Raw genomic sequence first — 230,686 nt, 5'->3', positions numbered from 1 at the left:
AAGTCGACTTCGATGGCACGCAACAAATGAGACAGCGCCCAGGCCTGGCCGCGCGCCTCATAGAACACGTTGTCGATCTGCATCCATGGGGTTTCCACCACTTCTTCATCGACCTGCGGTACTTCACCCGGTGCCAGGGCTTCGGTTTTCAGTGCGGTGTTGAGCTTGACCCGGCCGACGCTGGCCGACAGCCGTTGCGACAACGACCCCAGGCGAGTGGCAACATCGCCGAGCCAGTTATTCAGGTTGTCGGCGCGGGCATAGAACAGCGCGCCTTTCTGATTAGGGTCCGACAACCGTGCTTCATAGCGGCTCAGGGAGTTGATGCCATCCTGGTATTCCGATTCGCTGGACGGCAGCACCCAACTCCTGTTGTCGAAGTTGAAGCGCGGCTCAGCCTTGGCCAAGTCCGCATCTTCCGCCGACTGCGACTGGGACCGGGCGAAGTCCTTGCGCAGGGCGCGGGTCAGGTCACGGACCTGGACCAGCACGCCATATTCCCAACTCGGCGTGTTGTCCATCCACAGGCCCGGCGGGAATCGGTCATTGGAGATATAGCCGCCCGGTTTGTTGAGCAACGTGCCAACGACGGTCTTGAGGGTTTCGACGGTGGTGAAGCCCAACACCATTTGCTTGCCGTCTTTCTCGGCGGCAATCTGGGCGTTCTGCTGGACCGGAAACAAGGCCGGCTCCTGGCTCCAATACCAGCCCAGGCCACCGCTGACCAGCAGGTAAAGGGCCACAAGGGAGAGCAAGGCGCGGCTCATCAGCAGGCCACGCAAATAGCTGCGGGGAGCTGACTTGGGCGCAGGGCTTGGGCCCGGTGCGCTGCCTGCACGGTTTTTCCAGTCCAGCATGGCGATATCCTTTCAATCACTTGAGTTCATGCACTTGAGTCGATGGCGTGCGTTCAATAGCTACGACCACAACCCTACCCCATCGTGCCAGTCTGTGCGGTGCTTTTAAATCAAGGTGGCATTTGGGCGGCGCTCAACTATAAAGGATGGGCGCTTTTGCGCCTATGCGCCTATGCGCCTATCTGTCCCTGCGACCCTGCGGTCAGTAAATGAATAAGCATGACCTTGCAGTTAATTGACGTATGACACTCGTGCGAATGGAAAGAGATGATAGCATGGAGCCATCAGTCGACCTCAGCATGCACCCTTACTAGTAGTCAGGATATGACCGAGCCAGAAGACCCCAGCCGTGAGCGCCTCAAGCACCATTTTGCCCAGCGGGTAATTCATCAGGCGCGTCAAATCCTTGAGATCTGGCAGCGCCTGCAACGCAGCGAATGGTCGAGCGCCGATTTATCCGAACTCAGCGAAGCCAACCTGCGCCTGCTGCGTTTCGCCGAGCGCTTCGAACAGCCGGAACACGGCCAACTGGCGCGGCACATCATCGAATCACTCAAAGCTGTAGACGATAATCGCGGCCGCTTGAGCAGCAACCTGATCACCGAACTCAACCGCTTGATGCAGCGCCTGTCTCGCACCGGCTTGCGCCAGGGCGACCAGTTGGAACAAACCTCGCTGCCCCCGATGCGCAAACCGATCTACGTGATGCTGGCCGATCACGACCGCGCCGAGCGCCTGGCCAAGCAGCTGGAGTTCTTCGGCTTGAGCGCAAAATCCCTGGACAGCGTGGCGGCATTTCGCTCATCCATGGCCGAGCGCTTGCCGGCGGCGATTGTGATCGACGTGGACTTCTGCGGTACAGGCCTGGGCCTGCTATTGGCGGCCGAAGCCCAGGAAGGCCTGGAGCAGAAACTGCCGCTGCTGTTTTTCAGCCTGCACGAAACCGACACCCCGACTCGCCTGGCCGCCGTGCGCGCCGGGGGCCAGGAGTTTCTGACCGGCACGCTGGAAGCATCGAGTCTGCTGGAAAAAATCGAGGTGCTGACCTGCGTCGCCCAGTACGAGCCCTATAAAGTGCTGATCATCGACGACTCCCGCGCCCAGGCCATGCACACCGAGCGCCTGCTCAACAGTGCCGGCATCGTCACCCGCACCCTGATCGAGCCGATCCAGGCCATGGCCGAGCTGGCGGATTTCCAGCCTGACCTGATCATCCTCGACATGTACATGCCCACCTGTACCGGCACCGAACTGGCCAAGGTCATTCGCCACAACGACCGCTATGTCAGCGTGCCGATTATTTACCTGTCGGCCGAAGACGACCTGGACAAGCAACTGGACGCCATGAGTGAAGGCGGCGATGACTTCCTCACCAAACCGATCAAGCCACGGCACCTGATCACCACCGTACGCAACCGCGCAGCAAGGGCCCGGCATCTCAAGGCGCGAATGGTGCGCGACAGCCTGACCGGGCTGTACAACCACACCCATATCCTGCAACTGCTGGAAGACTGCAGCTTCCGCGCCCGTCGCGAGGACAAGCCGTTGAGTTTTGCCATGCTCGACATCGACCACTTCAAGCGGGTCAACGACAGCCACGGCCATCCCATGGGCGACCGCGTGATCAAGAGTCTGGCGCTATTTCTCAAGCAGCGACTGCGCAAGACCGACTTTATCGGCCGCTATGGTGGCGAAGAGTTCGCCATCGTCATGCCCGACACCGACATGGACTCGGCCTGCAAAGTACTCGATGAAATTCGTGGGCGCTTTGCTGAAATCCATTACCCGGCCCAACCCCAGGACCTGTGGTGCACCTTCAGCGCCGGGGTAGTTGAGCTGTGCGATGGCTCCGACAGCCTGATGATGGCCGCCCAGGCCGATGAAGCGCTGTACCGCGCCAAGCATGCCGGGCGCAATCGTGTGCAGGCCGCCGCACCATCACGGCAAAGTGCCACCTTTTCATCGGATTCTACTCAGTCCGTCATAACGCTGTAACGAAAGCGCAATAACTTCAGGCACTTATCCTTCTGCCGTTGGTTGAAACCACGCATGCGCCTGAAGCTGCTGACGAATCTGAACACCCTTTTGCTGGTCGCCGTTTGCCTGGCCCTGGGCGCTACGCTCTGGTGGTCGCAACGGGCGCTGGAGCGCCCTTACCTATTGATGGAACGCTATCTGGGCCTGTCTCAGACCTTCCAGAATCAGGCCGCACGCAATATCGACGACTACCTGGCCAGCGGCGATGCACTGCGCCTGAGCAGCGCCAGCCAGAGCCTGGAAAACCTGCTGCTGCACCTCGACGATTTGCCTCCTGACCTCGCCCACAACCTTCGCCCCAGCCTTGCCGATCTGGATGGTTTCAGCAAGACCGAGCTGCTGGCCGCCGGCAAGCTGGCGGGCGATCCGCAAGCCCTGCTGCTGCAAGCCGAGCGGGAGCTGGGGGCTAACCTGGAGCAACTGAGTCAGTACGCCGCAGGCGTCAATACCCCTGAGGCGGCACGTTATCTACCGCCCTTGCTGGTGGCATCCCAACACTTGACCAAACTGTCCCTGGCCAGAAACAAGCTGGTCAGCAGTGGACGCAGTGAACTGGCGGACGATGTCGAGCGGGAAGTGGCCAGTATCCGCAGCCAGGCTGACGTGCTGGAACAACTGCCATTGCTGGGCGTGACGGGCAACAGCGAGTCCAATAGCGACGACTTCTCGGCGATGATGGGTTTGCAAAGCAGCGAAAAAACCGTGGCCCAGGACACCGGCGTCGACCTCAAGCGCGAGCTCAACAGCCTGCTGACCCGCTATCCGGCAGAGCTGAAACGTACCCGCGAGCAAATCCGCCAACGGGGTGAACTGGCCGCTGCCACTCACCTGAAAATCGACGCAGTGCAACAAGCCATCGCCGCACTGGAGCCCGTGGTGCGGGCCCAGCATGGGCAAATCCAGGGTGAAGTGCGGGTAATACAGGGTGTGATGATTGGCTTGATCCTGTTGATCGCCCTGCTGATCGACACCTTGCAGCGGCGCCTGGCGCGGGTGCTGACCAATCTGGCGCCGGCGTTGTCGAACTGGGCCGAAGGTGATTTCAGCCAGGCGATCGTATTGGGCGCGACCAACCGCGAACTGCACGATATCGAGGCATCTCTCAATCGTTTACGGGTTTATCTGGTGAACCTGGTGGGCACCATTCGCGAAAACGCCGAACAAGTAGCCGGCAGCAGCCGGGCCCTCGCCGAACTGAGCGGTGGCCTGCATGACGGTGCCGAGCGCCAGGCCGGTGATACCGCGCAGATTCGTGATTCCCTTGGGGAGCTGGAAGCCACCATTCAACAAGTGGCAGGCGATGCCAGCCAGGCCGCCGGGGCCAGCCGTAGTGCCGGCCAAGCCGTGGAGCAAGGCCAACGGGTGATTGGCTTGAGCCTGACCGGACTGTACGCGCTGGTCGGGGAGGTCCAGGAGAACGCGCAGATGATCGAAAAGCTGGCCGAAGAATCCGCCACCATTGGCGGTGTATTGACGGTGATCCGCTCGATTGCCGACCAGACCAACCTGCTGGCCCTCAACGCTGCGATCGAAGCGGCCCGTGCCGGTGAGGCCGGTCGCGGGTTTGCCGTGGTCGCTGACGAAGTCCGATCACTGGCCCAGCGCACAGCGGCTGCCACTGCACAAATCCAGACCCTGATTGCCAACTTGCAAACCGCCGCCCGGCAATCGGTGGAAGGCATGCGCGCCCAGGTCGAACACGCCGAAGCCACCGCCCAGCAAGCCCAGGCCGCCGACGGTGCGCTGGATGAAATCGTCGGCGCGATCCAGACCATTTCCGACACTGCTGTACGCATTGCTGATGTCACCGCCCAGCAAAGCGGCGCAGTCAGTGAGATCCGGGATAACAGTGAGCGGATTCATCAGTTAGGTGAGGATAACTTGCTGCGTATTGGCCAGGGTCGCAGCCAGGGCGAGCATTTGCTGGTGCTCGGAGGGCAACTCAATACCGCCGTGCAGGCCTTTCGCGTCTAACTCGATTGCAGGAGCGACCTACTCCCTGCAAATGACCGGATACGACACTCCAGTCACATATTTTGCGTAATCCTCGCTAATCGTGCTGCCTATTGCAGGGAACTGGACAGTCACAAAGGCTTTGCGGCATAGTCGCCGGGTTCTGCCGCACCCACACCAATAACAAGGAACAGCCGATGGCGACCTTACTGGTTCTGCACGGACCCAACCTGAACCTGCTCGGCACCCGTGAACCGGGCGTCTACGGTGCAGTGACCCTCGAACAGATCAACCTCGATCTGGAGCGACGGGCTCGTGATGCCGGCCACCATTTGCTCTACCTGCAAAGCAATGCCGAGTATGAATTGATTGATCGCATTCACGCCGCGCGCAGCGAAGGCGTGGATTTCATCCTGATCAACCCCGCCGCTTTTACGCACACAAGCGTTGCATTACGTGACGCGCTGCTGGCGGTGAGCATCCCATTCATCGAAGTGCATTTATCGAACGTGCACAAACGCGAACCTTTCCGCCATCACTCTTACTTCTCCGACGTTGCGGTAGGAGTGATCTGCGGCCTTGGCGCCAGCGGTTACCGACTGGCCCTGGAGGCCGCCCTGGAACAGCTTGAAGAACAGGCCAAGCGCCCCTGACCGACCCTTGGGAGTTGACGATTCATGGATATCCGTAAAGTTAAGAAACTGATCGAACTGCTGGAAGAATCCGGTATCGACGAGCTGGAAATCAAGGAAGGCGAGGAATCCGTACGGATCAGCCGTCACAGCAAGACCCCGGCCCAACAGTTCTACGCACCACAGATGCAAGCACCGGCACCCGCCCCAGTGGCCGCTACTCCGGTTGCTACTGTCGCTGAAGCCCCAGCAGCACCGAAACTGAACGGTTTCGTGGTCAAGTCGCCAATGGTCGGTACGTTCTACCGCACCCCGGCACCGACCTCGCCAGCCTTTGCTGAAATCGGCCAGACCGTCAAAGTGGGCGACACCATCTGCATCGTTGAAGCGATGAAGATGATGAACCACATCCAGGCTGAAAAAGCCGGTGTGATCGAATCCATCCTGGTAGAAAACGGTCAGCCGGTTGAATTCGACCAACCGCTGTTCACCATCGTTTGAACCGCGGAGAACCAACGATGTTGAAACCTGCGAAGCTGGAAAAAGTCCTGATCGCCAACCGCGGCGAAATCGCCCTGCGAATCTTGCGCGCTTGCAAGGAAATGGGTATCAAGACCGTCGCGGTGTACTCGACTGCCGACAAAGAGCTGATGCACCTGGGCCTGGCGGACGAGACGGTTTGCATAGGCCCTGCGCCTGCCAGCCTGTCTTACCTGCACATCCCGGCGATCATCGCAGCGGCTGAAGTGACCGGCGCTACCGCCATTCACCCAGGCTACGGTTTCCTTGCGGAAAACGCCGATTTCGCCGAACAGGTGGAAAAATCCGGTTTTGCTTTCATCGGCCCGAAAGCTGACACCATTCGCCTGATGGGCGACAAGGTTTCGGCCAAGCACGCCATGATCGCTGCCGGCGTGCCGACCGTTCCAGGCTCTGACGGCCCGTTGCCGGAAGACCCGGAAACTGCCCTGCGCATTGGTCGCGAAGTCGGTTACCCAGTGATCATCAAGGCCGCTGGCGGCGGCGGTGGTCGCGGCATGCGTGTGGTGCATCGCGAGGAAGACCTGATTGAAGCAGCCAAGCAGACCCGCGAAGAAGCAGGCGCCTGGTTCAGCAACCCGATGGTCTACCTCGAAAAATACCTGACCAACCCACGTCACGTGGAAGTTCAGGTGCTTTCCGACGGCCAGGGCCACGCCATTCACCTGGGCGACCGCGATTGCTCGCTGCAGCGCCGTCACCAGAAGGTTCTGGAAGAAGCACCGGCACCAGGCCTGGATGAAACCGCCCGTGCAGAAGTTCTGGCGCGCTGCGTCAAGGCGTGCATCGACATCAACTACCGTGGCGCTGGTACCTTCGAGTTCCTCTACGAGAACGGCAGTTTCTACTTCATCGAGATGAACACTCGCGTGCAGGTAGAGCATCCAGTATCGGAAATGGTCACTGGCATCGACATCGTCAAGGAGATGCTCAGCATCGCCGCTGGTAACGCGCTGTCGTTTACCCAGGATGACGTGAAGATCCACGGCCACTCGCTGGAGTGCCGGATCAACGCCGAAGACCCGAAAACCTTTATGCCGAGCCCTGGCATGGTCAAGCACTTCCATGCACCAGGTGGCAACGGCGTTCGCGTCGATTCGCACCTGTACAGCGGCTACAAGGTCCCGTCGAACTACGACTCCCTGATCGGCAAGCTGATCACCTGGGGCTCGACTCGCGACGAAGCCATGGCACGCATGCGCAATGCCCTGGACGAAATCGTGGTTGACGGCATCAAGACCAACATCCCGTTGCATCGGGATTTGGTTCGCGATGAAGGCTTCTGCGAAGGTGGTGTGAACATTCACTACCTGGAACACAAGCTGGCTAATCAGTAAGCGAAGTGATCCACCCAACAAGGCCGCCTTCGGGCGGCTTTGTTGTCTCTGAGGTATCAGGAACAACGCATGATCAATGTGGGAGCAGGGCTTACCCATCTCACACATTGATCTGCGTGCGTCCAGCGGTGTCGTCTTCTGCCCCCACCTCGCGTAAACTGGCGCGCTTCCCGCAGCCCCACCCCGCTGCACACTCATTTTTTCAAAGGTGCCCGCCATGCCTTGGCTGCAAGTCCGTCTCGCCATCAGCCCAGAACAAGCCGAAACCTACGAAGACGCGTTCCTTGAAGTGGGCGCGGTGTCGGTGACCTTCATGGACGCCGAAGATCAACCCATCTTCGAACCCGAACTGAACACCACCCCGCTATGGTCCCACACCCATCTGTTGGCGCTGTTCGAAGACGGCACCGAGGCCGCCAGCGTGCTGGCCCATATGGCGCTATTGACCGGCAGCCCGCTGCCCGAGCACCACAGCGAAATCATCGAAGACCAGGACTGGGAACGCAGTTGGATGGACAATTTCCATCCCATGCGTTTCGGCCAGCGCCTGTGGATCGTGCCAAGCTGGCACGCCGCCCCCGAGCCTGACGCGGTGAATCTGCTGCTGGACCCTGGCCTGGCATTTGGCACCGGCACCCACCCGACCACCGCCCTGTGCCTGGAATGGCTCGATGGCCAGGATTTGCAGGACTGCAACGTACTGGACTTCGGCTGCGGCTCGGGAATCCTGGCCATCGCTGCCCTGCTGCTGGGCGCGAAGGAAGCGGTCGGTACCGACATCGACGTGCAAGCCCTGGAAGCCTCCCGCGATAACGCCGGGCGTAATAACATCGCCGAAGATAAATTCCCCCTGTACCTGCCGGAGCAACTGCCACAGGTACAGGCCGACGTGCTGGTGGCCAACATTCTGGCCGGCCCACTGGTGTCGCTGGCCCCGCAGCTGTCCAGCCTGGTCAAGCCGGGTGGCCGCCTGGCGCTGTCAGGCATCCTCGCCGAGCAGGGCGAAGACGTCGCCGCCGCTTACGCCCAGAATTTCGAGCTGGACCCGATCGCCAACCGTGACGGCTGGGTACGCATCAGTGGTCGTCGGCGCTAGAATGAGCGCCTGCATGAATCGGATGGCCGCATGACCGACAGTTTCGTCACCCAGTGCCCGCATTGCCACGCCCGCTTTCGCGTAAGCCACGCACAACTGAGCGTGGCCCGTGGTGTGGTTCGTTGTGGCTCTTGCCTGCAAGTGTTCAATGCCGCCCGGCAATTGCTGGAGCAGCGCGCCAGCGCGTCTGAGCCTCAAGCTGCGGCAACGGCAGAAGCAGCACCGCGCGCCGTCAGCCAGAAACAATGGACCGCTGAAGAGCTGGACCTGGACAACCTGGACCTGGACGAAGAACTCGCCAAGCTGGAGCGTCGCGAGATTCAGCACACCCAGCCTCTGGGTGCAGACCGCCGGCAACCAGGCTCCGACCGTCGGCAAAATGAAGAGCCCCTCAGCGCCAGCCGCGATACAGCCAAGACTGAAGAAGAACAATGGGCTGCCAGCCTGTTCAGTGATCCGGCTGATGAGCGGACTCCAGCGCCACAAGCGGCGGACAATGAACCTGAACCGGCAAAGGCTGTAGCAGGAAAACCCAAGCGAACCGAACCCTCGATGTCGTTCGACACCCTGGAGGCAGACGATGAGCCAACGCTGCATACCAGAAAAGCCGATGACGACCTCGACCCGCCCGAGCCACCGGTAACCGACGAGCCTCAAGAACAGCCGCAGTCACGCCGCAAGCGACCCCATCCCGCCACAAGCGCTCACGATGAAATGCTGCAGGAGCTGGAAGACGACCCCCTGCACCTCTACACCCAGAAGCGCCCTTCCGGCTGGGGCCGTCGCCTGCTCTGGATTCTGCTGGTGCTGCTGGCCGCTGCGGCCCTGGCCGGCCAATATATTGCCTACCAGTTCGACGACCTGGCGCGCCAGGATAAATACCGGCCCTGGTTCCAAGAGCTGTGCCCGAAACTGGGCTGCACCGTGCCTTCCAGGGTCGATATCGCCCACATCAAGAGCAGTAACCTGGTGGTACGCAGCCACCCGGAGTTCGCCGGCGCCCTGGTGGTCGACGCAATCATCTATAACCGTGCGACGTTCTCCCAACCATTTCCGCTGCTGGAGCTACGCTTTGCTGACCTTAACGGGCAGATGATCGCCAGCCGACGCTTCAAACCCGCCGAATACCTCAGCGGCGAGCTGGCGGGCGTGACCGAGATGCCATCCCAGACTCCGATTCACATCGCCCTGGACATCCTCGATCCCGGCAACAAGGCCGTGAATTACAGCCTGAGCTTCCACTCTCCCGAATGAATCGGTTCAGGCACCAGGGTTTGACGGCAGATTATTGACTACGCCGTTCGCTGCCAAACCGGCAGCGATAAGAAAATAACTGTTCAGATTTTATCCAATTCAGCCTTTATCCAGTCATCGAGAGCGGGTATCATGCCAACCCTTTTTCGAACTCTAATGATCCGGCCCCACAACAGGGAAGTCCTATGTCGGCGGTACGCATCGGCCCATACACATTGCACAACGGCTTGATTCTCGCCCCTATGGCGGGCGTCACCGACCAGCCCTTTCGTCAGCTGTGCAAACGACTGGGTGCAGGACTTGTAGTCTCGGAAATGGTCACCAGCGACATGAGTTTGTGGAATACCCGCAAGTCGCGGATGCGCATGATCCACGAAGGTGATCCCGAGCCCCGCTCGGTACAGATCGCCGGTGGTGATGCGCAAATGCTGGCAGATGCCGCCCGGGCCAATGTTGAACTGGGGGCGCAGATTATTGATATCAACATGGGCTGCCCGGCAAAAAAAGTCTGCAACAAAGCTGCCGGTTCTGCTTTGCTCAAGGATGAAGCATTGGTGCGCGAGATCCTGCAGGCCGTTGTCGCTGCAGTGGATGTGCCGGTCACCCTGAAGATTCGCACCGGGTGGGACCGGGAGAACAAGAACGGCCTGACGGTGGCGAAGATTGCCGAACAGGCCGGCATTACAGCGCTGGCGGTACATGGCCGCACCCGCGCCGACCTTTATACCGGTGAAGCCGAATACGACACCATTGCCGCGATCAAGCAGGCAGTGTCGATTCCGGTCTTTGCCAACGGCGACATCGACTCGGCCGAGAAAGCCCGGCGCGTGCTGCACGCGACCGGGGCCGACGGTCTGTTGATTGGCCGGGCTGCCCAAGGGCGGCCATGGATTTTTCGTGAAATCGATCATTTTCTGCGTACCGGCGAAATTTTGCCGGCACCGGAGTTGATCGAGGTGGAACGTATTCTGCTAGAGCATCTGGCCGCCCTGCACGCCTTCTACGGAGACGTGATGGGAGTACGCATTGCTCGCAAGCATGTCGGCTGGTATCTCGCAACCTTGCCGGGCGCCAGGGAGTTTCGCGCCCACTTCAATCGTTTGGATGATACGCAAGCACAGGTCGCCAACGTTCGTGAGTTTTTCGCCGAACGTTACAAGAGCCTGGTGACAGGGGACGGAGAAGGGGTGGCCGCATGACGACGATGACCGAGACTTTAGTGAGTGGAACAACACCCGTGAGCGACAACGTCAATTTGAAACAGCACCTCAACACGCCGAGCGAAGAAGGCCAGACCCTTCGCGGGAGTGTCGAGAAGGCGCTGCACAATTATTTCGCCCACCTTGAGGGCGCTGCCGTCACGGACGTGTACAACCTGGTGCTCTCCGAAGTCGAGGCGCCCTTGCTCGAAAGCGTGATGAACTACGTCAAGGGCAACCAGACCAAGGCCAGCGAGCTGCTCGGTCTCAACCGTGGCACGCTGCGCAAGAAGCTCAAGCAGTACGATTTGCTGTAAGCATTCAATCAAACCAGAAAGGCGCCCGCGTAAAAACGGTCGCCTTTTTTGCTGACTCCTTTGCTTTTGATGGAAATTGAAATGACCGACCAGACTACCCGCCTGCCGATCCGCCGTGCCTTGATCAGCGTCTCCGACAAGACCGGCATCCTCGAATTTGCCCGGGGGCTGGAAGCCCTGGGCGTGGAGATTCTCTCCACCGGCGGGACCTTCAAACTGCTGCAGGACAACGGCGTGGCCGCAGTGGAAGTGGCGGACTACACCGGTTTCGCAGAAATGATGGACGGTCGGGTCAAGACCCTGCACCCGAAAATCCACGGCGGTATCCTCGGTCGTCGCGGTATCGACGATGCCATCATGACCGAACACGGCATCAAGCCGATCGACCTGGTGGCCGTTAACCTCTACCCGTTCCAAGCCACCATCAACAAGCCAGGTTGCGACCTGCCGACCGCCATCGAGAACATCGATATCGGCGGCCCGACCATGGTTCGCTCGGCAGCCAAGAATCACAAGGACGTGGCCATCGTGGTCAACGCCAGCGATTACGGCCAAGTCCTGGAAAGCCTCAAGGCCGGCGGCCTGACCTACGCTCAGCGCTTCGACCTGATGCTCAAGGCCTTCGAACACACCGCTGCCTACGACGGCATGATCGCCAACTACATGGGCACCGTGAACCAGGCCGCCGAAACCCTCTCGACCTCCGATCGCAGCCAATTCCCGCGCACTTTCAACAGCCAGTTCATCAAGACCCAGGAAATGCGCTACGGCGAGAACCCGCACCAGAGCGCGGCGTTCTACGTGGAAGCGACGCCTGCCGAAGTCGGCATCGCCACCGCGACCCAACTGCAAGGCAAGGAGCTGTCCTACAACAACGTAGCCGACACCGACGCCGCGCTGGAATGTGTGAAAAGCTTCGTCAAACCAGCCTGCGTGATCGTCAAGCATGCCAACCCGTGCGGCGTGGCCGTGAGCCCGGACGCTGAAGGCGGTATCCGCCAGGCCTATGAATTGGCCTACGCCACCGACACCGAGTCGGCGTTCGGCGGCATCATCGCCTTCAACCGTGAGTTGGATGCCGAAACGGCCAAGGCCATCGTCGAGCGTCAGTTTGTTGAAGTGATCATCGCGCCTTCCGTTAGCGAAGAAGCCCGCGCCATCGTTGCCGCCAAGGCCAACGTGCGCCTGCTGACCTGCGGCGAGTGGTCGACGGACCGTGCCGCTGCCTGGGACTACAAGCGCGTCAACGGCGGCTTGCTGGTACAGAGCCGCGACATCGGCATGATCGGCAGCGAAGACCTCAAGGTAGTGACCAAACGCGCCCCGACCGAGCAGGAAATCAACGACCTGATTTTCGCCTGGAAAGTGGCCAAGTACGTTAAGTCCAACGCCATCGTCTACGCCAAGAACCGCCAGACCATCGGCGTCGGCGCAGGCCAGATGAGCCGCGTGAACTCGGCGCGCATTGCCGCGATCAAGGCTGAACATGCAGGCTTGCAGGTACAGGGTTCGGTCATGGCATCGGATGCGTTCTTCCCGTTCCGTGATGGCCTGGACAATGCCGCCAAAGCGGGCGTCACTGCGGTGATCCAGCCGGGCGGCTCGATGCGTGATAACGAAGTGATTGCTGCCGCTGATGAAGCTGGTATCGCCATGGTCTTCACCGGCATGCGCCACTTCCGTCACTAACAGCACTGCTTTCACCTGTAGGAGCGAGCTTGCTCGCGAAGAACGATAACGCGCCGCGCTGTTTCAGAGACCCCGCGTTATCGTTAGCCACCATCGCGAGCAAGCTCGCGCCTACAGAAAATCACTGTGTTTCCCAGATTTGCGTCATCCGAGGTTTTTGAAATGAATGTTTTGATCATTGGCAGCGGTGGCCGTGAACACGCCCTGGCCTGGAAAGTTGCCCAGGACCCGCGTATCCAGAAAGTTTTCGTCGCGCCCGGCAACGCCGGTACCGCCATTGAAGCCAAGTGCGAAAACGTTGCCATCGACGTATTGGCCATTGAGCAGTTGGCCGATTTCGCCGAGAAAAACGTCTCCCTGACCATCGTCGGTCCGGAAGTCCCCTTGGTAGCCGGCGTCGTGGACCTGTTCCGCGCCCGCGGCCTGGATTGCTTCGGCCCTACCGCCGGCGCCGCCCAGCTGGAAGGTTCGAAAGCCTTCGCCAAGGACTTCCTGGCCCGCCACAAGATCCCGACCGCCGACTACCAGAACTTCACCGAGATCGAGCCAGCCCTGGCTTATCTGCGTGAAAAAGGCGCGCCAATCGTGATCAAGGCCGACGGCCTGGCCGCCGGTAAAGGCGTGATCGTCGCCATGACCCTGACCGAAGCCGAAGACGCTGTGCGCGACATGCTCGCCGGCAACGCCTTTGGTGAGGCCGGTTCGCGTGTGGTGATCGAGGAATTCCTCGACGGCGAAGAAGCCAGCTTTATCGTCATGGTCGACGGCAAGAACGTCCTGCCGATGGCCACCAGCCAAGACCACAAACGCGTCGGCGACGGCGACACTGGCCCGAACACGGGAGGCATGGGCGCATACTCCCCTGCCCCGGTGGTCACCGCCGAGGTTCACAAGCGTGTGATGGACCTGGTGATCTGGCCGACCGTGCGCGGCATGGCTGACGAAGGCAACGTCTACACCGGCTTCCTGTACGCCGGCTTGATGATCGACAAGGCCGGCAACCCGAAGGTTATCGAGTTCAACTGCCGCTTCGGTGATCCGGAAACCCAACCGGTGATGCTGCGCCTGCAATCGAGCCTGGTGCTGCTGGTGGAGGCTGCCCTCGCCCAAGCCCTGGACAAGGTTGAAGCCCAGTGGGACCCACGCCCCAGCGTTGGTATTGTGCTGGCGGCCGGCGGTTATCCTGCCGATTACGCCAAGGGCGATGTGATTCAAGGCCTGGACGCAGCTGCTTCTCTGGAAGGTAAAGTGTTCCACGCCGGCACCGCGCTCAAGGATGGCAACGTGGTGACCGCAGGCGGACGCGTATTGTGCGCCACCGCAATGGGCGCCAGTGTCGATGCTGCCCAGCAGCAGGCTTACAAATTGGCAGCTAAAATCAACTGGCAGGGCTGCTTCTACCGCAAGGACATTGGCTATCGCGCCATTGCCCGTGAGCGTGGCGAAGATCAGTAACCAGCTAGCCGTTCGGTTAGGCAGGGGCCCTTGGCCCTTGCCGTACTATTGCGGCCCCGCGCATAGTTAAACCCGTGTATCAACCTACGAAGGGATTTCGCCGTGCGCTGGCTCAGGATCGCCATAGGTTTCACTGTCAGTCTGCTGACCCTGCTCTGCATGCTCTCGGCCCAGGCCGCCACGCAAGGCAGTGGCTGGGCCGTATTGCTTGATGAACAGGCCGATCTGCAACTGAGCGACATTCGCTCCCCCCGCTACACCAATCAATTCAGCCCCATCGAACTGGGCCTGATCACCGCAGCCGAGCCCAACAGTGCGTTGTGGATACGTTTCAAGCTGCAACCCGGCAAGCACGAGCAAGTGCTGCGGGTCTTCGCGCCGGACCTGGCGCACCTGAACCTGTACGTGCTGGACGGCGATACGCTGGTGGAGCAACTGAACTCCGGCACCCGCCAACCCCAGGCCGAACGCCCGCTACCCAGCAGCGACTTCATGCTGCCCCTGCCGCAAATCCAGAAGCCTCTGGACGTCTACGTGCGCCTGGTCTCGGAACATGAACTGCGCCCTTACATCACCCTGGAACCGGCGGTCATTGCTGCCGCCAACCAGAACCAGACGCTGGTATATGGACTGCTCTTCGGCTGCCTGGTGATGCTGATCCTGCACAACCTGACCCGCTACGCCTACCATCGCTCACGCAGCAGCCTGTGGCTGGCGGCGTGCGAAGGGTTGTTGTTGCTCAGCCTGATGCTGTTGCTCAACCTGCTCGGCCCGTGGCTGCCGAACTGGCACGCGATTCAAACCCCCGGCGCCTACCTGGCCTTGCTGCTGACCGCACCGTGCGGGCTGATGTTCGCCTATCGCTTCTTCGCGCCGCTGGGCCCCCATCCGCTGAACAAGCTGCTGATGGGGGATATCCTGCTGATCATCCTCTGCGGGTTGTTGCTGCTGTTCGTCAACACCCTGCCGCTGAACATCATTACCTACGCGCTGGTGGCGCTGGCCGGCCTGAGCATGTTGTTCGTCTCGGCGTATCACTGGCAGAAAGGCTACCGGCCGGCGCGGCTGTTCATGCTTGCCATGGTGATTTTCAATATCGGCACGCTGATTATCCTGCCAGCATTGCTGGGCCTGACACTGGTGGCGCCGCAAGGGTTGATCGTCACCCTGCTCGGTTTTATCTGTATCAGCGGCCTATTGATGAGCCTGGCCCTGGGCGAGCGCCAACGCAGCATCATCGAAGACCGCTTCAGCCTCAGTCGCGACCTGGCCGCCAGCAACGCGGAAATCGCCGCCAAGGCCGAGTTCCTGGCGAAAATCAGCCACGAAATTCGCACCCCCATGAACGGCGTGCTGGGCATGACCGAGCTGCTGCTGGGCACCCCCTTGTCGGTCAAGCAGCGCGACTATGTGCAGACCATCCACACCGCCGGCAACGAGCTGCTGACCCTGATCAACGAGATTCTCGACATCTCCAAGCTCGAATCCGGGCAAATCGAACTGGATGACGTGCAGTTCGACCTCAACGCGCTGATCGAAGATTGCCTGAGTATCTTCCGCGCCAAGGCCGAACAGCAGAACGTCGAGCTGATCAGTTTTATCCAGCCTCAGGTACCTCGGGTCGTCAGCGGCGATCCGACACGCCTGCGCCAGGCGTTGTTGAGCCTGCTGGAAAACGCCCTGCACAAGACCGATGAAGGTGAAGTACTGATTGTCGTCGCCCTGGATGAGCGCAGCAGCAAACCGCGCCTGCGCATTGCCGTACAGGACAGCGGCCTGCCGATGGAGCCCGCCGAACGCGACGCCCTGCTGCACAGCGAACTGCACAGCAAGAATTTCCTCTCTGCCACGCGCTTGAGCGGCCACCTGGGCCTGGTTATCGCCCGTCAGTTGATCCTGTTGATGCACGGCGAGTTCGGTATCAAGAGTGGCAGCCAACAGGGCAGCACCTTGTGGCTGACCTTGCCGCTGGACCCGGAACGCCTGGAACACCCGACCTCGGACCTCGACGGCCCGCTCCAGGGCGCACGGGTACTGGTGGTAGACGACAACGACACCTGCCGCAAGGTGCTGGTGCAGCAATGCACGGCCTGGGGCCTGAATGTCAGCGCCGTACCGTCGGGCAAGGAAGCCCTGGCCCTGCTGCGCACCAAGGCGCACCTGCGGGACTACTTCGACGTGGTCCTGCTGGACCAGAACATGCCCGGCATGACCGGCATGCAGTTGGCGGCGAAGATCAAGGAAGACCCAAGCCTGAATCACGACATCCTGCTGATCATGCTCACCGGCATCAGCAATGCGCCGAGCAAGATCATCGCGCGCAACTGCGGGATCAAACGCATCCTGGCCAAGCCAGTGGCCGGCTATACCCTCAAGACCACCCTGGCCGACGAACTGACCCAGCGCAGCAAAGGCATCACCCAACCGCGCCAGGCGGCCCCGAGCGCACCGGCAGCGGTGACGGTGCCCAGCGACTTCCGCATCCTGGTGGCCGAAGACAACAGCATCTCCACCAAGGTGATTCGCGGCATGCTCGGCAAGCTCAACCTGCAGCCGGACACGGCCAGCAACGGCGAAGAAGCGTTGCAAGCGATGAAGGCCCAGCGTTATGACCTGGTGCTGATGGACTGTGAGATGCCGATCCTCGACGGTTTCTCCGCCACCCAGCAATTGCGAGTCTGGGAAGTCAGCAACCAGCGCATCCGCACGCCGGTGGTGGCGCTCACGGCGCACATCCTTTCGGAACACAAGGAACGCGCACGCCAGGCCGGGATGGACGGGCACATGGCCAAGCCGGTGGAGCTGTCGCAACTGCGCGAGCTGGTGGAGTACTGGGTGGCACAGCGCGCACAACGGCCTGAGCACGTCCCTACTTCCTGACGCCATTGGCCTGGCGAGTTTGTTTTTGTGGCGAGCGGGCTTGTCAGATCGCCACAGGACAAGCAGCCTTCATCGCGGGTAAACTCACGCTCGCCCTCCTTCGTTGTGAGCTCCCACCATGCTCCACGTGTTGTTCAGTGTTTATTTGAAGATGCTGGTGCTGTACAGCCCCTTCTTCGTACTGTCCTGCTTTATCAGCCTGACCCGTGGTTATTCCAGCAAGGAGCGCCGGCGCCTGGCCTGGAAGGTGGGACTGGCGACCCTGGTGTCGAGTGTCCTGCTCTATCTGTTCGGGCGGGTGATTTTCAGCGTGTTCGGCATCACCGTGGATGCCTTTCGTATCGGCGCCGGCAGCGTGCTGTTCATCTCGGCCCTGGGCATGGCCCAGGGTAAATCAGCAGTGCAGACCGACAACGTGCAGCAGGACGTGACCATCGTCCCGCTGACCATCCCACTGACAGTCGGCCCCGGCACTATCGGTGCGTTGCTGGTGATGGGCGTCAGCCAACCCCATTGGGATGACAAGATCATAGCAATCCTCAGCATTGCCCTGGCCAGCCTCACTGTGGGCGTGGTGCTTTACCTGTCCAACCGTATCGAAAGCATCCTCGGCGATCAGGGCTTGCAGATTGTCAGCCGGCTGATGGGTTTGTTTGTATGCGCGCTGGCGGCGCAGATCATCTTTACCGGCGTGCGCGGTTATCTGGTGCCCTAGGGCACCCCGTCAGATTCTGTATTTGGCGATGGGCATCAGTACTTTGCCTCCCGCACGCTCACGCAGCCGTTTGATCGTGGCTTCGTTGGCCACAGATGTATTCAGCACCAGGCATGCTTGCACTTCAGCGGCCCCATTGCGGGGCCGCCGTTGTTTCAGGAGAGCGGTTTTTCGCCATACCAGCGCGGCGTGTACACCCATTCGCCGCCACCCGCCCGAGGGAACGTGCACGTAGTGGACGAGCCAATCAGCACCATGGTGCGCATGTCCACCTGGTCCGGCGTCAGTTGCCCAAGGGTGGTGGTGCGCAGGGTCTGGCCCGGACGACCAATGTCGCGGCCCAGCACCACAGGCGTCTCGGCCGTACGATGCTGCGCGACGATCTCCAGGGCGCGACCCAACTGCCAAGGCCGGGCACGGGAGATCGGGTTGTAGAACGCCAGGGCCAGGTCGGCCTGGGCTGCCAGGTCCAGGCGTCTCTCGATGATCGACCAAGGCTTGAGGTTGTCCGACAGCGACATCACGCAGAAGTCATGCCCCAGCGGCGCACCCGCCTGAGCGGCCGTGGCCAGCGAGGCCGAAACGCCCGGAAGGATCTCCAGGTCGACACGCTGCCATGCCGGATCGCTGGATTCGTGCAAGGCTTCCAGCACCGCAGCGGCCATGGCAAACACGCCGGGGTCGCCGGACGACACCACCACCACCGAACGCCCCTGGGCCGCCAGTTCAAAGGCATGCCGCGCGCGCTGCATTTCTTCACGGTTGTCGGTGCAGTGCTGGATCTGGTCGGCCCGAAACGGCCCGGCCATGCGCACGTAGGTTTCGTAGCCCAGCACATCGGTGCAGCGGGCCAGCTCGGCCTTGACCGCTGGCACCATCAGCTCGGCAGCGCCGGGGCCCAGGCCGATCACCGCCAGACGGCCACGGGGACGGCCAATGAGCGACAGGTCCAAAGGTTCGTCGGCCACCGTGATGACGATGTCGGCGTTCGTCACCACGTCGGCGAAGCGCAGTGGCACGGCAAGTTCCATCGCCGCTTCATGCAGTTCGGGATTGGCCATGTCGCTGTCACTGGCCAGCAGGCACGCCAGGGAATGCACGGCAATCCTGGCCTCTTGCAAGGCAACACGAATACGCGAAGCCAACCCCGTTCCCGGACGGCACGTTACCCACACACTCTTCGGGTAGATCAGCAGCTCATTGGCCGCCGGCGTGCGCTCGGCACTGCCCACATGAATCGCCAGGCGCGCCTGCTGATCCTGCGCCAGGTTGGCCTGGTCCAGCCAGGGCGCCACGCCTTCGATGCGTACGCTTTCACCGGCCAGCAGATCAGAGACAAAACGCTTGCCCAACTCGAGATCAGCGAGCTGATAGCCGCTGGGCGGATTGAGCAGGCACGTACCAAAACGCAGTTCACCACTGGTAGTGATCGCAGCGGCAACACCCAATGCCGCAGCGATTTCCCGCGCCAGCCCATTCACCCCGCCCAGGCCGCCGAGCAGCGGCACGACGGCGCTGCCATCCTCGGCCACGGCCAGCACCGCCGGTTCCTCGCCTTTTTCCAGCAACAACGGCGCCAGGGTGCGGATGACAATCCCGGCGGCGCACAGGGCGATAATGGGCGTGCCCCGCTGGTAGAGCTGGCGCAGCGTAGCGCCGAATTCGCTGTACAACCGGTCGGCGCCATCAACCCGCTCGGCCAGGCCGTGGATCAACGCGTCGGGGTACAACTTCTGAATGTTGCGAGCAGTGGCGAGGCTGCCATTGCCCAGAATGACAATCGCGGGCGCGGGACGAGTCATCAGCCTTGCCACCTTTCACCGGGAACGATGATCAACGAGAAGTACGGCGAAGACATCGGCTCGACCTGATCCAGGGCGACGATTTTCTGGTTGGCCATGGTTGCACGCTCGACATACAGCGCCCGCCCGGCCAGACCCAACTCTTCCAGCACCTGACGCACCTTGGTGAAGTTGCGCCCCAGCTTCATGATCACCGCCGCATCGGCATCCGCCAGGCGACGCTTGAGTTCGTCATGGGGCAATACGCCAGAGAGCACCGACAGGCTCTGATTGCGATACACCAGCGGTGCGCCGAGCACCGACGCACCACCGAGCATCGAGCACACTCCCGGGACAACCTGGGCGTCGTAGCGCTCGGCAAGGCGGTCGTGCAAATACATGTAGGAGCCGTAGAAGAACGGGTCCCCTTCACAGATCACCGCCACGTCGCGCCCCGCATCCAGATGCGCGGCCACCTTAACGCTGGCGTCGTCATAGAAGTCGCTGATCACTTGCTCGTAGGAAAACGGTGCTGGCAAGGCTTCGGTGGTCACGGGATAAACCAGCGGCATCAGGGTCTGCTCAGACACCAGGTGCTCTTCGATAATGCCGAAGGCGTTGCCCTTTTTGCCCTTGGCGACGAAGTACGCCACCACCGGCGATTCGCGCAACAGGCGCAGGGCCTTGAGGGTAATCAGCTCCGGATCACCGGGGCCAACGCCCAGGCCAATCAAACGTCCGCGTGCCTGCATTATTCGATCTCCGTGGCCAGGGCGTTGACGGCAGCAGCAGCCATGGCGCTGCCGCCCAGACGGCCTTGCATGATCACAAACGGCACGCCACGGCTGTCAGCGGCAAGCATGGCTTTGGACTCGGCGGCGCCGACAAATCCCACCGGAAAACCGAGGATCAGCGCAGGCTTTGGCGCACCCGCGTCGAGCATTTCCAGCAGGTAGAACAAGGCGGTGGGCGCATTGCCAATCACCACCACGCTGCCTTCCAGGTGCGGGCGCCACAGTTCAAGGGCGGCGGCGGAGCGGGTGTTGCCCAGTTCCTGCGCCAGGGCCGGCACGCTGTCATCACGCAGGGTGCAGATCACCTGGTTGTTGGCCGGCAGGCGGGTACGGGTCACGCCTTCGGACACCATCCGCGCATCACACAAGATCGGCGCACCCGCGGCCAGGGCTTCGCGGCCAGCCTTGCCGGCACCTTCGGAGAACTGCAAACCGTCGATGGACTCGACCATGCCGCAGGCATGAATCACCCGCACGGCCAGTTTTTCCAGGTCGGCCGGGATGCGATCCAACTTGGCCTCTGCGCGAATGATCGCAAAGGAGTTGCGATAGATCTCCTGACCGTCGCGGATGTAATCAATCATCGGTGTTGCTCCGTGGGCGGGCGCGCAGCAGGGCGCCCGTCGCTTCAATAGAAAGAGTGCGCGCGTGCAGACGGCCGAAACCCGGCTGGCCTGCTTCGCGAAAATAGAGGTCGTAGTGACCGGGGCTTACCGCCAGCAACGTGACCGGCGCGGTATGGGCAGCAGCGCAGGAGCGTGGGCAGCCTGACAAGTGAACATTCAACGCGTGACCACTGGCTTGCAGCAGCGTCGCCAGGTACAGGGCGTCGGCCTTGGTGTCGGCCAGTCCTTTGCCGCAGCCGCTGGAGCCGGTACAGGCGATCATCCGCGCCAGGGCCTGGTCTGCCGAGCAGAGGAAGCCCAGTTGCGCCAGGCTCTCGCTGACAACATCAGCATCTTGTGCCCGCAGATTGGGCAGCAGCACGCCTTGCCACGGGGTGAGACGCAGGCTGCCATCGCCATAGGCAGCGGCCAGCTGCGCGGCGCCCTGGAGCATATTCGAATCCAGGCGCCCCAAAGGTGCGACGGCGACGACATGGACCCGGTTTTTTTGACGCTGTGGATAAGTTCCCACGTGCAGCGCTGCCTGGCCGAGGCGGCGGGAAAAGCCGTCGACAGCCCGCAAAGGCACACTCAAACGCGCCGCCAGTTGCCCCATGAAGTTATCCACAGGCGTTTCGGCCAGCAGGTGACGCATGCGGATCTGTTCAGGGCGGGCCAGGTCGAGAAATAGCTCCAACACCGCCACCACCAGTGCATGCCCTTGGGCCAGCGGTACGGCGGCCAGTGGCGCATCGTGACCAGGGCAGCCGGCCAGACCGAAGGCCAGCAGCGTCTGACCGTCAACGTCCCAGGCCGACAACCACAGGTCATGGTGGTGTTCGAGCATTGCCAACACTTCGCCGCCATCCAGTTGCACGGCGAACTTGGCCGACAGCTCATGGAAACGCGGGTGGGTTTGCAGGGTAGCGAGTATCTGGTCCGCCAAGGGCCGGGTGTCGAACAGCATGTCCCGGTCGATGCCAGCGCTGGGGCTGAGCATCACGTTGCGCACATCATCACCGGCGGCGGTGGTCGGTCCCAGGCCGACAGCCAGCAGACAGGCGATCAGCGCGTCGTGTTCGGCGCCGATCCCGCGAATCTGCAAGTTGGCGCGGTTGGTTGCCTCGATCACTCCACCGGCATAGGTCCGGGCCGCGTCCGCCACGGCTACCGCCTGTTCGGCGCGAATAGAACCGCCCGCCAACTTGATCCGGCAGATCCCGCCATCCAGTGCCTGGACAATACGCAGCAGCCCCGGACAAGCCGAGGGGCGTAGGGTGCTGGACAGTGGGAATGGCTTCACGGGGCTACTCAACGGGCTACCGGTTCACAGGTAAAGGCGCGGTATTATGCCTGCTTTGTCCGACGGCATGAAAAGCCTGCCCGTCGGATGTCGTTCAAGGAATCAATATGTCGCCCTGGCTGACGGTAGTAGGCATCGGTGAAGACGGTTTCAAAGGCCTGGGCAGGAATGCCCGGCACGCTCTGCTGCACGCCTCCAGGATCATTGGCGGCCAGCGCCAACTGGACTTGTTACCGGTGTGCATTCGCGGTGACCGGGAGCTGTGGCCCAGCCCGTTTTCCCTCGAACCGCTGTTGGCCGGGCGTGGTGAACCGGTGTGTGTGCTGGCCAGCGGTGATCCAATGTTCTACGGCGTCGGCGCCAGTCTGGCACGGCAAGTGGCGGCCAATGAGCTGCTGATCCTGCCGGCGCCCTCCTCTGTTTCGCTGGCGGCGGCGCGCCTGGGTTGGCCATTACAGGATGTGCTGACGTTGTCGGTGGTCGCCCGCCCGTTGGCTACGCTCAATGCCCACCTGTCCAGCGGAGTGCGCGTACTGGTGCTGAGCAACGACGGCCAGAGCCCGGCGGCCATCGCTGCCTTGTTGTGTTCAAGTGGTTTCGGCCCGAGTCGTTTAAGTGTGTTCGAGCACCTGGGTGGCGCGGCTGAACGTCGCATCGACGGCGTTGCCGAGGATTGGCAAGACTCGCCGTTTGCCGCGTTGAACCTGGTAGCCATCGACTGCCTGGCTGCACCGGGTACGGCACGTCTGTCACGGTTGGCTGGGTTGCCAGACGCCGCTTTCAGGCACGACGGCCAACTGACCAAGCGCGACGTGCGCGCCATGACCCTGGCCCGTCTCGCGCCCACTCCCGGCGAACTGTTGTGGGACGTCGGCGCCGGCAGCGGCTCCATCGGCATCGAATGGATGCGCGCGCACCCCAGCTGTCGGGCGCTGGCTATCGAAGCGGACGAAGGCCGTCAGCTTTTGATCGAACATAACCGCGATGCCCTCGGCGTGCCGGGCCTGCAATTGATACGCGGCAGCGCGCCTCAAGCCCTCGATGGCCTTGAAGCTCCCGACGCCATCTTCATCGGCGGCGGCGTGACCCGCGCCGGCGTGCTGGACACCTGCTGGCAACACCTACGCCCCGGTGGCCGGCTTGTCGCCAACGCCGTCACCCTGCAAAGCGAAATGACCCTGATGGCCTGGCGCGAACAACACGGCGGTGAGCTGACCCGCATCCATGTTGCCCAGGCCCAGCCTTTGGGTGACTTCGACACCTGGCGCCAGGCACTGCCGATCACCTTGCTGGAAGTGATCAAACCACAATGAAGCGCATCCTCCTGCTGGGCGGCGTCACTGAAGCCCTGGCCATCGCCCGCACCCTCGGCCCGCAGCATATCTACAGCCTGGCCGGCATCGGCCGGGTGCCCACCGACCTCACCTGCCAGGTTCGCGTCGGCGGCTACGGTGGCACTGAAGGCCTGGCGCAATTTATCCGCGACCAAGGCATCGACCTGCTGCTGGACGCAACCCATCCCTACGCCGCGCAGATCAGCCAGAACGCTGCTCGTGCGGCGCAACTGTGTGCCATTCCCTGCTGGGCCTTGCGCCGCCCGGCGTGGCAGCCGCAGACCGGTGATGACTGGAGGGAAGTCGGCGACTGGGCCGAGCTGATCGTCGCGCTGAAGCCCTTCAAGCGCCCGCTGTTCACCCTGGGCCGCGAACCGCTGCAACACCTCGACGAAATCCCCGCCGAGCAGTTCTGGACCTTGCGGGCGCTGGATAGGTATCCCGGCAACAAACGCTGCGAAGTGATCGGCGCACGGGGGCCGTTTTTGATCGAGGCTGAACGGGCCTTGTTCGAACGCAGGCAGATTGATGTGCTGATCAGCAAGAACAGCGGCAGCAGTGCGACCGAACCGAAGCTGGAAGTGGCGCGCGAGCGTGGGGTGCCGGTGTTGGTGTTGAAGCGGCCAGTGTTGGCGGGGGTGGATCGGGAGTTTTTGTCGCTGGAAGAAACACTCGCTGCGTTGGAAAACTTCGCCCGATAAGTCAGGATCATTCGCTTGCTTGAACAGTAACCTATTTGTTACCTTCAGGGTCGCCAATGATCGAGATCGAAGAATACCAACGTGAAAACCAGATCAGCCCGTTCGGTCAATGGTTCTCTTCCTTGAGTGTGCAGGCGGCACTTAAGGTTTCAAACGCATTGGTTCGGCTTGAAATGGGCAATACCAGCAATATCAAATGGTTCGATGGGCTCGGTGAATACCGCATTAACTGGGGGCCGGGTTACCGGATTTATCTGATACAGGAAGGCCATCGGCTGATCATCCTGTTTGGCGGTGGCGACAAGTCCAGCCAAAAAAGAGATGTCAAAGCAGCAAAGTCGCTGATCAACGAGTATCAGCGTTGCAAAAAATCGGAACACCAGAGGTAGCCGACATGGCGCTCACCCGCAGTTATAAACACACCATTGCCGAACGCGCGCAGCGTGATCCTGAATTTGCCCAAGCTCTTCTGGATGAGGCTGCTACGCTATTTCTCAACGGCGAACCAGAAATCTCGCGCGTGATCCTGCGTGATTTGGTCAATGCCACAGTTGGCTTCGAAGGCTTGGCGAAAGAGACAGCAAAACCCAGTAAAAGCCTTCATCGCATGCTTTCAGCCAAAGGCAATCCAAGCATGGACAATCTGGCTGCGATATTCGCAGTGGTCAGGAAGGCGCTAGGCGTCGATATGCAAGTTCATGGAGTGCCTGCGGCCTAGCCTGATAGCACTGCGACACCAAACCGCACACCCGGTTTTTACTTATCCACCCCGATCAGGCTAAATACCCATCTGATCGTTTAAACCCTACGGATTGTCCGCCATGGCCCGTCAACGCTTTGCATTTGCCTGGATCGCCTGTTTTGCAGTGCTGTTCAATGCGTTTGCCATGCCGATGGCCGGGGCGATGCAGCAGGCCAAGAGCCCTGGCGAACAATTGCTGTGGGGCAGCTTCTGCTCCTCAAGCGGTACCAAGCTGGTGGCGATTTCCCTGGGAACGCTGGAGCAAGAGGAGCCGCAGCAGGACGAGCACTCCACCATGCAGCATTGCTGGTGCTGTTCGGGCTCGGCGCCGTTGGTGGCGCTGCCGGGGCATGTGCCGCAGTTGTATGTCACTCGATTCGACGCCGCGCAGAGCCTGCCGCTGCCGTCACTGCAATCCCCCACGCCGCGCCAGCAATGGCCGAGCCTTAATCCCCGCGCCTCTCCGACGGTCTGATCACTTCGCAATTGACCTGCGTTTTGAACCATTCTGGAGAACTGCCATGCTTAAATCTTCCCTGCTCCTGGCTGCGTTGTTGCTGCCGGTGTGTGCCGCCAATGCCGATGACTACAAGGCCGGCGACCTTCTGGTAAGCGATCCCTGGTCACAGGAACTGCCCCCCAACGCGCCGACCGTCGCGGCGTATTTTGTGATTCATAACCAGGGCGACAAACCTGATCGCCTGCTCAGCGTCGACACGCCAGTGGCGGCCAAGGCCGAACTGCATGAGCATGTGATGCAGGGCGACTTGATGAAGATGCAACTGGTACCCAGCGTCGCCGTTCCGGCTGGCGGGGACCTGAAGTTCGCCCCCATGGCCTACCACGTGATGCTGCTGGGCCTGAAGGACCGCAGTGTCTTGCAAGACGGCAAGCATTTCCCGCTGACCCTGCACTTCGAAAACGCAGGGCCGGTAAACGTACAAGTGTCGGTGCAAAAAGTGCCGCCAATGGTCACCCACGAGCACATGCACGCTCAGTAACCACCCAAGACCGGCCCCATCATGGGCGCTCCGGACAACAGGTTATCCACCAAGCCCGTAAGCCTTGCTCGCGGCAGTTGGATCAGCCTGTTTGCCATGCTGATGATCTTTATCGGACCGCTGATTTCCCAAGCGATGCCGATGGATCATCACGCCGGCATGTCCATGCCGATGAGCATGGACGCCAGTTGCCATGGCGAACGTCAACACCCGCCCGAACACGGCAAGCCTCCCACTGCCGACCCTGTGCTGTGGGAAAAGTGCGGCTATTGCAGCCTGTTGTTCAGTTGCCCGGCGCTGCCTGGCAGCGTGTCGTTCGTCGCCCTCAGCGCCCCGTCACCCGCTAACGCCATCACCCCTTCCCCGCGCCTGGGCCATGCCCGGCAGAGCATTTTCCCCGGCGCCCGCAGCCGAGCACCGCCCATCGCTTCGTAAACACCCACACCCTGAAACCACGCCCGGCCGACTTTAGACAGACAGCCACAGGCTGCTGGCCGTGTTGTTTACGATTGATAGATGGAATTTTTCATGTCCAGGTTTTCTGCTGACACCCGTATGGGATGTACCCCCGTTCTTGCCGTTCTGTGTGGCGCACTACTGGCGCCACAGGCTCACGCCGACGACCACGCCGAGCACAACAATGAGCTGAGCCCTACGGTAATCACCGCCATCGCCCCCAGTTCGCCGCTGACGATCATCACCAACCCCAAGGACCCTCGCCAGCCGGTGCCGGCCAGTGATGGCGGCGATTACCTCAAGACCATCCCCGGCTTCGCCCTGGTGCGCAACGGCGGTACCAACGGCGACCCGGTGCTGCGGGGCATGTTCGGCTCGCGCCTGAACATCCTCACCAACGGCAGCATGATGCTCGGCGCCTGCCCTGGGCGAATGGACGCACCAACCTCCTACATCTCCCCGGAAACCTACGACAAGCTGACGGTGATCAAAGGCCCGCAAACCGTACTCTGGGGCCCTGGCGCCTCGGCGGGCACGGTGCTGTTCGACCGCGAGCCGGAGCAGTTCGGCGAGTTGGGCACGCGGGTCAACGCCAGTGTGCTGGCCGGCTCCAACGGGCGTTTCGATAAAGTCATCGACGCTGCCGCCGGCGGTTCTTTGGGCTATGTCCGGGTGATTGGTAACCAGGCCCACGCCGACGACTACAAGGACGGCAACAACGACACCGTCGCCTCGCGCTACGACAAGTGGAACGGTGACGTCGCCCTCGGCTGGACCCCGGACGCCGACACCCTGCTGGAGTTGACCGCCGGCCGTGGCGATGGCGAGGCTCGCTACGCCGGGCGCGGCATGGACGGCTCGCAATTCCTGCGCGAAAGCCTGGGCCTGCGCTTCGAGAAATCCAACATCGGCGAGGTGTTGGACAAGGTCGAGGCCCAGGTCTACTACAACTACGCCGACCATGTGATGGACAACTACAGCCTGCGCACCCCGTCGGGCACCGGGATGATGGCAGGTCCCATGGCTTCCAACGTCGACCGCCGCACCCTCGGCGCGCGGATCAAAGCCACCTGGCGCTGGGCTGATGTGCAACTGATCAGCGGCATCGACGCGCAGACCAACGAGCATCGCCAGCGCAGCGGCATGGGTATCGATACCTACAAGGACGTGCCGCGCAACAAGGACGCCGACTTCCACAACTACGGCGTGTTCGGCGAGCTGACCTGGTACGCCGCCGACAATGACCGCGTGATCACCGGCGCCCGCCTGGACCGCGCCTCGGCCAAGGATTTTCGCCAGCGCACCGGCTCCGGGATGATGGCTCGGGCCAACCCCACCGCCAACAACACCCGCGCCGACACGCTGCCTTCCGGCTTCGTGCGTTATGAACACGACCTGTCCGACAGCCCCACCACGCTGTACGCAGGCCTCGGCCACGCTGAACGATTCCCCGATTACTGGGAGTTATTTTCCCCAAAATCAGGGCCGTCGGGCTCGGTGAATGCCTTCGACGCGGTCAAACCGGAAAAAACCACCCAGCTGGACTTCGGCCTGCAATACAAAACCGCTGACCTGGAGGCCTGGGCTTCGGGCTACGTCGGCCAGGTGCGCGACTATATTTTGTTCAATTACACCCCAGGGATGATGGGCACGACTTCCCAGGCACAGAACATCGATGCACGAATCATGGGCGGCGAATTGGGCGCGGCGTACAAACTCACCTCCAACTGGAAAGCCGACGCCACTCTCGCCTATGCCTGGGGTAAAAACAGCAGCGACGGCAAGGCCCTGCCGCAAATGCCACCGCTGGATGCTCGCTTCGGCCTGACCTACAGCGAGGACAACTGGAGCGCCGGCGCTCTGTGGCGAGTGGTCGCGGAGCAAAACCGCATCGACCAGAACAAAGGCAACGTGGTTGGCAAAGACTTCGACAAGAGTTCGGGCTTTGGCGTGTTCTCCCTGAACGCGGCGTATCGCATCAATAAAAACTTCAAGGTCAGCACCGGCGTCGACAACCTGTTCGGCAAAGCCTACGCCGAGCACCTGAACCTCGCCGGCAACGCCGGGTTCGGCTACCCAGCCAATGACCCGCAAGCCATCAACGAACCGGGGCGCACGCTCTGGACCAAGGTTGATATGAGTTTCTGACAGCGAACACCATTGTTGTGGCGAGCCTGCTTGCCACAACAAATAATTTGATCGGCCAGATAAATAACAAGCCTTGCGGAGCAACCCCGATGAACCCTCCAAAGATTTCCTTCTACAACCTGGCCTGGCGCTGGCACTTCTACGCCGGGTTGTTTGTCGCCCCCTTCATGGTGCTGCTGGCTGTAACCGGCATCATCTACCTGTTCAAACCCCAGCTCGACCCACTGATGTATGGCGACTTGCTCAAGGTGCAAAGCGCCGAGTATGTACTGAGCGCCGATGAACAACTGCAACGAGCCAAGGCGGCCTATCCCCTGGGCACCATCAGCAAATACCTGCCGCCGGTGGACGCCACCAGCAGCGCGCAATTTGTCGTGCTCAACGAAGGTCACGAGGTGACGGTATTCGTCGACCCTTATCGCGGGACAGTGCTGGGCGAGCAGGACGCGAAAAATAACCTGCAAGCCATCGCCCGCGCGCTTCACGGCGAGCTGATGATCGGCACCGTGGGCGACCGCCTGGTAGAGCTGGCGGCCGGTTGGGGCGTGATGCTGGTGGTCTCTGGCCTGTACCTGTGGTGGCCGCGCGGCAAGTCGCCGGCCGGGATCTTGTGGCCACGTTTGGGCAGTCGCGGACGGCTGTTCTGGCGCGACTTGCATGCAGTCACCGGTTTCTGGGGCGCAGCGTTTTTGCTGGTGATGATCCTTAGCGGCATGACCTGGACTGGCTTCTGGGGCAAGCAATACGCCGACCTGTGGAACCGCTTCCCGGCGGCGATGTGGAACAACGTGCCGCAGTCCGACCAACAAGCGCGCGTCCTCAATACCGCCACACAACAGACCGTGCCCTGGGCCATGGAAAACACGCCGATGCCGATGTCCGGCGATCATGCCGAACACATGAACCACGCTGGCATGAGCACCGGCCCGGCAGCGCCAACCCTGCGCCTGCAACAGCTCGTGGACCTGGCCACCGCCCGCAAGGTTGAACCGGGCTACAGCATCACCTTCCCCACCACCGCCGAGGGCGTATTCACCATCGCGGTGTTCGCCAACGACCCGCGCAACGACGCCACCCTGCATGTCGACCAATACACCGGCAAGGTCCTGGCCGATGTGCGCTGGGAACACTACAACACCGTAGCTCGGGCCACTGAAACCGGAGTGATGCTCCACGAAGGCAAGATGTTCGGCGTGGTCAATCAGATCCTGGTGCTGCTGATCTGCCTGATGATTCTGCTGAGCGCGGTCAGCGGCGTAGTGATCTGGTGGAAGCGCCGGCCACAAGGCGGCCTCGGGGTTCCGCCGTTGCGCCATGACCTGCCGAAGTGGAAAGCCGCCATGGTGATCATGCTGGGCCTGGCGATTGTCTTTCCCCTGGTGGGGGCGTCTCTGATCGTGGTCTGGGTGTTGGATCGCCTGGTGCTGGCGCGTTTTTTTGGCCAGCGTAAATCTGCTTCACCTTCGCTATGAAGCAGTCGAGACGCCCTGCATAGAAGCACTGTGTAGCCTTACGCAGGCTTTCGCCCCCTACGCAACAAGTGTTAACTTGTAACACTTGCTGCGTGATCTCCGCTCGCCAAAAAAATCTGTCTTGAATGTGTACAACCGATAGGAAACCAATGACCTCACTCAACCTCACCCAACTCGCCTGGACCCCATTGGGTCACGGCCACTGTCATCACCAGTTCCAATTGCGTGACGCCAGTTTGCAGGTGGGTGCCGGGGAGTTTGTCGGGTTGATCGGCCCCAATGGCAGCGGCAAGACCAGCTTGTTGCGCTGCGCCTATCGGTTCAGCAAACCAGAAAGCGGCGAGGTACTGCTCGACCACCAGAACGTCTGGAAGCAATCCTCGCGCTGGTGCGCCCAGCGCATCGCCGTGGTGCTTCAGGAGTTTCCCGATGCCTTCGGTTTGCGGGTGGACGAGGTGGTCGCCATGGGCCGCACACCCCATAAGGGATTGTTCGACAGCAACACCATTGAAGACCAAAAACTGATTCAACAGGCCCTCGAATCCGTTGGCCTGCTGGGCTTTGAAGACCATGCCTTTGCCACCCTCTCCGGCGGCGAAAAGCAACGGGTTATTCTCGCCCGGGCCCTGGCCCAACAACCGCAACTGCTGATCCTCGACGAACCGACCAACCACCTCGACCCGCGCTACCAGCTTGAGCTTTTGAAGCTGGTCAAACGCCTGAAGATCGGTACCCTGGCCAGCATTCACGACCTGAACCTGGCCGCCGCGTTTTGTGATCGCCTGTATGTGATCAACCACGGGCGCATCGTCGCCAGCGGCACGCCTCACGAAGTGCTGACCGTCGAACTGTTGCGCGAGGTATTCGGCGTCGAGGCGCTGATCGACACTCATCCCCTGTCCGGCTACCCCCGAATCACCTGGATAACCCAACCATGATCCTGCGCTCCCTGCTGTCCATCGCTTTGTTGTTCAGCGCTTCCCAGACCTTCGCCGAATCGACCCTTTACCCGCTGAAAATCCAGAGTTGCAACCGCGAAGTGACCTTCAAGGAAGCCCCCAAACATGCGGTCAGCCACGACATCAACATGACCCAGATGATGCTCGCCCTGGGCCTCAAGCCACATATGGCCGGCTACAGCGGCGTCACCGGCTGGAAGTCGGTAACCCCACAAATGGCGCAGATCCTCGACGGCCTGCCGGAGCTGGCGAGCAAGTATCCGTCAGTGGAAACCCTGCTCAACGCCAACGTCGATTTCTTCTTCGCTGGCTGGGACTACGGTATGCGCGTGGGCGGTGACCTCACCCCGCAAACCCTGCAACCCTTGGGCATCAACGTCTATGAGCTGACCGAATCCTGCGCATTTGTCATGAAGCGCCCGGCGGCCACTCTTGAAGACACCTACAACGACCTGCGCAACCTGGGCAAGATTTTCGACGTGCAAGACCGCGCCAACACGCTAATCGCACAGATGCAGGAGCAAGTCGCCGAGGTGCAAAAAAGCCTGCCCGCTGACAAACCTCGCGTCTTCCTTTACGACAGCGGCGAAGACCGCGCCATGACCTCCGGGCGCCTGGGCATGCCGCAAGCACTGATCGATGCGGCCGGTGGGCGCAATATCCTCGATGACGTCGAAGCCAGCTGGACCCGCATCAACTGGGAAACCGTGGTGGAGCGCAATCCGCAGGTCATCGTGATCGTCGACTACAGCGAAACCACCGCCGAGCAGAAAGAGCAATTCCTGCTGAACAATCCGGCTCTGCAATCGGTGGACGCCATCAAGAACCAGCGCTTTATCGTCATCCCTTACGTGCAAGCCACGCCAGGAATCGACAACGTGCTGGCGGTTGAAACCCTGGCCAAGGGATTCCACGGCGAATGATCAACCGTCGCTACGCCTTGTTGCTCAGTGCCCTTGGTGCGTTGTTGCTGGTCTCCTGCGTGGTCTCGCTGGGGTTCGGCTCGGCGCGGGTACCGGTGGACGTGGTGTGGCGGATTTTGCTGCACAAGGCCTTCGGTATCGGTGAGATGAACTGGAGCGTCGGCCAGGAACATATCGTCTGGCTGATCCGGGTGCCGCGCATGTTGCTCGGTGCGCTGGTGGGCGCCGGCCTGGCGTTGATCGGCGCGGTGTTGCAGGCGGTAACGCGCAACCCCCTGGCCGACCCGCACCTGCTGGGCGTGACCTCCGGCGCCACCCTCGGCGCGGTGATCGTGGTGCTGCATGTCGGTGAAATTGTCGGCCTGCTGACCCTGCCCATCGCCGCCTTTATCGGCGCGCTGCTAAGCATGATCGTGGTGCTGGCAGTGGCCAGCCGCAACGGTCGCCTGGAAAGCGATCGCCTGCTGCTGTGCGGCGTGGCGGTGTCGTTCGTGATGATGGCGGTGGCCAACCTGCTGCTGTTCATGGGCGATCACCGCGCGGCGTCGGCGGTGATGTTCTGGATGCTCGGCGGCCTGGGGCTGGCGCGCTGGGAGTTGCTGGCGGTTCCCTTCGCCACCGTACTGTTGGGGCTGGTGCTGCTGCTGGGGATGGCTCGCCCGCTGAATGCCCTGATGGCCGGCGAACAGACTGCCGTGACCCTGGGCTTGAACGCACGCAATGTGCGGCTCAAGGTGTTCCTGATCGCCTCGCTGATGACCGGCGTGCTGGTGTCCATCAGCGGTTCCATCGGTTTTGTCGGGCTGATGGTGCCGCACATTGCCCGGCGTCTTGTAGGCGCCGAGCATCGGCGCTTGCTGCCGGTGTGCGTGCTTCTGGGCAGCATCTTCCTGGTGTGGGTCGATGTCGCGGCACGCACAATGATTGCCCCGGAGGACTTGCCCATTGGCGTGGCCACCGCGGCCATCGGCGGGCTGTTTTTCATAGGGTTGATGCGCAAGCGCTGACACCCGGCAGCTACCGCCCCGTTGTAGCGCACGCTTGCGCACCAACACTCCTCCCCTGCCTGCTCATGGTGCGCAGCTGCCGGCCGCCACTGTGCAAAACCGACTATTTCCTGCCTTTTGCCGACTAGGCACACCCCTTGCAACTACCCACTCAATGCCCGTATCTGCCCCCACATAACAACGTTGAGTCATGGAGATTGCACAATGAAGCGTCGCAGCTTGATCAAGGCTTTCACTCTGTCGGCATCCATAGCCGCCATGGGCATGACCTGGACTGTCCAGGCCGCCGAGACCATCAAGATCGGTATCCTGCACTCGCTGTCCGGGACCATGGCCATCTCCGAAACGTCCCTCAAGGACATGGCGTTGATGACCATCGACGAGATCAACGCCAAGGGTGGCGTGAACGGCAAGATGCTGGAAGCGGTGGTGGTGGACCCGGCATCGAACTGGCCGCTGTTCGCCGAGAAAGGCCGGCAGTTGCTGACCCAGGACAAGGTCGCGGTGGTGTTTGGTTGCTGGACTTCGGTGTCGCGCAAATCGGTACTGCCGGTGTTCGAAGAACTCAACGGCCTGCTGTTCTACCCAGTGCAATACGAAGGCGAAGAAATGTCGCCCAACGTGTTCTACACCGGTGCCGCGCCTAACCAGCAGGCGATCCCGGCGGTGGAATACCTGATGAGCGAAGAAGGTGGCAGCGCCAAGCGCTTCTTCCTGCTGGGCACTGACTATGTGTACCCACGCACCACCAATAAAATCCTGCGTTCGTTCCTGCATTCCAAAGGCGTGGCCGACAAGGACATCGAAGAGGTCTACACCCCGTTCGGTCATGCCGATTACCAGACCATCGTCGCCAACATCAAGAAGTTCTCCGCCGGCGGCAAGACTGCGGTGATCTCCACCGTGAATGGCGACTCCAACGTTCCGTTCTATAAAGAACTGGCCAACCAGGGCCTGAAAGCCACCGACGTTCCAGTGGTGGCCTTCTCTGTGGGTGAAGAAGAACTGCGCGGCATCGACACCAAGCCGTTGGTGGGCAACCTCGCGGCGTGGAACTACTTCCAGTCGGTGGAAAACCCGGTGAACAAGAAATTCGTGGCTGACTGGAAAGCCTACGCCAAGGCTCACAACCTGCCGGGCGCGGACAAAGCCGTGACCAACGACCCGATGGAAGCCACCTACGTCGGCATCCATATGTGGGCCCAGGCTGCTGAAAAAGCCAAATCCACCGACGTCGACAAGGTCCGCGAAGCCCTCGCCGGCCAGACCTTCGCCGCACCATCGGGTTTCACTCTGACCATGGACAAGACCAACCACCACCTGCACAAGCCGGTGATGATCGGCGAGATCCAGGCTGACGGTCAGTTCTCTGTGGTGTGGCAGACCAGCGAGCCAGTCCGTGCCCAGCCGTGGAGCCCGTACATTCAGGGCAATGACAAGAAGCCTGACTATGCCGTGAAGAGCAACTGAGCCAAGAAGACTGGCCAATAACCTGTGGCGAGGGCACTTGCTCCCTCGCCACAACAGCCCGGCTCCCACATTGTCCGCGCAAGGCCCACTGATATGCCTACTGCCCTCTACCGCTTCATCCTGGCCGTCCTGCTTGTGCTGCCCGTGGCCGCACACGCAGGCGATGCCGACGATTTCCTGGCCGCCAACCCGACCCAACAAGCCAAGCTGCTGCAAGACTGGGCCGCCCAGCCCGATCTGGCCCGCATCGAGTTGGTCAACGCCCTGCAACAAGGCCAACTCACGGTCAATGGCGAAACCAAAACCGTACGCCTGAACAACCGCCTGCGCGGCCTGATCGACAACGTGCAAGCTAGCCAGCAACTGCTCGCCGCCGATCCCAGGATTCGCCAGGCAGCAGCGCAAACCCTACAAAAAAGCGCCCAACCTGCGCAGCTGAAATTCCTCGACCAGCAACTCGCCGCTGAGACCAACGACGACGTCCACGCCGCCCTGAGCCTGGCCTTGGCCAGCCTGCAACTGGTGGACACCGACCCGGCCGTACGCCTGGCCGCCGTGCGCCTACTCGGCAACACCGGCGACCCGCTGGCCCGCACCCGCCTGGAAAGCCTGCTGGCCCCAGGCGTGGAAACCGACGCTGCCGTGCACACCGCCGCCGAAACCAGCCTGGCCCAGGTCAAGCGCAAACTGCTGGTGGGCGAGATCCTCGGCCAGGCCTTCAGTGGCATGTCCCTGGGTTCGATCCTGCTGCTGGCGGCTCTCGGTTTGGCGATCACCTTCGGCTTGCTCGGGGTGATCAACATGGCCCACGGCGAGATGCTGATGCTCGGCGCTTACTCCACCTATGTGGTGCAGTTGCTGATGCAGCGCTACGCGCCCCAGGCCATCGAGTTCTATCCGCTGATCGCGCTGCCGGTGGCGTTTTTTGTCACCGCCGCCATCGGCATGGTCCTGGAGCGCACAGTGATTCGTCACCTCTACGGCCGGCCCTTGGAAACACTGCTCGCCACCTGGGGCATCAGCCTGATGCTGATCCAACTGGTGCGCCTGGTGTTCGGTGCGCAGAACGTTGAAGTGGCCAACCCGGCCTGGTTGTCGGGCGGGATTCAAGTGCTGCCCAACCTGGTGCTGCCGTACAACCGCATCGTCATCATCGCCTTCGCCCTGTGTGTGGTGGTGCTGACCTGGCTGCTGCTGAACAAAACCCGCCTGGGCCTCAATGTGCGAGCGGTGACCCAGAACCGCAACATGGCCGCCTGCTGCGGCGTGCCCACCGGGCGCGTCGACATGCTCGCCTTTGGCCTCGGTTCCGGCATCGCAGGCTTGGGTGGCGTGGCCTTGAGTCAAATTGGCAACGTCGGCCCGGACCTGGGCCAGAGCTACATCATCGACTCGTTCCTGGTGGTGGTGCTCGGCGGCGTCGGCCAGTTGGCCGGCAGCGTCATGGCCGCTTTCGGTTTGGGCATCGCCAACAAGATTCTTGAGCCGCAGATCGGCGCCGTGCTCGGCAAGATCCTGATCCTCGCGCTGATCATTCTGTTTATCCAGAAACGCCCGCAAGGACTCTTCGCACTGAAAGGACGGGTGATCGACTGATGAACCAGCCATTGATGCTGACTGCCGCGCAAAAGGCCGGGCCCAAGGTGACGATTGCCGTCGGTGTGGTGATCCTGATCCTGCTGCTGGCCTTGCCGCTGTGCTCCCTGCTGTCGCCGGAAAACCCGCTGCACGTCTCGGCTTATACCCTGACGCTGGTGGGCAAGATCCTCTGCTACGCCATCGTCGCGCTGGCCCTGGACCTGGTCTGGGGTTACGCCGGGATGTTGTCCCTGGGCCACGGTTTGTTCTTTGCCCTCGGTGGTTACGCCATGGGCATGTACCTGATGCGTCAGGCCTCTGGTGATGAATTGCCGGCGTTCATGACCTTCCTGTCATGGACTGAGTTGCCGTGGTATTGGGTCGGTACCAATCACTTCCTCTGGGCGATGTGCCTGGTGGTGTTGGCGCCGGGGTTGTTGGCGCTGGTGTTCGGTTTCTTCGCCTTCCGCTCGCGGATCAAGGGCGTATATTTTTCGATCATGACCCAGGCTTTGACCTTCGCCGGAATGCTGCTGTTCTTTCGCAACGAGACCGGATTTGGCGGCAATAACGGCTTTACCAATTTTCGCAGCATCCTTGGCTTTGGCATCACCGAACCGGGAACGCGGGCAGTGCTGTTTTTCGCCACCGTGCTGTTGCTGGTAGCGAGCCTGTACATCGGCTGGCGCCTGGCGCAAAGCAAGTTCGGCCGGGTACTGACGGCACTGCGCGATGCCGAGAACCGCCTGATGTTCTGTGGCTACGACCCGCGCGGATTCAAGTTGTTTGTCTGGGTCTTGAGTGCGGTGCTGTGTGGCCTGGCGGGTGCGTTGTATGTGCCGCAAGTGGGGATCATCAACCCCAGCGAAATGTCACCGACCAACTCCATTGAAGCCGCCGTGTGGGTGGCACTGGGCGGGCGCGGCACGCTGATCGGTCCGCTGCTGGGCGCAGGTGTGGTCAACGGCATGAAGAGCTGGTTTACCGTGGCCTTCCCCGAGTACTGGCTGTTCTTCCTTGGAGCGCTGTTCATCATCGTGACCCTGTACTTGCCCAAGGGTGTAATCGGTCTGCTGAAGAAGAGGGGCGAATCATGAGAGTCACTGCAACGGCTGAATTCATGCTCGAACCGATCCTGGAACCCAACAAGGACCAAGGCACCAGCCGCGACGCCATCGGCCTCGGCCAGGCGGCTGGCAAGGGCCTCAATACCCGCCACGGCACCATCCTGACCCTGGAAGATATCAGCGTCAGCTTCGACGGATTCAAGGCCCTCAACGACCTGAACCTGTACATCGGCGTCGGTGAACTGCGCTGCATTATCGGCCCCAATGGCGCGGGCAAGACCACGCTAATGGACGTGATCACCGGCAAGACCCGACCCAGCCACGGCAAGGCCTGGTTCGGCGAAACCCTGGACCTGACGGCGCTGAGCGAAGTGCAGATCGCCCAGGCCGGGATCGGTCGCAAGTTCCAAAAGCCTACGGTGTTCGAAGCCCTGAGCGTGTTCGAAAACCTGGAGCTGGCGCAGAAGACCGACAAGTCGGTATGGGCCAGCCTGCGGGCGCGCCTGAGTGGTGAACAGAAGGATCGCATCGACGAAGTGCTGGACACCATTCGCCTCACCGCCTCGGTCCATCGCCCGGCCGGCTTGCTGTCCCACGGTCAGAAGCAGTTCCTGGAAATCGGCATGTTGCTGATGCAAGACCCGCAACTGTTGCTGCTGGACGAACCGGTGGCGGGCATGACCGACGCCGAAACCGAATTCACCGCAGAACTGTTCAAGCGCCTGGCGGACAAGCATTCGTTGATGGTGGTGGAACACGACATGGGCTTTGTCGGCTCGATTGCCGACCACGTCACCGTATTGCACCAAGGCAGCGTGTTGGCCGAAGGGTCGCTTGCACAGGTGCAGGAAAATGAGCGGGTGATCGAGGTGTATCTCGGTCGCTGACCGGCGCTGTTTGTGGCGAGCGGGCTTGCCACAATAGGCTCTGGAATTAAGGAGGTTTTGAACATGCTGCAAGTCGACAAGCTGCACCAATACTACGGCGGTAGCCATATCCTACGGGGCCTTTCGTTTGACGTGAACGTCGGCGAAGTCACCTGCCTACTGGGCCGCAACGGCGTGGGCAAGACCACGTTGCTCAAATGCCTGATGGGCCTGCTGCCGGCAAAAGAGGGCGCAGTGAACTGGGAAGGCAAGACCATCACCGGCTTCAAGCCGCACCAGCGGGTGCACGCGGGGATCGCCTACGTACCCCAGGGCCGGGAGATTTTCGGGCGACTGACCGTGGAAGAAAACCTGTTGATGGGCCTGTCCCGCTTCCCTGGCGCCGAAGCCAAGGAAGTCCCGGCTTTTATCTACGAATTGTTCCCGGTGCTGCTGCAAATGAAACAACGCCGGGGCGGCGACTTGTCTGGGGGCCAGCAACAGCAACTGGCGATTGGCCGAGCGCTGGCCAGTCGTCCGCGCCTGTTGATTCTGGATGAGCCCACCGAAGGCATCCAACCGTCGGTGATCAAGGAAATCGGCGTGGTGATCAAAAAGCTCGCCGCCCGTGGCGACATGGCGATCCTGCTGGTGGAGCAGTTCTACGATTTTGCCGCCGAACTGGCTGATCAGTACCTGGTGATGTCACGGGGTGAAATCGTCCAGCAGGGCCGTGGAGAAAATATGGAAGCCGACGGTGTACGCGGCCTGGTTACCATCTAACCTGTAGCGTCCTGACGATAAGCACTGACCATGAACCAGCCTGTCTCCCCCGCCCTGTTCACCCCCAACTGGCATGCCGAGCTTACACTGGCCTACGCGCGCTTTGGCGACACTACGCGCCCGGTCCTGCGCCGCCACAAGGGCCCGCTGCGGGTGCAAAAGCACCTGTACGCCGAAGGCCCCGAGGTGTGCCAGCACATTATCGTCCACCCGCCGGGCGGAATTGCCGGGGGTGACCGGCTGGACATCAGCGTCCATGTCGGCGAAGGCGCCTGGGCGCAACTGACCAGCCCCGGGGCCGCCAAGTGGTACCGCGCTGGCGGCCCGGCCTATCAACAGCTGGAATTGTCGGTCGAAGCCGGCGCTACCCTGGAATGGCTACCCCAGGAAACTATCGTGTTCAGCGCCGCCCAGGCCGAACTCACCACGCGCATTGCCCTGCAAGGCGACGCCCGGCTGTTCTACTGGGACGTGGTGGCGCTGGGACGACCGGCCAGCGGCGAGCGCTTCGACCTTGGGCACTTCCAGTCCCACCTGGATATCCGCCGCGACGGCCAGTTGCTCTGGCACGAACGCCAGCGCATTGTGGGCGGCGACGGTTTGCTCGACTCGCCGATTGGCCTGGATGGGAAATCGGTGTTTGCCACGTTATTGGTGACCGGTGAAATTGACAGTGACTTATTGGAACAGTGTCGCTCGCTGCCCCATGCAGTGCGCGGCGACCTGACGCAATTGCCCGGCTTGCTGGTGGCACGCTGCCTGGCCAGCGAAGCATTGCTGGCGCGGGGCTGGCTGATTGAGTTGTGGCGCTTGCTACGCCCGGCATTGCTTGGGCATGAGGCGTTGGAGCCGAGGATCTGGAACACATGAACAACACGCATCCTTTAAATTGCCCAAAAACGGACTTCGAACGATGGACCTGACCCCTCGGGAAAAAGACAAACTGCTGATCTTCACCGCAGGCCTGGTGGCCGAGCGGCGATTGGCGCGCGGTGTGAAGCTCAACTACCCGGAAGCCATGGCGTATATCTCGGCAGCACTGCTGGAAGGCGCCCGCGATGGCCGGACCGTGGCCGACTTGATGTATTTCGGCACCACCCTGCTCAGCCGTGAGCAAGTGATGGAAGGTATCCCGGAAATGATCCCGGATATCCAGGTAGAAGCCACCTTCCCCGACGGCACCAAACTGGTGACCGTCCACCAGCCCATCGCCTGAGACCCGGCCATGTCTATGCTGATTCGTGATGCAGTACACAGCGACCTCCCGGCAATCCGCGATATCTACAACGATGCAGTGCTCAACACCATGGCGATCTGGAACGAGCAACTGGTGGACCTGAGCAATCGCCAGGCCTGGTTCAGTGCGCGCCAGGCGCAGTTCTACCCGATTCTGGTGGCGGTCGAAGACAATCAGGTGCTCGGCTACGCTTCATTCGGCGATTGGCGGCCCTTCGAGGGATTTCGCCACACCGTCGAGCACTCGGTGTACGTGCGCAACGACCAGCGCGGCAAGGGCCTCGGTCCACGCCTGATGGAAACCCTGATCGAGCGGGCGAAAACCTGCGACAAACACGTAATGGTCGCCGCCATCGAAAGCGGCAACCAGGCGTCGATCCGCCTGCATGAGCGCCAGGGCTTCACCATCACCGGGCAGATGCCGCAAGTGGGCACCAAGTTCGGCCGCTGGCTGGACCTGACCTTTATGCAACTGACGCTTAACCCCGGCGCGGAGCCGCCTGCCGTAAACAAGGAGTAACAACCGATGAACGCCGCCCACCTGCGTCTCGTCAATGCTGAAAGTTTTGCCCATTACCGCCAGGGCTTGATTGAGCTGTTGCTGGACGCCGTGCAGCACGGCGCATCGGTCGGCTTCATGGCCGACCTCGACGAAGCCCAGGCCCGCAGCTATTTCAATAGCGTGCAGGCCGGCATCGAAGACGGCAGCCTGTTGCTGTGGGCGGTGGTTCGCGATGAACAGGTACTGGCCAGCGTGCAACTGGCGCTGTGCCAGAAAGCCAACGGCCTGAACCGCGCCGAGGTGCAAAAGTTGCTGGTACTCAACGAGGCACAACGCCGTGGCCTGGGCCAACAATTGATGAATGCGCTGGAGCGAAGCGCTCGCCAGTACAAGCGCGGCCTGCTGTACCTGGACACCGAAGTCGGCTCACCGGCTGAAGCGTTCTACCAGTCTCAGGCCTACATCAAGATCGGGGAACTGCCCAACTACTGCCAAAGCCCGGACGGACGCTACAGCTCGACCGCCATCTACTTCAAGACCCTGGGAAAACCTGAATGATTCCTGGCGAATACCGAATCCGGCCTGGCGACATTGAACTCAATGTCGGCCGCCGCACCCTCAGCCTGAATGTGGCCAACAGCGGCGACCGGCCGATCCAGGTTGGCTCGCATTACCATTTTTTCGAGACCAACGACGCGCTGACATTTGATCGTGCGGCCAGCCGTGGCATGCGCCTGAACATAGCGGCGGGCACGGCGGTGCGGTTTGAGCCGGGGCAGAGTCGCGAGGTGGAGCTGGTGGACTTGAGTGGCTTGCGCCGGGTGTACGGCTTTGCCGGACGGATCATGGGCGACCTGGATTGAACAGATTTGTTTTGCCTAGCGGGCTTGTGTGGCAAGCCCGTTCGCCACACAAGCCGGTTTGCCAGAATAAATCAGTGTAGAACCTCATCTATGCGCAAGGATTTCCAATGAAAATCTCCCGCCAAGCTTATGCAGACATGTTCGGCCCCACCGTCGGTGACAAGGTCCGCCTGGCCGACACCGAGCTGTGGGTGGAAGTGGAAAAAGACTTCACCACCTACGGCGAGGAAGTGAAATTCGGCGGCGGCAAAGTGATCCGCGATGGCATGGGCCAAAGCCAACTGCTGGCCGCTGAAGTGGTCGACACCCTAATCACCAACGCGCTGATCATCGACCACTGGGGCATCGTCAAGGCCGACGTTGGCCTGAAAAACGGCCGCATCGCCGCCATCGGCAAGGCCGGCAACCCGGATATCCAGCCCGGCGTGACCATCTGCGTCGGCGCCAGCACCGAGGTGATTGCTGGCGAAGGCATGATCCTTACCGCCGGCGGTATCGACACCCACGTGCACTTCATCTGCCCACAGCAAATCGAGGAAGCGCTGACCAGCGGCGTCACCACGATGATCGGCGGCGGCACCGGCCCAGCCACCGGTACCAATGCCACCACCTGCACCTCGGGCCCGTGGCACCTGGCGCGGATGCTCCAGGCATCGGATTCGTTCCCGATGAACATCGGTTTTACCGGCAAGGGCAACGCCAGCCTGCCGCAGCCATTGATCGAACAGGTCAAGGCCGGCGCCATTGGCTTGAAGCTGCACGAAGACTGGGGCACGACGCCGGCGAGTATCGACAACTGCCTGACGGTCGCTGACCAGTACGACGTGCAAGTGGCGATCCACAGCGACACCCTCAACGAATCCGGCTTCGTCGAAACCACCCTCGCCGCCTTCAAGGGCCGCACCATTCACACCTACCACACCGAAGGCGCCGGGGGCGGCCATGCGCCGGACATTATCAAGGCCTGTGGCTTGCCCAACGTGCTGCCCAGCTCTACCAACCCGACTCGGCCGTTCACCCGCAACACCATCGACGAACACCTGGACATGTTGATGGTCTGCCATCACCTGGACCCGAGCATTGCCGAAGACGTGGCCTTCGCCGAAAGCCGCATCCGCCGCGAAACCATCGCCGCCGAAGACATCCTCCACGACCTCGGCGCGTTCTCGATGATCAGCTCCGACAGCCAGGCCATGGGCCGCGTCGGCGAGGTCATCACCCGAACCTGGCAGACCGCCGACAAGATGAAAAAGCAGCGCGGCCCGCTGCCGGGCGACGGTGAGGGCAACGACAACTTCCGCGCCAAGCGCTACATCGCCAAGTACACCATCAACCCGGCGATCACCCACGGTATCAGCCATGAAGTGGGCTCCATCGAAGTGGGCAAGTGGGCCGATCTTGTGCTGTGGCGCCCGGCGTTCTTTGGCGTCAAACCAACCCTGATCCTCAAGGGCGGAGCGATTGCCACAAGCCTCATGGGCGACGCCAACGCCTCGATCCCCACGCCACAACCGGTTCACTACCGGCCGATGTTCGCCAGCTTTGGCAGCTCGCTGCACGCTACCAGCCTGACCTTTATCAGCCAGGCGGCACTGGCGGACGGCTTGCCACAAGCACTGGGATTGAAGAAGCAGATCGCGGTGGTCAAAGGCTGCCGGGACGTGCAGAAAACCGACCTGATCCACAACGACTACCTGCCAGACATCGAAGTCGACCCGCAGACCTATCAGGTCAAGGCCGACGGGGTACTGCTGTGGTGTGAACCGGCGGATGTGTTGCCGATGGCCCAGCGGTATTTTCTGTTCTGACCGGTCATCGGCAGGCGTGAGCCGCGTCAGGGGTTTTGCACCAACCGCCCCAACCGCTGCTTGAGCATCTGGTTCTCGGACCGCAGTTGCTGGACCTCTTCGAGCAGGTCCAGCGCCAGGGCGACGCCTTCCCACTCCAGTTCCAGATCCTTGCGCAACGCCGACGCTCGCTTGGCCACGGCCAACTCGTAATCGGTAAAACGCCAGGACTCGGGACTCGCCCCCTCCGGTTCAAGGATGCCGTGTTCGACGATCTCGATCACGTAGGCCACCGACAAATCGGTGGCCTCACAAAACTCGGTCATGTTCACTTGAACCACGTGGGGACTGCTCATCGTTAGCTACTCCATGATTCTCTCGGATCGAAAGCGGCCTTGTTCGCCAGTTCCTGCCACAACGCCTTGACCTCGTCGTCGGCGCTTTTGGGCATGACCGCCTTGAGTTGCACAAACAGATAACCGCGCTGCCCGGCCTTGTTCAGCAAACCGTGGCCCTTGGCGCGCATGCGCTGGCCGTTCTGGCTGCCGGCCGGCACTTTCAGGTTGATCTTGCCGGTGAGGGTCGGTACCGCGACTTCCGTGCCCAGTGCCAACTCCCACGGAGCCAGCGGCAGGGTGATGATCAGGTTTTCACCTTCCACATCGAATTTCGGATGAGGCGCAAACTTGATGATCAAGTACAGATCGCCATTGGCACCGCCGCCAATGCCCGGCGCGCCCTGGCCCTTGAGGCGGATGCGTTCGCCGTCGGCCACACCGGCCGGGATCTTCACGTTCAGGCTTTTGGTGGTGTTGCTGACGTGCTGGCCCGCCGCGTTGTACTGCGGCACCTGGAAGTTGATCGGCTTGGACTCGTTGGACAGGGTCTCTTCCAGGAAAATCGGCAACTCCATTTCCACATCTTGTCCTCGACGCCCGGCACTATGGCCCTGGGCACCACCAAAACCATTGCCACGCGAGCCAAAGATCGAGCTGAAGAAATCCGAAAAATCGCCGGTGTCTTGACTGCCGCCATAGCCGCCACGGCTCTGCCAGCCTGGCGGGCCCTGGAACGGCTGGCCATGCTGACCGTATTTGCGCAAATCGTCGTATTCGGCGCGCTTGTCGGCGCTTTTCAGCGCTTCATAGGCTTCGGACGCGTCCTTGAACTTGGCTTCGGCATCCTTTTCCTTGCTGACGTCGGGATGATATTTACGTGCCAGCTTGCGATAGGCCGCCTTGATCGCCTTGTCGTCCGCTGTCGGCTCTACGCCGAGAATCTTGTAATAGTCTTTGAAGTCCATCGGGGGCATCACCATCCGTTATCGATATCGCACTGCCAGCGGCACAGCATGCGCCTGTTTGCGGCGTTTGGATTGGCCGATCTCAATCTTGTGACCGAGGGGTGCGTCAGAAGTTTATCGGCGGCGTGACGAGCAATCTTGATAAATGCGTCAGCCACCAACCGTATGGAGGGGATTTGGGGGCAAACGCTGACCTTTCAAGGTAACAAGTCCGTTGTATTTAGCGGATAGTCGGCCTACGCATCTGAACGTGGGTGACATACACTGCGCGGCCGTTTTTCAACCGGAACCCGAAAGACATGAAAAACCTATCCCCAGCCCGTGCCTGTGGCATCGACTTTGGCACGTCCAACTCCACTGTCGGCTGGATCCGCCCCGGCATGGAAACGCTTATCGCGCTGGAGGACGACAAAATCACCCTGCCTTCGGTGGTGTTCTTCAACTTCGAAGAGCGCCGCCCTGTCTACGGCCGCCTTGCGCTGCACGAGTACCTGGAAGGTTACGAAGGCCGCCTGATGCGCTCGCTCAAGAGCCTGCTGGGTTCCAAGCTGATCAAACACGACACCAGCATTTTGGGCACGGCCATGCCGTTCAAGGACCTGTTGGCGCTGTTTATCGGCCAGTTGAAGCAGCGCGCCGAAAGCACCGCCGGGCGTGAGTTCGAAGAAGTGGTGCTGGGCCGCCCGGTGTTTTTTGTTGACGACGACCCGATGGCCGACAAGGAAGCCGAAGACACCTTGGTGGACGTCGCCCGCAAGATCGGCTTCAAGGAAGTCTCCTTCCAGTACGAGCCGATTGCCGCTGCGTTTGACTATGAGTCGACCATCGAAAAAGAAGAGCTTGTCCTGATTGTCGATATCGGCGGCGGTACCTCTGACTTCTCCCTGGTGCGCCTGTCGCCTGAGCGGCGCGACCTGGACAACCGCCACGACGATATTCTCGCCACCGGCGGCGTGCACATCGGCGGTACCGACTTTGACAAGCAACTGAGCCTGCAGGGCATGATGCCGCTGTTCGGCTACGGCAGCCGCATGAAAAGCGGCGCCTACATGCCCACCAGCCATCACATGAACCTGGCGACCTGGCACACCATCAACTCGGTGTACTCGCAAAAGACCCAGTTGGCCCTGGGCAGCATGCGCTACGACATCGAGGACACCGGCGGCATCGACCGCCTGTTCAAGTTGATCGAGCAACGTGCAGGACACTGGCTGGCGATGGAAGTGGAAGAAACCAAGATCCAACTGACCCGCGACGAGAGCCGCCATGTGCTGCTCGACCGGGTCGAGCCGGGCCTGAGCGTTGAATTGAGCCGGGCGTTGTTCGAGTCGGCCATCGATAACCTGCTCGAACGCATCCGCAACAGCGTCACCCAATTGCTGGACGATGCCTCGGTGGATGTGGCCCAAGTGGACACGGTGTTCTTTACCGGCGGTTCCAGCGGCATTCCGGCGCTGCGCCACAGCGTGTCGGCGATGCTGCCGAACGCGCGGCATGTGGAAGGTAATATCTTTGGCAGTATTGGCAGTGGTCTTGCGATTGAGGCGAGCAAGCGCTACGGGTACTGACTAGAAGCAAGCGTCAAGCTGTAGGAGCTAGCTTGCTCGCGAAGGTGGTGAACGCTAACGCGGGCTTGCTGGTTAACCGCGGCGCTCTCGAGTTTTTCGCGAGCAAGCTCGCTCCTACAGCTTGCCGCTGCTCCTAAACCATCCCCCCAAGCTTCAACTCACTCTTCAAGTACGCATAGTAAATCGGCCCCGCCACCACCCCCGGCAGGCCGAAGGCTGCTTCGAACACCAGCATCGCCAACAGCAACTCCCAGGATTTGGCACTGATCTGCCCGCCGACGATGCGTGCGTTGAGAAAGTATTCCACCTTGTGGATCACGATCAGGTAACCCAGCGCCGCCACGGCAACCCAAATCGACAGCGACAGCGCGACGATGGTGATCAGGGTGTTGGACATCAGGTTGCCAATCACTGGCAGCAAGCCCAGCAGGAAGGTCAGCACGATCAAGGTTTTGGTCAGCGGCAGGTGAATCCCGCACAGCGGCAGGACCACGGCCAGGAACACGGCGGTGAATACCGTGTTGAGCGCGGCGATCTTGATCTGGGCGAAGACGATGTTGCGAAAGGCCTGGACCAGCAAATGCAGGCGATCGAACAAGGCCGCCGCCAGGGGTTTGCGCTTGGTCAGATCCGGCACGCGCTGCAAGGCCATGATCGCCCCCAGGACCATGCCGATCAGCAGCGTCACAAACATGTGCGCCGCGTCCTTGCCCACCAGTTGCAAGTCGCTCAGGTGCTTACTGACCCATTCGCCGATGGCGATGCGAAATTCAGCGGCGCTGGCGGGCAGGTAGGCATCGAGGAACGGCGGCAGTTGCCCACGCGCCTGGTCTACCACACCCATGAATTTATCCAGGGACGCCCCGGGATTTTCCGCTTCGTGCAGCAGGAAACTGATGGCGCCGGCAAAAACCAGCGCCAGCACGCTGACGATCAAGGTGCCCAGCAATGCCACCGCCAGCCAGCGCGCGCGCCGACCTTCGATCAACCGCTGCAACTGCGGGGTGAGCATATTGACCAGTTCAAAGACCAACAGGCCGGCCAAGAGGCTGGGCAGCAGCTTCAACGGCAGTACCAGCAATAACCCGCCGAAAATGATGATGTAGCTGGCCAGTAACAACACATGACGCTGAGAAAACGTTGGCATACAGCCTCAAAACGAACGGCATTAAAGGATGCTGTAGGAGCGAGCTTGCTCGCGATGAGCGTTAACGATAACGCGCTCATTCTGAATAAACGCACTGATCTTACGTTCATCGCGAGCAAGCTCGCGCCTACAGAGGGCTGTGTGCGAGTGTCGCAGCCTTCTATGGCACGAGGCTATTATTTCTTCAGGCAGGTGCTCATAAAGGTCTTGCGCGCATCACCTGCCAGGGCTTTGGTCTTGGCGGTGGCATTGCAGTCTTTCATCTTCTGCTGCTGGGGAGTCAATGTCTTGGCATCGTTGGCAGCCGGAGCGGCCTTGAGGCAGGTGCTCATGTAGGCTTTGCGCTCATCACCCTTGAGCGTCTTGGTGGTGGCTTCGGCGTTGCAGGTGGTCATTTTGTTTTGCTGGGCAGTTGCAGCAAAACCCTGGGAACAGATCAGCAAGCCCATCATCAACAACGGAATACGCAACATCTTCATGGAGTTTTCTCCCTGTTACCGTGCCGAGGAGCACGGCCTCCCCTGCAGTGTAGACAAAGCCTGTTACACCTTCACCTGCTACGTATATTCGTCCGTCGATAGTGCTCCGGCGTGCAGCCGGCCTGACGCTGAAACATGGCGATAAAGGCCGACGCGGTGCTGTAGCCCAAGTCAAAAGCCACTTCCTGGACGCTGCGGGTGCTATCCAGTAATTCGATGGCCGCCAGGAAACGCAGGCGCTGGCGCCACTCGCCGAAACTCATGCCCAGTTCGCGAACAAATTGCCGGGCCAGGGTGCGCTCACTGACATGCACCTGGACCGCCCACTGCGCCAACGGCCGGTTGTCGCCAGGCGCAGCCTGCATCCCTTCCAGCACGCTGAGCAGGCCGGGGTTGCTGGCGTAAGGCAGGAAACAATCATGCACCGGCGCCTGCTTGAGTTGGTCCACCAAAACCTGGGCCAGGCGCACGTCGGCATCGTTCTGAGGGATGTTCACGTCGCGCTCGGCGAAATCACTGAGGATCGCCTTGAGGATGTCGCTGATGGTCAGGGTGCACGGCGCTTTGGGCAGTTGTTCGCAGAGTTCCGGCGCGAGATACACCGAGCGGTAGACAATTGCCTGGGCGTTGTAGGAACTATGCTGGGTGTTCGGCGGAATCCACACTGCGTATTGCGGCGGCGACATGAAGCGGCTGCCGGCCACTTCAAAGCGCATCACGCCACGGGCCGAGTAATCCAGGGAGCCCCAGGCGTGCTGGTGGGCACTGGCGTGGGTGTCGGCCTCGAATTCGGAGTAGCGGAAGTACACCGGGGCCGGCAGCGCGGCGAAATCGGGAAGGTTGATGTACTTCTTGCGCATATTGTCTGGATTCAAAGGTCGGATGGCCGTATCGAAGTATAGGCTTCGATCCAGACAAAGGATAATCATCGCTCACTAACGTTTCTGGTTCCTTTCGATGCAATACGCTTATCCGTTACTGGCCATTTTTATCTGGGCTGGCAATACCGTGATCAACAAGCTCGCGGTGGGTTCGATCTTCCCCGCCGAGATCGGCTTTTACCGCTGGCTGCTGGCGGGAATTCTGTTCACCCCATTCATGCTCAAGCCGGTCATTGCCAACTGGCCGTTGATTCGCCCCAACCTCGGCAAGATTTTCATCCTCGGTGTGCTGGGCATGGCGGTGTATCAGAGCCTCGCGTATTACGCCGCAACCCTGACCACGGCCACCAACATGGGCATCATCCTGTCGCTGATGCCGCTGATGACCCTCGCCGCCGCCATCATCAGCCTCGGCCAGCGCCTGACATTGGGTGCATTGACCGGTGCCGTGCTGTCGTTCGCCGGGGTGCTGGTGGTGGTTTCGTCCGGCAGCCTTGGCGCACTACTGCAACACGGGCTGAACCTGGGTGACGGCATGATGCTGGTGGCCACACTGGCCTACGCGATCTACAGCACGCTGCTGAAAAAATGGCAGTTGCGCCTGCCACCGCTGGTGTTGCTGTATTTGCAGGTGCTGGTGGCGGTGGTGGTGCTGTTTCCGCTATTCCTCGTATCCGAAAAAACCGGACTGGGCTGGTCGAATATCCCGCTGGTGCTGTACGCCTGCCTGCTGGCCTCGATGATCGCGCCCTTGGCCTGGATGCATTCGGTCAAGACCCTGGGGCCAAGCCGCACCACATTGTTTTTCAATCTACTGCCATTGATTACCGCGCTGATTGCGGCGGTGGTGCTGAAGGAGCAGTTGGCGCTGTATCACCTGGTGGGCGGAGTGCTGACCTTGGGTGGGGTGATTTTGTCGGAGCGTTGGACCACGCCGATTGGGGGCAAGGTCAGGGTTGCTGGCTAAATCCCGGCAGCCTTCAACCGCTGGGCATGCTCGGTAAACAACCGGATCGGTTCCGCGCCCTTACCCACCAGCCCCAGTGACTGGTTGACGATATCGAAGTGGTCCAGCGGGTAGTTATCGCCGATCACCGTTCCCAGGTGCGAACTGTAGCGCCCGACCATGCCGTCGCACTGGCCTTTCTCCCGGACAAATGTGCGGGCAAACAACCGGCAACTGCGGTTCGTGCCGTCCAGCAGGTTGCGCCCGCGATCGGTCTTGCCCGGCTGCAAGGTGCCGGACCAGGAGTAGTAACGCACCCCGTTGACCTCCCCGGCGCCCTGCCCGCCCCAGGTATCCGGCAGCCCCTGGGGATACTGGCGATTGAACAGGGCCACGCCTTCACTGGTCAGCGACTGATGAGAGGCGTGGATATCCGCCGCAAAACGCGGACCGCGGTAACCGGTTTCCAGCAGGCTCATCACGGCACCGATCAGCCGTAGCACCACACTCATGATTCGGCCCTTGGCGCTGTTGGCCGGGTAATGCCTATGGATGTGATCCGCCAGTTCCGAGCCATGATTGGGGCCGGCCACCGATGTCACCGACGCCACCCACTCCGGACGCTTTGCCGCCGCATAACGCGCCGTCAGCGAGCCCTGGCTATGGCCGATCAAGTTGACCTTATCGGCACCGGTTTCCCGGCGAATCGTCTCGATCTGCGCCAGCAACTGCTCGCCACGCACCTCGCTGGAGTTGAGCGGCGCCACCTGCACCGCAACGACCTGCGCGCCGCCCGCGCGCAACGCCGGGACAATACCGTACCAGTACGGGTACACCACCAGGCGCACAAACCCGAGCATGCCCGGCACCAGCACCAGGGGATAACGTGTTGCCAATGACTGTGGCATGGGGCGAACGTCCTTGAAAGTGAGCCGATGAGCGCCATCCTAGACGAACCGCCGGCAAACCAATATGACGAATTAACGACCAACTCATGACATTACTTGAGCCCCACCACTGCGACGGTGATCAGTAGAAAAGTTCAGGCCTCCTCAGAACGCCCGCGCCAACACGCGCAACTGGCGCTCGGCTTCATCACTGGAGCGGCGGAACGCCTCTGCGACGGACTCTTCACCTTCGGCGGCAATCACAGTGATGTCGTCGATGCCAACAAAGCCCAGGGCTGTGCGCAGGTGTGGATCAGCGTGATTCATCGCTTCGTTCTCGCCCCCCGGACCAAACCCACTGCCGCCGCGACTGGTGATGATCAGCGCCTTCTTGCCCAGCAGCAAACGCTGGTATTGGGCAATGCCCTGGATGTCCTGAGTGACGTTGAAGGTCAGACCCATGCGCACAATGTGGTCGATCCAGGCCTTGAGCCCGCTGGGCAGGCCGAAGTTGTACATCGGTGTGGAAATCACCAACAGGTCGTGACCGATCAACTCGCCCACCAGTTCATCGCTCAATTGCAGGTCTGCCTGCATGGCCAGGGGGCGCGCATGGGGTTCGGGGTAGAAGTTCGCCGCGACGAAAGCTTCGCTGACATGGGGGATAAAGGCCCGACCGACTTCGCGGCGGGTCAGCCGCGCATCAGGGTTGGCGGTTTGCCAGGTGTCGAGAAACACTTCCGCCAGGCGCCGGGAGTGGGAGCGCTCGCCACGGGGGCTGGCATGGATCGCAAGCATTCTATTCATCTGTAAGACCTTCACGGGATAGACTCAGGCGACCTGAATGGTCGACTTTCTTACCAGCAAACTAGTGCTGTCGAGTCCACCCAACAAATGAGCAATAGTTACGCCGGATGAAATAAAATCATCCATGGAGCCCGCCATGTTTGCCTCGCTGCCCCTCACCGCCCTGCGCGCCTTTGAATCCGCATCGCGCCTGCTCAGCTTCAAGGCGGCAGCCCTGGAACTGTCAGTGACGCCGACGGCGGTGTCCCATCAGATCCGCTCCCTGGAAACCTGGCTGGGGGTGGCGCTGTTCGAACGCCTGCCGCGCAAGGTAAGGCTGACCGAATGTGGCGAGCGGTTGTTCCACAGCCTGCACGGCGCGCTGCTGGAGGTAGCGCAAAGCGTCGACACCCTGCGCCCGCAACGCAGCGTCGGCAACCTCACGCTTTCCACGACACCGGCCTTCGCCGCCCTGTGGCTGGTGCCACGGCTGGGGCGTTTTTATGCCGCTCATCCGGGGATCAACCTGCGCCTGGACACCCACTGCGACGTGGTGGATTTGCAACAAGACGCCAGTATCGACCTGGTGATTCGCTACAGTCTCGACAATTACCTCAACCTGTACAGCCTGTGCCTGTTCGATGAGTGTTTCGCGGTCTATGGCTCACCCGAACAAGTGGCATTGGCAAGCACTCAGGCCCCGACGCTGATCAGCGTGCGCTGGCACAACTCCAAGCTCTACGCCTTGGGCTGGCAAGCCTGGTGTGACAAGGCCGGCGAGCATTGGCTGCAGCAAGCCAGGCCGATACGCGAATACGACGAAGAGCACTACGCCCTTCAAGCGGCGATTGCCGGCCAGGGCCTGGTGTTGGCCAGTAACATCCTGGTTTCACAAAGCGTGGCCAGCGGTTTGCTGGTGCCTTATAGGCCCCAGGTCAGCGTCGACGGCGCGGGTTACAGCGCGCTATGCGTACCTGGACGCGAGCGGCACCCACCGGTCAGGGCGTTTTTCCAGTGGTTACAGGAGGAGGCGCGGCTGTCCGGGCACGCGCAGTGACATCCGATAAAACTTTTTGTGTGACGCGGCACTCACAACTTGGAGCGATCACGCCGTCAGAGCGTGGCGCAAACCGGATATCGCCCTGAGGAGAATGAGATGACTGACTCACATTTGTCTGACGTAGCCACATTGCGAGCGCGCGCGCGCAAGAACGTCGAGAACGGCGCCGTAACCGAAGGCTACGACGCCAACCGCCAGGAAATCCTGCGCCTGCTTAACGAGTCGCTGGCCACGGAACTGGTCTGCGTGCTGCGCTACAAGCGTCATTACTTTATGGCCAACGGCATTAAAGCCCATGTCGCCGCCGAGGAGTTCCTGGAGCATGCCAAGCAGGAAGCTGAGCACGCCGACAAGCTGGCTGAGCGCATCGTGCAGTTGGGCGGCGAGCCGGAATTCAACCCGGACCTGCTGTCGAAGAATTCCCACGCGCAATACGTTGCGGGCAATACCTTGAAGGAAATGGTCTACGAAGACCTGGTGGCCGAGCGGATCGCGGTGGACAGCTACCGCGAGATCATCCAGTACATCGGCGATAAAGATCCGACCACCCGGCGGATCTTCGAAGACATCCTGGCCCAGGAAGAAGAACACGCCGATGACATGGCGGATATTCTGCAGGACCTGTAAACCTTTCCCACGATCATTCCCACGCGGAGCGTGGGAGTGATCACCACCGCTTCAGCCTTTCACCGTCTTCGGGGCCTTGCCTTCCTTCATCTGTTGCAGCAACGGTGCACACTGGTTGGGCTCATCGCCACTTGGCGCCACCAGCGCCAGCAAGCCAGCAGCAGGACCTGCGATCACACCCAGCGCGACCATCCCCGCCCCCCGCAACATCAACGGCACCGCTTTCACCCCGGCATTGGGCTTGATAAATGGCCCGTCGACGTACAGCGGTGAACGCAGGGAAAACAGCCGAAAGCCTTTGGACTCGGGTGTAATGGTCAGATCCAGTTGTTCGCTGGCCATATTCGCCGTGCCATCAACGTAGATGATGGCGTTCTCGGTATCGAACACAAACAGCCGAGTGGTGGCCAGGCCGGTCTTGATGCCGAAGTCCGCCGCCGCGCAGTTGATCTTCACTTCCTTGTCGCCAAATAGGCGGCCGACCACGTAGTTACCCACGTTGAGCCCGGCGATTTCCATCAGGCTGCGGCTGATGGCGCCGTCGTTGATCAACATCTTCAGATCGCCATTGGCACTACCCAGCAGCGCCGCCACGGAGTTCCCGCGCCCGGCGATATCGGCATCGCCATTGAGTTCACCGAAGCTGGTTTTCATCGGCTCGAAAGTGGGAAACAGCTGCTTGAGCTTGAAGTTGCGCGCCGTCAGCTTTGCCCGGCCGTCCATAGGCGTGACGCGGCCATTGAGGCGAATCTGCGCGTCGAGCTTGCCTCCGGCCACGCCAAAACGCAGGGGTTCCAGGCTCAATTCGCCATCATTGAGCACCAGGTGCGTGTAGAGATCGGTGAACGGCAAGTCGGCGCTGTGGACGATGCGTTTGCCGGTGAGTTCAACATCGGCGTCCATGTCGCGCCAGCGCTCGGTGCGGAACTCTTCCACCGGCAGCACCTTGGTCGCCGGCTGCTTGCTCATCCCGCCCCGGGCTTTTTGCTTGGCGTTGGAGTCGGCGCCGATCAAGGGCGCAAGGTCAGCCAGCAGCAGTTGATTGGACACCAGCGCACCGCTGAGCTTGGGCCGCGGCTGGCTGGCGACGTACGCCAGGTTGCCGTGGATATCACTGCTGCCGATCTTGCCGTTGAAGTTCTCGTAGCGGAACGACGCACCGCCCGCCTCATGCAGCTTGGCGATCAGGTGGCCGTCGGTGGAATAGGCCGGCGAATCCGGCAGGGTGACGCCCGTCAGCGGGTACAGGTTGCCCAGGCTGCTGCCGGACAGTTTCAGGCGTAGATCCAGGGCGCCGAGGTTCCGCGGGTCGGTCAGGGTGCCGGCCAAGGCAATGCTCGTGTCGGCGATCTTCACCTGGGCTTGCAGCGGGAACGGCTTGGTCGCGTCCTGCAAGGCCAGCAGGCCACCGATCTTGCCAGTGCCGGCTAGTTTCTGACCGTGGTATTGGCCTTTGACCTTGAGGCCGAAGGCGTAATCCTGTGGCACCGAGCCCTTCTCCTGGGCTTTTTTGGTGTCGCTATCACCGACTATTTCACTGAAGGGAATCGGTTTGCCCAGCAGGTCGATCAACACATCGAGCTGGGTCTTGAGGGTTTGGTCGTCGAGGGTGACGTGGCCCTTGTCGAAACCAATGGCGCCGATGTCTACCACCCAGTTGGACGGCTCTGCATTGGGGTCCTTGGGGTCAAACTGGAAGGCCCAGTTGGCACGGCCGTCGGCCAGGCGCTGCAACTCGGCGCTCGGTTCGGTGAGGTCAATACGCGGAATGACCACGCGCTGGGCGAGCAATGGCAACGGCGCGATGCGTAACTCCACACGTTTCAACGTGACCATCTGCGGCTTTTTCGACCACTCGGGGTTGCCCAGGGTCAGGTCCTCGGCCACTACGTGGGGCCAGGGAATCCAGGCGCGCCAGCCACCTTCGTCAGGCTCGCGCTGCCAGACCACGGCCAGGTTGCCATTAATGGCAAAGGGGCGATGCAGCTCTTCGGAGACCTTGGCGTTGAGGGGGGGCTTGATCCGGTTCCAATCGAAGAACACCAGGATCAATACCACGACGGCAATTAACAGAGCGAAGCTGGCGCAGCTCCAGGCGAGAATTTTACGAGTGCGCGTCATTGCACAGGGCTCCTGAATACGGCTGAGCGTGCGCGTTGCGGCGCACCTTAGGACTACAGCTTATATGGCTACGACTGACAAACGGCCTGGGGGTTTAACCCAAGCGCCAATTAAGCTGAAAAAACCGCTTTTCCTGACCAATCGGACGGTCTCAACCATCGACGGCGCACCGTTGTTACCCACGATCGTGTCGAAAATACCCAGCACGGTGCAAAAGCCCGTGCTTGAGAGGCCGGATCTAGAGCCTTTGCCGAGAACAATCAATTCTGTTGATTATTACCATTGTCTTTATGAACTTTTATATCAACTTATCGAGAGTAGCATTAGCCCTGTACCCAATTTATCGCCCTCCCAAGGAGCAACCTCTCATGAAACGCCAACTACTGCTTAGCTTCGCACTGTCCGTCCTGGCTACCAGCGCATTTGCCCTGCCAGCCGCTGAACAGGTCACCCCACAAATCAAGACTGACGCCGCACACATCAGCCAGACCCTGGCCGAAGGTGGTCGTGATCGCCTGGAACAGAAAGGTCTGGTTGAAGGCGGCGCCGAACAAGCCAACAAACGTGCTTACACCGAAGGCGTTGCCGAAGGTGGCCGTGATCGCCTGGAAGAGAAAGGCCTGGTTGAAGGCGGCGCTGATCGCCTGTTGGAACGTAACGCTGTTGCCGAAGGCGGCCGTGATCGCCTGGAACAGAAAGGTCTGGTTGAAGGCGGTGCTGATCGCCTGATGGAACGTAACGCTGTTGCCGAAGGCGGTGCTGACCGTCTGCAAGAACTGCATCAAGCAGCGAGTTAAGCCCGTGCTGGCCCTGGAAAAAAGCCCGATCTCTGGATCGGGCTTTGACTTTGTGTGATCCGCAACACCTTTGCCCCGCCTCAAGTTCGACGCCAGTAAAGTTGTTTTGCTAGAGTGCGACGCTGTCCTTGTCCACAAAGCCTGCCTGCCAATGCTGCCCCGCGCCGAACAGAAGCAACAGACCCGCCTCGCCCTGATGGACGCAGCCCGCCATTTGATGGAGTGTGGCCGTGGGTTCGGCAGCCTGAGCCTGCGAGAAGTGGCCAAGACCGCTGGCATCGTGCCCACCGGTTTCTACCGCCACTTTGCCGATATGGATCAATTGGGCCTGGTATTGGTCAACGAAGTCGGCCAAACCTTTCGCGCAACGATTCGCCTGGTGCGTCATAACGAGTTCGTCATGGGCGGCATCATCGATGCCTCGGTGCGAATTTTTCTCGACGTCGTAGCCGCTAACCGCTCGCAATTCCTGTTCCTGGCCCGAGAACAATACGGTGGCTGCCTGGCAGTACGCCAAGCTATCGGTGCCTTGCGTGAAGACATCACCTCGGACCTTGCGGCCGACCTGACCTTGATGCCCAAGCTGCAACACCTGGATGCCGAGGGTTTGCACGTCATGGCCGACCTGATCGTCAAAAGCGTGTTTGCCACCCTGCCCGACATCATCGACCCGCCCGCCGAAGCCCTGCCGGCGCACCTGACGCCACAGGCCAAAATCACCCAGCAGTTGCGCTTTATCTTTATCGGCCTCAAGCACTGGCAAGGACTGGGCAGCACCGAATAACTCAGCGCACGGCGTAAAAACGCTTGGCCGTGGTGAAGTTCTTCTTCCAATAGCTGTTGGCCAGTGAATCTATCCGAATACTCTTTCCGGTTCGAGGCGAGTGAATGAACTTGCCCTCACCTATATAAAGGCCTACATGGCTGACTTGGCCGCGACCATTACCCCTGAAAAACACCGCATCACCCGGTTGCAGCGAATCGCGCTTGACCGTGGCCGCCGCTGAACGGTGCATCGCCACAGTAGTGCGAGGCAGATGAATATTGGCTTCGGTCTTGAACAAATAGACCAGGAAGCTGCTGCAATCGAAGCCCTGGGACACCGATGCGCCGCCCATTTTATAGGGCGTGCCCAGCAGTTCGTGGGCGCGATCGATCACGTTGTCGATGGAAGGCGACGAACCGAGTGAGGCTGGCCGCTGGAGATTGGCCGAGACCGATGAAATGGCGATCGAGAGGCTGACAATAATCAAACAAAAAAATGATTTGAACATGGTGGAGACCGCTAAGGATTAAATACGGAGCGGAATCCTAATGAAACAGCGCGTAACTCAACGAACACCTAATCCTGCAAGTCCGTGGGATAAATCTGAAACTGCCCACCTTCCCGAAAGATGAAAGAAGTTTCATGCGCAGCGCAGTGTAATTCAACGCCGAACGCTCGAATCCGGTGCTATAAATCCACGCGCGCACCAAAATGAAACATCCTGGAACAGCCCCCTGCTTCATCAGGTGGCACAAGGTGCCTGCCTACAGGGAATTCCCACTCCTGGCGTGATTGGCAAGCCCCTTGCTCTAGCTTGCTTATCGCTCATAGCTGGAAGCTTTCTGATGCTGGTGATCCACCGCCGAATCGCCCCCCAAACCCTCTGGGCCGCCCAACTGCTGCTGAATTTCGAGGCGCGCAGCAAAAGCCGCCTACGCTGTTTCAGTGCCGACGGTGAAGACGTCGGCCTGTTTCTGGAGCGCGGTCAGCCGCCCCTTCACGATGGCGAATGCCTGCAGGCTGAAGACGGACGTGTCGTACGTGTCTGCGCGCGGCCTGAACAACTGCTGCATGTCACCTGCAGCAATGCCTTCGAACTGACGCGCGCTGCCTACCACCTGGGTAACCGCCACGTCGCCCTGCAAGTGGGCGACGGCTGGCTGCGCCTGCTCGATGACTACGTGCTCAAGGCCATGCTCGACCAGCTAGGGGCCACCACTGAAACCATCGAGGCACCGTTTCAACCGGAGCACGGCGCCTATGGCGGCGGCCATCATCATTCGCGCCACGGCGACGAAGACTTCAACTATCCGCCCAAATTGCATCAGTTCGGCGTGCGCCCATGAACCCAGCCTGGGCGCTGCTGCGCCTGGCCAGTCCGCAATTGCCGATTGGCGGCTACAGCTATTCCCAGGGCCTGGAGATGGCCGTGGAGCAAGCCCGCGTGTGCGACCCTGCCAGTGCCCGGCGCTGGATCAGCGACCAATTGCTGCTCAACCTCGCCCGCTTCGAAGCGCCGCTGCTGCTCGCCCATTGCCAAGCCGCCGCCGAGCAGGACTGGCCGCGACTGCTGCAACTGTGTGAAGAACACCGCGCCAGTCGCGAAACCCGCGAGCTGTTTCAGGAGAGCCGGCAGATGGGCTATTCCTTGCAACAGTTGCTTAACGGCTTGCCGGAGCTGGATGACGCGGCCCGCGAGTTTCTCGGCCAACTGGGCGAACCGCACCTGGCCCTGGGTTGGGCCTTGGCCGCACGTGCCTGGGGCATCAACCCGGACGACGCACTCGCGGCCTGGCTATGGAGCTGGCTGGAAAACCAACTGGCCGTGCTGATGAAAACCTTGCCCCTGGGCCAACAAGCCGCCCAGCGCCTGACCAGCGAACTGCTGCCGCTGCTGCAACAAGCCCAGCAACACGCCAGCCAGATCGACCCCCACCATTACGGCAGCGCCGCGTTCGGCCTGTCCCTGGCGTGCATGGCCCATGAGCGCCAGTACAGCCGCCTGTTTCGTTCCTAGGAGAAACACATGAACACACAACCCCTGCGTGTCGGTATCGGCGGCCCGGTCGGCTCCGGCAAGACCGCCCTGACCCTGGCCCTGTGCCTGGCGCTACGTGATCGCTACAACCTGGCGGTGGTCACCAACGATATCTATACCCGCGAAGACGCCGACTTCCTGGTGCGCAATCAAGCCTTGGCCCCCGAGCGAATCATCGGCGTAGAAACCGGCGGCTGCCCGCACACGGCAATTCGCGAAGACGCCTCCATCAACCTGGAAGCGGTGGATCAACTGAACCGGCGTTTTCCCGGCCTGGACCTGATCCTGGTGGAGTCCGGTGGCGACAACCTGTCCGCCACCTTCAGCCCCGAGCTGTCGGACCTGACCATCTACGTGATCGATGTGTCGGCCGGCGACAAGCTGCCGCGCAAGGGGGGCCCGGGGATCTGCAAATCCGATTTGCTGGTGATCAACAAGATCGACCTGGCGCCCCTGGTCGGCGCCTCATTGGAACTGATGGACAGCGATACCAAACGCATGCGCGGCGAAAAACCCTTTGTCTTCAGCAACCAGAAAACCGGCGTTGGCCTGGAAGCAATCGTCGCCTTCATCGAACGCCAGGGCCTGCTGACTGCAGTCTGACCATCCCAACAAGGAACCTGTCCATGAGTCTCAAGAAACTGTTCGGCGCCCTCACCCTGCTACTTGCCCCGGCCCTGGCCTTTGCTCATCCGGGCCATGGCGACAATGGCCTGGTGGCTGGCATCAGCCACCCCCTCGGCGGCATCGACCATCTGCTGGCGATGGTTGCCGTCGGCCTGTGGGCTGCGCAACAAAAAGGCGCCGCCCGCTGGGCACTGCCGTGCACCTTTGTAGGCACCATGCTGATTGGTGGGATGCTGGGTTTTGAAGGCCTGGCGTTACCGGCCCTGGAAAACGGGATTGCCGCTTCGGTGCTGGCGCTGGGTCTTGCCGTGGCGCTGGCGATTCGCCCGCCGATGGTGGTAGCGGTTGCGGCGACGGCTCTGTTTGCGCTGTTCCATGGCGTGGCGCATGGCCTGGAGCTACCTGACATGTCCAGCCCTTGGACGTATGCCGCAGGCTTTGTGGCTGCGACGGCCGCGCTGCATGCGGCCGGTTATGCCGTGGTACGTTTGCTGCCAACAGCAGCGGCGCCACTGGTGCGGGTTGCCGGGGCGGCTTCGGCGGCGACCGGAGTGTGGCTACTCGCTGGCTAAAAATCGCAAGCTTCAAGCTGCAAGTTAAAAGCCGATTGACGCTTTCTTGCCGCTTGAAGCTTGAAGCTTGCAGCTGCCTCTCTGCTACCATGCGCGCAACCGCCCCTGCCGTGACGACGCCAGCCGATGCCCGACGCTCCAAGCTCTGCCCTCAAGCCTCAATTAAACGCCGTGTTCACGCATTTCAACGACCTGATCGTGCCGCTCTGGCTCGGTCCTGGCTGGAATGCTGACCTGGCTGTGCCCTTTGAGGCCCTGGACGCCGACCATCGCCCCTTGCCCCCGCAACGCTACCGCGCCATGGCCTGCGCCCGGCAGCTGTATCTGTTTGCCAGCCTGATCGGCGAACCCGACGCGGCGTTTGCCGAAGAGCGGGCGGCGGCTCTGTTTCGTTCCTTGCAGCGGCACTTCCACGACGCCGAACACGGTGGCTGGATCTACAGCATCGACGCCCATGGCAAGCCGCTGGATCAACGCAAAGACCTCTACACCCACGCCTTCATCATCTTCGCCTGCGCCCATTACTGGGCCAAGGTTCGCGAGCCGTTGGTGGAGTCGGTGCTCAATGCCGCCCTGGAAGTGGTTGCCGAGCGATTCGCCACGAGCGATGGCTTGTATGACGCGGTACTGGAGCGCGACTGGTCATCCCTCAAGTCCGGCCCCCTGCAAAACCCGCTGATGCACTTGGCCGAAGGCTTCCTCGCCACCCTTGCGGTGCGTGAAGATACGCACGTGCAAAGTGCCCTTCTGGCCCTGACGACGGCGATGCAAAAGCACTTCATCGACCGCCAGCATGGCGTGATGCTGGAGAAGCCGTTGGGCGCTGTGGATAACTGGTTTGAGCCTGGGCACCAGTTCGAGTGGTTCTTCTTGTTGGAATCTTCGGACTTGCTGCGCGGAACGCCGTTGCACACGTCACTGACCCGAGCGTTTGCCTATGCCGAGCAAATGGGTGTGGATAAATCGACCGGCGCGGTGACGGGCATGTTGGCCCTGGACGGCACGGTTCGCGATGCCACCCAACGTATCTGGGCCCAGGCCGAATACCTGCGTGCGCTGACCTTGCGGCCCGACAGTGAAGCGTTATTGCTGCGCCAGTTGCAGGCGTTGCAGCAGCGGTTCCTGCATTTGAAGGGCTGGAATGAGTGCCTGGACGCCAAGGGTAAAGTGAGTCGACGGGATATGCCGTCGACTACGCCTTATCATTTAGCGACTTGTTATCGGGGGTTGGTCGAGTATCTCGGCTGATCTTTCGGGCCTCACCTCAGGCTAACGATCAAGCTACCCACTTCCTGTCCCCGGTAAAGCTGATGGTCAGCCAACGCGCGGCATCAGCCTTGCCCAGCTCTGTGGATATCTCTTCACGCAGCCCATCAAGGGTCGCGACATTGGCCACCGGATAATCCGCTGGCAACACCACGTGAATCTCGATAAACCGCGCTCGACCGTGTTTCTGCACGTAGGACACGTAATCCTCGAAACCATGCCGTTCCTTGGCCGCGTCCATCACCTGGCGCACCTTGCCGTCCAGTTGATCCGGCACAATCCCCAGCACATCACGCAAGGCCGGGCGCAGAATCTTGAAGGCCGGTGCCAGCATGCTCAGGGCGAGCAGGATGAGGATCAACGGGTCGACATACACGGCCCACTCGCCATAACCCTGGGACTTGAGCAGCAGCGCAGCAAGAAAGCTCACCAGCAGGCCCACAGACAACATAGCGTCCACCAGCCAACTGATGTTGTCGAACTGGATCAGCGTCGACTTGAGCGTGCGGTTGCGGTAACGCACATAGAAGAAATAGGTGAACTCGACGACGGTAAACACCGCCGCATAAATGATCACCAGACCCAACTCAATCTCACGCCCGCCATTGATAATGCCGAACACACCGTTAAGAAACGCGTAGATGGCGATCAACAGCAGAAAGCTGCCCTCGATCAGCAGCACCATGGGCTCCAGGTGCCAGTAGCCGAACTGGAAGCGGTCGTTGCTTTTCTTGGCGATCAGCTTGGCAGTGATCAGCATCAGCACCTTGATGAAGGTTGCGATCAGCGAGAAAAAGCCATCGAATAAAATGGATTGGGAGCCAGATACAACGCCCGTGACAATACCGCCGATCGCCACGGCGAACATCAGTACAGTCGATTGTTTGAGCAGCGACTGCTCACCTCGGTTACTCACATATCCTCCTGTCAAAACCTTAAAACCGCAGAGCGCGGCGGGGTTTCCAGGATGGGAGTGTACCTTATGTCCTGTTTTGGCCGATTTGCCACATCCTTTCAGGCCAGCGAATACCCTGTGGCGAGAGGGCTTGCCCCCTCGCCACAAACGCCACCTCGGCTACCGTTTTAGCCCTTGGCCCCGCGTTCAATGGAAAACCCGGCCCAGGTCTGGCTCACCGGCATCAGCTCCAGGCGGTTGATGTTGACGTGTGCCGGCGTGTTGAGCACCCAGAAGATCGTGTCGGCGATGTCCTGTGGCTGGATCGGCTCGGCGCCGGCGTAGGTGGCGTCGTAACGCGCCTGGTCACCGGCAAAGCGCACCAGGGAAAACTCGCTTTCACACAGGCCCGGCTCGATGTTGGTCACCCGCACGCCGGTGCCTTGCAGGTCGCAGCGCAGGTTCAGGGAGAACTGTTTGACGAAGGCCTTGGTCGCGCCATACACATGGCTGCCCGGATACGGATAGTTGCCAGCGATGGAGCCCAGGTTGATGATCCCGGCGCCACGGCCATGGGCGATGAGGCGCGGCAGCAACAGGTTGGTGGTGTACAGCAGGCCTTTGACGTTGGTGTCGACCATGGTCTCCCAATCGTCCAGGTTGCACTTGGGCGCAGGGTCCGTGCCCACGGCCAGGCCGGCATTGTTGATCAACCCGCGCAGTTTGCTGAAGGACGGCGGCAGGCTGGCAATCGCCTCTTCCATACCCTTGCGGTCACGCACGTCCACCACCAGGCCATGGACTTCAGTCTGTTGCGAAAGCTCGGTGCACAGGGCATTGAGGCGATCTTCGCGACGACCGGTGAGCACCAACTTCCAGCCATCTTGGGCAAAACGCCGGGCACAGGCTTCACCAAAACCGGAAGTTGCGCCGGTAATAAACAACGTATTGGTCATGGTGTTCTCCTTGCGGGGGGGCTTTGAGCAGCCAGAGGGATAAAAAAACCAGCAAGCAGAATGCCCGCACACCGCCCTGGCGGCAACCAATACGGTGACAAGGCGCCACACAACTGGTCAATTTTCAGCCAGCGCCCTTCAAGCCATATAAACCGTGGCTCTCAGCCATATACGCGCATGTTATCCACAGCCCCGTCCACAGTCTTTGGGGGCAAGTGCAAAACCTGCCAAGCCGCTGTATTCAAGGCTTTCAGAGGGATTCAAAAAGTTTTTTGCTTGACCTTGACCGAGGCGTATGTAGCCCTGTCGCAAAAGCAGGGATGGGGACGATGGCTCCAGGCCAGTCATTCCGGCCTCTACAGACGTCCTTCCAGAGTTTAGTCACAGACTTATCCACAGGCTGAAGCGACATATTTTGGTCATATACCTGTGTCTTTGAACAGGTTGACAAAACCTGTGGAAGGCCACGAAAAAACGCCTGATCAAAAAACAACCATGACGCTGTAAGCCTTGAATTCAAAGGCCTCCAGCCAGCTACTCCCACGTTACCCACAGCCAGTTCCACAGCGAATGGGGACAAGTCAAAACTGTGACAAAACAGGGATTTGCGGCGGCAATATGTCGCGCTTTGGGAGGTGCTCAGATTTGTTTTCCACAATTTGGCGAAGAGCCTGTGGACGCCGCAAAAAACTGTAGGAGCGAGGGGACGCCTAGCTCCTACGGTTAGCGTATGACTTACTGTTAGTGCCCGCCCAGATAGGCGTTACGCACTTCCTCATTGACCAGCAACTCCTTGCCGGTACCGCTGAGGCGGATCTCGCCATTAACCATCACATACGCCCGGTCAGACAGCCGCAACGCATGGTTGGCGTTCTGCTCCACCAGAAAGATGGTCATACCGGTACTCGCCAGCTCCCGCAACGTGGCGAAAATCTGTTTCACCACAATCGGCGCCAACCCCAGGCTCGGCTCATCCAGCAGCAACAGCTTGGGCCGACTCATCAGCGCACGGGCGATGGCGAGCATTTGCTGTTCGCCACCGGACATGGTCATGGCCCGCTGATTGCGCCGCTCCTTGAGCCGTGGAAACAGCTCGAACATGCGCTGCATATCCTCGCTGGCAAACTTGTCGCCAATGGGGATGGTGCCCATCAGCAGGTTTTCCTCGACGGTCATGTCAGGGAACACCCGCCGCCCTTCCGGCGACTGGGCGATGCCATTGGACGCGATGTAGTGAGTAGACTTGTGGGTAATGTCCACGCCGCGATAGAGAATCTGCCCGGACTCGGCCCGTGGCTGGCCGAAGATCGACATCAGCAGCGTGGACTTGCCCGCGCCGTTGGAGCCGATCAGGCTGACGGTTTCCCCTTCGTTGATGTGCAGCGAGACCTTTTTCAGCGCCTGGATCGGCCCGTAGAACACGTCCAGGTCCTTCAGTTCGAGGATTGCTCCACTCATAGCAGCCTCGCTCATACCACTTCCTCTTCATCAGCACCCAGGTAGGCGGCGATCACTTTCGGATCGTTGCGAATCGCCTCAGGGCCGCCTTCGGCGATCACGTTGCCGTGGTCAAGCACCACGATGTGGTCGGAAATACTCATCACCATGCCCATGTCGTGTTCGATCAGCACGACGGTCAGGTCATGCTCGTCCCGCAGCAGCCGGATCATGGCGCTCAGCGCTTCGGTTTCCTGGGGGTTGAGACCCGCGGCCGGTTCATCGAGGCAGATAATCTGTGGCCGGGTGCACATGGCACGGGCGATTTCCAGGCGGCGTTGCTGGCCGTAGGACAGTTCACCAGCCAGACGGTTGGCGCAGTCCACCAGGTCCACCACTTCCAGCCAGTAAAAGGCGTGGTCCAGGGCGTCACTTTCAGCCTTCTGATAACCCTTGGTATTGAGGATGCCCGCCAACATGTTGCGGTTGACCCACATGTGCTGGGCCACCAGCAAGTTTTCCAGCACCGACATTTCCTTGAACAGGCGAATGTTCTGGAAGGTGCGAGCCAGGCCCGCGCGGTTCACCAGGTGAGTACCGCCGAACATCTTGTAGAACACCCGGCTGGCAAAGCTCTTGAGCGAGACAAAGTCGGTGGGTTTGAACGACTCACCGAGCAACTGGATGACGTTGGTCTGCTTGCCCCGCACATTGAGTTCAATCTTGCCCCCGGTGGCCTTGTAGAAACCGGTCAGGCAGTTGAACACCGTGGTCTTGCCGGCACCGTTGGGGCCGATCAGGGCGAAGATCGAGTTGCGCTTGACCTTGAGGCTCACGTCGCTCAAGGCCTTGATGCCACCGAAGTGCATCATCAGATTTTCCACGCAGAGGACGACTTCCTTACTCATGGCGCTACCCCCTTGCGTGGCGTCACACCAGTACGGCTGATCCTGATCAGCCCGCGCGGGCGCCAGATCATCATCACCACCATCAGCACGCCGAACAGCAGCACGCGGTATTCGGAGAAGCTGCGCAGCAGTTCCGGCGCCACCGTCAGCACGAAGGCGGCGATCACTACGCCGACCGTCGACCCCATGCCGCCCAACACCACGATGGCAAGGATCAACGCCGACTCGAAGAAGGTAAACGACGACGGATTGACGAAGCCTTGATAGCTGGCGAAAAACACCCCGGCCAAACCAGCTGTCGAGGCACCAATGGTGAACGCCGAGAGTTTCACCAGTACGTGGTTCAGGCCCATGGAGCGGCAAGCGATTTCATCTTCGCGCAAGGCTTCCCAGGCGCGGCCCACCGGCATGCGGGTCAGGCGGTGCTTGATGTACAGCACCAGCAACACCACGATGAACAGCACGATGTAGATAAACAGAAATTTAACGTTGGGGTTGTAGTCCAGGCCGAAAAACTCATGGAACGGCACCCCTCCGTCCTTGGCCTTGCGCCCGAATTCCAGGCCGAAAAATGTTGGCGATGGCACTGGCATACCGTTCGGCCCACCCGTGAACGACAACCAATTGTTGAGCACCAGACGGATGATTTCACCGAAGCCCAGCGTCACGATGGCCAGGTAATCCCCGTGCATTCGCAACACCGGGAACCCGAGTAAGCATCCGGCCAGCGCAGCCGCAATCGCCGCCAGTGGCAGCACCGTCCAGAAGCCCAGGCCCAGGTATTGATAGCCCAAAGCCAGGCCATAGGCACCGATGGCGTAGAACGCCACGTAACCCAGGTCGAGCAAGCCGGCCAGGCCAACCACAATGTTCAGGCCCAGGCCCAGCAGCACGTAGATCAGCCCGAGGATCACCACTGTCAGCAAGTACTTGTTGGCAAAGAACGGGAACACGATGGCGATCACGATCAGCGCCGGGATGATCCAGCGCAACCGCGACTTGTAGTCCGGCGCCTGTACATGCACGCCGGAACCGGTGCTCTCAAAACCCTGGAGAATCCGTAGCCCCTTGGGGGTTTGCAGGAACAGGCTCATGGCAAAGCGCCCGGCCATCACGATAGCCACCAGAATGCCCACGCGAGCCGGTTGCAGGTTAAAGCTGTAGCCGTCGAGCACCACGCCGACGATCGGACCGAACACGATCAACGAAATCAGCCCGGCGAGGACCGCATCGACCACACTTTTCTTGATATCGATAGATTTGGCAGCAGACATGTTTATACCTTCGCCACGAGAGGGCGACCGAGCAGGCCCTGAGGACGGAAAATCAGAATCACCACCAACAGCGAGAAACTGAACACGTCTTTGTAGTCAGAGTTGATCAACCCTGCGAACAGCGACTCGGAGATGCCGAGGATGATCCCGCCGAGCATGGCCCCAGGCAGGGAACCGATGCCGCCGAGTACCGCTGCGGTAAATGCCTTGATGCCGATGATAAAGCCGGCATAGAAGTCGAACGTGCCGTAGTTCAGGGTAATCAGCACGCCGGCCAGTGCCGCCATGGCTGCACCAATGACGAATACGTAAGAGATCACCCGGTCAGTGTTGATGCCGAGGATCGAAGCCATCTTGCGGTCTTGCTGGGTAGCGCGGCACATGCGGCCGAGCTTGGTGTACTTGATAATGTAAGTCAGCAAGGCCATCCCGGCGAACGCCGCCACCAGAATGAAGATTTTGGTGTAAGTCAGCTGGACGAACCCGGTGCCGATGTCGACTCTCCAGGCTCCGGCCAACAGGGTAGGAATGCCTTGTTGCTTGGCGCCCTGGGCGATCTGCGCATAGTTTTGCAGGATCAGTGAAATACCGATGGCGCTGATCAGCGGAGCCAGTCGGGTGGAGTTACGCAGCGGTTTGTAGGCGACACGCTCGATGACCCAACCGTAGACGCCGGTGACGACGACGGTGAACACCAGGGTGCCGAGAATGAGCAGCGGAAAGGATTCGATACCGAAGTAGGCCAGCAGAGCCAGACTGATCGCCGCGAGGTAAGCGGAAATCATATAAACCTCGCCGTGGGCGAAGTTGATCATGCCAATGATGCCATAGACCATTGTGTAGCCGATGGCGATCAGGCCATAGACCGACCCGAGGGTCAGGCCATTGACCAGTTGCTGCAGGAAAATACCATCCATAACGCAATCTCACGCAGTGAGAACCTGCACACCTGTGGGTGTGCGGCTCTTCTAGGAGGAAAACAGAGGCTCGGCACTAACCCCCTGTAGGGGCGAGTTTGCTCGCGAAAAACCCGAGAGCGCCGCGTGCATCCAGGATGCCCGCGTCATCGTTAACGTTCTTCGCGAGCAAGCTCGCGCCTACAGAGAGGTCATGCAGTCGGTTCGGATTACTTCTGCTTTTCCAGTTGGTGATACTTGCCATCCTTGTCCCACTGGTAAACCACGTAGTCGGAGACTTTCAAGTCGCCCTTGGCGTCCCAAGCCTTCTCGCCCATCACGGTCTTCACAGGGTTTGCCTTCAGCCACTTGGCCGCATCTTCGCCCTTGTTGGACTTGGCACCGTTGAAGCCGGCAGCCAGGGTCTGGATCGAGGCATAGGCGTACAAGGTGTAGCCCTCAGGCTCGGTGCCGGCCTTGCGGAACTCATCCACCACCACCTTGCTGTCTGGCAGCAGGCGCGGGTCGGCGCCGAAGGTCATGTAGACGCCGTCGACGTATTGCGCGCCACCAGCAGTGGTCACCAGTTCATCGGTCACTACGCCATCATCGGACATGAACTTGACATCTTTGAGCCCGGCCTCACGCAGTTGACGAACCAGTGGTCCGGCTTCCGGGTGCAAGCCACCGAAGTAAACGACGTCAGCGCCAGCGGCGCGGATTTTGGTCACTACGGCGCTGAAATCTTTCTCGCCACGAGTCAGGCCTTCGTACAGGACCGGGGTCACGCCGCGTTTGGTCAGCTGTGCCTTGGTAGCATCAGCAAGGCCCTGCCCGTAGGTGTCCTTGTCGTGCAGAACGACGACCTTCTTGCCCTTGAGCACATCGACGATGTAATCGCCTGCCACGATGCCTTGCTGGTCGTCACGCCCGCACATCCGGAACATGGCGGAAAGGCCTCGCTCGGTCACTTGAGGGTTGGTGGAGCCTGGAGTGATCGCAATAATCCCCGCTTCGTCATAAACCTCGGAGGCCGGAATGGTGGACGACGAACAGAAGTGCCCGACCACACCAATCACTTTTTCCTGATCAGCCAGACGGTTGGCCACGGCAACAGCCTGCTTGGGTTCGCAGGCATCGTCACCAGCGACCAGTACGATTTTCTCGCCATTGATACCGCCGGCCTTGTTGACCGCATCCGCCGCCGCTTGGGCACCTTTCATGTACTGCTCACCGAATGCCGCGTTGGCACCGGTCATCGGCCCTGCTACGCCAATCTTCACATCAGCTTGAGCAAACGCAGAAACACCCAACGCAGTTGCCACTGCGAGGGCCAGAAAGCCTTTCTTGTAAAACGTCTGGGACATGAGGTGGTGCTCCGAGGTTTTTGTTGAATTGGCACTGCAACGTCACTTCAAACTTTCACTTGAAAGCCCAGAGCAAGGCGCGTGCCATTGCGTTTTTATTATTCAAAAAGACACGGTGTCATTGTTATTACAGGCCTTTCGACGCCTTTTGATTGAACGTGCAACCCTTTAGCTCGCAGAGGTGCAACCAACGCATCGAAAAAGTACAACCCTCTCCACGGTTTGATATCAGGCTGCCATCAAGCGACAGTCCGAGCATCTGTAACAATGTGCGTAACGGAACTGCACATTTACAGTGCGCCACTGCTACGCGTCGCACCAATACAGATTAGTAGCTTGCTAAGAAAATGCTGCCTTCTTACTGGTATTTCGCTGATCAGATGACAATACGCAGACATTGCCCCGCGTGATACAGCGAGAACCCGGCCTCGTATAAGCAACTGCGCAGGCCCACCCCGGCCAGCGGCTGCATCGGAGCAAATGGAATCGGCAAGGCCTGGGGATTGCGGTGACACAGGTAGTCGGCGAAAGCTTTGCCCACCACGCTACCGGTGGTCACGCCGCGTCCGTTGTAGCCGGTGACTGCCACTAAACCGGGCGCTGGTTCAAAAAGACGCATCAGATGGTCCGGGGTAAAGGCGATGCAACCGGTCCAGGTGCATTCCCAGTCCACCGATTTAAGATAGGGAAAATAATGTTGCTGCACCCGATCGGCCCAGGCCTTGAGGAACCAGGCCGGTTTCTGGTTGCCATTGCCCAAGCTGCCCAGCAACAACCGGCCATCGGCGTCGCGGCGGATGCTGCTGAGTACCTGGCGGGTGTCCCAGGAGCCCTGCCCACCCGGCAGGATTTGATGTGCGGCGTCCTCGGTCAGCGGTGCTGACGCCACCTGATAGTAATAACCGGGGAAGAAATTGCGCCGCAGTTCGGTCCACTCGCCTTCGGTGTAGGCATTGGAGGCGATCACCACTTGCTCGGCCTGCACCGCGCCCTGAGCAGTTTGTACAGACCAGCGCTGGCCCTGGCGCTCCAATTGGGTGACCGGCGAATGGTCAAACAGTTGGCCACCGAGGCCGACGGCGGCGTTGGCCAAACCACTGGTGTAGGCCATCGGATTCAAGGTGCCGGCCCGCCGATCCAGCAAGGCGGCAGCGATCTTTTTGGTGCCGGTGGCCTGCTCGCACGCGCCACCCGTCAACAGTTCCACTGGCGCGCCACGACGCTTCCACTGCTCTTCACGGCTGCGCAAATCCGCCTCGCCACGGGCGTTATGCGCCATGTGCAAGGTGCCCTCGCGGCGTAACTGACAATCGATGTTGTATTTGTCGATCAGGCTGAACACCAGGGACGGTGCCGCACCGAGCATGCGGTTGAGCTGACTGCCCACCGCCTCGCCAAAACCGGCCTCGATCTCGTCCGGGGGAATCCACATCCCGGCGTTGACCAGCCCGACGTTGCGCCCAGAGCCACCATGACCGGTGCGATGGGCTTCCAGCACGCAGACGCTTTTACCTTGTTCCAATAAATGAATGGCTGCCGACAAACCGGTGATACCGGCGCCGATCACGCAGACATCCACCTTTACTTCACCCTTGAGCGCCGCGCGATCCGGCCGGCCAGGGGTCAGTTGTTCCCACAAACACGCTTCGCGTAATGGCATTGCCAGACTCCGGGAGGATTTCACCACCGTTCGTTCCCACGCTCTGCGCGGGAACGATCAACAGCTGTACGCGATCAGTCGAAAGTGATGCCTTGGGCCAACGGCAGCTCGAGCGAATAGTTCACGGTATTGGTCTGCCGACGCATATACCCACGCCATGCATCGGAACCCGACTCACGACCACCACCGGTTTCCTTCTCGCCGCCAAACGCACCGCCAATTTCCGCGCCGCTCGGGCCGATGTTGACGTTGGCAATCCCACAGTCGCTGCCCAGCGCAGACATGAACTGCTCGGCTTCGCGCACGTCGGTAGTGAAGATGCACGAGGACAGGCCTTGAGGCACGGCGTTGTTCAGGCGCAGTGCTTCGGCAAAATCGGTGTAACCGACCACATACAGAATCGGCGCGAAGGTTTCAGTGCAGACCACATCGCTCTGCTCCGGCATTTCCACAATCGCCGGCGACACGTAGTAAGCGTTGGGGAATTTGTCTTCCAGTTGGCGCTTGCCGCCAAACACCCGGCCGCCTTCGCTCAAGGCCTGCTCCAGGGCGTCCTGCATGTTTTCAAAACTGTGTTTGTCGATCAGCGGGCCGACGAGATTGCCTTCCAGCGGATGACCGATGCGCACCTTGGAATAGGCAGCCTTGAGGCGCGTGACGATCTCTTCTTTCACCGATTCATGGGCAATCAACCGGCGCAGGCTGGTACAGCGCTGGCCGGCGGTGCCGACGGCGCTGAACAGAATGGCGCGCACGGCCATGTCCAGATCGGCGCTGGGGCCAAGGATCATAGCGTTGTTGCCGCCCAGCTCCAGGATGCTGCGGGCAAAACGTGCGGCGACTTTCGGCGCCACTTCGCGGCCCATGCGAGTGCTGCCAGTGGCGCTGATCAGGGCTACACGAGGGTCGTCCACCAGCGCGGCGCCGGCATCGCGACCGCCGATGATCACCTGGCTCAGGTATTGCGGAGCGTCAGTGAAGTTTTTCAGGACGCGCTCGAACAGCGCCTGGCACGCCAGCGCAGTCAGCGGAGTCTTTTCCGAAGGTTTCCAGATCACCGCATTGCCGCACACCAGCGCCAACGTGGTATTCCACGCCCACACTGCCACCGGGAAGTTGAAGGCACTGATCACCCCCACCACGCCCAGCGGGTGCCAGGTTTCACGCATGTGGTGGCCTGGGCGCTCGGAGGCGATGGTCAAGCCATACAGCTGACGGGATAGGCCGACGGCGAAGTCGCAGATGTCGATCATTTCCTGCACTTCACCCAGGCCTTCCTGGGTGATCTTGCCAGCTTCCCAGGACACCAACTCGCCCAGGTCAGCCTTATATTCGCGCAGCACTTCGCCGAGCTGGCGCACCAGCTCGCCACGGCGCGGCGCCGGCACCTTACGCCAGGCTTCAAATGCATGCTCGGCGCGACTGACCTGCTGCTCCACCTCGGCGGCGCCTTCCCAGTGCACACTGGCAATTCGGCTGCCATCAATAGGCGAATGCACGGGTTGTTTACCCGACTGGTACAGCGCCGGGTTTACCCCGAGACGATCAAGCAATGCGGCAACCATGGGTCACTCCTTCAATCCACAAACAGAAATATGCGCCGCCAACTGACACGGCGATCCAGACCTTATTTGTAGCTGGCCCAAGACTTGCCAACAAACGACCATTAGGCGAGATATCATTCCGTTTATTCATGCTGAACGTGTCACGACAAGAAAAAAGAGGCCAACCGTGCTGAATAAAAGACATTTGCCCTCGATCACCGCCCTGCAGTGCTTCGAGGCCGTCACCCGCCACCTGAGCTTCACCCGCGCCGCCGAAGAGCTGAACCTGACCCAAAGCGCCGTCAGCAAGCAAGTCGCTCAGTTGGAAGAACTGCTGCAGCACCTGCTGTTTCTCCGGGTGCGCAGGCGTTTGCAGATGACCCCTGCGGGGGATCTGTACCTAGTGGAAGTACGAAAAATCCTCACCCAGGTGGAGATGTCGACCCATTACCTTCGTTCCTACGGCGGCGAGACCGAAGTATTGCGGGTGTCTACGCCCTACACCTTCGGCGCGCGCTGGCTGGTGCCAAGGCTTAAGGGCTGGCGCTTGCGTCACCCGCAGATCCACCTGGACCTGTGCAACGAACAGGAGCCCGACGACTTGCTACAAGGCCGCGCCGACCTCGCCTTTTACTTCGGCCAGGGTTCACGGCCCGGTACCGAAAGCCTGAAGTTATTCAGCGAAGAGCTTGTTCCGGTGTGTGCACCGGGCAGCCTGCCGGCTCAACCGTTTACCGATCCCACGCAACTGAGCGAACTGGTCCTGCTACAAAACGCCTCGCGTCCCCAGGGCTGGCACGATTGGTTCGCCAGCCAGGGCTACCAGACCGAACACAGCTACCACGGCCCGCGTTTCGATACCTTTTATATGTGCATCCGCGCCGCACAAGTGGGCTGTGGCGTGGCACTGTTGCCACGGTTCCTAGTGGAAGAGGAATTGGCCGACGGCAAGTTGATCATCCCCTGGCAACACGCGATGCCGAGCCAGGATGCTTATTACCTGGCCTACCCCGAGCATTCGGCGCAAGTGCCCAAAGTGCGCGATTTTGTGAAGTGGATGATGGAACAGGTTGACGCAACCTGAAAAAACGCTAGCAAATCAACCTGCGTCTATGCGCCACTAGCGTCATTCCTTAATTGTGCGTAACGGTCGGCGCCCATTGCCGACCCGTCTGGAGATTCCCGTTATGAGCGAGAGTGTATTTGCCGATCGCATCGTGCAGAACCTGCTCGACACCGACTTCTACAAGCTGACCATGATGCAGGCGGTGCTGCACAACTACCCCAACGTGGAAGTTGAATGGGAATTTCGCTGCCGCAACAGTGAAGACCTGCGCCCGTATCTGGCGGAGATTCGTTATCAGATCGAGCGTCTGGCCGAGCTGAGCCTGAGCCCCGATCAACTGGGATTCCTGGAACGCATCAGCTTTATGAAGCCGGATTTCCTGCGCTTCCTTGGCCTGTTTCGCTTCAACCTGCGCTACGTGCAGACCGGTATCGAAAACGGCGAGTTGTTTATCCGCCTGCGCGGGCCGTGGCTGCATGTGATTCTGTTTGAAGTGCCGATGCTGGCCATCGTCAGCGAGGTGCGTAACCGCTATCGCTATCAGACCGTGATCCTCGAACAAGCGCGCGAGCAGTTGTACCGCAAGTTCGACTGGCTGACCGCCAATGCCAGCAGTGACGAATTGTCCGAGTTGCAGGTCGCCGATTTTGGCACTCGTCGGCGCTTTTCCTACCGGGTCCAGGAAGAAGTGGTCAACGTGCTCAAGCACGATTTCCCCGGACGTTTTGTCGGTACCAGCAACGTACATTTGGCCCGTGAGCTGGACATGAAACCCCTGGGCACCATGGCCCACGAGTGGATTATGGCGCACCAGCAACTGGGCCCACGGCTGATCGACAGCCAGATTGCCGCCCTCGATTGCTGGGTGCGCGAGTACCGTGGCCTGCTGGGTATCGCCCTGACCGACTGCATCACCACCGATGCCTTCCTTGGCGACTTCGATCTGTATTTCGCCAAGCTGTTCGACGGTTTGCGCCATGACTCCGGCGACCCGATAATCTGGGCGGAAAAAGCCATCGCCCACTACCACAAGCTGGGCATCGAGCCGATGAGCAAGACCCTGGTGTTCTCCGACAGCCTCACGCTGCCCAAGGCCCTGGAGATTTTTCGGGCGTTGCGGGGGCGTATCAATGTCAGCTTTGGCATCGGCACCAACCTGACCTGCGACATACCAGGTGTGGACCCGATGAGCATCGTGCTTAAAATGACCGCCTGCAATGGCCAGCCCGTGGCGAAGATCTCCGATGAAGCGGGCAAAACCCATTGCACCGACCCGAACTTCGTCGCCTATTTGCGCCACGTTTTCAAAGTACCTGCCCTATCCAGCAAGGAGTGAATCATGCAAGCCGTACAGCGCGAGATTGCTGAACAGCTCAAGGTCCAAGCGCCGTTCAAAGACCAGGCCGCCCTGGAGGCGGAGGTCGCACGACGGATCACCTTTATCCAGCAATGCCTGCTTAACTCGGGGCTCAAGACATTGGTGCTGGGCATCAGCGGCGGCGTCGACTCCCTGACCGCAGGCCTGCTAGCCCAACGGGCGATGGAAGAATTGCGCGCACGCAATGGCGATGAAGCCTATCGTTTTATCGCCGTGCGCCTGCCTTATGAAACCCAATTCGACGAACACGACGCCCAGGCTTCGGTGGACTTTATTGCCCCGGACGAGCGCCACACGGTGAACATCGGCCCAGCGGTCAAATCCCTGGCCAATGAAGTGGCAGCCTTCGAAGGCAAGCATGCGGTCTCCCGGGATTTCGTGCTGGGCAACACCAAGGCCCGCATGCGCATGGTGGCGCAGTACACCATCGCTGGCGCGGCCGGTGGCCTGGTGATCGGCACCGACCATGCGGCGGAAGCGGTGATGGGCTTTTTCACCAAGTTCGGTGACGGCGCTTGCGACTTGGCGCCGTTGAGCGGGCTAGTGAAGAACCAGGTACGGGAAATTGCCCGGCACTTCAATGCGCCGGAATCGCTGGTGGAGAAAATCCCGACCGCCGACCTGGAAGACCTTTCCCCCGGCAAGCCGGACGAAGCTTCCCACGGCGTGACCTATGCCGAGATCGATGCGTTTTTGCACGGTGAACCGGTGCGCGAAGAGGCGTTCCGGATCATCTGCGAGACCTATCGCAAGACCGAACACAAGCGGGTGATGCCGCTTGCGCCATAAGCGCTGAGCGCGATTGTGTGGCGAGCGGCTCGTCACACGTATCCAACCACAAAAAAAGCGCCTGTGAGGGCGCTTTTTTTATGCCTGCTGTCCTGATTACTTCAGGGTAACAGTGCCTTTCATCATCGAGATGTGGCCTGGGAACGAGCAGAAGAACGCGTAGTCGGTGCCAGCAGCCAGCTTCGACACGTCAAAAGTCACCGAATCTTTCTCGCCAGCACCGATGATTTTGGTGTGGGCGATGATGCGGGTGTCGCCTTCTTTCAGGTAGTTCTTGCCGATGCCAGCGGCCATGCCTTCAGTCGCCACCGGCTGCATGTCTGCCGCAGTGGTCAGCACCCAGTTATGGCCCATGACGTTCTTCGGCAAGCTACCGGAGTGAGTCAGCTCAACGGTAAACGTCTTGCAGCTTTTGTCGATTTCAATGGCCTTGGTGTTAAAGGTCATCTGGTCAGTGGAGTCAACGGTGACCTTGCACTCTGCAGCAAGCAACTGGCCGCTAGCCAGCGTCAGCAGGGAAACAGCAACGAGTTTGGCAAACATGTGGATCTCCAAGGCAGGGTTAAAAAATGCATATAGCGACAAGATTGCCTGATACAGGCAGAAGTTCCTATGATCTGAATCAATAGATTGTATACAACTTTAGGCTATTGGCCTGATCGACACAATCAACCAGCCAAAGGGCTAGCACCGGCCTATGCTCGGTTCGTCATCACCTTTGGAGTACCAGCCATGCACCTTAATAGCCTGTTTCGCGGCCTGCTTGCCGCTTATGCCTGTGGCGCCAGCGGCACCTATGAAAAGAGCGAGCGCGAGGTTTAATCCTTTAAGGCACACCGGCCAACCTTTACTCTTTAGCCATTACTGAGCATGGAGTCAGGTATGTCCTTGAAGTCTGTATGTGTATTTTGCGGTGCCAGCAGCGGTACTAACCCAGTCTACCGTGAAGCGGCCATTGCCCTCGGGCGCGAGTTGGCCAGGCGAAAGCTGACCCTGGTATACGGCGGCGGCGCCGTCGGCCTGATGGGGATTGTGGCCGATGCGGCCCTGCAAGCCGGTGGCGAAGTGGTCGGAATCATTCCCGAAAGCCTGCAAGTCCTGGAAATCGGCCACAAAGGCCTGACTCGCCTGGAAGTAGTCGACGGCATGCACGCTCGCAAGGCGCGCATGGCCGAGCTGAGCGATGCCTTTATCGCCCTGCCCGGCGGCCTCGGCACCCTGGAAGAGCTGTTCGAAGTCTGGACCTGGGGCCAGCTCGGTTACCACGGTAAGCCGCTGGGTTTACTGGAAGTGAACGGTTTCTACAGCAAATTGACCGGTTTTCTCGATCATATCGTCGGCGAAGGCTTCGTCCGCGCGCCCCATCGTGCCATGCTGCAAACCAGCGAATCGCCGGCTGAGCTGCTTGACGTACTGGATGCCTGGCAACCGCTGGTCCTGCCCAAATGGGTGGACCAAAAACCCGATTAACCCTTGGGACGCGATTAAAGGCAGAATACGCGCCGCTCAACCTCACCTTCGACCCCCAGAGGATCGCCCATGGCAAAACCTAATTACTCCTTCGCCAAACGTCAGAGAGACTTGGCCAAAGAGCAGAAGAAAGAGGAAAAGCTGCAACGCAAGAAAGTTGCAGCCGACGAAGAAGCTGGCGTACTGAACCCGGATACAGAAGGTGAAGTGGCCACTGACGAGACCGAAACACCGAAAGATCAGGCGCCTGACGCCTAAGGCCTCTCACTGTGGCCGCTGCCAAGGCAGCGGCCACAGGCCTTATTCCAGCGGCATCACCGTCACCCGCACCTCCGGGTCATGACTCCCCCCTCCCAGAATCACCCCCCGCAACGGCGAAACATCGGAGAAATCCCGGCCCAAGGCCAGGGTGATGTGCTCCAGTGCCGGCTGCACATTATTCGTTGGATCAAAATCCACCCAGCCCAGCACCGGGCAAAATACCGAGACCCAGGCATGGGACGCATCGGCGCCAATCAGCCGTGGGTGGCCGGGCGGTGGCTGGGTCAGCAGGTAGCCGCTGATATAGCGCGCCGCCAGGCCTCGGGAGCGCAGGCACGCCAGCATCAAGTGGGCAAAGTCCTGGCACACGCCGCGCCGACGCTCCAGCACTTCCACCAGCGGCGTGGCGACTTGGGTTGCTTCGGCATCGAAGGTGAATTCGCTGAAAATCTTTTCCATCAGCGCCTGGGTGCCCAGCAACAACGGACGGCCCAGTGGAAAACAGCTTTCGGAAAACTCGACGAAGCTTTTCTTCAGATGCACATAGGGCGATTCGAAACGATAGCGGCACGCCTCGATCACCTCGGGGGACAACGGCTGGCTGCTGTAGGTCAAGCTGCTGCGGGTTTGGTCCCAGGCCGGCGACTGGCTGAAATCCAGCACAGGCCGCGCGAAGACCTCCACCGTGAGCCCGGCGTTGACCAGCAACTCATCATGGGGCCGCTCGAACGCCAGGCGGGTGATCGGGTTGCCAAACACGTCCAGCTCATCCCGGCGCGAGGTCGGCTCTGGGCTGATGAGCAATTGCTGCGCCGTACACTGCTGCCAGGCGCAGGGGCGTGGCCACAAGTGCGCCAACTGCTGGGCCAGGGACACCGGGCTGTCGTAGTGGTAATGGGTATCGTGGAAAATCTGGTAACGGGCACTCATTACACGGACACCGTTTGCTGGCTGACATCATCAACATGGGCAAAATGGCGCAACGCCAGGCGATCGGAGACTTGCCCGCTTTCATCGGCGACGGCCTGTAACAGGTCCGCCAGGCCATCGAGGGCGGCGCGCACGCTGGATTCGCCAAACAGCGGATTTTCCAGGCAGCCCAGGTCAAAACGCGACAGTCGCTCCACCAACGGCGCCAGCCCGGTCTCCCGCGGCATACCGAAATCATCATTCAGACGACGCAGGGTGCGGCTCACCAGTTTGAGCTGGAACAGCACCGCATGGGGGTTTTGCTCATCCAGCAGCAACAGGTCCAGCACCGGGATCAATTGCGGCACCGCCAGGTAGCGGGAACGGTAAGTGATGCTGCTATTGCCCAGTTCCAGCAACCATTCAAGCCCCGCCTGATCGAACACCGCCACGCCCCGCAGAAATGCCGTCAGGCTGCTGCTGAGAAACTGCAGACGCTCGATGCGCCGGCCCATCATCAAGAAGCGCCAGCCTTCGTCCCGGGTCATGTCGTCCAGGGCAAAGCCCGACAGCGCCGCCAGGGACATCACCAGGCGGTTGAGGAAGTCCAGCAGTTCGCCGAAATCTGGCTCTTGCGCCTCCAGTTCCACGGCTTCGCGCTGCAACTCCACCAAGGCCTGCCAGTTTTCACGGGACAGTTTGCCGCGCACCTGGGACGCCGCCCACTGCAAGCGCTGCAAATTAGCCCGCAGGCTCGACGGCCAGTCATCGCCAAGCAAAGCCGCCAGCAGCCGCTCAGGCAACTCTCCCTCTTGCGGCAATAGTCGCAGCGTCTCTCCCAGCTCCACCGCCGCTTGCAGCGCTTGCGGGTCGTCTCCGTCGACATAACGTGCGAGGACGATCCGCAGCCAGCGGGCGCTGTCATCACAGCGTTCACAATAACGGCCGAACCAGAACAGGTTTTCCACCACCCGCGACGGCAGGTATGGATCACGTCGAATCAAGTCATGGGCGCCAATAGAACGCTGCGCACGCCATTGCTCGCCACCGGGGGCACGTTCGCCGAGCACCCAGGTGTCCTTGCTCGCCCCGCCGCGCTGCATCGACACCACTTCAGCATCGGCTTCGGCGGCCACGCGGGTCAGGCCACCGGGCAGCACCCGGTAACCGTCGGCGCTGGCGACGGCGTAGACGCGCATGCCGATGGCGCGATGTTGTAGATGTTCGTCGACGGTATGCCAGATCGGCGCCTGGGACAGTTGCGCCAGCTCTTGGGCAACGTAGGCATAAGGCCGCGCCCGCATGCGTTCGGCCAGGGCCTGGCGTTGTTCGTCGTTCAGGTCACGGCCAAACACCGGGGCGAAGCTTTGCGATGGAAACGCCGGTTTGATCACCAGCTCCGGCAGTTTCTCCAGGGCTTCGACCAGTACCGGCGCTTCGCCGCACCACCAAGTGGCGATGGACGGCAGGATCAACTCTTCGCCAAACAGAAACTGATTGATCTTCGGCAGAAAACCCAGCAACCCGGGAGACTCCAGCACGCCGCTGCCCAGGGCGTTGGCCACCAGCACATTGCCTTGGCGCACCGCGTCCAGCAGCCCCGGCACGCCGAGGGCCGAGTCGGTGCGCAGCTCCAGCGGGTCACAGAAATCATCGTCCAGACGGCGCATGACGGCATGGACCCGGCGCAAGCCGCTGAGGGTTTTCAGGTAGACCGTGGCGTCGCGCACCGTCAGGTCGCCGCCTTCTACCAGCGGGTAGCCGAGTTGGCGGGCGAGGTACAGGTGTTCGAAATAGCTTTCGTTGAAACGGCCCGGGGTCAGCAGCACGATCAGCGGTGGCTGGTCGTCGCTCGGCGCCTGGCGGGCCAGTGTTTCCTGCAGGGTGCGGAAGAAACCAGTGAGGTGCTGCACCTGCAAGTCGCGGTACATATCCGGAAAAGCACGGGACACGATGGTGCGGTTTTCCAGGGCATAACCGGCGCCGGACGGTGCCTGGGTACGGTCGGCGGTGACCCACCAGCGGCCATCGGGGGTGCGCGCCAGATCCACAGCATACAGGTGCAGAAACGCACCCTCGGGCGGCTGTATGCCCTGGCACGGCCACAGGAAGTTGTTATGGCCGAACACCAGTTCCGCCGGTAACAAGCCCTCGGCGATCAGCCGTTGCGGGCCGTAGAGGTCCGCCAATACCGCATTGAGCAACCGCGCACGTTGGGCGATGCCGGCCGACAGGTGCTTCCACTCATCCGCTGCCAGCACGTGGGGTAACAGGTCCAGTTCCCATGGCCGATCGGCGCCCTTGGGGTCGGCGTAGACGTTGTAGGTCACGCCGTTTTCCTGGATCTGCCGGGTCAGCAAGGCTTGGCGCTGGGCCAGTTGCGCCGGGGTGCTGCGTTGCAGATGGTCAAGCAGGCGCTGCCAATGGCCGCGGACCGCGCCGCTGTCGTCCAGCAGTTCGTGATAAGTGCCCGCGGTCAGCGGGTAACGGTCGAGCAAGTCGGGCATGGAACGCTCGGCAGAGGCAAGGGAAGCCAGAGTATGAGAGCCGGGCTTGCCCGCGATGCAGGCACCTCGGGGCATCAGGTGTACCGAGGTGATGCTATCGCAGGCAAGCCCACATTATAGATTTGTTGCTTTCGGGATTATGTACATTCAATCCTCTATTTTTGTCGAAAAGCGGCGCAAATCCAGGGTCATCGGCAATTCGTCGTTAATCACCACGGCCGGCACGGGCAACGTTCCAGGGCTGTGACCCAGGTGGAAAAACCGCGCCATGCGCCGGCTCTCGGCTTCGTTGGCATTGACTGGCAGGCTGTCGTAATTGCGCCCACCCGGATGGGCGACATGGTACTGACAACCGCCCAATGAGCGCTGCATCCACGTATCCAAAAGATCGAATACCAGCGGCGCATGCACCGGGATGGTCGGCTGCAAACAGTTGGCCGGCTGCCAGGCGCGATAACGCACACCGGCGACGAACTCACCGACCCGCCCGGTAGGTTGCAGCGGTACTGGAATGCCGTTGCAGGTCAGCAGATACCGTTGCGGCGGCAGGCCGCTCAACTTGACCTGCAAACGCTCCAGGGACGAATCGACATAGCGCACCGCGCCGCCCACCGCGCCCTCTTCTCCCAGCACATGCCAGGGCTCCAGGGCTTGGCGCAGTTCCAGTTCGATGCCGCTGACGGCGTAATCGCCAACCTTGGGGAAGCGGAACTCCAGGTGCGCAGCAAACCACTCTGCACGCAGAGGATAACCGGCAGCGTTCAGCTCGACGATGACATCGGCAAAGTCCTGCTCGATAAAGTGCGGCAGCAAGAAGCGGTCGTGCAATTGCGTCCCCCAGCGCACCAGCTTGGGCGGTGCATAGGGCTCACGCCAGAACCGCGCTACCAGCGCCCGCAACAACAGTTGCTGGGTCAGGCTCATGCGCGCATGGGGCGGCATCTCGAAGGCCCGCAATTCCAACAGGCCAAGGCGGCCGGTAGCGCCGTCCGGCGAGTAAAGCTTGTCGATACAGAATTCGGCGCGATGGGTATTGCCGGTGACGTCTATCAGCAGGTTGCGCAGTAGTCGGTCCACCAGCCAGGGCGGGCACTCCTCTCCGGGCGCCGGCATTTGCGCGAAGGCGATTTCCAACTCGTACAGCGCGTCGTTGCGAGCTTCATCGACCCGTGGCGCCTGGGACGTCGGGCCGATGAACAAGCCGGAAAACAAGTAGGATAACGACGGGTGGTTATGCCAGTAGCTGATCAAGCTGCGCAGCAGATCGGGCCGACGCAGGAACGGCGAATCCTTGGGCGTAGCGCCGCCGAGGACAAAGTGGTTACCGCCACCGGTGCCGGTGTGACGGCCGTCGATCATGAATTTCTCGGTGGTCAGGCGGGTTTGCCGCGCTTCTTCGTAGAGAAATTCGGTGCGTTCCACCAACTCGTCCCACGTGGCGGACGGTTGCACGTTAACTTCGATCACGCCTGGGTCCGGCGTGACCCGGAAGTTGCTCAGGCGGACGTCACTCGGTGGCTCGTAGCCTTCGAGCAGCACCGGGCAATGCAGCTCTTGGGCGGTGGCTTCGATAGCGGCCACCAGCTCCAGGTAGTCCTCGACCCGCTCCAGGGGCGGCATAAACAGGTACAGCCTGCCTTCTCGCGCTTGCGCGCAGAGGGCGGTGCGGGTGAGCCAGTCGGCGGATTCGTCGATCCTCGGAATACGATCGTCGCTCAGGGCCGGTTCGCCGTGGCTTTGCAGCTGCGCCGTCGTCGGAAGATCAGGCAAATCCTGATTGGGGTCGGTGGGATGCACGAACGGATACTCCGCCGCCGTCACCCAAGGCTGCGAGGCCAATGGCAGGCGATAGCCCAGGGGCGAATCACCCGGCACCAAGCGGCAATGGTTATCCCGCAGGTACCAGCGCCCGCTCTGCCAGCAGTCATTGGCCGCCGTGCGCGCCAGCGGCAGCACCTGGCCAATGACTTTATCCAGGCCCTGGCTGAAGACCTTGCGCAGGCGGTCACGCTCAAGGTCGTCGCCCAGGCGTGGGTCTTGCGCGGTGACGTTCTGAGGCAAGGCGCCTTCGCGCCACAGGTAATAGAAATTGTCCTCGTAGGCCGGGAACACAAAGTGCGCAGGCAACTTCAAGCGCTCGGCAACGCTGGCGAGAAAACGCCCGGCCATCACGCCATCAGCGCCGTAGTCTTGTTGTTCATCGGCAATCAGCGCGCTGTTGTGCCAGATCGGCACGCCATCCCGACGCCAGTAGCAATTGAGCGACCAGCGCGGCAATTGCTCGCCGGGGTACCACTTGCCTTGGCCGAAGTGCACCAGGCCCTTGGGCGCGTAATGCTTGCGCATGCGCTGGAACAGTTCGGCAGAGAGCCGGCGCTTGTCCGGGCCCAGGGCTGCGGTGTTCCATTCGGCGCCGTCGGGGTCGTCGATGGAGACGAAGGTCGGCTCGCCACCCATGGTCAGGCGCACGTCGTCCTTGAGCAGATCACCATCGATCTGCCGGCCCAAGGTCTGGATCGCCAGCCATTGTTCTTCGGTGTAGGGCTTGGTCACCCGTGGGGCTTCCCAAATACGCTCCACCGACATCTCATGGGTGAATTCGCACTCGCAAGGTTCCACCAGGCCACTGATGGGCGCCGCTGAAGACGGATCGGGACTACAGGCCAATGGGATATGGCCTTCACCGGCGAATAGGCCGGAAGTGGCATCGAGACCGATCCAGCCGGCACCCGGCAAATACACTTCACACCAGGCGTGCAGGTCGGTGAAGTCCACTTCCGTACCGGATGGGCCGTCGAGGGCTTTGACGTCGGCGGTCAATTGAATCAGGTAACCGGAAACAAACCGTGCTGCCAAACCAAGATTACGCAGCAGTTGCACCAACAGCCAGGCCGAATCGCGGCACGAGCCGCAAGCGTTTTCCAGGGTGAATTCCGGGGTTTGCACCCCCGGTTCCATACGGATCAGGTAGCCGATGTCGGCGGCCAGGCGCTGGTTGAGGCCCACCAGAAAATCCACGGCAGGCAGTGGCGTGCGGTCGATGCCTGCCAGGTACGCGGCGAGCTTCGGCGTCAGCGGCAAGGTTTCCAGGTACGGCGCCAGCTCGCGTTGCTCATCGGCGGCATAGCTGAACGGGATTTTTTCGGCGTAGGGCTCAAGGAAAAAGTCGAACGGATTAAACACCGCCATCTCGGCAACCAGGTCGACTTCAATGCGCAACTCGTCAGTCTTTTCCGGGAACACCAGTCGCGCCAGGTAATTGCCCTGGGGGTCTTGCTGCCAATTGATGAAGTGTTGCTGCGGCAGCACTTTCAGCGCGTAGGACAAAATCCGCGTGCGGCTATGGGCCGCCGGACGCAAACGCACAATCTGTGGGCCGAGTTCGACCACGCGGTCGTAGCGGTAATGCGTAACGTGGTGCAACGCGACATGAATCGACACGGCGGCCTCCTGCGAGCCAGGGCATGAAACAAAGCGCGCAAGACTTATGCCAGTGCGGTGGGCATTGCGCTTTATCGTGGGACCCGGTGCAGTACAGCACCAAAACGGCGCGATGGCTGCCGTCGTGGTGCGAGGGTTGCACATATTTGTGGCAGGAGTGTGAGGACGGGTGATGAATCTACTCAATTTCGCGAGGGAGTGAGAGGGCTATCGGGCCTTGCTCCTAGCCTTTAAAGCCTGCCGAATGTGACGGATTTCCACGAGCTTAATACGCATCTGTCGCTGTACGCCGCTGTTGAGTGCCAATAAACCAAAAAGTGGAAAAGCCAGCGCTAGGCCGTAAAAAAATTTATGAGGGCTGTACTGAACCATCGGAAGAACAAACAGAAAACAAGCGAGGTAAATACCAACCATCACCCACACCCAACACGGTCGCCCCCGCAAAATCATGAAGTTGCTATGGACCGTTAAAAGGACCAGAAACGCCCCGAAAAGCACAATCGAAACGCCCAAGCCTCCGGCGAGTGGTTTGTCACGAAAATAGGTCACAAAGGAAAGCGCTGTAGCGAAAGCCAAGGAAAAATAGGCGGCAAATACACCACCGATAAAAGTAAGAAAGTAATGCCTGAAGAAATCACGAAGTGTCATCAGCTCGCTCATTCGCCTATCTCCTCATACAGCCCCACCGCAATAGTTTTTACGTTTCCCGTATAAGCGCTCCCAACAAGCCCCGTCGTTGCGCCTAAGGAATCTTTAATTTGGGTCTTGGTGCTGTGGTTAAGTTGAGTAGGGGTAAAACGCTTGGGCAGCTCGCCCGACAATTGCTTGAGCTTGAGCATCTTCGATGTCAGGCGAGGGTCATTGATACTCAGCAGCTCTTTTGTGAGCTTCGCTCTTTCTTGGCGATTCAACCCACGAAGCACTTCGCGCAAGCTCTTGCCAGTGGTCGCCTTCGCGACATTGACGAGTTTTATCGTCGTCAGGGCGGATGCTCCTACTCCAGCTAATGATGTTGCGTCTAAAACAGTTGAAGCATTCTGATACCACGCCTCGCTGTCCAACCAATCATTTACCTCTGGCTTGGTGACTTCGAGCGCTGTTCGAGTAATGCCATTGAAACACTGAAGTGAGCTTGCACCGGCAGCCGCGTATCCAACCACAACAATGATGGAACTGGCACCTGCACTGAAAGGAACCAAAATTGTCCCGCTGGCAATCGCAGCCCAGCTAATGACAGCGCCTAAACAAGAAATTCCGGCATTCACCGCCTCGCCAATCAGACGGGATTCACGTGGGTTACTCACCACATGCTCAGCAAACTGAGTTGGCGCAATGTACTTCTGCGCCTCCCGAAGAATCACGCGCTTGGGCGTAATACTACAAAGGGGTTTGAATTCACGCAGGGTCACTATGTTGAAGTCAGCATCGATATACACCACACCGGCACCAACAATGCCTGGGTCGGCGTCAATGGCGGCAAACAAGCGCGGCAAGTTGATCTGGCCTTCAATTCGTTGGCGGGCCATGAACTGGGAGCGGTTGGAGTCCATGCCGATGTTGAGCAGGGGGTTGCTCATGTGTTCTCTTCCTTGAATGACGTGAATCGACTGTAGGAGCGAGCTTGCTCGCGAAAGTCGTCAACGATAACGCTGGTAATCTGGTTTAACGTGGTGTCGGTGAGTTTTTCGCGAGCAAGCTCGCTCCTACAAAGGGCTGTTTGACGGCGCCACCTTAACAAACGGTCCACCCACCGCCTAGAAAGCAAAACGCCAGCACGAGGCTGGCGTTTTGCATGTTCAGGCTGCGATCAACGCGGCACGACCGGCTTGCGGACAGGCTTCTTGCCCGACCCGATCAGCTCGGCGCGGCCCATGCGGGTCAGTGCTTCACGCAGCATCGGCCAGCCTTTCGGGTCGTGGTAGCGCAGGAAGACCTTGTGCAGGCGGCGAACTTCCAGCAGTTTCTGGCGCATTTCGCGGTGGCGTTTGCTGTTGAGCAATAGCAGCGCAAGCAAGGGTAAAAATGGACGCGAATATCGCACCCATAAAGACCGGGAAATACTTCGACAGAAAACTGCGAATGCTGGGCAGCTCATTCATTGCTCGATTTCCTAGTGCAGGCCCACGGCAGTTACTGCCCTCTGAACAAGGTTTGTGAGGGCTCATCACTTTTTGCGCTGTGACTTCATGGCTTGGCGCAGACGACGGATCTCCAGAAGCTGGAGACGCATTTCCCGATGACGCTTACTATTGAGCAACAGCAGCCCCAGCAATGGAAACAGCAACCCTATTACATACGCAGCCATATGCGGCCGATAGCTATAGGTCGGCAACACGACTAGAAAACATACAACGTAGAAGGCAGCGATGGCCCAAGCTCCCCACCCTCGCCCTCTAATCATGACGAAATGGCTGAGCGCCAAGAGCAAGCCTAAGAAAACAGCCGCCAGAAAAGAATAACGTGCGCGCTCTGGTTCGCTGCGAAAAAATGTACTTGATGCCAATGAAATAGCGGCGGATAGAGAGAAGCAGGCAAGGAAAAATGCGCATATAAACGCTGGAAAATACTGAGCTAAAAAAGCTTTCAATGAACCTTGGCGATCCATCACTCAAGCTCCTCATACAGGCCAACTGCAATAGTTCGAATGTTGCCTGATAAGCCGCTCCCAGTAAAACCAATGGCAGCACCGAGGGAATCTCTGATCTGCGTCACAGTAGCGTGATTGATCTCGGTCGCCGAATATCGCTTGGTCAACTCACCGGAGCGCTGGCGCAGTTTCAAGAGCTTATTGCTCAGGCTTGGATCTTTCAGGCTTAGCAACTCCTTGGTGAGCGCCTTGCGTTGCTGACGGGTCAACCCCTTGGACAACTCGTACCAACTTCTGCCAGTGGTCACCTTTCGAGCCTGCAGCAGCCGAAGAGTCGTCAGAGTAGAGGCGCCGGCACCCAGTAGTGAAGCGGCGTCCAATACCGGCATTGCATAGCGATACCAGTCCTCGCTATCCATATCGTCGTTGGCTGCCGGGTCGTTGAGTTCGTTGATAGTTCTCATGCCCCCGACTACACATTGCGCAGTACTGGCCGCTGCAGCTGTCGCGCCTATGCCCGTCACCACCAGGCTCGCGCCACCAGTGAAAGGCACGGCGACTGTACCGCTGAACACTACAATCCAACCGAGGATTGCGCCCGCACAAGACAAGGTCGTATTGACTGCTTCCCCCACCAGCCGGGACTCACGCGGGTTGTTAGTCACCTGATTGGCAAACTGCGCCGGCGCAATGTACTTCTGCGCCTCCCGCAAGATGATGCGCTTGGGCTTGATACTGCAGATCGGCTTGAACTCGCGCAGGGTCACGACATTGAAGTCAGCATCGATATACACCACACCGGCACCAACAATGCCTGGGTCGGCGTCAATGGCGGCAAACAAGCTCGGCAAGTTGATCTGGCCTTCAATTCGTTGGCGGGCCATGAACTGGGAGCGGTTGGAGTCCATGCCGATGTTGAGCAGGGGGTTGCTCATGTGTTCTCTTCCTTGAATGACGTGAATCGACTGTAGGAGCGAGCTTGCTCGCGAAAGTCGTCAACGATAACGCGGGTAATCTGGTTTAACGTGGTGTCGGTGAGTTTTTCGCGAGCAAGCTCGCTCCTACAAAGGGCTGTTTGACGGCGCCACCTTAACAAACGGTCCACCCACCGCCTAGAAAGCAAAACGCCAGCACGAGGCTGGCGTTTTGCATGTTCAGGCTGCGATCAACGCGGCACGACCGGCTTGCGGACAGGCTTCTTGCCTTTGCCCTTGGCCGCATCGGTTCGCTCTTTGGCGGCCTGTTTGTTACGGGCAAACGCCGCAGCCTTGGCCTGTTCACGCTTGTCCCACGGGTTAGCACCATCACTGGCACGCGGCGGCAAGCCGGTGTGCTGGGTGAGGATCTTGGTGGTAGTTTCCTTGGCAACCTTATGGCTGCCAGCCGGCGTCGAGTTTTTGCGACGGGCGCTCTGGTAGCTGTCGGTGGCAGGCTGGTGTAGCGGGATCAGTTGATCCTTGCCCGACCCGATCAGCTCGGCGCGGCCCATGCGGGTCAGTGCTTCACGCAGCATCGGCCAGCCTTTTGGGTCGTGGTAGCGCAGGAAGGCCTTGTGCAGGCGGCGCTGTTCTTCGCTCTTGACGATGGTCACCGAGTCACTCTTATAGGTGACCTTGCGCAACGGGTTCTTGCCCGAGTGGTACATCGCCGTGGCGGTGGCCATTGGCGAGGGGTAGAACGCTTGCACCTGGTCGGCACGGAAGCCATTGCCCTTGAGCCACAGGGCCAGGTTCATCATGTCTTCATCGGTGGTGCCGGGGTGGGCGGCGATGAAGTACGGGATCAGGTACTGCTCCTTGCCCGCTTCCTTGGTGTACTTCTCGAACATGCGCTTGAACTTGTCATAGCTGCCGATGCCCGGTTTCATCATCTGGTTGAGCGGACCTTCCTCGGTGTGTTCCGGGGCGATCTTCAGGTAACCACCGACGTGGTGGGTCACCAGTTCCTTGACGTATTCCGGCGACTCGACCGCGAGGTCGTAACGCAGGCCAGAGGCGATCAGGATCTTCTTCACACCCGGCAACGCACGGGCGCTGCGGTACAGCTGGATCAGCGCCGAGTGGTCAGTGTTCAGGTTCGGGCAGATGCCAGGGAACACGCAGGATGGCTTGCGGCACGCGGATTCGATTTCCGGGCTCTTGCAGGCAATGCGGTACATGTTCGCGGTCGGCCCGCCGAGGTCGGAAATGACGCCGGTGAAGCCTGGAACCTTGTCGCGGATCTCTTCGATTTCGCGAATGATCGACTCTTCGGAACGGTTCTGGATGATCCGGCCTTCGTGCTCGGTGATCGAGCAGAAGGTGCAACCGCCGAAGCAGCCACGCATGATATTCACCGAGAAGCGGATCATGTCGTAGGCCGGGATTTTTTCCTTGCCATATACCGGGTGCGGAACCCGTGCGTAAGGCATGCCAAACACGTAGTCCATTTCTTCGGTGGTCATGGGAATGGGCGGCGGATTGAACCACACGTCCACTTCACCGTGTTTCTGCACCAGGGCGCGGGCGTTGCCAGGGTTGGTTTCCAGGTGAAGTACGCGGTTGGCGTGGGCATACAGCACCGAGTCACCACGGACTTTTTCTACCGATGGCAGACGGATCACGGTCTTGTCGCGGGTCATGCGCGGGCTGGCCAGGATCTGTACGACCTTGGCTTCCTGCGGGTCTTCAGACGGGCCCTTTTCCTGCTCGATGGCGCAGGCCTGGGTGTCCTGAGTGTTGACGTACGGGTTGATGATCTTGTCGATCTTGCCCGGACGGTCGATGCGCGTGGAATCGACTTCGTACCAGTCTTTTGGCGTGTCACGACGAATGAACGCGGTGCCGCGCACGTCCGTGATGTCTTCGATCTTGTGGCCGTAGGACAGGCGCTGGGCGACTTCGACAATGGCCCGCTCGGCGTTGCCGTACAGCAGGATGTCGGCGCAGGCGTCGATCAGGATCGAGTTGCGTACGCGGTCCTGCCAGTAGTCGTAGTGGGCGATGCGGCGCAGGGAAGCCTCGATGCCACCGAGCACGATCGGCACATTCTTGTAGGCTTCCTTGCAGCGCTGGCTGTAGACCAGGCTCGCGCGGTCCGGACGTTTACCGGCCATCCCACCAGGGGTATAGGCGTCGTCGGAACGGATTTTCTTGTCGGCGGTGTAGCGGTTGATCATCGAGTCCATGTTGCCAGCCGCGACGCCGAAGAACAGGTTCGGCTCGCCGAGCTTCATGAAGTCGTCTTTAGACTGCCAGTTGGGCTGGGCAATGATCCCGACGCGAAAGCCCTGGGACTCCAGCAGCCGGCCGATGATTGCCATCCCGAACGACGGGTGGTCAACGTAGGCATCACCAGTGACGATGATGATGTCGCACGAATCCCAGCCAAGCTGATCCATCTCCTCCCTGCTCATCGGCAGGAATGGCGCAGGACCGAAACATTCGGCCCAGTACTTGGGATAGTCAAATAATGGCTTGGCTGTTTGCATGACGATGACCGGTGTTGAGATGAAAAATCGCGGGCGCGAAATATAGCACAAAATTTGACCAATTCCGACTGTAACGCTCGGAAATTATCAGCCTGCTCTTAGCCCGTAAACGCTTGCTGGCCAGCGACGAATTATTCGTCGTCGAAGTTATAACTGCCCGGCGCGAGGTTTTCAAAACGGGTGTATTTACCGATAAACGCCAAGCGTGTGGTGCCGATTGGACCGTTCCGCTGTTTACCGATGATGATTTCGGCGATGCCCTTGTGCTCGGTCTCCGGGTGATAAACCTCGTCCCGGTAAACGAACATGATTACGTCAGCATCCTGCTCGATCGCTCCGGATTCGCGCAAGTCGGAGTTGATCGGGCGCTTGTTCGGGCGTTGTTCCAGGGAGCGGTTGAGCTGGGACAGGGCAACCACCGGGCAGTTGAACTCCTTGGCCAAGGACTTCAACGAACGGGAAATCTCGGAAATCTCGTTGGTCCGATTGTCGCCGCTGGAACCGGGGATCTGCATCAGTTGCAGGTAGTCGATCATGATCAGGCCAACCTCGCCGTGCTCACGCACCAGACGGCGGGTCCGCGCACGCATTTCCGAGGGGCTGATACCCGCAGTGTCATCAATGAACAGCTTGCGGTCGTTGAGCAGGTTGACCGCCGAGGTCAGGCGCGGCCAGTCGTCATCTTCCAGGCGGCCGGCGCGGACCTTGGTCTGGTCGATGCGGCCCAGGGACGAGAGCATCCGCATGATCAGCGATTCACCTGGCATCTCCAGGGAGTAGACCAGGACGCACTTTTCGCTACGCAGTACGGCGTTCTCCACCAGGTTCATGGCGAAGGTGGTCTTACCCATGGACGGACGGCCGGCGACAATGATCAGGTCGGACGGCTGCAAGCCACTGGTCATGCCATCGAGGTCGGTATAACCCGTAGACAAGCCGGTGATGGCGTTATCGGTATTGAACAGGGTATCGATGCGGTCGATGGCCTTGGTCAACAAGTCGTTGACGCTCACCGGGCCGCCGGTTTTCGGCCGTGCTTCGGCGATCTGGAAGATCTGCCGCTCTGCTTCGTCGAGAATCTCTTCGGCCGTACGCCCTTCGGGGTTGAAGGCGCTGTCAGCGATCTCGGCAGCGATGCCGATCAATTGCCGCAGCGTCGCCCGCGCACGCACGATTTGCGCATAGGCCTTGATGTTGGCGACGGACGGGGTGTTCTTCGCCAACTCGCCCAGGTATCCAAGACCGCCCACTTGCGAGGTCTGACCTTCCTTGTCCAATTGCTCGGCAAGGGTCACGACGTCGATGGGGGAATTCAGATCAGCCAGTTTGGCGATGGCGCGGAAAATCAGGCGGTGGTCATGTCGATAGAAATCACCGTCCGAGACTTGATCAAGCACGCGTTCCCAGGCGTTGTTGTCCAGCATCAGACCACCGAGCACGGCCTGTTCGGCCTCGATGGAATGCGGCGGCACCTTCAGGGCAGCAGTTTGCAGATCGTATTGCTCAGGAGCGGAGATATCGTTCATGGCCACTTGAAATTAGGGGGCTGTAGAAAAACAAAAGGCACGACCTGTGAACAGGATCGTGCCCGATGTTAACCGTCTGGCACGCGAGGTGCCAGTCAGTTAGGTGCTGCTTAAGCTGCTACCACAACAACGCGTACGGTTGCTTCGACTTCAGCGTGCAGGTGCACGGCTACATCGAATTCGCCAACGTTGCGGATGGTGCCGTTCGGCAGACGAATTTCGCTTTTCGACACTTCAACGCCGGAGGCGGTCAGTGCGTCAGCGATGTCGTGGGTGCCGATCGAACCGAACAGCTTGCCTTCGTCACCGGCGGTGGCAGTGATAGTCACTTCCAGCTCAGCCAGTTGGGCAGCGCGAGTTTCGGCCGAAGCTTTTTTGTCTGCTGCTGCTTTTTCAAGCTCTGCACGACGCTCTTCAAACGCAGCCAGGTTGGCAGCGGTTGCAGCGGTGGCTTTGCCGTATGGCAGCAGATAGTTACGACCGTAACCGGCCTTAACGTTCACTTTGTCGCCCAGGTTGCCCAGGTTGGCGACTTTTTCCAGAAGGATCAGTTGCATGTGAAAATCCTCTAACTTTTAACCTTCACCGTTCGCGTTGTCGGCGTCTTTCGGCGCCAGACGACCGCGAAAATCAATCAGGCCGTCGACAATGGCCAAAACCACGAGTAACGGATAGATCAGCTGCATGAACAGCAACAGCGTCACGTACAACCCCACCAGCCAGAACCTGGCCAGTCGCTTTTGCGCCACCAGCCCGTGAATCAAGGCCAGCCCGGCGAACACCAACGGTACGCTGCACAACGGCGTTAACATGGCCATTTGCGGACCGAAGTTCGGTCCGACAAGCATGCACGCCAGCAGCAACATCGCCGGTCCTGCTGGGATTCTGATACTGCGAAACTCGCGACCAAAACCACCCGGGTTGTACAATAACGCCTGCCAGTAGCGCCCAAGAATCAGGCTCAGCACACTGACGACCTGCAACAATGCCGCAATCAGGCCGGTAAGAACCGGTGCAACCAGTGAAGCAAAGCGCGCTCGCTCCTCTACCGATAACTGCTGGTAGAGCTCCCCGAGGGCCAAGGGCAGGATCTTGACGATTTCCTGCGCCAGCGCCTCGATTTGCGGGTGGAAAGCCGCGCCTAACGATACCGAATACACCAACCCCAATGCCACGCTGACCAGCAGCGTACGACTCCAGGACTCACTTGCGCGTAAAACCAACGCAAGTCCCGATGACCCCAGCAGCACCAGAAGTACCCGTGGATCATCGAATTGCAGCCACCAGACCAAGGCTGGCAGCAGTCCCAGGGCAACAACACCCAAGGCGTCCTTCAAACCGCGCCGCAGGAGCACAAGGCATCCAGCGGCAGCACCCAACCAATACAACAACGGCAATGCTGCACATCCAGCCACTACTAGAGTGGCCTGCACACGACCGCGCATGATGAACTCAGCTAAGGCGCGCATGCATTCAATCCCTTACTACTTGTCGACTGCCCGGTCTCAGCGGCCGTGGCTGTCGGTGTAGGCCAGCAGGGCCAGGAAGCGGGCGCGCTTGATAGCGGTGGCCAGCTGACGCTGATAACGAGCTTTGGTACCGGTGATGCGGCTTGGAACAATTTTGCCGGTCTCGGATACGTAGGCTTTCAGAGTGTTGAGATCTTTGTAATCGATCTCCTTCACTTCTTCAGCGGTGAAGCGGCAGAACTTACGACGACGGAAGAAACGTGCCATGTAATTGGCTCCTTAAAAGGTCCGTGGATTACTCGTCAGCGTTATCGCTGGCGTCGCTGTCATCACCATCAACGCCATCGGCGCTGTCGGAGTGCTCAGGACGGTCGCGACGCTCACGGCGCTCACTGCGGTTTTCTTCAGCCTTGAGCATCTCGGATTGGCCGATAACGGCTTCTTCGCGACGGATGACCAGGTTACGGATCACTGCATCGTTGTAGCGGAAGTTGTCTTCCAGCTCGGACAGAGCCTTGCCGGTGCACTCAACGTTCAGCATCACGTAGTGAGCCTTGTGAACATTGTTGATTGCATAGGCCAGTTGACGACGGCCCCAATCTTCCAGACGGTGGATTTTGCCGCCGTCTTCTTCGATCAGCTTGGTGTAACGCTCAACCATGCCGCCGACTTGCTCGCTTTGATCCGGGTGGACCAAAAAGATGATTTCGTAATGACGCATGAATGCTCCTTACGGGTTGTAGCCTGCCGCTAAAAAACGGTCAGACAAGGAGTGAATGACACTTATGGATCTCGCCGCAGGGGAGGCACATGCGTGCCTGCCAGGTAGGCAAGGGGCGCAATTGTAGAGAAGGGAAAGAAAGGGCGCAAGGCAATTGGTGATTATTTGAACAATCACAGACACTGCGAAAAATGCGGGCCTGGCCCTAACACTGCAGAAGCGAGCTTGCTCGCGAAGAACTCAAGATCGCTGCGGGGCATCAGACTCCCCGCGTTATCGTTGACGACCTTCGCGAGCAAGCTCGCTCCTACAGTAGATAGTGCGCGAATCAGGACTTCTTGGCTTTGGCCTTGGCGCCGCGCTGACGCAGCGCTTCGAACAGGCACACGCCCGTCGCTACCGACACGTTGAGACTGCTGACGCTACCCGCCATCGGCAGGTTCACCAGGTAATCACAATGCTCGCGGGTCAGGCGACGCATGCCCTTACCCTCGGCACCCATGATCAGGATGGTAGGACCGGTGAGGTCTTGGTCATAAATGCTGACCTCGGCCTCCCCCGCCGTACCGACAACCCACAAGCCGCGCTGCTGGAGCTTCTCCAGGGTGCGCGCCAGGTTGGTCACCGCCACCAGCGGAATCACTTCCGCCGCACCACAGGCCACTTTGCGCACGGTAGGCGTCAAGGTGGCCGACTTGTCCTTGGGAACGATCACCGCCAGCGCGCCGGCAGCATCCGCCGAACGCAGGCAAGCGCCGAGGTTGTGGGGATCGGTCACGCCGTCGAGCACCAGCAACAGTGGCGCGCCTTCAGTGCGATCGAGCAACTCATCGAGCATCGCCTCGCCCCAGACCTGGCTCGGACTCACGTCCGCCACCACACCCTGATGCACGCCTTCAACCCAGACGTCCATTTCGCGACGCTCGGCCTGGCCCACGGCCACGCGATTTTCGTTAGCCAGTTCGATCAGCGTTTGTACCCGCGGATCATTGCGACCTTCCGCCAGCCAAACCTGCTTGACGCGTTTTGGGTGGTGACGCAGCAACGCTTCTACGGCGTGTACGCCGTAGATTTTTTCCAGACTCATGACTTGGCCTTAGGTTTGCGCGACCCGCCGCTTTTCGCGGGAGCCGAACCCGCTTTTGGCGGGCCTTTACGGTGTTTACTCGGCTTGCTCGACGGCTTTTCCGCCCCCTGGGACTTTCCCGCAGACGCCGCTTTACCACCGCTTTTCGCTTCGTTGAGCAATGCCTGCTTCAACTCACGGCTCTTGCGCAGCTCGGCGTTTTTCGCCGCAGCATCGCCTGGACGGTAAACCTCGGGGGTTTTTTCCTTGGTCGACGTGCGACGACCTGCAGCCTTGGCCGGTGCAGACTCGACAGCGGCTTTCGCTGGGGCACCCTTGCCAGCAGGAGCCGTGGTTTCAGCACCACGTTTCTTGCGGCCAATCGGTGCGGCAATGGTTTTTTCCGCCATTTCGAAGTCGATCTTGCGTTCGTCGAGGTCGACGCGCATGACCCGCACTTCCACGGTGTCGCCCAAGCGAAAGCTGCGACCGGTGCGCTCGCCCGCCAGGCGGTGATGCACAGGGTCGAAGTGGTAGTAGTCACCCGGCAAGGCGGTGACGTGCACCAGGCCTTCGACGTAGATGTCAGTCAGCTCGACGAACAAGCCAAAACCGGTCACCGCAGTGATCACACCAGGGAACGACTCGCCAACGCGGTCTTTCATAAACTCGCACTTGAGCCAATTCACCACGTCACGGGTGGCTTCGTCGGCGCGACGCTCGCTCATGGAGCACTGTTCGCCCAACTGTTCCAGGGCCGCTTCGTCGTACGGATAGATCCGCGCCTTCGGAATGGTCATGGCACCGGCGCGCTGGACGTGCGGGGTGTTCTGCTTGGAATGGATCACGCTACGGATCGCCCGGTGCGTGAGCAAGTCCGGATAACGGCGAATCGGCGAGGTGAAGTGGGTGTACGCCTCGTAATTCAGGCCAAAGTGACCCTGGTTATCAGCGCTGTACACCGCCTGGCTCAAGGAACGCAGCATGACGGTCTGGATCAGATGGAAATCCGGACGGTCCTTGATGCTCGCCAACAAGGCCTGGTAATCCTTCGGCGACGGGCCGTCCTTGCCTTTGTGCAGGGACAGGCCAAGCTCACCGAGGAAGGCGCGCAGTTTTTCCAGACGCTCCGGCGGTGGACCATCGTGGACCCGATACAGCGCAGGAATCTCGTGCTTCTTCAGGAATTCGGCGGTGGCCACGTTGGCCGCCAGCATGCATTCCTCGATCAGCTTGTGCGCGTCGTTACGGGTAGTCGGAGTGATTTCGGCGATCTTGCGCTCGGAACCGAAGATGATCCGAGTTTCCTGGGTTTCAAAATCGATCGCGCCACGTATATGACGTGCGCCCAGCAATACCTTGTACAGCGCATAAAGCTGCTTGAGGTGCGGCACGACATGGCCGTACTCATCACGCAGAGTCTTGGCTTCGCTGGTTTTCGGCTGCTCCAGGATGGTGCTGACCTTGTTGTAGGTCAGGCGCGCCTGGGAGTGGATCACCGCCTCGTAAAACTGATAGTCGGTCATTTCGCCGGTTTTCGAGATAGTCATCTCGCAGACCATGGCCAAGCGGTCGACTTTCGGGTTCAGCGAGCACAAGCCGTTGGACAACTGCTCAGGCAGCATCGGAATTACGCGCTCGGGGAAATACACCGAGTTGCCGCGCACCTGGGCTTCATTGTCCAGGGCCGAACCGATCTTCACGTAGCTGGACACGTCGGCAATGGCGACGAACAACTTCCAGCCGCCGGAGAACAGGCGCAGCTTGCCAGGCTTGGCTTCGCAATAGACCGCATCGTCGAAGTCTCGAGCATCTTCGCCGTCAATGGTGACGAACGGCAGATGGCGCAGGTCGATGCGTTTCTCTTTGTCTTTTTCTTCGACTACCGGCTTGAGCTTGGCAGCCTCTTTGAGCACAGCTTCAGGCCAGACGTGAGGAATATCGTAGGTGCGCAACGCAACATCGATTTCCATGCCCGGCGCCATGTAGTTGCCGACCACTTCAACGATATCGCCCTGAGGCTGGAAGCGTGGAGTTGGCCAATGGGTGATTTTCACCTCGACGAACTGACCGACCTTCGCGGCACCGTTACGGCCCGGCGTGACCAGCACTTCCTGCTGGATCTTCGGGTTATCCGGAATCACGAAGCCGATGCCACCCTCTTCGAAGTACCGGCCGACGATAGACTCGTGGGCGCGCGATACCACCTCGACGATCACGCCTTCGCGACGACCGCGACGATCCAGACCCGACACGCGTGCCAGTGCACGATCGCCATCGAACACCAGGCGCATTTGCGCTGGGCTCATGAACAGGTCGTCGCTGCCGTCGTCCGGGATCAGGAAACCGAAACCGTCACGGTGGCCGGCAATGCGACCAAGGATCAGGTCGAGCTTGTCCACGGGCGCGTACGTGCCACGGCGGGTGTAGATCAACTGAGCATCGCGCTCCATGGCGCGCAAGCGGCGGCGCAGGGCTTCGAGCTGGTCTTCGGTGGTCAGACCGAATTCTTCAACCAACTGCTCGCGGCTAGCAGGCGAACCCCGATCGGCGAGATGCGCCAGAATCAGTTCGCGGCTAGGAATAGGGTTTTCATATTTTTCCGCTTCACGAGCGGCCTCGGGATCGAGGGACTGCCAATCGGCCATTAGAGAGTTTTCACCTTGTCTATATGCGGGTTAGTTTGGCATACGCGTATTGAAACGGGAAATTTCAGGCATCAACAAGCCCGTAAAAACACTTTGTAGCCCCTGGAACGCACCTTGCGCGACCGCCCGGGAAATTTTCCAGGCTTTTTTGATGACAGGGGTTTACAGTTCAAAAGGTGGTCCGTATAGTGCGCGCCATCGACGACGGCAACGTTGCCGATACTGCCCAGATGGTGAAATTGGTAGACACGCCAGCTTCAGGTGCTGGTGACCGCAAGGTCGTGGAAGTTCGAGTCTTCTTCTGGGCACCAATTTCGAGCTTGAGATCCAAACGATCACAAGACTCTCACAAAAACCCGCGAAAGCGGGTTTTTGCGTTACAGACCTTTGATTTTTAACGACAAACTTGATTTATAAAATCAAATCAGGGGTTTACAGATCAAAAACCGCTCCGTATAGTTCGCTCCATCAACAGCGGCGACGTTGCTGATGCTGCCCAGATGGTGAAATTGGTAGACACGCCAGCTTCAGGTGCTGGTGACCGCAAGGTCGTGGAAGTTCGAGTCTTCTTCTGGGCACCAATTCAAAGCTTGAGGTTTTAACCTTAAGTCTCACAAAAACCCGCGAAAGCGGGTTTTTGCGTTTTTGGCCTACCGCAATTCATGCTGGTTTTGCGGCGCGCCTGAAAGATCGCAGCCTCGTTTCACTCGACAGCCCCCACATCCGCTCCTACGATCGTTTATCATTCTCACGATTTGTTGCAATTCAAGTGAGGAACCCTGCGAATGATGATCCGCGATACCCGTCTCAAGACATCCCTTCTGCGTGGCTTGACCATCACTCTGCTCGGCCTGACCCTGCTGTCACCCGCCGCTTATTCCGCCGACAAGGTCGCACTGACCTTGTACAACGGCCAACACAAGGAGGTAGGTGATGAACTCGCCAAGGCCTTCGAAGCCAAGACCGGCATCCACGTCAATGTGCGCAAGGGCAGCAGCAACCAGTTGGCCAGCCAGGTCGTCGAAGAAGGTGACCGCTCCCCTGCCGACGTGATCTACACCGAAGAGTCGCCGCCGCTGAACAAACTTGGCGAACAAGGCTTGCTCGCCACCATCGACGCCAGCACCCTTGACGTGCTGCCCAAGGAATACGTGGCCGGCAACAGCGCCTGGATGGGCGTGACAGCGCGCACCCGAGTCGTGGCTTTCAACCCGAAACTGATTGACGAGAAAGACCTGCCCAAGTCGGTGCTGGAATTTGCCGAGCCCCAATGGCAAGGCAAGGTCGGTTTTGTGCCTACCAGCGGCGCTTTCCAGGAACAGGCCGTAGCAATCATCAAGATGCACGGTCGCGAAGCCGCCGAGGAATGGCTGACCGGCTTGCGTGCGTTCGGCAAGGTCTACAGCAACAATATGGTCGCCCTTAAAGCAGTGGAAAATGGTGAAGTCGCCACTGTGCTGGTGAACAACTACTACTGGTTTGCCCTGAAGAAAGAAAAAACCAATCTGGATTCACAGCTGTACTACTTCACCAATGGCGATGCGGGCGGCCTGATCACCGTGTCTGCCGCGGCCGCATTGAAATCCAGCAAACACCCGAAAGAAGCCCAGCAATTGCTGGCATTCATGGTCAGCGAAGAAGGCCAGCGGGTGATCACCAACACCTCCGCCGAGTACCCCCTGCGCAAGGGTATGGAGTCCAATCGTGGCCTCAAGCCTTTCAGTGAGCTGCAACCACCGAAAGTTACCCCCGCCGACCTGGGCAACGCCGAAGAAGCCCTGGAACTGGAACGTGACGTTGGCTTGAACTGATGAACCCATCGCTCCCCGCCCCCGCCTTGCGCGGGGCGTTTACGCCAAGACGCAAACGCCCTTCGATCTGGCTGCTGCTACCGGTTTTACTGCTGGTGGGCCTGAGCCTGTTACCACTGGTCTATGTCGGCCTCAAGGCCTGGCAGGCCGGCTGGGCCGAGGCCGTACATTTGCTGTGGCGACCGTATGTATTCGGGCTGCTGCGCAATACCCTGGCGTTGATGGCGGGCGTGACGGTGGCCTGTGCAGTGATCGGCCTGTCCCTCGCTTGGCTGCTGGAGCGCAGCAACCTGCCAGGGCGACGGATATGGGGAGTGATCCTGTGCCTGCCGTTTGCGGTGCCGGCGTTTGTCAGCAGTTTTACCTGGGTGTCCCTGAGCGCCAACTTTGAAGGATTGGGCGGTGCAATCCTGGTGATGACCCTGTCCAAGTACCCACTGGTGTTTTTGCCCGTGGCGGCGACCTTGCGCAATCTTGATCCGTCCCTAGAGGAATCAGCCCGCACTCTGGGGCTCAATCGCTGGGGCGTCTTCTTTCGCATCACCTTGCCACTGCTGTGGCCCTCGCTGCTGGCCGGCGCATTGTTGATCGCCCTGCATATGCTGGTGGAATTCGGCGCCCTGTCGATCATCGGCCTGCAAACCTTTACCACTGCGATCTATCAGCAATTCGAGCTGGAGTTCAGCAACGCCAACGCGGCGATGCTGTCAGCGGTGTTATTGGTAATGTGCCTGACGCTACTGTGGCTTGAACTGCGGGTACGCGGTAAAGGCCGACACGTGCGCACCGGTCAAGGCGCCGCGCGACATGCCGAACAGGTACAACTCGGCAAATGGGCGCCGCTGGGACAACTGTATTGCCTGCTGCTGGCGATCATTGGCAGCGGCATTCCCTTGGGCATGCTCGGCTACTGGTTGGCCGTTGGCTCTTCGGCGGCCTTTCCGGTGGCCGCGATCAGCGAAGCCCTGCTCTCTTCCCTGGCGTTGTCCCTCGGCGGCGCTGCCCTGTGCCTGGCACTGGCGGTACCGGTCGGTTTGCTGGTGGTGCGCTACAAGGGCCAGTTGGCACTGTGGGCCGAACGCTTGCCGTATTTACTGCATGCGCTGCCCGGCCTGGTGATTGCGCTGACGCTGGTGTATTTCGCCCTGCATTATGTGCCGGCGCTGTATCAGACCTCGGCGCTACTGCTGATTGCCTATGCACTGCTGTTTCTGCCGCTGGCCCAGGCGCCGATCCGCACAGCGCTGAACAAAGCCGCACCGCAATTGGAAGAAGCCGCGCGCACGCTGGGCGCGTCGTCGTTCAGTGCATTTTGTCGGGTGACGTTGCCGATTATCTTCCCGGCACTGGGGGCGGCGTTTGCGCTGGTCTTTCTGGATGCCATGAAGGAATTGACGGCGACGTTGCTGCTCAGCCCCACCGGGCTGAATACGCTGGCAACGGCCGTGTGGGCGCACACCTCAAATGTCGAGTTCGCAGCGGCGGCGCCTTATGCGGCGCTGTTGATTCTAGTGTCGGGGTTGCCGGTTTACCTGCTTACAACACGGATGTATTTGAGCCGGTGAAATGAGGGAGCTTCACTCCCTCACCACAACACCTCAAGCCCTGAACTGCCCCAGGCTCGCCTTCAACTGCGCAGCCAACCCATCCAGCACCTTGCCGCTGGCGGTGGTCTCCACCACTGCCTGGGCCGCCCGTTCGGCCTGGGCATGAATGATCTCAACCCGCCCACGCACGGCATGAGCCCCTTGCGCCTGATGCTCCGCCGCCCGAGTCGCCAGGCCAATCGCCGCATGCACCTGCTCCACCGAGGCCTGCACCGACTGCTGCAAGCGCACGCTGTCGCGCAGCACCAGCAAACCTTCGCTGGCCTGGCGCCCGGCCTTGCCGATGGTTGCCACGGCCTCACGAGCGCCCTGCTGCAACGCAACGATATGAGCCTGAATATCACCGGTGGAGCTTTGCGTCTTGCTGGCCAGGGCCCGCACCTCATCCGCCACCACCGCAAAGCCACGACCGGTCTCACCGGCACGCGCCGCCTCGATGGCCGCGTTCAGCGCCAGCAGGTTGGTCTGCTCGGCAATCCCGTGGATCACCGTCAACACCACTTCAATCTGCTCGCTCTGCAGTGCCAGGCGTTCGATGACCTTGGCGCCGGCTTCAACCTGCCCCGCCAACGCCTCAATCAGGCTGCCAACCTCGGCCGAAGTGCGGGAGTTTTCGTCGGTAGCCTGGCGAATATCCACCACCTGCTGCAAAGCCGCCTGCATGGCATGGCTTTCCGCCTGGGCCTCATCAGCCATTTGCGACAACGCTCGCAGGCTTTCAGCCACTTCATCGCGCTGCAAGCCCGCGGCGGCATCGGCGCCAGCATTACGCAAGGTCATCGCGCCGATTTCCACGCCGGTACGCTGGGCCACATCGCCCGCCTCACGGACGATAGGCTGCAACTTATCGACAAAGCGATTGACGGCCGAGGCCATGTCGCCGATCTCATCCTTACTGCTGATTTGCACACGTTTGGTCAGATCGCCCTCGCCCGCCGCCAAATCGTCCATAGCGGCGATCAGCAACTTCAGGCGATTGACCACCCGACGCCCAAGCACGACGGCAATCAACAGCAGCACGCCAAACCCCACCACCGCCAGGCCCATACCGATGCGCCAGCGCAAGGTGCCAGCGGCCTCCTGCACGGCGCCGGTGGTGTTGGCGGTCATTTGGTTCGCGGTCGCTTGTGCCGACTGCAACCGCGCGCCCATGGCTGCCGCGCTATCCGCCGCCGCACCCTTAAGGCTGTCACCCACCAGTTGATCACTGCTGGCGATCAGCGCTGCAAACCGTGCATCCAGGGCCTCGAGGTCGGTTTCTACCGATGCAGTGGAAACCCCCATGATGACTTTACCGATCTCCACGCCGTTGGGGCTGATGGAGGACTCAAGGTAATAAACCGACGGATCGTTCTTCGCCGCATTCAGTACTTTATCCAGAGCACGATCGCCCTGACCCTTTTCCAGCAGCGCCTTGTTGATCGGGTTTTCCCGGTTCAGATAGCGAGTCAGGTGTTGACCGGTAGCGTCGTCATAGACCACGAACAGCACATTGGGATTGCGCTGGGCGCGCCGGGCAAACTCCGACAGCGTTGGCACATCGCTGTCCCACATGGCGCGGGGCGCCACCGAGGCCAGCAACTGCGCCATGTCATTGGCGGAGTCCTTCAGGTCTTTTTCCAGGGTCGCACGCAGCTGCTTCTGCTCTTCCTGCAGACGGGTCGAAAGTCCGGCCGTTAGACGCTGACGAGTGCTGGAAGACAGACTGTCCAGACTGGAGGTGACTTCTTTCCCGGCTTGCGCCAACTCAAAGGAGAGTTTTTGGCTATCCACCCCCAAGCGATTACCCAAATCGGCTTCCAGGGCAGTGACTGTGCTCCGAGTCAGAGCGACGGCCACCAGCACTTGCACCAAAAGAGCGATACCAAGGGTAACGAACACCGGCCGCAACAGACGGCTTTGTAACAATGAGAGAACGGCAGACATCGGGAATCCCTCCATCACGGGTGCCATTAATTCGATAGCACCGCGAAAGAAAGAAACACAGCAAGGGTCGTGCCGTACGCAAGACAGAAACGACAAAGGGTCCCCGAAGGGACCCTTTGCTTTTTACATCAACAACTTATTAAGCGAACGGATGACGCAGAACGATGGTCTCGTTGCGGTCCGGGCCCGTCGAAATAATGTCAATCGGCGCGCCGATCAGCTCTTCAACGCGCTTGATGTAAGCACGGGCGTTGGCTGGCAGCTCTTCCAGGGTCTTGGCACCCACGGTCGACTCAGTCCAGCCCGGCACTTCTTCGTACACAGGCTGCAGGCCCACGTAGCTGTCAGCGTCAGTTGGGGCAACTTCCTTACCTTCCGCATCTTTGTAGCCGATGCAGATGTTGATGGTTTCCAGGCCGTCGAGTACGTCTAGCTTGGTCAGGCAAATGCCCGAGATGCTGTTCACATCAATAGCGCGACGCAGGATAACGGCGTCAAACCAGCCACAACGGCGTGCACGGCCGGTAGTCGCGCCGAACTCGTGACCTTGTTTAGCCAGGTGCGCACCGACTTCGTCGAATAGCTCAGTCGGGAATGGACCCGAACCTACACGCGTGGTGTACGCCTTGGTGATGCCCAGGATGTAGTCCAGGAACATCGGGCCTACGCCCGAACCGGTCGCAACGCCGCCAGCGGTGGTGTTGGAACTGGTTACGTACGGGTAGGTGCCGTGGTCGATGTCCAGCAACGAACCCTGGGCGCCTTCGAACATGATGTCTTTGCCAGCGCGACGCAGGTCGTGCAGCTCGGCAGTCACATCCAGCATCAGTGGCTTGAGCAGCTCAGCATATTCCTTGCACTCAGCCAGGGTCTGTTCAAATTCGATGGCGGGCTCTTTGTAGTAACCAACCAGCATGAAGTTGTGGTAATCCACCAGTTCACGCAGTTTGTCTTCAAGGCGCGGCATGTTGAGCAGGTCGCCAACACGCAGGCCACGACGTGCAACCTTGTCTTCGTACGCCGGGCCGATGCCGCGACCGGTAGTACCGATCTTCAACTCGCCACGGGCCTTTTCACGGGCCTGATCCAGCGCAACGTGGAAGGACAGGATCAGCGGACAGGAAGGGCTGATACGCAAGCGCTCGCGCACTGGCACGCCTTTCTCTTCCAGCTTGGTGATCTCGCGCAGCAGGGCGTCAGGTGCAACCACCACGCCGTTGCCGATCAGGCACTGCACGCCTTCGCGCAATACGCCCGACGGAATCAGGTGCAAGACGGTTTTTTCGCCATCGATGACCAGGGTGTGACCAGCGTTGTGGCCACCTTGGTAGCGCACTACGGCGGCAGCATGTTCGGTCAGCAGATCAACGATCTTGCCTTTGCCCTCATCACCCCATTGGGTGCCCAGGACTACGACATTCTTACCCATAACACTTGTCCTCATTCGCGCAAACTTGGTACCGGCAGCGGCCGGCAGGAAAACTCAAGAAGCCAGTGGCGATACTTGCCAAAGCCCGTTCTGCAGAATCAATTGCCGGTCGCAGTCCACTTCACGGGCGGCGGCCAATGGTTGCCCAGGCAATGCCTGGACGACACGCTGACCCTCACTGCGCAACTGGCAAACCTGCTGCCAGAGTGCTGCATCCGTACTGTCGGGCATCCAGATACCGCCAGACGGTAACTCGACCTCAGCACGCCCCAGGGTCACCAGGGTTTTCAAATCGGTGGAAAAACCGGTCGCTGGACGGGCACGACCGAAGTCGGCGCCAATATCGTCATAACGACCGCCCTGGGCGATGGCTTGGCCAACACCCGGAACAAACACCGCGAACACTACACCGGTGTGGTAGTGGTAACCGCGCAACTCACCCAAGTCAAAATACAGCGGCAACTGCGGGAACCGCGCCGACAGGCGCTCGGCAATCGCCAGCACATCGTCCAGGGCTGCCAAAACAGGGGCCGGCGCGTTCGCCAGACGGTCCTTGGCAGCAACCAATACTTCAGGGCCACCACACAGGTCCACCAGCGCACGCAGCATGCCAGCCAAATCAGCGGGTACAGCCTCGGTCAGGGCGATGACTTCATCGATAGCCTTGCGCTGCAGGGCATCGAACAACTGTTGCTCCACTTCACCGGACAAACCAGCCGCACGGGCCAGTCCGCGGTAGATACCGACATGACCCAGGTCCATGTGTACATCCGGCACATCGGCCAGTTGCAGCATCGCCAGCATCAGGCTGATAACTTCCACGTCGCTGCTCGGGCTGGCATCGCCGTACAACTCGGCGCCCAGCTGGATCGGGCTACGGGAAGACGACAACGCACGCGGCTGAGCATGCAGGACGCTGCCAGCGTAGCAGAGGCGGCTCGGCCCTTCGCGGCGCAGGGTGTGCGCATCGATGCGCGCTACTTGCGGCGTGATGTCGGCGCGAAAGCCCATTTGCCGGCCCGACTGCGGGTCGATGACCTTGAAGGTGCGCAGATCCAGATCCTGGCCCGCGCCGGTCAGCAGGGATTCCAGGTACTCGATATGGGGAGTCACGACAAACTCGTAACCCCAGCTCTGGAACAGATCCAACACCTGGCGACGCGCTACTTCAATGCGCGCAGCTTCTGGTGGCAGTACTTCTTCGATGCCATCTGGCAGCAGCCAGCGGTCTACCGTTGCCATTACGCCATTCCCCTATGATCCGGGCGGCAAGCCGTCAGGCGAGCCTTGAGTGAAGCAGAAAATGCCCGGTCCATTTGCATAAACCACGCGCATGAACAACGTGACGAACGGCCAGCAATCGGCCTCGTCGGGCACCTTCCTCGAAAAACCTGTCGTGTCGATACAACAAACGACAATCAAACATGCAGACGCAAAAAAGCCGGGAATTTCCCGGCTGCCGCATCATACACCCGTTTTCCCAAAGGATCACCCCGCCAAGCATTTTAGCCCGACGGAGTGTCCTTCAAGTCAACGTGGGATCAGGGCTTGGACTTTTCCAGGTAACGGAAGAAGTCGCTGCTCGGATCCAGAACCATGACGTCGGTTTTGTTCGCGAAACTTTCACGGTAGGCGCGCAGGCTGCGATAGAACGCGTAGAACTCCTGGTCCTGGCCATAAGCCTTGGCGTAGATCGCCGCGGCTTGAGCATCGCCATCACCACGGGACTCTTCAGACTCGCGATAGGCTTCTGCCAACAGCACTCGACGCTGACGGTCAGCATCCGCACGGATACCTTCAGCCAGTTCGTTACCCTTGGCGCGGTGCTCACGAGCCTCACGCTCACGCTCAGTGCTCATGCGCTCGAACACGCTGCGGTTCACTTCCTTCGGCAGATCAATGGCCTTGACCCGGACATCAACAACCTCAATGCCCAGCTCTTTTTCAGCCATCTTGTTCAGCGAAGCCGTGATATCCGCCATCAGCGCATCACGCTCACCGGATACCACCTCGTGCAGGGTGCGCTTACCAAACTGGTCACGCAGGCCCGACTCCAGACGGCGCGACAAACGCTCGTCGGCAATCTGCTTGAGGCCGGAAGTCGCAGTGTAGAAGCGCTCGGCATCCTTGACGCGCCACTTGGCGTAGGCGTCAACCATCACGGCTTTCTTTTCCAGGGTCAGGAAGCGCTGTGTCGGTGCATCCAGCGTCATCAGGCGCGCATCAAACTTGCGCACCTGGTTGACGTAGGGGACTTTCACATGCAGGCCTGGCTGGACATCTGCCTGGACCACGCGACCGAATTGCAGCAACACCGCACGCTCGGTCTGAGCCACGATATAGAAGCAGTTCCAGGCAGCGATGACCACGACGACGCCCACAATCAGGGCGGTCAGCGATTTATTGCTCATCAACGACTCTCCCTGGTACGTGTTTGCTGTTGCTGCAAGTCAGCGGCCGCACGGGCGCTCGCTTCGTTGGCAGCGGCAGTCGAACCGGTTGCCGGAGCACTGGTACCGCTACGACCACCTTCGATCATCTTGTCCAGCGGCAGGTAAAGCAGATTGTTCTGCCCGCCCTTGTTGCCGGTCACGAGAACCTTGCTGGTGTTGGTGAAGACTTCCTGCATGGTGTCCAGGTACAGACGCTCGCGGGTGACTTCCGGTGCCTTGCGGTACTCGGCCACCAGTTTGGTGAAGCGATCCGCCTCACCCTTGGCGCGAGAGACCACTTCGTCGCGGTAACCGTTGGCATCTTCAAGGATGCGCTGGGCCTGACCACGGGCTTCCGGCACCACGCCGTTGGCGTAGGTTTCAGCCTGGTTGCGCGAACGCTGCTCGTCTTCACGGGCACGGATCACATCATCGAAGGCTTCCTGCACTTCACGCGGTGCGGCTGCGCTCTGTATGTTGACCTGGGTGACGGTGATACCGGTGCGATACGTATCGAGGAACCGTTGCAGGCGCTCCTTGATCTCGCTGGCCATCAACTCACGACCTTCGGTCAGCACCTGATCCATCGCGGTGGAACCCACCACATGGCGCAGGGCGCTTTCGGTCGCTTGTTGCAGACTGATTTCCGGCTGATCGACGTTCAGAACGAAATCCTGCAGGTTGCTGATCTTGTACTGCACGGTCAGCGGCACTTCGAGGATGTTCTCGTCTTCGGTGAGCATCTGGCCCTGCTTGGTATACGCACGCTCACGCGTGACGTTTTCCATGTACTTCTTGTCGATCGGCGGGAAGTAGATGTTCAGGCCGGGGCCGACGGTCTCGTAGTATTTGCCGAAGCGCAGCACGACGGCCTGCTCCTGCTCATCCACTACGTATACCGCGCTGTACAGCCAGACGGCGGCCAGCACGACGAGGCCGATACCGAGCATGCCATAAGCACCCCCTTTACCGGCACGACCACCTTCGTCACCACCACGTTTTTTTCCACCACCGAACAACCCATTCAGGCTTTCCTGCAGCTTTCGGAAGGCCTCGTCGAGATCTGGTGGCCCCTTGCGGTCGCCATTATTGCGGCGTTTACCACCCCAAGGATCCTGATTATTCGAGTTGCCACCCGGCTCATTCCAAGCCATAGCGATCTCCATCTGATAAAGCAAAGACGCACCCACGGCGCGCCGACCAATGCTACAGAATGCCTACTACAGCGGCACAACCGCTTTCTCAGGCTTTTATTGCAAAGTGTGTTGCTCGATAAAGTCCATCGGCGGTATGCCTTCACGGCTAACCAACCGATTCAGCTCGGCCCGTGGCAATCGAACCGCCAGCAGACTGACACCTTCTTCGTCGTGTTCTTCTTTCTGGACCGCGCCCATTTCGAAAAACTGTGCACGCAGTCGAGCAAAACGCTGAGGCAAGCGCAAGGTGCCGACAAACAAATCGTTGCCCAGCAACTCGGCAACCGCCTGTTTGAGCAAGTCCAACCCGGAGCCATCCCGCGCCGAAAGCCAGACCCGCTGGGGCCTGCCGTCTTCGTCACGCTGGATTTGCGGCTCCACGCCCTCAAGCAAATCGAGTTTGTTATAGACCTCAAGGATCGGCAAGTCCTGGGCCCCAATCTCGCCCAGTACCAGCATCACCTGTTCAATCTGCAACATCCGGTCAGGTTCGGCAGCATCGATCACATGCAACAGCAGGTCGGAGTTGCTCGACTCTTCGAGCGTAGCTCGAAACGCCTCGACCAGCTTGTGGGGCAAGTGACGAATGAAACCTACGGTATCGGCCAGCACGATCGGCCCCAGGTCGTCGATATCCAAACGGCGCAGGGTCGGGTCGAGGGTGGCGAACAGCTGGTCAGCGGCGTAAACGTCGGACTCCGTCACCGAATTGAACAGTGTGGATTTGCCGGCGTTGGTGTATCCCACCAGTGAAACGGTCGGGATATCGGCGCGCTTGCGGCCACGACGCGATTGCTCACGCTGGCTGCGAACCTTCTCAAGCCGAGCCTTGATCTGCTTCAGGCGAACCCGCAGCAAACGACGGTCGGTCTCCAGCTGGGTTTCACCCGGGCCACGCAGGCCAATACCGCCTTTCTGGCGTTCAAGGTGAGTCCAGCCGCGAACCAGCCGGGTACTCATGTGCTCAAGCTGGGCCAATTCGACCTGGAGCTTGCCTTCATGGGTACGGGCGCGTTGGGCGAAAATATCGAGAATCAGACCCGTGCGGTCAATCACGCGACACTCGAAAACACGTTCGAGGTTACGTTCCTGACTGGGCGTAAGGGTGTGATTGAAAATAACCAGATCTACCTGTTCGGCTTTGACCAGATCGCGCAATTCCTCGACCTTGCCGCTGCCAATCAGGTATTTGGCGGTTGGCCGATGACGCGGCACGTTAATAAACGCGACGGTCTCAGCGCCAGCCGAAATTGCCAATTCCTGAAACTCCTGCGGATCTTCGCGCGCCTCAGGGTCCTGACCATCTAAGTGAACGAGGATTGCCCGCTCACCACCACCGTGGCGCTCAAAGAACAAAGGAGACTCCTATCAGGCGTTACCTGGCTCAGCGTCACCCAGTTCGGTTTCGGTTGCGCTAGGCAGACGAATTGGACGAACCGGCACTACTGTTGAGATAGCGTGCTTGTAAACCATTTGGCTAACGGTATTTTTCAGCAGGATGACGAACTGGTCAAAAGACTCGATCGTCCCTTGCAGCTTGATACCGTTGACCAGATAGATAGAAACCCCAACTTTCTCTTTACGTAAAGTATTCAAGTAAGGGTCTTGTAGCGAATGCCCTTTTGACATGTGCCGCACTCCTTTAAGGATCAATAATAAAAAATCGGAAAATAGATAGCTCGTAGCCGTCACACCCCCAAGGATAGACGGCAATTGCAAGGACTCAGCTCAATATGGAGACCGTTCCCAAGTATTTCAAGGCGCGTGACAGATTGTCGCAATCCAGACTGTCCAGCCAATGCAACTCAGTCCAACTGCGCAGCCAAGTGAACTGGCGCTTTGCCAACTGGCGCGTGGCAATGATGCCTCGCTCCTGCATTTCGGCTGACGTCAGCTTGCCATCCAGATGATCCCAGACTTGGCGGTAGCCTACAGCACGTATCGAAGGTAATCCTGGATGCAGATCACCTCTTGAACGCAATGCTACGACCTCTTCCACGAACCCCTGTTCCAACATAATTGTGAATCTTTGTGCAATTCGCTCATGCAGAACCTGACGATTAGCCGGAGCGATGCCTAGATTTGCGACAGTATAGGGCAATTGTGGCTGCCCCGAAGTGCCTGCATCAGTACTTTGCGCAGATTGTCTCAGTCTGTGGGCGGTCATGGTCTGCCCGCTGACCCGCCAGACTTCCAGGGCCCGTGACAGGCGCTGAGGATCATTGGGATGAATCCGAGCCGCAGACACCGGATCAACTGCCGCCAGTTGGTCATGCAGGGCTTGCCAGCCAAGGCGCGCAGCCTCTTCTTCAAGCTCGGCGCGCACCTGGGGATCGGCTGGAGGCATATCAGCCAGACCTTCCTGCAAAGCCTTGTAGTAGAGCATCGTGCCGCCCACCAGCAGCGGAATATTGCCCCGCGCGGTAATTTCGGCCATGGCAACCAGGGCGTCAGTGCGAAAATCAGCCGCCGAGTAGCTCTCAGACGGGTCAATGATGTCGATCAACCGGTGGGGATGCAGGGCCAGCAACTCTTTCGAAGGCTTGGCAGTGCCGATATCCATTCCCCGGTAAACCAGGGCGGAGTCGACGCTGATCAGCTCGCAGGGCAGGACTTTGGTCAGCTCGATGGCCAGGTCGGTCTTGCCGGCGGCCGTCGGGCCCATCAGGAAGATGGCGGGAGGAAGAACGCTCATCAACGACCACGCAAGAACAGTTTGTCCAGATCGTCTAGCCCCATCTGGGTCCAGGTCGGTCGGCCATGGTTGCATTGGCCACTGCGTTCGGTGTTTTCCATGTCCCGCAGCAAACCGTTCATTTCCGGCAGGGCCAGGCGCCGGTTGGCGCGGATCGCGCCGTGACAGGCCATGGTGCCAAGCAGTTCGTTGATGTGCGCCTGGATACGATCGCTGGTGCCGTACTCCATCAGGTCTGCCAGCACGTCGGCCACCAGCCGGTTGGCTTCGGCCTGCTTGAGCAGCGCCGGAATTTGCCGGATCGCCAGGGTTTCCGGGCCGAGGCGCTGCAGTTCAAAACCCAGCTTCTGGAACACGCTGACGTGCTCTTCGGCACAATCGGCTTCGCGCTGGCTGACCGCCAGGGATTCCGGCACCAGCAGCGGCTGGCCGCTCAGGCCTTCGCTGGCCATGGCGATTTTCAGGCGCTCGTACATGATCCGCTCGTGGGCGGCGTGCATGTCCACCAGCACCAGGCCGTGGGCGTTTTCCGCAAGAATGTAGATACCCTTGAGCTGGGCCAGGGCGTAACCCAAAGGCGGGACATCACCCTGACCTTCCGGCAACGCCGCCGCTCCCGCTTCGGGCAGAGGCGCGAAGAACTCGCGATAGGCTGCCTGGGCTTCAGCCACAGGCACCGCCGATTGCGGCCGGGGCGTGTATTGATACTGATATCCGGCGCCAGCACCCGACCCCGGCGCGGCGTAACTCGGCTGGGCTTGCGGCTGTTCCAGCAGGTTGGCCGCCAGGCGCATTTCGCCCTGGGGGCCGAACTCACCGGCTTCCGGCCCCGTCGGGCGAACCATGGCCGTGGCAATCGGCGCCGACTGGTGATCGTCCGGACGTACATCGCCCAAGGCACGGTGCAAGGTGCCGTAGAGGAAATCGTGGACCATGCGCCCATCACGGAAGCGCACTTCGTGTTTGGTCGGGTGCACGTTGACGTCGACCACCGAAGGATCGACCTCGAAAAACAGCACAAAGGTCGGATGCCGACCATTGAACAGTACGTCGCGATAAGCCTGGCGCACCGCGTGGGCCACCAGCTTGTCGCGCACCGCACGGCCGTTCACATAGAAATACTGCAAGTCTGCCTGGCTACGGGAGAAGGTCGGCAAACCGACCCAGCCCCACAGGTGCAAGCCATTACGCTCCACCTCAATGGGCAGCGCCTGCTCCAGGAAGCCGGCGCCACAGACCGCCGCCACACGCCGAGCGCGTGCCGCATCGTCATGGGCTTCGTGCAGGCTGAGGATGGTCTTGCCGTTGTGGCGCAGATGAAAGGCCACATCGAAGCGAGCCAGGGCCAGGCGCTTGATGACTTCTTGCAGGTGATCGAATTCGGTTTTTTCGGCCTTGAGGAATTTGCGACGTGCTGGGGTATTGAAAAACAGGTCGCGCACTTCCACCGACGTGCCCACCGGGTGGGCGGCCGGCTGGACCCGAGGCGCCATGTCGCGACCCTCGGTTTCCACTTGCCAGGCTTGCTCGGCGCCACGGGTGCGGGACGTCAGGGTCAGGCGGGCAACGGAACTGATAGAGGCCAGGGCCTCACCGCGAAAGCCCAGGCTCATCACCCGCTCAAGGTCTTCAAGGTCGCGAATCTTGCTGGTGGCGTGACGGGCCAGAGCCAGCGGCAGGTCATCGGAGGAGATGCCACTGCCATCGTCACGTACCCGCAGCAGCTTGACGCCGCCCTGCTCGACGTCGACGTCGATACGCTTGGCGCCGGAGTCCAGGCTGTTTTCCAGCAACTCCTTGATCACCGAAGCCGGCCGTTCTACCACCTCGCCAGCAGCAATCTGGTTGGCAAGGCGCGGACTGAGCAATTCGATGCGTGAGGTGTTGCTCAATACCGATTCGCTCATTACTGCGCCGCCAATTCAGTGCCAGGGATGGTCAACATCTGGCCAATTTTCAATTCATCGCTTTTCAGGTTGTTGGCGCTACGCAACGTCGCGGCCGAAACCTGAAAACGCACCGCCAGCATCGCTACAGTGTCGCCGGGCTGGACACGATGGTCGCGAGGCCCTTGGGCGATTTTCCCGGAATCACGTAACCAGGCGACGTAGCTTCCCGGTGGCGGATTCTGCTGGAAGAACTGGCGAATGCCGGAGCTGATGGAGCGTGCCAGCGCCTGCTGGTGGCTGGCCGCCGACAGCTTGGAGGCTTCGTTGGCGTTGGAAATAAACCCGGTTTCCACCAGGATCGACGGAATATCCGGCGACTTGAGCACCATGAACCCGGCCTGCTCCACCCGCTGTTTGTGCAACGGCGTGACGCGGCCGATATTGCTCAAGACCTTCTGCCCGACATTCAGGCTGGACGTCAGCGAGGCGGTCATCGACAAATCGAGCAACACACCGGCGAGCATGCGGTCCTTGTCATCCAGGGACACGTTGCCAGCGCCGCCGATCAAGTCGGAACGGTTTTCACTGTCCGCCAGCCAGCGGGCGGTTTCGGAGGTAGCACCACGGTCAGACAGGGCGAACACTGACGCACCAAAGGCCGCAGTTGAAGGCGCGGCGTCGGCATGGATCGAAACAAACAGGTCAGCACCCTTCTTGCGGGCGATTTCGGTACGACCACGCAACGGGATGAAGTAATCACCGGTGCGGGTCAACTCGGCGCGGTAGCCTTTCATGCCGTTGATCTGGCGTTGCAGTTCACGGGCGATGGCCAGCACCACGTCTTTCTCACGCTGGCCGCGCGAGCCGGAGGCGCCAGGGTCTTCGCCACCGTGACCGGCATCGATGACGACGATGATGTCACGCTTGCCCGCCGGAGCCGGTGGCATCGGTGGCAGCTTGACCTGGGGTTGCGCCGTAGAAGCCGGCACCGCAGGCACCGTCGCGACACTCGGCGTTGGCACGGGCGGCGGCGCGGCATCGGCGGCGTTGTCGAACAGGTCGACCACCAGCCGGTTACCGTATTGAGCGTTGGGTGCCAGGGAGAAGCTTTTCGGGGTGACGGCCTTTTTCAGGTCGATGACCACCCGCAAATCCGTCGGCGTGCGTTGGGCCGAGCGCATGGCGGTAATCGGGGTATTGGCGGTGGACACTTTCAACGGCGCGGCCAGGGTCGCACCGTTGATGTCGATCACCAGGCGGTCAGGCGCCGTCAGGGTGAAGACGCTGTGCTGAACCGGCCCAGACAGGTCAAATACCAGTCGCGTGTTATCCGGTGCCCGCCACAGGCGAACACTGCGCACCTGTGAAGCAGCCAGAGCATTGACAGTCATTGCCGCAAGCAACACCCCTACGACAGTAACCAACGCGCGAAAGCGCATACCTAACCCCATCAATTATTTGAATTCCAATGCCAAGGCGGCGCACCACGACTCACTGCGCACGCTCTGGGACAACAACTTCAGCTGACGTCCATGCTTATGCGGGGTAATGGTAATGGTCAGGTCAGGCTTTGGCAAAAAGCCTGTGCCTTTATCTGGCCATTCGATCAGGCACAAGGCGTCCTCATCGAAGTAATCGCGGATGCCCATGTACTCCAATTCCTCAGGATCAACCAAACGATAGAGGTCGAAATGGAACGCTCGCACATCGCCGATTTCGTAAGGTTCCACCAGGGTAAAAGTAGGACTCTTCACTGCTCCTTCATGCCCCAGCCCGCGAATGATGCCCCGCGACAAAGTGGTCTTCCCCGCCCCCAGGTCGCCTTCCAGAAAAATCAGCCCCGAGCCCTTCGTGACAACGGCAATCCGCTTGCCAAACGCGACCATGGCCTCTTCATCGGCCAGATACAGGGTTACTTCAGACACGGTGACTGCTCCTCCAGCAACTGACGAATGGCGGGAATCAAATCACTGGCAGCCAGCCCGCGACCAAAGGTGCCTTGGCGATCTCCCGCCGTGGCGTGCAACCAGACGGCCAGGCTGGCCGCCTCAAACGCCGGCATACCCTGGGCCAGCAATGCACCCACCAGACCAGCCAGGACATCGCCAAGACCTGCGGTGGCCATGGCCGGATGGCCCTGATCACATTGCGACACCCGTCCGTCCGGACTGGCGATCAAACTGCCCGCGCCCTTGAGGATCGCCACCGTCTTGAATTTTTGGCTCAATCCGCGCGCAACTTTAAGACGATCTGCCTGAACCTCGACTGTCGAAATCCCCATCAGCCTCGCGGCTTCACCGGGATGCGGCGTTATCACGCAGTTGGCTGGCAGGCTGACGTTGCCTGCCGCCAGCAGGTTCAGCGCATCGGCGTCCCACACTTGCGGCTGCTTGGCATTGGCGGCCACCGACAGCAGGCTTTTGCCCCAAGACGCTTCGCCCAAACCCGGGCCGATGACGATCACTGAAATTTTTTCCAGCAAGCCCATCAATTGATTGGCGGAATGCACACCAACGGTCATGACTTCCGGCAAACGCGCCAGGGCCGCCGAGACGTGCTCGCTGCGGGTCGCCAGGGACACCATGCCAGCACCGCTGCGCAGGGCGCTTTCGGCGCTGAGCAGTGCGGCGCCGCCAAAACCACGGTCGCCACCCATCAGCAATACATGGCCAAACTGGCCTTTATGGGCATCCGGGGAGCGAGCAGGCAGTTGCGGCAATTGGCCGGGCAACAGGTGCTGAACGTCGGTTATTGGGTGTTTTGTCTGAGGCATGCGTCTTCAAGCTCCGATGTCTGGCAGAATTATACGCATCTAACCTGCGGTTTCTCTTGTTCATGCCTGCTATTACTTCCGATCTGCCCGCCCTCGCCCAATCGATCAAAGACTGGGGCCAGGAGCTTGGCTTTCAACAAGTTGGCATCAGCGGCCTGGACCTGGCCGAGGCAGAGCAGCACCTGCAACGCTGGCTCGACGCTGGCTACCACGGCGAGATGGACTACATGGGCGCCCATGGCAGCAAGCGCTCCCACCCCGAAGAGCTAGTGCCCGGCACCTTGCGCGTGGTGTCCCTGCGCATGGATTACCTGCCCGGCGACACCCACATGGCGCATCTACTGGCCCAACCTGAAAAAGCCTATGTCTCCCGCTACGCCCTGGGCCGCGACTACCACAAGCTGATCCGCAAACGCGTCCAGCAACTGGCGGACAGGATTCAGGCGCAGATCGGCCCGTTCGGCTTTCGCGCCTTTGTCGACAGCGCCCCGGTGCTGGAAAAAGCCATTGCTGAACAAGCCGGGCTGGGCTGGATCGGCAAAAACACCTTGGTGCTCAATCGCAAGGCCGGCAGTTACTTCTTCTTGAGCGAACTGTTTGTCGACCTGCCATTGCCGATCGACCCACCCCACGCCACCGAACACTGCGGTCGCTGCACCGCCTGCCTGGACATCTGCCCTACCAATGCCTTCGTCGGGCCATACGTGCTGGACGCCCGGCGCTGTATTTCCTACCTGACCATCGAACTGAAAAGCGCGATCCCCGAAGACCTGCGCCCCTTGATCGGCAACCGGGTATTTGGCTGCGATGACTGTCAGATCGTTTGTCCGTGGAATCGTTTCGCACGATCCACAGCCGAAGGCGATTTCAAGCCTCGGCACAACCTGGATAACGCAGAACTGGCCGAACTCTTTATGTGGGATGAGGATAAATTTCTCAGCAACACCGAAGGTTCACCCCTGCGCCGCGCCGGTTATGAGCGCTGGCTGCGCAATCTGGCCGTGGGCCTGGGCAACGCGCCTTCAAGCATTCCGGTGCTGGAAGCCTTGAAGGCGCGCCGGGAATACCCTTCGGAACTGGTGCGCGAACATGTGGAGTGGGCGCTGAAGCAACATGCCGAGCGTCAATGTTCGTCGTTGTAGACGAACTTGGGCATTTCCCAGCGAAAACGGATCGCCAGCAAGCGCAATAGAAAGCCACTGAACAGGGTGAGCAGGATCGCTTGCTCGCTGGGCAGTTGTAGGTAGATGCACAGCATGTAGCACCAGGCGGCGAGAAACGACACACTGGCATACAGCTCGCGACGGAAGATCAGCGGGATGTCGTTGCAGAAGATATCCCGCAGGATGCCGCCGAATACACCAGTGATCACGCCGCTGACCGACGCCACCAACATGCCGTGGCCCATTTCCAGGGCGGTCATGCAGCCGATCAGGGTGAACGCCACCAGCCCCACGGCATCCAGCGCCAGGAACAGCGAGCGCAGGTGGCGCATCAGCGGGGCAATGAAGATCGTCACCAGGGCCGCGCCAGAGGTCAGCACCAGGTACTCCGGGTGTTTGACCCAGGTCAGCGGGTAATGGCCAAGCAACACGTCGCGCACCGAACCACCACCGAGCGCCGTCACGCAGGCGATCAACACCACGCCAAACCAATCCATACCACGCCGACCGGCAGACAACGCGCCGGTCATGGCTTCGGCGGTGATGGCGATGAGGTAGAGCATCAGCAGCATGAGGGCGATCCTTGCAAAGAGACGCGCAGTCTAATCACTTGGTGATGGCACCAAAAGGGGGCGCCCGAAGATACAAGCATACGGGCTCTTTGTGGCGCCTTAGAACTTGATGAAATGCTTGCGGTAATGCTGCAGCTCGGCAATCGACTCGCGAATATCATCCAGCGCCAGGTGGGTGCTGCCTTTGTGGAAACTGTCCTTCACCTCCGGCGCCCAGCGCGCCGCCAGCTCTTTCAAGGTCGACACATCCAGGTTGCGGTAGTGAAAGTAGCTTTCCAGCGCCTTCATGTGGGTATAAAGAAAACGTCGGTCCTGGCAAATGCTATTACCGCAGATCGGCGACTTGCCCTTGGGCACCCATTTTTCCAGGAAGGTGATGGTTTGCGCTTCAGCCTCGGCCATGCTGATACGGCTCTCGCGCACTCGCTGGGTCAGGCCCGTGCCGCCGTGGGTGCGGGTGTTCCACTCATCCATTGTGGCGAGGACTTCGTCGCTGTGGTGGATGGCGATCACCGGGCCTTCAGCCAAGGTGTTGAGGTTGCTGTCGGTGACGATGGTCGCCATCTCAATGATGACGTCGGTGTCAGGGTTCAGACCGGTCATTTCCAGATCGATCCAAATCAGGTTCTGTGGGTTTTGCATGTCTTGGTTCCTTGGCACCTTGGCGTAGCTGCGCAGTTTAGCAGGCGAGGCATGCTAGACTCGCGACCGTTTTACCTAACCTTTGCATTATCGACACGGAACACCAATGGCCAAACGCCAGCTCAACCGTCGCCAAAACTGGCGCATCGAAAAGATTCAGGGTGAACGCGCTGCCCGCGCCGCCAAACGTGAATCCTCCGCAGTAGAAGCGCTTGAGGGTGGCGACCTTGGCCCCGAGCAAACGGGCCTGGTGATCGCGCACTTCGGTGTGCAGGTCGAGGTCGAGGCCCAGGAAGGCGAACAAGCTGGCAATGTGTTCCGTTGCCACTTGCGCGCCAACCTGCCGGCGCTGGTGACCGGCGACCAAGTGGTCTGGCGTGCCGGCAACCAGGGCATCGGTGTGATCGTGGCGCAACTGCCGCGCACCACCGAACTGCGCCGTCCGGACAGCCGTGGCCAGCTCAAGCCGGTAGCGGCCAACGTCGACATGATCGTCATCGTCTTCGCGCCACTGCCCGAGCCCCATGCCAACCTGATCGACCGCTACCTGGTAGCCGCCGAACATGCGGGCATTCGGCCGTTGCTGCTGCTGAACAAATTCGACCTGATCGACGAGCAGAACGCCCCGGCGCTCAATGCGTTGCTGGCAGTCTACCGCACCCTGGGTTACCCGGTGTTGGAAGTCTCGGCCCATCACGGCAACGGCATGGAGTTGCTCCAGGAGCAGTTGGACGGGCGCATCAGTGTGTTCGTCGGCCAGTCGGGCGTCGGCAAGTCGTCGCTGGTCAACAGCCTGCTGCCGGAAGTCGAAACCCGTGTCGGTCCACTGTCGGAGCTGTCCGGCCAGGGCACTCACACCACCACCACCGCGCGGTTGTTCCACTTCCCAGGTGGCGGTGAGCTGATTGACTCCCCAGGGATTCGTGAATTCGGCCTGGGCCACGTCAGCCGCGCCGATGTCGAAGCGGGTTTTATCGAGTTCAACGACTTGATCGGCACCTGCCGCTTTCGCGACTGCAAGCACGACCGCGAGCCGGGCTGCGCTCTGCTCAAGGCCCTGGAAGACGGTCGCGTGCAACAGCAGCGAATGAACAGCTATCGCTCGATCATCGCCAGCTTGCCCGAAACCAGTTACTGACTGGTCGATGCAACATTGTGGTGAGGGGCCTGCCCCCTCACCACAATGTTGCCCTGCTTATGACCCCGTAGCCGGCTGAGTCGGGTCTTTCACCCCACCGTCATCAAACAGGTTCAGCTTCTGCCGCAACTCATGGGCCGGTAATGGCTGCTGTTCTGGTGGCAGTGCATTCGGGTCCACCGGCACTTCCCCTGGCGCACCCTCACCTTGAGTCGGCACCGGCGGTTGAGGCGTGCCTTGCTCACCTTCAATCGCACGCTGGGCCTTTTTGGTCAGCACGACGATATCGATTCGGCGGTTGACCGGGTTGAACGGGTCCTTGGTATCAAACAGTGCCGAGGAAGCAAAACCCACTACCCGTGCCACTTGCGCGTCCGGGTAGCTACCCGCGATCAAGGCACGACGTGCAGCGTTGGCACGGTTGGCTGACAACTCCCAGTTACCAAAATCACCCAGGCCCGAATAAGGCTTGGCATCGGTATGACCACTGACGCTGATCTTGTTCGGCACCGCTTTGATGGTGTCGGCCATCGCCAGCAGAATATCTTCGAAATACGGCTTCAAACGCGCACTGCCAGAGTCGAACATCGGCCGATTCGCGGCGTCCATGATTTGGATGCGCAAGCCATCCGGAGTGATCTGGAACAGGATCTGGTCCTTGAATTTTTGCAGTTGCGGGTTCTCGTCGACCTTGTTCTGCAGTTCTTGCAGGAGCAATTCCAGGCGTTCCTGCTCGACCTGGTCAGCCATACTTTCGACGGTTTCACGCTCGATGGGAATATTTTCCTGGGGCGATTCGGTCTTCACTTCCGGGTTGATCGTGCGCTCGGGCGCCAGTTGCGGCGAGCCACCCAGATCGATCACAAAAGGTGTGCCACTCTCGGAAAACCCGATGGGGTCCTTGAAGTAACCGGCGATGGCGATCTTCTGTTCCGGCGTGGCGGTGGACATCAGCCACAGCACCAGAAAGAACGCCATCATTGCCGTGGCAAAGTCGGCGAAGGCGATTTTCCAGGCGCCGCCGTGGTGCCCGGCAGCGAAGCGCTTGACGCGCTTGATGATGATCGGCTGGTTGTTTTCCATGACTTAGCGACCGCGAACCGCTTGTTCCAACTCGGCAAAGCTCGGACGGTGCTTGGGATAGAGCACTTTGCGGCCGAATTCCACTGCCAGTGACGGCGGCATGCCGGAGGCCGAAGCTACCAGGCAAGCCTTGATTGCCTCGTAAAGGTTGATCTCTTCCTTGGCGTCATGGGCCAGGGAGGTGGCCAGCGGACCAAAGAAACCGTAGGCGGCAAGAATACCGAAGAAGGTACCGACCAGGGCCGCACCTACGTGCATGCCGATGGCTGCCTGGTCGCCCTCGCCGAGGGAAGCCATGGTCACCACGATCCCGAGTACCGCTGCCACAATACCGAAACCGGGCATGCCGTCGGCAATGCCAGTCACCGCATGGGATGGGTGCTCAAGCTCTTCCTTCAAGCTGAACAACTCCATGTCGAACAGGCCTTCCAGCTCATGAGGGGCCATGTTGCCGGAGGACATGATGCGCAGGTAATCGCAGATGTAGGCGGTCATGCGCTCATCCTTGAGCACGGCCGGGTACTTGGCGAAAATCGGGCTCGCTGCCGCGTCCTCGATGTCGCCTTCAATGGCCATCATGCCTTCGCGGCGGCTCTTATTGAGGATCTCGTAGACCAGGCCCAGCACTTCCAGGTAGAAAGTGTGGGAGAAGCGCGAGCTGAACATGCCCAACGACTTCTTGATCACGTGCATGGTCATGTAGCCAGGGTTGGCCTGCAGGAATGCACCAAACGCCGCACCACCGATGATCAACACTTCAAAAGGCTGGATCAGCGCCGCAATTTTACCGTGGGACAGGACGTATCCGCCGAGCACGCTCGCGATGACGACGATGATGCCGATAATTTTAGCCATAGGGGGTGAGTACTTGCGCCGTCGGGTTCATGGACATATTCAGAAGATCTAAAAACTCTTCTTCTACTTATCGGCAAAACTGCGCCAGACTATAGCCCGTTAAGGTGAAAAGCCAGTTCGGCCCGCTCTGGGCGTGTTGACCGCAAGTGATGATCGCGCCCCAATCATGGCAAATGAAACGACAGTCCCAACCTCAAGACCCAACACTATTGCTGGCTGGATAAAGCGCCTGGATGAGGTTCTGCTGCCCGTCCCGCAAGCCAGCCATGACGCCGTATGCAAAGCCATCGGCGACAACCGCCGATCGTTGCGAGATATTGCAGAACTGATGCAAAACAGCCCCGCGCTGGTGCTCAGCGTGATGCGCGAAGCCAACAACCATGCTCACGGCAGCCTTGCAGAGCCTGCGGAAAACCTTGAGGTGGCGCTCAACCGCCTCGGTTTAAAACGCACCGAAGAACTGCTCGCCCGCCTGCCTTCAGCCCCCCTCAATGAAATCCCCGTGGCGCTGCGCCAACTGCAACTGGTCAGCCAGCACGCCTCACAACAAGCCAGCGGCCTGTTTGCCAGTCGCCTGGCACGGCTATGGCAAGACATCCATTGGGGCAGCCTGTTGTTTCTTTCGCCGCTGTGGCCAATGGCGATTGCCTATCCCAAGCTGCTGGAAGAGTGGGAACTACGAGTGATCCACAAAGGCCAATCGGCACGCAAGGTCGAGCAGGAGTTGTTCGGCGTTCGCCTGCTGGATTTGTGCCTGGGGCTGACCGAGGCCTGGCGCCTGCCAATCTGGGTCTCCCAGGGCTATCACTTGTTGCAGAATGAACGGCGCCTACTGATCAAGGCGCTACGCATCGCCCGCAATGAAGAGCCGCTGCGTCAACAGCAACAGCTCGATGACGATCCGGCGCTGCGGCGCTGGCTGAACCAGCCGGCCAACACCGTGCTGCTGGCCAACGGCATGGCCCTGGCAGCGCAAGAGTCCTGGAATTGCCCGCACACCCAGCGCTGGCAATACTTGACCGCGCTGTACCTGCAACAACCCTTGGGCGAGGTGCAGCAGCAGGCTCACCAACAAGCAGTGATCAGCGCCCGCAATACATTAGCGGCCGATCTTTGGCACCCGGCACTTGCGCTGATCTGGCCGTGGAACGTGCAACGGGTCCATCGCGGCCTGCTGCCGGCACCGCCGCCGACCGCCGAAGCCCTGGCTGTTTGGCGCAAACACTGCAGCGAATTGCTGGTGGAGCCGAATCGTTTTGCCAACGCCATGCACCTGACCACCTGCGCCAAGGAGGCCCTGGTGGCCAGCGGCATGCAACGGGTCATGCTGTTGATGGCCGACCGGACCTTGAGCACCTTGCGCGTGCATCAGGTCGACGGCCTGCCCAAGGACGCTGCCCACATGAGCCTGGACGTCTCGCAAAGCACACTGCTGCAGCGCTTGCTGGAGAAGTCCGCCCAGGTGCGCCTGACACCCGACAACCATGTACAGTTCTCGGCACTGCTACCCGCCTCGTTGCGCCGCCTGTTTATCGGCGAGCACCTGCTGTTGCGCTCCCTGAGTTGCAATGGACGGGTGGCGATGCTGATGATTGCCGACCAGGGCGGCGGACCGTTCTCGGAAACCACCGTACAAGCCTTCGGCAAAACCGCTCAATGCATCGAGAAGGCCCTGCACAGCTTTACCAACCGCAGCGGTTGATGCTTGCGCTACAATCGCCCTCCTTTACAGCCCCAAACTTGTGCCCAGGAGACCTCACATGCCTGACTTCTCTGGCTTGCCGCTGGTGATCGAGCCCAGCGACCTGCTCGGTCGCCTCGACGCAGAAAACCTGATTCTGGTGGACCTCACCAGCGCCGAACGCTACGCCACCGGGCATATCCCCGGCGCACGATTCGTCGACCCCAAGCGCACCCAACTGGGCCAGCCGCCTGCTCCAGGCTTGCTGCCAGCCAAGGCCGCCCTGGAAACGCTGTTCGGTGAACTGGGCCACACGCCGGGCGCCACCTACGTGGTCTATGACGACGAAGGCGGCGGCTGGGCCGGGCGTTTTATCTGGCTGCTCGATGTTATCGGCCACAATAAGTATCACTACCTCGATGGCGGCCTGCTGGCGTGGCTGGATGAAAAACAGCCTGTTTCCACCAACGTGCCGGCCAGTGCCGGCGGCCCGGCCAGCCTGACGCTGCACGACGAGCCCACCGCCACCCGCGAATATTTGCAAAGTCGCCTGGGTGCCGCCGACCTGGGCATCTGGGATGCCCGTGGCCCGCTGGAGTATTCGGGGGAGAAAGTCCTCGCCGCCAAGGCCGGGCACATCCCCGGCGCGGTGAACTTCGAATGGACCGCTGGCATGGACAAGACGCGCAACCTGCGCATCCGCCGCGACATGCCGCAGATCCTCGAAGACCTCGGACTTACCCGCGACAAAGAAATTATCACCCACTGCCAGACTCACCACCGTTCTGGCTTCACCTATCTGGTGGCCAAGGCGCTCGGTTATCCGCGAGTCAAAGGTTATGCCGGTTCCTGGGGCGAATGGGGCAACCACCCCGACACCCCCGTCGAGATTTAAGGTTTTAAGGACAGTTAATGAAAAAGCGTTTGTTTATCCTCAGCCAGTACCTGCTGCCCCACCACCTGCTGTCACGGCTGGCCGGCTGCATTGCCGAATGCCGCGTGCGCTGGTTCAAGAATGCCTTCACCACCTGGTTCGCCAAGCGCTACCAAGTGGATATGTCCCAGGCCCTGGTGGAGGACGTGACCGCTTACGAGCACTTCAATGCCTTCTTCACCCGCGCCTTGAAAGACGGCGCACGCCCACTGGATCAAACCCCGGGCGCGGTACTGAGCCCGGCCGATGGTGCGGTCAGCCAACTCGGCCCGATTGAGCACGGCCGGGTGTTCCAGGCCAAGGGCCACAGTTTCAGCGTGCTGGAATTGCTCGGGGGTGATGCCGCTGTAGCCGCGCCGTTTATGGGCGGCGACTTCGCCACTGTTTACCTGTCGCCGAAGGACTACCACCGGGTGCACATGCCATTGGCCGGCACCCTGCGGGAAATGGTCTACATCCCGGGCCGAATCTTCTCGGTGAACCAAACCACGGCAGAAAATGTGCCGGAACTGTTTGCCCGTAATGAGCGTGTTGCCTGCATATTCGACACCGAACGCGGTCCGATGGCCGTGGTTCTGGTAGGTGCGATGATTGTGGCGTCGATTGAAACAGTCTGGGCCGGGCTGGTCACGCCGCCGAAACGTGAGCTGAAAACCGTGCGTTACGACGAAGCGGCACGCGCACCGATTTATCTGGAAAAAGGTGCGGAACTGGGGCGCTTCAAGCTGGGTTCGACCGCCATCGTGCTGTTTGGGCCGGATCAGGTGAAATGGTCGGAAGAATTGCTGGCGGGTTCGCCGGTGCAGATGGGTCAAGGCATGGGCTTGCCAAAAGCCTGATCGACGGACTACTTGTAGGAGCGAGCAAGGACTAGACGCCCCCTCGCTCCTACAGTTGTTTTGCGGGGTTAGAGCTGACCGTCGCGGTCACGGAAGCCCAACAGGTACAACACTCCATCCAGCCCCAACGTCGAAATAGCCTGCTTGGCCGATTGTTTGACCAGTGGCTTGGCACGAAACGCCACGCCCAACCCGGCAATCGCCAACATCGGCAAGTCATTGGCGCCGTCACCGACCGCAATGGTCTGCTCCAGACGCAAACCTTCCTTGTGTGCCAACTCCCGCAGCAGATCGGCTTTACGCTGGGCGTCGACAATCGGCTCCACCGCCACGCCTGTCACCTTGCCGCCCACCACTTCCAACTCGTTGGCGAACACGTAGTCGATGCCCAGCTTGGCCTGCAATTGCTTGGCGAAGTAGGTGAAGCCACCCGACAGGATGGCGGTCTTGTAGCCCAGGCGCTTGAGTTCGGCGAACAGAGTTTCGGCACCTTCGGTCAGGCGCAGCGACGCTCCGATGGAGTCCAGCACGCTAACGTCCAGGCCTTTAAGCAACGCTAGGCGCTCCTTGAAGCTGGCACGAAAATCCAGCTCGCCGGACATGGCACGTTCGGTAATGGCCGAGACTTGCTCACCCACGCCAGCAGCCTTGGCCAGTTCGTCGATGACTTCGGCTTCAATTAGCGTGGAGTCCATGTCGAACACCGCCAGCCGGCGGTTGCGGCGAAACAGCGAATCTTCCTGGAAGGCGATGTCGACATTCAGTTCCTGGGCGACGCTCAGAAACTCGGCGCGCAAGGCCAGAGGGTCCGCCGGCTCACCGCGTACGGAAAACTCGATGCAGCCCTTGCCCTGGTCGGCCGGCGTGTCCAACGGCATACGTCCCGACAGACGGTCGATATGGTCGATGTTCAAACCGTATTGAGCGGTGATCGAGCTGACGCGTTGCAATTGCTCAGCCGTCACCTTGCGGGTCAGCAGGGTGACGATGTGGCGTTTTTTGCCCTGACCGGCGACCCACTGGCGGTAATCCTCCTCGGACACTGGGGTGAAACGCACCTGCTGATCGAGCTTGTAAGCCGTAAACAGGATGTCCTTGAGCACCGACGACGCTTGCTCGGTACTCGGAATCTCCACCAGGATGCCAAACGACAAAGTGTCGTGGATCACCGCCTGGCCGATGTCGAGAATGTTCACACCACCCTGGGCCAGAACACCGGTAATGGCTGCGGTGAGACCCGGACGGTCCTCACCGGTGATGTTTATCAGGACAATTTCGCGCAAAGCGCACCCCCGAGGTGGAAAAAAACCGCATTCTACCCACTTTCAGTGACCATCGGGCACAGCCAGCGCTTTGCCGGTCTTGGGCCTGTCGCTATACTGCGCGTCAACTTCACGGACTAAAGAGCCGAGCTTAAGTGAACCGGCCCACGCCAGTAAAAACCGATAACTTCTTCCTGCTGATCTTCCGGGCACTGCGCCATCGCCGTGTACCGATCGCATTACGCATCGCCAGCCATAACGTGATCCTGGTCGCCCTGGCTCTGGTGATCTACGCCTGCGTGATGGGATTGCAATTCAAGCAGGCCATGCACGAGCAAGCCGACGCTCTGGGCGAAAGCTTGACCACCCAGACCGCCACCTCGGCGACCGAGCTGTTGGTGTCCAACGACATTCTCAGCCTCAACGTGCTGCTCAATAATCTGACCAAGAACCCGCTGGTGGCCCACGCGGCTATCTACAGCGTAGACAACCGGATCATGGCCGAAGCTGGGCAACGCCCGAAAAACGGCCTATTGGGTGAAGCCGAAGGCTTGTACCAGAGCAATATCACCTTTCAGGACGTGAAGGCCGGCCAATTGCGCATCAGCCTGGACATGCAGCAATTCCAGCAGCCAATGACCATCAGCCTGCAAAGCATGGGCATTTTGAGTGCAATCCTGCTGGCCCTGTCCCTGGCCTTGAGCTTGCGCCTGGGGCGACATATCTCCACGCCCCTGATGCAACTGCGCATTTGGCTGCGGGACATCGACGAACACACCCCGGCCACCGACCGCCAGGATGAAATCGGCGACCTCGCCCGCCAGTTGCACACCAGCTTCGCCCCGGAACCAGTAGTGCCTGAGGTTGAACCAGAGCCTGAGTACGACGACACCGACTACGAAGAAGACAAGCCTGCCTTTGGGCGTGACCCTGACTTCGACGAACGCGCGCCGGTGGCCGGGCTCAAGCCGGTATCCCGTCAGACGATCAAGGCAGAAGAAGACGAACTGGATGATGAAGACCCGTTCGCCGATCTTCGCGACCAGTCGCAATCAGCCCAGGTAGCCGCACCCAAGCCGGCACCCGCGCAAAACACCGAGCCGCAACACAGCGCCGTACTGGCCGTGCAACTGGGCGCGCAGGATCAACTACGTCGTTTGCCGCGCGCGCGCCTGACCGAACTGCTGGAGCGTTACCGCGACTGCCTCGACCAGGCGGCATCGCTGTACCAGAGCGAACTGCACACCCTGAACGACGGCAGTACCTTGATGCTGTTCCACAGTGAAGACAGCGGCGAAGACTACCTGACCAACGCCATCTGCTGCGGCGAGCTGCTGCGAGCCCTGGGCCATGCACTGCAAATCGAAGTCGCCGACAGCGGCATCACTTTGCAGCTGCAACTGGGGCTGACAGTGGGTGACGACCTGTATGGCATGAGCCAGATTGATCTGCTGCTGACCGAAATCGCCCAGGATGCACTGGCCTTGTCGCAACACAGCCGCAACTTGCTGCTGGTGGAACGCAAGATCAGTGATGACGCCCTGATCCGCCAGCGTGCGCGGATCAGGCCCATCGCCAGCCCAGAGGGCGCCAGTTGTGTGGAGCGCTTGATGGAGCCGTACCCATCGATGCTGGAGCGGCAGTTGGCGCGAATGCATGAGACGCGGGCGAAGGGTTAAACCCCACTCGCCACAACAGCAATTTTCGCCATAAATACCCCACATACAACAAGGCCCGCTGTCAGCGGGCCTTGTCTTGTCTGCGTTCAATTCAGAACCTGAACACTTCCATGTCGGTGCGAATCGGCGAGGCCATCGGGATTTTCGGCTTGTCCTGCACGGCCGGCTTGGCAGGTGCCGGGGCCGACTTGCGCGGTGCTTCGGCGACAGCTGGCTGATTGGCCAACGGCCTGAGCGCTACCGACAACTGCTCAGCCAGACGCTGCAACAACACACCCTGGGCCTGAACCTGGGAGGCGGTGCTGCCGACGTGTTCTTCCTGCAGATGCACGATACGGTTATCCCGCACTTGGCCGCGACGGTCGATCAAGCGCCACTGCGCATCAAGAATTGCCGGTTGCGAAACACCGGAATCCAGGCGCGTGATGGTCAGCAACACCTGCACATCAGGGGCAAAACCTGTGGGGGCAGGTGACAGCACCACCCGCTGACTGTCCAGATGACCGGCTACCTGGCGCAGCATCAACTGATTGATGTCCGATGACAGGCTACCCGCCCAGCGACCATCTGTGGAACCTTGCAGGCTGCCATCATTCTGACGTTGCAGCAGGGTCTCGCGTTGCAGGTAGTCAGCCACGACAACCGGGCCGAGCAATACCGCCATACCGGCACTTTGTGCCGGCTGGGCTGGGCTTCCACTGTCCAGCTGATACAGCGACACAGGTTGGTGTGTGCTGCAACCCGCCAGGCCAAAAAGGCCAGCAAGCAACAAAATAAAAGGAAGGCGCGGAGCAGTCATCATCCCATCCAAGTGGCGGCCACAAGGCAAACCACAATGTAATACCTAAAAATAACCTGTACGCGCTCAGCCACGCCGGCGCTGGAAAGGCCATATCATCCGTGAATATGCGCCATGACTCCAGCGCGAAAGCGTCGATCTACGGGTTAAATCGTAGATCGAGTGCTCTATATCGCCTTAAGCGGGCGTTTCCACCAGCAATGCGTCCACTCGCTGGAAGCCGCGGGGCAATTTGTTCCCGCGACGGCCGCGCTCGCCCTTGTAGTGTTCCAGGTCGTCAGGGCGCAATGACAGCGTACGCTTACCGGCCTGCAGCACCAGGGTAGAGCCTTCCGGGATCACCGCAATATCGGTCACGTACTCTTCGCGACTGGCCACCCGCTCACCGGGAATACCGATAATTTTGTTGCCCTTGCCTTTACCCAACTGTGGCAGATCGCTGATCTTGAAGATCAACAAGCGGCCTTCGGTGGTCACCGATGCCAGCCAATTACCTTCACGGTCACTGACCGGACGCGGCAGGATCACCTTGGCGTTGTTCGGCAAACTCAGCAAAGCCTTGCCAGCCTTGTTCTTGGCCTGCAGGTCTTCACCCTTGACCACGAATCCATAACCGGCGTCGGAGGCAATGACGTACAGCGAATCATCTTCCGGCACCAACACGCATTCGAAATTCGCCCCTGGCGGCGGCGTCAGACGCCCAGTCAACGGCTCGCCCTGCCCCCGCGCCGAAGGCAAGGTATGAGCCGGTACCGAATAACTGCGACCGGTGGAGTCGATAAACACCGCAAACTGGTTGGAACGCCCGGCGGCAGAGGTCTTGAACCCGTCGCCAGCCTTATAGGACAAACCAGTGGCGTCAATATCATGCCCCTTGGCTGAACGAACCCAACCCTTTTCCGACAGAACGACGGTAATTTTCTCGTTGGGCAGCAACTCGGTTTCGGTCAGGGCCTTGGCTTCGGCACGCTGGACAATTGGCGAGCGGCGGTCATCGCCATAGGTTTCGGCGTCTTTTATCAGTTCTGTCCGCACCAGCTTCTTCAGTTTGGCTTCGCTGCCCAGCAAGGCCTGCAGCTTGGCTTGCTCCTTGAGCAGCGCGTCCTGTTCGTCCCGCAGCTTCATCTCTTCCAGTCGCGCCAACTGACGCAAGCGGGTGTCGAGGATGTAGTCAGCCTGCATCTCGCTCAGCTCGAAGCGCGCGATCAGCTCGGCCTTCGGATGCTCGGCGGTGCGGATGATATGAATGACTTCATCCAGGTTGAGGTAGGCAATCAGCAAACCGTCCAACAGATGCAGGCGACGCTCGACCTTGTCCAGTCGGTATTGCAGGCGGCGGCGCACGGTCTGCACGCGGAACTCCAGCCACTCCACCAGCAGCGCCCGCAGGTTCTTGAGCTGTGGCTTGCCGTCCAGGCCGATGATATTGATGTTGACCCGGTAGCTGGATTCCAGCTCGGTGCTGGCAAACAGGTGCTGCATCAGCACTTCGTGGTCAACCCGGTTGTTGGTCGGGATGATCACGATGCGGCATGGGTTTTCGTGGTCGGACTCGTCACGCAGGTCAGCGACTTGCGGCAGCTTCGACGGCTTGGACTGCATCAGCGCGGCGATCTGCTCCAGCACCTTGGCGCCGGACACCTGGTGCGGCAGCGCGGTGACAATAATGTCGCCGTCTTCGATGTGGTACACGGCGCGCATGCGCACCGACCCCTTACCGGTTTCGTACATTTTCAGCAGGTCGACGCGCGGCGTGATGATTTCCGCTTCGGTCGGGTAGTCCGGGCCCTGGATATGTTCGCAAAGCTGCTCGACCGTGGCCTTGGGTTCATCCAGCAAGCGCACGCAGGCGGTGGCAACTTCCCGCAGGTTGTGCGGCGGCACGTCGGTGGCCATACCCACGGCGATACCGGTGGTGCCATTGAGCAGGATATTCGGCAAACGCGCTGGTAACACCAGCGGCTCATCGAGGGTACCGTCGAAGTTGGGGCCCCAGTTGGCAGTGCCCTGGCCCAGCTCGCTGAGCAGCACTTCGGAATAGCGCGACAGCCGCGCTTCGGTATAACGCATGGCGGCGAAGGACTTGGGATCATCCGGCGCACCCCAGTTACCCTGGCCGTCTACCAGGGTGTAGCGGTAGCTGAACGGCTGGGCCATCAGCACCATGGCTTCGTAGCACGCCGAGTCGCCGTGGGGGTGGAACTTGCCGAGCACGTCACCGACGGTACGCGCCGACTTCTTGTGCTTGGAGTCGGCGTCCAGGCCCAACTCACTCATGGCGTAGATAATGCGCCGCTGTACAGGCTTCAGGCCGTCGCCGATATGCGGCAAGGCACGGTCCATGATCACGTACATGGAGTAGTTGAGGTAGGCATTTTCGGTGAAGTCAGCCAGCGACCGGCGTTCTACGCCATCTAAGCTGTCTGCAAGGATGTCACTCATGCGGGCCTCATCATTGTTTGGTCTGGCGCAGCAGCAAAGTGCCGCCACGCTGGGTAAATTCAAGTTGTTTCAATGCACTCATGCCCAACAGCACTTGCTCGCCACCCAGCCCCGGCGCCACCAGTGCGCGGACGTCCCGCAGGACGATATCGCCCAACTGCAGGCGATCGAGGTGGGTGCGATAGCCCTGGCTGCGGCCGTTGGCAGTGCTCAAGGTCACCGACAAGCCCCGCTTCAACCCCAAGCGCTCGGCCAGTTCGGCCGGTACCGCCACATCAGTGGCGCCGGTGTCGAGCATGAAATTCACCGGCTGGCCGTTGATCTGACCGCTGGCAACGAAATGCCCCTGGCCGTTACCGACCAGTTTCACTTCTATATAACCCTCATGTTGCTCGGAGGTGACCACGGCATTGGGGTTTTCCTGACGCGCTTCCCACTGCCCAAAAAACCGTGTCGCCAAAAACAGCCCGGCACCCCAGGCCACGAACATCAACACACGTCCGGCACGCTTGCCGGGTGGCTGCTGGCTCATGGCTTGGCGCTCCAGCCACCGACTGGGGCGGAAAAACGATAGACCATCGGCCGCTTTTCACCATCGGCGCGGGCGCCGAAATTATTGTCGATGCCAACCCAGACGCCGTCGGCGTCCACCAACAAAGCCTCCGCCAGGCCATAGGCCTGTGCATAACGCCGATTCGGCGTGAGGGTTTCGTCGGCAAACGACCAGCACAACTCGACCTGGGCGGTCGCCGCATCACGGCGGCAGATCTGGAACGCATTGCGCTCCAGGGTAAACAGCTTGCCATTGAACAGCGCCAGGTCGGCAAAGTCCTTGGACACCGCCTTGGCGCCCGGGAACTGAGCCGGCTGCATTTCCTGGCCGGCCTCGCTCAACAACACACAAGGCCCATCACAATCCCAAAGGCTTTGCGGGCGCTTGATCGAGATCAAACCCCGGCGTTCACGCTCGGCCGCCAGCCAGATCTGATTGCCTTCGGGGTTAACCGCCAGGCCTTCGAACAACGCATTGAAGTGCAGCAACATACCGCTGGCGCGGGCTTCACGAACCATGCCTGGGGCGATTTTCAACCATCCGGAGGCGCCGCTCGCAGGCACTTGCAGCACTGCCGCATGGGCTTCGCTGACAATGTAGCGATTGCCGGCGGCATCGCAGCTAATGCCTTCAAAATCCAGGTCGCCACCGCGAATGAACGACACGGCCTTGGTACGTGAACGCAGGCCCCAGGGCAATCCCGATTCCGGCACTGGCGGTACGTCGATCTTTACCGTTTCGGCCTGCCAGACAGCGGCGCGGGTATCCAGCCGGTAAATTTGCTCATCGTCGCGATCGGATACCGTCCACAACTCCTGGCCGCACAAGGCCAGGCCCGACAGGTTACCGCCGCGCATGCCCTCCACCGGGTACTCGGACAACAGTTTGAGCTCAGCCACAGGCGCCGCGACCACCATCGTTGCCGCTAACCCGCTCAACAACAGTATCGCCAGGGCGAAACCGCTGCGCATCAGCCCAGTACCTCGGCGAGGTTGCCCTTGGACTCCAGCCAGCTCTTGCGGTCCGGCGCGCGTTTCTTCGCCAGCAGCATGTCCATCATTTCCGACGTGGCGGCGAAGTCTTCCAGGGTCAACTGCACCAGGCGCCGAGTGTTGGGGTCCATGGTGGTTTCCCGCAGTTGCGGCGGGTTCATTTCACCCAGGCCCTTGAATCGGGTGACCTGTGGTTTACCGCGTTTCTTCTCGGCCACCAGGCGATCAAGGATGCCATCGCGCTCGGCTTCGTCCAGGGCGTAGAAAATCTCCTTGCCCTGGTCGATGCGGTACAGCGGCGGCATGGCGACATAGATGTGACCGGCATCCACCAACGGGCGGAAATGCTGGACGAACAGCGCGCACAGCAGCGTGGCAATGTGCAGGCCGTCGGAGTCGGCGTCGGCGAGGATGCAGATCTTGCCATAGCGCAGTTGGGCAATGTCCGCCGAGCCAGGATCTACACCGATGGCCACGGCAATGTTGTGTACTTCCTGGCTGGCCAGCACTTCGCTGCCGTCGACTTCCCAGGTGTTGAGGATCTTGCCCCGCAGCGGCAGGATCGCCTGGAACTCCTTGTCCCGCGCCTGCTTGGCCGAACCACCGGCGGAATCACCTTCCACCAGGAACAGCTCGGAACGCATAGGGTCTTGCCCAGCACAATCAGCCAGTTTGCCGGGCAGTGCCGGCCCCTGGGTGATGCGCTTGCGTTCGACCTTTTTGCTCGCCTTGAGACGACGGCCCGCGTTGTTGATCGCCAGTTCCGCCAGGGCCAGGCCCAGTTCCGGGTGCTCGTTGAGCCACAGGCTGAAGGCGTCCTTGACCACACCAGAAACAAACGCTGCGGCTTCACGGGACGACAGACGTTCCTTGGTTTGGCCGGAGAATTGCGGCTCCTGCATTTTCATCGACAGGACGAAAGCGATCCGCTCCCAGACGTCTTCTGGTGCCAGCTTCACGCCCCGCGGCAACAGGCTGCGGTATTCGCAGAACTCGCGCATGGCATCCAGCAGGCCTTGGCGCAAACCATTGACGTGGGTGCCGCCTTGAGCAGTAGGGATCAGGTTGACGTAACTTTCCTGAACGCTGTCACCGCCTTCGGGCAACCACAGCAAGGCCCAATCCACGGCCTCTTTATTACCAGCCAGGCTGCCGCAGAACGGCTCGTTGGGCAGGCGTTCGAACTCGCAGACCGAATCTTCCAGGTAAGAGCGCAGGCCGTCTTCGTAGTGCCACTCGATTTTCTCGCCGGTGCCTTTGTCTTCGAAGCTGACCAGCAGGCCCGGGCACAGAACAGCCTTGGCCTTGAGTACGTGCTTGAGGCGGCTGATAGAGAACTTTGGTGAATCGAAGTATTTCGGGTCCGGAACGAAGTACACGCTGGTCCCGGTGTTGCGCTTGCCGACGGTGCCGATCACTTCCAGGTCGGTGGCCTTGTAGCCATCGGCGAAGGTCATCTGGTATTCGTTGCCGTCGCGCTTGACCTTGACCCGTACGTGATGGGACAGGGCGTTGACCACGGAAATGCCCACACCGTGCAAGCCGCCGGAGAACTGGTAGTTTTTGTTGGAGAACTTGCCGCCAGCATGGAGCTTGGTGAGGATCAGCTCGACGCCCGACACCCCCTCTTCCGGGTGAATGTCCACCGGCATGCCGCGACCATCGTCGCTGACTTCCAGTGAATGGTCGGCGTGGAGGATGACTTGTACCGACTTGGCGTGCCCGGCCAAGGCTTCATCGACGCTGTTGTCGATGACTTCCTGGGCAAGGTGGTTCGGCCGACTGGTGTCGGTGTACATACCGGGACGTTTGCGCACCGGGTCGAGGCCCGAGAGGACTTCGATGGCGTCGGCGTTATAAGAGCTAGCGCTGGGAGTGGCCATGGGGTCTCGTAGTGAGTCGTTCGATTAAAAAGTAACCTGCGATTTCATAGTGCTAAAAAATCGAAGGATTGATACTGATCCGCGCCAATGCCGGCAAAACTCAACAGCGCCGGCAACTGCCGGGCAAAACCCTGGTAACCGTGGTCGCCACCGGCCTGGATGCGCAAGGCACAGGCCCGGTAATACTGCTGGGCGTGGCGATAATCCAGGGTTTCGTCGCCGGTCTGTAACCACACCTGATAACGCTGGGCATCCTGGGGCGCCGGGACTTCCAGCTCGGCCAGGGCTGCCACGTGATCGTGGGTCAGTTCCCAGGTCTCATCGGTGTAGAGGTTCTTCTGGGTGCCCAGGTAACCGTCGAACATCCGATGCGGGCTGACGGCCGGGTTGACCAGCAAGGCGTTGAGGCCATGGCGTTCGGCAAGATGGGTTGCATAGTAGCCGCCGAGTGAGCTGCCGACCAGCAGTGGCCGCCCCAGCTCGCTGATCGCCTGCTCCAGCTGGGCGATAGCCTGGCGGGGGTGGTGATGCAGGGCCGGTACCCGCAGCTGATCAGCCAGACCGAGGCTGTCCATTACGGTGATCAGTTGGCTGGCCTTGTTGGACGCAGGCGCGCTATTGAAACCGTGGATATACAAGATCGAAGCGGGCATACCGGGCTCTCCGTGCTTCAGCCAAAGAGACGCAGTTTACAGGGAAATCTCAGTAGCCGTTGCTACCGTAATCCACCTGAAACTCAAAGCCTTCGACGCGCTCAACGCCGGTTTCAAGCCGTCCGTCGGCATGCAGGCGCAACCAGCGATAGCCTGGTGCCTCTTCGCTGACCTTGAAATCCTCGCTGCCGGGAGCGAATTGGATACAGGTGGACGGCGACGCCAGCAAGCGCACTCCATTGCGTTCGCGGTCGATTTCCTGATGCACATGACCCCAAAGCAGCGCTTTCACCTGAGGGAAACGGTCCAGCACAGCAAACAGTGCCTCGGGATTACGCAGCCCTATGGGCTCCATCCACGCACAGCCGATGGACACTGGGTGATGGTGCAAGCACACCAGGTGATGGCGGCTAGGCGCTTCACTCAAGGATCGCGCGAGCAATTGCAGTTGCTGGTCCTGCAAGTAACCCGGCACGGAGCCCGGCACCGCCGAGTCCAGCAAGGTGACACGCCAGTTGCCCACATCCACCACCGGCTCCAGCAACGCGCTGTTCACCGTTGCCTGCAGCATGATGTGCGGCTCGTCGTGATTGCCTGGAATCCAGCGCGCCGGCGCCGAAATCTGCCGGGTCATGTCGCGAAACTGTTGGTAAGACTCCAGCGTGCCGTCCTGGGACAGGTCACCAGTGGCCAGCAACAGATCAATCTGCGGTTGTTGAGCCCGCACCAGGTCGATCACCCGCTGCAGGCTGTCGCGGCTGTTCATGCCCAGCAGCGTACTGTCGGCCTCGGCAAACAGATGGCTGTCGGACAACTGCACCAGCAACGCCGAAGCGTCAGGATTCAAGGCGGATACGCTCGGCAAGGCGTTCTCCCAGGGCGTGATCACAGGAATGGACATTTGGCGCAATTATGCTGGGGCAGGACACAAAGAGGAAACCCATGAAGCGGGCGCAGTTCACATCTACCGAACGACTTCAAACTCATGGCCCAGGGCCAGACAGTGGCTCAACCATTCACCGAGGAACACATTGAGCTGTGCTTTCTCATCGGGCTGGTGCATGAACACATTAGGGTAAGGATAGATGCTGCGAAAGCGCCGCGCATGTTCGGCACTGACCACTTCGGCCATTCGCGCATCGTGATACACCTGAACTTCCAGTTGCGGCACCGGCAACCACGGCAGGCTGTGTTCCTGGCGCACCCGCAGGGTGGTGGTGTACGGGCAGGTCAGCAGCACTTCCAGAGCCAGCACGCCGAGCATCTGGTCGCCGTGGGTCACGGCAATGCGCCGCGCCTCGGGGGCGTGACGCATATCCGGGAGCAGCCGCATCAGCCGTGCATAGTTGGCCTCGCAAGCCGCTTGCAACCCGACCAGGTCAACCCGATAACGTTCTCGTGCCTTTACTGCCATAACCCCCTCACTTCCGCGCGATTAAGCGCAAGCCATTGCAGGGCGATAATGCTGGCTGCGTTGGAAATCTTGCCGTCACGTACCGCTTGCAGAGCGTCTTCGAAGGCCCAGACGGTGACGCGGATGTCTTCTGCTTCTTCTTCAAGCCCATGGACGCCACCGGCCCCGGCACTCTCGCAACGCCCCAGGAACAGGTGGACGTATTCGGTGCTGCCACCCGGCGACGGGAAATATTTAGTGATCGGCCACAGCGCGGAGAAGGTCAACCCAGCTTCCTCCTCGGCTTCGCGGTGCGCAACCTCCTCCGGTTGCTCGTCCTTGTCGATCAGGCCGGCAACCATCTCCACCAGCCACGGGTTGTTGGTCCGACCCATGGCGCCGACACGAAATTGCTCGATCAGTACCACTTCATCGCGCTGCGGATCGTAAGGCAGCACGCACACCGCATCATGACGGACGAAGACTTCACGGCTGATCACCCGGCTCATGCCACCCTCGAACAGCTCATGGCGCAGTTGCACGTGATCAAGCTTGTAGAAGCCCTGGTAGGCATTGTCGCGCTGAACGATCTCTATCTTGCTCGGCGTCGATTTCGCAATGTCCGTCATATCAACCCTCGTTTATAGCCGTGCGGTTTCGAGGCTAGCCTCGGCATCGCGCCATCCTAACGCGCTCGTGCCTATGGGTGCAGCCCCTTTCCGGTTGCCGGGATAGACGGCTGGCGTCAAACTCACTGTATTCAGCTTAGTGGCGAACTGACTGCGATGCTGGCAGTCGAAGCCCCATATCTTTCGCTCTTCTCCGATTTATGAAGGACGCACATGTCGCTTTTAAAAGTCGCCTCCCTGGCCTGTATTGCATTGACCCTCGGCGCTTGCCAGAGCCTGTTCCAACCCAGCTATCGCGCGCCACTGGAAACCACTCGTGACGCCTCTGAGCAAACCCAACCCGGTTGCGCCACTGCCGATTGCCCGCTGGTGAACATCGACACAGTGCATTTCGCCAAAGAGCCCAAGTTGGATGGATTGATCGAGCAGCGTTTACTGGAGATGACCCGCACCACGCCGGGCGCAGCGCTGCCAACGACCCTTGCGGCCTATCGTGAGCAGTTCCTGCGCACATCCGGCCCACGCAACAGCATGTATTTGCAAGCCAAGGTACGGGAGCAGCATGACGGCTTGGTGATCATCGAGTTGTCCAGTTACCTGGACACCGGTGGCGCCCATGGCGAGCCGGGCCGTGGGTTTATCAACTACTCGCGCCAGCAACAGAAAGCCTTGACCCTGCCGGACATGCTGTTACCCGGCAAGGAAGAGGCGTTCTGGAAGGCCGCGCAAGTGGCCCACAACAGCTGGCTGATCAGCACCCGCCTGGGCCTGGAACCGGACTACGTGAAAACCTGGCCATTCCAGAAAACCCCGAACGTGGCGCTAACCTATGGTGGCGTGATCCTCAAGTACCCCACCACCACCATCGCCCCATACGCCATGGGCCATGTCGAACTGCAAATCCCCTACTCGCGCCTGGATGACATCATCAAGCCCGAACTGGTGCCCGTGCGCCACTGAAGGCCCGGCCGAGGATAAATTGCAGCAGCCCTGCCAGCACCAGCGCCGGCAGGGTGGCGCCGATGTCCGGATAGAGATTGGCCAGCAAGTGATAGGTGCTGATACCGCCGAGCCAAGCCAGCAGCGCCGGCCAACGCAGGCTTGCAACCGCCGCTGAGCCTCGGCGACGCAAGATGAAGTGATCCACCAGCACCACGCCAAACAGCGGCGCGAATACCGAGCCGATCAACAGCAGGAAGTTCTGGTACTGGGCCAGCGGCGCGAAGCAGGCGATCAGCGTACAGATGACGCCGATGGCCCACGCCAGGTGCTCGACTTTCAAGCGCAACAGAATCCCGCTGGACACCGCCGCCGAGTGAATATCAGCGAAGGCATTTTCCGATTCATCCAGAAGAATCAGCAACAGCGGAACCCCTAGGCCTGCCCCGGCCAAGGCCAGCAACAAGGCATTTACTTCACCACTCGGCGCGAACGCCAGGGTGTAGGCCACGCCCAGGCTCATCAGCCAGAAGTTACCGATAAAAAAGCCCAGGGCCGTACCGCCAAAGACATTTTTCGCCCGCTTGCCGAAGCGCGAGTAATCGGCGATCAGCGGCAGCCAGGACAACGGCATGGCGATGGCAATATCAAAGCCCACGGCAAACGGCAGCGAACCGTCGCCGGCCTGGGCCCAAAGTGTGGCCAGGTCAGCTTTGGCGAACAGGTTCCAGGTCAGCCATAAGCAGGCGGCCAACAGTAGCCAGATGCCCCACTTGCGCAGGATCTGCCGCACGAAGGTCAGCGGACCGCAGACGGCCAGCAAGGTAGCGAGCCCGCCAAAGAATAGAGTCCAGAGCAACGGGCTAGCCAACAGGCTGCCTTCGCTGAACGCCCGAGTGCCTAACAAACTCGCAGCATCGCGCATCACAATAATTTCAAACGAGCCCCAGCCGATCAGCTGCAGCAGGTTCAACAGCGCCGGCAGGCTTGCGCCTTTTGCGCCGAGGCTGAGCTTGAGAGCGGCCATGGAGGACAGGCCGGTGTCGCTGCCGATCACGCCGACGGCGGCCAGCAACAGCACGCCAACCAGAGTGCCGAGGAAAATGGCCAGCAGCGAACCGGACAATCCCAGACCCGGCGCCAACAGCGCGCCGGTTTGCAGAACCATCAGGCCGATGCCGAGTGAGAACCATAAGGAAAAGAGATCGCGGGCACCGAAGACGCGCTTGTCAGCCGGCACTGCGATGTCTGGGGAATAGGTGCTGGGTTGAATGCTCAAGGGTGTTATCTCAGAGGGATGATAGCTACAAGCTGCAAGCCTTAAGCTGCAAGCAAAAACGGGTTTGCACCTGCTTCTAACTTGCAGCTTGCAGCTTGGCGCTTAAACCTTTTTGTACAGCTGACTACCTTCCTGCTTGAACCGCTCCGCCTGCTCCGCCAACCCTTTGGCGACATCCACATCCACTGCCTCGATCAGTTGGTTAGCTGCGTACTCACGCACTTCCTGGGTGATCTTCATCGAGCAGAATTTCGGCCCACACATCGAGCAGAAATGCGCGACCTTGGCCGAATCCTTTGGCAGGGTTTCATCGTGGTACGAACGCGCGGTGTCCGGGTCCAGGCCTAGGTTGAACTGGTCTTCCCAGCGGAACTCGAAGCGCGCCTTGCTCAACGCATTATCGCGAATTTGCGCTCCCGGATGCCCCTTGGCCAAGTCCGCCGCGTGGGCCGCGATCTTGTAGGTGATGATCCCGGTCTTGACGTCATCCTTGTTCGGCAAACCCAAGTGCTCCTTGGGCGTGACGTAGCAGAGCATGGCGCAACCGAACCAACCGATCATCGCCGCACCGATGCCGGAGGTGATGTGGTCATAACCCGGTGCAATGTCGGTGGTCAGCGGGCCAAGGGTGTAGAACGGCGCCTCGTCGCAGCACTCCAGCTGCTTGTCCATATTCTCCTTGATCAGTTGCATCGGCACGTGGCCGGGGCCTTCGATCATGGTTTGCACATCGTGCTTCCAGGCGATCTTGGTCAGCTCGCCGAGGGTTTCCAGCTCGCCAAATTGCGCGGCGTCGTTGGCGTCGGCAATCGAGCCCGGACGCAGGCCATCCCCGAGGGAGAAGCTGACGTCGTAGGCCTTCATGATTTCGCAGATTTCGTCGAAATGGGTGTAGGTGAAGTTCTCTTTGTGGTGGGCCAGGCACCACTTGGCCATGATCGAACCACCACGGGAAACAATGCCGGTAACGCGTTTGGCGGTCAGCGGTACATAGCGCAACAAGACGCCTGCGTGGATGGTGAAGTAGTCGACGCCCTGCTCGGCCTGTTCGATCAGGGTGTCGCGAAACAGCTCCCAGGTCAGGTCTTCAGCGGCGCCGCCGACTTTTTCCAGGGCCTGGTAGATCGGCACGGTACCGATCGGCACCGGCGAGTTGCGGATGATCCACTCGCGGGTTTCGTGGATGTGCTTGCCGGTGGACAGGTCCATCACCGTGTCCGAACCCCAGCGAATGCCCCAGGTCAATTTCGCCACTTCTTCTTCGATGGACGAACCCAGGGCGCTGTTGCCGATGTTGCCGTTGATCTTCACCAGGAAGTTACGGCCGATGATCATCGGTTCCAGTTCGGTGTGGTTGATGTTCGCCGGAATAATTGCACGGCCACGGGCGATTTCTTCGCGCACAAATTCAGGTGTGATGATTTTCGGCACGCTGGCGCCGAAGCTGTGACCGGCGTGTTGCTGGTTCAGAAGGCCTGCGGCACGGGCTTCTTCCAGCTTCATGTTTTCGCGGATGGCAACGTATTCCATCTCGGCGGTGATGATGCCTTGGCGGGCGTAGTGCATCTGCGTGACGTTGGCCCCGGCCTTGGCCCGGCGCGGGTTCTTCACGTGGGCGAAGCGCAGGGCAGTCAGCTCGGCATCGCTCAGGCGCTGCTGGCCGAAGTTGGAACTCAGGCCGGCCAGGCGCTCGGTGTCGCCACGGGATTCAATCCACGGTGAGCGCACGTCGCCCAGGCCTTTGCGCACATCAATAATGACGTTGGGGTCGGTGTAGGGGCCGGAGGTGTCGTAGACCACCACGGGGGCATTGATTTCGCCGCCGAGGTCGGTGGGGGTAACGTCGAGGCTGACTTCGCGCATCGGCACGCGAATGTCTGGGCGCGTGCCCTGGACGTAGATTTTTTGCGAGCGGGTAAACGGCTGTACTGATTGCTGATCGACCTTGGCCGACTCACTCAAATGCACGGTGTTTTTTAGTTTTGTACTCATCACGGGCTCTCCAGACACATCCAGGCAGTGGATTTTTGTCGGAGTGAACCTGTGACGGATGGGCGCACTGTAAATAAGTGCTGTGCTTGGCGCACGAGGGCTGTTCGATTGTCGAACAACATCCCGGACGAAGCACAAGAGGACTCGCCGGGTGACGAGAAATCTTGTTCCCTACGCAGGCGCTAACCTGATCAGGTTCAACGGGATCCGGTATTTACCGATCTCAGCCTCATAGCAAGGCACCCCGACAAGAACGCGGCCAGTCTAGACCATGGAGCAGGCAAATTACCAATAGCGGTGCATTCAGCGTGATGAATGGCGCAATTGCAGGATTGTTGCGTGGTGTTGCGACCACTACACTCGGCTACTGTCTCAACGCCTTGACGCTCCGGATCGCTCGTCGTAGCCTTGGGCTCAAAATTATCGCCGTAATATTTACTCTAGGGATCGCCTCATGCTGCGCAAACTCTCACTGGCTCTTGCCGTGTCTTGTGCGACCAATGGAATGGTCTGGGCAGTTGAAGCGCCCTTGTCGACCAAAACCGACCTGGTCAGCGTCTATCAAGAAGCGGTGGACAACAACGCCGACCTGGCCGCCGCCCGCGCCCAATACGGCGCGCAGAAGGAAGTGGTGCCCCAGGCCCGTGCCGGTTTGCTGCCGAACCTGTCGGCCGGCGCCGACATCAACAATGTACGCACCCAGATCGACCAGCCTGCGGCCACCGCCAATCGCGATGCCCATTCCTGGCGGGCAACCCTGAGTCAGCCGCTGTTCCGTGCCGACCGCTGGTTCCAGCTGCAAGCCGCCGAAGCGGTCAACGAACAGGCCGCGCTGCTACTCTCGGCCACCGAACAGAACCTGATCCTGCAAAGCGCCGAAAACTACTTCGCCGTGCTGCGGGTCCAGGACAACCTGGCCTCGACCAAGGCCGAAGAAGCCGCCTTCAAGCGTCAACTGGACCAGTCCAACGAGCGCTTCGATGTCGGCCTGTCGGACAAGACCGACGTGCTGCAATCCCAGGCCAGCTACGACACGGCGCGGGCCAACCGGATTCTGGCCCAGCGCCAGGTGGACGACGCCTTTGAAGCGCTGATAACCCTGACCAACCGTCAGTACAACGCCATTCAGGGCATCGTCCATACGCTGCCGGTGTTACCGCCGTTGCCCAACGACGCCAAAGCCTGGGTCGACACCGCAGGCCGACAGAACCTGAATTTGCTGGCCAGCAACTATGCAGTCACCGCCGCTGAAGAAACCCTCAAGCAACGCAAGGCCGGCCACGCGCCGACCCTCGATGCGGTGGCGCAATACGAGAAGGGTGACAACGACGCCCTGGGCCTGAGCAACCCGAATAACCTGCCGATTGCCTATGGCGGCGATGTCTCGCAACGCACCATCGGCCTGCGCCTGAGCATCCCGTTGTACAGCGGCGGCCTCACCAGCTCGCAAGTGCGCGAATCCTATTCGCGCCTTGGCCAGACCGAGCAACAACGCGAAGGCCTGCGCCGCCAGGTAGTAGAAAACACCCGCAACCTGCACCGTGCGGTGAACACCGATGTGGAGCAGGTACAGGCACGCCGCCAGTCGATCATCTCCAACCAGAGCGCGGTAGAAGCCACGGAAATCGGTTACCAGGTGGGCACGCGCAATATCGTTGATGTGCTGGATGCCCAGCGCCAGCTGTACACCTCAGTGCGCAACTACAACAACAGCCGCTATGACTACATCCTCGACAACCTGCGCCTGAAACAGGCAGCAGGGACGTTGAATCCGGGGGACTTGCAGGACCTGGCGCGGTATCTGAAGGCTGACTACAACCCGGACAAAGACTTCTTGCCGCCGGATCTGGCCAAGGCGGCTGCCGAACAATTGAAGGCTAATCCCGATTATTGAGCAACTGCCCCTGGAGCGAACTTGCTCGCGAAAAACTTAAGGACGCCGCGTTTATTCAGACTGAACGCGTAATCGTTAACGTCTGTCGCGAGCAAATTCGCTCCTGCAAGGTCAGCGATTGATCAGTCGATCAAGCCCATCGAGCAACCGCTTCAACGCACCCTGGTTAGCCTGCATCACCTTGAGCCCCGCTTCCGCCACCCTCTGCGCATCTCGCGGCAACTCAAACAGCCGCTGCACCGCCACCGCCAAGCCGTCAGCATCATCCACTTCCTGCAACGCTCCGGCCTCGCGCATCATTGTGGCGATTTCGAGGAAGTTGAACAGGTGCGGGCCACAGATCACAGGCTTGGCCAGCGCCGCCGGTTCCAGCAGATTGTGGCCGCCGTTGGGCATCAGGCTACCGCCGACAAAAGCGCTATCGGCCAACGCGTAAAGAAACAGCAACTCCCCCATGGTGTCACCGAGCAACACTGAAGTGGCTGCCGTCACAGGCTGATCGCTGGAGCGACGCACCGTGGCGAAGCCTTGCTGCTGGCACAACTCGAACATCGCGTTGAAGCGCTCCGGATGGCGCGGCACCAGGATCAGCAGCGCATCGGGGTGGCTGGCAAGCAATTGGCGATGGGCCGCGAGCACCACTTCATCCTCGCCTTCATGGGTACTGGCCGCGATCCATACCGGACGCTCGCTGGCTTGCCATTGCTGGCGCAGTTCTGCGGCGCGAAATAACAGCTGTGGATCGATGGTCAGGTCAAACTTGATCGAGCCGGTGACTTCGACGGTTTGCGGCCGCGCGCCGAGGCTGCGAAAGCGCTCGGCCTCGGTTTCGGTCTGTACGGCGAACAGGCTCATTTCTGCCAACATCGGCGCGGTCAGCTTGGCGAATCGCCCGTAGCCCTTGGCCGAGCGGGCCGATAGCCGCGCATTGGCCAATGCCACGGGGATACCGCGCTTGGCACATTGGTGGATATGGTTGGGCCACAGCTCGGTTTCCATGATGACTACCAGCGTGGGCTGGACCCGATCCAGAAACCGCTTTGCGGCGCACGGCAAGTCATAGGGAAGATAGCAATGCTGGATGCGCGGCTCATTGGCAAACAGTGCCTGGATCCGCTCGGAACCGGTGGGCGTCATGCAGGTGACAGTGATCGGCAACTGTGGATAACGTTGCAGCAGGCCACGGATCATTGGCGCAGCGGCGATGCTCTCGCCCACCGACACCGCGTGCACCCAGATCCCACCGGGCTGCATCGCCGGCAATCCATAGGAAAAGCGCTCACTGACGCGCTTGGCATAAGCCGGCGCCTTGCGCGCCCGCAGCCAAAGACGTAAAGCCACCAACGGCAGCACCAGGTAAAACAGACAGCTGTAGAGAGTTCTATTCATGGCGGCGGAGTTTATCGGCTTTTTTAGTCGATCGCCTGCAAGCACTCGGTAAAACGTTCGGCGAGAAAGCGTGCAGCGGGGCCTAGGGGTTCGTCGCGGCGCCATACAAGCTCCACAACCAGCGCTGGCGGGGTCCATTCGCCGCCCAGTTCGACCATCTGGCCCTGATACGTCGGGTACTGCACCACATGCCGGGGCAGCCAGGCCCAACCCAGGCCACGCACCAGCCATTCGGCGAGGACGTAGAAGCTGTCGGCGCGCCACACTTGGGGACTTGCGGCCTCACTGCCAGGGTAGACACTGGTTTGCGTGGACATCAGCAACTGGCGAAACTGCGCCAGATGCTGACAAAGCACATGCTTTTGCGTCGCCAGAGGATGTCCGACGCCGCATACAGTGACCATTTCCACGCGGCCTACTACTCGCCGCTCAAGGGCTTCGGGGATTTGGTCGTGGTAGAACAGCAGGCCCAGATCCGCCTTGCGCTCAACCAACTTTCGCGCCACGTCACCTTGGGCGACGCTGGACAATTGCACTTCCAGGCTGGGAAATTTCCCCGCCAGGGCTTCAAGGCTATCCAGTACCGGTTGATAGAGCATGGCCTCGTCCTGAGCCAGGCGCAGGCACGCCTCTTCCCCGCGCATTAACGACATGGCACGACCATTGAGGCGTTCGCACTGGCGCAACACCTCCCGCGCTTCTTCAAGTAATGCCGTTCCGGCTTCGGTCAACCGGGGCTGGCGGCCACTGCTGCGATCGAACAGACTGACCCCCAGGTCCGCCTCCAACAGCGCAATCCCATTACTCACCGCCGATTGCGCCTTGCGCTGGCCACGCGCTACTGCCGAAAACGAACGCTGCTCGGCAACACTGACAAACAGGCGCATCTGTTCCAGGCTCCACTGCACACTCATGGTTCAACCCATCTTCAATTCAGATAGGTAATGACTTTACCCCATCTGAAGAGTCTCTAGAATGCCGACCTCATCAAACAAGCCACACACCGAGGATTTACCCATGAACGTCGCCTACTACTACTTGGCCGTTGCCATTTGCTCGGAAGTGATCGCTACCGTTTCCATGAAAGCCATCAAGGGCTTCAGCACCCCGATCCCGCTGCTGCTGGTCATTGTCGGCTACAGCGTGGCGTTCTGGATGCTGACGCTTGTCGTGCGCACCGTGCCGGTGGGCGTGGCCTATGCGGTGTGGGCCGGGATGGGCATTGTCATGGTCAGCATCGCCGCGCTGTTTATCTACGGGCAGAAACTCGACATTCCGGCGATGCTGGGGATGGCGCTAATTGTATTGGGGGTGGTGGTGATTCAATTGTTTTCGAAAACGGCGGGGCACTGATCGTTCACTTGAGGCTCAAGTGGGTTCGAAGTTCGCAGCCTCGTTTCACTCAACAGCTCCTGCGACAGGTCTGTCATTAGAGTGCGTGTTGCATTGATCCCGGGCAAAGATCCATTTCATGAGCCTGTATACTGAGCCTCTAGTCTTGAACACTGAGGTTGCCCCATGCCATCCGTTATTTCCACCGACGTTCTGATTGTCGGCGCCGGAGTTGCCGGCCTCTGGCTCAATGCGCGCCTGCGCAGCCAGGGCTTTTCCACAGTACTGGTGGAAAATGCCACCCTCGGCGGCGGGCAAAGCGTAAAGTCCCAGGGGATTATTCATGGCGGGGCCAAGTACGCCTTGCACGGTGTCCTGACCGGAGCCTCCGAAGCCATCGCCGACATGCCCCGCCGCTGGGGCGAAGCCCTCGCAGGGAATGGCGAGCTGGACCTGTCCGGCGTGCGCCTGCTGTCCCAGGCCCACTATCTATGGTCTCCCGGCACCCTGGCCGGCAATCTCACCAGTTTCTTCGCCAGCAAGGCAGTGCGTGGCCGCGTCAATCAGGTCAAGGGCGACGACCTGCCGCCGGCACTGCAAGACCGCCGCTTCAAGGGCAAGGTCTATCGCCTGGCCGAGTTGGTGGTGGATGTGCCGAGCCTGATCGAACGCCTGGCGCAATTGGCCGGCGACGGCTTGCTCGCCGGGCAGCAGATCGAACCACTGCTGGAAAATGACGCATTGGTTGGTTTGAAGGTCGATGGCCGCGAAATCCGCGCCCAGCGCATCGTCCTCAGTGCTGGCGCCGGCACCGCCGATTTACTGAGCGCACTGGGACTGAGCCAGCCGGCCATGCAATGCCGCCCGCTGCACATGATCATCGCCAAGGGCCCCGGCCTTAAGCCGCTGTACGCCCACTGCCTGGGCGCCGGCACCAAGCCACGCGTCACCGTGACCACTCACCCGGCGGCCGATGGCAATTGGGTCTGGTACATAGGCGGTGATATTGCCGAGGCCGAAGGCGTGGCTCGCACGCCCGCCGAACAGATTGCCACTGCGCAAAAAGATCTGGCCCATCTGTTGCCCTGGATCGACATGAGCCAGACACAATGGGCCACCTTGCGCGTGGACCGCGCCGAACCCTTGCAATCGGGTCTGACCCGGCCGGACAGCGCCTTCCTTGCCGAGCAGGATCGACTGCTGGTGGGCTGGCCGACCAAGCTGGCCCTGGCGCCAGACTTCGCCGATCGGGTGATCGAGGCACTGGACCGTGACGGCATCAAGCCCGGCCCAGCGCAAACACTGCCCGACCTGCCGAAACCGACCATCGCCCAACCCGCCTGGGAGCAACTGTTGCCATGACCCTGCCGACCCTGCATGACCTTCACCGCCCGCTGGGCAGCACTGGCCTGCTGGTGTCGCCGCTGGGTCTGGGTACCGTCAAGCTGGGCCGTGACCAAGGCGTGAAATACCCCAACGGCTTTCAAATTCCGAACGACGACGAGGCGCGAATGCTGCTGCGCCAGGCGCGGGAACTGGGCATTAACCTGATCGACACCGCGCCCGCCTACGGGCGCAGCGAAGAGCGCCTGGGGCCGCTGTTACGCGGCCAGCGCCAGGAGTGGGTGATTGTCAGCAAGGTCGGTGAAGAGTTCACCGATGGCGCGTCCAGCCATGACTTCAGCGCCGACCACACCCGCCTTTCCGTGGAACGTAGCCTGCAACGATTGGAAACGGATTTTATCGATCTGGTACTGGTGCATTCCGACGGCAATGACCTGCACATCCTCAACGACTGTGAGGTCTACCAGACCCTGGCGGACCTCAAACGCGAGGGCAAGATTCGCGGTTTCGGCTTCTCCGGCAAGACCGTCGAAGGCGGCGTGAAGGCTCTGGAACAGGGCGATTGCGCCATGGTCACCTACAACCTGAACGAACAGGGCGAAAAAGCCGTGATCGATTATGCCGCCGCCCACGGTAAAGGCATCCTGGTAAAAAAGGCCCTGGCCAGTGGTCACGCCTGCCTTGAATCGGGAATGGATCCAATTCACGCCAGTTTCATCTTGTTGTTTGCGCAAACCGGCGTGGCCAGTGCTATTGTCGGAACTATCAATCCGCTGCACCTCGCCCATAACGTGGCGACCGCTGCCAAGGTCATTCGCCAACTCTGATGCCGCCGACGCGGCCGACCCCGACGCAAGAAGGAGCCGACATGTCGCGAACGCTCATAAGAAAAAACCCCAGCAACTTTAAAACACTGCCACTGTTCGTCGAAGCCACCCCCGAAGGCCTGAGCTACCAGAGCGTGGGCATGCCGCTCAACTTCGCCCAGACCCTGCAGCGACGCAAGCCGGTGGACGTAGCGGACGCCGAGCGCTTCTCCCTGGAGCTGGCCAACCTTGGCGTGTCGGTACGCCTGACGCTGCATTGGCAGAATCGCGATTACTGGGTGCTGGTGCGCCAGCGTCGGCAGGATCGCGGCGACGTGGTGCTCAAGCTGATCTCCGGCTATGTCCCGGCCCACGAACTGAACCTGCCGCTGCACACCGCCATCCAGGAAATCGCCGAAGAATGCCTGCTGGAAACCCCGGAAGGCTGGCTCGGCGGCCGCTTCAACGACACCTGGCTGCCGGCGCCCTACTCATCCGCCCTGCATTACCGCGAAGCGCTGCCGTTTCGCCTCTCGCCCTTGTCCGGCGCCGCCCGCCCAGTGCGCTGCGCCAATATGCAGCTGATCGAACGCCCACGGGCCTATGTGCATCTGCCCACGGCGTCGCTGCAATTGATTTATGACCTGCGCCTGGAAGTGCCGAAAGAGGCCAAGTCCCTGAGCCTGTTTCATGTTGATGAGCGCCTGGAAGGTGATCAACTGGTGGCCCGCCTGGACCGCCAACGCCCCGACCTGTACCTGATGCCGCTCAAGGATGGCCAGCCCTGCGCCGAGCTGTATACCTTGAAAAAGGATCAGCTGTACCCAGCCAGTACGCGGGGTTTGTACCTGGCAGAGAGCTTCGCCCAGCAGGAAGGTTGGCTGGTGCGCGAGGAACGAATCAGGTGGAAGGATTGGCTCAGGCAGCAGGGGCTGAGTGCGCCGGAGAAAGAGTCGAAGCTGAAACAGCTGACTGGCAGGGCACGGCAGATTTTGCGCAAGATCGTGCCGAAAAAGGCAAACCGGTAACAGAACTACCGAGGTGATGCTATCGCAGCATAGGTATCTACACATCTTGAAGGCAGGAACCGCCGCAGTTATCGAGCCCCAGCGAGGCTCGACAGTTTGCTACGAAAATAGCGGGGCGGCACGATGCTGCGATACCCATGGCTATCGCAGCCAAACCCCACACTAAATCCGCATCAGTTATTTCGGATCTTCTCGACAATCGCCGTGGTCGAACTGTTTGCCACCAGCCCCAACACTTTGACCTTGCCGCCATAGGCGCTGACGATATCGGCACCGACCACCTGGTCGACCGAGTAATCGCCGCCCTTGACCAGCACGTCCGGCTTGACCTGGGCCAGCAGGTTCTCCGGGGTGCCCTCGGCAAAGCTGATCACCCAGTCCACCGCTCCCAAACCGGCCAGAACCGCCATGCGCCGGTCGACGCTGTTGATCGGCCGACCCGGCCCTTTCAGGCGGCTGACTGATGCATCATCGTTGACCGCAACGATCAAACGATCGCCCTGGGCTCGCGCCTGCTCAAGATAGGTCACATGACCGGCGTGCAGGATGTCAAAACAACCATTGGTGAAGACGATGCTCTCGTTATGGGCTCGGGCGTCGTCAATGGCCAGCAGCAATTGCTCAAGGCTCAACACGCCCCGCTCCGAACCTTCCTCACGCTGGATCGCCCGGCGCAGTTCCGGGGCGCTGATGGCCGCGGTACCCAGCTTGCCGACCACGATGCCGGCGGCCAGGTTGGCGAGGGCCACTGCATGGGGCAATTCTTCGCCAGCCGCGATAGCCGCGGCCAAGGTGGAAATCACCGTATCTCCGGCACCGGTGACGTCGAATACTTCACGGGCCCGTGCCGGCAAGTGCATGGCCGGATGGCCGGGGCGCAATAAGGTCATGCCGTGTTCGCCACGGGTCACCAACAAGGCGCCCAGGTCGAGGTCGGCCATGAGGCTTGCGCCCTTGGTCACCAACTCGTGCTCATCGGCGCAACCGCCGACGATGGTTTCAAACTCGCTGAGGTTCGGCGTGATCAGGCTGGCGCCTCGATAAATCGAGAAGTCCTTGCCCTTGGGATCGGCCAGCACCGGGATGCCACGGGCCTTGGCGGCCTGGATTAGCATCTGGTGGTTCTTCAGCGCGCCTTTGCCGTAGTCGGACAGCACCAATACCTTGATGCCTTCCAGCAACTCGTCGACCTGCTCACTGAGGGCCAGGGCGTCGGTGGCGAAGGGTTCTTCGAAATCGATACGCAGCAATTGCTGGTGACGGCTCATGACCCGCAGCTTGACGATGGTCGGCTGATGGGCAATGCGCTGGAACAGCGCACGCACGCCAGCACCGCGCAGGCTGTTGGCCAGGCTGTCGGCGGCTTCGTCGTCGCCGGTCACACCCACGAGGGAGGCCGGGGCGCCGAGTGCAGCAATGTTGAGGGCGACGTTGGCAGCGCCACCTGGGCGGTCTTCGATTTGCTCGACCTTGACTACCGGTACCGGTGCCTCAGGGGAAATCCGTGAGGTACCGCCATGCCAGTAACGGTCGAGCATGACATCGCCGACCACCAAGACAGGGGCTTGATCGAATCGCGGCATGGACAACTTCATGGAGCAACCCACATACAAAATGAACAGGGGCGCGATATTAGCACAGGGTTGTCAAAGGCTTGTGGGGGTCTGCACAGAAGATGTTGCTGATGGAAATGGGCTTGGCCTGGCCCTCACAGGGCCAGGCGCAACCACTGGTTCAGGTGATATTCGCCGAAACCGGCGCATCCAGGCCCATGGCATGCAGGCGGGCGTAGTAGCCGTTCTGGGCCAATAGTTCGCCATGGGTGCCGCGCTCGACGATCCGGCCATCATCCATCACCAGGATCAGGTCGGCTTTTTCGATGGTCGACAGGCGGTGAGCAATCACCAGGGTCGTACGGCCCTGCATGACCTTGTCCAGCGCAGCCTGGATATGCCGCTCGGACTCGGTGTCCAGCGCCGAAGTGGCCTCGTCGAGAATCAGCAACGGCGCGTTCTTGAGCAATGCCCGGGCAATCGCCAGACGCTGGCGTTGGCCGCCGGACAGCAGCACACCGTTTTCGCCGATATGGGTATCGAAGCCCTTAGGCAACTGATCGATGAAGTCTTTGGCATTGGCATCGGCCGCGGCAGCTTCAACCGCTTCCTGTGGCGCCCCGGCCAGATCACCGTAGGCAATGTTGTTGGTCACAGTGTCGCTGAACAGGGTCACGTGCTGGGTCACCTGAGCGATATGCCGGCGCAGGTTGAGCAGGCGATAATCCTCGATATCTACACCGTCCAGCAGGATCTCGCCACTTTCATGGTGGTAGAAGCGCGGGATCAGGCTGGCCAGGGTCGACTTGCCGCTGCCCGAACGCCCCACTAGCGCGACCATCTGCCCAGGCTCCGCAGTAAACGTGATGTCCTTGAGGACATGACGGTCGGTGCCCGGATACGTGAAGTTCAGGTTGCGCACTTCCAGGCGACCGCTGACCGCCTCGCGCTCAATAGTGCCGCGATCGATTTCAGCGTCTTCGTCCAGCTGTTCGAAGATACTCTCGGCACCCGCCACGCCTTTCTGGATGGTCGAACTGACTTCCGACAGTTGGCGAATCGGCTTGGGCAACAGGCCGGCCAACGTAATATAGGCAACCATGTCACCGGCTGAGGCATCACCACGAAGATAAAGGACCAGGAACATCAGCACGGCCATGGCGGTGTAGATCACCAGTTGCAGTGCCGGGGTGTAGATCGCGCCGGTACGGGTCATGCGCAATTGCTTGTTGGTGTTGCTCAGGCTGGCCGTCTGGAAGCGCTTCTGCTCGTAGACTTCACCGCCGAAGCTGCGCACCACACGGTAGCCCTGGATGGTTTCCGAGGCCACGTGGGTGACGTCACCCATCGCCACCTGAATCTTCTTGCTCTGCTTGCGAAATTTCTTGCTCGCTGTGCTGACCATCACCGCAATCAGCGGCAGGATGGCGATCATCACCAGCGTCAGGCGCCAGTTCATATAAAGCAGCGAGGCGAACAGGAAGATCACCGTCATGCCTTCGCGAATCACCACCTTGATAGCATCGGTAGCAGCGCCCGTGACCATCGTCACGTTGAAGGTGATGCGCGAAATCAGATGCCCGGAGTTGTGATTGTCGAAATAACGGTTGGGCAAGGTCAGCAGGTTGTTGAACAACTGCACCCGCAGGTCGTGAACCAGCCCCAGGGAAACCTTGGCCAGAAAATAGTTACCCAGGAACGAGCCAAGGCCCTGCCAGGCGGCGATCAGGATGATCAGCAGCGGCACCGCCTGCAGCAGTTGCAGGTCACGCAGGAAGGGTACACTGGGAAACAGCACCGCTTCGGGGTTGGACAGGCCGTCGACAAAGTACTTGAGGATGTACCCCAGCATGGGCTGGGTCGAGGCAAAAATCAGAAAGCCGACGATACTCAGCGCGAACAAGCCGGCATAGGGCTTAACGTAACTGAGCAGGCGGAAGTATATTTTCAAGCTCGAAGGGCTTGCGCTCGGACTAGAGTCGGTCATATCACGCGGCGGTTTTGAAAAAGGAGGCTGACTTTAGCACAGCTTCTCTGTTGTACTTGCACCCGGCATTAGCCCAGACCCGGCTCGCCCCGGCACGCGACATTATTTAGCCACTACTTTAAGATGGTCGGCTTTCTCTTATTCTGGAATGGCTTTTCTGTATGCACTCCAAACGTCTCACCTATGGTTCAAATCGCGTATTTGACTTCCTGTGCCTATGGATCTTGCCTATTGGCTTACTGCTCCTCTTGAGCGCCCTGTTCTTCGTCACCAATCGAAATATCTTACACAAATTCTATTACGGCCTGTTCAGCGCGCCAACACTGCTGCTGCTGTGCGTGCGCCCGAGCGAACTCAAGCAGTTTTTCAGGGAACCCCTGGCGATTGCCTTCGCGATGTTCTCAGCCTGGGCATTGATCAGCTTGCTCTGGAGCCCGGAACATCATCCCGACACCGATCTGTTCAAACGCCCTCTGCATACCTTCATGCTGTTTGCCGGCTGCGGCCTGCTGCTGCACTACCGCAATGAACTGTTCAAACCGATCTTCTTCAGTGCCGCGGTGATTGCACTGGTGGTCAGCGCCCTCAACCTGGTGGCATTCGTTAAAGGCTTTGAGCCTGGGATGCGGATGATCGGCGGCATGGGCGCCCTGGACAATCCACTGCTCAGCTCTCATCTCTTCGGTTTTTTCAGCGTCTACTGGCTGTTCGTTTGCGCCACCAGCAAGCGCCTGCAAGTGCTTTGGTTCGCAGCGCCGGCGCTGGCGATCATGGTTGCCGCAGTCCTGGCCACGGGTTCCAGAACACCACTGGTAGCGTTGGTGCTGTCGGTGCTCTGGCTCAGCTTTACCGCCCGCAACCGGCGCTCGGCACTAATGATTACCGGATTGGTACTGGCCGCAGCAGCCATTTTGCTGTTCTTCCCCGAACTGATTACCCAGCGCGGCTCCTCCTTCCGTTTCGAGTTATGGGGCATGTCGCTGCAACGGATCGCCGAGCACCCATGGATCGGCCACAGCTACGATTCGGAGCTGTACCTGACGCTCGCCGATGGTTATCAACTGCGCGAGCCTCACAACTTTGCCCTCGGCGTGCTCTATTACGTCGGCATCATCGGCTTTATTCCGTGGGTCTTCATGCTCGGCTGGGGCTTGTATAAAGGCCTCAAGGAACGCGCCCAGCCGCTGTTCATCCTCGCCTCAACACTGTTGGTCTATGGCATCGGTGCGGGCCTGACCGAAGGGGGCGGCATCCTCTCGCGGCCTAAGGAACATTGGTTCCTGCTGTGGGTTCCCCTCGCGCTGATCGCTGGCCTGAGCATCGCCCAGCGCCGCCGCAGCCTGCTGAGCATGCCAGTACACACCCTCAAGCCCCAGGCTTTCGATCAACTGTGCAGCAATGCCCACGTGATTGAAGCCGACGGCCTTGGCCCCAAAGTCCTGCGCCTGGTAGACGGCAGCTTCCTCAAGGTTTTCCGGCCCCGCCGCTGGTACACCTCCGGCAGCTTCAATCCGTACTCCGAACGTTTTGCCAGCAACAGTGAGCAACTGCGGATGCTGGGTATTCCGACCCCCGAGATCCTCAATCTGTATCGCTTGCGTGATGGCAGCAGCGCTGTCACTTACCAGCCGCTGCCCGGCCTGACACTGCGTCAGGCCCTGCAAAGCCTGGACAGCAGCCTGCGCGAATCGCTGATCGAGCGCTTTGGCCGATTCATGGCCCAACTGCACGAGCGCGGCGTGTACTTCCGCTCCCTGCACCTGGGCAACGTGCTATTGATGGACGACGGTGAGTTCGGCCTGATTGACCTGGCAGACATGCGCATCCTGCCGTCCTCCCTGAGCAATACCCTCAGGCAGCGCAACCTGCGGCATATGCAACGCTATCCACAGGATCGCAACTGGTTGTTCGAGGTGCATTTCGAACAGTTGGCCAAAGGCTATTCGTCAGTTGCAAGCCCCGCCGCCACGGCAAAAATCCGCGAGCAAGTGCTGAGCCTCTCACAACCAGCCGCATAAAAAAGGCGACTATCACTCACTGATAGTCGCCTTCTTCAACAGCCTTCTTGCCTGGCCACTCAGCTCCTGAGTGGCGCCAGGTACAGCCGCACCAACCCACGTAAAGTCTTGCGCCCCCAGAACTTCAACGGGATCTGCTTGAGGACCTCCCGCGCCAGCGGACGGTCGCGGTCGGCGGTCTTGAGGAACATTGAATTCAGGAAGTTGTAACGCACCTGGTCGTAGGCGGGATGATCGCTGAACAAACCGTAGGTCTTGAGGATGTTCTGGATCATGTACCGATGGTTTTTGTACGTATTGGTGGCGTGCTGGCGATAGCGCGCCATCACCACGCTCAGCACGTCGATGGTGTAGCCGGCGTGGGTGATCTTCAGTTCGATCAGCAGGTCTTCCAGCGGGATCAGTGGATCAAAGCCTCCCACCTGCTCCAGCGCTTCACGGCGAATCATCAAGGTCGGTGCAGGCGGGAACGGTTTGCGGTCCAGGAACAGGTCATCAAAATCCAGGCTGCGAAACGGCAAGTCGCGGCGCTGCTTCTTTTCCGGGTACGGCTTGCCGTCACCATCGATCAATTCAATATTGCCGGCGCAGATCCCGACCTTCGGCTTGCCCTCCATGTAGGCAACCTGGGTCGCGATGCGCTCTGGCAGCATGATGTCATCGGAACCGAAAGGCGCAACAAGGCTGCCCTTGGCACGGGCGATGGCGCCGTTGAGGGTGTTGGTCAGGCCCTGGTTCTGCTGTACCTGAAAATCAAAACCGTGCTCGGTCTGCAGACGCTGGATCAGCTCGACGCTGTCATCCTTGGAGCCGTCGTCGACCACCAGCAACTCGATGTTCGGATACGTTTGGCCGAGCACGCTGAGGATGCTCTGTTCGATATACGCAGCGTGGTTGTAGGACGCGATGATCACCGTGACCAGTGGTTGTTGCTGACTCATGCTTTACCTACTTCTCGCAGACCGGTTTCGATCAGGTCCAGATATTTGTGCTGGAACTCGGCCAGGGTGTGGTTTGCTTCCAGGTAGCGGAACACTTGCTCGCCCTTGGCCCGCAACTGTTCGTCGCTCATGGCCAGGTAAGTGTCCAGCGCCGCCGCCAACTGCTCGACATTGCCCGGTTCATGGGACAGGCCACCAGCACCTTCCACCAGCGGCAACATGGCCGGACCGTTGGAAGCAATGATCGGCAAGTGCCCGCTCATGCCTTCCAGCAGTGCCAGGCCCAGGCCTTCAAACAGCGACGGCATGGTCCAGATGTCAAAGCCTCGCACATACTTCATGCCATCTTCACGAAAGCCCAGCAGGTGCGCGCGCCCCGTCAGGCCGAGGCGTTCGATGTCGGCACGCAGATCCGCTTCGGCGCGGCCGGAACCGATGATGCCCACCTGAGCCTCAGGATATTTGTCCTTGAGAGAGGCAAAGGCTTGCAGCAAATGGGTGTGGCCCTTGATCGGCACCAAGCGGCCCAAGGCGCCAATCATCCGCGCATCCAGCGGCAAGCCCAGGGCTTTGCGCGCCTCATCGCGAGGCAACTGCAAGGCTTCGGCCTGGGGGATGTCGATGGCATTGGTGACAAAGGTGGTGTTTTCACGGGTGAACCCACAGTTGAGGTCCACCAGGTAATCCCTGACCGCTGCCGACACGCCGACAAACCGCCAGGCCGGGCTGACCCAACTCTGGGTCTGGCGCCGACGGTAGCCACGGGCGTATTCGCCAAAACCGTGGGAGATGCCGATGCACAGCGGGATCTTCAACCAGCGGTTGAGGGACAGCATCATGTTCACCGACTTGAAACGGTTACAGATGACCACGTCGAATTTTTGTTCGCGGCAATACTTGTAGATCTGCCACATGGCGCCGAAACGGATGCCCTTGAGCGATTTTTCCGGCAGCTCAAAGTAGTGGGAGTGCTCGGCCACGCTCAGAGGCTGGCCGGGCAACGGACGACCACTGAGGTACCCCGATGTCACCTCGAAACGTTCAACCGGCAACGATTTGACGATCTGCTCACCGAGGTCGGCGAAGTCATTGGTCTTGACGTTGTAGTCCGGCTGTAACTGCAAAACCTTGTAACGAGGCTTCATAACTCTCCATGCTGCAATCGGGCTGCGGGCACGCGGCCCGACGAAAAAGGGTTTGGCAAGCGGCTCTCCACTTGCCCTCAATAAGGTCTCAGTCCTGCTTCAGGACCCACAGCAATTCATGGCGACGCACGGCCTTGCGGAAGAACTCATTCTCTCCGTAAGGCGATGGACCGCGGCCCGCCAGCATTTGCTGCAATAGGCGACGCAATCGGCGCTTGAACGGCGCACGCGGTTGCAGGTCGTGCATCATGCCCAGGGCCATGGCCTTGTCCTGCTGCTGGCTCAAAGTAAGCTGCAAGCTACAAGGTACAAGCTCAAGCGCTGAATCAAAACGCGGCGGCAGGGCCACGCCGGCACCGGAGTCGCCCATTGGCCAGCGGTCGTTATCATGCAGGTGATTGGCGTAGCCGAGCAACGTCGTGGGCTGCCAGGCCAGGCCCTGCAAGGCTTCAAGGATCGCCGCGTGAGCGCAGATATGATCCGGGTGCGGATCCAGCAGCGGCGTCGGCAACACAATCACCTCCGGGCGAGCCTTGAGCAGCAGCGCCCGCAAGTCGGCGATCAGGTTGTTCCAGGTCGGAGCGCCATCCACATCGCCAGGCAACGCCAGGGAATTGAATTGGCGGAACAACCGCGTATCGTCCAATTGCGCTTCGCGGGAGTCTTGGGGTTGGTCCGGCGCGGCCTGCATGGCCGACAGTTGCATACAGAAGTACCCCAACTGCACGCAGTGCGCCTCGGGAACACCCGCCCAACGGGGCACAGTGACGCTGTCCCAGGCGCGCAAGCGGCCCTTGATACGCGCAGCGTCTGCCTTGGGCAGGCCCATCTGTTGATAGTGCTGGGCCTCAATCTCGCCGGCAGTGAGGGTGACAACCCAGCTTTCATCAGCCTGGCTGTACAGGCTGAATGCGGCCAACTCGGCATCGTCGGCGTGGGGCGCGATGACCATCACCCGCTGGCGACGGTAGTCCGGCTGGCGGAACAGCCACAGCGTCGGCTGTCCCTTGAGGCGACAGAAGCGCCCGCGCAAGCGCAAAGTTCCGCTCGCCAGCGCCTCTGCCGAACCCGTGAGGTTGAGGTAACGCACACCGGCCACGCCACGCTCGAAGACTTGCCGGTCAGGCGTTTGCGCACCGAGCAACTCCACCGCAGGATCGAAAAACCGTCCAAGCCAATGGCTTTTGAGCTGTACGCCCAGGATCAGGGTTTCATCGCCCGCCAACTCGACTGGAGAATCCAACACCAGCCGCCCCGCATCCAGGCGCACGCCCGGCTGCTCGCTATCGGCCGCAAAGGCGTATTGATAGTCATCGCTGGGCGAGTAGAAAAGATGATCGGCAAACCAGGCTTCATGGGCCGCCCACACCACCACCGCCAGAATCAGCGGCAGCCACCAGGCCACCAGCACGCCTGCGGCTATCAGCACCAGCAAGCCGATCAACAGCGCAATGCGCTTGTTGCGTCGGTGGCGCTTGAGCAGTTGTTGCTTGCGACTCATACGCTGAACACCGGCACCGGGTTACACCAGCGCTCCTTGTATTCGCGGTCGGCGCGGCCGAAGGAGAAACGCAGCGGCTTGTCACTGGCCCGCGCCTGCTCCCAGGCGCTTTGGGTGTTGAGGAAGCTCAGCACGCTACCAGGGCTGAATGCCTTGGTTTCGGGATCAACACCGCCATTGACGTATTCGGCGCTGATCCACTCCGGGGCCTGCACCTGATACACCAACTGCACGGCAATCGGCGCGTCGTTGAGAAACAGCACCGAGCCGAAGAGGAATTCCTTGAGCAGTTCCAGCACCTCGGCCAGGCGCTCGGCACCGGCCGCCGGGAAACCCCAGCGACGCTGGAACAGATCGCAATAGATCGCCGCCAGCTCAGCGCTGGAAAACTCGCTGACCGCCCGCACCACGCCGCCCGCCTCTTCCAGCAAGCGCAGTTCGCGGCGCTGGTTGTAGCGAAATTTCTTCGACAGGTCTTCAGGGGTACGCGCCATGGCCAACTGCTCGGCCTGGGGCTTGAGGGTGCTGACGCGCCCGTCGTTCAGGGCCGATAGGTAGCGGGCGCGATGGCGCAACGGCAATTGCGCATCAGCGGCAATCGGCAGAATGATCTCGGCGTTGCCCAGGTCGAACAGGCCTTTTTTGCCTTTGCGCTTGAGCACGTCCTTGGACAGGGCCAGGTCGCGTCCCCAGGTGGCAATCGCCCCCTTGAGTTCACCGTCCTGCTCCCAGCCCAGGTAACGCACCGGAATCTGCGCCAGGTTCGCCAGCCGCTCGACGACCTGCGGATGAGTCGCCACGCTGCCGCCGAAACGCTGCCAGGCCTGGGCGTAAACCTCGGCCTCGACAGGCGTCCAGCCACGTTCACGCCAGCCCTGGAAGCGGTTCAGCATTTAAACCACAGCGTCATAAGGGTCCACGCCGTCCTTGACCACAAGGATGTCTTCCATGATCAGGTACTCAAGGTCGGAACCGAAGAACATGTTCAGCGCATCGGTGGGCGAGCAAATCATCGCTTCACCACGACGGTTGAGCGAGGTGTTCAGGGACACGCCGTTGCCGGTCAACACTTCAAGCTCTTTCATCATGTCGTAGTAACGCGGATTGTATTCGCGCTTGAGTACCTGGGCGCGGGAGGTGCCATCTTCATGGACCACTTCCGGCACGCGGATTTTCCACTCATCCGACACTTCAAAGGTGAAGGTCATGAACGGCGCCGGGTGATCGACCTTGATCATCTGTGGGGCGACGGTGTCGAGCATCGACGGGCAGAAAGGCCTCCAACGCTCGCGGAACTTGATCTGGTGGTTGATCCGGTCAGCCACGCCGGTGGCGCTTGGGCAACCGATGATCGAACGACCGCCGAGGGCACGCGGACCAAACTCCATGCGGCCCTGGAACCAGGCCACCGGGTTGCCATCGACCATGATTTTGGCGATACGTTTCGGGGTGTTTTCGATCTGGCGCCACTTAGGCTTGCTCGGGTGCTTGGCGCAGGCGGCGATCACGTCTTCGTTGCTATAGGACGGGCCGAGAAAGACGTGTTCCATCTTCTCCACCGGTACACCACGGGCGTTGGACACATAGGCGGCCGCACCGACGGCGGTGCCGGCATCGCCGGACGCCGGCTGCACGAACAGCTCCTTGACGTCATCGCGGGCAATGATCTTCTGGTTCAACTTGACGTTCAGCGCACAGCCGCCGGCGTAGGCCAGCTTGCCGGTCTCCTTGAGGATGTCGCCCAGGTAATGGTCGATCATCTGCAAGGACAGTTTCTCGAACAACGCTTGCATGCTGGCGGCGTAATGGATGTAAGGCTCGTCGGCAATATCGCCTTCGCGCTTTGGACCCAGCCACTCGATCAGTTTTGGCGAGAAGTAGAAACCCTTGCCCTTTTCTTTATAGCGGCGCAGGCCGATGACGTTGGCGTAGTCGGTATTGATCACCAGCTCGCCGTTTTCAAAGGAGGCCAGCCGCGAGAAGTCGTATTTGCTGGCATCGCCATACGGCGCCATGCCCATGACCTTGAACTCACCGTCGAGCATCTCGAAACCGAGGAACTCGGTGATTGCACCGTACAGGCCGCCCAGGGAGTCCGGGTCGTAGAATTCCTTGATCTTGTGGATCTTGCCGTTTTCGCCGTAGCCGAAGAACGTAGTGGCGTACTCACCCTTGCCGTCGATCCCGAGGATCGCCGTCTTCTCCTGGAAACCGGAGCAGTGATAGGCGCTGGAGGCGTGAGCCAAGTGGTGTTCGACAGGTTCGATCTTGATTTTCTTCGGATCGAAGCCCAGTTGCTCCAGGCACCAGACGATCTTGTTGCGATAGCGCTTGTAGCGACGGTTGCCCATCAGGATCGCGTCAAGGGCGCGGTCCGGGGCATACCAGTAACGCTTGGCGTAGTGCCAGCGGGCCTCGCCGAACAAGCTGATCGGTGCGAAAGGGATCGCCACCACATCAACATCGCTAGGCTTGATGCCAGCCTGTTCCAGGCAGAACTTCGCCGACTCATAGGGCATGCGGTTCTTTGCATGTTTGTCGCGTACGAAGCGCTCTTCTTCAGCGGCCGCAATCAGCTTGCCGTCGATATACAAGGCTGCGGAAGGATCATGACTAAGGGCGCCGGACAGGCCAAGAATCGTCAATGCCACAGGGGTCTAGCCTCTTTTAGTCTGCATGCAGGCGCGTGCGCCTGAAAAAAGTGTGCCCCTCGCCTAGGCGAGAAACAGCTAAAGGGCGGGATTATAGCGTAAAGACGTGCCGGGATGATCTAGCGTTTATGGCGACCAGTTGTCACTGCGGGACCAGCGGAAGATCTCGACGCAAGCAGGCCTTTTGGCGTACGACTTATGAAGAACTTCTTTAGACATAAGTGGGGAAGGTTAGCCAAAGGATAGACGATTAGACTGCAGCCTGTTCATGAACGACCTGGCCGCCAATAAATACTGATGTTGCCATCGGTACCCTGCCGATAAATCGTATAAGGCAATACAACTGTATCGACAATGCCCGACACCGTTATATCCACCAGTACCAGCGGCACCAGTATTCCGGTGGGATCTGGCGCTGCGTGCAGCGCACAAAAATCAAAGGCCACGCCGCTGTAAACACGAGGAATCGACTGACAATAGGTTTTTACTTTTCTGAGCTCACGTGCCGCGGCGGCGTCTTCGCGCAGCACTGTGTTGACTGTCCCGCATCCGTTCAAGACCAGCGAGGCAGCGATAAGTGCAGCAGTCATTTTTATCATTAAGGTAAGCCCTCCAAATCGTCAGCCACACTAACATCGGCCTTATTAGCTACCCAGACCCTGAGCACCATCACGCCACGTAGGAATATTCCGAAATGGCAAAAGCTGGCTGAATCGTTAAACTCGCGCACTTTTGCGTGCCACGGACCCTGGCTTACTCATGAACACACCCGTCCCCTCCCGCTTTGTCCTGTTGTTGCCTGGCCTGCTGGGCCTGTGCAGCGCCGCCCTGGCAGACGGTGCACCGCTGATCCTCGACCCGAGTGTCGTCACCGGCTCACGCAGCGCCAGCCCCAGCTTCGATCTGCCATATTCGGTGAACAGCATCAGCCGCGAGCAGATCAGCGACGGCCAACTGGGCATCAACGCCTCCGAAGTCCTGTCGCGAGTACCAGGGCTGGTGGTGCAGAACCGCCAGAACTACGCCCAGGACTTGCAGATTTCTTCCCGCGGCTTCGGTGCTCGCTCGGCGTTTGGCGTGCGCGGCATCAAGCTGATTGCCGACGGCATCCCCGCCAGCACCCCGGACGGCCAGGGCCAGGCCGCCACCTTCAACCTCGACACCGCCGAGCGTATCGAGGTACTGCGCGGCCCGGCTGCGACGCTGTATGGCAGCAACGCCGGCGGGGTGATCCAGATGTTCTCCCGTGACGGCGAAGGCCCACCGCGCATCGGTGCCGAAACCCTGTTTGGCAGCGATGGCCTGAACAAGAACCACCTCACCGCCGAAGGCGCGGTAGACGGCGCAGGCTTCGTCCTCGACGCCTCGCGCATGGACACCAACGGCTACCGCGACCACAGCAGCGCCCGCCGCGACCAGACCTTCGCCAAGCTCAACTTCGAGCCCGATGAAGACAGCAAAATGGCGCTGATCTACAGCAGCCTGGAGCAGAACGGCACCCAGGACCCACTGGGGCAAACGTGGGAAGGGTACAAGGCCGACCCGCGTTCGGTGAGCAGTAATGCGCTGCTGTACAACACCCGTAAAAGCATCGATCACCAGCAGTTGGGGATGAATTACGAGCGGTACTTTGGTGGCGCGACCTTGCAGGCCACTGCCTATACCGGGCGGCGGAGTGTGATTCAGTATTTGTCGATTCCCAAAGGTACGCCTGCCAACGAACGCGGCGGCGGCGGTGTGGTGCAATTCGACCGCAAGTTCTACGGCGGCGGCGTGCGCTGGATGCAACCCATCGACAGCGCACCCGGCGAGCTGATGATCATCGCAGGCATAGACTTCGACCAGAGCGAAGACAGCCGCCACGGCTATCAAAACTACAGCGGTACCACCCTGGGCGTGAAAGGCCAACTGCGCCGCGATGAAATCGATACCGCCCGCAGCCTCGACCCTTACATCCAGGCCAACTGGGCCATCGACAACTGGACCCTGCAAGCCGGGCTGCGCCACAGCACCATGGAACTGGACGTCGACGACCAGTTCCTGAGCAACGGCGATTCCAGCGGTAACAAGACCTACCAGAAAAATACGCCATCGATGAGCGTGATGTACGCCTTCACCCCCGACCTGCATGGCTATGTCAGCGCTGGCAAGGGTTTCGAGACGCCCACTCAAGCGGAGTTGGCGTATGCGCCGGGCGATATCGAAGGCTTCAACTTCGGCCTGAAGCCGTCCGAAAGCACTCAATATGAAGTGGGATTGAAGGCGCAGTTGAACAACAGCACGCGAATCAATGCCGCCGTTTTCCAGATCACCACCGAGGATGAACTGGTGGTACAAGCATCCAAGGATGGCCGTACCAGCTACCAGAACGCTGGCCGTACCTTGCGCCGAGGCTTTGAACTGGGCATCGAAAGCCAGCTCAGCGAACAGTGGAGCACCCATATCGCCTATACCCGCCTGCAGGCCACTTACGACAGCGACTTCGTCGGCGGCGCAAAACCGGTGGACAAAGGCAACTACCTGCCCGGCGTGCCACAAACCACACTCTTCGCCGAGTTGAACTGGAAACCCAGGGATTGGGTAAGCACCGCCATCGAGGGCATGTACCGCAGCAAGGTCTACGTCGAAGACACCAACCAGCAACACGCGGCCCCTGGCTACAGCGTGTTCAACTGGCGTGCGCGGTTTGAGCAGAAGGTCGAGCACTGGACCTTTCACCAGACCTTGCGCCTGGATAACTTGCTCGACCGCCAGTATGTCGGATCGGTAATTGTCGGGGATGGCAATGGTCGCTATTACGAAGCGGCGCCAGGAAGGTCGTGGTATGCGGGGGCGGGGGCGGAATACCAGTTCTGATCCAGTCTTTGCGGTGCTCAATCTGGCGTCATCGCGGTATAGGTATCTACGCAATTTCTCGTAGCAAGCTGTCGAAGATGTGTAGATACCTATGCTCATCGCGGGCTTGCCCGCGATGGGATTCAAGCAGCGCCAGCAATCTCCCTGGGCAACCGCTGATCAATCACCCGATACAACGCGCTGCTTTCGGGCCAGTTGCGCATAAACCGCGCACGATCCTTGGTATACGCCTGGGCGAAGCTGCCAATCGAGCCGTGCTGACACATCGAATCCAGGTCAATCAACGCCCAACGATCGCCATGCCAGAACAGGTTGTGCCCCTTGAAATCCCCATGACTGATGCGCTCGCGGATCAACTCGCCGAACAGATGCTCCAACGCCAGCAATTCGGTTTCGGGCGCGTCACCGCTTTCAACATAGGGAGCAAAATGCTCAATGATGTCTGGCCCCGGCAGGTACTCGGTAATCAGGTAGGCGCGGCTGCGCAACCAGAAAAAACGCTTTTCCAGAAGCGCCAACGGCTTGGGCGTAGCAATCCCCAGAAACGCCAGGCGATTGCCTTCGCGCCAGGAATGCCAGGCCCGGCTCGGCCGCCAGAAGCGCTTGAGCCAATGGGCGAAGCCTTTGATGTTGTAGCGTTTGATCACCAGCGGCCGGCCGGCAACCTCAACCTTGGCCACACTGGCCGCACCACCGGTCTTGTACAGATGGCCCTGATCGAGCAAAGCATCGGCCTGCTCCAGCACCGGCAACATCGCCGCTTCTTCTTCGCGACGGATCGCGCGCAAGGCAAAAGGCCCGCGCAACACGCTGAACAGCGTGCATTCACGACCAACCTTGCCGAGGAAGTCCTTCAAGCGCCAGATGCTGACTTTATGCACCTGCTTTTGCAGGGCTTCCAGCGGCAAGGCGTGTTCGCCGTTGCTCAGCAGGTAATGCACCAACAGCTCTTCGGTAAACGGTTCGAGGTTTTTCGGCAATTGCGCGAAAAACACCCCGAGGTTTTCCAGTACCCGGTTGCGCGACAGCGGCTTTCCCGCTTGTTCGACGCAGATCCCGGCACCATCAATCAGGTATAGCTTGCCGTCCTGGCGCAGCAAGTTGTCCAGGTGCAGGTCTTCCTGCCACAAGCCCTTGGCGTGCATCGCAGCAATCGCGACCAGCGCTTCGGCCAGAACCGCTTGTTGCTCATCAGCCAACGGCGGCAAGGCTTCGACGCCATGCCAGGCGTCAGCCAGGCTCTCGGCACCCTCCAGGAGCTCGAACAGCAGCCAGCCGCCCTCGCCTTCTTGCAGCCCATCGGCCAGCAACAGCGGCGTGGTCAACCCTTGCTCAGCCAGCAGGCGCACACCCTTGAGTTCACGCTGAAAATGCCGGGCGGCCTTGCTGCCGACCAACAGCTTGGCCAGTACCGGGCGGCCGCGCCAGATCGCCGCACCCACATAGCGCTGGCCCGGTAACACCCGCAGCAGGCTCAACAGTTGCAACTGCCCAGGGCCCGCCGCATCCGCCAGCTCTACACTCAGGGGCAAGCTGGGAGTGCGGCCGACACTTTTCAGTTCGGACAAACGCATCAACGGGTCTCCTTGTGACTGCGGCGAGCCGCCAGGCGCTGGGCCCAGGTATCGACCAGCGAACTATCCTCGGGCTGATCGAGATACGCCGCCAACAATTGGCGAACCTGATCTTGTGACCATTGCGGTGCCCGGCGCAACAGCGGCTCCAGGTCCTTGACCCGGTCCCTCCAGCCAAACAACAGCGGGCGGGTTTTCTCCAGGTCGATCAACTGCGCCGCATAACCGTCGCCCGTGGCCTGGAGGAAAATATGCTTGGGATAAAAACAGCCGTGAACCTGGCCGACGCTGTGCAGCTGCCGCGCCAATTGGCCGCAGGCCTGCAGGATCGCCCGGTGCTGGTCGTCGCTCAGTGCAGACCATTGTTCCAGCAACGAGTCTAGGTCATTGCAGCCATCCAAGGCGCGGGTCAACAACATCGCCCGATGTTCGCCAGCAACTTTACGCTCGCCGAAAAAGGCCGCCTGCAACGCCGGAATGCCCAACCGCCGATAGCGGCTGATATTACGAAATTCTCGGGCAAAGCTCGATTCGCCAAAAGGCCGCTGCAAGGTGCGCGTCAGGTAGTTGCTCTGGCGCTTGAGGTAATAGCCGTGACCTTCCAGCGCCAGGCGAAACACGCTACTCCAGCCGCCACGGCTGGTGTTGGGCTCGTCCACCGCGTCCAGCTGTTTGGCCCACAGCGCGTCAAAAGTACCGAGGCCGTTGCGCTCAAGCAGCGCGCGATCTTCAGCCGCCAGGAAGTCACTCATTCACGGCCCTCGAAAAATTTCACCACGTGGCGAATTCGCTGTTTGTCCGACGCGCTCAAGTGCTTGCGCTGACGATACTGCATGTAAAACCGCAGGCGCTGAGTGGCCGACAAGTGATATTTGGCGACTTTGTCCAGGCACGCCAGATCCTTGGTGATCCGGTACTTGAGCCAGAAGCCACGCCAGAAAGCGCCGTTGGGACAGTCGATCAGGTACAGAGTTTGCTGGTCGTCGATCAGCAGGTTGCGCCACTTCAAATCGTTGTGGGTAAAGCAGTGGTCGTGCATGGTCCGGGTGTATTCGGCGAGCTGGCGGCTGACCTTGTCAACCCAGACAGGGTCCGATAATTGCGGATCATTGCGTTCGGCCAACGCCGACAAGTCTTCAGTCTTGGGCAACTCGCGGGTGATCATCGCCCCGCGGTCATAAGCCAGCCCTTTGCGCTCCAGGCCCCAGGCGATCACGTCAGCGGTGGGAATGCCCCACTTGGCGAAGCGCTTGAGGTTCTGCCACTCGGACTTGACCCGCGGCCTGCCCAGGTAGCGACGCAGGCCCTTGCCGGCGCCGACGTAACGCTTGACGTAATAATTGACCCCGCCGCGCTCGACACGAATGACTTCGGACAGCGGATCGTGGGTCAGCCGCTCACCTTGCAGGGCGAACACCGCGTCGAGGCTACCAAAATCATCCGCCAGAGCGGCGTAAGCGGGTTCCAGGTTCCAACCCGCCATCAGAGCGCATCCCCATAACGTTGTTTACGGGCATAGAGCTTGGCCGCCTTGCCTTCCAGCCAGTCCAGCAAGGCCGCTTCCTCAGCCAGGATCTGGCGCAGCGGTTGCTGGAAATAGCCCTTGAGGAAGCGAAGTTTGTCACGCTGGGTCAGGCCGATATCCAATGCCGAGAAGTACAGCGCCGCCAGGTCCTTGTTGCGCCAGCGCAGCGGGATCTTCGGGCGTACCTGGGCACGGTGCAGGTCGATCACCGAGAGTTTGAAATTGTCGGCCACCAGCGGCTTGTCGGTGTGCAGCAGGAAATGGCAGATGTAGCAGTCACGGTGATTGACCCCGCCGCGATGCATCATGCCGGTCATGCGGGCCACTTCGGCGATCAACGCATGCTTGATAACAGGTACGGGCGGCTGCTTGAGCCAGTCCATGCTCAGGTCTTCGAGGCTGACGGTAGGCGCCAGCTCTTCGGTGACGATAAATGAGTGTTGGTCCGCCGGGTTGCTGCCCTTCTCGCCGTAAGCCACGGCGGTCATGGTCGGCACGCCGACTTCCTGCAGGCGCTGGATCGCCAGCCATTCCTGGCCCGCGCCCAATACCGGCAACTTGGCGGTAATCAGGTTCTTGAGGATTTCGACCCAGCCGATCCCCCGATGGACTTTCACAAAAAAGCCGTGGCCGTCCACTTCCGTACGCAAGGTACGGCGGGCATCGAGTTCACGGTACACCTGGCCGTCCAGCTTCTCGACTTCGGCGAACGCATCGCGTCCGGCCCACAAGGTTTTGAACGGCTCGGCAAGAATCAACTTCATCGGTTTGGCTCCGCCAGAATCAGGTCCGCAGCGTACTGCGGCATGCTATAGAGGTCGGCCGTCTCAGCGAAGGCCAGGCCATTGCGGCTCCAGGCCGCGCGCGCTGCATTGTCGTCGAGCATATCGACCAGGTACTGGTTGAGCTGGGCCTGCTCGAACGGTTCGTCCAACACCCGGCCACTCTGGGCCTTGTCGATGTAGAAGGCGTAACCACAGACCTTGCTCACCAGTACCGGGAGGCCGGCGACCACCGCTTCGATCAGCACCATGCCGGCCGCCTCGTTGTAGGCCGGGTGGATCAACAAGTCCGCCCCCAGCAGGAAACGCGGGATATCGCTGCGCCCCTTGAAGAACTGCACCTGATCGCCCAAGCCCAGCGCGGCACTCTGCAATTGGAATACTTTGGGGTCGTCCTGGCCGATTACAAATAGCCGGGTGCGTTTCTTCAAAGCGGACGGCAGTGCGGCCACAGCCTTGAGGCTGCGATCAACACCCTTGGTCTTGAAGCCCGAACCGATTTGCACCAGCAGCAGGTCATCTTCAGCCAGACCGAATTCGCGGCGAAACTCGGCACGAATCTCGGCGGCGTTGGGCGGGGCACGACGGTCACGACTGATGCCTGGCGGCAAGAAGTGAAAGCGGCTGGCCGGAGTGCCGTAATACTTGCTGAACAACGCCTGCTGATGCTCGGAGAGCACCATGACTTGGGTCTTGGCGTCCTTGTCGAACACCGCCCGCTCGTATTCAGCAAAGTGCTTATAGCGGCCGAACCAACGGTACATCGGGTTGCGCAGGGTTTGCGCCTTGTCTTCAAAGACTCCGTCGGCGGCGAAGTACACGTCCAGCCCCGGCATCTTGTTGAAACCCACCACACGGTCCACCGGGCGCTTGGCCAGGTCGGCCTGGATCCAGGTGTAGAGTTTTTCGTTACGACGATGGTTGAACAGCGCCTTGACCGGCGCCACCAGCACTTCGAAACCCGGCGGCACGTCGCCTTCCCAGATCAGGGTGTAAACACGAATCTTGTGGCCGCGCTGCTGGCACTCCAGGGCAATGCGCATGAAGTCGCGCTGCAGGCCACCAAAGGGAAAATACTTGTAGAGGACAAAAGCCAGTTGCATCAGTGTTCCTCAGCCAGTAACAACGTGCTTAACCGACTTGCCACACGCTCAGGGTTCAAGCGAGTAAAGCACAGCGGCCACTCGCGCTTGATATCAAACCGACGCTGATCTTCGGCAGTCGGTTGATAGGTGCATTTTTTTTGCAGGCACGGCGCGCAAGGGAAGTCGCTGCCCAAATGGATTTGCGCCTTACCGTAGGCGCCTGTCAGGCCTGGATTGGTGGGGCCGAACAGGGAAATAGTCGGCACGTCCAGGGCGGCGGCCAAATGGCCGAGGCCGGTATCGACGGCGACACAAGCCTTGGCGCCCGCCAGTACTCGCGCCACCCCCGCCAGGTTCAGCTTGGGCAGCACTTCGGCATTCTTCAGGCCTTGGGCCAGGCGTTCGGCACGGGCCTTTTCGGCAGCGTTGCCCCAAGGCAGCTTCACGTCCACGCCCAGGCTACCCATGCGCTCGGCCAGTTCGCGCCAATAGACTTCGGGCCAATGTTTGGTGTCCCAGGTGGTGCCATGGAGCAGCAGCACAAACGGCTTCTTCGGCGGCAAACCCAGCAGTTTGTCGACGCTCAGGCCGTAATCTCCCAGACCCTTGGGCAGGTCATAACCCAAGGCCACGGCGAATAGTTGGCGCAAGCGCTCCACCGCGTGTTGCCCACGGGCCACGGCAAGACGGCGGGAGTAGAAATGCGCCGCGATGGGTTCACGGGCCGACTGCTTGTCGAAACCGGCCACCGGGGCGCGCACGTAGCGGGTCAACCAGGCGCTTTTCAGCAGGCCCTGAGCGTCAATCACCAAGTCGTATTTGGTCGACTGGATTTGCTGCTTGAAGCGCCGCCATTCGCCGCTCTTGATGGTCTGCCAGATGTTCTTGCGCCAGCGGCGAATTGCCACAGCAATCACCTTGTCCACCGCAGGATGCCAGGTAGGGATTTCGGCGAAGCCTTCTTCCACTACCCAGTCAAAGCGAATCCCCGGAATCGCCCGGGCCGCGTCGGTCAACGCCGGCAAGGCATGAATCACATCGCCCAGGGATGAGGTCTTGATCACCAGTACCCGCAACTCAGCGAACCTCGACCACAGAGCCCTGCAACCGCTGCAAGGCGTCGGCCACAGGCTGCGGCAGCAACTGGCGCAAGCAGTTGTAGTGGCCAAAACGGCAGGTACGGTCAAAGCACGGACTGCAATCCAGGCCCAGGCGCACCACTTCGACCTTGTCGGCCAACGGCGGGGTGAAACCCGGGGAAGTGGAGCCGTATACCGCGACCAGAGGGCGATTCAGCGCAGCAGCAACGTGCATCAGCCCGGAATCGTTGGACACCACCGAATCGGCGCAGGACAACAGGTCGATGGCCTCGGCCAGGGACGTGTCGCCGCTGAGGTTGACCGCTTCTTCGCGCAGCCCAGGAATCAAACGCTGACGAATGTCTTCACCCACCGAGTGATCATTTTTCGAGCCAAACAGCCAGACTTGCCAACCTTCGCGGATTTTTATCTCGGCGACCTTGGCGTAGTGCTCCGACGGCCAGCGCTTGGACTCGCCAAACTCGGCGCCGGGGCACAGCGCCAGCACCGGCCGGTCGAGGGTCAAGCCGAATTTAGCCAGGGCCGCGTCGCGGGTAACCGGATCGATTTGCAGGCTGGGGCGCGGGTATGGCGTAGGCATCTCGGCACCGGGCGCGTAGGCCAGGGCCATAAAACGCTCGATCATCAGCGGGTAACGCGCCTTGTCGAGCTTGCGCACGTCGTTGAGCAAGCCGTAACGGAACTCGCCGCGCCAGCCGGTGCGCTTGGGGATGCCGGCGAAGAATGGCACCAACGCCGATTTCATCGAATTGGGCAGCAGGATCGCCTGGTCGTACTGGCCAGCCAGCGACTTGCCAATGCGGCGACGGGTCGCAAGCTCCAGGGCGCCATGGCCGAGCGGAAAGCTCAAGGCCTGACGCACCTCGGGCATACGCTCCAGGATCGGCCGGCTCCACTCGGGGGCGAGCACGTCGATTTCGCAGTCGGGATGACGTTGTTTCAGGCACTGGAACAGTGTCTGCGCCATCACCATGTCACCGACCCAACTGGGCCCAACGATCAGAATATTCATGTAGTTTCCACAAACGATACGGGGAGGCTCATGCCTCCCCGCCTCGATAGTCTGTGCGGGAATGGCACACCCAGCTCCCACATTAAAAAATGTCCCACATTAAAGTTGTTTCAGCTTAACCCCAGTTCCTTCCAGATTCGCTTCACCTGGCGCCGTTCGTCAGCGAACTGGTCACCGCTGACCACCCCGGCCTCATTCTGCAAAGCCTGACGGTGAGCGACGGAACGGTAGGCCTTATATACCTCACGCAGCAGATGGGCATCGGCGGCGGGCATTAGCCCGACCTGCTCCAGGCCTTCCAGGATGCGGATATTGTCGGTGTAGCGCAGCAACGACGGATGTTGCGCAGACCACGCCAAAGCCGCGTATTGCACCATAAATTCAATATCGACGATACCTCCGGCGTCCTGCTTGAGGTCGAACGAGGCCGTGGGCTCGAAGGCATTGGCGCCGGTGCCGGCCGCCGTTGACCTGGTTCCCAGATTGTCACGCATCTTGGCGCGCATCTCACTGACCTCCTGGCGTAGCTTCGCCAGGTCCTGCGCACGCCCCAATACCTGGGCCCGCACTTGCTCGAAAGCACGACCAACGTCCTGGCTGCCTACCAATACCCGCGCCCGCACCAGAGCCTGATGCTCCCAGGTCCAGGCTTCATTTTCCTGATAACGGGCAAACGCCCCCAGGGAGCTGACCAACAGACCGGAAGCGCCTGACGGTCGCAGGCGCATATCCACTTCGTACAGTTGCCCGGAGTTGGTCTGGGTGGTCAGCAGGTGAATGATTCGCTGGCCCAATCGGGTAAAAAACTGCGCACCATCGATGGGTTTGGCGCCGTCGGTTTCGGCTTGCGGGTCACCGTCGTGGATAAACACCAGGTCCAGGTCCGAACCATGTCCTAGTTCGATACCACCCACTTTCCCATAACCGACAATGATGAACCCAGGATCGCACAGGGTGCCGTCCACACGCTGCGGCGAACCGTGGCGAGCGACGGTCTGGCGCCAGGCCAGGGCCAGCACTTGTTCGAGAATCGCTTCGGCGAGCCAGGTCAGGTAGTCGCTGACTTTCATCAATGGCAGGCTGCCGGCGATTTCCGAGGCGGCGACCCGTAGGCGGTGGGCCAGCTTGAAATTGCGCAGGGCTTCCATCTGCTGCTCAAGGTCATCTTCGGGGATCCGCGTCAGCCGCTCGCGCAGTTCGGCAGCCAACTCCGGCGCCAGGGGTGGCTTGAACAGGCGGCCTTCGTTGAGCAATTCGTCCAGCAGCAACGGGAAGCGGGTGATCTGCTCGGCGATCCACGGGCTGGCGGCGCACAGGGTCAGCAGCCTACGCAGAGCGCCTGGGTTTTCCGTCAGCAGGACTAGATACGCGGAGCGCCGCGCCACCGCTTCAACCAACGGCAACACGCGTTCCAGTACCAGGTCCGGGCTGGCGTGTTCGACCGACTGGGCCAGCAAACGCGGGATAAATGCGTCGAGCCGCTCACGACTCAGTCGCTGCATGGCGCGCAATTGCGGGCTGCCGCGCAGTCCAGCCAAGGCCTTCAACGCCTTGGGTCCGTCGACAAAACCGCCTTCGTGCAACTGACGGCAAGCGGCTTCTTCGTCCTGGGACTCTTCCCACAGCGGCAGCCACTCTCCGCCCACCACCAGTTCGCTTTCCTCGCCCTCCTCTTCATCCGGATCGGCGATGACTTGGCGAAAGTGCCAGTCCACCCGGCCGCGCCAGTACATCAGCCGCTCATGGAACGCCGTCCAGTCCGGGAAGCCCATCATGAAGGCAATCCGCGCCTGATCCTCTAAGCCGTCCGGAAGCATTTGCGTCTGCCGGTCGGCAATCGCCTGGATCGCGTGTTCGGTGTAGCGCAGGAATTCGTAGCCATTGCGCAACTCGGCGACCACCGCCGGCGGCAAGTAACCCTGCCCTTCCAGGGTGCCAAGCACCTTTAACAGTGGGCGCTGCTGCAGGCTCAAATCGCGACCGCCATGGATAAGCTGGAACGCCTGGGCGATAAATTCCACTTCACGAATACCACCAGAGCCCAGCTTGATGTTCTCGGCCATGCCCTTGCGCCGCACTTCCTGCTGGATCAGCTGCTTCATGGTGCGCAGCGCTTCGATGGCGGAAAAATCCAGGTAACGGCGGTAGACAAACGGTCGCAGCATGTCGAGCAGTTGCGCGCCGGCCACCTGATCCCCGGCCACCACCCGCGCCTTAATCATGGCGTAGCGCTCCCAGTCACGGCCCTGGTCCTGGTAGTACTGCTCCAATGCATTGAAGCTGAGCACCAGCGCCCCGGATGAACCGTAGGGCCGCAGGCGCATGTCGACGCGAAATACAAAGCCGTCGACCGTCATCGGGTCAAGGGCCTTGATCAGCTTCTGGCCCAGGCGGATGAAGAACTCCTGGTTGTCCAGGGAGCGCTTGACGCCTACGGTCTCGCCGCCTTCCGGATAGGCAAAGATCAAGTCGATGTCCGACGACAGGTTCAACTCCACCGCGCCGAGCTTGCCCATGCCGAGAATGACCATCGGCTGCGGCTCGCCGCTGCGTCGGCCGGTGGGTGTGCCGAACTGGGCACAATGGCGCTGATACAGCCATTGATAGGCCTGGTCGATGCTGGCGTCGGCCATGTCGGACAAATCGCGGCAGGTCTGGACCAGGTCCGCCTGTCGGGTCAGGTCGCGCCAGATGATCCGCACTTGCTGGCGAGTACGCTGGCGGCGCAGGCAGCGCCCTAACTCATCTTCTGTTTCGGCTTGTTGCACAGCACCAGCGATCTGCCCGCACAGCTCATCGGGCGCAAAACCGCGATCCAGCTCGCCCCAGGCCACCAGTTCCAATAACATCACAGGGTCACGAACGCTCTGTTCACTGACAAAATCACTAGCGGCGCAGACCCGGGCGAAGTCGGCCCAACGTTGCGGCGTCCAGTCGGACAGACCATGATCGTCGTCCAGTTGCGCCACGGCGGCGCGCAACGATTGCTCGGCACGACTGACAAACGGCAAAAGAATGGCTGGCAGTTCAGCCAGCATTGGAAGGCTCATGGTCTATCCTTGATCGGCACGTGAAAGGCCTGTTGCGGTGATAGCAAGAACCACGCTCGGTGAAGGACTGTCGAACAAAAGTTAGAAATAGCTGAAAGCTTTTCTTTTTTGGCAGTCAACATCAATTTTTCACCTTTTCTTGTTCGCAAAAGACCAACAATAACGATTATTCTCACCAACCAGAAGGAGCCAACAGCTCACTCTTCTGTAGTTTTACTACTCGTATATACATTCGAAAGGCTGAAATGGCCGACGATTTGTAGTAAAACTACACAACGCCGGAACAATCTCCGGTCATCCAAGAATTTATGTCGTCTGCCCACAAGGCCAGTCGCAAACTCAGGCAACCGATTCTGGAAGCCTTTCCGCCCTGGAGCAAGCCATGCAAGACCTCGATCCCGTCGAAACCCAGGAATGGCTGGACGCCCTGGAATCGGTTCTCGACAAAGAAGGCGAAGACCGTGCTCACTACCTGATGACCCGTATGGGCGAACTCGCGACCCGCAGCGGCTCGCAACTGCCCTACGCCATCACCACGCCGTACCGCAACACCATCCCCGTTACCCACGAAGCACGCATGCCTGGCGACCTGTTCATGGAACGCCGCATTCGCTCGCTGGTACGCTGGAACGCGATGGCCATGGTAATGCGCACGAACTTGAAAGATTCTGACCTGGGCGGTCACATCTCCAGCTTCGCCTCCAGCGCAACCCTGTATGACATCGGCTTCAACTACTTCTTCCAGGCCCCGGCCGAAGAACACGGCGGCGACCTGATCTACTTCCAGGGCCACACCTCGCCAGGCGTTTACGCCCGCGCGTTCATGGAAGGTCGCATCACCGAAGAACAAATGAACAACTTCCGCCAGGAAGTCGACGGTCATGGCCTGTCGTCCTATCCGCACCCTTGGCTGATGCCCGATTTCTGGCAGTTCCCGACTGTATCCATGGGGCTGGGCCCGATCCAGGCGATCTACCAGGCGCGTTTCATGAAGTACCTGGAAGCCCGTGGCTTCATCCCGGAGGGCAAGCAAAAAGTCTGGTGTTTCCTGGGCGACGGCGAGTGCGACGAGCCGGAATCCCTGGGCGCGATCTCCCTGGCTGGCCGCGAAAAGCTGGACAACCTGATCTTCGTCATCAACTGCAACCTGCAGCGCCTCGACGGCCCGGTTCGCGGCAACGGCAAGATCATCCAGGAACTCGAAGGCGTGTTCCGTGGTGCTCAGTGGAACGTCACCAAAGTCATCTGGGGCCGTTTCTGGGACCCACTGCTGGCCAAGGACGTCGACGGTATCCTGCAACGCCGAATGGACGAAGTCATCGACGGCGAGTACCAGAACTACAAGGCCAAAGACGGCGCGTTTGTTCGCGAACACTTCTTCAACACGCCTGAACTCAAGGCGATGGTTGCCGACCTGTCCGACGACGAGATCTGGAAGCTCAACCGTGGTGGCCACGACCCGTACAAGGTCTACGCGGCGTACCACGAAGCGGTCAACCACAAAGAACAACCTACCGTCATCCTGGCCAAGACCATCAAGGGTTATGGCACTGGCGCCGGCGAAGCGAAAAACACCGCGCACAACACCAAGAAGGTTGATGTTGAAAGCCTGAAGCTGTTCCGCGATCGTTTCGACATCCCGGTCAAGGACGAAGAGCTGGAAAACCTGCCGTTCTTCAAACCTGAAGAAGGCAGCGCCGAAGCCCGTTACCTGAGCGAGCGCCGCACTGCACTGGGCGGTTTCGTGCCACAGCGTCGCGCCAAAAGCATCAGCATTCCGACGCCACCACTGGAGACCCTCAAGGCGATCCTGGACGGCTCGGGCGACCGTGAAATCTCCACCACCATGGCCTTCGTGCGGATTCTCGCGCAGTTGGTCAAGGACAAGGAAATCGGCCCGCGTATCGTCCCGATCATCCCGGACGAAGCCCGTACCTTCGGTATGGAAGGCATGTTCCGCCAGTTGGGCATCTACTCCTCCGTCGGCCAGCTTTACGAGCCAGTCGATAAAGACCAGGTGATGTTCTACCGCGAAGACAAGAAGGGCCAGATTCTCGAAGAAGGCATCAACGAAGCAGGCGCCATGAGCTCCTTCATCGCTGCCGGTACTTCGTACTCCAGCCACAACCAGCCGATGCTGCCGTTCTACATCTTCTACTCGATGTTCGGTTTCCAGCGTATCGGCGACCTGGCCTGGGCTGCCGGCGACAGCCGTACCCGTGGCTTCCTGATCGGCGGCACCGCTGGCCGGACCACGCTGAACGGCGAAGGCCTGCAACACGAAGACGGTCACAGCCACATCCTGGCGGGCACCATCCCGAACTGCCGCACCTTTGATCCAACCTACGGCTATGAGCTGGCGGTGATCATCCAGGACGGCATGAAGAAGATGACCGAAGAGCAACAGGACGTCTTTTACTACATCACCGTGATGAACGAGTCCTACCAGCAGCCAGCCATGCCGGCCGGTGTCGAGGAAGGCATCATCAAGGGCATGTACCTGCTCGAAGAAGACACCAAGGAAGCGGCGCACCACGTACAGCTGATGGGCTCCGGCACCATCCTGCGTGAAGTCCGTGAAGCGGCGAAGATCCTGCGTGAAGAGTTCAACATCGGCGCTGACGTGTGGAGCGTTACCAGCTTCAACGAACTGCGTCGCGATGGCCTGGCCGTGGAGCGCAGCAACCGTCTGCACCCAGGTCAGAAGCCTGTGCTGAGCTACGTAGAAGAGTGCCTGACTGGCCGTAAGGGTCCGGTTATCGCCTCCACCGACTACATGAAACTGTTTGCTGAACAAATTCGCCAGTGGGTCCCGTCCAAGGAATTCAAAGTCCTGGGCACCGACGGTTTCGGCCGCAGTGACAGCCGCAAGAAGCTGCGTCACTTCTTCGAAGTTGACCGTCACTTCGTGGTGTTGGCAGCCCTGGAAGCCTTGGCTGACCGTGGTGATATCGAACCTAAGGTGGTGGCTGAAGCTATCGTCAAGTTCGGGATCAACCCGGAAAAACGCAACCCACTGGACTGCTGAGGAGATTTTCTGTGAGCGAACTCATTCGCGTACCTGACATCGGCAGCGGTGAAGGGGAAGTAATTGAACTGTTTGTGAAGGTCGGCGACCGTATCGAAGCCGACCAGAGCATCCTGACCCTGGAATCGGACAAGGCGAGCATGGAAATCCCTGCTCCCAAGGCCGGCGTGGTCAAAAGCCTGAAAGTGAAGCTGGGCGACCGCCTGAAAGAAGGTGACGAACTGCTGGAACTGGAAGTCGAGGGTGCCGCTGCCGCGGCGCCTGAGGCTCCTGCTGCTGCCCCGGCTGCCGCCGAGAAGCCTGCCGCTGTTGCCGAGGCCCCAGCGGCCCCGGCCCCGGCCGCTGCACCCGCCGCCGCCACTGTCCAGGACATTCATGTTCCGGACATCGGCTCGTCGGGCAAGGCCAAGATCATCGAGTTGCTGGTCAAGGTCGGCGACACCGTCGAAGCCGACCAGTCGCTGATCACCCTGGAATCCGACAAGGCCAGCATGGAAATCCCATCGCCGGCTGCCGGCGTGGTGGAAAGCATTGGCGTCAAGCTGGATGACGAAGTCGGCACGGGTGACTTCATTCTCAAGCTGAAAGTCCAGGGCGCTGCTGCGCCTGCTGCAAAAGCTCCTGCCGCCGCGGCCGCACCAGCCGCCAAGGCTGAGGCGACCCCGGCCGCCGCTCCAGCGCCTGCTGCAAAAGCCGAGGCCGCACCGGCCCCTGCTGCTGCACCTGCGCCAAGCGGTGCCAAGGTTCATGCCGGCCCTGCCGTGCGCCAACTGGCCCGAGAGTTCGGCGTCGAGTTGAACGCGGTAACGGCCAGCGGCCCCCACGGTCGTGTGCTCAAGGAAGACGTGCAGGTCTACGTCAAATCCATGATGCAGAAGGCCAAGGAGGCTCCGGCCGCAGGCGCTACCGGCGGTGCTGGTATTCCGCCGATCCCGGTTGTGGACTTCAGCCGCTTCGGCGAAATCGAAGAAGTGCCGATGACCCGCCTGATGCAAATCGGCGCGTCGAGCCTGCACCGCAGCTGGCTGAACATTCCGCACGTGACTCAGTTCGACCAGGCCGACATTACCGACCTGGAAGCTTTCCGCATCGCGCAGAAAGCCGTGGCCGAAAAAGCCGGCGTCAAGCTGACTATCCTGCCACTGCTGCTCAAGTCCTGCGCACACCTGCTCAAGGAACTGCCGGACTTCAACAGCTCGCTGGCACCTAGCGGCAAGGCGATCATTCGCAAGAAGTACGTGAACATCGGCTTCGCGGTCGATACCCCGGACGGACTGTTGGTGCCTGTGATCAAGAACGTTGATCAGAAGAACCTGCTGCAACTGGCTGCCGAAGCCGCTGCGCTGGCTGCCAAGGCCCGTGACAAGAAACTCACCGCAGACGACATGCAAGGCGCTTGCTTCACCATCTCCAGCCTCGGGCACATTGGCGGCACTGGCTTCACGCCAATCGTCAACGCACCGGAAGTGGCGATCCTCGGCGTTTCCAAGGCCACCATCCAGCCTGTGTGGGACGGCAAAGCCTTCCAGCCCAAGCTGATGTTGCCACTGTCGTTGTCCTACGATCACCGTGTGATCAACGGCGCCGCTGCTGCTCGCTTCACCAAGCGTCTGAGCGACCTGCTGGCGGACATCCGCACCATCCTGCTTTAAGCTACAACGGGCCCTCCTCTGATAGGGAAGGCCTGGTTTCAACGTTTTCCGAGCGCCACGCTCGTACCTCAACCCCGCCAATTTGGCGGGGCTTTTTTTGCCTGTTTTTCGCGTATCCCCCTGTAGGAGCGAGGGGGACGCCTAGTTCTTGCTCGCGAAGGTCGTCAACGATAACGCTGGCATCCTGAATGAACGCGGCGCCTAGACGTTTTTCGCGAGCAAGCTCGCTCCTACAAAGGGACCCGTCTGGCTTCGGGAAGGCCATCGGTCACCCCAATTGCAGAAATCCCCCGCCCGGCCGATAACGCACTTATAGCACTTAGCCTTCATCCTCTCTTGTCAGTCCGTGCTGCATGATGCAACCTTGCCGCAGACAGCAGTAAAGAGGGCGTGAGCCCGGCGCAATGCGCATTTTTCCAGGCGAGTTTCCCCATGAAAAGCCAACCCGATGTCGCCCGAACGGCGGCCGAGGTAGTGACGCAATTACCGGTGCCTTCGCGCCTCGGTATGCTGCGTTTCGAGCGGCTGAATGAGGCAAGCTGGGCACTGCTGTACCTTGATCCCAATTGCGAAAAACAGTTCGGCCTCCCGGCGATGGAACTGTGCTCCCTGATCGGCTCGCCCTACGCCAGCCTGATGGAGCCCCAGGCCCGCTATCAGTTGCATGACGCGATTCAGCAGCAACTGACGGCCAGCCCCCATTACCTGGTGCGCTACACGCTACACACCAGCGACGGCCCCTTGAACCTGCTGGAACTGGGCGAAGCCTACAAACAGCACAATCGCCAGCTGTTGCGCGGCTACCTGATGGTGGTGGACGGTCTGTTCAGCAACCTGACACCGATGCCCGCCGCCGACCTGGAAGACCAGAACAGCCGTTTGCAGATTGCCCTGGAACTCAACCAGCGCACGCAACAGGAACAACTGCAACACCTGGAACGGGTGCGCGCCCAGCAGGAACTGATCCTGCTGTTAGCCCGCCAGCGCTACAGCACCAACAATTCCCTGCAAGAAGCCGCTGAACTGATCACCCGCAGCGCCTGCGATATTTATCAGATCGACTGTGCCAGCATCTGGAACCTGGAAGACCAGCATCTGGTGCCGATCTCCGCCTTCCACCGCGCCGATCAGCAACACCACCTGCCCATGCCCATCGACGTCAGCGGCTTCCCGGATTACCTGGAAGCCCTGCAAACCAGCCGCGCAATTGATGCCGGCAATGCCATGCGCGACCCGCGCACACGGGAGATGGCCGAGAGTCTGCGCCCGCGGGATATCCACGCCATGCTCGACGCCAGTATCCGCATCGATGGCCAAGTGGTGGGCGTATTGTGCCTGGAGCAAAGCGGCGCCACCCGCGCCTGGCAGGCTGACGAGATTGCCTTTGCCGGCGAGTTGGCCGACCAGTTCGCCCAGGTGATCAACAACCACAACCGCCGTACCGCCACCAGCGCCCTGCATTTGTTCCAGCGGGCCGTGGAGCAAAGTGCCAACGCGTTTCTGCTGGTCAATTGCGACGGCGTAGTGGAGTACGTCAACCCCAGCTTTACGGCGATCACCCAGTACAGCTCCGAAGAAGTCCACGGCCACAAGCTGTCGGAACTGCCGGCCCTGGAGAATCTCAGTGAGCTGTTGTTCGACGCACGGTCGAGCCTGGCCAAGAGCAACAGCTGGCAAGGCGAATTCAAGAGCCGACGCAAAAACCTCGAACCCTACTGGGGGCAGTTGTCGATCTCAAAGGTCTACGGCGACAACCGCGAGCTGACCCACTATATCGGCATCTACGAAGACATCACCCAGACCAAGCTGGCCCAGCAGCGCATCGAGCGCCTGGCCTATACCGACAACCTCACCAACCTGGGCAACCGTCCGGCGTTCATCCGCAACCTCGATGAACGCTTTGCCCGGGACAGCGACACTCCCATCAGCCTGCTGCTGGTGGACATCGACAACTTCAAGCGGATCAACGACAGCCTCGGCCACCAGACCGGCGACAAGCTGCTGATCAGCCTGGCCCGGCGCCTGCGTAACAGCCTGAGCGCTGGCGGCAGCCTGGCCCGGTTCGCCAGCAACGAGTTCGCGGTGCTGCTGGACAATACCGACCTTGAGGTCGGCCAGCAGGTGGCGTTCCAGTTGCTGATGACCCTCGACAAGCCAATGTTTGTCGACAACCAACTGATCAGCGTCACCGGTTCCGTGGGCCTGGCCTGCGCCCCGCTGCACGGCCGCGACCCGCAAACCCTGATGCGTAACGCAGGCCTGGCGCTGCACAAGGCCAAGGCCAATGGCAAACATCAGGTCCAGGTGTTCACCGAGGCGCTGAACGCCGAGGCCAGCTACAAGCTATTCGTGGAAAACAACCTGCGCCGAGCTTTGACCCAGAACGAGTTGGACGTGTTCTACCAGCCAAAGCTGTGCCTGCGTAGCGGCCGCCTGCTGGGGATGGAAGCGCTGTTGCGCTGGAATCACCCGGAAAAAGGCATGATCCGCCCGGATCAGTTCATCAGCGTGGCCGAAGAAACCGGGTTGATCATCCCCATCGGCAAGTGGATCGCCCGCCAGGCCTGCCGCATGAGCAAACGATTGAGCGCCGCCGGCATGGGCAACCTGCAGGTAGCGATCAACCTGTCACCCAAGCAGTTTTCCGACCCTGACCTGGTGGCCTCAATTGCCGCCATCCTCAAAGAAGAACAGCTGCCTGCCAATTTGCTGGAGCTGGAGCTGACCGAAGGCCTGCTGCTGGAGGCCACCGAAGACACGCGCCTGCAATTGGACCAATTGAAGAGTTTCGGCCTGACCCTGGCCATGGACGATTTCGGCACCGGCTACTCGTCGCTCAGCTACTTGAAAAAATTCCCCATCGATATCATCAAGATCGATCGCAGCTTTATCCATGAGATCCCGGACAACCAGGACGATATGGAAATTACCTCGGCGGTGATCGCCATGGCCCATAACCTCAAGCTCAAGGTCGTCGCCGAAGGCATCGAAACCGCCGAGCAACTGGCGTTCCTGCGCCGCCATCGCTGCGACGTCGGCCAGGGCTACCTGTTCGACCGGCCCATTCCCGGTTACGAGTTGCTGGAAAGGCTTAAACGCTATCCTCGCGGGCCAATCGCCTGACAGCGCTGTAACACTCGGGCACACTGGCAGTCTGAATTACTCCGTTAACTCAATCTGACTGAGAGGACTGATCATGGTCTTGCGCTCGGAAATCCTGGTGAACAAAAACGTGCTTCCCACTCAAGAACAAGCTTTGCCTGGCCGTGAAACCCCAATGACCTTGCCCGAGACGCACTTCGTCAATGGCAACCCGCTGCTGGGCCCATTCCTGGACGATGTAGGCTTCGCGATCTTCGGCCTGGGCTGTTTCTGGGGCGCGGAACGCCGTTTCTGGCAATACGAAGGCGTGGTCAGCACGGTGGTCGGCTATGCTGGCGGCTACACGCCGAACCCTACCTATGAAGAAGTCTGCTCGGGCCTGACCGGCCACAGCGAAGTGGTACTGGTGGTATATGACCAGGCCAAGGTCAAGTACGAAGACCTGCTGAAAATGTTTTGGGAACTGCACAACCCAACCCAGGGCATGCGCCAGGGCAATGACATCGGCAGCCAGTATCGTTCAGTGATCTACGCCACCACGCCTGAGCAGTTGGACGCAGCGAGGGCCAGTGCACAGGCTTATCAGAACGAGCTGAGCAAGGCTGGCCTGGGCACCATCACCACGGAAATCGAAGAGGCTCCGACAGTCTACTTCGCCGAGGCGTATCACCAGCAGTACCTGGCAAAGAATCCGGCCGGCTACTGCGGGATTGGCGGCACAGGCGTGACTTGTCCGATCTGAAGATCGGAGCTGCAAGTTTTAAGCTTCAAGCTGCAAGTAAGAGCAGGAACGCGCTTCTTGCAGCTTTCATTCAGCAATGAGCCAATCCATCTGCCACCCACCCTGGGTTTGCCCAAGTTGCTTGGACAGCCATGGCAGCAGCTCTCGCAATTCTTCCTCCAGCCCCCACGGCGGATTGGCAATCGCCAAGCCCGAGCCGTTCAGGGTATTGGGCGTGTCCAGCGGATGCACCAGCAATTCCACCCGCAGCAACTTCGGCGCGCCGGTGCCGGCCAGGTCCTGGTAGAAGCGGCGCAACATGCGCTGGTCCTTGACCGGGTACCAGATCGCCGCGACGGTCTGACGCATACGGCCAATTGCTTCCTTGAGGGAGGCGGCACAGCGCTGCATCTCGTCGAGTTTTTCGAACGGCGGATCAATCAACATCAATGCACGTTTTTCCGGCACCGGCAGCAGTGCCCGCGGTACATGCCAGCCTTCGCCCAGGTGCACCTTGACCCGACGGTCGCCCTTCATGTTGTCCTTGAGCAACACACCGTCTTCGGGGTGTTTTTCATTGAGCAGCACGCGATCCTGCGGGCGAGTCAGGCGCCGCGCCAGCTCCGGCGAGCCTGGGTAGTAGCGCAACTGGCCATCCGGGTTCATTTCGTGCAGCACGCGCATGTAGTCGGCGGTCAGCGGCGGCAGGTCCGTCGCGTCCCATAACCGGGCGATGCCTTCCAGGTATTCACCGGTGCGGTTGGCCTGGTCGCCCTGAAGGTCGTACAGACCAATTCCGGCGTGGGTATCAAGATAGGCAAACGGCTGCTCTTTGCGCGACATCAGGGCGATGAGGCGGGTCAAGGTCAGGTGTTTGAAGACATCGGCGTGGTTGCCGGCGTGAAAGGCGTGACGATAATTCATGGTTGCTCCTGCGCAGGGGGCGAAGTTTACCTTTTACGCGGGCAAAGGTGCAGGGTTGCGCGCCAGGTGGTGCTTATATCGCAAACACAGGGGCATCTCTGAAAACAATCTAAATACAGCGCGGCAGCGCGCTTATTGTGGCGAGCGGGCTTGCCCGCGTTAGGCTGCGCAGTAGCCCCCAGTACAAAAACCATTTCCAAGGAGGTCAACAACTCTCATGAAAGACGCCACTATCGCCCTGCACCACGGCTTCAAGTCGGACCCGACCACCAAGGCCGTCGCCGTGCCGATCTACCAGAACGTCGCCTTCGAATTCGATAACGCCCAGCACGGCGCCGACCTGTTCAACCTGGATGTTCCCGGCAACATCTACACGCGGATCATGAACCCCACCAATGACGTGCTGGAACAACGCATGGCAGCCCTGGAAGGCGGGATTGCTGCCTTGGCCGTATCGGCTGGCAGCGCGGCGATTCATTATGCGATCCAGACCCTGACCCGCGCCGGCGACAACATTGTCACCACCCCACAGCTTTATGGTGGCACCTATACCCTGTTCGCCCACCTGCTACCGAGTTTCGGTGTCGACGTGCGCTTTGCCCGAGACGATTCGGCCGAGGCCATCGCCGAGCTGATCGATGACAACACCAAGCTGGTGTACTGCGAAAGTATCGGCAACCCGGCGGGCAATATCATCGACATCGAAGCCCTGGCCGAAGTCGCCCACGCCCGTGGTGTACCGCTGATGGTGGACAACACCGTGGCCACGCCGATCCTGTGCAAGCCGATCCAGTTCGGCGCCGATATCGTCGTGCACTCGGTGACCAAATACGTTGGCGGCCACGGCAACTCCTTGGGTGGCGTGATCGTCGACAGCGGTACCTTTCCCTGGACGAAATATCCGGAAAAATTCCCCGGACTGAACCAGCCGGAGCCGGCCTATCACGGTGTGGTCTACACCGAAAAATTCGGCCCGGCGGCGTTTATCGCCCGCGCCCGTACCGTACCGCTGCGCAACACCGGTGCGGCATTGGCACCGATGAACGCCTTCTTGCTGCTACAAGGCCTGGAAACTCTGGCGCTGCGCATGGAGCGCCATACCGAGAACGCGCTGAAGGTTGCGCAGTTCCTGCAAGGTCATGCGCAAGTCGAGTGGGTCAGCTACGCCGGCCTGCCAGATCACCCACACCATCATCTGGCGCAGAAATACATGCAGGGCAAACCTTCGGCGATTCTGTCCTTCGGCTTGAAGGGCGGCTTTGATGCCGGCGTACGCTTCTACGATGCGCTGCAGATTTTCAAGCGCCTGGTGAACATCGGCGACGCCAAGTCCCTGGCTTGCCACCCTGCCTCCACGACACATCGGCAGATGAGTGAGCAGGAACAGGCCAAGGCCGGCGTCAGGCCAGAAATGATTCGCCTGTCGGTAGGTATTGAAGCCATTGAAGACCTGATCGAAGACTTGCAGCAGTCGCTCAATGCCTGATCAAACCAGCTCGGCGGTGAGGTAGGCGGCCAACGCCCGCTGATCGCCGCCAGGCTTGCGCACAAAATACGCGGCCTTGTGCTTCAAGGTCGTGATCGCAAACGCCTGATACAGGTCCGGTAGCTCCTCTTCCAGCCATTGCAGCAGGTTGCCCACCAGAGGAGCGGTCGAATGCTCGCCCAACTGTTTGAGAACCTGTGGCGGAACCTCCCACCAAGGGCTTGCCCCCGCAGCGCCTGCCAATGCTCCGGCAACTGCATGGCGTTGACCATTGATCCAATACCTCCCGAATACGGGAATCACCCCGCCCGCCTCAGGCCCGAGCGCCTTCAGGACAGGCAGTAGATACGTCCCGTCCCAAAAGCGGAAAAACACCACCTGCCCCTCTGGCAACAGCACCTTGGTCAGGCTGCGCAGATGATCGACAACGGTTTGCAAAGGGCAAGACGATACGCCCAGCCAGCCCCAGTCGGCGGCCTCGCATTCAGCGACCCAATCAAGAAAGGGACTGTCAGTGGCAACCACCGCGACATAGGGCATGACCTCCTCCCACGCCCCATACTCGCTGTTGGCCCAGACGGAACTGGGTAAGCCGCCGCCGGCCAGCCGCCAGGCCTCAACCGGTTTGCATTGGCTGGCATTGCCCAATATGGCGAACAACTGCTCACCGGCCTGCAAAGGTTCGCGGGCCAGCCAATCACGAGGGCTGGTCATAAAGAGGCTCCGCTCAACGACGCGCCACGATGTGGCGGGGAGTTGCACACACCGTTCTTGCAGCGCTCGCACTCCTCACAAAACGGCGCGCTGCGCTTGAGGCTCACTACCTGTGCCGCGCTCAACGGCGCCGCCAGGACGGCCAACAAGGCCTTCTGGACACCTGGCAGCAATGGCGCAGTCACCACGCCTGCCTGGGGCGCACCGCCAATCTGAATCGGCGAGCTGCTGAAAATCCCGCCCGCCGACACCGTAATCCACTGGCCTCCCGCTTGCAGGGTCACGCTGGCGCCCCCGTCGACGACAATCTGCTGCCCGGCGCTCAAGTGGATCTGCTGCCCCGCCTGCAGCGAGTAACTGGCCAGTTGCACCTGCTGTGCCCCGGCAATCACCAGATGATCATCCTGCTTGAGTTCAGTCAGGCGATTGCCATGGGTAATGCGCTGTTCCTCACCGTGCAGTTCATGGCGCGATTGGCCACTGACCTTCACGCTGCGCCGGTTATCCACTTGCAGGCGCTGATCGTGCAGCACGTGCTGGGTCCAGTCGCGCTGGGCTCGCAGGTAGATTTCCTCGGCGCCCTTGCGGTCTTCGATGCGCAGTTCGTTGTAGCCACCGCCACCGGGACTGCTTTGGCTACGGAAGATGCTGCGGGTTTGGTCTGCCGGTAGATCCAGGGGCACCGGCGTCGTCGCGTTGGCCAGACAGCCAACCACCAGCGGCATATCGGCATCACCATTGATGAAACCGACCAACACCTCCATGCCCACCCGAGGGATCAACACTGCGCCGTAATGCTCATGAGCCCAACCGCTGGCAACCCGCAGCCAACAGCTTGAATGCTCGTCGTGTGCACCACCTCGGTCCCAGGCCAACTGCACCTTGACCCGACCGTATTCATCGCAATGAATTTCACTGTCCACAGGCCCGGTGACTACCGCGTTCTGGTACCCGCAGATCGGCGCACGAGGTGCCGGCAGAGGCGCACGAAATGGCACATCCCAAGGCGTGGCGGTGAATTGGTTGCGATAACCCTGACGCCAACCATCATCTGCCGTATCGGCAACAGACTCCTCCAACACCTGGGGTTGCTTACCCTCATGGGTCACCTGCGTCACCAGCCACAAATCATTCCACTCCTGGCGAGGGTGCCCTGCCAGCTTGAGAAACTGGCCGCTCACCAGCGACGACTGATCACCACTACCCTGAGCCAGCCGATAGTCGCTGCGGTGACGCTCCAGGGCGCGTTGCGCCAGGTATTTGCCGTGGGGGCGATCGGTAAAGTGGCCTGGATAATCGTGATCTTCCAGAGAGGGAAGCTGCTCACCGAGGACTTCGCTTTCCAGCTCCAGACGCGGTTTACGAAAGTCGTAATCGCGCAGGTTTACACCCGTTGTCCGGGTCTCCAGACGCACCGAAAAGCGGTTGATCACCGGTGTATCAGCCACCATCCCGGAACCGGGCGCGTATTGGGTTGGCTGGTCACCTTGGGCAAACACAGTCTGGTCATCACCAAACACCAACAGGTGGCCCTCAGGACGATGCTGGAAGTGATAGTGAATTCCCGACTCGGCACACAGCCGCTGAACAAACGCCAAATCGGTTTCATCGAACTGCACGCAGTACTCACGCTCGGGATAAATACCCCCCACCCGGAACTCAAAGGCATCGCTCTGAATGCCCTGCCCCTCCAGCACCAGCTCGATGATCTGTGGCACGCGCTTGTGCTGGAAAATACGCTGGTGGCTGCTGTGTTGCAGATAGGTCAACTGCGGCACCAGGCTGATCTGATAGCGGGTCAGCCGACGGCCCGAGTCACCTTGCGCGACTCGGTAGACCTGACCATGAATGCCATGCCCCTGAGCGTCGAAGCCAAGGAACGCCTGACGGTGCAGCAGGCTTTCCAGATCAAGGTCTGGCTGTTCGCTGACCAGCTCCAGATCAAAGCGGTAGGGCTGGCTAATGGCTTCCTCCCCTCTGAATTCGAGGACCTTGAGGTCGCTGGGTACACCATCGAGGATCAGGGTAAAGGCACTTTGATTGGCAGGAGCGAACATCCGGTGTTTCTCTGCGAGTGATAGGCGAGGGATTCTGCACCAGCCATTTACCGAACTGAACGCGCTGCGAGCAATTCAGTAAATCCCTACGCTGCGAGCGCCTGAGTCCTCGGATCACCCGCCTGAATCACGCCCATAAAAAACGGCCCGCCATCCAAAGAATGTGGGCCGTTTTCAATTCAGCGGGCAATCAATGCCCCACCAGAACCGTTACTTGTTAAGTTTGAAATCCTTCTCGGCCGCATCAAAGCGCTCGACCATGCCAGCACTCGGCGCGCCCATCTTGCTCACGAAGTAGATCGCCAGGCTGGCGAAGATGAAGCCTGGGATGATTTCGTACAGGCCGAGCAATTCAAAGTGCTTCCAGACGATCACGGTGATCGCACCGACCAGGATACCGGCCAGTGCGCCGTCACGGGTCATGCCTTTCCACAGGACCGAGATCAGCACCACAGGACCGAACGCAGCGCCGAAACCGGCCCAGGCGTAGCTAACCAGGCCCAGTACACGGTTTTCCGGGTTAGCAGCCATGGCGATGGCGATCAGCGCAACCAGCAGCACCATGATGCGGCCGACCCACACCAGCTCAACCTGGGAAGCGTTTTTGCGCAGGAAGGTTTTGTAGAAGTCTTCGGTCAGGGCGCTGGAGCACACCAGCAACTGGCAGCTCAAGGTACTCATCACTGCAGCCAGGATGGCCGACAGCAGCACGCCAGCGATCCATGGGTTGAACAGCAGCTTGGCCAGCTCGATGAACACCCGCTCAGGATTTTCGGTCACGGGACCGGCGACTTCCGGGTGTGCCGAGAAGTAGGCGATACCGAAGAAGCCCACCGCCACGGTGCCGCCCAGGCACAGGATCATCCAGGTCATGGAGATGCGACGGGCATTGGCAATCGACTTCACCGAATCCGCCGCCATGAAGCGCGCCAGGATGTGCGGCTGGCCGAAGTAACCCAGGCCCCAGCCCATCAGCGAGATGACGCCAATGAAGGTGGTGTTTTTCAGCATGTTGAAGTTGTCAGGGTTCTGCGCTTCGATCGCCAGGAAGGTGGTATCGACGCCGCCGGTGGCCAGCAGCACGATGATCGGCGTCAGCAACAGCGCGAAGATCATCAGCGTGGCTTGTACGGTGTCAGTCCAGCTCACGGCCAGGAAACCGCCGACAAAGGTGTAGGCGATGGTCGCAGCAGCACCGGCCCACAGCGCGGTCTCGTAGGACATGCCGAAGGTGCTTTCGAACAGGCGGGCACCGGCAACGATGCCGGAAGCGCAGTAAATGGTGAAGAACACCAGGATCACCACCGCTGAGATGATGCGCAGCAGACCACTTTTATCTTCGAAACGGCTGGAGAAGTAATCCGGCAGCGTCAGCGCGTCGCCGTTGTGCTCGGTCTGTACCCGCAGGCGACCGGCGACAAACAGCCAGTTTAGGTAGGCACCGACGATCAGGCCGATGGCGATCCAGCTTTCCGACAGGCCGGACATGTAGATCGCGCCGGGCAAGCCCATCAGCAACCAGCCGCTCATGTCCGAGGCACCGGCCGAGAGCGCGGTAACCACGCTGCCGAGGCTGCGACCGCCAAGAATGTAATCGGAAAGGTTGTTGGTGGAGCGATAAGCCATGAGGCCGATCAGCACCATTGCCGCGATGTAGATCACAAACGTGATCAAGGTAGGATTACTTACACTCATTGAGTTACGCCCTGGCATTGTTTTTATGTAGCGGCGGTCTGTCAGGACGGCCACCAACGATTAGGTTGGTAGACGAAGCTGCGTGCCGCGCATTTATGACTGACGTTTCCCCAGGAAAGCCATCAGCCGATGAACCGAACCTTGCAGCTGGTTGCACCTTGGCAGCGAATGCTATTCAACAAAGCAAATAAGGTGCAACCAGTTTTTTGAGAATAAGTTGCACCTCGATGTATTTTTCGGCAAACGGCTTGTTTTTGCTCCTTTTCGGAGCAAGAACAGCAAAATCCAGAAGCAAATGCACCAACAGAAGCCGATTTGGTCGAGTTTGAATTTTTTCCTGACGAGCAGCGCTCTTTTCCGAGAAAAAAGGGTTGCACCCGGTTGCACCTCTTTCAGCACGAAGCTAATCTTGCCGCCAGCTAATGCCGCGCAGTAGTGCCACCCATGAGGATAAAAATATGGCTACGACCACCCTTGGGGTCAAACTTGATGACCCAACCCGCGAACGCCTCAAGGCCGCCGCGACCTCCATTGATCGCACGCCGCACTGGCTGATCAAGCAGGCAATTTTCAATTACCTGGAGAAACTTGAGGGTGGTGCAACCCTGAATGAGCTCAATGGCTTGAGCAGCAAGGACGCCGACGATGCCGGTGAGGTCCAGAACGACCACGCCCATCAGTGCTTCCTGGAGTTCGCCGAGAGCATCCTGCCGCAATCGGTACTGCGCGCCTCGATCACCGCTGCTTACCGCCGCCCTGAGCCGGAAGTGGTGCCGATGCTGATCGAGCAGGCTCGCCTGCCGCTGCAAATGGCTGAAGCCACCAACAAGCTGGCCGCCTCGATTGCCGAGAAACTGCGCAATCAGAAGAGCGCCGGCGGCCGGGCCGGTATCGTGCAAGGCCTGCTGCAAGAATTCTCCCTGTCGTCCCAGGAAGGCGTGGCACTGATGTGCCTGGCCGAAGCGCTGCTACGCATCCCGGACAAAGGTACCCGTGACGCGCTGATCCGCGACAAGATCAGCACCGGCAACTGGCAGCCGCACCTGGGCAACAGCCCGTCGCTGTTCGTCAACGCTGCCACCTGGGGCCTGCTGCTGACCGGAAAACTGGTCGCCACCCACAACGAAACAGGCCTGACTTCGTCCTTGAGCCGCATTATCGGAAAGAGCGGCGAGCCGATGATCCGCAAGGGCGTCGATATGGCCATGCGCCTGATGGGTGAGCAGTTCGTCACCGGCGAAACCATCGCCGAAGCCCTGGCCAACGCCAGCAAGTTCGAAGCCATAGGCTTTCGTTATTCCTACGACATGCTCGGTGAAGCAGCCCTCACCGAACACGACGCGCAGAAGTACCTGGCCTCGTACGAACAAGCCATCCACTCGATCGGCAAAGCCTCCCACGGTCGCGGGATTTATGAAGGCCCGGGCATTTCCATCAAGCTTTCGGCACTGCACCCTCGCTATAGCCGCGCCCAATACGAGCGCGTGATGGACGAGCTGTACCCGCGCCTGCTGTCCCTGACGCTGCTGGCCAAACAATACGACATTGGCCTGAACATCGATGCCGAAGAAGCCGACCGCCTGGAGCTGTCGCTCGACCTGCTGGAGCGCCTGTGCTTCGAACCGCAACTGACCGGCTGGAACGGCATCGGCTTTGTGATCCAGGCTTATCAGAAGCGTTGCCCGCATGTGATCGACTACGTGATCGACCTGGCTCGTCGCAGCCGTCATCGCCTGATGATCCGCCTGGTAAAAGGCGCGTACTGGGACAGCGAAATCAAGCGTGCCCAAGTCGAAGGCCTGGAAGGCTACCCGGTGTACACCCGCAAGGTGTACACCGACGTTTCCTACATTGCCTGCGCACGCAAACTGCTGTCGGTGCCGGAAGTCATCTACCCGCAGTTCGCCACCCACAACGCCCACACCCTATCGGCGATCTACCATCTTGCCGGTCAGAACTATTACCCCGGCCAGTACGAGTTCCAATGCCTGCACGGCATGGGTGAACCGCTGTACGAACAAGTTGTAGGCAAAGTTTCCGAAGGCAAGTTGAACCGTCCGTGCCGCGTGTACGCACCAGTCGGTACTCACGAAACACTGTTGGCGTACCTGGTGCGTCGCCTGCTGGAAAACGGCGCGAACACTTCGTTCGTCAACCAGATCGCCGATCAGTCCATCTCGATTCAGGCGCTGGTGGCCGATCCAGTGGCCAGCATCGAGCGGATGGCGACGCAGGAAGGCGGCCTCGGCCTGCCGCACCCGCGTATCCCGCTGCCGCGTGACCTGTATGGTGCCGAGCGCGCCAACTCCGCGGGCATCGACCTGGCCAACGAACACCGTCTGGCGTCGCTGTCCTGCGCCCTGCTGGCTTCCGCGCATAACAACTGGAAAGCCGCACCGATGCTCGGTTGCCCGTCGAGCAACGAAGCTGCTGCTCCGGTACTGAACCCGTCCGACCACCGTGACGTGGTTGGCCACGTGCAGGAAGCGACCGTCGAAGACGTCGATAACGCCATCCAGTGCGCCCTGCAAGCCGCGCCGATCTGGCAGGCCACTCCGCCCGCCGAACGCGCCGCGATCCTTGAGCGTGCCGCCGATTTGATGGAAGGCGAGATCCAGCCGCTGATGGGCCTGCTGGCCCGCGAAGCCGGCAAGACCTTCGCCAACGCCATCGCCGAAGTGCGTGAAGCCGTGGATTTCCTGCGTTACTACGCGGTGCAGGCACGCAACGATTTCACCAACGATGCCCACCGCCCATTGGGCCCAGTGGTCTGCATCAGCCCGTGGAACTTCCCGCTGGCGATTTTCAGTGGCCAAGTGGCTGCCGCATTGGCCGCCGGCAACCCGGTACTGGCTAAGCCTGCGGAACAAACGCCGCTGGTCGCCGCCCAGGCCGTGCGCCTGTTATTGGAAGCTGGTATCCCGCAAGGCGTGCTGCAACTGCTGCCGGGCCAGGGCGAAACCGTCGGTGCCCGCCTGGTGGGTGATGATCGAGTCAAGGGCGTGATGTTCACCGGCTCCACCGAAGTCGCGCGCTTGCTGCAACGCAATGTCGCTGGTCGCCTGGATGCCCAGGGCCGTCCGATTCCGCTGATCGCCGAAACCGGTGGCCAGAACGCAATGATCGTCGACTCCTCGGCGCTGACTGAACAAGTGGTCATCGACGTGGTGTCCTCGGCCTTTGACAGTGCCGGTCAACGCTGCTCGGCCCTGCGCGTACTGTGCTTGCAGGAAGATTCGGCAGATCGCGTGATCGAAATGCTTAAAGGCGCGATGGCTGAATGCCGCCTCGGCAACCCTGAGCGCCTGTCCGTAGATATCGGCCCGGTGATCGACGCCGAAGCCAAGGCTGGCATCGAGAAGCATATCCAGGCCATGCGCGACAAAGGTCGCAACGTGTACCAGGTAGCGATTGCCGACGGCGAAGAAGTCAAACGCGGCACCTTCGTGATGCCAACCCTGATCGAACTGGAAAGCTTCGACGAGCTGCAACGGGAAATTTTCGGCCCGGTGCTGCACGTGGTGCGCTACAAGCGCAAAGAGATCGACCAACTGATCGCACAGATCAATGCGTCCGGCTACGGCCTGACCCTGGGCGTGCACACCCGTATCGACGAGACCATCGCCAAGGTGATCGACAACGTCCATGCCGGTAACGTCTACGTCAACCGCAACATCGTCGGTGCCGTGGTCGGCGTGCAGCCATTTGGCGGCGAAGGTTTGTCGGGTACGGGGCCGAAGGCTGGTGGCCCGCTGTACCTGTACCGTCTGTTGTCGACTCGCCCTACGGACGCGATCGAGCAATCCTTCGTTCGCGGGGATGCACTGGCCGCACCGGATGTTCGCCTGCGCGATGCCATGAGCAAGCCTTTGAGCGCCCTGCAAGCCTGGGCTGACAGCAGCAAACTGGCGGAACTGAGCACGCTGTGCGTGCAGTTCGCCGCGCAATCGCAAAGCGGTATCACCCGCCTGCTGGCTGGCCCGACTGGCGAGCGCAACAGCTATGCAATCCTGCCCCGTGAGCACGTATTGTGCCTGGCGGAAGTGGAAGGCGATTTGCTCGCACAACTGGCTGCCGTGCTGGCTGTAGGCAGCTCGGCGGTATGGCCGGAAGCTGAATTGACCAAGGCACTGTTCGCACGTTTGCCAAAGGAGATTCAAGCGAAGATCAAGCTGGTGGCCGACTGGACCAAGGACGAAACCGTGTTCGATGCCGTCCTGCATCACGGCGACTCCGACCAACTGCGCGGGGTTTGCCAGCAAGTGGCCAAGCGTGGCGGGGCGATTGTTGGGGTTCATGGCTTGTCTTCGGGTGAAACCGGGATTGCCCTGGAGCGCCTGGTGATTGAGCGGGCGTTGAGTGTTAACACCGCTGCGGCGGGCGGTAACGCCAGCTTGATGACTATCGGTTAAATAAAGTGCTTGTTGTGGCGAGCGGGCTTGCACGCTCGCCACAATGACTCGCGCCCATCATCGCCTCGTTCTGCCCCTCCATCACCCACATCAATCTTGCTATCCAGCCTCTATTTGCACACTTAGACTCGGCCCATTCCCACACAGGTAAGCCGCCATGTCCGAGATGCTGCTCAGTTCCCGCAATCTGGCTTTCGAGCTGTACGAAGTCCTCGATGCCGAGGGCCTGACCCAGCGCGAGCGGTTTGCCGAACACAACCGCGAAACCTTCGACGCCGCCATCGGCACCGCCCGCAGCATTGCCGAGAAGTTCTTTGCCCCGCACAACCGCAAGGGTGACGAGAACGAGCCGCGCTATGAAAACGGTCAGGCGATTCTGATTCCCGAAGTGAAACCGGCCGTCGATGCTTTCCTCGAAGCAGGCTTTCTCAACGCCGCCCGCAGTTTCGAAGCCGGTGGCATGCAGTTGCCAACCTTACTGTCCCAAGCCTGTTTCGCCCACTTCCAGTCGGCCAATGCCGCCTCGACCTCGTATCCATTCCTGACCATGGGCGCAGCCAACCTGATCGAAAGCTTCGGCACCGAGGAGCAGAAACAACGCTTCCTGCAACCCATGATCGAGGGCCGTTTCTTCGGCACCATGGCCTTGACCGAGCCCCACGCAGGTTCATCGCTATCGGATATCCGCACCCGCGCGGAGCCTGTGGCTGACGGCACTTACCGACTCAAGGGCAATAAGATCTTTATCTCTGGCGGCGATCACCCACTGTCGGAAAACATCGTACATATGGTGCTGGCCAAGCTGCCGGACGCGCCAGTCGGAGTGAAGGGCATTTCGCTGTTTATCGTGCCCAAATTCCTGGTCAACGACGACGGCAGCCTGGGCAAACGCAATGACGTGCTGCTGGCCGGGCTGTTCCACAAGATGGGCTGGCGCGGCACCACGTCCACGGCGCTGAATTTCGGCGATAACGGCGACTGCGTCGGCTATCTGGTGGGTAAGCCTCATCAAGGCCTAAGCTGCATGTTCCAGATGATGAACGAAGCGCGGATCGGTGTTGGCATGGGCGCGGTGATGCTCGGTTACGCCGGCTACCTATATTCACTGGAGTACGCCCGCGAGCGTCCGCAAGGCCGCCTGCCGGACAGTAAAGACCCGAACACCGCGCCGGTCTCGATCATCCAGCACGCCGATATCAAGCGCATGCTACTGACGCAAAAGGCTTACGTGGAGGGCGCCTTCGACCTGGGTCTGTACGCGGCGCGGCTGTTTGATGACACCACGACCCTGGCGACCGAAACGGAGCGCAAGCAGGCCCATGAGCTGCTGGACTTGCTGACGCCCATCGTCAAATCGTGGCCATCGGAGTTTTGCCTGAAGGCCAACGAACTGGCGATCCAGATCCTCGGCGGCCATGGCTACACCCGTGAGTACCCGGTGGAGCAGTACTACCGAGATAACCGCCTGAACCCGATCCATGAAGGTACCCATGGCATTCAGTCCCTGGATTTGCTTGGGCGCAAACTGGCGCAAAACGGCGGCGCGGGTTTGAAGCAACTGATTCGCCTGATCGCCGAGACCGGCGCTAGGGCGCAGAAATATCCGTCACTCACAGCGCTACGCGATCCTTTGGAACAACTGGTGACGCGCCTGCAGAGCGTTACCCTCGGGTTGTTGACCGACCTCGCCCAGGGCAAGGTCAGCAGCAGCCTGGCGAACTCGGCGCTGTACCTGAAAGTATTCGGGCATACGGTGATCGGCTGGCGCTGGCTGGAACAGGCGATTCGTGCCGAGGAAGGACTAGAGAAGGGCAATGCCGCGGATATCGCCTTCTATAAAGGCAAGCTGCAAGCGGCCCGGTACTTCCTGACCTGGGAAGTACCGGGCTGTCATCATGAACTGGCGATTCTTGAGGCACGAGATGATACGTGCCTGGGCATGCAGGATGAGTGGTTCTAACCGGGCAAATCAGGGTTGCCCGATGGCCTTGGAAATCACCTCGACCGTGGCGCTGACTTGCTCTTGGTAACGGTCGAGTGCCTGCTGGTGACCCTTTTGCATTTCGATCTGCTCGGCGCACAGGTTCAACGCCGCCAGCACCAATAATTTGTCACCGATCAGGGTCGGGTACTTTTTCTTGGTGGTAGCCAATGACGCCTTGAGCATCGTCACGGCGCTCATCAGGGTGCTGCCTTCCCCGTCAGGTGCCTTGATCGAATAATCCTCACCGAGAATCGAAACGACCTTTATCCCCTCGGTGCCTTGATTCATGCGCTGACAGGACCTGCGCTTACACGCTCAACCAACGCTTGAATACGCGCGGCGGCGGCGCCCTGCTTTTCTTCCTGTTCCATCAGGTTCAGTTGCAGGCTGTCGTTCTCATCCTTAATGCGGGCCATTTCTGCCTTGAGGCTTTCATGGGTGCCCAGCAGGTCTTGGTTCTGCTGTACGAGGTCACTGACAAGTTGTTCCAGCTGGCTGAGGGATGCTTCTAACATTTTGATTTCTCGGGCTTTTTAAAAGGGCGGTGACGATAAAGAAAATTCACCTTGGAAGCCAGGGATATCCTGGCGCGGGGCCTTGATTTTACGGGTCAAGCCACGCTTTGGAGCCTTAGTGACTGCTTTTATGCCATCTGGTTCCTGAATCCACTCCAACACTCCTAAACTGCGACAAAAGCGCGCACCCCCTCAAGACTTTAGTCGTATGACCGATAGGTCATGGACAACCCGTATCAAAGCGCGCCGATCGCGCTTTCCCCAGGATCACAGCATGTCTCTTCGTAATATGAATATCGCTCCGCGAGCGTTTCTCGGCTTCGCGCTCATTGGTGCGCTCATGTTGTTTCTCGGTATATTCGCCCTGAACCAGATGAGCAAGATTCGCGCGGTGACCGAAGACATCACCTCGAACAGCGTGCCAAGCATCCGCGCCCTGGATGAGTTCACTCAGTTGACCCTGCGTTTGCGGGTGCTGTCCTACCGCTTGCTGACCAATCGCGAACCGGATGTGCAGCAAAAGACCCTGGAAGCCTTTGAACTGCGCAATCAGCAGATCCGTACTGCCCAGGGTGCCTACGAAAAACTGATTGAGGGCAGCGAAGAGCGTGCGGCGTACGATGAATACATACGCCTGCTGGGACAGTACCGCCAGATTGAAGAACGGATGAAGAGCCTGTCCCGGACCAATCAGGTAGAAGAGTTGCGCGCACTGCTCAACACCGAGCTGCTGAGCAACTCCGAACAGGTCAATACCGTCCTGACCCGCCTGCTGGACATCAACAACAGGATGGCCATCGCCAGCAACCTGCAGGCCGAAGACCAATATGATTCGGCCTTCAACCTCGTGGTAGCCCTGTTACTCCTGGCCACCACGCTAACCATGCTGTTCGCCTGGCTGTTGACCCGCAGCATCACTCAGCCAATTGCCCAGGCCTTGAGCGCCGCCGAAGACATCGCCGAAGGCAACCTGACGCGACCAATCAAGGTCGATGGCGACGACGAAGCCGGACGCTTGCTGCTCGCCATGTCGAAGATGCAGGAAAAATTGCGCGACACCTTGCAGCGTATTTCCGGCTCGGCCACCCAGTTGGCCTCCGCCGCTGAAGAACTGAATGCCGTCACCGATGAAAGCGCCCGCGGCCTGACCCAGCAGAACAACGAAATCGAACAGGCCGCCACCGCCGTCAACGAAATGACCAGCGCCGTTGAAGAAGTGGCCCGCAATGCGGTGAGCACTTCCGAGGCCTCAAAAAATGCCACGTCCTCCGCCGGTGATGGCCGTGACCTGGTACAGGAAACCGTCAGTGCCATCGAGCGCATGAGCAGCGATGTGCAGGCGACCGCCACATTGATTGGCAACCTGGCGGAAGAGTCCCGGGATATCGGCAAGGTGCTGGACGTCATTCGTGGCCTCGCCGACCAGACCAACCTGTTGGCATTGAACGCAGCGATTGAAGCAGCCCGCGCCGGGGAAGCCGGTCGTGGATTTGCTGTGGTTGCCGATGAAGTGCGCGCCCTGGCCCATCGCACCCAGCAGTCCACCAGCGAAATCGAGCGGATGATCGGCAGCATTCAATCCGGCACCGAACATGCGGTGAATTCGATGCGCAACAGCACCGAACGCGCCGAGTCGACGCTGAACATCGCCAAAGGCGCGGGGATGTCCCTGGACACCATCAACACCGCCATCGTCGAGATCAACGAACGTAACCTGGTGATCGCCAGCGCTGCCGAAGAACAGGCGCAGGTGGCCCGTGAGGTAGATCGCAATCTGGTGAACATTCGTGATTTATCGGTGCAATCGGCTACGGGCGCCAGCCAGACCAGTGCGGCGAGCAGTGAGCTGTCGCGTTTGGCGGTGGATTTGAATGGGATGGTGGGGCGGTTCCGCCTTTAATTGAACTGAACGCCCACCCTCAAAACCTTTTTGACAGCGCAGCAATTCAACAGGTTAGAATCGCTGGCACGCAGACTGCATGGTCAGTTTGCGCCCAGTCTTTCTTACTCATGGAGTACCGCCTTTGAATGCGACGACCATCAACAGCCTGTTCTTGATCGGCGCGTTGCTGGTAGGTGCGAGCATTCTGGTGAGTTCTCTTTCGTCCCGCCTGGGTATCCCGATCCTGGTGATCATCCTGGCCGTGGGCATGCTCGCCGGCGTCGATGGCGGCGGCATCATCTTCGATAACTACCCGACCGCCTATCTGGTGGGCAACCTGGCCCTGGCAGTGATCCTGCTGGACGGCGGCTTGCGCACAAGGGTGGCGAGTTTTCGTGTGGCACTGTGGCCGGCCTTGTCGCTGGCAACAGTGGGGGTGTTGATTACCACCGGCCTCACCGGGATGGCCGCCGCTTGGCTGTTCGACCTCAATATCATCCAGGGCCTGCTGATCGGCGCCATCGTCGGTTCAACGGATGCGGCAGCAGTGTTCTCACTGCTGGGCGGCAAGGGCCTGAACGAACGGGTCACCGCCAGCCTGGAAATCGAATCCGGCAGCAACGACCCGATGGCGGTGTTTCTCACCGTGACCCTGATCGACATGCTCGCCAGCGGCCAGACCGGTTTGCACTGGAGCCTGCTGGGCCACCTGATCCGCGAGTTCGGCATTGGCGGCATCATCGGCTTGGGTGGTGGCTGGCTGATGCTGCAGATGGTCAACCGGATCAACCTGGCCAACGGCCTGTACCCAATCCTGGTGATTGCCGGCGGCCTGTTTATCTTCGCCATGACCAACGCCCTGCACGGCAGCGGCTTCCTCGCCGTGTACCTATGCGGCCTGGTGATCGGCAATCGTCCGGTGCGCAGCCGTCATGGCATCCTGCATATGCTCGACGGCATGGCCTGGCTGGCGCAGATCGGCATGTTCCTGGTGCTGGGCCTGCTGGTCACGCCTCATGACTTGCTGCCCATCGCCCTGCCGGCCCTGGGCCTGGCGCTGTGGATGATCCTCTTTGCACGGCCGCTGTCGGTGATGGTCGGCCTGCTGCCGTTCAAGGCCTTCCATGATCGCGAGAAAGCCTTTATCGCCTGGGTTGGCCTGCGCGGGGCGGTGCCGATCATTCTGGCGGTGTTCCCGCTTATGGCCGGCCTGCCCCACGCCCAGCTGTACTTCAACCTGGCGTTCTTTATCGTGCTGGTGTCGTTGCTGGTGCAGGGCACCAGCCTGCCGTGGGTCGCCAAGTTGCTGAAAGTGACGGTACCGCCGGAGCCTGCGCCGATTTCCCGGGCAGCCCTGGAAGTGCACGTCACCAGCGAGTGGGAGCTGTTCGTCTACCGTCTCGGTGCGGAGAAATGGTGCATCGGGGCCGCCCTTCGCGAGCTGAAAATGCCCGAAGGTACGCGCATCGCCGCGCTGTTTCGCGGCCAACAACTGCTCCATCCGTCGGGTAGTACGGTGCTGGAAGTCGACGATTTGCTCTGCGTGATCGGCCATGAACACAACCTCGCGGCCCTCGGCAAACTGTTCAGCCAAGCACCGCAACGGGGCCTGGACCTACGCTTCTTCGGCGACTTCGTATTGGAAGGCGACGCCCAGCTGGGCGCGGTTTCGGCACTGTACGGGCTCAAGCTTGAAGGCATCGATCCGGACATGCCGCTGAGCCGCTTCATCACCCAGAAAGTCGGTGGTGCTCCGGTAGTGGGTGACCAGGTGGAGTGGAACAACACCATTTGGACCGTCGCAGTGATGGACGGGAACAAGATCGGCAAAGTCGGCGTCAGATTCCCCGAAGGAAGTCGCCCGGGTCCCGGACTCTTCCTCTAAACTCTGCCTGTAAATTTCGGTGCGATGACGCGCATTCGACGTCAGGACACCCCTTATTCTTCACCTAGCTCGACCGGTATCCATGACAACCCTGCGCACTTTTTTAGCTACCGCCCTGCTTGGCTTAAGCCTTTGTGTCAGCGCCGTACACGCCGCCGACCCGCCCAGCGTCGACGCTGTCCAGCAAACCCTGGACAAGCTGCCTGACCGCAAGTTGCCCGATGCGGACATGAAGGCCCTGCAAGCGATCCTGCAGCAAACCCTGACGCTGCTCGGCAACAAGCAGGATTACGAGCAGCGCCTGGCCGACCTCAAGCGCCAGTTGGCAGACGCCCCGCGCCAGACCACGGAAAACCAGCGCGAGCTGACCCGGCTCAAGGCCACCAAGGTAATTCCGGTCGCCCAGCGCTATGCCACCTTGCCCATCCCGCAACTCGAACAACTGTTGGTGCAGCGCACCACCCAGCAAGGCGACCTGCAAAAGGAGCTGGCCGACGCCAATAGCCTGACCATCGCCGCCCAGACTCGCCCCGAGCGCGCCCAGACCGAAATCAGCAGCAGCCAGACGCGCATCCAACAAATCAACACCATCCTCAAGGTCGGCAAGGACAACGGCAAAAGCCTCAGCGGCGACCAGCGCAATCAGCTGAACGCCGAACTGGCGGCCCTCAACGCCTTGATCCCGCTGCGTCGCCAGGAACTGGCGGGCAACAGCCAATTGCAGGACCTGGGTAACAGCCAACAGGACCTCGTCCAGGAAAAAACTGTGCGCCTGGAGCAAGAAATCCAGGACCTGCAAACCCTGATCAACCAGAAACGCCTGGCCCAGTCCCAGGAAACCGTCACCCAACAGTCCATCGAAGCACAGAAGTCCGGCGGCAGCAGCCTGCTGGCGACCGAAAGTGCGGCCAACCTGAAGCTGTCCGACTACCTGCTCAAAAGCACCGACCGCCTCAATGAACTGACCCAGCAGAACCTGCAAACCAAGCAGCAACTGGATACCGTGACCCAAAGCGACTCGGCACTGGATGAGCAGATCAACGTGCTCAAGGGCAGCCTGTTGCTGTCGAAGATTCTCTATAAGCAGAAGCAGGCATTACCGCGCCTGAAGGTCGACCGCGACCTGGCGGACGACATCGCCAACATTCGCCTGTATCAGTTTGAGGTCAACCAGCAGCGCGAACTGATCAACCCGCCCAGCGCCTACGTCGATAACCTGCTGGCGACCCAGACGGCCGACCAGGTCACCCCGCAACTGCGCCGCACCCTGCTGGAACTGGCCATCACCCGCGCCGACCTGCTGGAACGGCTGAACCGCGAACTGAGCGCCGCCCTCAACGAATCCATCACACTGCAACTGAACCAGAAGCAGCTGTTCAGCACCGCTTCCAGCCTGCGGGCGACCCTCGACGAACAGATGTTCTGGATACCCAGCAACAAGCCGCTGGACGTCGAATGGCTGGAAACAGTGCCCAAACGCCTGGAAAAGCAAGTCACCACCCTGCCCTGGGCATCCAGCATCAGCGAGCTCTACGACGGCCTGACCCAGCGCCCACTGCTGTTCCTGCCGCTGTTGCTGTTGATCGGCGCGCTGTTGTGGCGACGCAGCCACCTGTACGACCGACTGAAAAAGTTCCACCTGGACATCGGCCACTTCAAGCGTGACAGCCAATGGCACACGCCGATGGCGATCCTGGTGAATATCCTGCTGGCAATGCCCGTGGCGCTGGCCTTGGCGCTATGCGGCTATGCCCTGCAAATCGACGCCCGTGGGCAAAACGCCAACCTTGGCGTGGCCCTGTTGCAGATCGCCCAGGCGTGGCTGGTGTTCTACACCGCCTATCGGATCCTGGCGCCAGGCGGCGTGGCCGAGCTGCATTTTCGCTGGGAAAAACCCCAGGTTGAATTCCTCCAAGGCTGGATTCGCAAACTGGGGCTGGTGGTACTGGCGCTGGTGGCCGTGGTGGCCATCGCCGAGCATCAACCCGCGGCGCTGGCTGACGATGTGCTGGGCATCGCCGTGGTACTGACCTGCTACGCGCTGATGGCGTGGCTGCTCAGTCGCCTGCTGCTCAACAGCCCGACCCATGAGAAAGCCTCGCTGTTTCGCAAAGTCGTCGGCGTGCTGTTTACTGCACTGCCCGTCGCGCTGTTTATCGCCGTGTGCTTCGGTTACTACTACACCGCCCTCAAGCTCAGCGACCGCCTGATCAACACCCTGTACCTGCTGATGTTCTGGCTGGTGATCGAAGCTACCTTCGTCCGTGGCCTGGGGGTTGCCGCACGGCGCCTGGCCTATTCCCGCGCCTTGGCCAAACGCCAGGCCGCCAAGGAAGCTGGTGACGGCGACGTGGTGATCGAGGAGCCGACCCTGGACATCGAACAGGTCAATGAACAGTCGATGCGACTGATCCGCCTGGCCCTGCTCGGCGGCTTTATCGCCGCGCTGTACTGGGTCTGGTCCGACCTGATCTCGGTGTTTTCCTACCTCGATAACATCACCCTCTACGAATACACCAGCGGCACCGGCGCCAATATCAGCATGGTGCCCATCAGCATCGGCGACTTGTTGGGGGCATCGATCATCATCGGCATCACCTTCGCCCTGGCGCGCAACCTGCCGGGGCTGCTGGAAGTGTTGGTGCTGTCCAAGCTGGACCTGGCCCAAGGCAGCGCCTACGCCACCACCACCCTGCTGTCCTACGTGATTGCCGGTATCGGTTTTGTCTCAACCCTGTCCACCCTCGGGGTGAGCTGGGACAAGTTGCAATGGCTGGTGGCGGCACTGTCGGTGGGCCTGGGCTTCGGCATGCAGGAGATCTTCGCCAACTTCATCTCCGGCATCATGATCCTGTTCGAACGCCCGGTGCGCATCGGCGACACCATCACCATCGGCAACCTGTCGGGCACGGTGAGCAAAATCCGCATCCGCGCCACCACCATCACCGACTTCGACCGCAAAGACATCATTGTCCCGAACAAGACCTTTATCACCGGGCAACTGATCAACTGGTCGCTGACCGACACCATCACCCGGGTCACACTGAAACTGGGCGTGGACTACGGCTCCGACCTGGATCTGGTGAAAGAACTGTTGCTCAAGGCCGCCAGGGAAAACCCGCGGGTACTGAAGGAACCGGAACCTCTCGTGTACTTCCTGAATTTCGGTGAAAGCACTCTCGACCACGAGTTGCGCATGCACGTGCGTGACCTGGGGGACCGCAACCCGGTGCTCGATGAGGTCAACCGCTTTATCAACCGCGAGTTCAAGAAGCAGCACATCAACATCTCATTCCGGCAGATGGAGGTTTACCTGAAAAACCTCCACGGCCAGGAATACAAGCTGGTGCCGGTGGAAGACGACAACAAGACCATCCTGGCGCCCGTCAGCAACCAGGATGCGCCCAAGCCAACACTCGGCAAAGTTGAAGATGCGCCGCAACCGCCAACCAGCAAACTCGACTAACCGTGCTATCCCCAGCAGAATGCTCGGACATTCTGCTGGAGATGGCCGTTGAAAGCTCTCGACGAACTGACCTTCGACAACCGCTTCGCCCGCCTGGGCGACGGCTTCTCGACCCATGTGCTGCCCGAGCCCATCGACGAGCCGCGCTTGGTCGTGGCGAGCAAGGCCGCCATGGCCCTGCTCGACCTTGACCCCACTATTGCCGAAACCCCGGTGTTCGCCGAACTGTTCAGCGGGCACAAGCTGTGGGCCGAGGCGGAACCACGGGCGATGGTCTATTCCGGGCATCAATTTGGCTCCTACAACCCGCAACTGGGAGATGGACGGGGCCTCCTGCTTGGCGAGGTCTACAACGAAGCCGGCGAACACTGGGACTTGCACCTCAAGGGCGCCGGGCAGACGCCTTACTCGCGCATGGGTGATGGCCGCGCAGTATTACGCTCGTCGATTCGTGAATTTCTTGCCTCTGAAGCGCTGCACGCCCTGGGCATTGCCAGTAGCCGCGCCCTGTGTGTGATCGGCTCTACCACCCCGGTATGGCGCGAGAAACAGGAGCGCGCCGCCATGGTTCTGCGCCTGGCGCCGAGCCATGTACGCTTCGGGCATTTCGAATATTTCTACTACACCAAGAAGCCCGAGCTGCAGAAGCAATTGGCTGAACACGTTTTGTCGCTGCACTTCCCCAAGTGCCAGGAACAGCCCGAGCCGTATCTGGCGATGTTCCGCGAGATTGTCGAGCGCAACGCCGAGTTGATCGCCAAGTGGCAGGCCTACGGCTTCTGTCATGGGGTGATGAACACCGACAACATGTCGATCCTTGGCATCACCTTCGACTTTGGACCGTTCGCGTTTCTGGATGATTTCGACGCACAGTTCATCTGCAACCATTCCGACGACCAGGGGCGTTACTCGTTCAGCAATCAAGTGCCGATTGGCCAGTGGAACCTCAGTGCGCTGGCCCAGGCATTGACGCCGTTTATCAGCGTCGACGCCTTGCGGGAAACCCTTGGCCTGTACCTGCCGCTGTACCAGGCCCACTACCTGGACCTGATGCGACGTCGACTAGGATTTACCTGCCCCGAAGAGGATGACCAGACATTGGTGGAGCGCCTGCTGCAACTGATGCAAGGCAGTGGCGTTGACTACACCTTGTTCTTCCGCCGACTGGGGGATGAATCTGCTGCGCTGGCCGTGGCGCGGTTACGGGATGACTTCGTGGACCTCAAGGGCTTTGATGCGTGGGCTGATCGGTACAAGGCTCGCGTTGAGCGGGAAGCCAATGGCAGTGAAGAACAGCGGCGTGAGCGGATGCACGCAGTGAACCCGCTGTATATCCTGCGCAACTACCTGGCGCAGAAGGCCATCGAGGCTGCTGAATCAGGGGACTACACCGAAGTTCGCCGGCTGCATGAGGTGCTGAGCAAGCCCTTTGAAGAGCAGCCGGGGATGGAGCAATACGCGCAACGACCGCCGGATTGGGGCAAGCATTTGGAGATCAGTTGTTCTTCATAGCTTCGACTTAATTGACATCCTCACCCAGCGCATGCGTCATTGATACCGCACATTGATAAAACCCATGCCTGACTCCAAATAGAACCCATTGGCCATTTCTACGGAGCCCAACCATGTCCGATCCTCTCGTAATCCCCTGCCCGCATTGCAACGGCCTCAACCGCATCCCCAACGAACGCCTGGGCGATGCGCCGAAGTGCGGGCGTTGCAAACAACCGGTGTTGCTGAGCAAGCCCTTTGAGCTGAAACAGGATGACTACGCAAACCAGATCAAGGGCGATTTGCCGCTGCTGGTGGATGTGTGGGCCGACTGGTGCGGGCCGTGCAAGTCGTTTGCACCGGTGTTTGAACAGGCTGCCGGGCAGTTGACGGGGAAATGCCGATTGGCCAAGCTCGATAGCGAGGCCAATCAGCAACTGTCCGCTCAACTGGGTATTCGCTCGATTCCCAGTTTGATTCTGTTCAAGAGTGGTCGGGAAGTGGCGCGTCAGAGCGGAGCGTTTCCGTTGCCGCAGTTGATGAGTTGGTTGCGCAGTCAGGGCGTGTAGCCCTACTTCAAAACCTGCTCGGTCAGTGTGGGGGCCGGCGGTGCGGCGATTTGGCTTGCCCGGCGATGAGTATGGGTATCTCCACATCTTTGCCGGTAGGATTTTTGGGTTGGACTGGGCTGGGTGCATATCCGTTATTTTGGTCAGGGCGGCTTAGGGGTACGCCCTTACGGCGTGTCACTTTTGGAAAAGAGCCCGGAATGCCGGCCCAGCCAAAAGTAACCAAAAGGGCTCTTGCCCCACCACTTGGTGCCTCGCTGTGGCTCGGCATGCCTTCACTCCGGCATTGCTCCATGGGCCGCCGCGATGGGCCATCCTTGGCCCAACACGGCTAAACCGGCGTCCTGCCGGTTTACCCACGGATCAATGCCTGCGTTCAGCCATCGTGGTTTAACGGGGCGCCTTAGATCAAGATCAAAAGCAAAAGCACGGCGGCCTGGTAGCCGACCTGAGTTACTGTAGGAGCGAGGGGGACGCCTAGTTCTTGCTCGCGATGGTCGTTAACGATGACGCTGGCATCCTGAATCACTGCGGCGCCCACCCTAAGCCGCCGTTACCGCAGCAACAGATATGTACTCAATCGCCAGAACCTGCCCCCAGTTATCAGCAACCTCCCACACTGTTTTATGTCGTCCGCGGGATCAGGCGTTTTCCAGCAGGTTATGCAACGCCACAAACTGCTGCGTCAGCTTATGTCGTGGGTCCAGGTGGATCAGCGGCATATTCGCCTGGTGAGATTCACGCATGCGTACCGAGCTGCCCAGGTACACCGGCAATACTGGCAAGCCTTCGGCAACCAACTCATCCAGCATCTGCTGCGGCAGGCTCGCCCGAGCCTGGAATTGGTTGACCACAATCCCTTCCACCTCAAGGCCTTCGTTGTGGTCTTCCTTCAACTCTTCGATTTCTGCCAGCAGGCCATACAGCGCCTGACGGGAGAAGCTGTCGCAATCGAAGGGGATCAGCACGCGATCAGCGGCAATCAGCGCAGAAACCGCATAAAAATTCAGCGCCGGAGGGGTATCGAGGTAGATTCGGTCGTAATCCTCACTCAACTCATCCAGCAGCTTTCGCAGCTTGTTGATCTTGTGTTTGGCTTCAAGCTTGGGCTGCAAGTCCGCCAGTTCCGCCGTGGCGGTGATCACGTGCAGGTTGTCGAAAGGGGTTTCGTAGATATCCACCTTGCCTTTCTTCGAAAACGGCCCGGAGGCCAGGGTTTGCTTGAAGAAATCGGCAATACCCATGGGGATATCTTCGCCGGTCAGTCCGGTGAGGTACTGGGTCGAGTTAGCTTGGGCATCGAGGTCGACCAACAGGGTTCGATAGCCTTCACTGGCGCTGACCGCCGCCAGGTTGCAGGCAATACTGGACTTGCCCACACCGCCTTTCTGATTGAACACCACACGCCGCATGACAAAACCTCCATGTATCAATTAATGCCCGAGTGTAGTGGGCAAAAGCGCCCGTTAGCTACCTTGATCATCCATGCACTACAGCATCGCAGGCGGGATCACACACTAAGCGTATTACGTCACGGCTGTTCGAAAAGGAAAGGTCCGACAAGTCAGCCCCCCCCTCATCACCGACAATTCATAATTCTTTTCAGCAAATTTGTAATGCCCCCCATGAACAATTTTTTACCAACGTTTGCTAGAACTCCACAGCACCGGGATAATGCGCGCCACTCGGCCATTGCGCCATGTCCCGGTTTTGCGGGCCAATTGCTGCACAAGGAAGCCCGCAGGGGCGGGATATCTTCTCAGTGATCAACTTCAACATCGCCCAATGGCGCGCCTGGGCCCCCGGGCTCGACAGCGTGGACGACTGGCGCGCCTGGTGCCAGGACCCGGCGTTGCTCGCCCCCAGCGATGCCGCGCCCGATGTGTCGTTCCTGCCCGCCATGCAACGCCGCCGCCTGAGCCGCCTGGCGCGCATGGCTTTCAGCGTCGGCTGGCCCTTGGCGCAAGACCTGCAAGACTTGCCGCTGGTGTTTGTTTCCCGTCACGGCGAAACCCCGCGCACCCTCGATATTCTCAGCGACCTGGCCAACGACCAACCCTTGTCGCCCACACAGTTCAGCCTATCGGTACACAACGCGGTGATTGGCCTTTGGTCGATCCTGCGCAATGAAACCAGTGAGATGACGGCCCTCGCCGCCGCTGGCGATGGGCTGGAACACGGCATGCTGGAAGCCGCCGCCCTGCTCAACGAAGGCGCACCGGCAGTTCTGCTGGTGATCACCGAAGAGCAGCCACCCGAGGCTTACTCCAGCTGGATCGACGACGTGCCATTTCCTTATGCCCTCGGCCTACTGCTGACCCCAGGCGACGAATGGCAGCTGGAGCTACTGCCCGCCACTGTCCAACCCACCACAACGTCTCTCACAAAAACTCAGTGGCCCCACGCCCTGAACCTGCTGCGCACCCTGCTCACCGAACAGGGCGCCTGCCAACATGCCTGGAAGAACCGAGTATGGAACTGGCAATGCAAGCGATGACCGGCAAGCCCCGGGATGCCTATTACTGGCGGCTGTTCGCGACGGCGGCCAGCTTTACCCTGTTTGGCGTCGGCGGCCTGTGCCTGCGATTGCTGGTGTTTCCGCTGCTCAGTTGCTTGCCGGGGGACGTTCAACAACATCGCCGGCGTGCCCGCCACACCATTAGTTGGCTGTTCTGGTTCTTTATTCGTCTGATGCATCGTTTGGGCATTCTCACCTACAGCGTCGAAGGCGCCGAGAACCTGGGCCGCCCTGGCCAGATGATCATCGCCAACCACCCGTCGCTGATCGACGTGGTGTTCCTGATCGGCCTGATGCGCCAGACCAACTGCGTGGTCAAGCAGAGCCTGTGGCAAAACCCATTCACTCGCGGGCCGGTGCGCGACGCCGGCTACATCAGCAATGACGGCAGCGCCGACATGCTCGATGCCGCCGCAGGCGCCCTGCGGGAAGGCCAGACCCTGATCATCTTTCCCGAAGGCACCCGCACTTCGCCGGGCCAAATGCCAGCCTTTCATCGCGGGGGCGCCGCCATTGCCCTGCGGGGTGCGACAATCATCACCCCTGTGGTGATCAAGGTCAGCCCCACCACCCTGACCAAGGCCGAACCCTGGTATCGCATCCCTAAACGTCGTTTCCACTTCAGTTTGCGGGTGGGTGCCGATATAGAACCACAGACGTTTGCCGCACAGGGCCCCGCGCCCCAGGCTTCACGCAAGCTCAACGATTACCTGCATCAGTATTTTATTAAGGAGCTCGCCGAAGATGAGCGACCAACACAGCCTTGAGCACGACATAAAAACGCTGATCATCGAGGCCCTGGGCCTTGAAGACATCAGCGTGGACGACATCGGCGACGAGCAAACCCTGTTCGGCGAAGGCCTGGGCCTGGATTCGGTCGACGCCCTGGAGTTGGGCCTGGCGATCCAGAAAAAGTACGGTATCAAGATTGATGCCGACGCCAAGGACACTCGCAATCACTTCACCAACGTGGCCAGCCTCGCGGCGTTCGTCACGGCCAGACAGGCAGCTTGAGACCGGACCATGCAAACTCGTGACGATATCTTCAACACCTTGCGCGATGCCTTGGTGGAACTGTTTGAACTGGAGCCTGAACGCGTCACCCTGGACGCCAATCTGTATCAGGAGCTAGAAATCGACAGCATCGATGCGGTCGACCTGATCGACCATATCAAGCGCCAGACCGGCAAGAAAATAGCCGCCGAAGAGTTCAAGGCCGTGCGTACCGTAAGCGACGTGGTCGAGGCGGTTTACCGTCTGGTTCAACCGGCCGCATGAGCCGGCTGATCGGCCTTGGCCTGTTGCTGGCGGGGCTGCTGTACCCTTTCGCGGTGTATTTCGGCACGGAGCATTTTGCACCGTGGCAATTCGGCCTGCTGCTGGCCAGCCTGTGGTTGCTGCGGGCGCTGACGGGGGCACGCAACCCGGGCGCACGGTGGATGGCCGTCGTCGCGATTGTGTTCTGCCTGTTGCTGGCCTGGTTCGACAACCCGAAACTGTTGCGCTGGTACCCGAGCCTCGTCAGCGGCTTCATGCTGGCGCTGTTTGGCTTGAGCCTGAAATATGGGCCACCGATGGTCGAGCGCCTGGCACGCATGAGCGAGCCGCAATTACCTGAGAACGCAATTGTGTATACCCGCCAAGTCACAGTGGTGTGGAGTGTGTTTTTCCTGGGTAACGGCCTGCTGGCCGCTGCCCTTACGCTGTGGGCGCCGCTGAGCTGGTGGACGTTGTACAACGGGCTGATCGCTTACGGGCTGATGGGGCTGTTGTTTGCCGTGGAATGGCTGATACGACAAAGGGTTCGAGGCCGCGTATGAATTGGTTGAATCTTGAGCACTTGCTGCTTGAGCCTGTTGCCCAGCGCCCGGTCACTGCCGAGCCTGATCTGAATCACGCACAGTTATGCGAGCAAGCCCTGAGCCTGGCTGCCGGGCTGCAAGCCCGTGGCATCCAGCGTTTGGCCGTGCACCTGGAAGACGCAAGCCTGCTGGCGATTGCTCTTTTGGGAGCCTGGCGCGCCGGGGTCAGTGTATTGCTGCCCGCCGACCTGCAACCCCAAACCCGCCAACGCTGGGCCGATGCCGTCGACGCTTGGCTGACCGAGGCTGCGGATCTGGACGCGTTTTACCAAGCCCCCCTTAGCGCCGCTGCACTGGACCTGGACGCGTGCAGCCTGAGCTTGTGTACCTCCGGCTCCAGCGGCGAGCCCAAGCGCATCAACAAAACCCTGCGCCAACTGACCAATGAGGTCCAGGCGCTGGAATCCCTCTGGGGTACCGGCTTGGGCGAGGCCTGCATCATCGGCAGCGTCGCCACCCAGCACATCTACGGTTTACTGTTCCGAGTGTTGTGGCCGCTGTGCGCCGGGCGAACCTTCGTGCGTCAACAGTTGGCATTCCCGGAAGACTTGCAGCGGGTCAGCCTCCAGCATCCGCACTTTGCCTGGGTCGCCAGCCCGGCGTTGCTCAAGCGCATGGGCGATAACCTCGACTGGCCGGCCTTGAGTGCAGTCAAGCGGGTATTCTCCTCCGGCGGAGCCCTGCCTTTTGATGCGGCCAGCATCCTGCAACAACGCTTGCAGCAATGGCCAACGGAAATCCTCGGTAGCTCGGAAACCGGCGGCATCGCCTGGCGCCAGGGTCAAACCCTGTGGCAGCCGTTTGCCGATGTGCAGTTGAGCCAGGATGCCAACGGCGCCTTGCGCATCGCCTCGCCATACCTGCCGGCCGGCCATATCGAACACACCGCCGACGCCGCGAAGATCCACGCCGACGGCCGCTTCGAACTGCTGGGCCGCCTGGACCGAATCGTCAAGCTGGAAGAAAAACGTATCTCCCTGCCGATGCTGGAACAGGCGTTGATGGGCCACCCCTGGGTAACTGAAACCCGCCTGGGCGTGGTCCAGGAAAACCGCGCCTCCCTCGGCGCCCTGGTGGTGCTCAGCGCGCAAGGACTGCATGCCTTGCGTAATCAAGGCCGGCGCACCGTCACCCAAACCCTGCGCCAGCATCTGAGCCAACACTGCGAAGCCCTGGCCCTGCCGCGCCGCTGGCGTTTGCTGCGGCAATTACCGTTCAACTCCCAGGGCAAGTTGCCCCAGGCCGATGTGGAAGCCTTGCTGCTGGCACCCCGGCCCAAGACACCGCAAGTACTGGAAAAAGTCGAAGCTAACGGTGAGTGGACCCTGCAACTGGTGATCCCGCCGGACCTGGCCTACTTCAGCGGCCACTTCCCGCAAACCCCGGTGCTGCCAGGCGTTGTCCAGGTAGATTGGGCTCTGAGCCTTGGCCAGCAATTGCTCGATCTGCCAAAAAAATTCGTCGGGATGGAAGTGCTCAAGTTCCAGCAACTGGTCCGGCCTGATGACCGGATCGAACTGCACCTGCGTTTCGATCAGCAACGCGGCAAGTTGTACTTTACCTACCGCAATGACACTGCCGCCTGCTCCAGTGGCCGAATTCTCCTGGAGCCCGACCTTGCATAACCCCTGCGCCCTGATCCCGGTCTACAACCATGAAGCCGCCGTGCCCGCCGTGGTCCGTACCCTGCTAGCCAGCGGCCTGCCGTGCCTGCTGGTGGACGATGGCAGCAGCCCGGCCTGCGCTGCCGTGCTGGCGCAACTGGCGACCCTCGACAATGTCTCCCTGGTCACCTTGCCCGCCAACCAAGGCAAGGGCGGCGCGGTGATGATCGGCTTCCGTGAGGCGGCGCGCCTGGGCTTCACCCACGCGCTGCAAGTAGACGCCGACGGCCAGCATGACCTGCGGGAAGTCGGCACCTTTCTCGACGCCTCGCGCACCCACCCCCGCGCGCTGATCTGTGGCTACCCCGAATACGACGACAGCGTACCCAAGGGCCGTCTGTACGGCCGCTACCTGACCCACGTGTGGGTGTGGATCAACAGCCTGTCGCTGGAGATTCGCGACTCGATGTGTGGCTTTCGCGTGTACCCGCTGGCGCCGGTGCTCGCACTGATGGACTCGGCCAGGATCGGCAAGCGCATGGATTTCGACTCCGATATCCTGGTGCGCCTGTCATGGCGCAACCAGCCAATGCGCTGGCTGCCCACCAAAGTGCACTACCCCGCCGATGGTCTGTCGCACTTTCGCATGTTCCACGACAACGCCCTGATTTCGTCCATGCACACCCGGTTGTTCTTTGGCATGCTGGTGCGCGCGCCGATGATCCTATGGCGGCGGTGGCAGGCATGACCCAGGGCAGCAAACACTGGGCCGACCGTGAAGAGCGCGGCAGTTTCTGGCTGATGAAACTCACCGCGTTCGGCGCCAAGGTACTCGGGCGCCGAGCATTGGCTCCGGTTCTCTACGGCATCGTCCTGTACTTCTTCCTGTTCGGCCGCACCGCCCGCCAGAGCGCCTGGCAATACCAGCAGCGCCTGGCCGACTGGAGCGGGCGTGACGACTTGCGCCCCACGCGTCGACGGGTATTCGGCCAGTTCATGGCCTTCGCCGACGCCTTGCTGGACAAGCTCGACGTATGGAACGGCAAGCTGCGCCTGGAACAGATCGAGATCATCGACCCGGCCCAACTGCGCCAACAACTACGCGGCGAGCGCGGGCAGATGTTGGTGGGCGCGCACCTGGGCAATCTGGAAGTGTGCCGGGCCCTCGCCGAGCTGGGTGAAAAAGTCACCATGAACGTGCTGGTGCACACCAAGCACGCCGAGCGTTTCAACCGCCTATTGGGCGAAGCCGGGGCGACCAATCTGCGGCTGATCCAGGTCAGCGAGCTGGACCCGGCGATCATGCTCCTGCTCAGCCAGCGCCTGGACGACGGCGAGTGGTTGGCGATTGCTGGCGACCGTGTGCCGCTGCATGGCGGGCGCACGGCGCGGGTGGACTTCCTCGGCCACAACGCCGCCTTCCCCCAGGGCCCGTGGCTGTTGGCCGGTTTGCTGAAATGCCCGGTCAACCTGCTGATGTGCCTGAAACACCAAGGGCGCTATCGCTTGATCATCGAGCCCTTCGCCCAACTGATCGAATGGAAACGCAGCGACCGCCAGCAGGTGATCGCGTTATGGACCGCCCGCTACGCCGAACGCCTGGGCCAGTTCTGCCTGGAAGCGCCCCAACAATGGTTCAACTTTTACCCTTTCTGGAAGACCGATGACGACGCATCTTGAGCCGGTAACCTTCGGCGAACTCCCTTTGCGCATCGAAGACGTGCTGGCCCTCGCCAACCGTCAGGCGCCGACTCGCCTGCAAGACGATGCCGAGTACCGCCAGCGCATCGCCAGGGGCGCGCAGTTCCTCGACTCCCTGCTGGACAAGGAAGGCGTGATCTACGGCGTCACCACCGGCTACGGCGATTCCTGCGTGGTAGCGGTGCCGCTGGAGCATGTCGAAGCGCTGCCCCGTCACCTCTACACCTTCCACGGCTGTGGCCTGGGCAAGTTGCTGGATGCGCAAGCAACCCGTGCGGTGCTGGCGGCGCGTTTGCAGTCGCTGTGTCACGGCGTTTCCGGGGTGCGCGTCGAGCTGCTGGAACGTCTGCACGCCTTTCTCGAACACGACGTGCTGCCACTGATTCCGGAAGAAGGGTCGGTGGGCGCCAGCGGCGATCTGACGCCGCTGTCCTACGTCGCCGCAACCTTGTCCGGCGAGCGTGAAGTGATGTTCCGTGGCAAGCGCCGCCAGGCTGCCGATGTGCACCGCGAACTGGGCTGGGAGCCGCTGGTGCTGCGCCCCAAGGAAGCCCTGGCATTGATGAACGGCACGGCAGTCATGACCGGCCTCGCCTGCCTGGCCTTCGCCCGCGCCGATTACCTGCTGCAACTGGCCACGCGCATCACCGCGCTGAACGTGGTGGCGCTGCAAGGCAACCCGGAGCACTTCGACGAACGCCTGTTCGCCGCCAAGCCGCACCCCGGCCAGATGCAAGTCGCCGCCTGGTTGCGCAAGGACCTGGCCATCGACGCGCCAACCGCGCCGTTGCACCGCCTGCAAGACCGCTATTCCCTGCGCTGCGCCCCCCACGTTTTGGGCGTGCTGGCCGACAGCCTGAACTGGTTGCGCTCATTTATCGAGATCGAACTCAACAGCGCCAACGACAACCCGATCATCGACGCCGAAGCCGAACGCGTGCTGCACGGCGGGCATTTCTATGGCGGGCATATCGCCTTTGCCATGGACAGCCTAAAGACACTGGTCGCCAACGTCGCCGACCTGCTGGACCGTCAGCTCGCGCTGCTGGTAGACGTGCGCTACAACCATGGCCTGCCGAGCAACCTGTCCGGCGCCCCTGCTGACCGCGCGATGATCAACCATGGCTTCAAGGCCGTGCAGATCGGCACCAGCGCCTGGACCGCCGAAGCGCTGAAAAACACCATGCCGGCCAGCGTGTTCTCGCGCTCCACCGAGTGCCACAACCAGGACAAGGTGAGCATGGGCACCATCGCCGCCCGCGATGCCATCCGTGTGTTGGAGCTGACCGAACAGGTCGCCGCCGCCACCTTGCTCGCCGCCAACCAGGGCGTGTGGCTGCGGGCCCAGGCCGAAGATGCCCGGCCGCTACCACCAGCGCTGGCCGCCATGCATGAAGAACTTGCCAAGGATTTCCCGCCCGTGATCGAAGACCGCGCCCTGGAAGGCGAACTGCGCCTGTGCCTGCAACGCATCGCCGAGCAACACTGGAGGCTGCATGCGTAGCCAGGGCGTATTGCACAGCGACACCGAAATCCTCGTGCCGTTTTTCGACATCGACACCATGAACGTGGTCTGGCACGGCCATTACGTCAAATACCTGGAGGTCGCCCGCTGCGCCTTGCTGGACAAGATCGGCCACAACTACACGGCCATGCTTGAGTCGGGCTACGCTTGGCCGGTGATCGATATGCAGCTGCGCTATGTACGCGGCGCCACCTTCGGCCAGACCATCAATGTGCGCGCCAGCCTGGTGGAGTGGGAGAGCCGCTTGAAGGTCAATTACCTGATCAGCGACGTCACCACCGGCGAACGCCTGACCCGCGCCAGCACCGTACAAGTAGCGGTGGAGATTGCCAGTCGCGAGATGCAACTGGCGTCGCCGACAGTGTTTGTCGAAGCCGTCGAAAGGGCTCTGAAATGATCTCTCCGTTTTCTGGAGCGAGCTTGCTCGCGAAGGTCGTCAACGATAACGCTGGCATCCTGTTTAAACGCGGTGCCTTGGCGTTTTTCGCGAGCAAGCTCGCTCCTGCAGGAGTGGTGGTGTGTGTGCTGCTGGGGATTCCTGGCTTGGCCCACGCCTTCGATCTGCAACAGCTCAGCGATCAACTGGCAAAACCCTCTGTGATCCACGGCAACTTCATCCAGGAAAAACACCTGCGCGCCCTGCCACAGCCTCTGACCAGCAAGGGCTCCTTTGTCCTGGCCAAAGACCACGGTTTGCTTTGGCTGCTGAAAACCCCTCTGCAACAGGACTACCGCATCAGCGCCCAAGGCATTGCCCGGCGCGATGCCAACGGCTGGCAGCCGCTGCCCAACAAGAGCGCCGGGGCCGAGCAGAATCGTTTGTTCCTCGCCGTGTTGCAGGGCGACAGCAGCGGCTTGCAGCGCGACTTCGAGCTGCAACTGCAAGGCGAGGCCACACAGTGGAAGCTGACGCTGATTCCGCGCTCGTTATTGCTCAAGCAGGTATTCACCCAGATCAATATCGACGGCGGCGACCTGGTGCAAAAAATCGAACTACTGGAAACCCAGGGCGACAGCACCGTACTGCGCATGCAGGACAGCACCAGCACGCAATCCTTGAGCGACGCGGAGCAACACGACTTTGCCCAGTGAGCGCTGGCTACCGCGCCTGTTCCTGATCCTGCTGGTGGCCGTGTTGGCCCTGGCCGGCTGGCAATGGCGCCAGGGTGCACCACTGTCGGCCAACCTCATGGAACTGGTGCCCGGCACCGCGCCGGATGCGTTGGAGCTGCGCGCCGAACAACGCATGCAGGAGCCACTGAACCGCGAAATGCTGGTGCTGGTGGGCCATGCCGATCGCCAGCAAGCGGTGGCCATGGCCCAACAACTGGGCGAGCGTTGGCAAGCCAGCGGCCTGTTTGAAAAGCTCCAATGGAACCTCCAGGCAGACCTGCCGGCCTTGCGTCAGCAGTTGCTGCAAGGGCGGCTGGCGATGCTCTCGGCCAAGGACCGCGAGCAACTGATCGAGCAGCCACAAGCCTTTATTCAGCAACGCGTGCAGGCGCTGTTCGATCCCTTTACCGGTTTCAGCCTGGTGCCGAGCCAGGACGATTGGCTCGGCCTCACCGGACGCATCCAGAACAGCCAGCCGCAACACGGTTCGGTACAGCTGGATATTGGCAGCGGCGCATTGATCGCCGATGCCGACGGCAAAAGCTGGGTGCTGCTGCGGGCGCGCACCAACGGCAATGCCTTCGACATGAAGTTGCCGCTTCAAGTGGCCGACTTGCTCCAATCCAGCCGCGAACAGGCCAGTAAGCAAGGCGTGCAATTGCTTGCTGCCAGCGGCCTGCTGTACGCGGCCAATGGTCAGCAGCAGGCAACCCGGGAGATGACCTGGGTCGGCGGCGGCGCCACCGTTGGCATCCTTTTGCTGTTGCTGCTGGCGTTCCGCCGCTGGCGGGTATTGTTGGCGTTTGTACCAGTACTGGTGGGCATGCTGTTTGGTGCGGTGACCTGTGTCGCGCTGTTCGGCCATATGCATGTGATGACCCTGGTGCTGGGGTCGAGCCTGATTGGCGTGGCGGTGGATTACCCGCTGCATTACCTGTCCAAGAGCTGGAGCCTGCAACCCTGGCGCAGCTGGCCGGCGTTGCGCCTGACCTTGCCGGGTTTGAGCCTGAGCCTGGCCACCAGTTGCATCGGTTACCTGGCGCTGGCCTGGACGCCATTCCCGGCCCTGACCCAGATCGCCGTGTTCTCCGCCGCTGGGCTGGTGGGTGCGTACCTGTCGGCGGTGTGCCTGTTGCCGGCCTTGCTCAAGGGCATGGACCTGCGCCCGGCCCAGTGGCCGCTGCGCATTGCCGAGTTTCTGCTGGGGGTGCGTGAGTCGTTGCTCAAGCGCCTGCCGAGCCCGGTGTTGCTGGTGTTGGTGTTGCTGTTTTGCGCCGGTGGTTTATGGCAGTTGAACAGCAAAAACGATATTCGCCAATGGATCGGCGCACCACCGCAATTACTGGAGGAAGCCCAGGCCATTGCACGGATTACCGGCTATCAACCCACCAGCCAATTCTTCCTGGTGCGTGCGAACAATCAGCAGCAACTGCTGGAGCGTCAGACGGCGCTGAGCCAGCGTCTGGATCAACTGGTGAACATGGATAAGCTTCAGGGTTATCTGGCGCTCAATCAGTTGGTCAACCAGCCAAGCGAACAACAACAAGTGCGCGAAGCCCTGAACAAGCTGCCGCAATTCTGGCAACCGCTGCTGGACCTAGGCGTACCGGCCAGCGCCCTGCAAGCGGAACTGGCGCAACTGCAAGCCCTGCCCATCGAAGACATCGACGCGGCGCTGATCGGCCCTCTCGCGGAGCCCTGGCGCACGCTGTGGCTCGGCGCAACCGACGATGGCGTGGCAGCCATGGTCAGCCTGCAAGGCCTGAACAGCTCGGCATTGCTGCGGGTGCAGGCCCTGGACTTGCCCGGCGTGCAACTGGTGGATCGCCTTGGCGACTTGAACCAGGTGTTCGCCGCCACGCAGATTAGCGCCGCCGAATTGAAATTGATGTCCTGCGTGCTGATCGTGTTGCTGCTGATCCTGCCTTTCGGATTCGGTGGCGCCTTGCGCATTGTTGCCCTGCCGCTGCTCGCTGCACTGTGCAGCCTGGCCAGCCTCGGTTGGCTGGGGCAACCGCTGACCCTGTTCAGTCTGTTTGGCCTGCTGCTGGTGACCGCCATCAGCGTCGACTACGCGATCCTGATGCGCGAGCAGATCGGCGGCGCCGCCGTGAGCCTGTTGGGCACGCTGTTGGCAGCCGTCACCACGTGGCTGTCATTCGGCCTGCTGGCGATTTCCAGCACGCCAGCGGTGAGTAACTTCGGCCTGTCGGTAAGCCTGGGCCTGGCGTTCAGTTTTATGCTGGCGCCGTGGGCCGGGCGTCAGGAACATGCGCAATGATGACCACTAACACCTTTGAATTGAATTTGATGATTGCCCAACCGGCAAGGAGCCACAGTGCCCACAGTTGAAATGGAACGTCGCCAAGTGGTGGTGATTGGTGCCGGCCCGTCCGGCGCCATTGCTGCCGCGCTGCTTAAACGCAACGGGCATGATGTGTTGATCATCGAGCGCCAGCACTTCCCGCGCTTTTCCATCGGCGAAAGCCTGTTGTCCCACTGCATCGACTTCATCGAAGAAGCCGGCATGCTCGACGCGGTCAACGCTGCCGGTTTCCAGGTGAAAACCGGTGCCGCGTTTGCCTGGGGCGAGCGCTACAGCGCCTTTGATTTTGGCGACACCTTCAGCAACGGCAAACCCACCACCTTCCAGGTGCAGCGCGGCGAGTTCGACAAGCTGCTGGCGGATCAAGCGGCGTTGCAGGGCGTGGAAATTCGTTACGGCCAGACCCTCGTCGGCGTCGACTTTGCCGCAGGCAACCGCTACCTGCACATACGCCGGGAGAACGGCAGCGAGTACCATCTCAAGGCCTGTTTCGTGCTGGACGCCAGCGGTTACGGCCGCGTCCTGCCGCGCCTGTTGGACCTGGAGGCACCGTCGAACTTCCCGTTACGCCAGGCGGTATTCACCCATGTCGAGGACCGTATCGAACATCCGGGCTTCGACCGCAGCAAAATCCTCATCACCACACACCCGACCAAGCGCGATATCTGGTTCTGGACCATCCCGTTCAGCAACGGCCGTTGCTCGGTAGGTGTGGTGGCGGCCAAGGAGCATTTCGACGGCCGCGATGCAGACCTCGACGCTTGCTTGCGCAGCTTTATCGACGAAACCCCAAGCCTGTCCACAGTGCTGAAAAACGCAGTGTGGGATACCGAGGCCAGGACCATCGGCGGCTACTCGGCCAACGTCAAAGCCTTGCATGGTCCAGGCTTTGCATTGCTGGGTAACGCGGCGGAATTCCTCGACCCGGTATTTTCCTCCGGCGTGACCATCGCCATGCGGTCGGCGAGCATGGCCGCCGGCTTGCTGCACCGACAATTGCAGGGCGAAACGGTCGACTGGCAAAGCGAGTTTGCCGAGCCGTTGAAGCGTGGGGTCGACACCTTCCGTTGCTACGTCGAGGGCTGGTACGCGGGAACGTTCCAGGATGTGATTTTCCATCCCGGCAGCTCACCGGACATTCGTCGGATGATCAGTTCAATCCTCGCCGGATATGCCTGGGATGAGCGCAACCCGTTTGTCAGCGAGCCCAAACGCCGGCTGCGGATGCTCTCGGAAATCTGCGCGGGGGATGGGGTATGAGCAGCCAATACCTGAGCAAAAACTACGTCGAGGAAACCAGGTTCGGCTTCTGGTTCCTGCGTAGCCACACCTGGCAGCACCATGTGCTGCGGGTGGCAATCAACGACCTGCGCAGTTTGTTCAGCGATCCGTTACCGGTTGCGCCGGTGCTGCTGGATGCCGGTTGTGGCCAGGGCAAGTCGTTCCAGTATTTGCAGCAGGTGTTCGCCCCCGAGCGCCTGATCGGTCTGGACGCTGATCCCCACAGCCTGGACTTGAGCCGTACGGAAGCAACGCGCCAGGGCCTCGCCATCGAGTTGATCGGCAGCGACTGCGCAACATTGGACGTGGCCGATGCCAGTGTCGACATTCTGTTCTGTCACCAGACTTTCCATCACCTGGTGGAGCAGCAGCGAGCGCTGACCGAGTTCTATCGAGTGCTCAAGCCCGGCGGTTATTTGCTGTTTGCCGAGTCCACCGAGGCGTACATCGACACTTGGGTCATTCGCTGGCTGTTCCGCCATCCGATGCATGTGCAGAAAAGCGCTGCCGAGTACCTGGAGATGATTCGCGAACAGGGCTTCGAGTTCGAGTTGCAAAACGTTTCCTATCCGTACCTGTGGTGGAGCCGCTCCACGGATTTCGGCTTGCTGGAACGCTGGGGACTGCGCCGGCCCAAGCCGTTCGGCGAGCGGGAAGAAACCCTGGTTAACGTGGTCGCGCGCAAACCCCTCGCGGGCCCCGAGCAATGATCCGTGCGCTGCTGGTGGGCTGTTTTTTATTGCTGAGCGCTTGCGCCAGCCAGCCACCGTTGCCGGCGAAGAACCCAACTCTGACCTTGCCTCTGCAATTGCATGTCGAGCGCGAGCAGAACGGCCAGCGTCAGGATTGGCTGCTGGTGATCCAGCGTGAAGAGGGCGCGATTCGCTGGTCGATGATGGACCCGCTAGGCATTCCCCAGGCCAGGCAAAAGCTGATCGACGGCGCCTGGCAGGCGGACGGCTTGCTGCCCCCCAACCCTCAGGCGCGGGAGTTGTTTGCCGCGTTGCTGTTTGCCCTGACCCCGGCGAATGAAGTGCCCGGCAACTATCCTGGCGCCCGTGAGTTCGACGATATCAGGGTGCTCAAGCCCCATTGGCAGATCATTTACCAATCGCCTCAGGTGTTCACCGTGAACCTGCCCGGCCAGGACCTGAACTACCACATCACCCCGCTGGAGGCTGCCCCATGACCGCCTACCTCAATGCCCTCGGCGTGATCTGCGCCCTGGGCCGTGGCAAGGGTGAAGTCAGCCGCAACCTGTTTGTCGGAGACTGCTCCGGCATGCGCGCGGAAAGTGGTTGGGTGCCCGAGCGCATACTGCCGGTGGCCGGCGTACACGGTGAACTGGCGACGATCCCACCAGAACTGGGCCAGCAGAGCAGCCGTAATAACCAACTGCTGCTGGAAGCCGCGTTGCAGATCTTTGATGAGATCCAGCAAGCGATCGAGACTTTTGGTGCGGCGCGCATTGGCATCGTTCTCGGCACCAGCACTTCGGGTATCGACGAAGCCAGCCGCGGCATCGCTCATTACCTGCGGGACAATCAGTTCCCCAGCGACTACGACTACCAGCAACAGGAACTCAGCGCCCCGGCCAACTTCCTCGCGGACTGGCTGCAACTGAGCGGCCCGGCCTACGTCATTTCCACCGCCTGCACTTCCAGCGCCCGCGCATTGATGAGTGCCCAGCGCCTGCTGGACCTGGGCATGTGCGATGCGGTGTTGTGCGGTGGCGTCGACAGCCTGTGCAAGCTGACCCTCAATGGTTTTTCATCCCTGGAAGCGGTGTCGGCGCAGCGCTGCAATCCGTTCTCGGTGAACCGCAATGGCATCAACATCGGCGAGGCGGCGGTGCTGTTCCTGATGAGCAAGACCCCGGCGCCCATCGCCCTGCTGGGCAGCGGCGCCAGTTGCGATGCCCACCATATTTCCGCACCGGAGCCCACTGGCAAAGGTGCGCTGCAGGCGATGAGCAAGGCCTTGGCCAGCGCGAAACTGCAACCCAAGCAGATCGGCTACCTGAACCTGCACGGCACCGCGACCCAGCACAATGACGCCATGGAAAGCCTGGCCGTGGCCAGCCTGTTCCCCTTTGGGGTGGCCTGTTCCTCGACCAAACCCATGAGCGGCCATACCCTGGGCGCCGCGGGTGCGCTGGAAGTGGCGTTCTGCTGGCTGAGCCTATGCGCCGAGAACACCGCCCGCGCCTTGCCGCCTCACGTTTGGGACGGTCAGGCCGACCCCGCGCTACCCGCTTTAAAGTGGGTCGAGCCCGGTGACACCCTGGAAAAGCGCTGCCTGATGAGTAACTCCTTCGCCTTTGGCGGCAACAACGTCAGCCTGATTATCGGAGACGCCCCATGATCGATTGGCCGCTCGCCGAACTGCTGCCTCACGCCGGTGACATGATCCTGATCAATCAGGTCCTGGCGTTCGATGAAGAACAGATTCATACCCGCCTCACCGTCACACCAGGTGGCCTGTTCAACCTGGACGACGGCAGCCTGCCCGCCTGGGTTGGCGTCGAACTGATGGCGCAAAGCGTCGCCGCCTGGGCCGGTTGTCGCGCCCGGCAGAACGGTGATGAAGTGGGCTTGGGATTTCTCTTGGGCACCCGAAAATTTGAATGCAATGTGGAACGTTTTCCGGCTGGCAGCGAACTGACCATCCACGGCCTGTGCTCCCTGGAAGACGACAACGGCATGGGTGTGTTCGAATGCCACCTCACCGGGCCAGGTATCCAGGCCAGTGCACGCCTGAACGTATTTCGACCGCCACAGGCGGCTACTTATTTAGCTGAATCCGAAGGAGTCCCTTCATGACTGAATCCATACTGGTCACCGGCTCCAGCCGTGGCATAGGCCGCGCCATCGCCCTGCGCCTGGCAAAGGCCGGCCATGACATTGTGCTGCATTGCCGAAGCGGCCGGGCCGAGGCTGATACCGTCCGGGACGAAATCGAGACCTTGGGCCGCAACGCTCGGGTGCTGCAATTCGACGTATCGGATCGCGCCAGCTGCAAGGCGATTCTGGAAGCAGACGTGGAAGAACATGGCGCCTACTACGGTGTCGTGCTGAATGCCGGCCTGACTCGTGATGGTGCGTTTCCCGCCCTGTCGGAAGACGACTGGGACGTGGTGATGCGCACCAACCTCGACGGTTTCTATAACGTGCTGCACCCGGTGATGATGCCGATGATTCGTCGACGCGCAGCGGGGCGGATTGTTTGCATCACGTCGGTTTCCGGGCTGATCGGCAATCGCGGCCAGGTCAACTACAGCGCCTCGAAAGCCGGGTTGATCGGTGCCGCCAAGGCATTGGCCATTGAGCTGGGCAAGCGCAAAATCACCGTCAACTGCGTGGCCCCCGGGCTGATTGACACGGCGATGCTCGACGAAAACGTGCCACTGGAAGAACTGATGAAGATGATCCCCGCCCAGCGCATGGGCACCCCGGAAGAAGTCGCCGGCGCAGTGAATTTTCTGATGTCGGCCGAGGCGAGCTACATCACCCGTCAGGTGCTGGCCGTCAACGGAGGCCTGTGTTGATGAAGCGCGTGGTCGTCACCGGCATGGCCGGCATCACGTCCCTGGGTAGGGATTGGGACAGCATCGCGGCGAACTTTCGTGCCAAGCGCAGCGGTATTCGGCGCATGGATGAGTGGGATCGGTTTACCGAGTTGAATACACGGCTGGCGGGGCCGATCGATGATTTCGTGGTGCCGGCCCACTGGACTCGCAAGCAGCTGCGCAGCATGGGCCGGGTCTCGCGCCTGGCAGTATGGGCGGCGGAGCAAGCGTTGCAGGACGCCGGTTTGCTGGGCGACGAGTCGATCAAGGACGGTCGCATGGGTGTTGCTTGCGGCTCATCCACCGGCAGCACCGATGAGATCAAGGCCTTCGGTAATATGCTGCTCAACTCGGTGGCGCAAGGGCTGAATGCCAACTCCTACGTGCGGATGATGCCCCACACCACCGCGGCGAATATCAGCATCTTCTTCGGCCTTACCGGGCGCCTGATTCCCACGTCCAGCGCCTGCACCAGCGGCAGCCAGGGCATCGGCTACGCCTATGAAGCCATCAAGTTCGGCCGCCTGCCGCTGATGCTCGCCGGCGGCGCCGAAGAGCTGTGCCCCACCGAAGCCATGGTGTTCGATGCGCTCTACGCCACCAGCCTGAAAAACGACGCTCCGCAAACCAGCCCGCGTCCTTATGACAGTGGACGCGACGGCCTGGTGATCGGCGAAGGCGGCGGCATGCTGGTACTTGAAGAACTGGAACACGCCTTGGCCCGCGGCGCACACATCCACGCCGAAGTGGTGGGTTTTGGCAGCAACGCCGACGGCCAGCACACCACCCGTCCCGAACAGGTCACCATGCGCCGGGCAATGGAACTGGCGCTGGAAGATGCCGGCCTGGCACCTGACGCCATTGGCTATGTGAACGGCCACGGCACTGCCACGGAACAGGGCGATATCGCCGAAACCCAGGCCACCTGCAGCCTGTTCGGCAGCCGCATGCCCATCAGTTCGCAGAAGAGCTTCCTCGGCCACACCCTGGGCGCCTGTGGTGCGCTGGAGTCCTGGTTCAGCATCGAAATGATGAACCACGACCTGTACGTGCCCACCTTCAACCTCGATGAAGTGGACCCACGCTGCGGCGAACTGGATTACCTGCGCGGCGAGTTTCGCGAGATGCACAACGACTACGTGATGAACAACAACTTTGCCTTTGGCGGCGTTAACACTTCGCTGATCTTTCGCCGCTGGCAGTAAGCTTTTTTAACTGATTGGAGAAACGGAATGTCTTCCCTGTTACGTGCCACCCTCATCGCCCTGGCCCTGCTGACCGCCGCTGGCTGCACCAGCAAGCCGGTGCTCAACACCCAGACCGACATCCCGGCCAACGTCCAGGCCAGCGACGAGAAGGTCAAGCAGGCGATCCTCGCGGCCCTTGAGAAACGCGAATGGACCGTGCAGCGCGCTGATCCGCAACTGATCCAGGCCGAGATCACCGTACGCAACCAGTACCACGCTGAAATCGACATCCGCTACACCCGCACCAGCTACGCCATCACCTACCGCGACAGCCGCGACCTGGGCTACAAGAACGGCAAGATCCATCGCAACTACAACCGTTGGATCAGCATGCTGGATCGGGACATCCTGGCCGGCTTGCGCGCCAATGGGGTGACGGGTGTGAGTGGCAGCAACACGAGCCCGGCAGCGCAGTTGTTCAAGGAGACCGGGACTTCGAAGCAGAATTGAGGCATTTGCTACTTGCCCCCTGAAACGACAAAGGGCGCCTTTCGGCGCCCTCTTCACAAACAGGTTGGCTTGTCATCGCCACTTCCTGCCTGGCTCTACGATGGCTGGTTGCCCAGGATCCTCAGAGTCTCACAAGCCCCTTTCGGGAACCCGGCCAGTATGCCTGAAAACAGGTAATCGGCAATTGGTGTCATATCGCCGCTCATCACGTCTGACACTCATCACAACCCCAACGCACTGCGCACCGCCGCTTTCACTGCCAAGAATTGCTCACTGGTAAGTTCGGCTATTTTGTAAATGCGTTTTCCATGCCGATCTTTGCTCTTGATCCGATCAAGCCTGCCTAGATTAACGGTAGCGACGATATCGCATTTCGCCCAACAGACCGGACTCGCTCCTTGCAAATGGCTTTCCAACTGAAAATGGTGCTCAAGCACCGTTCGCGGTTCCGTGGTGCTCAAGGGCACCACTGTTACCAACAACTTATTGGCCCTGTGCTTGCGTATCACAAAGAAGCGATTCTGCGTAAATCCACAACAAACTACTAAGACGGTTCCGTTACTTGAGATGTGATCGTCGCTACACCACTGCCTTACGCGTCAGCAACTCGACAAACGCCTTGGCCATGGGCGATGGCTGGCCCTTGCGCTGTACCAGCCACACCGCCGTCACCGCTTCCTGATCAAGCAGGGTGCGGTAGACCACGCCATCAATACGGATGCGCTGATAGGACGCAGGCAGGACCGAGACACCCAGGCCGGCGGCGACCAAACCGATGATGGTCATGGCCTCCCCCGCTTCCTGGGCGAAGTGCGGGCTGAAGCCGGCGTCGCGGGCCAGGTTAAGTAACTGGGCGTACAAACCACTGCCATAGGTGCGCGGGAAAAATACAAAAGGCTCGTCTGCCAATTGCGCCAGATGCAAACCGCGCTCGCTACCGTCCACCAGTGGGTGACCTGCGTTAAGAACAGCCACCAGCGGCTCACGCATCAACTCCACAACGCTCAAGGAGTCCGGCAACGGCAACGGCCGCATCAACCCAACCTGGATCGACTCGTCCACCAGCGACTCAGCCACCTCGGTACTGCTCATTTCCTGCAAACTCAGATGCACCGCCGGGAAGGCCTGGCGAAAGGCGAAGATCGCCTGTGGGATGCTGGAGTTGAACGGCGCAGAAGAGGTGAAGCCGATCTTCAGTTCGCCCAACTCCCCCAGTTGCGCACGACGCGCCACGTCCGCCGCTTTACCGACCTGGGCCAGCACCAATCGCGCCTCTTGCAGGAACAGTCGCCCCGCTTCGCTCAGTTCGACCCGGCGATTGGTACGCTCAAATAAACGAGCGCCAATTTCTTGTTCCAACGCCTGGATCTGCTGGCTCAGCGGCGGCTGCGAGATGCCCAGCACCTGAGCCGCGCGGCCGAAATGCAGCTCTTCGGCAACGGCGATGAAGTAACGCAGATGGCGCAATTCCATGGAAATCCTATTAGGTCGTAAAAGCTATCAAACAGGTCGAACAATATATTGGAAAGAATCATTAGGCAGCTATATTCTTTTTCCCATCGCCAGCCCTGGCTGCTTTTCCTCCCCGAGGTCCCGCGTGAAATCTGCTGTCGCTCCACTCGCTCAAGAAGTCCCGCCCACCGCCCTGGATGAGGTGGTGGCGCAGCTTAATGAGCAGTACATCGAAAAAGGCACGCCGATGTTCATGCGCACAGTGCTGGCGCTGTTTTCCGGCGGCTTCGCCACCTTCGCCTTGCTCTATTGCGTGCAGCCGATGATGCCCGCGCTGTCCCACGAGTTTTCCATCAATGCCGCGCAGAGCAGCCTGATTCTTTCGGTGGCCACCGGCATGCTGGCCTTTGGTTTGCTGATTACCGGTCCGATTTCCGACACCCTTGGGCGCAAGCGAGTGATGGTTGCTGCACTGTTCTGCGCCGCACTGTGCACCATCGCCAGCGGCCTGATGCCCACTTGGGAAGGGATTTTGCTGATGCGGGCTCTGGTCGGCCTGTCCTTAAGTGGCCTGGCCGCCGTGGCGATGACCTACCTGAGCGAAGAAATACATCCACAACACATCGGCCTGGCCATGGGCTTGTACATCGGTGGCAACGCCATCGGCGGCATGAGCGGGCGCTTGATCATTGGCGTACTGATCGACTTCGTCAGCTGGCACACAGCGATGTTGATAATCGGCGCCCTGGCGCTGATCGCGGCCACGGTGTTCTGGAAAATCCTCCCCGAATCGCGCAACTTCCGCGCCAGTACCCTGAACCCGCGCAGCCTGCTGGACGGTTTCACCATGCACTTCAAGGACGCCGGCCTGCCGTGGCTGTTTCTCGAAGCGTTCCTGCTCATGGGCAGCTTCGTCACCCTGTTCAACTACATCGGCTATCGCTTGCTGGCAGATCCGTATGACCTGAGCCAAGCCGTAGTGGGCTTGCTGTCGCTGGTGTACCTGTCGGGCATCTATAGCTCGGCAAAAATCGGCTCACTGGCCGACCGTTTGGGCCGTCGGCGGGTGCTCTGGGCCACCATCGTGCTGATGCTCGCCGGCATCACCCTGACGCTGTTTACGCCGCTGGTGCTGGTGATCGTCGGCATGTTGATGTTCACGTTTGGTTTCTTCGGCGCCCACTCGGTGGCCAGCAGCTGGATCGGCCGGCGCGCGCTGAAAGCCAAGGGCCAGGCCTCGTCGTTGTACCTGTTCAGTTATTACGCCGGGTCGAGCATTGCCGGGACGGCGGGTGGGATTTTCTGGCACTACGCGGGGTGGAGCGGGATCGGCGGCTTTATCACCAGCCTCCTGGTGATTGCTTTGCTGGTGGCATTGCACCTGAGCAAACTGCCGGCAAAAAACGAAAAGGGCCGCTAAGCGGCCCTGTGGAGATTTGAGTCAGCGGTCAGTTGATAATTTCCACACGGTCAACATCGATCTCACGGCTCATCAGGCCCTTGTCGACCTCACCGGTCAGCTTGACCTGGGTCTTCTCATCGAAGGGAACGGGTGGCAGGTCCTCATCATCGATTTCCACAGCGATGGTCCCGGTGGTGTCCTTGAACTCGTACTTCTCGTGGTCTTTGAGACGACTGACGATATGACCTTGCAATACCACGGGAGTGTCGTCGGATGCGGCTTGGGCGCCAGCAACAGTGACCACCGATTGCGCACCGGGACCAGTGTAACCAGCACCCGCCAGGGCAGCGGTGCTAAACAAGGGGGCCAACAGGAGAGCGAGGTAACGGGTTTTCATGGGAGTGATCCAATCTGGGTTTCGATGGGGTCAGCATAAACACCGTGGCTGAATTGAAACTTAATGCAAAACGCCCGGCACAGGCCAGGCGTTATTTGTTATCGCAACTTGGTTACTCGTGATATTGCGCCGACAACTCATGCACCGCCCGCATGAATGCGCCAGCGTGCTCCGGATCAACTTCCGGCGTAATCCCGTGACCAAGGTTGAACACATGGCCGCTGCCTTTGCCGTAGCTGGCGAGGATACGGCCGACTTCGGTGCGGATCGCTTCCGGCTTGGCGTACAGCACAGTCGGGTCCATGTTGCCTTGCAGCGCCACTTGGCCGCCCACGCGACGGCGGGCTTCGCCGATGTCGCAGGTCCAATCCAGACCCAGTGCGTCCGCGCCAGCATCAGCGATGCTTTCCAGCCACAGGCCGCCGCCCTTGGTGAACAGGATCACCGGCACCTTGCGACCTTCATGTTCGCGGATCAGGCCGCTGACGATTTTGCGCATGTAGGCCAGGGAGAATTCCTGGTACGCCGCCGCCGACAGGTTGCCACCCCAAGTGTCGAAGATCTGCACCGCTTGGGCGCCCGCCATGATCTGGCCGTTGAGGTAGGAGATGACCGACTGCGCCAGCTTGTCCAGCAACAGATGCATGGCTTGCGGGTTGTCGTAGAGCATGGCCTTGGTCTTGCGGAAGTCTTTCGACGAGCCGCCTTCGACCATGTAGGTGGCCAGGGTCCACGGGCTGCCGGAGAAGCCGATCAGCGGCACGCGGCCGTTCAGCTCACGGCGAATGGTGCTGACCGCGTCCATGACGTAGCCCAGGTCCTTGTGAGGATCGGGGATCGGCAGGGCTTCGATGTCGGCCAGGGTGCTGACGACTTTCTTGAAACGCGGGCCTTCGCCGGTTTCAAAGTACAGGCCTTGGCCCATGGCGTCAGGGATGGTCAGGATATCGGAGAAGAGGATGGCCGCATCCAGTTGTGGATAACGGTCCAGCGGCTGCATGGTGACTTCGCAGGCGAACTCCGGGTTCATGCACAGGCTCATGAAGTCGCCGGCTTTGGCGCGGCTGGCGCGGTACTCCGGCAGGTAGCGACCGGCTTGACGCATCATCCACACAGGGGTGACGTCAACAGGTTGCTTGAGCAGGGCACGAAGGAAACGGTCGTTCTTGAGGGCAGTCATGTCGGCATCCGCATAAAAAGTGCGGGCATTTTCTCAGAGCGAGACGCAGAAAGACAGTGACCGGTGACCAGCTGCAAGCTGCAAGTTAAAAGCGAGTTGCCTCAACTTGTAGCTTGCAGCTTGTCGCTGACGTCGTCAGACGTTCAGATAATCCAGGATCCCTTCGGCGGCAGTGCGGCCTTCGAAGATCGCCGTCACCACCAGGTCAGAACCGCGAACCATATCGCCACCGGCGAAAATTTTCGGGTTGCTGGTCTGGTGTTTGTACTGGGCTTGTTCCGGAGCCACGACGCGGCCCTGGCTGTCGGTCTGGATGCTGAACTGCTCAAACCAAGGCGCCGGGCTTGGACGGAAGCCGAAGGCGATGACCACGGCGTCAGCCGGGATGATCTCTTCGGAACCCGGGATCGGCTCGGGGCTGCGACGGCCACGGGCATCCGGTTCGCCGAGACGGGTCTCGACCACTTTCACGCCTTCGACGCGATCTTCACCCACAATGGCGATCGGCTGGCGGTTGTAGAGGAATTTCACGCCTTCTTCCTTGGCGTTCTTCACCTCTTTGCGCGAGCCCGGCATGTTGGCTTCGTCACGACGATAAGCACAGGTCACCGACTTGGCACCCTGGCGAATCGAGGTACGGTTGCAGTCCATCGCCGTGTCGCCACCGCCCAGTACCACGACCTTTTTGCCTTTCATGTCGACGAAGTCTTCCGGCGACTTTTCAAAGCCCAGGTTGCGGTTGACGTTGGCAATCAGGAAGTCCAAAGCGTCGTAGACGCCCGGCAGGTCCTCACCGGCAAAGCCGCCCTTCATGTAGGTGTAGGTGCCCATGCCCATGAACACGGCATCGTATTCTTCGAGCAGTTGCTCCATGGTCACGTCTTTGCCGATCTCGGTGTTGAGACGGAACTCGATGCCCATGCCGGTGAACACTTCGCGACGGTGGCTCAGTACGGTCTTTTCCAGCTTGAACTCAGGGATGCCGAAGGTCAGCAGGCCACCGATTTCCGGGTTCTTGTCGAACACCACCGGGGTCACGCCGGCACGCACCAGTACGTCGGCACAGCCCAGGCCCGCAGGCCCGGCACCGATGATCGCCACACGTTTGCCGGTGGGCTTGACCTTGGACATGTCCGGGCGCCAGCCCATGGCGAACGCGGTGTCGGTGATGTACTTCTCCACCGAACCGATGGTCACCGCCCCAAAACCGTCGTTGAGGGTGCAGGCACCCTCACACAGACGATCCTGTGGGCACACCCGGCCGCAGACTTCCGGCAAGGTGTTGGTCTGGTGGGATAGCTCGGCGGCGGCGAGGATATTGCCCTCGGCCACCAATTTGAGCCAGTTGGGAATGAAGTTGTGCACCGGGCACTTCCATTCGCAATACGGGTTACCGCAACCCAGGCAGCGGTGGGCCTGGTCGGCCGAGTGCTGGGGTTTGAAGGGTTCGTAGATTTCCACGAACTCTTTCTTGCGTTGACGCAACAGTTTCTTCTTCGGATCTTTGCGCCCGACATCGATGAATTGGAAGTCGTTGCTGAGACGTTCGGCCATCTTCAAAACCTCTTACACGACAGCTTCAAGCTACAAGCTTGAAGCTGCAAGAAAATCACATTAGTCCGGCACACCGCGCACTGTTTCAAGCTTGCCGCTTGCCGCTGCGTCGTTTATTGCGGACTCGCACGAGTACTGGAGAGCAAAGATTTCAAACTCGCCGCCTTAGGTTTGACGAGCCAGAAACGACGCAGGTAGTCATCAAGGTTTTCAGCGAGGTTACGGCCCCATTCGCTGTTGGTTTCCTCGACGTATTCGTTCAGCACATGCTGCAAGTGGTTGCGATAGGATTCCATCGCTTCGCCGCTGATTCGCTGGATGTCCACCAGCTCGTGGTTGACCTTGTCGACGAAGGTGTTGTCCTGGTCCAACACGTAGGCGAAGCCGCCGGTCATGCCCGAACCGAAGTTGTAGCCAGTCTTGCCCAGAACGGCGACGAAACCACCGGTCATATACTCGCAGCAGTGATCGCCAGTGCCTTCCACCACGGTGTGAGCACCGGAGTTACGCACCGCGAATCGCTCGCCGGCAGTACCCGCTGCGAACAGCTTGCCGCCGGTCGCGCCATACAGGCAGGTGTTACCGATGATGGCACTGTCCTGCGTCTTGTAGATGCTGCCCACCGGCGGAACGATCACCAGCTTACCGCCGGTCATGCCCTTGCCCACGTAGTCGTTGGCGTCGCCTTCCAGGTACATGTTCAGGCCGCCGGCGTTCCAAACGCCGAAGCTCTGGC

199 protein-coding genes, 2 tRNA genes, 2 pseudogenes and 1 riboswitch (2 of these 204 only partly in view) are annotated in these 230,686 nt (G+C 60.4%); of the genes and pseudogenes, 104 read left to right on the top strand and 99 right to left on the bottom strand.

The annotated features are described in order from the left end of the window. Positions 1 to 857: the 5' portion of a DUF2333 family protein gene (locus tag ACZRJ6_RS19745; protein WP_463969180.1), read on the bottom strand. 211 nt of this gene lie to the left of the window's left edge; only the first 857 of its 1,068 coding nucleotides appear in the window; it begins with the start codon at positions 855 to 857; its stop codon lies beyond the left edge, outside the window. A gap of 324 nt (positions 858 to 1,181) precedes the next feature. On the opposite strand from ACZRJ6_RS19745, the gene ACZRJ6_RS19740 reads away from it, so the two are divergent. From ACZRJ6_RS19740 to ACZRJ6_RS19680, 13 genes are all read left to right on the top strand, one after another. Further along, positions 1,182 to 2,852, top strand: coding sequence for a diguanylate cyclase (locus ACZRJ6_RS19740; RefSeq protein WP_463969179.1), 1,671 nt, complete (start codon positions 1,182 to 1,184; stop codon positions 2,850 to 2,852). Positions 2,853 to 2,906: 54 nt separating this feature from the next. Continuing rightward, the gene (locus ACZRJ6_RS19735; protein WP_463969178.1) at positions 2,907 to 4,868 is read left to right on the top strand and encodes a methyl-accepting chemotaxis protein; all 1,962 of its coding nucleotides are present in this window, start codon (positions 2,907 to 2,909) and stop codon (positions 4,866 to 4,868) included. Positions 4,869 to 5,044: 176 nt separating this feature from the next. Then, positions 5,045 to 5,500, top strand: a complete 456-nt coding sequence (aroQ, locus tag ACZRJ6_RS19730; protein ID WP_133101509.1) for a type II 3-dehydroquinate dehydratase — start codon at positions 5,045 to 5,047, stop codon at positions 5,498 to 5,500. Between the two features lie 24 nt (positions 5,501 to 5,524). Next, a complete protein-coding gene (accB, locus tag ACZRJ6_RS19725; protein ID WP_463969177.1) occupies positions 5,525 to 5,980 on the top strand; it encodes an acetyl-CoA carboxylase biotin carboxyl carrier protein in 456 nt (151 codons plus the stop codon). Between the two features lie 17 nt (positions 5,981 to 5,997). Continuing rightward, on the top strand, positions 5,998 to 7,356 hold the full coding sequence (gene accC, locus ACZRJ6_RS19720) for an acetyl-CoA carboxylase biotin carboxylase subunit (RefSeq protein ID WP_149411080.1): 1,359 nt from the start codon (positions 5,998 to 6,000) through the stop codon (positions 7,354 to 7,356). A 217-nt stretch (positions 7,357 to 7,573) separates the two neighbouring features. Then, on the top strand, positions 7,574 to 8,452 hold the full coding sequence (gene prmA, locus ACZRJ6_RS19715; protein ID WP_463969176.1) for a 50S ribosomal protein L11 methyltransferase: 879 nt from the start codon (positions 7,574 to 7,576) through the stop codon (positions 8,450 to 8,452). A gap of 30 nt (positions 8,453 to 8,482) precedes the next feature. Then, complete coding sequence (locus ACZRJ6_RS19710) at positions 8,483 to 9,706, top strand: DUF3426 domain-containing protein (RefSeq protein WP_463969175.1); 1,224 nt, start codon at positions 8,483 to 8,485, stop codon at positions 9,704 to 9,706. A gap of 185 nt (positions 9,707 to 9,891) precedes the next feature. Then, on the top strand, positions 9,892 to 10,905 hold the full coding sequence (dusB, locus tag ACZRJ6_RS19705; RefSeq protein WP_463969174.1) for a tRNA dihydrouridine synthase DusB: 1,014 nt from the start codon (positions 9,892 to 9,894) through the stop codon (positions 10,903 to 10,905). Continuing rightward, positions 10,902 to 11,222 (top strand): DNA-binding transcriptional regulator Fis, encoded by a 321-nt coding sequence (gene fis, locus ACZRJ6_RS19700; RefSeq protein WP_042128011.1) that lies wholly within the window; start codon positions 10,902 to 10,904, stop codon positions 11,220 to 11,222. Before dusB ends, fis begins: the two co-directional genes overlap by 4 nt. Positions 11,223 to 11,303: 81 nt before the next feature. Continuing rightward, complete coding sequence (gene purH, locus ACZRJ6_RS19695; protein WP_463969173.1) at positions 11,304 to 12,911, top strand: bifunctional phosphoribosylaminoimidazolecarboxamide formyltransferase/IMP cyclohydrolase; 1,608 nt, start codon at positions 11,304 to 11,306, stop codon at positions 12,909 to 12,911. A 162-nt stretch (positions 12,912 to 13,073) separates the two neighbouring features. After that, positions 13,074 to 14,366, top strand: coding sequence for a phosphoribosylamine--glycine ligase (gene purD / locus ACZRJ6_RS19690; protein WP_463969172.1), 1,293 nt, complete (start codon positions 13,074 to 13,076; stop codon positions 14,364 to 14,366). A 102-nt stretch (positions 14,367 to 14,468) separates the two neighbouring features. Then, positions 14,469 to 17,246, top strand: coding sequence for a hybrid sensor histidine kinase/response regulator (locus tag ACZRJ6_RS19685; RefSeq protein WP_463969171.1), 2,778 nt, complete (start codon positions 14,469 to 14,471; stop codon positions 17,244 to 17,246). Positions 17,247 to 17,364: 118 nt separating this feature from the next. Beyond that, entirely contained in the window at positions 17,365 to 17,961 is a 597-nt protein-coding gene (locus tag ACZRJ6_RS19680) for a MarC family protein (RefSeq protein WP_463969170.1), read from the top strand. A 155-nt stretch (positions 17,962 to 18,116) separates the two neighbouring features. On the opposite strand, the gene cobJ is transcribed toward ACZRJ6_RS19680, so the two are convergent. From cobJ to cobG, 4 genes are read right to left on the bottom strand one after another with little or no spacing between them, the layout of a single operon-like run. After that, positions 18,117 to 19,763 carry a precorrin-3B C(17)-methyltransferase gene (gene cobJ / locus ACZRJ6_RS19675; RefSeq protein WP_463969169.1) on the bottom strand — a complete coding sequence of 549 codons (1,647 nt, stop codon included), beginning with the start codon at positions 19,761 to 19,763 and terminating at the stop codon, positions 18,117 to 18,119. Further along, on the bottom strand, positions 19,763 to 20,494 hold the full coding sequence (locus ACZRJ6_RS19670; RefSeq protein WP_463969168.1) for a precorrin-2 C(20)-methyltransferase: 732 nt from the start codon (positions 20,492 to 20,494) through the stop codon (positions 19,763 to 19,765). The genes cobJ and ACZRJ6_RS19670 overlap by 1 nt, the downstream gene beginning before the upstream one ends. Continuing rightward, positions 20,494 to 21,120 carry a precorrin-8X methylmutase gene (locus tag ACZRJ6_RS19665; RefSeq protein ID WP_463969167.1) on the bottom strand — a complete coding sequence of 209 codons (627 nt, stop codon included), beginning with the start codon at positions 21,118 to 21,120 and terminating at the stop codon, positions 20,494 to 20,496. Before ACZRJ6_RS19665 ends, ACZRJ6_RS19670 begins: the two co-directional genes overlap by 1 nt. Then, positions 21,113 to 22,429: a precorrin-3B synthase gene (cobG, locus tag ACZRJ6_RS19660; RefSeq protein WP_463969230.1), complete on the bottom strand. Its 1,317-nt coding sequence runs from the start codon at positions 22,427 to 22,429 to the stop codon at positions 21,113 to 21,115. The genes ACZRJ6_RS19665 and cobG overlap by 8 nt, the downstream gene beginning before the upstream one ends. Positions 22,430 to 22,551: 122 nt before the next feature. Between cobG and cbiE the strand changes: the two genes are divergently transcribed. From cbiE to ureC, 23 genes are all read left to right on the top strand, one after another. Continuing rightward, positions 22,552 to 23,757 carry a precorrin-6y C5,15-methyltransferase (decarboxylating) subunit CbiE gene (gene cbiE, locus ACZRJ6_RS19655; RefSeq protein WP_463969166.1) on the top strand — a complete coding sequence of 402 codons (1,206 nt, stop codon included), beginning with the start codon at positions 22,552 to 22,554 and terminating at the stop codon, positions 23,755 to 23,757. Continuing rightward, complete coding sequence (locus tag ACZRJ6_RS19650) at positions 23,754 to 24,479, top strand: cobalt-precorrin-6A reductase (RefSeq protein ID WP_463969165.1); 726 nt, start codon at positions 23,754 to 23,756, stop codon at positions 24,477 to 24,479. The genes cbiE and ACZRJ6_RS19650 overlap by 4 nt, the downstream gene beginning before the upstream one ends. Positions 24,480 to 24,535: 56 nt before the next feature. After that, positions 24,536 to 24,868, top strand: coding sequence for a type II toxin-antitoxin system RelE/ParE family toxin (locus ACZRJ6_RS19645; RefSeq protein WP_463969164.1), 333 nt, complete (start codon positions 24,536 to 24,538; stop codon positions 24,866 to 24,868). 5 nt (positions 24,869 to 24,873) lie between these two features. Further along, entirely contained in the window at positions 24,874 to 25,197 is a 324-nt protein-coding gene (locus ACZRJ6_RS19640) for a helix-turn-helix domain-containing transcriptional regulator (protein ID WP_149411094.1), read from the top strand. A 103-nt stretch (positions 25,198 to 25,300) separates the two neighbouring features. After that, a complete protein-coding gene (locus tag ACZRJ6_RS19635) occupies positions 25,301 to 25,696 on the top strand; it encodes a DUF2946 domain-containing protein (protein WP_463969163.1) in 396 nt (131 codons plus the stop codon). A gap of 46 nt (positions 25,697 to 25,742) precedes the next feature. Continuing rightward, positions 25,743 to 26,222: a copper chaperone PCu(A)C gene (locus ACZRJ6_RS19630; protein ID WP_463969162.1), complete on the top strand. Its 480-nt coding sequence runs from the start codon at positions 25,743 to 25,745 to the stop codon at positions 26,220 to 26,222. 21 nt (positions 26,223 to 26,243) lie between these two features. Next, positions 26,244 to 26,657 carry a DUF2946 domain-containing protein gene (locus ACZRJ6_RS19625; RefSeq protein WP_463969161.1) on the top strand — a complete coding sequence of 138 codons (414 nt, stop codon included), beginning with the start codon at positions 26,244 to 26,246 and terminating at the stop codon, positions 26,655 to 26,657. Between the two features lie 93 nt (positions 26,658 to 26,750). After that, entirely contained in the window at positions 26,751 to 28,826 is a 2,076-nt protein-coding gene (locus tag ACZRJ6_RS19620; protein WP_463969160.1) for a TonB-dependent copper receptor, read from the top strand. An 89-nt stretch (positions 28,827 to 28,915) separates the two neighbouring features. Beyond that, entirely contained in the window at positions 28,916 to 30,298 is a 1,383-nt protein-coding gene (locus tag ACZRJ6_RS19615) for a PepSY-associated TM helix domain-containing protein (RefSeq protein WP_463969159.1), read from the top strand. 149 nt (positions 30,299 to 30,447) lie between these two features. Beyond that, complete coding sequence (locus tag ACZRJ6_RS19610; RefSeq protein ID WP_463969158.1) at positions 30,448 to 31,236, top strand: ABC transporter ATP-binding protein; 789 nt, start codon at positions 30,448 to 30,450, stop codon at positions 31,234 to 31,236. Then, complete coding sequence (locus ACZRJ6_RS19605) at positions 31,233 to 32,180, top strand: ABC transporter substrate-binding protein (protein WP_463969157.1); 948 nt, start codon at positions 31,233 to 31,235, stop codon at positions 32,178 to 32,180. The genes ACZRJ6_RS19610 and ACZRJ6_RS19605 overlap by 4 nt, the downstream gene beginning before the upstream one ends. Continuing rightward, positions 32,177 to 33,187, top strand: coding sequence for a FecCD family ABC transporter permease (locus ACZRJ6_RS19600; protein WP_463969156.1), 1,011 nt, complete (start codon positions 32,177 to 32,179; stop codon positions 33,185 to 33,187). The genes ACZRJ6_RS19605 and ACZRJ6_RS19600 overlap by 4 nt, the downstream gene beginning before the upstream one ends. A gap of 204 nt (positions 33,188 to 33,391) precedes the next feature. Then, complete coding sequence (gene urtA, locus ACZRJ6_RS19595; RefSeq protein WP_463969155.1) at positions 33,392 to 34,657, top strand: urea ABC transporter substrate-binding protein; 1,266 nt, start codon at positions 33,392 to 33,394, stop codon at positions 34,655 to 34,657. Between the two features lie 93 nt (positions 34,658 to 34,750). Beyond that, entirely contained in the window at positions 34,751 to 36,253 is a 1,503-nt protein-coding gene (urtB, locus tag ACZRJ6_RS19590; RefSeq protein WP_463969154.1) for an urea ABC transporter permease subunit UrtB, read from the top strand. Continuing rightward, positions 36,253 to 37,332 carry an urea ABC transporter permease subunit UrtC gene (gene urtC, locus ACZRJ6_RS19585; protein ID WP_463969153.1) on the top strand — a complete coding sequence of 360 codons (1,080 nt, stop codon included), beginning with the start codon at positions 36,253 to 36,255 and terminating at the stop codon, positions 37,330 to 37,332. The genes urtB and urtC overlap by 1 nt, the downstream gene beginning before the upstream one ends. Beyond that, a complete protein-coding gene (gene urtD / locus ACZRJ6_RS19580; protein ID WP_463969152.1) occupies positions 37,329 to 38,189 on the top strand; it encodes an urea ABC transporter ATP-binding protein UrtD in 861 nt (286 codons plus the stop codon). Before urtC ends, urtD begins: the two co-directional genes overlap by 4 nt. Positions 38,190 to 38,252: 63 nt before the next feature. Beyond that, positions 38,253 to 38,951, top strand: coding sequence for an urea ABC transporter ATP-binding subunit UrtE (urtE, locus tag ACZRJ6_RS19575; protein ID WP_133101481.1), 699 nt, complete (start codon positions 38,253 to 38,255; stop codon positions 38,949 to 38,951). Positions 38,952 to 38,981: 30 nt separating this feature from the next. After that, on the top strand, positions 38,982 to 39,821 hold the full coding sequence (locus ACZRJ6_RS19570; protein WP_463969151.1) for an urease accessory protein UreD: 840 nt from the start codon (positions 38,982 to 38,984) through the stop codon (positions 39,819 to 39,821). A 43-nt stretch (positions 39,822 to 39,864) separates the two neighbouring features. After that, on the top strand, positions 39,865 to 40,167 hold the full coding sequence (locus ACZRJ6_RS19565; RefSeq protein ID WP_133101479.1) for an urease subunit gamma: 303 nt from the start codon (positions 39,865 to 39,867) through the stop codon (positions 40,165 to 40,167). A 9-nt stretch (positions 40,168 to 40,176) separates the two neighbouring features. After that, positions 40,177 to 40,707, top strand: a complete 531-nt coding sequence (locus tag ACZRJ6_RS19560; RefSeq protein WP_463969150.1) for an N-acetyltransferase family protein — start codon at positions 40,177 to 40,179, stop codon at positions 40,705 to 40,707. Positions 40,708 to 40,713: 6 nt separating this feature from the next. Beyond that, positions 40,714 to 41,247 (top strand): GNAT family N-acetyltransferase, encoded by a 534-nt coding sequence (locus ACZRJ6_RS19555; RefSeq protein ID WP_463969149.1) that lies wholly within the window; start codon positions 40,714 to 40,716, stop codon positions 41,245 to 41,247. Next, positions 41,244 to 41,552 carry an urease subunit beta gene (locus ACZRJ6_RS19550; RefSeq protein ID WP_463969148.1) on the top strand — a complete coding sequence of 103 codons (309 nt, stop codon included), beginning with the start codon at positions 41,244 to 41,246 and terminating at the stop codon, positions 41,550 to 41,552. The genes ACZRJ6_RS19555 and ACZRJ6_RS19550 overlap by 4 nt, the downstream gene beginning before the upstream one ends. A gap of 107 nt (positions 41,553 to 41,659) precedes the next feature. Further along, positions 41,660 to 43,360 (top strand): urease subunit alpha, encoded by a 1,701-nt coding sequence (ureC, locus tag ACZRJ6_RS19545; RefSeq protein ID WP_463969147.1) that lies wholly within the window; start codon positions 41,660 to 41,662, stop codon positions 43,358 to 43,360. A gap of 26 nt (positions 43,361 to 43,386) precedes the next feature. On the opposite strand, the gene ACZRJ6_RS19540 is transcribed toward ureC, so the two are convergent. Both ACZRJ6_RS19540 and ACZRJ6_RS19535 read right to left on the bottom strand, forming a co-directional pair. Then, a complete protein-coding gene (locus ACZRJ6_RS19540) occupies positions 43,387 to 43,695 on the bottom strand; it encodes a chaperone modulator CbpM (RefSeq protein WP_133101474.1) in 309 nt (102 codons plus the stop codon). 2 nt (positions 43,696 to 43,697) lie between these two features. Beyond that, complete coding sequence (locus ACZRJ6_RS19535) at positions 43,698 to 44,642, bottom strand: DnaJ C-terminal domain-containing protein (protein ID WP_463969146.1); 945 nt, start codon at positions 44,640 to 44,642, stop codon at positions 43,698 to 43,700. A 299-nt stretch (positions 44,643 to 44,941) separates the two neighbouring features. Here ACZRJ6_RS19535 and ACZRJ6_RS19530 point away from each other — a divergent pair, with 299 nt between their 5' ends. Beyond that, the gene (locus ACZRJ6_RS19530) at positions 44,942 to 46,210 is read left to right on the top strand and encodes an Hsp70 family protein (RefSeq protein WP_463969145.1); all 1,269 of its coding nucleotides are present in this window, start codon (positions 44,942 to 44,944) and stop codon (positions 46,208 to 46,210) included. 133 nt (positions 46,211 to 46,343) lie between these two features. Here ACZRJ6_RS19530 and ACZRJ6_RS19525 read toward each other — a convergent pair whose 3' ends face one another. The 3 genes from ACZRJ6_RS19525 to ACZRJ6_RS19515 all read right to left on the bottom strand — a co-directional run bounded on the left by ACZRJ6_RS19525 (position 46,344) and on the right by ACZRJ6_RS19515 (position 48,696). Next, positions 46,344 to 47,357: an AI-2E family transporter gene (locus ACZRJ6_RS19525; RefSeq protein WP_133101471.1), complete on the bottom strand. Its 1,014-nt coding sequence runs from the start codon at positions 47,355 to 47,357 to the stop codon at positions 46,344 to 46,346. A 176-nt stretch (positions 47,358 to 47,533) separates the two neighbouring features. Then, a complete protein-coding gene (locus ACZRJ6_RS19520) occupies positions 47,534 to 47,836 on the bottom strand; it encodes a PsiF family protein (RefSeq protein WP_133101470.1) in 303 nt (100 codons plus the stop codon). Between the two features lie 71 nt (positions 47,837 to 47,907). Then, the gene (locus tag ACZRJ6_RS19515; RefSeq protein WP_463969229.1) at positions 47,908 to 48,696 is read right to left on the bottom strand and encodes an AraC family transcriptional regulator; all 789 of its coding nucleotides are present in this window, start codon (positions 48,694 to 48,696) and stop codon (positions 47,908 to 47,910) included. 97 nt (positions 48,697 to 48,793) lie between these two features. On the opposite strand from ACZRJ6_RS19515, the gene ACZRJ6_RS19510 reads away from it, so the two are divergent. Beyond that, a complete protein-coding gene (locus tag ACZRJ6_RS19510; protein ID WP_463969144.1) occupies positions 48,794 to 49,684 on the top strand; it encodes a DMT family transporter in 891 nt (296 codons plus the stop codon). Here ACZRJ6_RS19510 and ACZRJ6_RS19505 read toward each other — a convergent pair. After that, positions 49,681 to 50,571 (bottom strand): esterase/lipase family protein, encoded by an 891-nt coding sequence (locus ACZRJ6_RS19505; protein ID WP_463969143.1) that lies wholly within the window; start codon positions 50,569 to 50,571, stop codon positions 49,681 to 49,683. The genes ACZRJ6_RS19510 and ACZRJ6_RS19505 overlap by 4 nt on opposite strands. Positions 50,572 to 50,715: 144 nt before the next feature. Then, the gene (locus ACZRJ6_RS19500; RefSeq protein ID WP_463969142.1) at positions 50,716 to 51,357 is read right to left on the bottom strand and encodes an FMN-dependent NADH-azoreductase; all 642 of its coding nucleotides are present in this window, start codon (positions 51,355 to 51,357) and stop codon (positions 50,716 to 50,718) included. Between the two features lie 124 nt (positions 51,358 to 51,481). On the opposite strand from ACZRJ6_RS19500, the gene ACZRJ6_RS19495 reads away from it, so the two are divergent. Together ACZRJ6_RS19495 and ACZRJ6_RS19490 are read left to right on the top strand one after the other, a co-directional pair. Beyond that, positions 51,482 to 52,393, top strand: a complete 912-nt coding sequence (locus ACZRJ6_RS19495) for a LysR substrate-binding domain-containing protein (RefSeq protein WP_463969141.1) — start codon at positions 51,482 to 51,484, stop codon at positions 52,391 to 52,393. A 99-nt stretch (positions 52,394 to 52,492) separates the two neighbouring features. Then, positions 52,493 to 53,023 (top strand): ferritin-like domain-containing protein, encoded by a 531-nt coding sequence (locus ACZRJ6_RS19490; RefSeq protein WP_463969140.1) that lies wholly within the window; start codon positions 52,493 to 52,495, stop codon positions 53,021 to 53,023. A 51-nt stretch (positions 53,024 to 53,074) separates the two neighbouring features. On the opposite strand, the gene ACZRJ6_RS19485 is transcribed toward ACZRJ6_RS19490, so the two are convergent. Next, positions 53,075 to 55,144: an AsmA family protein gene (locus tag ACZRJ6_RS19485; RefSeq protein WP_463969139.1), complete on the bottom strand. Its 2,070-nt coding sequence runs from the start codon at positions 55,142 to 55,144 to the stop codon at positions 53,075 to 53,077. Between the two features lie 368 nt (positions 55,145 to 55,512). Between ACZRJ6_RS19485 and ACZRJ6_RS19480 the strand changes: the two genes are divergently transcribed. Both ACZRJ6_RS19480 and ACZRJ6_RS19475 read left to right on the top strand, forming a co-directional pair. Then, positions 55,513 to 55,941, top strand: coding sequence for a hypothetical protein (locus ACZRJ6_RS19480; protein ID WP_463969138.1), 429 nt, complete (start codon positions 55,513 to 55,515; stop codon positions 55,939 to 55,941). 151 nt (positions 55,942 to 56,092) lie between these two features. Continuing rightward, entirely contained in the window at positions 56,093 to 56,725 is a 633-nt protein-coding gene (locus ACZRJ6_RS19475; RefSeq protein ID WP_463969137.1) for a TetR family transcriptional regulator, read from the top strand. 1 nt (position 56,726) lies between these two features. Here the strand turns inward: ACZRJ6_RS19475 and ACZRJ6_RS19470 are convergent, their stop codons facing one another. Beyond that, positions 56,727 to 57,215: a C40 family peptidase gene (locus tag ACZRJ6_RS19470; RefSeq protein ID WP_463969136.1), complete on the bottom strand. Its 489-nt coding sequence runs from the start codon at positions 57,213 to 57,215 to the stop codon at positions 56,727 to 56,729. Positions 57,216 to 57,552: 337 nt separating this feature from the next. Here ACZRJ6_RS19470 and ureE point away from each other — a divergent pair, with 337 nt between their 5' ends. From ureE to ACZRJ6_RS19445, 5 genes are all read left to right on the top strand, one after another. Beyond that, positions 57,553 to 58,053 carry an urease accessory protein UreE gene (gene ureE, locus ACZRJ6_RS19465; RefSeq protein WP_463969135.1) on the top strand — a complete coding sequence of 167 codons (501 nt, stop codon included), beginning with the start codon at positions 57,553 to 57,555 and terminating at the stop codon, positions 58,051 to 58,053. Beyond that, positions 58,050 to 58,724 (top strand): urease accessory protein UreF, encoded by a 675-nt coding sequence (locus ACZRJ6_RS19460; protein ID WP_463969134.1) that lies wholly within the window; start codon positions 58,050 to 58,052, stop codon positions 58,722 to 58,724. The genes ureE and ACZRJ6_RS19460 overlap by 4 nt, the downstream gene beginning before the upstream one ends. A gap of 9 nt (positions 58,725 to 58,733) precedes the next feature. After that, positions 58,734 to 59,348: an urease accessory protein UreG gene (gene ureG / locus ACZRJ6_RS19455; protein WP_149411129.1), complete on the top strand. Its 615-nt coding sequence runs from the start codon at positions 58,734 to 58,736 to the stop codon at positions 59,346 to 59,348. Positions 59,349 to 59,371: 23 nt separating this feature from the next. Beyond that, positions 59,372 to 59,944 (top strand): HupE/UreJ family protein, encoded by a 573-nt coding sequence (locus tag ACZRJ6_RS19450; protein WP_463969133.1) that lies wholly within the window; start codon positions 59,372 to 59,374, stop codon positions 59,942 to 59,944. A 126-nt stretch (positions 59,945 to 60,070) separates the two neighbouring features. Beyond that, entirely contained in the window at positions 60,071 to 61,192 is a 1,122-nt protein-coding gene (locus tag ACZRJ6_RS19445) for an AGE family epimerase/isomerase (protein ID WP_463969132.1), read from the top strand. Positions 61,193 to 61,220: 28 nt separating this feature from the next. Here the strand turns inward: ACZRJ6_RS19445 and ACZRJ6_RS19440 are convergent, their stop codons facing one another. The 9 genes from ACZRJ6_RS19440 to amaB all read right to left on the bottom strand — a co-directional run bounded on the left by ACZRJ6_RS19440 (position 61,221) and on the right by amaB (position 72,168). Next, positions 61,221 to 62,126 carry a cation diffusion facilitator family transporter gene (locus ACZRJ6_RS19440; protein WP_463969131.1) on the bottom strand — a complete coding sequence of 302 codons (906 nt, stop codon included), beginning with the start codon at positions 62,124 to 62,126 and terminating at the stop codon, positions 61,221 to 61,223. Positions 62,127 to 62,293: 167 nt separating this feature from the next. Further along, complete coding sequence (locus ACZRJ6_RS19435) at positions 62,294 to 63,061, bottom strand: SDR family oxidoreductase (RefSeq protein ID WP_463969130.1); 768 nt, start codon at positions 63,059 to 63,061, stop codon at positions 62,294 to 62,296. A 741-nt stretch (positions 63,062 to 63,802) separates the two neighbouring features. Next, a complete protein-coding gene (locus ACZRJ6_RS19430; RefSeq protein ID WP_149411365.1) occupies positions 63,803 to 64,519 on the bottom strand; it encodes an ABC transporter ATP-binding protein in 717 nt (238 codons plus the stop codon). Positions 64,520 to 64,530: 11 nt separating this feature from the next. Beyond that, a complete protein-coding gene (locus tag ACZRJ6_RS19425) occupies positions 64,531 to 65,406 on the bottom strand; it encodes an ABC transporter ATP-binding protein (protein WP_463969129.1) in 876 nt (291 codons plus the stop codon). Beyond that, entirely contained in the window at positions 65,403 to 66,680 is a 1,278-nt protein-coding gene (livM, locus tag ACZRJ6_RS19420) for a high-affinity branched-chain amino acid ABC transporter permease LivM (protein WP_463969128.1), read from the bottom strand. The genes ACZRJ6_RS19425 and livM overlap by 4 nt, the downstream gene beginning before the upstream one ends. A 2-nt stretch (positions 66,681 to 66,682) precedes the next feature. Beyond that, on the bottom strand, positions 66,683 to 67,597 hold the full coding sequence (locus tag ACZRJ6_RS19415; protein ID WP_133101451.1) for an ABC transporter permease subunit: 915 nt from the start codon (positions 67,595 to 67,597) through the stop codon (positions 66,683 to 66,685). Positions 67,598 to 67,806: 209 nt separating this feature from the next. Beyond that, a complete protein-coding gene (locus ACZRJ6_RS19410; RefSeq protein ID WP_463969127.1) occupies positions 67,807 to 68,943 on the bottom strand; it encodes a branched-chain amino acid ABC transporter substrate-binding protein in 1,137 nt (378 codons plus the stop codon). A 376-nt stretch (positions 68,944 to 69,319) separates the two neighbouring features. Beyond that, entirely contained in the window at positions 69,320 to 70,603 is a 1,284-nt protein-coding gene (gene amaA / locus ACZRJ6_RS19405; RefSeq protein ID WP_463969126.1) for an L-pipecolate oxidase, read from the bottom strand. 74 nt (positions 70,604 to 70,677) lie between these two features. Then, on the bottom strand, positions 70,678 to 72,168 hold the full coding sequence (gene amaB / locus ACZRJ6_RS19400) for an L-piperidine-6-carboxylate dehydrogenase (protein WP_463969125.1): 1,491 nt from the start codon (positions 72,166 to 72,168) through the stop codon (positions 70,678 to 70,680). 166 nt (positions 72,169 to 72,334) lie between these two features. Between amaB and ACZRJ6_RS19395 the strand changes: the two genes are divergently transcribed. The 3 genes from ACZRJ6_RS19395 to nadE all read left to right on the top strand — a co-directional run bounded on the left by ACZRJ6_RS19395 (position 72,335) and on the right by nadE (position 75,380). Then, positions 72,335 to 73,231 (top strand): LysR family transcriptional regulator, encoded by an 897-nt coding sequence (locus ACZRJ6_RS19395; protein ID WP_149411139.1) that lies wholly within the window; start codon positions 72,335 to 72,337, stop codon positions 73,229 to 73,231. A gap of 103 nt (positions 73,232 to 73,334) precedes the next feature. Then, a complete protein-coding gene (gene pncB / locus ACZRJ6_RS19390; RefSeq protein WP_133101446.1) occupies positions 73,335 to 74,549 on the top strand; it encodes a nicotinate phosphoribosyltransferase in 1,215 nt (404 codons plus the stop codon). Between the two features lie 3 nt (positions 74,550 to 74,552). After that, positions 74,553 to 75,380 (top strand): ammonia-dependent NAD(+) synthetase, encoded by an 828-nt coding sequence (nadE, locus tag ACZRJ6_RS19385; RefSeq protein ID WP_463969124.1) that lies wholly within the window; start codon positions 74,553 to 74,555, stop codon positions 75,378 to 75,380. A 96-nt stretch (positions 75,381 to 75,476) separates the two neighbouring features. On the opposite strand, the gene azu is transcribed toward nadE, so the two are convergent. Beyond that, positions 75,477 to 75,923: an azurin gene (azu, locus tag ACZRJ6_RS19380; RefSeq protein ID WP_463969123.1), complete on the bottom strand. Its 447-nt coding sequence runs from the start codon at positions 75,921 to 75,923 to the stop codon at positions 75,477 to 75,479. Between the two features lie 339 nt (positions 75,924 to 76,262). On the opposite strand from azu, the gene ACZRJ6_RS19375 reads away from it, so the two are divergent. Next, a complete protein-coding gene (locus ACZRJ6_RS19375) occupies positions 76,263 to 76,850 on the top strand; it encodes an LOG family protein (RefSeq protein WP_463969122.1) in 588 nt (195 codons plus the stop codon). A gap of 69 nt (positions 76,851 to 76,919) precedes the next feature. Next, the gene (locus ACZRJ6_RS19370) at positions 76,920 to 77,108 is read left to right on the top strand and encodes a hypothetical protein (RefSeq protein WP_463969121.1); all 189 of its coding nucleotides are present in this window, start codon (positions 76,920 to 76,922) and stop codon (positions 77,106 to 77,108) included. 42 nt (positions 77,109 to 77,150) lie between these two features. Here ACZRJ6_RS19370 and ACZRJ6_RS19365 read toward each other — a convergent pair whose 3' ends face one another. From ACZRJ6_RS19365 to rnr, 16 genes and pseudogenes are all read right to left on the bottom strand, one after another. Continuing rightward, positions 77,151 to 78,041 carry a transglutaminase family protein gene (locus ACZRJ6_RS19365; protein WP_463969120.1) on the bottom strand — a complete coding sequence of 297 codons (891 nt, stop codon included), beginning with the start codon at positions 78,039 to 78,041 and terminating at the stop codon, positions 77,151 to 77,153. After that, positions 78,041 to 80,527: a circularly permuted type 2 ATP-grasp protein gene (locus ACZRJ6_RS19360; RefSeq protein WP_463969119.1), complete on the bottom strand. Its 2,487-nt coding sequence runs from the start codon at positions 80,525 to 80,527 to the stop codon at positions 78,041 to 78,043. Before ACZRJ6_RS19360 ends, ACZRJ6_RS19365 begins: the two co-directional genes overlap by 1 nt. A gap of 147 nt (positions 80,528 to 80,674) precedes the next feature. Further along, positions 80,675 to 83,968 (bottom strand): transglutaminase family protein, encoded by a 3,294-nt coding sequence (locus ACZRJ6_RS19355; protein WP_463969118.1) that lies wholly within the window; start codon positions 83,966 to 83,968, stop codon positions 80,675 to 80,677. A gap of 207 nt (positions 83,969 to 84,175) precedes the next feature. Then, a complete protein-coding gene (locus ACZRJ6_RS19350; protein ID WP_463969117.1) occupies positions 84,176 to 84,628 on the bottom strand; it encodes a hypothetical protein in 453 nt (150 codons plus the stop codon). Further along, the gene (locus ACZRJ6_RS19345) at positions 84,625 to 85,545 is read right to left on the bottom strand and encodes an NAD synthetase (protein ID WP_463969116.1); all 921 of its coding nucleotides are present in this window, start codon (positions 85,543 to 85,545) and stop codon (positions 84,625 to 84,627) included. The genes ACZRJ6_RS19350 and ACZRJ6_RS19345 overlap by 4 nt, the downstream gene beginning before the upstream one ends. A 263-nt stretch (positions 85,546 to 85,808) precedes the next feature. Next, positions 85,809 to 85,916, bottom strand: a pseudogene (locus tag ACZRJ6_RS19340) (DUF3362 domain-containing protein); the annotation flags it as partial. Positions 85,917 to 86,132: 216 nt separating this feature from the next. Then, entirely contained in the window at positions 86,133 to 86,573 is a 441-nt protein-coding gene (locus ACZRJ6_RS19335; protein WP_463969115.1) for a hypothetical protein, read from the bottom strand. After that, a complete protein-coding gene (locus ACZRJ6_RS19330; protein WP_463969114.1) occupies positions 86,573 to 87,490 on the bottom strand; it encodes an NAD synthetase in 918 nt (305 codons plus the stop codon). The genes ACZRJ6_RS19335 and ACZRJ6_RS19330 overlap by 1 nt, the downstream gene beginning before the upstream one ends. Positions 87,491 to 87,720: 230 nt before the next feature. Then, the gene (locus tag ACZRJ6_RS19325; RefSeq protein ID WP_463969113.1) at positions 87,721 to 90,024 is read right to left on the bottom strand and encodes a YgiQ family radical SAM protein; all 2,304 of its coding nucleotides are present in this window, start codon (positions 90,022 to 90,024) and stop codon (positions 87,721 to 87,723) included. Positions 90,025 to 90,155: 131 nt separating this feature from the next. Further along, positions 90,156 to 91,550 (bottom strand): replicative DNA helicase, encoded by a 1,395-nt coding sequence (dnaB, locus tag ACZRJ6_RS19320; protein ID WP_463969112.1) that lies wholly within the window; start codon positions 91,548 to 91,550, stop codon positions 90,156 to 90,158. Between the two features lie 110 nt (positions 91,551 to 91,660). Beyond that, positions 91,661 to 92,107, bottom strand: coding sequence for a 50S ribosomal protein L9 (rplI, locus tag ACZRJ6_RS19315; RefSeq protein WP_133101434.1), 447 nt, complete (start codon positions 92,105 to 92,107; stop codon positions 91,661 to 91,663). An 18-nt stretch (positions 92,108 to 92,125) separates the two neighbouring features. Then, complete coding sequence (locus tag ACZRJ6_RS19310; RefSeq protein WP_133101433.1) at positions 92,126 to 93,019, bottom strand: YybS family protein; 894 nt, start codon at positions 93,017 to 93,019, stop codon at positions 92,126 to 92,128. Between the two features lie 36 nt (positions 93,020 to 93,055). Then, positions 93,056 to 93,286 carry a 30S ribosomal protein S18 gene (gene rpsR / locus ACZRJ6_RS19305; protein ID WP_003171373.1) on the bottom strand — a complete coding sequence of 77 codons (231 nt, stop codon included), beginning with the start codon at positions 93,284 to 93,286 and terminating at the stop codon, positions 93,056 to 93,058. Positions 93,287 to 93,314: 28 nt separating this feature from the next. Beyond that, positions 93,315 to 93,740 carry a 30S ribosomal protein S6 gene (gene rpsF, locus ACZRJ6_RS19300; RefSeq protein ID WP_131428048.1) on the bottom strand — a complete coding sequence of 142 codons (426 nt, stop codon included), beginning with the start codon at positions 93,738 to 93,740 and terminating at the stop codon, positions 93,315 to 93,317. Positions 93,741 to 94,068: 328 nt separating this feature from the next. Beyond that, a complete protein-coding gene (gene rlmB / locus ACZRJ6_RS19295) occupies positions 94,069 to 94,827 on the bottom strand; it encodes a 23S rRNA (guanosine(2251)-2'-O)-methyltransferase RlmB (protein ID WP_149411147.1) in 759 nt (252 codons plus the stop codon). Beyond that, a complete protein-coding gene (gene rnr, locus ACZRJ6_RS19290; protein WP_463969111.1) occupies positions 94,824 to 97,454 on the bottom strand; it encodes a ribonuclease R in 2,631 nt (876 codons plus the stop codon). The genes rlmB and rnr overlap by 4 nt, the downstream gene beginning before the upstream one ends. A 224-nt stretch (positions 97,455 to 97,678) precedes the next feature. Between rnr and ACZRJ6_RS19285 the strand changes: the two genes are divergently transcribed. The 4 genes from ACZRJ6_RS19285 (at position 97,679) to ACZRJ6_RS19270 (ending at position 100,830) form a co-directional block, all read left to right on the top strand. Next, positions 97,679 to 97,765: transfer RNA gene (locus tag ACZRJ6_RS19285), tRNA-Leu, on the top strand. A 183-nt stretch (positions 97,766 to 97,948) separates the two neighbouring features. Then, positions 97,949 to 98,035: transfer RNA gene (locus ACZRJ6_RS19280), tRNA-Leu, on the top strand. A gap of 204 nt (positions 98,036 to 98,239) precedes the next feature. Beyond that, a complete protein-coding gene (locus tag ACZRJ6_RS19275; RefSeq protein ID WP_463969110.1) occupies positions 98,240 to 99,265 on the top strand; it encodes an extracellular solute-binding protein in 1,026 nt (341 codons plus the stop codon). Continuing rightward, positions 99,265 to 100,830 (top strand): ABC transporter permease, encoded by a 1,566-nt coding sequence (locus tag ACZRJ6_RS19270; RefSeq protein ID WP_463969109.1) that lies wholly within the window; start codon positions 99,265 to 99,267, stop codon positions 100,828 to 100,830. Before ACZRJ6_RS19275 ends, ACZRJ6_RS19270 begins: the two co-directional genes overlap by 1 nt. Before the next feature lie 33 nt (positions 100,831 to 100,863). On the opposite strand, the gene ACZRJ6_RS19265 is transcribed toward ACZRJ6_RS19270, so the two are convergent. The 12 genes from ACZRJ6_RS19265 to ACZRJ6_RS19210 form a co-directional block, all read right to left on the bottom strand. Beyond that, the gene (locus ACZRJ6_RS19265) at positions 100,864 to 102,798 is read right to left on the bottom strand and encodes a methyl-accepting chemotaxis protein (RefSeq protein WP_463969108.1); all 1,935 of its coding nucleotides are present in this window, start codon (positions 102,796 to 102,798) and stop codon (positions 100,864 to 100,866) included. 139 nt (positions 102,799 to 102,937) lie between these two features. Further along, positions 102,938 to 104,227: an adenylosuccinate synthase gene (locus ACZRJ6_RS19260; protein ID WP_463969107.1), complete on the bottom strand. Its 1,290-nt coding sequence runs from the start codon at positions 104,225 to 104,227 to the stop codon at positions 102,938 to 102,940. 54 nt (positions 104,228 to 104,281) lie between these two features. Beyond that, a complete protein-coding gene (locus ACZRJ6_RS19255; RefSeq protein ID WP_463969106.1) occupies positions 104,282 to 105,469 on the bottom strand; it encodes an ATP phosphoribosyltransferase regulatory subunit in 1,188 nt (395 codons plus the stop codon). A gap of 299 nt (positions 105,470 to 105,768) precedes the next feature. Beyond that, the gene (hflC, locus tag ACZRJ6_RS19250; RefSeq protein WP_463969105.1) at positions 105,769 to 106,638 is read right to left on the bottom strand and encodes a protease modulator HflC; all 870 of its coding nucleotides are present in this window, start codon (positions 106,636 to 106,638) and stop codon (positions 105,769 to 105,771) included. Continuing rightward, complete coding sequence (hflK, locus tag ACZRJ6_RS19245; protein WP_350614081.1) at positions 106,638 to 107,813, bottom strand: FtsH protease activity modulator HflK; 1,176 nt, start codon at positions 107,811 to 107,813, stop codon at positions 106,638 to 106,640. The genes hflC and hflK overlap by 1 nt, the downstream gene beginning before the upstream one ends. Positions 107,814 to 107,909: 96 nt before the next feature. Then, complete coding sequence (hflX, locus tag ACZRJ6_RS19240) at positions 107,910 to 109,211, bottom strand: ribosome rescue GTPase HflX (protein WP_133101423.1); 1,302 nt, start codon at positions 109,209 to 109,211, stop codon at positions 107,910 to 107,912. A gap of 12 nt (positions 109,212 to 109,223) precedes the next feature. Next, positions 109,224 to 109,484, bottom strand: a complete 261-nt coding sequence (gene hfq / locus ACZRJ6_RS19235) for an RNA chaperone Hfq (RefSeq protein WP_133101422.1) — start codon at positions 109,482 to 109,484, stop codon at positions 109,224 to 109,226. Positions 109,485 to 109,578: 94 nt separating this feature from the next. Further along, positions 109,579 to 110,550 (bottom strand): tRNA (adenosine(37)-N6)-dimethylallyltransferase MiaA, encoded by a 972-nt coding sequence (gene miaA / locus ACZRJ6_RS19230; protein ID WP_463969104.1) that lies wholly within the window; start codon positions 110,548 to 110,550, stop codon positions 109,579 to 109,581. Continuing rightward, a complete protein-coding gene (gene mutL, locus ACZRJ6_RS19225; RefSeq protein ID WP_463969228.1) occupies positions 110,550 to 112,442 on the bottom strand; it encodes a DNA mismatch repair endonuclease MutL in 1,893 nt (630 codons plus the stop codon). Before mutL ends, miaA begins: the two co-directional genes overlap by 1 nt. Before the next feature lie 14 nt (positions 112,443 to 112,456). After that, positions 112,457 to 113,890, bottom strand: a complete 1,434-nt coding sequence (locus tag ACZRJ6_RS19220) for an N-acetylmuramoyl-L-alanine amidase (RefSeq protein ID WP_463969103.1) — start codon at positions 113,888 to 113,890, stop codon at positions 112,457 to 112,459. 3 nt (positions 113,891 to 113,893) lie between these two features. Further along, on the bottom strand, positions 113,894 to 114,364 hold the full coding sequence (gene tsaE, locus ACZRJ6_RS19215; RefSeq protein ID WP_463969102.1) for a tRNA (adenosine(37)-N6)-threonylcarbamoyltransferase complex ATPase subunit type 1 TsaE: 471 nt from the start codon (positions 114,362 to 114,364) through the stop codon (positions 113,894 to 113,896). Then, positions 114,352 to 115,212 carry an NAD(P)H-hydrate dehydratase gene (locus ACZRJ6_RS19210; protein WP_463969101.1) on the bottom strand — a complete coding sequence of 287 codons (861 nt, stop codon included), beginning with the start codon at positions 115,210 to 115,212 and terminating at the stop codon, positions 114,352 to 114,354. Before ACZRJ6_RS19210 ends, tsaE begins: the two co-directional genes overlap by 13 nt. 62 nt (positions 115,213 to 115,274) lie before the next feature. On the opposite strand from ACZRJ6_RS19210, the gene queG reads away from it, so the two are divergent. Then, positions 115,275 to 116,354 carry a tRNA epoxyqueuosine(34) reductase QueG gene (queG, locus tag ACZRJ6_RS19205; protein ID WP_463969100.1) on the top strand — a complete coding sequence of 360 codons (1,080 nt, stop codon included), beginning with the start codon at positions 115,275 to 115,277 and terminating at the stop codon, positions 116,352 to 116,354. Here the strand turns inward: queG and ACZRJ6_RS19200 are convergent. Next, a complete protein-coding gene (locus ACZRJ6_RS19200; RefSeq protein ID WP_463969099.1) occupies positions 116,336 to 116,947 on the bottom strand; it encodes a trimeric intracellular cation channel family protein in 612 nt (203 codons plus the stop codon). The two genes, queG and ACZRJ6_RS19200, sit on opposite strands and share 19 nt — an antisense overlap. A gap of 99 nt (positions 116,948 to 117,046) precedes the next feature. After that, on the bottom strand, positions 117,047 to 117,589 hold the full coding sequence (orn, locus tag ACZRJ6_RS19195) for an oligoribonuclease (protein WP_133101414.1): 543 nt from the start codon (positions 117,587 to 117,589) through the stop codon (positions 117,047 to 117,049). Positions 117,590 to 117,695: 106 nt separating this feature from the next. On the opposite strand from orn, the gene rsgA reads away from it, so the two are divergent. Then, positions 117,696 to 118,727 carry a small ribosomal subunit biogenesis GTPase RsgA gene (rsgA, locus tag ACZRJ6_RS19190; RefSeq protein ID WP_133101413.1) on the top strand — a complete coding sequence of 344 codons (1,032 nt, stop codon included), beginning with the start codon at positions 117,696 to 117,698 and terminating at the stop codon, positions 118,725 to 118,727. A gap of 57 nt (positions 118,728 to 118,784) precedes the next feature. Here rsgA and motB read toward each other — a convergent pair whose 3' ends face one another. Together motB and motA are read right to left on the bottom strand one after the other, a co-directional pair. Then, entirely contained in the window at positions 118,785 to 119,810 is a 1,026-nt protein-coding gene (gene motB / locus ACZRJ6_RS19185; protein ID WP_463969098.1) for a flagellar motor protein MotB, read from the bottom strand. A 3-nt stretch (positions 119,811 to 119,813) separates the two neighbouring features. Continuing rightward, on the bottom strand, positions 119,814 to 120,665 hold the full coding sequence (gene motA, locus ACZRJ6_RS19180) for a flagellar motor stator protein MotA (RefSeq protein WP_124361013.1): 852 nt from the start codon (positions 120,663 to 120,665) through the stop codon (positions 119,814 to 119,816). Between the two features lie 166 nt (positions 120,666 to 120,831). Here motA and ACZRJ6_RS19175 point away from each other — a divergent pair, with 166 nt between their 5' ends. Genes ACZRJ6_RS19175 through asd form a run of 3 tightly spaced genes read left to right on the top strand, consistent with a single transcriptional unit; the run spans position 120,832 to position 124,119 of the window. After that, positions 120,832 to 122,367 (top strand): HDOD domain-containing protein, encoded by a 1,536-nt coding sequence (locus tag ACZRJ6_RS19175; RefSeq protein WP_463969097.1) that lies wholly within the window; start codon positions 120,832 to 120,834, stop codon positions 122,365 to 122,367. Between the two features lie 58 nt (positions 122,368 to 122,425). Then, positions 122,426 to 123,241: a thiosulfate sulfurtransferase gene (gene rhdA / locus ACZRJ6_RS19170; protein WP_463969096.1), complete on the top strand. Its 816-nt coding sequence runs from the start codon at positions 122,426 to 122,428 to the stop codon at positions 123,239 to 123,241. Between the two features lie 17 nt (positions 123,242 to 123,258). Continuing rightward, complete coding sequence (asd, locus tag ACZRJ6_RS19165; RefSeq protein ID WP_149411167.1) at positions 123,259 to 124,119, top strand: archaetidylserine decarboxylase; 861 nt, start codon at positions 123,259 to 123,261, stop codon at positions 124,117 to 124,119. Positions 124,120 to 124,187: 68 nt separating this feature from the next. On the opposite strand, the gene serB is transcribed toward asd, so the two are convergent. Beyond that, a complete protein-coding gene (gene serB, locus ACZRJ6_RS19160) occupies positions 124,188 to 125,402 on the bottom strand; it encodes a phosphoserine phosphatase SerB (RefSeq protein ID WP_463969095.1) in 1,215 nt (404 codons plus the stop codon). 134 nt (positions 125,403 to 125,536) lie between these two features. On the opposite strand from serB, the gene ACZRJ6_RS19155 reads away from it, so the two are divergent. Next, positions 125,537 to 127,060: an AhpA/YtjB family protein gene (locus ACZRJ6_RS19155; protein ID WP_463969094.1), complete on the top strand. Its 1,524-nt coding sequence runs from the start codon at positions 125,537 to 125,539 to the stop codon at positions 127,058 to 127,060. A gap of 91 nt (positions 127,061 to 127,151) precedes the next feature. Here ACZRJ6_RS19155 and ACZRJ6_RS19150 read toward each other — a convergent pair whose 3' ends face one another. The 9 genes from ACZRJ6_RS19150 to ACZRJ6_RS19110 form a co-directional block, all read right to left on the bottom strand. Then, positions 127,152 to 127,859, bottom strand: a complete 708-nt coding sequence (locus ACZRJ6_RS19150) for a PqiC family protein (RefSeq protein WP_463969093.1) — start codon at positions 127,857 to 127,859, stop codon at positions 127,152 to 127,154. A gap of 177 nt (positions 127,860 to 128,036) precedes the next feature. Next, positions 128,037 to 130,301 carry a DNA topoisomerase IV subunit A gene (gene parC / locus ACZRJ6_RS19145; RefSeq protein ID WP_463969092.1) on the bottom strand — a complete coding sequence of 755 codons (2,265 nt, stop codon included), beginning with the start codon at positions 130,299 to 130,301 and terminating at the stop codon, positions 128,037 to 128,039. A gap of 10 nt (positions 130,302 to 130,311) precedes the next feature. Continuing rightward, positions 130,312 to 130,833 carry a retropepsin-like aspartic protease family protein gene (locus tag ACZRJ6_RS19140; protein ID WP_149411172.1) on the bottom strand — a complete coding sequence of 174 codons (522 nt, stop codon included), beginning with the start codon at positions 130,831 to 130,833 and terminating at the stop codon, positions 130,312 to 130,314. Continuing rightward, positions 130,830 to 131,825, bottom strand: a complete 996-nt coding sequence (locus ACZRJ6_RS19135; protein WP_463969091.1) for an esterase-like activity of phytase family protein — start codon at positions 131,823 to 131,825, stop codon at positions 130,830 to 130,832. The genes ACZRJ6_RS19140 and ACZRJ6_RS19135 overlap by 4 nt, the downstream gene beginning before the upstream one ends. Continuing rightward, positions 131,825 to 133,729: a DNA topoisomerase IV subunit B gene (parE, locus tag ACZRJ6_RS19130; RefSeq protein WP_463969090.1), complete on the bottom strand. Its 1,905-nt coding sequence runs from the start codon at positions 133,727 to 133,729 to the stop codon at positions 131,825 to 131,827. Before parE ends, ACZRJ6_RS19135 begins: the two co-directional genes overlap by 1 nt. Positions 133,730 to 133,773: 44 nt before the next feature. Beyond that, positions 133,774 to 134,382, bottom strand: a complete 609-nt coding sequence (locus tag ACZRJ6_RS19125; RefSeq protein WP_463969089.1) for a YqiA/YcfP family alpha/beta fold hydrolase — start codon at positions 134,380 to 134,382, stop codon at positions 133,774 to 133,776. Between the two features lie 49 nt (positions 134,383 to 134,431). Beyond that, positions 134,432 to 135,247: a 3',5'-cyclic-AMP phosphodiesterase gene (gene cpdA, locus ACZRJ6_RS19120; protein ID WP_463969088.1), complete on the bottom strand. Its 816-nt coding sequence runs from the start codon at positions 135,245 to 135,247 to the stop codon at positions 134,432 to 134,434. A gap of 99 nt (positions 135,248 to 135,346) precedes the next feature. After that, positions 135,347 to 135,796 carry a DUF1249 domain-containing protein gene (locus ACZRJ6_RS19115; RefSeq protein WP_133101399.1) on the bottom strand — a complete coding sequence of 150 codons (450 nt, stop codon included), beginning with the start codon at positions 135,794 to 135,796 and terminating at the stop codon, positions 135,347 to 135,349. Continuing rightward, positions 135,787 to 136,404 (bottom strand): NUDIX domain-containing protein, encoded by a 618-nt coding sequence (locus ACZRJ6_RS19110; protein WP_350614058.1) that lies wholly within the window; start codon positions 136,402 to 136,404, stop codon positions 135,787 to 135,789. The genes ACZRJ6_RS19115 and ACZRJ6_RS19110 overlap by 10 nt, the downstream gene beginning before the upstream one ends. A gap of 213 nt (positions 136,405 to 136,617) precedes the next feature. On the opposite strand from ACZRJ6_RS19110, the gene ACZRJ6_RS19105 reads away from it, so the two are divergent. Then, positions 136,618 to 137,364, top strand: a complete 747-nt coding sequence (locus tag ACZRJ6_RS19105) for an RsiV family protein (protein WP_463969087.1) — start codon at positions 136,618 to 136,620, stop codon at positions 137,362 to 137,364. On the opposite strand, the gene cytX is transcribed toward ACZRJ6_RS19105, so the two are convergent. Then, positions 137,333 to 138,622, bottom strand: coding sequence for a putative hydroxymethylpyrimidine transporter CytX (gene cytX / locus ACZRJ6_RS19100; protein ID WP_463969086.1), 1,290 nt, complete (start codon positions 138,620 to 138,622; stop codon positions 137,333 to 137,335). The two genes, ACZRJ6_RS19105 and cytX, sit on opposite strands and share 32 nt — an antisense overlap. A 102-nt stretch (positions 138,623 to 138,724) precedes the next feature. Next, on the bottom strand, positions 138,725 to 140,614 hold the full coding sequence (thiC, locus tag ACZRJ6_RS19095; RefSeq protein WP_463969085.1) for a phosphomethylpyrimidine synthase ThiC: 1,890 nt from the start codon (positions 140,612 to 140,614) through the stop codon (positions 138,725 to 138,727). A 151-nt stretch (positions 140,615 to 140,765) separates the two neighbouring features. Further along, a riboswitch (TPP riboswitch) is annotated at positions 140,766 to 140,871 on the bottom strand. Positions 140,872 to 141,068: 197 nt separating this feature from the next. Between thiC and ACZRJ6_RS19090 the strand changes: the two genes are divergently transcribed. Then, complete coding sequence (locus tag ACZRJ6_RS19090; protein ID WP_463969084.1) at positions 141,069 to 142,508, top strand: TolC family outer membrane protein; 1,440 nt, start codon at positions 141,069 to 141,071, stop codon at positions 142,506 to 142,508. A gap of 111 nt (positions 142,509 to 142,619) precedes the next feature. Here ACZRJ6_RS19090 and waaA read toward each other — a convergent pair whose 3' ends face one another. Next, on the bottom strand, positions 142,620 to 143,897 hold the full coding sequence (waaA, locus tag ACZRJ6_RS19085) for a lipid IV(A) 3-deoxy-D-manno-octulosonic acid transferase (protein WP_463969083.1): 1,278 nt from the start codon (positions 143,895 to 143,897) through the stop codon (positions 142,620 to 142,622). A gap of 23 nt (positions 143,898 to 143,920) precedes the next feature. Continuing rightward, the gene (locus tag ACZRJ6_RS19080; RefSeq protein ID WP_463969082.1) at positions 143,921 to 144,811 is read right to left on the bottom strand and encodes a LysR family transcriptional regulator; all 891 of its coding nucleotides are present in this window, start codon (positions 144,809 to 144,811) and stop codon (positions 143,921 to 143,923) included. A gap of 103 nt (positions 144,812 to 144,914) precedes the next feature. Here ACZRJ6_RS19080 and ACZRJ6_RS19075 point away from each other — a divergent pair, with 103 nt between their 5' ends. The 4 genes from ACZRJ6_RS19075 (at position 144,915) to ACZRJ6_RS19060 (ending at position 148,407) form a co-directional block, all read left to right on the top strand. Continuing rightward, the gene (locus tag ACZRJ6_RS19075) at positions 144,915 to 145,250 is read left to right on the top strand and encodes a DMT family transporter (RefSeq protein ID WP_463969081.1); all 336 of its coding nucleotides are present in this window, start codon (positions 144,915 to 144,917) and stop codon (positions 145,248 to 145,250) included. Between the two features lie 165 nt (positions 145,251 to 145,415). Further along, positions 145,416 to 146,591, top strand: a complete 1,176-nt coding sequence (locus ACZRJ6_RS19070) for an NAD(P)/FAD-dependent oxidoreductase (protein WP_149411185.1) — start codon at positions 145,416 to 145,418, stop codon at positions 146,589 to 146,591. Continuing rightward, positions 146,588 to 147,400, top strand: coding sequence for an aldo/keto reductase (locus ACZRJ6_RS19065; RefSeq protein ID WP_463969080.1), 813 nt, complete (start codon positions 146,588 to 146,590; stop codon positions 147,398 to 147,400). The genes ACZRJ6_RS19070 and ACZRJ6_RS19065 overlap by 4 nt, the downstream gene beginning before the upstream one ends. Positions 147,401 to 147,441: 41 nt before the next feature. After that, positions 147,442 to 148,407, top strand: a complete 966-nt coding sequence (locus tag ACZRJ6_RS19060) for a metal ABC transporter ATPase (protein WP_463969079.1) — start codon at positions 147,442 to 147,444, stop codon at positions 148,405 to 148,407. A gap of 173 nt (positions 148,408 to 148,580) precedes the next feature. Here the strand turns inward: ACZRJ6_RS19060 and hldE are convergent, their stop codons facing one another. Then, positions 148,581 to 150,002, bottom strand: a complete 1,422-nt coding sequence (gene hldE / locus ACZRJ6_RS19055) for a bifunctional D-glycero-beta-D-manno-heptose-7-phosphate kinase/D-glycero-beta-D-manno-heptose 1-phosphate adenylyltransferase HldE (protein WP_463969078.1) — start codon at positions 150,000 to 150,002, stop codon at positions 148,581 to 148,583. A 139-nt stretch (positions 150,003 to 150,141) separates the two neighbouring features. After that, positions 150,142 to 151,947, bottom strand: coding sequence for a lipid A export permease/ATP-binding protein MsbA (gene msbA, locus ACZRJ6_RS19050; protein ID WP_463969077.1), 1,806 nt, complete (start codon positions 151,945 to 151,947; stop codon positions 150,142 to 150,144). Positions 151,948 to 152,108: 161 nt separating this feature from the next. Here msbA and ACZRJ6_RS19045 point away from each other — a divergent pair, with 161 nt between their 5' ends. After that, positions 152,109 to 153,965, top strand: coding sequence for an O-antigen ligase family protein (locus tag ACZRJ6_RS19045; RefSeq protein WP_463969076.1), 1,857 nt, complete (start codon positions 152,109 to 152,111; stop codon positions 153,963 to 153,965). A 59-nt stretch (positions 153,966 to 154,024) separates the two neighbouring features. Here ACZRJ6_RS19045 and ACZRJ6_RS19040 read toward each other — a convergent pair whose 3' ends face one another. The 6 genes from ACZRJ6_RS19040 to ACZRJ6_RS19015 form a co-directional block, all read right to left on the bottom strand. Further along, positions 154,025 to 154,906 (bottom strand): glycosyltransferase, encoded by an 882-nt coding sequence (locus ACZRJ6_RS19040; protein ID WP_463969075.1) that lies wholly within the window; start codon positions 154,904 to 154,906, stop codon positions 154,025 to 154,027. After that, on the bottom strand, positions 154,903 to 156,051 hold the full coding sequence (locus tag ACZRJ6_RS19035; protein ID WP_463969074.1) for a glycosyltransferase family 4 protein: 1,149 nt from the start codon (positions 156,049 to 156,051) through the stop codon (positions 154,903 to 154,905). Before ACZRJ6_RS19035 ends, ACZRJ6_RS19040 begins: the two co-directional genes overlap by 4 nt. A gap of 88 nt (positions 156,052 to 156,139) precedes the next feature. Next, a complete protein-coding gene (locus ACZRJ6_RS19030; protein ID WP_463969073.1) occupies positions 156,140 to 157,552 on the bottom strand; it encodes a PIG-L deacetylase family protein in 1,413 nt (470 codons plus the stop codon). Next, positions 157,549 to 158,445, bottom strand: a complete 897-nt coding sequence (locus tag ACZRJ6_RS19025; RefSeq protein ID WP_463969072.1) for an antimicrobial resistance protein Mig-14 — start codon at positions 158,443 to 158,445, stop codon at positions 157,549 to 157,551. The genes ACZRJ6_RS19030 and ACZRJ6_RS19025 overlap by 4 nt, the downstream gene beginning before the upstream one ends. After that, complete coding sequence (locus tag ACZRJ6_RS19020) at positions 158,446 to 160,203, bottom strand: carbamoyltransferase family protein (RefSeq protein ID WP_463969071.1); 1,758 nt, start codon at positions 160,201 to 160,203, stop codon at positions 158,446 to 158,448. A 266-nt stretch (positions 160,204 to 160,469) separates the two neighbouring features. Further along, positions 160,470 to 160,793 (bottom strand): YceK/YidQ family lipoprotein, encoded by a 324-nt coding sequence (locus tag ACZRJ6_RS19015; protein ID WP_463969070.1) that lies wholly within the window; start codon positions 160,791 to 160,793, stop codon positions 160,470 to 160,472. 169 nt (positions 160,794 to 160,962) lie between these two features. Between ACZRJ6_RS19015 and ACZRJ6_RS19010 the strand changes: the two genes are divergently transcribed. Next, complete coding sequence (locus ACZRJ6_RS19010; protein ID WP_463969069.1) at positions 160,963 to 163,059, top strand: TonB-dependent receptor family protein; 2,097 nt, start codon at positions 160,963 to 160,965, stop codon at positions 163,057 to 163,059. Between the two features lie 122 nt (positions 163,060 to 163,181). Here the strand turns inward: ACZRJ6_RS19010 and ACZRJ6_RS19005 are convergent, their stop codons facing one another. The 8 genes from ACZRJ6_RS19005 to glnE all read right to left on the bottom strand — a co-directional run bounded on the left by ACZRJ6_RS19005 (position 163,182) and on the right by glnE (position 173,187). After that, positions 163,182 to 164,633, bottom strand: coding sequence for a lipopolysaccharide kinase InaA family protein (locus ACZRJ6_RS19005; protein ID WP_463969068.1), 1,452 nt, complete (start codon positions 164,631 to 164,633; stop codon positions 163,182 to 163,184). Then, positions 164,633 to 165,385: a lipopolysaccharide kinase InaA family protein gene (locus ACZRJ6_RS19000; protein ID WP_463969067.1), complete on the bottom strand. Its 753-nt coding sequence runs from the start codon at positions 165,383 to 165,385 to the stop codon at positions 164,633 to 164,635. Before ACZRJ6_RS19000 ends, ACZRJ6_RS19005 begins: the two co-directional genes overlap by 1 nt. Then, on the bottom strand, positions 165,382 to 166,116 hold the full coding sequence (locus ACZRJ6_RS18995) for a lipopolysaccharide kinase InaA family protein (RefSeq protein WP_463969066.1): 735 nt from the start codon (positions 166,114 to 166,116) through the stop codon (positions 165,382 to 165,384). Before ACZRJ6_RS18995 ends, ACZRJ6_RS19000 begins: the two co-directional genes overlap by 4 nt. Beyond that, positions 166,116 to 166,922: a lipopolysaccharide core heptose(I) kinase RfaP gene (rfaP, locus tag ACZRJ6_RS18990; RefSeq protein ID WP_463969065.1), complete on the bottom strand. Its 807-nt coding sequence runs from the start codon at positions 166,920 to 166,922 to the stop codon at positions 166,116 to 166,118. The genes ACZRJ6_RS18995 and rfaP overlap by 1 nt, the downstream gene beginning before the upstream one ends. Beyond that, positions 166,919 to 168,043 carry a glycosyltransferase family 4 protein gene (locus tag ACZRJ6_RS18985; protein ID WP_463969064.1) on the bottom strand — a complete coding sequence of 375 codons (1,125 nt, stop codon included), beginning with the start codon at positions 168,041 to 168,043 and terminating at the stop codon, positions 166,919 to 166,921. The genes rfaP and ACZRJ6_RS18985 overlap by 4 nt, the downstream gene beginning before the upstream one ends. Beyond that, on the bottom strand, positions 168,043 to 169,101 hold the full coding sequence (waaC, locus tag ACZRJ6_RS18980) for a lipopolysaccharide heptosyltransferase I (RefSeq protein WP_463969063.1): 1,059 nt from the start codon (positions 169,099 to 169,101) through the stop codon (positions 168,043 to 168,045). Before waaC ends, ACZRJ6_RS18985 begins: the two co-directional genes overlap by 1 nt. Before the next feature lies 1 nt (position 169,102). Then, a complete protein-coding gene (gene waaF, locus ACZRJ6_RS18975; protein ID WP_463969062.1) occupies positions 169,103 to 170,137 on the bottom strand; it encodes a lipopolysaccharide heptosyltransferase II in 1,035 nt (344 codons plus the stop codon). Between the two features lie 110 nt (positions 170,138 to 170,247). Further along, entirely contained in the window at positions 170,248 to 173,187 is a 2,940-nt protein-coding gene (gene glnE, locus ACZRJ6_RS18970; protein WP_463969061.1) for a bifunctional [glutamate--ammonia ligase]-adenylyl-L-tyrosine phosphorylase/[glutamate--ammonia-ligase] adenylyltransferase, read from the bottom strand. A 382-nt stretch (positions 173,188 to 173,569) separates the two neighbouring features. On the opposite strand from glnE, the gene aceE reads away from it, so the two are divergent. From aceE to msrA, 4 genes are all read left to right on the top strand, one after another. After that, a complete protein-coding gene (gene aceE, locus ACZRJ6_RS18965) occupies positions 173,570 to 176,215 on the top strand; it encodes a pyruvate dehydrogenase (acetyl-transferring), homodimeric type (RefSeq protein WP_149411207.1) in 2,646 nt (881 codons plus the stop codon). Positions 176,216 to 176,226: 11 nt separating this feature from the next. Beyond that, the gene (gene aceF / locus ACZRJ6_RS18960) at positions 176,227 to 177,867 is read left to right on the top strand and encodes a dihydrolipoyllysine-residue acetyltransferase (protein WP_463969060.1); all 1,641 of its coding nucleotides are present in this window, start codon (positions 176,227 to 176,229) and stop codon (positions 177,865 to 177,867) included. A 432-nt stretch (positions 177,868 to 178,299) separates the two neighbouring features. Continuing rightward, positions 178,300 to 180,990 carry a putative bifunctional diguanylate cyclase/phosphodiesterase gene (locus ACZRJ6_RS18955; protein ID WP_463969059.1) on the top strand — a complete coding sequence of 897 codons (2,691 nt, stop codon included), beginning with the start codon at positions 178,300 to 178,302 and terminating at the stop codon, positions 180,988 to 180,990. Between the two features lie 73 nt (positions 180,991 to 181,063). Then, positions 181,064 to 181,711, top strand: coding sequence for a peptide-methionine (S)-S-oxide reductase MsrA (msrA, locus tag ACZRJ6_RS18950; RefSeq protein ID WP_463969058.1), 648 nt, complete (start codon positions 181,064 to 181,066; stop codon positions 181,709 to 181,711). Positions 181,712 to 181,777: 66 nt separating this feature from the next. Here the strand turns inward: msrA and ACZRJ6_RS18945 are convergent, their stop codons facing one another. Beyond that, positions 181,778 to 182,614 (bottom strand): 23S rRNA (adenine(2030)-N(6))-methyltransferase RlmJ, encoded by an 837-nt coding sequence (locus ACZRJ6_RS18945; RefSeq protein ID WP_149411211.1) that lies wholly within the window; start codon positions 182,612 to 182,614, stop codon positions 181,778 to 181,780. A gap of 217 nt (positions 182,615 to 182,831) precedes the next feature. On the opposite strand from ACZRJ6_RS18945, the gene ACZRJ6_RS18940 reads away from it, so the two are divergent. After that, positions 182,832 to 184,100, top strand: coding sequence for an O-acetylhomoserine aminocarboxypropyltransferase/cysteine synthase family protein (locus ACZRJ6_RS18940; protein WP_463969057.1), 1,269 nt, complete (start codon positions 182,832 to 182,834; stop codon positions 184,098 to 184,100). Here the strand turns inward: ACZRJ6_RS18940 and ACZRJ6_RS18935 are convergent, their stop codons facing one another. The 3 genes from ACZRJ6_RS18935 to putP form a co-directional block, all read right to left on the bottom strand. Beyond that, positions 184,101 to 184,814: a DUF4123 domain-containing protein gene (locus ACZRJ6_RS18935; protein WP_463969056.1), complete on the bottom strand. Its 714-nt coding sequence runs from the start codon at positions 184,812 to 184,814 to the stop codon at positions 184,101 to 184,103. Next, positions 184,811 to 186,871 (bottom strand): type VI secretion system Vgr family protein, encoded by a 2,061-nt coding sequence (locus tag ACZRJ6_RS18930; RefSeq protein WP_463969055.1) that lies wholly within the window; start codon positions 186,869 to 186,871, stop codon positions 184,811 to 184,813. Before ACZRJ6_RS18930 ends, ACZRJ6_RS18935 begins: the two co-directional genes overlap by 4 nt. A 210-nt stretch (positions 186,872 to 187,081) precedes the next feature. After that, positions 187,082 to 188,566, bottom strand: coding sequence for a sodium/proline symporter PutP (gene putP, locus ACZRJ6_RS18925; protein ID WP_463969054.1), 1,485 nt, complete (start codon positions 188,564 to 188,566; stop codon positions 187,082 to 187,084). A gap of 458 nt (positions 188,567 to 189,024) precedes the next feature. Between putP and putA the strand changes: the two genes are divergently transcribed. Further along, the gene (gene putA, locus ACZRJ6_RS18920; RefSeq protein WP_463969053.1) at positions 189,025 to 192,978 is read left to right on the top strand and encodes a trifunctional transcriptional regulator/proline dehydrogenase/L-glutamate gamma-semialdehyde dehydrogenase; all 3,954 of its coding nucleotides are present in this window, start codon (positions 189,025 to 189,027) and stop codon (positions 192,976 to 192,978) included. 157 nt (positions 192,979 to 193,135) lie between these two features. Then, the gene (locus ACZRJ6_RS18915; protein WP_463969052.1) at positions 193,136 to 194,938 is read left to right on the top strand and encodes an acyl-CoA dehydrogenase; all 1,803 of its coding nucleotides are present in this window, start codon (positions 193,136 to 193,138) and stop codon (positions 194,936 to 194,938) included. A gap of 9 nt (positions 194,939 to 194,947) precedes the next feature. On the opposite strand, the gene ACZRJ6_RS18910 is transcribed toward ACZRJ6_RS18915, so the two are convergent. After that, positions 194,948 to 195,250 (bottom strand): cell division protein ZapA, encoded by a 303-nt coding sequence (locus ACZRJ6_RS18910; RefSeq protein ID WP_463969051.1) that lies wholly within the window; start codon positions 195,248 to 195,250, stop codon positions 194,948 to 194,950. Continuing rightward, on the bottom strand, positions 195,247 to 195,477 hold the full coding sequence (locus ACZRJ6_RS18905; RefSeq protein ID WP_463969050.1) for a hypothetical protein: 231 nt from the start codon (positions 195,475 to 195,477) through the stop codon (positions 195,247 to 195,249). Before ACZRJ6_RS18905 ends, ACZRJ6_RS18910 begins: the two co-directional genes overlap by 4 nt. A 208-nt stretch (positions 195,478 to 195,685) precedes the next feature. On the opposite strand from ACZRJ6_RS18905, the pseudogene ACZRJ6_RS18900 reads away from it, so the two are divergent. The 6 genes and pseudogenes from ACZRJ6_RS18900 to trxC form a co-directional block, all read left to right on the top strand. Next, a pseudogene (locus ACZRJ6_RS18900) lies at positions 195,686 to 196,522 on the top strand (MCP four helix bundle domain-containing protein); the annotation flags it as partial. Continuing rightward, positions 196,505 to 197,377, top strand: a complete 873-nt coding sequence (locus ACZRJ6_RS18895) for a methyl-accepting chemotaxis protein (protein ID WP_463969227.1) — start codon at positions 196,505 to 196,507, stop codon at positions 197,375 to 197,377. The pseudogene ACZRJ6_RS18900 and the gene ACZRJ6_RS18895, both read left to right, overlap by 18 nt. A gap of 124 nt (positions 197,378 to 197,501) precedes the next feature. Next, the gene (locus ACZRJ6_RS18890) at positions 197,502 to 199,244 is read left to right on the top strand and encodes a potassium/proton antiporter (RefSeq protein ID WP_463969049.1); all 1,743 of its coding nucleotides are present in this window, start codon (positions 197,502 to 197,504) and stop codon (positions 199,242 to 199,244) included. A gap of 82 nt (positions 199,245 to 199,326) precedes the next feature. Beyond that, the gene (mscK, locus tag ACZRJ6_RS18885) at positions 199,327 to 202,710 is read left to right on the top strand and encodes a mechanosensitive channel MscK (RefSeq protein WP_463969048.1); all 3,384 of its coding nucleotides are present in this window, start codon (positions 199,327 to 199,329) and stop codon (positions 202,708 to 202,710) included. A 48-nt stretch (positions 202,711 to 202,758) separates the two neighbouring features. Further along, on the top strand, positions 202,759 to 204,222 hold the full coding sequence (selO, locus tag ACZRJ6_RS18880) for a protein adenylyltransferase SelO (protein WP_463969047.1): 1,464 nt from the start codon (positions 202,759 to 202,761) through the stop codon (positions 204,220 to 204,222). A gap of 113 nt (positions 204,223 to 204,335) precedes the next feature. Continuing rightward, positions 204,336 to 204,770, top strand: a complete 435-nt coding sequence (gene trxC / locus ACZRJ6_RS18875; protein ID WP_463969046.1) for a thioredoxin TrxC — start codon at positions 204,336 to 204,338, stop codon at positions 204,768 to 204,770. 641 nt (positions 204,771 to 205,411) lie between these two features. Here the strand turns inward: trxC and ACZRJ6_RS18870 are convergent. Next, entirely contained in the window at positions 205,412 to 206,182 is a 771-nt protein-coding gene (locus ACZRJ6_RS18870) for a ParA family protein (RefSeq protein WP_463969045.1), read from the bottom strand. Positions 206,183 to 206,532: 350 nt separating this feature from the next. Here ACZRJ6_RS18870 and ACZRJ6_RS18865 point away from each other — a divergent pair, with 350 nt between their 5' ends. Genes ACZRJ6_RS18865 through ACZRJ6_RS18770 form a run of 20 tightly spaced genes read left to right on the top strand, consistent with a single transcriptional unit; the run spans position 206,533 to position 223,965 of the window. Further along, positions 206,533 to 207,267, top strand: coding sequence for a beta-ketoacyl synthase chain length factor (locus ACZRJ6_RS18865; RefSeq protein ID WP_463969044.1), 735 nt, complete (start codon positions 206,533 to 206,535; stop codon positions 207,265 to 207,267). After that, positions 207,243 to 208,055 carry a lysophospholipid acyltransferase family protein gene (locus tag ACZRJ6_RS18860; RefSeq protein ID WP_463969043.1) on the top strand — a complete coding sequence of 271 codons (813 nt, stop codon included), beginning with the start codon at positions 207,243 to 207,245 and terminating at the stop codon, positions 208,053 to 208,055. Before ACZRJ6_RS18865 ends, ACZRJ6_RS18860 begins: the two co-directional genes overlap by 25 nt. Further along, on the top strand, positions 208,033 to 208,302 hold the full coding sequence (locus tag ACZRJ6_RS18855; RefSeq protein WP_149411228.1) for a phosphopantetheine-binding protein: 270 nt from the start codon (positions 208,033 to 208,035) through the stop codon (positions 208,300 to 208,302). The genes ACZRJ6_RS18860 and ACZRJ6_RS18855 overlap by 23 nt, the downstream gene beginning before the upstream one ends. Positions 208,303 to 208,311: 9 nt before the next feature. After that, positions 208,312 to 208,566 (top strand): acyl carrier protein, encoded by a 255-nt coding sequence (locus ACZRJ6_RS18850; RefSeq protein WP_463969042.1) that lies wholly within the window; start codon positions 208,312 to 208,314, stop codon positions 208,564 to 208,566. Beyond that, complete coding sequence (locus ACZRJ6_RS18845; protein ID WP_149411229.1) at positions 208,563 to 209,108, top strand: COG4648 family protein; 546 nt, start codon at positions 208,563 to 208,565, stop codon at positions 209,106 to 209,108. Before ACZRJ6_RS18850 ends, ACZRJ6_RS18845 begins: the two co-directional genes overlap by 4 nt. After that, a complete protein-coding gene (locus ACZRJ6_RS18840; protein WP_463969041.1) occupies positions 209,105 to 210,775 on the top strand; it encodes an ApeI family dehydratase in 1,671 nt (556 codons plus the stop codon). The genes ACZRJ6_RS18845 and ACZRJ6_RS18840 overlap by 4 nt, the downstream gene beginning before the upstream one ends. After that, on the top strand, positions 210,768 to 211,502 hold the full coding sequence (locus ACZRJ6_RS18835; protein ID WP_149411231.1) for a glycosyltransferase family 2 protein: 735 nt from the start codon (positions 210,768 to 210,770) through the stop codon (positions 211,500 to 211,502). The genes ACZRJ6_RS18840 and ACZRJ6_RS18835 overlap by 8 nt, the downstream gene beginning before the upstream one ends. Continuing rightward, positions 211,499 to 212,434 carry an LpxL/LpxP family acyltransferase gene (locus ACZRJ6_RS18830; protein WP_463969040.1) on the top strand — a complete coding sequence of 312 codons (936 nt, stop codon included), beginning with the start codon at positions 211,499 to 211,501 and terminating at the stop codon, positions 212,432 to 212,434. The genes ACZRJ6_RS18835 and ACZRJ6_RS18830 overlap by 4 nt, the downstream gene beginning before the upstream one ends. Continuing rightward, entirely contained in the window at positions 212,418 to 213,959 is a 1,542-nt protein-coding gene (locus ACZRJ6_RS18825; protein ID WP_463969039.1) for an HAL/PAL/TAL family ammonia-lyase, read from the top strand. Before ACZRJ6_RS18830 ends, ACZRJ6_RS18825 begins: the two co-directional genes overlap by 17 nt. Then, a complete protein-coding gene (locus ACZRJ6_RS18820; RefSeq protein ID WP_350614010.1) occupies positions 213,952 to 214,377 on the top strand; it encodes an acyl-CoA thioesterase in 426 nt (141 codons plus the stop codon). Before ACZRJ6_RS18825 ends, ACZRJ6_RS18820 begins: the two co-directional genes overlap by 8 nt. Further along, the gene (locus ACZRJ6_RS18815; protein WP_463969038.1) at positions 214,374 to 215,072 is read left to right on the top strand and encodes an outer membrane lipoprotein carrier protein LolA; all 699 of its coding nucleotides are present in this window, start codon (positions 214,374 to 214,376) and stop codon (positions 215,070 to 215,072) included. The genes ACZRJ6_RS18820 and ACZRJ6_RS18815 overlap by 4 nt, the downstream gene beginning before the upstream one ends. Beyond that, positions 215,062 to 217,374, top strand: coding sequence for an MMPL family transporter (locus ACZRJ6_RS18810; RefSeq protein WP_463969037.1), 2,313 nt, complete (start codon positions 215,062 to 215,064; stop codon positions 217,372 to 217,374). The genes ACZRJ6_RS18815 and ACZRJ6_RS18810 overlap by 11 nt, the downstream gene beginning before the upstream one ends. Positions 217,375 to 217,431: 57 nt before the next feature. After that, a complete protein-coding gene (locus tag ACZRJ6_RS18805; RefSeq protein WP_463969036.1) occupies positions 217,432 to 218,679 on the top strand; it encodes an NAD(P)/FAD-dependent oxidoreductase in 1,248 nt (415 codons plus the stop codon). After that, positions 218,676 to 219,410 (top strand): class I SAM-dependent methyltransferase, encoded by a 735-nt coding sequence (locus tag ACZRJ6_RS18800; protein WP_463969035.1) that lies wholly within the window; start codon positions 218,676 to 218,678, stop codon positions 219,408 to 219,410. The genes ACZRJ6_RS18805 and ACZRJ6_RS18800 overlap by 4 nt, the downstream gene beginning before the upstream one ends. Then, positions 219,407 to 219,889 carry a hypothetical protein gene (locus ACZRJ6_RS18795; protein WP_463969034.1) on the top strand — a complete coding sequence of 161 codons (483 nt, stop codon included), beginning with the start codon at positions 219,407 to 219,409 and terminating at the stop codon, positions 219,887 to 219,889. Before ACZRJ6_RS18800 ends, ACZRJ6_RS18795 begins: the two co-directional genes overlap by 4 nt. Beyond that, entirely contained in the window at positions 219,886 to 221,064 is a 1,179-nt protein-coding gene (locus ACZRJ6_RS18790; protein ID WP_463969033.1) for a beta-ketoacyl-[acyl-carrier-protein] synthase family protein, read from the top strand. The genes ACZRJ6_RS18795 and ACZRJ6_RS18790 overlap by 4 nt, the downstream gene beginning before the upstream one ends. After that, positions 221,061 to 221,522: a hotdog family protein gene (locus tag ACZRJ6_RS18785; protein ID WP_463969032.1), complete on the top strand. Its 462-nt coding sequence runs from the start codon at positions 221,061 to 221,063 to the stop codon at positions 221,520 to 221,522. Before ACZRJ6_RS18790 ends, ACZRJ6_RS18785 begins: the two co-directional genes overlap by 4 nt. Then, complete coding sequence (gene fabG / locus ACZRJ6_RS18780) at positions 221,519 to 222,247, top strand: 3-oxoacyl-ACP reductase FabG (RefSeq protein ID WP_463969031.1); 729 nt, start codon at positions 221,519 to 221,521, stop codon at positions 222,245 to 222,247. Before ACZRJ6_RS18785 ends, fabG begins: the two co-directional genes overlap by 4 nt. After that, entirely contained in the window at positions 222,247 to 223,473 is a 1,227-nt protein-coding gene (locus tag ACZRJ6_RS18775; RefSeq protein WP_463969030.1) for a beta-ketoacyl-ACP synthase, read from the top strand. The genes fabG and ACZRJ6_RS18775 overlap by 1 nt, the downstream gene beginning before the upstream one ends. Positions 223,474 to 223,500: 27 nt before the next feature. Then, a complete protein-coding gene (locus tag ACZRJ6_RS18770; protein ID WP_149411242.1) occupies positions 223,501 to 223,965 on the top strand; it encodes a hypothetical protein in 465 nt (154 codons plus the stop codon). Between the two features lie 221 nt (positions 223,966 to 224,186). Here ACZRJ6_RS18770 and ACZRJ6_RS18765 read toward each other — a convergent pair whose 3' ends face one another. After that, positions 224,187 to 224,474 carry a type II toxin-antitoxin system PemK/MazF family toxin gene (locus tag ACZRJ6_RS18765; protein WP_463969029.1) on the bottom strand — a complete coding sequence of 96 codons (288 nt, stop codon included), beginning with the start codon at positions 224,472 to 224,474 and terminating at the stop codon, positions 224,187 to 224,189. Positions 224,475 to 224,544: 70 nt separating this feature from the next. Continuing rightward, entirely contained in the window at positions 224,545 to 225,438 is an 894-nt protein-coding gene (locus ACZRJ6_RS18760) for a LysR family transcriptional regulator (protein WP_463969028.1), read from the bottom strand. 124 nt (positions 225,439 to 225,562) lie between these two features. On the opposite strand from ACZRJ6_RS18760, the gene ACZRJ6_RS18755 reads away from it, so the two are divergent. Further along, the gene (locus ACZRJ6_RS18755) at positions 225,563 to 226,837 is read left to right on the top strand and encodes an MFS transporter (protein WP_463969027.1); all 1,275 of its coding nucleotides are present in this window, start codon (positions 225,563 to 225,565) and stop codon (positions 226,835 to 226,837) included. A 28-nt stretch (positions 226,838 to 226,865) separates the two neighbouring features. Here ACZRJ6_RS18755 and ACZRJ6_RS18750 read toward each other — a convergent pair whose 3' ends face one another. From ACZRJ6_RS18750 to gltB, 4 genes are all read right to left on the bottom strand, one after another. Then, entirely contained in the window at positions 226,866 to 227,216 is a 351-nt protein-coding gene (locus ACZRJ6_RS18750; RefSeq protein WP_463969026.1) for a YgiW/YdeI family stress tolerance OB fold protein, read from the bottom strand. 112 nt (positions 227,217 to 227,328) lie between these two features. Continuing rightward, positions 227,329 to 228,396 carry a uroporphyrinogen decarboxylase gene (gene hemE, locus ACZRJ6_RS18745; RefSeq protein WP_133101327.1) on the bottom strand — a complete coding sequence of 356 codons (1,068 nt, stop codon included), beginning with the start codon at positions 228,394 to 228,396 and terminating at the stop codon, positions 227,329 to 227,331. A gap of 135 nt (positions 228,397 to 228,531) precedes the next feature. Beyond that, positions 228,532 to 229,950: an FAD-dependent oxidoreductase gene (locus ACZRJ6_RS18740; RefSeq protein WP_463969025.1), complete on the bottom strand. Its 1,419-nt coding sequence runs from the start codon at positions 229,948 to 229,950 to the stop codon at positions 228,532 to 228,534. Positions 229,951 to 230,063: 113 nt separating this feature from the next. Then, positions 230,064 to 230,686 carry the 3' end of a glutamate synthase large subunit gene (gene gltB, locus ACZRJ6_RS18735; RefSeq protein WP_463969024.1) on the bottom strand. It continues 3,823 nt past the right edge of the window, so only the last 623 of its 4,446 coding nucleotides appear in the window; the start codon falls outside the window, past its right edge; the stop codon is at positions 230,064 to 230,066.

The sequence above is a fragment of the Pseudomonas sp. C321 genome (genome assembly GCF_055407105.1).
The sequence above is the reverse complement of the archived record's forward strand: the minus strand, read 5'-3'. Positions and strand labels throughout refer to the sequence as shown.

Coding starts and splice junctions, on each gene's coding strand:
- ACZRJ6_RS19650 (WP_463969165.1), top strand. CDS start 23,754: ATGAAGCGCATCCTCCTGCTGGGCGGCGTCACTGAAGCCCTGGCCATC.
- hflK (WP_350614081.1), bottom strand. CDS start 107,813: ATGGCTTGGAATGAGCCGGGTGGCAACTCGAATAATCAGGATCCTTGG.
- ACZRJ6_RS18940 (WP_463969057.1), top strand. CDS start 182,832: ATGAAAGACGCCACTATCGCCCTGCACCACGGCTTCAAGTCGGACCCG.
- urtE (WP_133101481.1), top strand. CDS start 38,253: ATGCTGCAAGTCGACAAGCTGCACCAATACTACGGCGGTAGCCATATC.
- rpsF (WP_131428048.1), bottom strand. CDS start 93,740: ATGCGTCATTACGAAATCATCTTTTTGGTCCACCCGGATCAAAGCGAG.
- purD (WP_463969172.1), top strand. CDS start 13,074: ATGAATGTTTTGATCATTGGCAGCGGTGGCCGTGAACACGCCCTGGCC.
- putP (WP_463969054.1), bottom strand. CDS start 188,566: ATGAGTGTAAGTAATCCTACCTTGATCACGTTTGTGATCTACATCGCG.
- ACZRJ6_RS19450 (WP_463969133.1), top strand. CDS start 59,372: ATGAGTCTCAAGAAACTGTTCGGCGCCCTCACCCTGCTACTTGCCCCG.
- ACZRJ6_RS18895 (WP_463969227.1), top strand. CDS start 196,505: ATGTCGAAGATGCAGGAAAAATTGCGCGACACCTTGCAGCGTATTTCC.
- ACZRJ6_RS19040 (WP_463969075.1), bottom strand. CDS start 154,906: ATGAGTCAGCAACAACCACTGGTCACGGTGATCATCGCGTCCTACAAC.
- ACZRJ6_RS19520 (WP_133101470.1), bottom strand. CDS start 47,836: ATGAAGATGTTGCGTATTCCGTTGTTGATGATGGGCTTGCTGATCTGT.
- hemE (WP_133101327.1), bottom strand. CDS start 228,396: ATGACTGCCCTCAAGAACGACCGTTTCCTTCGTGCCCTGCTCAAGCAA.
- mscK (WP_463969048.1), top strand. CDS start 199,327: ATGACAACCCTGCGCACTTTTTTAGCTACCGCCCTGCTTGGCTTAAGC.
- ACZRJ6_RS19330 (WP_463969114.1), bottom strand. CDS start 87,490: ATGAGCAACCCCCTGCTCAACATCGGCATGGACTCCAACCGCTCCCAG.
- ACZRJ6_RS19470 (WP_463969136.1), bottom strand. CDS start 57,215: ATGTTCAAATCATTTTTTTGTTTGATTATTGTCAGCCTCTCGATCGCC.
- ACZRJ6_RS19080 (WP_463969082.1), bottom strand. CDS start 144,811: ATGAGTGTGCAGTGGAGCCTGGAACAGATGCGCCTGTTTGTCAGTGTT.
- ACZRJ6_RS18740 (WP_463969025.1), bottom strand. CDS start 229,950: ATGGCCGAACGTCTCAGCAACGACTTCCAATTCATCGATGTCGGGCGC.
- rplI (WP_133101434.1), bottom strand. CDS start 92,107: ATGCAACTGATCCTTCTGGAAAAAGTCGCCAACCTGGGCAACCTGGGC.
- ACZRJ6_RS19220 (WP_463969103.1), bottom strand. CDS start 113,890: ATGGGGTTAGGTATGCGCTTTCGCGCGTTGGTTACTGTCGTAGGGGTG.
- ACZRJ6_RS18750 (WP_463969026.1), bottom strand. CDS start 227,216: ATGAAAACCCGTTACCTCGCTCTCCTGTTGGCCCCCTTGTTTAGCACC.
- ACZRJ6_RS18930 (WP_463969055.1), bottom strand. CDS start 186,871: ATGTTCGCTCCTGCCAATCAAAGTGCCTTTACCCTGATCCTCGATGGT.
- ACZRJ6_RS18860 (WP_463969043.1), top strand. CDS start 207,243: ATGGAACTGGCAATGCAAGCGATGACCGGCAAGCCCCGGGATGCCTAT.
- urtD (WP_463969152.1), top strand. CDS start 37,329: ATGAGAGTCACTGCAACGGCTGAATTCATGCTCGAACCGATCCTGGAA.
- ACZRJ6_RS18985 (WP_463969064.1), bottom strand. CDS start 168,043: ATGCAACTGGCTTTTGTCCTCTACAAGTATTTTCCCTTTGGTGGCCTG.
- ACZRJ6_RS19645 (WP_463969164.1), top strand. CDS start 24,536: ATGATCGAGATCGAAGAATACCAACGTGAAAACCAGATCAGCCCGTTC.
- ACZRJ6_RS19075 (WP_463969081.1), top strand. CDS start 144,915: ATGAACGTCGCCTACTACTACTTGGCCGTTGCCATTTGCTCGGAAGTG.
- ACZRJ6_RS19010 (WP_463969069.1), top strand. CDS start 160,963: ATGAACACACCCGTCCCCTCCCGCTTTGTCCTGTTGTTGCCTGGCCTG.
- ACZRJ6_RS19425 (WP_463969129.1), bottom strand. CDS start 65,406: ATGAGTAAGGAAGTCGTCCTCTGCGTGGAAAATCTGATGATGCACTTC.
- ACZRJ6_RS19510 (WP_463969144.1), top strand. CDS start 48,794: ATGCAATACGCTTATCCGTTACTGGCCATTTTTATCTGGGCTGGCAAT.
- urtB (WP_463969154.1), top strand. CDS start 34,751: ATGCCTACTGCCCTCTACCGCTTCATCCTGGCCGTCCTGCTTGTGCTG.
- ACZRJ6_RS19500 (WP_463969142.1), bottom strand. CDS start 51,357: ATGAATAGAATGCTTGCGATCCATGCCAGCCCCCGTGGCGAGCGCTCC.
- ACZRJ6_RS19410 (WP_463969127.1), bottom strand. CDS start 68,943: ATGTCCCAGACGTTTTACAAGAAAGGCTTTCTGGCCCTCGCAGTGGCA.
- ACZRJ6_RS19475 (WP_463969137.1), top strand. CDS start 56,093: ATGCTGCCCCGCGCCGAACAGAAGCAACAGACCCGCCTCGCCCTGATG.
- ACZRJ6_RS19665 (WP_463969167.1), bottom strand. CDS start 21,120: ATGATTGATTACATCCGCGACGGTCAGGAGATCTATCGCAACTCCTTT.
- ACZRJ6_RS19365 (WP_463969120.1), bottom strand. CDS start 78,041: ATGAGTGCCCGTTACCAGATTTTCCACGATACCCATTACCACTACGAC.
- ACZRJ6_RS19110 (WP_350614058.1), bottom strand. CDS start 136,404: ATGACGGACATTGCGAAATCGACGCCGAGCAAGATAGAGATCGTTCAG.
- ACZRJ6_RS19560 (WP_463969150.1), top strand. CDS start 40,177: ATGTCTATGCTGATTCGTGATGCAGTACACAGCGACCTCCCGGCAATC.
- parC (WP_463969092.1), bottom strand. CDS start 130,301: ATGAGTGACATCCTTGCAGACAGCTTAGATGGCGTAGAACGCCGGTCG.
- ACZRJ6_RS19270 (WP_463969109.1), top strand. CDS start 99,265: ATGAACCCATCGCTCCCCGCCCCCGCCTTGCGCGGGGCGTTTACGCCA.
- ACZRJ6_RS18905 (WP_463969050.1), bottom strand. CDS start 195,477: ATGTTAGAAGCATCCCTCAGCCAGCTGGAACAACTTGTCAGTGACCTC.
- ureC (WP_463969147.1), top strand. CDS start 41,660: ATGAAAATCTCCCGCCAAGCTTATGCAGACATGTTCGGCCCCACCGTC.
- glnE (WP_463969061.1), bottom strand. CDS start 173,187: ATGAGCCTTCCAATGCTGGCTGAACTGCCAGCCATTCTTTTGCCGTTT.
- ACZRJ6_RS19045 (WP_463969076.1), top strand. CDS start 152,109: ATGCACTCCAAACGTCTCACCTATGGTTCAAATCGCGTATTTGACTTC.
- hldE (WP_463969078.1), bottom strand. CDS start 150,002: ATGAAGTTGTCCATGCCGCGATTCGATCAAGCCCCTGTCTTGGTGGTC.
- purH (WP_463969173.1), top strand. CDS start 11,304: ATGACCGACCAGACTACCCGCCTGCCGATCCGCCGTGCCTTGATCAGC.
- ACZRJ6_RS19620 (WP_463969160.1), top strand. CDS start 26,751: ATGTCCAGGTTTTCTGCTGACACCCGTATGGGATGTACCCCCGTTCTT.
- cbiE (WP_463969166.1), top strand. CDS start 22,552: ATGTCGCCCTGGCTGACGGTAGTAGGCATCGGTGAAGACGGTTTCAAA.
- ACZRJ6_RS19015 (WP_463969070.1), bottom strand. CDS start 160,793: ATGACTGCTGCACTTATCGCTGCCTCGCTGGTCTTGAACGGATGCGGG.
- ACZRJ6_RS18855 (WP_149411228.1), top strand. CDS start 208,033: ATGAGCGACCAACACAGCCTTGAGCACGACATAAAAACGCTGATCATC.
- ACZRJ6_RS19430 (WP_149411365.1), bottom strand. CDS start 64,519: ATGAGTGGAGCAATCCTCGAACTGAAGGACCTGGACGTGTTCTACGGG.
- rhdA (WP_463969096.1), top strand. CDS start 122,426: ATGCCTGACTTCTCTGGCTTGCCGCTGGTGATCGAGCCCAGCGACCTG.
- ACZRJ6_RS19530 (WP_463969145.1), top strand. CDS start 44,942: ATGAAAAACCTATCCCCAGCCCGTGCCTGTGGCATCGACTTTGGCACG.
- ACZRJ6_RS19115 (WP_133101399.1), bottom strand. CDS start 135,796: ATGGCAGTAAAGGCACGAGAACGTTATCGGGTTGACCTGGTCGGGTTG.
- ACZRJ6_RS19350 (WP_463969117.1), bottom strand. CDS start 84,628: ATGAGCGAGCTGATGACACTTCGTGATTTCTTCAGGCATTACTTTCTT.
- dnaB (WP_463969112.1), bottom strand. CDS start 91,550: ATGAACGATATCTCCGCTCCTGAGCAATACGATCTGCAAACTGCTGCC.
- ACZRJ6_RS19360 (WP_463969119.1), bottom strand. CDS start 80,527: ATGCCCGACTTGCTCGACCGTTACCCGCTGACCGCGGGCACTTATCAC.
- ACZRJ6_RS18815 (WP_463969038.1), top strand. CDS start 214,374: ATGATCTCTCCGTTTTCTGGAGCGAGCTTGCTCGCGAAGGTCGTCAAC.
- ACZRJ6_RS19375 (WP_463969122.1), top strand. CDS start 76,263: ATGTCCTTGAAGTCTGTATGTGTATTTTGCGGTGCCAGCAGCGGTACT.
- ACZRJ6_RS19265 (WP_463969108.1), bottom strand. CDS start 102,798: ATGTCTGCCGTTCTCTCATTGTTACAAAGCCGTCTGTTGCGGCCGGTG.
- ACZRJ6_RS18830 (WP_463969040.1), top strand. CDS start 211,499: ATGACCCAGGGCAGCAAACACTGGGCCGACCGTGAAGAGCGCGGCAGT.
- ACZRJ6_RS19630 (WP_463969162.1), top strand. CDS start 25,743: ATGCTTAAATCTTCCCTGCTCCTGGCTGCGTTGTTGCTGCCGGTGTGT.
- ACZRJ6_RS19065 (WP_463969080.1), top strand. CDS start 146,588: ATGACCCTGCCGACCCTGCATGACCTTCACCGCCCGCTGGGCAGCACT.
- nadE (WP_463969124.1), top strand. CDS start 74,553: ATGCAAGCCGTACAGCGCGAGATTGCTGAACAGCTCAAGGTCCAAGCG.
- trxC (WP_463969046.1), top strand. CDS start 204,336: ATGTCCGATCCTCTCGTAATCCCCTGCCCGCATTGCAACGGCCTCAAC.
- ACZRJ6_RS18790 (WP_463969033.1), top strand. CDS start 219,886: ATGACCGCCTACCTCAATGCCCTCGGCGTGATCTGCGCCCTGGGCCGT.
- ACZRJ6_RS19260 (WP_463969107.1), bottom strand. CDS start 104,227: ATGGGTAAGAATGTCGTAGTCCTGGGCACCCAATGGGGTGATGAGGGC.
- hfq (WP_133101422.1), bottom strand. CDS start 109,484: ATGTCAAAAGGGCATTCGCTACAAGACCCTTACTTGAATACTTTACGT.
- dusB (WP_463969174.1), top strand. CDS start 9,892: ATGTCGGCGGTACGCATCGGCCCATACACATTGCACAACGGCTTGATT.
- amaB (WP_463969125.1), bottom strand. CDS start 72,168: ATGGTTGCCGCATTGCTTGATCGTCTCGGGGTAAACCCGGCGCTGTAC.
- ACZRJ6_RS19740 (WP_463969179.1), top strand. CDS start 1,182: ATGACCGAGCCAGAAGACCCCAGCCGTGAGCGCCTCAAGCACCATTTT.
- ACZRJ6_RS19605 (WP_463969157.1), top strand. CDS start 31,233: ATGATCCTGCGCTCCCTGCTGTCCATCGCTTTGTTGTTCAGCGCTTCC.
- ACZRJ6_RS19150 (WP_463969093.1), bottom strand. CDS start 127,859: ATGACTGCTCCGCGCCTTCCTTTTATTTTGTTGCTTGCTGGCCTTTTT.
- urtA (WP_463969155.1), top strand. CDS start 33,392: ATGAAGCGTCGCAGCTTGATCAAGGCTTTCACTCTGTCGGCATCCATA.
- ACZRJ6_RS19310 (WP_133101433.1), bottom strand. CDS start 93,019: ATGCGCGCCTTAGCTGAGTTCATCATGCGCGGTCGTGTGCAGGCCACT.
- ACZRJ6_RS19435 (WP_463969130.1), bottom strand. CDS start 63,061: ATGACCAATACGTTGTTTATTACCGGCGCAACTTCCGGTTTTGGTGAA.
- ACZRJ6_RS18770 (WP_149411242.1), top strand. CDS start 223,501: ATGTCTTCCCTGTTACGTGCCACCCTCATCGCCCTGGCCCTGCTGACC.
- livM (WP_463969128.1), bottom strand. CDS start 66,680: ATGTCTGCTGCCAAATCTATCGATATCAAGAAAAGTGTGGTCGATGCG.
- msbA (WP_463969077.1), bottom strand. CDS start 151,947: ATGACCGACTCTAGTCCGAGCGCAAGCCCTTCGAGCTTGAAAATATAC.
- ACZRJ6_RS19090 (WP_463969084.1), top strand. CDS start 141,069: ATGCTGCGCAAACTCTCACTGGCTCTTGCCGTGTCTTGTGCGACCAAT.
- ACZRJ6_RS18840 (WP_463969041.1), top strand. CDS start 209,105: ATGAATTGGTTGAATCTTGAGCACTTGCTGCTTGAGCCTGTTGCCCAG.
- ureE (WP_463969135.1), top strand. CDS start 57,553: ATGCTGGTGATCCACCGCCGAATCGCCCCCCAAACCCTCTGGGCCGCC.
- ACZRJ6_RS19525 (WP_133101471.1), bottom strand. CDS start 47,357: ATGCCAACGTTTTCTCAGCGTCATGTGTTGTTACTGGCCAGCTACATC.
- azu (WP_463969123.1), bottom strand. CDS start 75,923: ATGTTTGCCAAACTCGTTGCTGTTTCCCTGCTGACGCTGGCTAGCGGC.
- ACZRJ6_RS19495 (WP_463969141.1), top strand. CDS start 51,482: ATGGAGCCCGCCATGTTTGCCTCGCTGCCCCTCACCGCCCTGCGCGCC.
- ACZRJ6_RS19670 (WP_463969168.1), bottom strand. CDS start 20,494: ATGCAGGCACGCGGACGTTTGATTGGCCTGGGCGTTGGCCCCGGTGAT.
- urtC (WP_463969153.1), top strand. CDS start 36,253: ATGAACCAGCCATTGATGCTGACTGCCGCGCAAAAGGCCGGGCCCAAG.
- accB (WP_463969177.1), top strand. CDS start 5,525: ATGGATATCCGTAAAGTTAAGAAACTGATCGAACTGCTGGAAGAATCC.
- ACZRJ6_RS18775 (WP_463969030.1), top strand. CDS start 222,247: ATGAAGCGCGTGGTCGTCACCGGCATGGCCGGCATCACGTCCCTGGGT.
- ACZRJ6_RS18795 (WP_463969034.1), top strand. CDS start 219,407: ATGATCCGTGCGCTGCTGGTGGGCTGTTTTTTATTGCTGAGCGCTTGC.
- prmA (WP_463969176.1), top strand. CDS start 7,574: ATGCCTTGGCTGCAAGTCCGTCTCGCCATCAGCCCAGAACAAGCCGAA.
- ACZRJ6_RS18760 (WP_463969028.1), bottom strand. CDS start 225,438: ATGGAATTGCGCCATCTGCGTTACTTCATCGCCGTTGCCGAAGAGCTG.
- ACZRJ6_RS19060 (WP_463969079.1), top strand. CDS start 147,442: ATGTCGCGAACGCTCATAAGAAAAAACCCCAGCAACTTTAAAACACTG.
- ACZRJ6_RS19035 (WP_463969074.1), bottom strand. CDS start 156,051: ATGAAGCCTCGTTACAAGGTTTTGCAGTTACAGCCGGACTACAACGTC.
- ACZRJ6_RS19540 (WP_133101474.1), bottom strand. CDS start 43,695: ATGAGCAGTCCCCACGTGGTTCAAGTGAACATGACCGAGTTTTGTGAG.
- ACZRJ6_RS18845 (WP_149411229.1), top strand. CDS start 208,563: ATGAGCCGGCTGATCGGCCTTGGCCTGTTGCTGGCGGGGCTGCTGTAC.
- ACZRJ6_RS19570 (WP_463969151.1), top strand. CDS start 38,982: ATGAACCAGCCTGTCTCCCCCGCCCTGTTCACCCCCAACTGGCATGCC.
- ACZRJ6_RS19335 (WP_463969115.1), bottom strand. CDS start 86,573: ATGGATCGCCAAGGTTCATTGAAAGCTTTTTTAGCTCAGTATTTTCCA.
- ACZRJ6_RS19555 (WP_463969149.1), top strand. CDS start 40,714: ATGAACGCCGCCCACCTGCGTCTCGTCAATGCTGAAAGTTTTGCCCAT.
- ACZRJ6_RS19105 (WP_463969087.1), top strand. CDS start 136,618: ATGTCGCTTTTAAAAGTCGCCTCCCTGGCCTGTATTGCATTGACCCTC.
- ACZRJ6_RS18915 (WP_463969052.1), top strand. CDS start 193,136: ATGTCCGAGATGCTGCTCAGTTCCCGCAATCTGGCTTTCGAGCTGTAC.
- accC (WP_149411080.1), top strand. CDS start 5,998: ATGTTGAAACCTGCGAAGCTGGAAAAAGTCCTGATCGCCAACCGCGGC.
- ACZRJ6_RS19275 (WP_463969110.1), top strand. CDS start 98,240: ATGATGATCCGCGATACCCGTCTCAAGACATCCCTTCTGCGTGGCTTG.
- thiC (WP_463969085.1), bottom strand. CDS start 140,614: ATGAGTACAAAACTAAAAAACACCGTGCATTTGAGTGAGTCGGCCAAG.
- fabG (WP_463969031.1), top strand. CDS start 221,519: ATGACTGAATCCATACTGGTCACCGGCTCCAGCCGTGGCATAGGCCGC.
- ACZRJ6_RS18820 (WP_350614010.1), top strand. CDS start 213,952: ATGCGTAGCCAGGGCGTATTGCACAGCGACACCGAAATCCTCGTGCCG.
- ACZRJ6_RS18935 (WP_463969056.1), bottom strand. CDS start 184,814: ATGACCAGCCCTCGTGATTGGCTGGCCCGCGAACCTTTGCAGGCCGGT.
- ACZRJ6_RS19480 (WP_463969138.1), top strand. CDS start 55,513: ATGAAACGCCAACTACTGCTTAGCTTCGCACTGTCCGTCCTGGCTACC.
- ACZRJ6_RS19625 (WP_463969161.1), top strand. CDS start 26,244: ATGGGCGCTCCGGACAACAGGTTATCCACCAAGCCCGTAAGCCTTGCT.
- ACZRJ6_RS19125 (WP_463969089.1), bottom strand. CDS start 134,382: ATGCCCGCTTCGATCTTGTATATCCACGGTTTCAATAGCGCGCCTGCG.
- putA (WP_463969053.1), top strand. CDS start 189,025: ATGGCTACGACCACCCTTGGGGTCAAACTTGATGACCCAACCCGCGAA.
- ACZRJ6_RS19370 (WP_463969121.1), top strand. CDS start 76,920: ATGGCAAAACCTAATTACTCCTTCGCCAAACGTCAGAGAGACTTGGCC.
- ACZRJ6_RS19000 (WP_463969067.1), bottom strand. CDS start 165,385: ATGAGTGACTTCCTGGCGGCTGAAGATCGCGCGCTGCTTGAGCGCAAC.
- ACZRJ6_RS19615 (WP_463969159.1), top strand. CDS start 28,916: ATGAACCCTCCAAAGATTTCCTTCTACAACCTGGCCTGGCGCTGGCAC.
- ACZRJ6_RS18785 (WP_463969032.1), top strand. CDS start 221,061: ATGATCGATTGGCCGCTCGCCGAACTGCTGCCTCACGCCGGTGACATG.
- fis (WP_042128011.1), top strand. CDS start 10,902: ATGACGACGATGACCGAGACTTTAGTGAGTGGAACAACACCCGTGAGC.
- ACZRJ6_RS19485 (WP_463969139.1), bottom strand. CDS start 55,144: ATGACGCGCACTCGTAAAATTCTCGCCTGGAGCTGCGCCAGCTTCGCT.
- ACZRJ6_RS19535 (WP_463969146.1), bottom strand. CDS start 44,642: ATGGACTTCAAAGACTATTACAAGATTCTCGGCGTAGAGCCGACAGCG.
- ACZRJ6_RS19325 (WP_463969113.1), bottom strand. CDS start 90,024: ATGCAAACAGCCAAGCCATTATTTGACTATCCCAAGTACTGGGCCGAA.
- amaA (WP_463969126.1), bottom strand. CDS start 70,603: ATGCCATTACGCGAAGCGTGTTTGTGGGAACAACTGACCCCTGGCCGG.
- rsgA (WP_133101413.1), top strand. CDS start 117,696: ATGGCCAAACGCCAGCTCAACCGTCGCCAAAACTGGCGCATCGAAAAG.
- ACZRJ6_RS19345 (WP_463969116.1), bottom strand. CDS start 85,545: ATGAGCAACCCCCTGCTCAACATCGGCATGGACTCCAACCGCTCCCAG.
- rpsR (WP_003171373.1), bottom strand. CDS start 93,286: ATGGCACGTTTCTTCCGTCGTCGTAAGTTCTGCCGCTTCACCGCTGAA.
- ACZRJ6_RS19460 (WP_463969134.1), top strand. CDS start 58,050: ATGAACCCAGCCTGGGCGCTGCTGCGCCTGGCCAGTCCGCAATTGCCG.
- ACZRJ6_RS19200 (WP_463969099.1), bottom strand. CDS start 116,947: ATGCTGCTGATGCTCTACCTCATCGCCATCACCGCCGAAGCCATGACC.
- ACZRJ6_RS18825 (WP_463969039.1), top strand. CDS start 212,418: ATGACGACGCATCTTGAGCCGGTAACCTTCGGCGAACTCCCTTTGCGC.
- ACZRJ6_RS19175 (WP_463969097.1), top strand. CDS start 120,832: ATGGCAAATGAAACGACAGTCCCAACCTCAAGACCCAACACTATTGCT.
- ACZRJ6_RS19415 (WP_133101451.1), bottom strand. CDS start 67,597: ATGGATGGTATTTTCCTGCAGCAACTGGTCAATGGCCTGACCCTCGGG.
- rfaP (WP_463969065.1), bottom strand. CDS start 166,922: ATGAAGTTGATTCTTGCCGAGCCGTTCAAAACCTTGTGGGCCGGACGC.
- asd (WP_149411167.1), top strand. CDS start 123,259: ATGAAAAAGCGTTTGTTTATCCTCAGCCAGTACCTGCTGCCCCACCAC.
- ACZRJ6_RS18945 (WP_149411211.1), bottom strand. CDS start 182,614: ATGAATTATCGTCACGCCTTTCACGCCGGCAACCACGCCGATGTCTTC.
- ACZRJ6_RS19255 (WP_463969106.1), bottom strand. CDS start 105,469: ATGGCAACGGTAGACCGCTGGCTGCTGCCAGATGGCATCGAAGAAGTA.
- ACZRJ6_RS19070 (WP_149411185.1), top strand. CDS start 145,416: ATGCCATCCGTTATTTCCACCGACGTTCTGATTGTCGGCGCCGGAGTT.
- ACZRJ6_RS18850 (WP_463969042.1), top strand. CDS start 208,312: ATGCAAACTCGTGACGATATCTTCAACACCTTGCGCGATGCCTTGGTG.
- ACZRJ6_RS19515 (WP_463969229.1), bottom strand. CDS start 48,696: ATGCGCAAGAAGTACATCAACCTTCCCGATTTCGCCGCGCTGCCGGCC.
- ACZRJ6_RS19445 (WP_463969132.1), top strand. CDS start 60,071: ATGCCCGACGCTCCAAGCTCTGCCCTCAAGCCTCAATTAAACGCCGTG.
- pncB (WP_133101446.1), top strand. CDS start 73,335: ATGAGCGAGAGTGTATTTGCCGATCGCATCGTGCAGAACCTGCTCGAC.
- msrA (WP_463969058.1), top strand. CDS start 181,064: ATGGTCTTGCGCTCGGAAATCCTGGTGAACAAAAACGTGCTTCCCACT.
- ACZRJ6_RS19505 (WP_463969143.1), bottom strand. CDS start 50,571: ATGCCACAGTCATTGGCAACACGTTATCCCCTGGTGCTGGTGCCGGGC.
- ACZRJ6_RS19610 (WP_463969158.1), top strand. CDS start 30,448: ATGACCTCACTCAACCTCACCCAACTCGCCTGGACCCCATTGGGTCAC.
- ACZRJ6_RS19025 (WP_463969072.1), bottom strand. CDS start 158,445: ATGCTGAACCGCTTCCAGGGCTGGCGTGAACGTGGCTGGACGCCTGTC.
- ACZRJ6_RS19710 (WP_463969175.1), top strand. CDS start 8,483: ATGACCGACAGTTTCGTCACCCAGTGCCCGCATTGCCACGCCCGCTTT.
- miaA (WP_463969104.1), bottom strand. CDS start 110,550: ATGAGCGTTCTTCCTCCCGCCATCTTCCTGATGGGCCCGACGGCCGCC.
- ACZRJ6_RS18955 (WP_463969059.1), top strand. CDS start 178,300: ATGAAAAGCCAACCCGATGTCGCCCGAACGGCGGCCGAGGTAGTGACG.
- motA (WP_124361013.1), bottom strand. CDS start 120,665: ATGGCTAAAATTATCGGCATCATCGTCGTCATCGCGAGCGTGCTCGGC.
- ureG (WP_149411129.1), top strand. CDS start 58,734: ATGAACACACAACCCCTGCGTGTCGGTATCGGCGGCCCGGTCGGCTCC.
- waaF (WP_463969062.1), bottom strand. CDS start 170,137: ATGAATATTCTGATCGTTGGGCCCAGTTGGGTCGGTGACATGGTGATG.
- ACZRJ6_RS18995 (WP_463969066.1), bottom strand. CDS start 166,116: ATGGCGGGTTGGAACCTGGAACCCGCTTACGCCGCTCTGGCGGATGAT.
- parE (WP_463969090.1), bottom strand. CDS start 133,729: ATGGCCACTCCCAGCGCTAGCTCTTATAACGCCGACGCCATCGAAGTC.
- ACZRJ6_RS18870 (WP_463969045.1), bottom strand. CDS start 206,182: ATGCGGCGTGTGGTGTTCAATCAGAAAGGCGGTGTGGGCAAGTCCAGT.
- ACZRJ6_RS19005 (WP_463969068.1), bottom strand. CDS start 164,633: ATGCGTTTGTCCGAACTGAAAAGTGTCGGCCGCACTCCCAGCTTGCCC.
- cobJ (WP_463969169.1), bottom strand. CDS start 19,763: ATGACTCGTCCCGCGCCCGCGATTGTCATTCTGGGCAATGGCAGCCTC.
- ACZRJ6_RS19600 (WP_463969156.1), top strand. CDS start 32,177: ATGATCAACCGTCGCTACGCCTTGTTGCTCAGTGCCCTTGGTGCGTTG.
- ACZRJ6_RS18910 (WP_463969051.1), bottom strand. CDS start 195,250: ATGAATCAAGGCACCGAGGGGATAAAGGTCGTTTCGATTCTCGGTGAG.
- motB (WP_463969098.1), bottom strand. CDS start 119,810: ATGGAAAACAACCAGCCGATCATCATCAAGCGCGTCAAGCGCTTCGCT.
- queG (WP_463969100.1), top strand. CDS start 115,275: ATGCCTGCTATTACTTCCGATCTGCCCGCCCTCGCCCAATCGATCAAA.
- ACZRJ6_RS19635 (WP_463969163.1), top strand. CDS start 25,301: ATGGCCCGTCAACGCTTTGCATTTGCCTGGATCGCCTGTTTTGCAGTG.
- ACZRJ6_RS19680 (WP_463969170.1), top strand. CDS start 17,365: ATGCTCCACGTGTTGTTCAGTGTTTATTTGAAGATGCTGGTGCTGTAC.
- waaA (WP_463969083.1), bottom strand. CDS start 143,897: ATGAATAGAACTCTCTACAGCTGTCTGTTTTACCTGGTGCTGCCGTTG.
- rlmB (WP_149411147.1), bottom strand. CDS start 94,827: ATGAGTCTGGAAAAAATCTACGGCGTACACGCCGTAGAAGCGTTGCTG.
- ACZRJ6_RS19490 (WP_463969140.1), top strand. CDS start 52,493: ATGACTGACTCACATTTGTCTGACGTAGCCACATTGCGAGCGCGCGCG.
- ACZRJ6_RS19550 (WP_463969148.1), top strand. CDS start 41,244: ATGATTCCTGGCGAATACCGAATCCGGCCTGGCGACATTGAACTCAAT.
- ACZRJ6_RS19735 (WP_463969178.1), top strand. CDS start 2,907: ATGCGCCTGAAGCTGCTGACGAATCTGAACACCCTTTTGCTGGTCGCC.
- rnr (WP_463969111.1), bottom strand. CDS start 97,454: ATGGCCGATTGGCAGTCCCTCGATCCCGAGGCCGCTCGTGAAGCGGAA.
- ACZRJ6_RS19210 (WP_463969101.1), bottom strand. CDS start 115,212: ATGCCTCAGACAAAACACCCAATAACCGACGTTCAGCACCTGTTGCCC.
- ACZRJ6_RS19030 (WP_463969073.1), bottom strand. CDS start 157,552: ATGAGTCGCAAGCAACAACTGCTCAAGCGCCACCGACGCAACAAGCGC.
- ACZRJ6_RS19565 (WP_133101479.1), top strand. CDS start 39,865: ATGGACCTGACCCCTCGGGAAAAAGACAAACTGCTGATCTTCACCGCA.
- aroQ (WP_133101509.1), top strand. CDS start 5,045: ATGGCGACCTTACTGGTTCTGCACGGACCCAACCTGAACCTGCTCGGC.
- ACZRJ6_RS18800 (WP_463969035.1), top strand. CDS start 218,676: ATGAGCAGCCAATACCTGAGCAAAAACTACGTCGAGGAAACCAGGTTC.
- orn (WP_133101414.1), bottom strand. CDS start 117,589: ATGCAAAACCCACAGAACCTGATTTGGATCGATCTGGAAATGACCGGT.
- hflC (WP_463969105.1), bottom strand. CDS start 106,638: ATGAGCAATAAATCGCTGACCGCCCTGATTGTGGGCGTCGTCGTGGTC.
- aceE (WP_149411207.1), top strand. CDS start 173,570: ATGCAAGACCTCGATCCCGTCGAAACCCAGGAATGGCTGGACGCCCTG.
- ACZRJ6_RS19135 (WP_463969091.1), bottom strand. CDS start 131,825: ATGCGCAGCGGTTTCGCCCTGGCGATACTGTTGTTGAGCGGGTTAGCG.
- ACZRJ6_RS19140 (WP_149411172.1), bottom strand. CDS start 130,833: ATGAGCCAGCAGCCACCCGGCAAGCGTGCCGGACGTGTGTTGATGTTC.
- ACZRJ6_RS19640 (WP_149411094.1), top strand. CDS start 24,874: ATGGCGCTCACCCGCAGTTATAAACACACCATTGCCGAACGCGCGCAG.